Below are 223,631 nucleotides of genomic sequence, written 5' to 3' on the forward strand. Positions count from 1 at the left end.
TGACCGCGCGGGTGGCGCTGATGCCGACCGAGGACGGGCTGGTGACGGCTTCCACGCGCACTCCGACCAGGCCCAGGCCGGCGACATCGACCCGGCCTTCGAGACCGAGCTGCACCGGTTGATGGGCGATGAACACGTTGCGGGTGCCGACGCCGAACACGGTCGACCGGTTCAGCGTCAGCGCGCCGCCGACCGGCACTTCGATCGGAATCCCGAGCACGGTCAGGCGCAGGGTGCCACCGACCGGCAGGCTGAAGTTGCGCGGGATCGGCGCAGGCAGGTCGATCAGGTCGCCGCCGGCGATGCGCACGCGCGCCACCCGGGTGCCGGCGTCGCATTGCACGACGCTGTTGCCCGACAGCGAGTCGCAGGACAGCTCGCCGCGCACGCCTTCGATGGTGACCAGGTCCTGCACCAGACTCAGTCCGGCCGCCTGCGAGGCGCCGTCGAGCGCGGTCGCGCCGGGCAGATGGGTGTAGATGGCTTCCTGCTGGGTGGCGCCGACTTTCAGCAGGCCGACGATGCCGAGCAGGCTGAGGTCGATGCTGGCGGCCGAGGTGTCGTCGCGGCCGGGGGCCGTGCGCAGCGCCTCGCCGGCGCAGGGCAGCGGCAAGGTGGTGGTCAGGCCGAGCACGGTGAGGCTGACGCTGCCGCTGGCGGCGCAGGCGCGCACGTTGGCGGAAGCCACTTCGCTGCTCTGGGCGAAGGCGGCGGGGGCGATGCCGGCGGCGCCGAGCGCGCAGGCGAGCGCGGCGAAACGCAGGCGCAGGGAGGTCGGGATTTGGCGCGTGGTCATGTCGATGTCCTGGTCGTGGAGTCGTGCGCGATGGGGGCGTGGCGAAACGGCCACGCCGCGGCCGGCGTCGGCTGCGGCGATCGGTCCCGCGGATGCGAAACGCAACAGGGGGTGCGCCAAGTGCAGACAAGGCCGGACCGGGCGGGGCCGGTAACCGGCAGGAGCGAACACGCCGCTTCCCTGGCGTGATGTGGAGGGCCACAGCGTATGAATGCGCGCGTTCGCGAAACCTTGATGTCTCGCGCACTAGCCGCAACCGCGCCGACGGCTTGTGCGATCTGCGATGCAGTCGACCCTGATCGGATCGGCGCAACCGCGCACGATCGCCGCGGTTGCGCGCGTTCGCCGCGGATGTTTCGGCGGTTGCGCGAGCTTGTCGGCGACGGCAAACCCGAACTGCGGTCGCGGCAAGATTTTCCCTAACGCGAAATCGCGTCGGCGGCGAAGGCCGCGTGCTCGGCTTCGCTGAGCGGAAGCGACAGGCTGTGTCCGTGCGCGGCGGCGGTTTCGGCGGTTTCCAGCACCGCCATCACCGCCAGCGCCTGCGCCGGAGTGACCGGGTTCGCGCCATGTCCGAGCACGGCGTCGCGGATGCCGGCGTAGTAGCGGCGCTGGTCGCCGGCCGGAGTCGGCAGCGCGTGGCGGCCGGCGTCGTCGTAAACGATCGTCGGGTCCTCGTCGCGGCCCCAGTCGGGTGCGCCCGGCCGGATCCCGGCCAGCAGCTGCGCTTCCTGCCGGTCGGCCAGCGCCTTGACCGCGCTGCCGCGCTCGCCATGCACGGTGAAGCGCGCGCTGCCGCCGGCGACCAGCATGCTGGCGTGCAGGATCGCCCGGCGCCGGCCGTAGTCGAGCATCACGTGCGCCCAATCGGCGACCTGGGCGCCGTCGCGCTGGATCGCCAGGCTGGCCGACACGCGCTGCGGCAGGCCGAACAACTGCAAGGCCTGGTCGACCAGGTGCGGCCCCAAGTCCCACCACAGGCCGCTGCCGGCGCCGGCCTGCTCGCGCCAGCGTTCGCGCACCTGTGGCCGGTAGCGGTCGATATGCGATTCGAAATGCACCACCTCGCCGAGCCGGCCGCTTTCGATCAGGCCGCGCACGGCGAGGAAGTCGCTGTCCCAGCGCCGGTTCTGGAACACCGACAGCAGCCGGCCGCGCTGTTCGGCCAGCGCGCTCAGTTCGCGCGCCTGAGCCAGGTCCAGGGCGAAGGGCTTGTCGACCACCACGTGCTTGCCGGCGTCCAGCGCGGCGCGCGCCAGCGGCGCATGGCTGTCGTTCGGCGTGGCGATGACCACCAGGTCGGCGCGGGCGTCGGTCGCCGCGGCGAACGGGTCGGCGACCGTCGTCGCCTCGGCCAGTCCGCTTGCGGCCAGGCCGGCGGCGACCTTGGCCGCATCGCGCGAACCGATCAGTTGCAGATGCAGGCCTGGCGTGGCGCCGATCAGCGGCGCGTGGAAGGTCTGGCCGGCGAAGCCGTAGCCGATCAAGGCCACGCGGATGGGGGCGGGAGTGCTCATGGCGGTGGGTCGGCGGGGGCGAATGCGGGACGACCGCCCCACCATGCCGGATCGCGGCGCGCGCGGCCAGCGCCGGGCTTTGCCGGATGGGGCCTGGATCGGGTATCAATTCCCTGTCCCCCGACCGGAACCCGTATGAGCGCCGTCGCGATCGCACCCGCCGCCCCGTCCGCCTCCCGCGTGCTGTTCGCGAGCCTGATCGGCACCACCATCGAGTTCTTCGATTTCTACATCTACGCCACCGCGGCGGTGCTGGTCTTCCCGCAGTTGTTCTTTCCCGCCGCCGATCCGAGCACGGCCACCCTGCAGTCGCTGGCGACCTTCGCCCTGGCGTTCCTGGCCCGGCCGATCGGCTCGGCGGTGTTCGGCCATTTCGGCGACCGGATCGGCCGCAAGGCGACCCTGGTCGCGGCGCTGCTGACCATGGGCCTGTCGACGGTGGCGATCGGCCTGCTGCCGACCTATCACAGCATCGGCATCCTGGCGCCGGCGCTGCTGGCGTTGTGCCGTTTCGGCCAGGGCCTGGGCCTGGGCGGCGAATGGGGCGGGGCGGTGTTGTTGGCGACCGAGAACGCGCCGCCGGGCAAACGCGCCTGGTACGGCATGTTTCCGCAGCTCGGCGCGCCGATCGGTTTCTTCTTGTCGACCGGAATTTTCCTGCTGTTGACCGGAACCATGGGCGACGCCGCCTTTTTCGTCTGGGGCTGGCGGATTCCGTTCCTGGCCAGCGCGGTGCTGGTCCTGGTCGGGCTGTGGGTGCGCCTGCGGATCAGCGAGACCCCGGCCTTCCAGCGCGCCATCGACCAGCACGAACGGGTGCGCCTGCCGATGCTGCAGGTGCTGACCCGCCATCCCGGCGCGTTGATCGCCGGCACCTTCGCCGCGCTGGCGACCTTCGTCCTGTTCTATCTGATGACCGTGTTCGCGCTGAGCTGGGGCACTTCGCAGTTGGGCTATACGCGCGAGCAGTTCCTGCAGCTGCAGCTGGGCGGGGTGGTCTGCTTCGCCCTGACCATCCCGCTGTCGGCGGTGTTCGCCGACCGCCGCGGCCGACGCCTGGCGATGATCCTGTCGACCGGCGCGATCGTGATGTTCGGCCTGTATTTCGCCCAGCTGTTCTCTGCCGGCAGCGGCCTGGGCACCTTGGTCTTCCTCGGCCTGGGCCTGGGCATCATGGGCCTGACCTACGGCCCGCTGGGCACGATCCTGGCCGAGATGTTCCCGACCGCGGTGCGCTACACCGGCGCCTCGCTGGCGTTCAACCTGGCCGGCATTTTCGGCGCCTCGCTGGCGCCGTACGCGGCGACCTGGCTGGCCCAGCGCTACGGCCTGGAGTTCGTCGGCTATTACCTCGCCGCGGCCGGGGCGCTGACCCTGATCGCGCTGCTGATGGTGCGCGAGGACGAGAGCGACGCCGCGCCCTGAGCGCCGCGCCTCAGCCCCGCTCGGCGGGCGCGCGCCGGCGCGGCGCGCCCAGATAGCCGAACAGCGCGCGCAACACCCGCGCCTGCAGCGCCACCGCGTCGGTCTCGCCGCGCTCGCCGGCGGCGTCGACGAGGCCGCGCACGATCGCGATCGCATCCAGCGCCAGCAACTGCGCCGCGGCGGTGCCGCCGCCGGGCCGCGCCGGCGCGTCCGGCCGCGCGAGCAGGGCCAGCACGCACTGCTGCGCGGCGCGGTCGACCTGCAGGTCGCGTTCGCGCAGCGGCAGGCGCCGTTCCTCGAAATCCAGCAGCCGCGCCAGCGCCGGGCGCTGCAGCTGATGGGCCACCGCCGCCCGCACCAGGGCGGCGATGCCGTCGCGGTAGCCGGCCTGGGCCGGAACCGCGGCCAGATCGGCCAGCAGGGTCTGGGTCTCGCGCTCGATCAAGGCCGCGGTCAGCGCGTCCTTGTTGGGAAAGTACTGGTACAGCGAGCCGATGCTGACCCCGGCGCGCTCGGCGACGGCGTTGGTGTTGTATCCGCGCAGGCCGTGGCGCTCGAGAATGCGAGCCGCCGCTTCCAGGATCGCCGCGACGGTCTCGGCGGCGCGCTCCTGGCGCGGGATTTTGCGTGGTTTCAGGCTGCTTCGGCGACGCGGCGCGGGCATGGCGGCATGCGAGTAGTGAATATGAGCAATCACTCATATTGTGTCCGCACCTTCCCGAAAACGCCAACGAGGCGACCATGAGCGAGACCCGAGACAGCTATCCCCTGACCGTTTTCATGCTGGTCAAGACCCAGCCCGAATGGCTGGCCTTCGACATCGACACCCGTTTCCGCCTGCTCGCCGAGCACGTCGAGCCGATCGTGAATAAACACCGCGACCAGGTGCGGCTGCGCTTCTACGACATCGAGTTCTACAACGCCCGGGTCACCGACCTGTGGCAGTGGGACGCGCGCAGCCATCACGCTTACGAACTGGTGGTCGAGGCGCTGCGCGAGACCCCGTTCTGGGACCGCTACTTCGCCATCGTCGAGATCCTGCCCGGGGTCGAGAACGCCTACGCCAGCAACTACGGCCGTCAGCCCTTGGCGGCCTGATCGGCCGCGCCTGCGGCCGGTTTCTGCGCAGCCAACTCCAACTGGGTCAGATACAGCCGCAGATCGAACTCGCGCTGGTGATAGTCCGGACTCATGTGAGTACAAAGCTGGTAGAAGGCCTTGTCGTGGTCGCGGTGCTTGAGGTGGGCCAGCTCGTGCACCGCGATCATTTCCAGGAATTCGCCCGGCGCGTCGCGGAACAGGGTGGCGATGCGGATCTCGCGCGCGGCCTTGAGCCGCCCGCCGTGCACGCGCGACACCGCGGTGTGGGTGCCCAGCGCATGCTGGACCACGTGCAGCTTGTTGTCGTAGACGACCTTGTTGAGCGGGTCGCTCTTGCGCATGTAGCGGTCCTTGATCGCGACCACGTATTCGAACAGCGCCTTGTCGTCGCGGACCTGGTGGCCGGCGCTGTAGCGGTTGCGCAGCACCTCGCCCAGGCGTCCGGCGTCGATCAGCGCGCGGACCTGGCTCAGCACGCGCTCGCCGTAGCCGCGCAGGTATCGGAGTTCGTCCATGCGCACACGATACGGCATCGGCGTCCCCGCTCGCGAGACGGCGATACGACCGCGGTCATGGATCGGGGGCGCGGTGCGCGGCCGTTCAGGGCCGGTATTCGACCCGCAGTCGGGCGCCTGCGCCGCGCTCGATCCACAGGTAGTTCGTCGCCCCCGGCGGCTGCTCGAAGCGCAGCCGCAGTTGGGTGCGGCCGCTGCGGTCGATCGCGTTCAGTCCGGCGCCGCCGAAGACGGTGCTGGTCTGGCGGCCGCCGCCGAAACGCGCCATTTCGGCCACCGCCAGGGCATCGGCGGCCGCGGCGTAGTCGCCGGCTTCGATCGCGCAGCCGCCGTAGCAGCCCTTGCGCGCGTCGATCAGCAGACGGTTGCCGGCCGGCTGGCCCCAGGGGTCGCCGTAGGCGCTGCGGAAACCGACGCTGAGCGTGGCCGACAGCACGGTCGCGCCGTCGGGCAGGGCCGAGGTATCGAACGACAGCAGGCTGCGGTTGTGCTTGCCGTCGCTGCCGCGGCCGAGCGCCAGGCCGTAGCTGGCTTCCAGCGCGCCGATCGCCGGCGCGGTGCCGTCGGCGTTGGCCTTGACGTAGCCGTCGTTGGCGTCTTCGTTGTCGAATTCCATGACCAGCGCCGGGCCGTCGCTGCCGCCGCTGACCGTGACCGAGACCGCGGCCGAGCTGGCCAGGTTGCCGGCGACGTCTTCGGCGCGGGCCTGCAACACGTGCGCGCCGTTGCTGGCGGCGGCGCTGTTCCATTGCACGCTGTACGGGGCCTGGGCGTCGCTGGCGAGCACGGCGCCGTCGATCAGGAAGTCGACGCGTTCGACGCCGACATCGTCGCTGGCGTCCGCGCTCACCGTCACCGCGCCGCTGACCTGGGCGCCGTCGGCCGGGGCGGTCAGCGCGACCTGCGGCGGATTCGGGTCGAGATCGTCCAGGCCCCAGTAGCGGGCGATGTAGTAGCTGGAGCAGATATCGGCGTCCAGGACGTAGGCGCCGGCGGTGCCGCACTGGGTCTCGCCGCTGCCCGGATCGACCGGCGTGCCATGGCCCATGCCGGCGATGGCGTAGGTCTCGACCCGCGCGCGGCCGGCGGCGTCGCGGTAGACGCGGTGCGCATGGCCGGCGACCGTGTCCTGCACGTCGGCGCTCTGGTCGATGCCGTGCACGTCGGTCCATTGCTGCATCAGCTCGGCCTGGTTCATCGGCCGCACCACGTAATCGGCGTCGCCGTGCCAGATCGATACGATCGGCCAGGGACCGGCGTGCGCGGTCGCCGCACGCACTTTGTCGCCCCATTGCGCCGGGCTCAGGTCGCTGCCCGGTGACATGCACGAGAACGCCGCCGCCGAACCCGTCGCGCAACGATAGGGCAGGCCGGCGACGACCGCGCCGCCGGCGAACAGGTCCGGATAGACCGCGAGCAGGGCCGCGGTCATCGCCCCGCCGGCCGACAGGCCGGTGACGTAGACCCGGTCGGCGGCGCTGCCGTGATCGGCGCGCATGCGCTCGATCATCTGCCGGATCGACAGGGCTTCGCCCTGGTCGCGCGCGGTGTCGCCGGGCTCGAACCAGTTGAAGCAGGCGTTGGCGTTGTTGGCGCTTTGCTGTTGCGGCAACAGCAGGGCGAAGCGCCAGCGCTGCGCCAGCATTTCCCACCCGGTTTCGGCGTCGTAGGACGCCGCGCTCTGCGCGCAGCCGTGCAAGGCCACGACCAGCGGCGCGCCGGCCGGCAAGCCGGCGGGCACGTATTTGTACATGCGCAGATTGCCCGGATTGCTGCCGAAGCCGGTGACCTCGGTCGACGCCGACGCCGAGGACGCCGCGCTCAGTCCGAGCACGGCCAGTACCGCGGCCAGAGCGCGGCTGCGGCGCGGGCGTGCGGCGAACGGGCGTGCTGCGAACGGGCGTGCGGCGAGTGGGTGATGCGGCGAAGGCGATGAACGCAACGATCGGAACATGCGGCCGGCTCCTGCGCCGGCACGGGCGCCGGCATGGCCGCAGTGGGCCACCGCCGGGGCGCCGGCGCCATCGTCCGATGGGGCACATTGCGCCGCAGCATGCGCCGCGGCGGCGGAGCGTCGCGCTAGTAGCTCGACAGCCCGGTGGCCTCGCCGAAGCGGTACCACAGCCGGCGCAGCGCCGAGTCGTCGGCGTAAGCGGCGTAGTCGGTGCTGATCCGACGGCCGTCGCCGTTGCGCCAGCTCTGCTCGAAGTAGGCCAGGGCGCGTTGCGCCACCGGCGCGTCGGCTTCGGCCAGCACGCGCGCGCTGCTTTCCAGGTTGTAGTCGTCGAGATTGCGCCGGGTGTAGTTGGCCGAGCCGGCGATCAGTTCGACTTGGCCGTCGCCGCCGCGCTTGAACAGCAGTTTGGCGTGACACTGTTCGCCGTGAGTGTCGCACCAGCGCAGCGGCACCCCCGCCGCGTGCAGCTCGGCGGCGACCTGGCGGTTGGGCACGCCGTTCTTCTTGCGTCCGAACGCGTCCTCGTTCGGATCCAGCAGCACGCGCAGGCGCACGCCGCGCTGCTGCGCGGCGATCAGGGCCTGGATCAGGCCGCGGTGGGAGAGGTAGAACACCGCCACGTCGATGGACTCGTCGCGGCGCGCGCCCTGGACTGCGGCGATCAGCGCGTCGCGGATGCGCGCCTCGGTCAGCAATTGCACCCGCGGCGCCAGCCGGGCGTCGACGATGGTCGGCGCGGGCGCGGCCTGCGGCAGCTCCTGCGGCCAGCGCGCGCCCGACATCAGCGCCACCGCGCGCTCGCTGGCCAGCACGTCCAGCGCGGCGGCGCCGTGGAAGCGCAGGGCGACGTTGCCGTGGCGGCTGCTGGCGTCGTGCGGGTTGGCCGAGGCGACCAGCGCGGTCCAGCCGTCGCCCTGGTCGACGACCAGGGTCTTGCGGTGGTTGGCGTTGAGGTTGAACAGCGCCAGCCAACTGCGCAGGGTCGTCTGGCCGGGGCCGAACGGGCTCGCCAGCCAGCCGCCGTCGGGGTCGTTGCCGGCCCAGCGGCAGCACAGCTGCCACAGCCCGGACCAGGCCGGATTGGGCGCGCGCAGGCGGCCCAGATCGGTGGTCACCACCTCGATGCCGGCCGCGCGCAAGGCCTCCAGGCGCGGCGAACGCTGGCCGCCGTAGACGGTGTTGATCGGGTCGGTGATCAGCACCGCGCGCAGCTGCGGCACGGCGCGCTTGCGCGCGATCAGCGCCGCGGCCAGTTCGTCGCTGAGCCGGCGATGGGCCTCGCCGCCGGCCGCGGCGGCGAAATCGTTGAACAGGAACTGGTCGGCGACCACCGCGCGTTGCGCCTGGCCGATCAGACGCAGGCTTTCGTCGAAGATCTGCTGTTCGCTGCGGCGCTCGCCGTTCGCGTCGACCCAGGTGGTATCGGTGAGCAGGGCGACGTCGCGCGCGGCGCGCAGCGGATGCTCCGCGCCGATGCCCGGCGGCAGCGGCTTGAATGCGTGGAAGCTGGCCGAAGCGGCCCAGATCAGTACCGCGGCGCACAGTGCGCGCCGCAACCCGCAGCGCTTGCGTATCGGGGCGGCGTTCGTGGCGGCGTCGGCGGGAGATTGCAAGCGGTCAGGCATCGGGACGGTCGAAGGCAAGCGTGATAGTTATCGCGGAATGCGCGCGACGCAAACGGGACGGAATGCGATGAACGGGCGCTACAGCGGTGCGAACGGATTTTCGCCGACTTCGGCGGCGACCGCGACGTTTTCTTGTGCGGCGCAATAAACAGAACCGACAGTTGACACGGAGGCGGGCGAGCGCGCAGCGTGTCGGCGCGGAGTTGCCAGGGGACGGTGTCCGAAGCCGATGAGGCTCGCTCCGCCGTCCGCAACGACTCCGTGCACGTACGTCGTCAACGATCGGAATCGGCCCGTCTCCCGGGATCCCGGCGCGGGCCGCCACCGATTCCAATCATGTATTGAACAAGGAGAGGTTTATGCAGATCGAAGACATCGTTTCGGGCTGGCTCAACGGTTCGGAAGACATGAACCCGGCGGGTCCGCTGTACATCGAAGGCGTTGCCTCGACCGAGGCCGCGCTGACCGACACCAGCCTGCCGCTGCTGACCCGCTGCAGCAGCTGCAGCGCTTCCAGCGGCAGCCAGTGCTGCTGACCGCGCTAGCAAATCCGCGCTAAGAAGTCTGTTACCGACAAGGAGAAGTTCATGCAGATCGAAGACATCGTTTCGGGTTGGTTGAACGGTTCGGAATCGGAAAACCCGGCCGGCCCGCTGTACGTCGAAGGCATCGCCGCGACCGAAGCCGCGCTGACCGACACCGCTTTGCCGCTGCTGACCCGTTGCAGCAGCTGCAGCGCTTCCGGCGGCGGTTACTGCTGCTAAGCAGACGCTAGCCAGCGCTTGCCCGCTCCCGGCTCGCGCCGGGAGCGGGTTCGATCCACCGGGCCGGCGACGCCGCCCAACCCCGTTCCGCCGCAGGCCGCGCCGATGCCGCTCCCGCGAATGCGACCGGCGCGCGCCGAGCCTGCGGTTCCGTCGATTCCGCAGGATGCACCGACACGATGAGCGAACCCAGCAGCGGCGAGTCGTTCCTCCCGATCATCGAAACCTTCACCGCCGCGCATCGCGCCCGACTGGACGCGACCCTGGCCGCGCTGGCGCCGCAACTGGACCGCGACGAGATCGCGCTGCTGCAGCGGGTCGGCGCGCAGACCCTCAACGACAACGCGCGGCTCAAGCTCAGCCGCACCCTGTTGCTGGAGCTGCATGCCGCGCGCCTCGGCGGACAGTTGCCGGCGCAGGACGAGGTCGAGCAGTTCCAGCAGTTCATCGCCCTGGCGCTGCAGCCGCCGTTCGACCCGCATCTGCGCCAGCGCTATCCCGCGCTGCACGAGCGCTTGCAGCGCAGCCTGGAACTGCAGCGCCTGGCGCTGGAAGCGCTGGCCGCGCGCATCGCCCGAGATCGCGAGCGCCTGGGCGAACTGCTCGGCCACGCGCCCGGCCGCCTGCTGGCGGTGCAGCCGGGCGAGGGCGACCGCCACGCCGGCGGCCAGACCGTGGTGCGGCTGGGCTTCGAAGGCGGGCGGATCATGTACAAGCCGCGTTCGCTGCGCATCGATCTGGCCCTGGACGCGTTCCTCGCCCAGGTATTCGGCGACGACCCCGACCGGATCCGGGTGCCGTACGCGCTGGATTGCGGCGACTACGGCTGGACCGGCTTCGTCGACCACCGCTATTGCGACGGCGACGCCGAACTGGGCACGTTCTATCGCAACCTCGGCCACTGGCTGGCGGCGATGCAGTTGCTCGGCGGCACCGACCTGCACCAAGAAAACCTGATCGCCGCCGGCCCAGTGCCGGTCGCGATCGACGTCGAAAGCCTGTTCGCGATCGAAGTCGACGCCCCGCCGTCGCCGCGCGGCCGCGCCTTCGATCTGGCCTCCGAGCTGATCCGCACCTCGGTGCTGCGCACCGGCATCGTGCCGTTCCGCGCCCCGGTGCTGGGCTTCGGCGGCGTCGATATTTCCGCCGCCGGCGCGCTGCCGGGCGAGCAGCCGCAGATCCGCATGCCGAGCATCGCCGACGAAGGCACCGCGCGCGCGCGGCTGCAGATCGTCAGCGCCGACTTCGGCCAGTCGCAGAACCATCCCAGCCCCAACCCCGAAGTGAGCCGGTTCTGGGACCGGATCAGCGAGGGCTTCGTTGCGGCCACCGCGCGCCTGCGCGCGCTCGACGCCGAGGGCGCGCTGGAACCGCTGCTGCGCGGGTTCCTCGGCTGCCCGGCGCGCGACATCCGCCGGCCGACCCAGGCCTATGTCGAAATCATGCGCATGCTCTGGCACCCGGCCTCGTTGCACGACGAGCCCAAGGCGATCGAGCGCGCCCGCGACATCCTGCGCCGCAACGCCGTCGCGCTGCCGATCGCGCCGTCGTCGGCGCACGAAATCGACGGCGAGATCGAAGACATGCGGGTCGGCGACGTGCCGATCTTCGTCGCCCCGCTGGACCCGGCGCGGATCGAGGAAACCTTGCAGCGTTGGCGGCGGATGCGGGTCGAGCTGGAAGAGCTGACCATCCGCAGCGCCCTGGTCACGGTCGATCTGAACCAGCGCCTGGGCAAGAACGAACGCGCACGCGCCGACATCGTCGCCCGCCACCCGCATGCGCAGCGGCTGGACGCGCGCCGCCGCGCGGCGGCGGCGCAGGCGGTGGCGCAACTGCTGCGTCTGGCGGTGTACGGCGACGACGGCAGCGTGACCTGGATCAGCCCGGTGCTCGGCGATACCGGCTGGGTGACCCGGCCGCTGCAGGCCGATCTGTACACCGGCCTGGGCGGCGTGGCGCTGAGCCTGGCCGGTTATCTGCACGAATGCCGCGCCGGTCGCGCCGACCCGGTCGACGGCCTGGAGCCGGCGCTGGAGGGCACGTTGCACGCATTGCGCACGATCGAGCAGGCCGACGCGCCAAGCACGGTCGGCGGCATGATCGGCTACGGCGGGCAGATCTGGACCTGGGTGAGCTTGCACGACCTGTTGCGACGGCCGCAGATGCTGGAGTGGGCGATCGAGCGCGCCCAGGCGCTGGAGGCGGCCGGCTTCGACGCCGACCGCTACCTGGACCTGCTCGAAGGCGCCAGCGGCGCGATCGTGCCGTTGCTGCAGCTGGCCGACGCCAGCGGCGATCCGCGCTGGCGCGAACTGGCCGCGCGCGCGGCGCGGTTCATGGAGTCGCAGGCGATCGTCGACGAGCGCGGCGCGTGCTGGCCGTCGACGATCTTCGACGCGCCGATCGGCGGCTACGCGCACGGCGCCAGCGGCATCGGCTGGGCGCTGAGCCGGATCGGCCACAGCGCCGCCGGCAGCGCCGAGGACCGGGCGCGCTGGCTGAGCCTGGCCGAGCGCGCGTTCGCCTTCGAAGAGGGCCTGTACGACGACGGCGCCGGCTGCTGGCGCGACGCGCGCATCGCCGACGAGGAGCAGTTCCTGCACAACTGGTGCCACGGCAGCGTCGGCATCGGCCTGGCCGCCTGCGACCTGTACCAGCTCACCGGCGATGCCCGCCATCTGCGCGACCTGCGCCGCGCCGCGCAGGCCGCGCGCGGCTTCGGCTGGGGCGTCAGCCACACCTTGTGCCACGGCGACCTGGCCTTGTGGGAGTTGCTGGCGCGCGCCGCGCAACTGGACCCGGAGGGCGGCTGGGGCGACCCGGCCGAACACACGATGCAGATCGTGTCGGCGATCGAGGAGCACCACGGCGCGGTCGGCAGCCGCGCCCGCGATGCCTTCACCCCGGGCCTGATGACCGGCGTGGCCGGCGCGGTGCACGCGCTCAACCGCATGCACCCGGACTGCCCCCTGGTCACGCCGCTGGTGTTCGAGCGGCGGGCAGGGCGCTGACGCGCGGGCGGCGGGCCGCGCGGCCCGCCGCCACGATTCGGTCATGGGCGAGGGCTAGGCTGGCCGGATGAACATCCTGATGCTGTCGGACGTCTACTTCCCGCGGGTCAACGGGGTGTCGACCTCGATCCGCACCTTCGCCCAGTCATTGGCGAGGATGGGGCATTCGGTGACGGTAGTAGCGCCGGACTACGGCCCCGACAGCGGCCAGGAGCAGCACGACAGCGACGAGTTCGAGATCGTCCGGCTGGCCTCGCGGGTGATCTTCTTCGATCCCGAGGACCGGCTGATCCGCGCGCCGGAGCTGCGCCGGATCCTGCCCGCGCTGGCGGCGCGGCATTGGGACGTGATCCACGTCCATACCCCGTTCCGCGCCCACCGCCTGGGCGTGCGCCTGGCCGAGCTGAGCGCCCGGCCGACGGTGGAGACCTACCACACCTATTTCGAGGAATACATCGGCCACTACCTGCCGTGGGCGCCGGCGCCGCTGCTGCGCTTCGTCGCGCGGCGGCTGTCGCGCATGCTCTGCCACGGCGTCGACCACCTGATCGTGCCCTCGGCGCAGATGGCCGAAGTGTTGCGGCGCTACGGCGTGAGCACGCCGGCGACGGTGTTGCCGACCGGCATCGACCTGAGCGAGTTCGCGCGCGGCGACGGCGCGCGTTTCCGCATCGCCCACGACATCGCCCAGGACCGCCCGACCCTGGTCACGGTGAGCCGGCTGGCGGTGGAGAAGAACATCGCTTTCCTGTTGCAGGTGGCGCGGCGGCTGGTCGCGGAGTTTCCGCGGCTGATGTTCATCATCGCCGGCGAGGGGCCGGACGCGCCGCGGCTCAAGCGCCTGGCGCACGAGTACGGCCTGGAGGCCAACGTGCGTTTCTTCGGCAACCTGGACCGGCGCACGACCCTGCTCGACGCCTACAAGGCCGGCGACGCCTTCGTGTTCGCCTCGCCGACCGAGACCCAGGGCCTGGTGCTGATCGAAGCCATGGCGCTGGGCGTGCCGATCGTCTCGACCGCGGTGATGGGCACGGCCACGGTATTGCGCGATGCGCGCAGCGCCCTGATCAGCGAAGAGGACGTCGACGACTTCGCCGCCCATGTGACCCGGTTGCTGCGCTCGCCGGAGCTGCGCGCGCGGCTGGCCCAGGCCGGGCCGCAGGACGCGCGCGCCTGGAGCACCGAAGGCCTGATGGAGCAGGTGGTGGCCTTGTACCAGCGCCTGGCTCAGGCGCGCCCGGCGGTGCGGCGCAACGCCCAGGCCGCCGCGCAACAGGGGTAGGAGCGGCGTCGGCCGTTCTAGCGGGGAGCGGTGGCGACCCGCACCCGCGACGCCAGGCACAAGCCGAGCAAGGCCAGCGCCGCGGCGATCCCGAAGCCGCACAAGTAGGCCAGCAGATGCGAGCGGGTCAGCAACGCAGCGAACAGCGAGCCGCCGATCGCCAACGCAGTGGCGGTGAAGATCGCATCGCCCAGGTGCAGGGCGGAGGAACTCTCGCCCTGGCGTTCCGGCGGCGACAGTTCCAGCATCAGCACCGACAAGGTCGGATACATCAGGCCCATGCCGAAGCCGGCCGCGATCCAGCCGGCGATGCCCAGCGCCAGTGGCGTCGCGGTCCAGGTCAGCGCGGCGATCGCGAGCACGCCCAGGCCGAGCAGGGCCATGCCGGCCTGCAGGAAACGCGTCGCCGCGGCGCTGGCCGGGGCGCGGCCGCGGATCCAGGAACCGCTCGACCAGCCGATCGCGCCCAGGGTCAGCACCAGCCCGGCCCAGGTCGGCGACAAGCCGCGCTCCTGCGCCAGCAGCAGCGGGATATAGGCTTCGCTGAGGAAGAAGGCGCCGGCGGCGAGGCCGCGCAGCGCGACCACGGTCGGCAGCCCGCGTGCGGCGCGCAAGGCGCCGGCCGGCAACAGCCGCGAGGCGGCCGCGACCAGGGCCGCGACCGCGATCGAGATCCACAGCCAGGCGCCGGCATCGCGCAACTGGCCGCCGTAATGCAGGCCGAGCAGGCTGGCGGTGGCCAGCAACGCCCACAGCAGGCGCGTGCGTTGCGGCCGCGCGACGGCGTTCGCGCTCGGGCCAAGGCCGCGCAGGGCCGGCAAGACCAGCCACGCCGCCAGCGCCGCGGCCAGCGGCACCGACAAGAACACCCAGCGCCAGCCGATATGTTCGACGATCGCGCCGCTGATCGCCGGGCCGACGATCGCCGGCACCACCCAGGCCGCGGCGAAGGCGGCGAAGATGCGCGCATGCAGGCGCGGCGGGTACACCCGGCCGACCACCACGTACAGGGCCACCGAGATCAACCCGCCGCCGAAGCCCTGGACCACGCGCCCGGCGATCAACCACGCCATCGACGGCGCCGCGCCGGCCAGCAGCAGGCCGAGCGCGAACCAGACGATGCCCTGGCGCAGCGGCGCGGCCGGGCCGCGCGCGTCGGCCCAGGGGCCGGCGGCGACCATGCCGACCACGCTCGCGGCGAGGGTGCCGGCGAAGGCCAGCGCGTACAGCGAGAGGCCGTCGAGCGCGCGGGCCACGGTCGGCATCGCGGTGGTCACCGCCAGCGCTTCGAAACCGACCAAGGCGACCAGGGCCACCGCGCCCGCGGTCAGCGCGCGATAGGCCGGCTGGAACACACCTGATACAGAGGGACCCGATACGGACTGACCCGATACGGACGGACTCGGCGCATCGAGGCCGTGCTCGGGAGGAGCCGCGGCGACGGACGACCCGGCCCGCTGGGCCAGTTCCGCTTCGCCGGGGACCGTTGCCGCGGCCCCTCCCGACCATGGCCGCGCGGACTGCGGCGGCGGTTCGTATCCGGCCGGCGCGTTCGAGGCGTCGCCGAGCGCGGCGCCGGCGATGGATTCGTCCTGACTCATGCGAACGACTCCGACGGCGCGGTCTGGTAGACCATCAGCACCACCTTGCCGCGCGCCGGCTCGCGTTCGACCGCGCGATGCGCTTCGGCGGCGCGGGCCAGCGGAAACATCTCGCGCACCCGCACCAGCAGGCCGTGGCGCAGATGGGCGCTGACCAGTTCGATCAGGCCGGCCCGGCTGCGCTCGCTGGCGCACGGCGTGCGCGCACGCTGGCGAGGCCGGCGCGGCGCGTCGTGCAGGCCGACCACGCGCGGCGGCGCTGCGCCGGAATCCGACCAGGCCGGCGTGGCTGCGGCGCCTAGCGCGTCGAACACCGCATCGACGCCGTCGGGCGCCAGGGCGCGCAAGCGCGCCGGTGCAGTCTCGTCCTCGTCGATCGCCGTCGCGCCCAGCGAGCGCAGATAATCGTGATCGGCCGGCGCGGCGCTGCCGATCACCCGCACGCCCCAGGCGCGGGCCAACTGCACGGCGACGCTGCCGATGCCGCCGGCGGCGCCGCGGACCAGCAGGGTTTCGCCCGCCTGCAGTTCCAGCGCGCGCAATGCGGCCAACGCGGTCTGGCCGGTCGAGGCCAGCGCGCCGGCGACCGCCCAGGACATGCTCGGCGGCTTGTGCACCACCTGTTCGGCCGGCACGGTCAGCACCTCGGCATAGCTCATCGCCACCGCCCAGCCCAGCACTTCATCGCCGGGCTTCAGGCCTTCGACGCCGTCGCCGACCTGGTCGACCACGCCGGCGAATTCGTTGCCGAGCCGGCGCGGGAACGCCCCGGGCGCTGCGGCGCGGCCGGCGCGCAGGGCGATGTCGCGCGGGCGCACGCCGGCCGCGCGGACCCGGATCCGCACCTCGCCGGCGCCGGCCTGCGGCATCGGCAGGTCGATCGCGCGCAACACTTCGGCGCCGCCATGGCGTTCGTAGACCACCGCCTTGACCTGCGGCGGTGCGGCGGAGGAGGCGATATCGCGGCGTTCGGCGGCGCTCATGGCTTGACCCGGTTCGGAACTGCGGCGCAGCATAGAACCTCAATCAAAGTTGAGGTCAAGCGCATGAGCATGGCGATGGAACTCTCGGTGGGGCAGGTCGCCGAGCGCTCCGGCGTGGCGGTGTCGGCCTTGCATTTCTACGAGGCCAAGGGACTGATCCACAGCCTGCGCACCGCCGGCAACCAGCGGCGCTACAGCCGCGACACCTTGCGCCGCATAGCGCTGATCCGGGTCGCGCAGCGAGTCGGCATGCCCCTGGCGACGATACGTGAGGCCCTGGACACGCTGCCGGATGCGCGCGTGCCGACCCGCGCCGACTGGGCGCGGTTGTCGGCGGCGTGGAAAGACGAACTGGAGCAGCGCATCGCCCACCTGAGCCTGATGCGCGACACTCTGGACCAATGCATCGGCTGCGGCTGCCTGTCGCTGGACCGGTGCAGGCTGGCCAATCCGGGCGACAGTTGGGGCGACCAGGGCTCCGGCGCGCAGCGCTGGGCGGCGGCGCTGGCCCAGCCGCGGCGGCGCGCCACGGCGGCCGCCGCCAAGAAGCGCACGACCGGCAAGAGCGCGACCTCCAGGATGGACTGTTCCAAGCCCGTCCGCATCGGATCGGAATGACGGGCGCCGTTGCGTCGGCCGGCGGCATTGCGCAGCGTCGGCCGCCGTTCGGCCAGGCGATCGGCTTCGGGATGGCGTCGGCCGGTTCCGGGCGAACATCGCGGCCGACCGTCACCGCGTACCGCCGCGGCGGCGTACCATGCGCGCTTTCCCACCACGGTCTTCGCCATGACGATTTCGATGTATTCCGCTTCGGTGCCGGTGCTCCGGCAGATGCTCGGCAGCCTGTCGACAATCCTGCAGCGCGCGCAGGAGCATGCCGGCGAACGCGGCATCGATCCGGACGCCTATCTGCAGGCGCGGCTGTTTCCGGACATGTTCCCGCTGCTGCGCCAGGTCCAGATCGCCTGCGATTTCGCCAAGGGCGTGAGCGCGCGCCTGGCCGATGTCGAAGTGCCGTCCTACCCGGACGACGAGCGCGATTTCGCCGAACTGCAGGCGCGCATCGCCAAGACCCTGGCCTTCATCGACGGCCTGGAACCGGCGCTGTTCGAAGGCGCCGAAGACCGCGACGTGGTGCTGCGTCCCGGCACGCCGAAGGAACGCCGCTTCGGCGGCCAGGATTACCTGGTCCGTTACGGCCTGCCGCAGTTCTTCTTCCACGTCACCACCGCTTACGCGATCCTGCGCCACAACGGCCTGGCGATCGGCAAGCGCGACTACATGGGCGAGCACTGAGCGGTTTTTGACCCGGCCGGCGTCTCGACGCCGGCCGCACGGATCTTGGTTCGACCCCGGCATTCGACCGGATGAGCGCAGGTTGCTGCGCGGGCGGTGCGCGAATCGCGGTGAGCGCTTCGGCGAATAGCCCGTCTATCGCGCGCCCTCGCCCCAAACCTGCGCCCTCAACCCAACCCCTCTCCCGCAAGCGGGAGAGGGGCTTATCGAAACACCGATAGCCGCTGCTTCGCTGCCTCTCCCATTGGCGCGAGAGGGGGCATCAAGACGCTCAGGAACCGCCGCCTTGCTCCCTCTCCCGCCTGCGGGAGAGGGCCGGGGTGAGGGCGGTCGCCGGATCGCCGTTCTGCCCGGTCCGGCGATCGCCGCCGCTGCGTCTCAAACGCTGATCCCACCCTCGCGCACGCTGCCGATCCGGTCGGCGCATCCGCTCGTGCGGCAAGCATCGAAGCGCGAATTTTTCGACTCCGGTCGTGCCCCGTCTCGGCCTCTGCGACGCCCTCCTGCGATCATGCTTTCCCGTTGGCGACAGGACGTCGCAACGGGTCCGGAAGCGGCAGGGAAAGCGATCGAGGAACGGTCGCGCAGTCGATCGGCGCAGGGATGCGCTGTCCGGAACGTGCCGTTCAAATCGGCCTGCCGTTCAAGCCGGCAATCCCGTTCTCAACCAGAAGGAGTTGGCATGTTGTCCAAGAGTATCAAGGGGCCCGTCGTGTTGTGCCTGAGCCTGTTCGCGGTCGGCATCGCCGGTGGCGCCCCGAACCCCATGCTGTCGTCGTTGGCGATGTCGGCCGCGTCCTTCGCCGGCGCCGCCGCAGCGGTCGAACGCGGCGTGAGCGACCTGGATCGCTACCGGCCGCTCGCCGCCGCCGACCTGGTCACCAACAGCGTCGACGGCGCCGCCGCTACGGTCGCCCTGCGCGGTTCGATCGGCGATGGCTCGCAGTTGCAATACAGCATCGTCGAAGCGCCCAGTCACGGCGTGGTGCGGCTGCAGGACGGCCGCGCGACCTATACGCCCGATCCGGGTTTCGAAGGCGTCGACACCTACGTCTACCGCGTGCACAGCGGGCAGGCTAGCGTCGATGCGGTGGTCGCGGTGACCGCGATCGGCGGCAGCGCCATGCCGCGCGCCGTGGCGGCCTTGTAGCTCCGCGCATCCGCTCCGGCGCGCTCGCGCCGGGGCCACCGGTACCCCTCGGAAAGGGGTAGGGGAACGGTCGCAGGCGCAAGGCGCGGCGACCGACCGCGCGAACCGGCCCGGGTGCGCACGATGCGCGCCGCGGGTCCGCCGCTCGCCGTGTCGTGGCGGCGAGGGCAGGGACCGCAGCGCCGAGGGCGCGCCGCCGGTTCGCGCCATCCCCGGGGTCGGCCGGTCCGCGGCGCCCGTCGGCCTTGCCGGACGGACGCCGCGGCCGGTGCGGCACCGCGTCGCGCCGCCCCCGCCCAGGGCGCGGCGAGGACATGAGTTGGAAACTTTCATCTCCGTCAGTGATGAAAGCAGGGACGGGCAGGGACGCCCGGCCATCGGCGGCTCCGGCCGTCGCCGTTGCGGACTGGGACCGCGGCGACGACGGTCGGGGCCGGCGATCGCTTGTGGCGCACGCTCCCGGCTCAATGTGCCGGGTGGGACGTGTGCGCTGCGCCCGCGAAGGATCCTGCCGTCGGTCGCGAATCCGCATCCGGGGCTTGCATCGCGCGCCGCCTGCGGTGACGATGCGGCCTCGGCTTGGGGAGGCCTGCGATGGAACTGTTGACGCTGGAACATTTCGCTACGCACGTGAACGAGACCTACTCGGCGCAACTCAACGACGGCGAAGTCCCGTTCGTACTGGTCGAAGCGCGCGCGCTCAGCACCCGGCCGCAACAGGCGATGCGCATGCCGTTCTCGCTGCTGTTCCGCAACGGCTCTTCGTTCCTGTTTCCGCAGCAGACCTATCTGATGCGCCACGATTCGATCGGCGAAATCGGCATCTTCCTGGTGCCGGTCGCGCGCGAGCGCGAAGGCTTCCTGTACCAGGCGATCTTCAACTGAGGCCGTCGCCTCAGGCCGGCGCCTCAGTCCGTGGCGACCGGCTCGCGCGCGCGCCAGCGCATCGCGGCGTGGGTCGGCAGGTTTTCCTCGTGTTCGAAGCCCAGCCGTTGATACAGGCGCCGCGCCGCGTCGTTGCCGTGCTCGACATGCAGGCGCAGGCCGCGTCCCGATGCGGCGGCGTCGTCCTGTGCGGCCGCGATCAGCGCCGCGCCCAGGCCCTGGCCGCGCTGGTTCGCGTCCAGGCCGATATCGACCAGCAGGTGCTCCGGCGCGCGGCGCAGCAGGTATAGCCGCCCGATCGGCGCCGCATCGCGTTCGACGATCAGGAACTGCGCGTCGGCGTAGTAGCGGGTGTAATGCTGGTGCTGCAGGGCGAATTGCTGGTCCAGGAACGCGTCCAGCGCCGCCGCCGGCCAGCCCAGCGGCGCGAACTCCGCGGCGCGCCGCTGGTGGTAATGCCGGCGCAGCCAGGCCATGTCGTCGTCGCGGGCCGCGCGCAAGCTCACGCCCTGTTCCGACACGCTGGCGGCGAGACGCAGGCACGGGCCGCCGCGATGCGGCGGCGGAAACGACAGCGTCGGCGACGGCCCGTGCACCGCGATCAACCGAACGAGGGGAACACGCCCTGCAGGGCGATGCAGAAGTTCATCGCCAGGTAGGGCTGGCGGTTCTCGTGCGGCTGGCCGCCGCCGGCGGGCTGGACCACGGTGGGCGGGAACGGCGCATTGGCCGCGCCGTTGAAGAAGGCCGAAGCCACCGGGCTGCCCAGGGCGTTGCCGACGGCCGGCGACGCCTGCCGCTTGCTCACGTCGTTCTGGTTGTAGATCTGCATCGTGTGGGTGTGTTGCGGCATTTGCTGCGTGGTCAAGGTCACGCTGTTGCTGCCGAAGGTCTCGCCGATGGTGCGGTCGGTCAGGGCCGGCCCCTGGCCTTGCTCGCAGGCGGCGCGATTGGCGAAGTTGGGCAGTTGGAACGTGGTCTGGCCGTTGCCGCCGTACTGAGTGCCGAGCAGCGAGAACAGCGCGGTGTTCTGCTGGATCGCCAGGGTGGCGCCGTTGCAGAACGCCCAGCCGCGCGGCGGGAAGTTGAAGCCGAACAGTTGGATCTGGCCGATGAAAGGTTCGGACATGGTCTTGCTCCTGGTGCTGGCGCGGCCCGCGTGGCGGGCCGGCGCATCAATTCTGCGACGGGAAAATGCCGGCCCAGGCGATGCAGAACTGCACCGTGAGGGTGGGCATGAGGTTGTCGTGCGGCTGGCTGCCCCCGGCCGGCGTGACCGCCGCGGCCGCCTGCGGAATCGGCGGCAGGCTGGCGATGTCGGTCAGGTACATGGTGTCGCCGCTGAGCGCGCCGAGCTCGACCGTCGAGCCGGGCTGATTCGCCGTCGACAGCAGGGTGGTCGCGACCATCGTATGGGTGTGTTGCGGCATCTGGTTCGAGATCAGGGTGACGTTTTCGTTGCCGCCCCTCTGGCCGATCACGTAGGGGCTCAGGCCCTGGCCGTTGCCGAAGTGCACCGGCGCGCGTCCGCGCAGATCGGGCACGGCGAAAGTGGTCTGGCCGTCGCCGCCGTAGGTGGTGCCGAGCAGGACGAACAGGACTTCGTACTCGGAAATCGGGTAGAGGCTGCCGTCGCAGGCAAACCAGCCGGTGGGAACACGGCCGAATCCGAACATGCGGATCTCGCCGACGTAAGGTTCGCTCATGGTGTGGACTCCGTAACGCGAATGCTGAAAGAAAGCCGGACGAACCGGCGCATGGACCGGTGCGTCAGTTGCGCGACGGGTAGATGCCGACCAGGGCGATGCAGAAATTGATGGCGAGATAGGGCTGCAGGTTCGGATGGGGCTGGGTGCCGCCTTGCTGGCTGAGCACGGCTGCCGACAGCGGCACCTGCGCACCGTTGGTGTTGGCGTACATCGACAGGGTGGATTTGGCGTAAAGCGCGTCGCGCGCGGCGCGTACGTTGGCGGTGCCGTCGGTGCCGACCAGGCCGTGGGTGTGGGTCGGCATTTGCGTGCTGAGCAGGGTGACGTTCTCGGTCCCGCCGATCTCGCCTATGTTGTAGGGCGAGGGATTCCAGCCCGGGTCGACCGAGTTGCCGAACCCGACCGGGGTGCGTCCCTGCAGGTTGGGCAAGGCGAAGTTGGTCTGGCCGTTGCCGCCGTACTGCGTCCCCAACAGCGAGAACAGGGCCTGGTTCTGGGCGATCGCCAGAAGCTGGCCGTTGCAGAAGGCGAAGCCTTTCGGAGGGAAGTTGAACCCCCCCATGATGATTTGTCCCAAGAATACTTCTGTCATCTCTTCCCCCGGAGGATGTCGTCCGCCCCCTCTCGGGTCCGGACTGCGGGCCGGATCGGACCGGCCCGCCGCCGCAGGGAGCGGGCGGAGAGCAGGCTGAGCCGGCATGGCGCATGCGCGCCATGACCTGGCTTAACGCAAAGCCGCGGAAAAGGCGGCCGCTTTTCTTGCCGAATTGCGTGTTAGCTCGTGATAGGGGTGCGCCAGGGCTGTCGGGCGCGCGATGCGGCATACAACGCAAGGCGGAACTCCAGCCGGGATCGCCAGGGGACGGCGTCGCGGCGGGGTCGGGGGAACGGCATCATGGATCGGCATTTCGTGCTTGGCGCAGACCGGGCTCCAGCCCGTCATTCGAATCCCGGCGGGCTGTGGAGCGCGCTGCTATGCCTGTGCGGCCTGCTGTCGTTGTGGTCGGGAACGGCTTCGGCCCAATCGGTGCATTGCGCGCCGATGACGATCTCGGTCGCGAACGGCGCCACCCACGTCATCGACGCCAGCGCCTGCGACGGCCCGGACGATGGCGGCATCGGCGGCATCGCCACCCCGCCCACTCACGGTACCGCGACCACCAATGTGTTCGCCCAGACCGTGACCTACACCCATAACGGCAATACCGCGACCAGCGACAGCTTCGCCTTCGAGGACGGCGTCGGCGGCACCGTGGCGGTGACCGTCAACATCGGCGCGCCGACCAGCCCGATCACGGTCACTCCGGCGACCCTGTCGCCGGTGCTCGGCCAAGCCTTCAGCGCGACCATGGGCGCCAGCGGCGGCACCGATCCTTACACCTTCGTCCATACCGCCGGCACCCTGCCGACCGGAATGACCTTCTCGGCCGGGACCTTCGGCGGCACGCCGACCCAGCGCGGCACCTTCCCGATCTCGATCACGGTGACCGATTCGAGCACGCCTACGCCGCTGAGCACGGTCAAGAGCTACAGCATCGTCATCCCGACAGTGGCGCCGACGATCTCGCCGACCACCTTGCCGGCGCCGGCCGTCGGCATCGCTTACAACGCCACCCTCAGCAGCAGCGGCGGCGTGGCGCCCTACACCTATTCGGTGCAGGCCGAGCCCAATCTGCTGCCGCCGGGCCTGAGCCTGGCCAGCACCACCGGCGTCATCAGCGGCACGCCGACCACGACCGGCACCTACACCTTCCGTATCCTCTCCGACGACGACAGCACCGCGCAGGACGGTTCGCCCAACATCGGCAGCCGCCTCTACACGGTTACCGTCGCCGCTGCGCCGACCATCGTCGTCAACCCGACGACCCTGCCCAACGCCACCGCCGCGGTCGCTTACAGCCAGACCATTACCGCCAGCGGCGGCACCGCGCCGTACAGCTTCGCGATCACCGCCGGCACCCTGCCGGCAGGCCTCACCCTGTCTTCGACCGGCAGCCTCAGCGGCACGCCGAGCGCGGTCGGCACCTTCAATTTCACCGTCACCGCCACCGACGCCAACAGCTTCGTCGGCAGCCGCGCCTACAGCGTGGTGGTGGCGCCGCCGAACATCAGCGTCGATCCGCCGACCCTGCCGGCGGCCACCGTCGGCGTGGCCTACAGCCAGGCCCTGAGCGCCAGCGGCGGCAACGGCAGCTACACCTTCTCGGCCCCGCCGGGCACGTTGCCGCCGGGCCTGAGCATCAGCGCCGGCGGCGTCCTGTCGGGCACGCCGACTGCGGGCGGATCGTTCAACTTCATGATCATCGCCGCCGACCAGAGCACCGGCGCCGGCGCGCCGTACACCGGCTCGCGCGCTTACATCTTCACCGTCAATCCGGCGACGGTGACCCTGCCGGCGACCGCCCTGGCCAACGGCACGGTGGCTTCGGCCTACAGCGCTACGCTCAATCCCGCCAGCGGCGGCACTTCGCCCTATAGCTATGCCCTGACCGCCGGCGCGCTGCCGCCCGGCATGACCCTGGCGGCCAGCACCGGCACCCTCAGCGGCACGCCGACCGCGCCGGGCACCTTCAATTTCGCCGTCGTCGCCACCGACTCCAGCACCGGCTCGGGACCGTACAACTCGGCGCCGCGCGGCTACGCGCTGCAGATCGTCGACATCGCGCCGGTCGCCAACCCGGTCTCGGCCACCGTCGCCTACAACGCCGGCGCCACCCCGATCACCTTGTCGATCACCGGCGGCACGCCGGCCTCGGTGGCGATCGGCAGCGCACCGGCGCACGGCACCGCGATCGCCAGCGGCACCTCGATCACCTACCAGCCGACCGCCGGCTACTACGGCGCGGACAGCTTCACCTACACCGCGACCAACGGCGCCGGCACCTCGGCGCCGGCGACGGTCACCATCACCGTCGCCCCGCCGGCGGTCACGGTCACCCCGTCGGGCCCGCTCAGCACCCAGGTCGGCGCCAGCTACAGCGTCAGCTTCACCTGGAGCGGCGGCACCGCGCCCTACGGCAGCTACAGCGCCAGCGGACTGCCCGCAGGCCTGGGCCTGACCGCCACCGGCAGCGACAGTCTCACCATCAGCGGCACGCCGACCCAGGCCGGCAGCTTCACCGTCAATGTCCAGGCCACCGACAGCAGCACCGGCGATGGGCCGTCGACGAAGTCGGAATCGTTCACCCTCACGGTCGGCGCGCCGACCCTGAGCATGACTCCGGCCGCCGGCGCGATACCGATGCCGTACGGCGTCGCCACTACGGTGAACTTCAGCGCCAGCGGCGGCACCCCGACCTACTCGTTCTCGCTGACCGCCGGCGCGCTGCCGGTCGGGGTCAGCCTGTCCTCGGCCGGCGTGCTCAGCGGTACGCCGACGGTACCGGGCCTGTACACGCTGAGCATTCGCGCCACCGACTCCAGCACCGGCACCGGCGCGCCGTTCCAGATCACCCAGAACTACGTGATCCAGGTCGGCGCCCCGACCATCACCATCGACCCGCCGAGCCTGCCCGACGGCACCGCCGGCACCGCCTACAGCGCCAACTTCAGCGCCAGCGGCGGCATCGCGCCGTACAGCTACTCGCTGCTGGCCGGTTCGCTGCCGATCGGCATGAGCTTCAGCTCGGCCGGGGCACTGTCCGGCGTCCCGCGCAGCGACGGCAATTTCAGCATCACCGTGCGCGCCACCGACGCCAACGGCCAGAACGCGGCGGTCGTGCGGACCTTCCGCATCGATCCGGCGACGGTGGTGATCTCGCCGGCGACCCTGCCGAACGGGGTGGTCGGCACCGCCTACGGCCAGAGCCTGAGCAGCAGCGGCGGCATCGCGCCGTACACCTACTCGATCGTGTCCGGCGCGCTGCCGGTCGGAATCGCGTTCTCGTCCGCCGGTACGTTCAGCGGCACGCCGGTGCTGGCCGGCAGCTACAGCTTCACCGTCCGCTCCACCGACGATGCCGGCTACAACAGCACCGTCGCTTACACCATCGTCATCGCCGACGCGGTGCCGGTCGCGGTCGACGACAGCGCCAGCACCCTGGCCAACAGCCCGGTGACGATCAATGTGGTCGCCAACGACACCGGCATCATCAGCTCGATCGCGATCGCCACTCCTGCCAGCCACGGCAGCGCCGCGGTCAGCGGCACCAGCGTGATCTACACGCCGGCCGCCAACTACTTCGGCAGCGACAGCTTCACCTACACCGCGACCGGACCGGGCGGCACCTCGGCCCCGGCGACCGTGACCGTTACGGTCGCGGCGTTGCCGGTGCCGGTCGGCCAGCCGCAGACCGCGACCACCCTGTCGACCACGGCGGTGACCATCGATGCGGCGACCGGAGCCACCGGCAGTCCGTTCACCGGCGTGACCCTGCTGGCGCCGCCGAGCTCGGGCACGGCGACGGTCGACGGAACCCGCATCACCTACACCCCGGCCGCGGACACGGCCGGCGCGATCGTCCTGAACTACACGCTCAACAACGCCTTCGGCCCGTCGGCGCCGATCGCCTCGACCATCACCGTCAACGCGGTGCCGGTGGCGGTGTCGCAGCGGGTGCGCACGGTCGCGGGCGCGGCGGTCGTGGTCGAGCTGACCACCGGCGCACGCGGCGGCCCGTTCACCGCGGCCACCCTGGTCTCGCTGACTCCGGCCAGTTCGGGCACGGCGACGATCGTCGGCTCCGGCGGCGGCTTCCAGTTGCGCTATACGCCGGTGATCGGCTACGCCGGCGTGGCCGTGGCCAGCTTCACGATCAGCAATGCGCACGCGACCTCGACGGTGGCGACGATCGAAATAGAGGTCGCCCCGCGCAGCGATCCGTCCAAGGACGCCGAAGTGCTCGGCCTGCTCGGCGCGCAAACCTCGGCGGCGCGGCGTTTCGCCAATTCGCAGATCGGCAACTTCCAGCAGCGCATGCAGGGGCTGCACGAAGGCGGCGAGAACGGGGCGCGTTTCGACAACGGGCTGAGCTTCTCGATCGATTCGCGCTGCCGCGACGAAGCGCGCCGCACCCCGGGCAGCGATTGCCGTCAGGCCTTGCTCGGCGACGACGCCGCGACGATGCAGGAACCCGCGCCGGTGGCCGGCAGCGGCAGCCGTTACGGCGTGTGGACCGGCGGCACCATCAACAGCGGCAACCGCGACGGCCGCAGCGGCTCGGCCGGCTTCGATTTCGAGACCAGCGGCATCAGCGCCGGCGCCGACGTGCGCCTCAGCGATGCCTTCGCCCTCGGCGGCGGCATCGGCTACGGCCGCGACGACACCGACGTCGGCCAGCGCGGCAGCCGCAGCGAGGCCGAGAGCTACAGCCTGGTCGGCTATGCCAGCTACCACCCGGGCAAGACCTTCTACCTCGACGGCCTGCTCGGCTATCAGTGGCTGTCGTTCGACACCCGCCGCTACGTCACCGACACCGGCGGCATGGTGCGCGGCTCGCGCGACGGCAAGCAGTGGTTCGGTTCGGTCTCGGCCGGCTTCGAGCACCAGCGCGACCGCCTGCGGGTGACCCCGTACGCGCGCCTGGACATCGCCCGCGCGCGCCTGGACGGCTACACCGAGCACGGCGACCCGCTGTATGCGCTGCACTATCGCGACCAGGACGTCGACACCACCACCACCAGCCTGGGCCTGCGCATCGACTACCGCTACGACATGAGCTGGGGCCGGTTGTCGCCGCGGGTGCTGCTGGAGTACCAGCACGACTTCGAGGACGACAGCATCGCGACGATGAGCTACGCCGACATGGTCGGCGGGCCGTTCTACCGCGCGCGCATCCTCGGCCTGGACCGCAACCGCTACGTGTTCGGTCTCGGCGCGGTGCTGCAGGGCGAACGCGACTGGGCGCTGCGCTTCGAGTACCGCGGCCTGTTCGGCAGCGGCAACGACGACGATCACAGCTTCCTGATCAACTTCGAGAAGAAATACTGAGGCGCCGGCGGGCGCGGCCACGGCCGCGCCCGTCGCCAGGGCAGGGCGGGGCGGCCCACGGCGGCCGCCGAAGTGCCAAGATGGGGGCCCGCGCCACTGCGTCCCCGCCGCGATGTCCGACTCTTCTCCCCCCTCCGCCGAACGCGAGCCCGCACGCCTGTCCGACGCGGCCCTGGCGCAGTTGCCGCTGCAACTGCCCGAGGAACTGCGCGGCGCGCTGGAAGCCGCTTATGCGGCGCCGCCGCGCGCTTACCACAACCTCGGCCATGTCGCCGAAGTGCTGGGCCATTACGCCGACGTCGCCGCCGGCCCCGGCTGGCGACAGCCGGTCGAGGTCGCGCTGGCGGTGCTGTACCACGACGCGATCTACCACGCCGGCCGGCGCGACAACGAGGCGCGTTCGGCGCAGTTGGCGCGCGAGCATATCGCGCGCTGGTTGCCGCAGGCCGGCATCGATGCCGACCGCGTCGCCGGACTGATCGAGCTGACCGCGCGCCACGGCGCGATCGCGCGCGAGGACGTGGACGAGGAAGCCCGGCTGTTCCTGGACGGCGACATGGCCATCCTCGGCGCCGCGACCGCGCAGTTCGACGCTTACGATCGCGGCATCGCTTCGGAGTACCGCGGCCACGTGCCGGGGCCGTTGTTCCGGCTCAACCGCAGGCGCTTTCTCAAGGGCCTGCTCAAGCGCGAGCGGATCTTCCTCAGCGACTACTACCACGCCCGCTACGATGCGGCGGCGCGCAACAACCTGCGCCGCGCCGTCACCACCAAGCGTTGAGGCCGCCGCAGCGGAGCGCGCGCCGGTCGGCGCACAAGAAAGGCGCGCCCGCAGGACGGGCGCGCCCGGAGGGGCGACCGGTTCGCGGTCGCCGGGGCCGCAGCGCCCGGCAAGGACCGGCCGGGGCGCGCGGAACGTGACGGGCAGGGAGGCGGCGCTTACGCCCTCAGGCGGCCCAGCGAGCCGTCCAGCACGCGCTGCAGCTTGCGCGCCGCGCCGCTGATCGCCGCGCGCATGGTGTCGGCATCCTCGGTCGCGGCCACCGGCGGCCGGCCTTCGAGGCGGGCTTCGATGGTGCAGTGCTTGTCGCCGCCGCCGGACTTGGCGCCGTTGACGTCGCGCAGATGCACTTCGACCCGGGTGACCTGGTCGCGGTAGCGACCCAGGCTGTGATCGACCACGCCTTCGACGTGTTGGGCGAGCGATTCGTCGCCGCGCAGGTGATGGTCGGTGTTGAGCTGAACCTTCATGCAGACGCCTCCTTTGGCGCAGTGAGAGGGCGAAGCCGCCGCCCCTGCGGCGGCTTCTCGCACGGTCCGCGCATTCGCGTTGCGGCCATGCCCTAAGTCCGACCGGGGATGCCGCGGAAGGTTCTCGCGGCGTTCAGCTTCGGCCCAGGCGGAACATGCGAGCCTCGCGGATCGGCTGCGCGGGCCGGAGCCCGATTCGGCAAAGACGGCCGCAAGGGCCGGACGCCAGGGGCGGGCGTCCGGGCTGGGCGTCCGGGTTGAAACGGCGCCCAAGGTAGAATGGACCGATGATCGTCAATATCGCCGCCTACCATTTCGTCGCCATCGCCGATCCGCCGGCGTTGGCCGCGCGCCTGCGCGAGCGGGCGCAGGCGCTGCAGCTGCGCGGCACCGCCCTGGTCGCGGAAGAGGGCATCAACCTGTTCCTGGCCGGCACGGCCGAGGCGATCGAAGACTTGCTGGCCGAGCTGCGCGCCGATCCGCGCTTCGCCGATCTGATCGTCAAGTACAGCCGCAGCCGCAGCGCGCCGTTCGCCCGGCTGAAGGTCAAGCTCAAGCGCGAGATCATCGCTTTCCGCCGCGACGGCGCCTCGCCGCTGCAAGAGCGCGCTCCGGCGGTGTCGCCTCAGACCCTGGCGCGCTGGCTCGACGCCGGTCGCGACGACGCCGGCCGGCCGGTGGTGTTGCTGGACACGCGCAATCGCGAAGAGATCGGCTACGGCAGCTTCGCCGATGCCTTGACCCTGCCGATCGACAACTTCACCGACCTGCCCGAAGCGCTGGCGCCGCACCGCGCCGCGCTCGCCGACGCCACCGTGGTCAGCTTCTGCACCGGCGGCATCCGCTGCGAAAAGGCGGCGTTGTGGCTGCGCGCCGACGGCATGGACAATCTGCTCCAGCTCGACGGCGGCATCCTCGGCTATTTCGAGCAGGTCGGCGGCCGCCACTACGACGGCGGCTGCTTCGTGTTCGACGAGCGGGTCGCCCTGGATCCGCAGCTGCAACCGCTGCACGACGCCGCGGCCTGACCGTTTCGACGGATTTCGCGACTTTTACCGTTTCTTACAAACTATTAACCCGGCCACGCCGGGCGAACGGTTAGTCTGCGCGTTCGTGTCGCGCCTGCGCCTTCGCGCCGGCCTCCCCCGACGACGCGCCGCGAGCGGGCGGCCTGCGCAACGGCAGGCGCCCGCGCTTGCATCAGAACGAGGATTTTCGATGAACCGACGCTCGCTTTCCGCCCTGTCCGCGCTCGCGCTCGCGCTCGCCGTCGCGGCGCTCGCCGCGTGCAGCCAGGGCGCGCCGGTCAATACTGCCGCCCCGCAGGAAACCACCGCACCGCCGCCGCCGGCACCGCAGTCGGTGCCCGATCCGGCCGCCGACCCGGGCACCCGCGCCTCGCCGCCGGTGCTGACTCCGGTCGCGCTGGGCACGTTCGAACCCGGCAACCCGCTGGCCGCGGCGATGACCGGAAAACTGACCATCGACGATCTCGAGCTCAAGGGCGAGAACGGCGCGCTGTACAAGACCGAGCGCGTCGCCCTGGTGCGCGGCGGCGACCAATACGCCGCCGGCGAAACCTATGGCGCGGTCATGCAGGTCGAGGCCAGCCAGGCGATCGAGTTGCGTCGGGTGATCGAGCAGACGCCGCCGGAAAAGGCCCCGGCCAATGCCTATTGCGGCACCACCCCGACCGGTTTCATCGCCCTGGCCAAGGTCAGCGAGGCCGGCGGCGACGTGATCAAGCTGATCGCGCTGCAGGGCAGCGACCTGCCGGCGGCGACGTCGCAGGGTGTGGGCCTGTGCGCGTCGATGTTCTATATGGGCAAGGCGCAGGAGAAGGCCGCGGGTTGAGCGGCCTTGGCGTTGCGCGATCCAAGCTTCGAGCGCTCGGGGCTTCGGCTGCGGCGCTCCCGTACACCGCTGCGGATGTCGCGGCTCACGCCGCTCCTACAGGAGACCGCGTCGCCAGCAGGCGGCGGGCGGCGGCGTCGCCGGCGATCAGGCCGCTGGCGAAACAGGCGGTCAGCAGGTAGCCGCCGGTCGGCGCTTCCCAATCGAGCATTTCGCCGGCGCAATACACCGCGTCGGCTAGCCCTTGCAGCCGCAGTTGCGCGTCCATCGCCTCCAGGCGCACTCCGCCGGCGCTGCTGATCGCCTCGGCGATCGGGCGCGCGCTGCGCAGGCGCAGCGGCAGGCGCTTGATCGTGCGCGCGACCGTGGCCGCGTCGTCCAGGCCGTGCTTGCCGAGGATCTCGAACACCAGCGCGGCCTTGACTCCGTCCAGCCCGGTCTGCCGGCGCAGGTGCTCGCCGACGCTGCGGCCGCGCCGCGGTTGGGCGAAATCGCGTTGCAGTCGCTCCAACTCGCGCCCCGGAGCGAGGTCCAGCTCCAGCACGCTGTCGCCGTGCGCGGCGATGGCGTCGCGCAGCCGCGCCGACAGCGCATAGATCAGGCTGCCCTCGATGCCGCCGGCGGTGACCACGCATTCGCCCTGCAGCGCCTGTTCGCCGTCGGCGTCGCGCCAGTGCGCGACCACCGGCTTGAGCGGCGCGCCGGCATGGCGCGAGGCGAAATGCTCGCTCCAGCCGATGTCGAAGCCGCAGTTGGACGGCAGCAGCGCGGCGACGTCGATGCCGCGCTCGCGCAGCGGCGCCACCCAGGCGCCGTCCGAGCCCAGTTCCGGCCAACTGCCGCCGCCGAGCGCGAGCACGCTGGCGGCCGCGCGCGCATGCACCTCGCCCTCGGGCGTGTCGAAGCGCAACGCGCCGTCTTCGGCCCAGCCGGTCCAGCGGTGCTGGACATGGAAGCGCACGCCGTCCTCGCGCAGCCGGCGCACCCAGCCGCGCAACAAAGGCGCGGCCTTGCGGTCGAGCGGGAACACCCGCCCCGAGCTGCCGACGTAGGTATCGACGCCGAAGCCGCGCGCCCACTCGCGCAACGCGTCGGCGTCGAAGCGGTCGAGCCAGCGGCCGACGGCTTCGGCGCGCGCGCCGTAGCGGCGGTCGAACGCCGGCCGCGGCTCGCAGTGGGTGAGGTTGAGCCCGCCCTTGCCGGCGATCAGGAACTTGCGCCCGACCGAGCCCTTGGCCTCGAACAGGTCGACCTCGACCCCGAGCGCGCGCGCGGTTTGCGCCGCCATCAGGCCGGCGGGGCCGCCGCCGACGATGGCCAGGCCGGGCAGGGTACGGGAGGAAACGGCGGACATGCGGCGGCAGCGGTGCGGGGGCCGGATAGTATGCCGCGCCGGCGATCCGCCCGTTCCGACCCTGGCGCGGCGGCGCGGCATCGCCCACAGTGCGGATTGCATCCGCGGAACCCGACCATGCCCCGATCCGACTGGAAGACCCAAGGCGCCGGCCTGCTGCTGTGCCTGAGCGCGAGCGCCGCCGCCGTGCCCGCGACGGCTCGGCCCGCTGCCGACCAGCCCGCTGCCGAGCCGGCGCCGCTGCCGGAGCAGTTGCGCGACTTCGACGCCTATGTCGAAGGCGTGCGCCGCCAGTTCGAGGTGCCCGGCATCGCCGTCGCCATCGTCAAGGACGGCCGGGTGGTGCTGGAACGCGGCTACGGGGTCCGCGAGCTTGGCAAACCCGACACCGTGGACGCCCACACCCTGTTCGCCATCGCGTCCAACACCAAGGCCTTCACCGCCGCCGCGCTGTCGATGCTGGCCGACGACGGCAAGCTGAGCCTGGACGACCGGGTCATCGACCATCTGCCCTGGTTCCGCATGGCCGACCCTTACGTGACCCGGGAAATGCGCCTGCGCGACCTGCTCGCCCATCGCAGCGGCCTGGGCCTGGGCGCCGGCGATCTGCTGTACTGGCCGGGCACCGATTACAGCAACGAGGAAGTGGCGCGGCGCCTGGCCGAAGTGCCGCTGAGCGGCGGCTTCCGCGCCCAGTACGCCTACGACAACATCCTCTACGGCGTGGCCCAACTGGTGATCGAAAAGGCCAGCGGGCAGAGCTATCGCGAGTTCCTGGCGCAGCGCATCTTCCGACCGCTGGGCATGGACGAGACGCGCTACAACAGCGATGCCTTGCGTTCTGGCGACAAGGTGTCCAGCGGTCACGCCAAGGCCGATTTCAAGGATCTGCAACCGGCGCCGCGGATGACCTGGGCCAATGTCGCCGGCGCCGGCGGCCTGTATTCCAGCGTCCACGACATGAGCAAGTGGATGCGGGTCCAACTCGACGGCGGCGTGTACGCGCGCAGCGGCGACAAGGAGCAGCGCTTGTTCAGCGCCAGGCGCCAGCAGGCGATGTGGTCGGTGGTGACGCCGATGCCGATCGCCGAGCCCTCGGTGCCCGAGCTGGCCGCGGTGAAACCGAACTTCGCCGGCTACGGCGAGGGTTGGCAACTGACCGATTACCGCGGCCGCAAGCTGGTCTGGCATACCGGCGGCTGGCCGGGCATGGTCTCGCGGGTGACCCTGGTGCCCGAGCACAAGCTCGGCGTGGTGGTGCTGACCAATGCCGAACTGGCCGGAGCGTTCCAGGCGGTGACGATGCGCGCGCTGGACGCCTACCTGGACGCGCCGCGCACCGACTGGAACGCGGCGTATGCGGCGGCCCTGGCCAAGAGCCGCAGCAAGGCCGACGACGACTGGGCCAAACACCTGGCCGCGCGCGCGCCGGACTCGCGTCCGTCGCTGCCGGCGGCGGGCTATGCCGGCACCTACCGCGACCCGTGGTACGGCGACGTGCGCATCGAGGCCGCCGCCGACGGCAAGCTGCGCCTGCGTTTCAGCCGCACCGCGGAACTGGTCGGCACGCTCGAGCACTGGCAGCACGACAGCTTCATCGTGCGCTGGGATCGTCGCTGGCTCAACGCCGACGCCTTCGTCAATTTCGCCCTGACCGAGGACGGCAAGGTGCGCGAGTTGCGCATGGAGGCGGTGTCGCCGCTGACCGATTTCAGTTTCGACTTCCAGGACCTGCGCTTGAGTCCGGTCGCGGCGTCCGGTTCCTGAGCGCTATCTAGCCCCGTCGCTGCGTCTTTGTCCTGTACCCCTGTAGGAGCGGCGCGAGCCGCGACCGCCATCTCGCCCGTTCGCCGCGTCTTTGTCCTACGCCCCTGTAGGAGCGGCGTAAGCCGCGACCGCGATGCTTCGGTCTCGCGCCGTTTGTCGTTCGGAGGCTTCGAAGGCTTCAAAGCCTCAAAGCCTCAAAGCAAAGCTTCCGTCCGCAAGCGGCCGGGTCACTTTCTTTGTCCAAGGCGACAAAGAAAGTAACCAAAGAAAACGCCATAACTGTTTCGAATCAAAAGCCACTATGGGACGCAGCTTGCGCGGGGCTGCTCCGCACAGGCCATCCATGGCCTGGCTGCGCACGGCCCGCATCCTTGCGGGCCGCCCTCCGGGGCTTCAGGGCGTTCTCGCGAGGCCGGTTCTGCGCCAAGCTCTTCACGGCAACGGCAACGGCAACGGCAACGGCAACGGCAACGGTCGGCGTTCGGCGTTCGGGGCTTGGGGGTAGGAGCGGCGCCAGCCGCGACCGCGTTGCTGCGGTCTCGCGCCGGTTCCGGCGGGGCCGCAGACGCCGGTCCCGACCATCCGTCCGGCCGGGGTAGGGGGGCGCGTCGCCGCTGCGTTCAGTAACCAGGACGGATCGCCGTCGACCCGCCGCTTCTTCTCCAGGGGAGCGGCGGATGCTTGTGGTGCGTCGCGGGACCGTGCCCGCCGCGCCACTTATGGCCCCGCATCGCGGCGCTACGCGGTGCGGGGCCTTTCCTTGTCGCCGCCGCTCATTCCCAGGCCGCGGCGCCGTCCCGCGGCTGCAGCCGTTCGGCGAGGAAATCCAGGAAGCAGGCGATGCGCGAGGCCAGTTGGGTGTTGCGGTAGTACACCGCGTTGATCGGCTGGCGCACGTCCAGGGTCTGCTCGGCCAGCAACTGCACCAGCTCGCCGCAGCGGCGATCCTCGCGGGTCATGAAATCCGACAGGCAGACGATGCCTTCGCCGGCCAGGGCCAACTGGCGCAGGGTCTCGCCGCTGGAGGCGTGCAACTGCGCGGCGATCTCGAGTTCGGCGCCGTGCGCGTCGCGCAGCGGCCAGCGGTTCAAGGTCGCGGTCGGGGCGAAACCGAGCAGGCGGTGCGCGGCCAGTTCGGCGACGCTGCGCGGTTCGCCGCGGGCTTGCAGATAGGCTGGGCTGGCCAGCACGCGCAGGCGGCTGCTCGGCAGCGGCCGGGCGTGCAGGCTGGAGTCGGCCAGGCGGCCGATCCGGATCGCGACGTCGGTGCGCTGTTCGATCAGGTCGATGATCCGGTCGTTGCTGTCGAGCTCCAGCTCGATCTGCGGATAACGCTCGCCGAACGCGCCGATCAGCGGCACCACCACGTGCAGCATGAACGGCGAGGCCGCATTGATGCGCAGGCGCCCGGCCGGTTGCTGGCGGCGCAGCGCCATGTGTTCTTCGGCGTCTTCGACCGAGGCCAGGATCGCGCGCGCGGGCCAGAAAGGCCTCGCCTTCCTCGGTCAGTTCCAGGCGCCGGGTCGTGCGCCGCAACAGGGTGGTGCCGAGCTTGTCCTCGAGCCGGCTCAGCGCGCGGCTGACCCCGGACACGGTCTGCGCCAGCGATTGCGCCGCGGCGGTGATCGATCCGGTGTCGACCACGGTGGCGAAGGCCTGCAGTTCTTCGAGGGCGATCTTCATCGTCCGCATTCTAGGCACAGGACGCGCGGGCGGGCGGAGCGCAGTGACCGGGTTCTCAGCCCGCTAACGGCGCCGCGGGCATGCTGGCGGCACGCTGCGAACCAGGAGAATCCGCATGATCCGAGCGCTGCGACGGCTGGCGCCGCTGTGCGCCGCCCTGGCCCTGTGCGCCTGCGGCGAATCGGCGAGCCTGCAGGTGTCCGACGGTACCGGCCCGCGGCCCAGGCTGCCGGCGCCGAACCGGACCACGATCCCGACCGTCAACATCGCCCCGGCGGTGGGCTGGCCGGACGGCGTCGCGCCGACCGCGGCCGCAGGCCTGGCGGTGAACGCCTACGCTACCGGCCTGGACCACCCGCGTTGGCTGCACGTGCTGCCCAACGGCGATGTGCTGGTCGCCGAAAGCAACGCGCCGGCGCGCAAGCGGTCCGGCCTGAAGGCGTGGATCGCCGGCAAGGCGATGAAGCGCGCCGGCGCCGCGGTGCCCAGCGCGGACCGGATCAGCCTGTTGCGCGACGCCGACGGCGACGGCGTGGCCGAACTGCGCACGGTGTTCCTCAAGGGCCTGCATTCGCCGTTCGGCATGGCCCTGGTCGGCGAAGATTTCTACGTCGCCAATGCCGACGCGGTGTGGCGGTTCCGCTATCGCGAAGGCGCGACCCAGATCGCCGAGGCGGGGACCAAGATCACCGACCTGCCGGCCGGGATCAACCATCACTGGACCAAGAACCTGATCGCCAGCGGCGACGGGCGCAAGCTCTACGTCACCGTCGGCTCCAACAGCAACGTCGGCGAGAACGGCATGGAGATGGAGGCCGGCCGCGCCGCGATCTGGGAACTCGACCGCGCCAGCGGCCAGAAGCGTCTGTTCGCGACCGGGCTGCGCAACCCCAACGGCCTGGCCTGGGAGCCGCAGACCGGCGCGCTGTGGACCGCGGTCAACGAGCGCGACGAGATCGGCAGCGACCTGGTGCCCGACTACGTCACCTCGGTGCGCGACGGCGGTTTTTACGGCTGGCCCTACAGTTACTACGGCCAGCATGTCGACGTGCGGGTCAAGCCGCCGCGGCCGGACCTGGTGGCCAAGGCCCTGGCGCCCGATTACGCGCTCGGCCCGCACACCGCTTCGCTGGGCATCGCGTTCTCGCACGGCACGCGTTTGCCGGAGCGCTATGCCAACGGCCTGTTCGTCGGCCAGCACGGCTCCTGGAACCGCAAACCCAAGAGCGGCTACAAGGTGATCTACCTGCCGTTCCGCGACGGCCGCCCGGACGGCGCGCCGCTGACGGTGCTGGACGGTTTCCTCGACGCCAAGGAGCAGGCGCGCGGCCGCCCGGTCGACGTGCGCCTGGACCGGCGCGGCGATCTGCTGGTCAGCGACGACGTCGGCAATGCGGTGTGGCGGGTGACGGCGGCGCGTTGAACGCTTCGCCGCTCGTCCGGCTCAGTCGCAGCCGTCGCGGCGGCCGTCGAACAGGGTCTGGGCGATCGGCGGCCGGCGCGGCCGCAGCGGGCCCAGGCCGTCGATGCTCAGGTGCAGGCGCTCGTCTTCGACTTCGATCCGCAACCGTTGCGCGCCGGCGCTGGCGCGGTACTCCAGAGTGGTCGCGCCCGACGCCGCATCCGCCACGGCCCGGCCGGCGCCGAGCACGCGGACGAAATCGATCCGGGTGCGGGTTTGCTGGACCAGGCCTTGCGGCGCGGAGCCGCCGGCATCGGCGGCCGGCGCGGCGCGGGTCAGGCTGGCGCGTTCGCCGTCGCGCGAGAATTCCAGTTGCAGGCGGCGGTCGGGATCGTCGCCGTCGGCGCGCTGGATCTGTCCGCCCAGCCAACCCGGGCGATCGTGGTCGGGCAGCAGCCGCAACAGGCGCGTGGCCTTGCCGTCGGGTTCGACGCGCTGGATCCAGCAGCCGCGCACCCGGTCCAGATCGGCGGCGGGCGAGGCGGCGGGCGGCGCCGCTGGGCAGGCCGACGACAGCGCAAACAGCGCCGCGACGGCGGCGACGGAACGGGGTGGGGACATCGCGGCGCTCGTTGGGAACCGGACCAGTGCGTCACCTTAAGCCGGCGCCGCGCGCTTGTCGCGCTGCGGCCTGGGTTCGCTCAGGCGCCGCTCAGCGCCGCGGGACGGCGGCACTTGGTCGCGACCGCCGCGGCGCTTAAGCTCGGACGCGAAATCGGCAACAGCGGAGGCGATGCATGAGCGTGGTGGCGATCCTGGTCTTGGCGGCCGGTCTGTATCTGGCCTTCAAGCTGGTCGGGTTCCTGCTCAAGGCGGCGATGTGGGGCGTGGTCGCCGCGGCCCTGTACTGCCTGGCGGCGCCGTCGCTGGGCTGGCCGCTGCCGTGGTGAGCATCCGCGCGGTGCCGTAGTTCTTTTCCCGAACCAGGACGGTAGGCCATGAACGACAGTATCGATTCGACGCACAGCTACGACGCGCAGGACACCCAGGATCCGATTCCCTTCGAATGGCAGCAGGACGTGCAGGACATCGGCCGCCTGGTGCGCGCGGTCTACGCCTGCATTTCCGGCCCGGCCGGCGCGGCGCGCGATTGGGCGCGTTTCCGCTATCTGCAGCATCCGCGCGCGCTGTCGTTGCGCACCGTGGTCGAGGCCGACGGGTCGACCCGCGCGGCGGTCTTCGATGTTGAAACCTATATCGCCGACGTCGCGCCGCTATTCGCCGGGCATGCCTTCTACGAGGTCGAGACCGACCAGCGTATCGAACGCTTCGGCCAGGTCGCCCACGTCTGGAGCAAGTACGAGGCGCGGCCGGCGCCGGATTCGCCGGTGCTGCTCAAGCGCGGCGCCAACAGCATCCAGCTGTGCCACGAACACGGCCGTTGGTGGGTGTTCTGCACGGTCTGGGACAACGAGCGCGACGGGTTGCGCTTCGACTTGTTCTGAGGCGCCGCCCGCGGCTTTGCCGAATGTGGCGCCGAGCGATCGATCGGCGCCGCATCGGCAACACTGCGTATCCGGATACGATCCGCCGCGGCGCTGGAATCGCGTGCCGCGGACCCCAAGTCGTGGGGATCTCCTCCGGATCGCCGCGCATGCTGCCGTTTTCCGTACTCGATCTCGCCCCCGTCACCGAAGGCAGCGACACCCGCCAGGCCTTCGCCAACAGCCTGGCGCTGGCCAAGCACGCCGAGGCCCTGGGCTATACGCGCTACTGGCTGGCCGAACACCACAACATGCCTGGCATCGCCAGCGCCGCGACCGCGGTGCTGATCGGCCATATCGCCGGCGGCACGTCGACGATCCGGGTCGGCGCCGGCGGCATCATGCTGCCCAACCACGCGCCGCTGCAGGTCGCCGAGCAGTTCGGCACCCTGGCCTCGCTGTACCCGGACCGGATCGACCTCGGCCTGGGCCGCGCGCCGGGCACCGACCACGCCACCGCGCGCGCGCTGCGCCGCTATTACGACGGCGCCGACAGTTTTCCGCAGGACGTGGCCGAGTTGCTGCATTACTTCGAACCGGCCCAGCCCGGGCAGGCGGTGCGCGCGGTGCCGGGCGCCGGCCTGGCGGTGCCGGTATGGCTGTTGGGTTCGAGCCTGTTCAGTGCGCGCCTGGCCGCGGCGATGGGCCTGCCGTTCGCGTTCGCCTCGCATTTCGCCCCGGACGCGATGGACGAGGCGCTGACCCTGTACCGGCGCGATTTCGTCCCCTCGGCGCGGTTGCCGCGGCCGCATGCGATGCTGGCCTTGAACGTGGTCGCGGCCGAGCGCAGCGATGAGGCGCGACGCTTGTTCACCACCCAACAGCAGGCCTTCGTCAATCTGCGTCGTGGCCGGCCCGGGCTGATCCCGCCGCCGATCGACGACATCGAGCGGTTCTGGACGCCGCTGGAGAAAGCCGGCGTGGCCCAGGCGCTGGCCTGCGCGGTGGTCGGCGACGCGGCGCAAGTCGGCGAGGGCATCGCCGCCTTCGTCGCCCGCCACCGCCCGGACGAGTTGATGCTCACCGCGAACATCTACGACCACGCCGCGCGCCTGCATTCCTTCGCTCTGGCGGCGCAAGCCTGCAAGACCTTGCGCGCGGCCTGAGCCGCGCGCCGGCCGCGTCGCGCGCCGATCGGCGCGCACGACGGGTTCAGCGTTGTTCGACGCCGAGCAGTTCGACCTCGAACACCAGCGAGGTGTCCGGCGGGATCACCCCGCCGCCGGCGCCGGCGGCGCCGTAGCCCATGTCCGGCGGCACCATCAGCACGCGCTTGCCGCCGACTTTCATGCCGGCCACGCCGTCGTCCCAGCCGCGGATCACCCGCCCGGCGCCGAGCAGGAACTCGAACGGACGGCCGCGGGGCAGCGAACTGTCGAACTGGGTGCCGTGCTTGTCGGCGGCCTTTTCGTCGTACAGCCAGCCGGTGTAGTGCACGATCACGGTCTGTCCCGGCTGCGCCACCGCACCGGTGCCGACCTGCTGGTCGATGGTCTGGAACTGAGCGATGCGGCCGCTGTAGACCTTGGCCGCCGCGCCTTCGCCCGCGGCCTCGGTGCCGGGGCGCTGGCAGGCGCTGACCGCCAGCGCGGCGCAGAGCAGGGCGGCGCCCAGGCGCGCGGCGCGCAGGCCGCGCGGCAGGGACGCAAACACGGAAACGGAATCGGACACGCGCGACCTCGAAGTTCGCCGACAAGGGCGCACAGCTTAGCCCCTGCCGGCGACGGCGGCGCGCTCACCCGGCCGGGATGCGGCGTTCGTACTCGGCTTCCAGGCGGGTGTGGTTGCGCCAGAACCCGCCCGGCTCCTGATCGGACAGCTGCGCCAGCAACACGTCCAGATGGGCGTGCCAGCCGCTGGCGACGCTGACCATGGCGTTGCGGTCGGCGAGGCGGCGGTGGGTGACGATCAACTGCACTTGCTCGCCGCGTTCGCTGAGTTGGAACTCGACCTCGGACGACTCGTCGCCGGCCTCGTTCCAGGTATAGGCCAGGCGATGCGGCGGGTCGATCGCGGTGATGCGGCCGTATTCGCGTATTTCCTGCGTGCAGTGCGAGTACTTGGCCGGCGGCGGATCGTCGCCGCGGCTCAGGCGGCCGTGGTCGAAGCGCAGCTCGACCGCGCCGCCGGGGCGCAGGTCCATGTCGCCGCCGGCCAGCCAGCGCGCGCGCAGATCGGCGTCGGTGAGATAGGCCCAGACCCGGTCGATCGGGCCGGGCAGCATGCGTTCGATGCGCACCGTGTCGGAAGCGACGACGGTGCCGTAGTCCAGGGGCATCAGCGAGTTCATGGCGAAGTCCTCCGGCCGCGCAGCGGCCTGTCGGGGGTGGGCGGACGACGCGGGCCGGCACGCGCGGGGTCCTGGAGCGAGGTCGTTCTGTGGCGATGGGGTCGAAGCGAATCGCGTCGGGCGGGTGGTGCTGAGCGGGCTGTGTCGAGCGGGGCGAATCGTACGGATGGCTATGAGTGAGCTGTCGCGAAGCGAGCCGTTATGGGGCGAGCGGCTATGAGAAGAGCTGTTGTGGGGCGAGCTGTTGTGGGGAGAGTTGTCGTTAGGCGAATCGTCTTGGAGCGGGTCGTTGCGGACTTGTCCTGAAGCGAGAGGGCGCGAACGCAAGCGAAGCGGCGAATGCGCGCCGGCCGAGCTCAGCCGCGCGCTGGCGGCTTGCGCCTAGGCGCCGGGGCTGGGGCCGCTGCGGACCCCAGGGCGGTGCCAGCGCCGCGCTGGCGGTCGTCTTCGCGCAGCAGCGCTTCGAGCAGGTCCAGGCGCTGGTTCCAGAAGCGTTCGTAGTGACGCAACCATTCGTAGCCGCCGTGCAAGGGTGCGGCCTGCAGGCGGCAGACGTGGCTGCGGCCCTGCACCGAGCGCTCGATCAGGCCGGCGCGCTCCAGCGACTTGATGTGCTTGGAGGCCGCGGCCAGGGTCATGCGGAACGGTTCGGCGAGTTCGCCGACGCTGCGTTCGCCCTCGGCCAGGCGGCGCAGCATCGCCCGCCGGGTCGGATCGGCGAGGGCATGGAATACGGCGTCGAGCCGTTCGGAATGATCGTCAACCATGAGGTTGAATATCCGCCCGGGTCGGGCGATTGTCAACCGATTGGTTGAGTGTTTCGTGCCCCGCCGACCAACGGTAAAGAACGGTAAAGGGACGGAGGGGGTTAAGCGCGCTTAACCCCCTCCGTCCCTGGGCTCAATGATTGAGCGGTACCGGCTCCAGGCTCGCGCCGAACGCGCGCATCGCCTGCGCGGTGGCGGCGTCGGCGGGGAAGAAGGATTCGATCGCCAGTTCGGCCAGGGTCACGTCGAGCGGGGTGCCGAACACCGTGGTGGTGCTGATGAAGGCCAGTTCGCCGAATTCGCTGCGCACCCGGAACGGCACCGCGACGTGCGCCGTCGCCGGCACCATGGATTCGTCGTAGTCGTCGTCGCAGGGATAGGCGGCGAGCTCGGTGTAGAGTTCGGCCAGCACCGCATCGCCGGTGGCGTCGGCCTGGTGGCGCAGGCGATGCAGCAGGTGCGCGCGCCATTCGCCCAGGTTGACGATGCGCGGCGCCAGGCCCTCGGGGTGCAGGCTGACCCGCAACACGTTGGACGGCCGCGCCAGCAGATGCTCGGCGACGCCGGCCAGCAAGGGCGCGACCGCGCGGTTGTGCGATATCAGGTTCCAATGCCGGTCCACGGCCAGGGCCGGATGCGGCTCGTGGCCGTACAGCACCAGGTCGATCGCGGCCTGGGCCTCGCGCAACGCCGGGTCTTCCAGCCGGCGTTCGGCGTACATCGGCGCCAGCCCGGCCGCGGTCATCAGCACGTTGCGCTCGCGCAGCGGCACTTCGAGGCGATCGGCCAGGCGCAGCAGCATGGCCCGGCTCGGCAGCGATCGGCCGGTCTCGATGAAGCTGACGTGGCGGGTGGAGATCTGCGCCATCTCGGCCAGATCGAATTGGGTCAGGCGGCGACGCTGGCGCCAATCGCGCAACAGCTCGCCCACGGGGCGCAGATCGTTCATGGACGCCACCTTAGCCCAGCGCCGCAGGCTCCTGGGATTACGTCGCAGGTAATCGACCGGCCGCGGGCGCAGGTGTGTGATGGCACTCGAACTTCGAACGAAACCATCCGCGAACCCGAGAGGAATCGACCATGGCCATTGCCGCCCCCGTCCGTCCCGCTTCCCTGTTGCGCCGTGCGCTCGCCGCCGACGCCGTCGTCTCCGGCGCCGCCGGCGCGCTGCAACTCGCCGCCGCCGGCCCGTTGTCCGCGCTGCTGGCGCTGGACGCCGGCCTGCTGCGCGGCAGCGGCCTCTTCCTGTTGCTGTGGACCGCGTTCCTGGTCTGGGTGCTGGGCCGCAAGAGCGTCGGCGCCGGCCTGGCCTGGACGGTGATCGGGCTGAACCTGGCCTGGGCCGCCGGCTCGGTGGCGTTGTGGCTGCAGGGGGCGGTCGCGCCGAACGCACTCGGCCTGAGCTATCTGCTGGCCCAGGCCGCGGCGGTGGCGGTGTTCGCCGAACTGCAGTTCTTCGGCCTGCGCCGGCAGCAGCGCGGCGCGGCCTGAGGCCACGGCCGGTGACGCATCGTCCAGCCCGGGGCGACGAACGTCGCTCCGGGTTAATGCTGTCGCGCCGTTCCCACCCTCAAGACGTGTACTGGGCGACATCGCGAGGCGGCGCGGCCCCCTGTAGGAGCGGCGTCCCACGGGATTTCCTCCGGTCATGAGCCGCGACAATCGAAGCGAGGCACGCAAGCGCAGTAACCGAAGCCCGGATCGTCGACAAGAACGCTTCGCCGCAGCCCGGGCTCCGGCTGGCGACGTGATATCGAACCGCTTCGGATGTCGCGGCTGACGCCGCTCCTACAGAGGGGCGCGGTAGCCGACTTCGACGATGACGAAGCGGGTCGGGCCGGCCGGCAGCATCGCTTCGAATTCGTCGTCGACCCGGCGCTTGAGCATCGCGCGCGCCAGCGGCGAGTCGATGCTGATGTGGCCGAGCCGGGCGTCGGTTTCGTCCGGGCCGACCACGCGATAGCGCGCGGTCTGCCCGTCGGCGAGGTTCTCGACCTCGACCCAGGCGCCGAAGAACACCGCCTGCGGGTCGCTGGGCACGGTGTCGATCACCCGCAGCAGCGGCAGGCGCTTGCTCAGGTAGCGCACCCGCCGGTCGATCTCGCCCAGCTGCTTCTTGCGATAGGTGTACTCGGCGTTCTCCGAGCGATCGCCCTCGGCCGCCGCGGCGGCCAGGGCTTTGACGACTTCGGGGCGGCGCAGCCGCCACAACTCGTCCAGTTCGTGCTTCAGCCGCGCGTGGCCCTCCCGCGTGATCAGGGCCGTGCCGTGTTCGGCGGGAGGGCGCCAGCGACTCATGCCCGGGTTACTGCGCCGCGGTGGCGCGTTTGAGGCTGTAGTTGAGCTCCGACTCGATCTTCTTGCCTTCCTGGTCGAGCAGGCGGATCTCGTCGTTGGACACGACCTCGTACAGGCGGTCCTGGTCGCTCTTGCTGTTCGGATCCAGGCGCAGGCGCTTGCCGTCCTCTTCCGCGGCCCAGTGGCCGTCGCCCTTGGCGTTGCCGTCCTTCTTGCCCTGGTAGGTCTCTTCGACGGTGTAGCTGCCGTCGGCCTTGAAATCGACCTTGGTGTCGATGCCGCTGCAGTCGGCGCAGGGCAGGGTGCCGGCGAAGGCGCCGGCGAAGGCGGCGGCGTCGAAACCGGCCTTGGGCGCTTCGGCGACCGGCATCGGCTCGGCCGGAGCGGCCGGGGCCGGAGCGGTTTCGGCGGCCTTGGGCGCATCGGCCGCGGGGGCGGCGTCGTCGGGCTTCTTGCAGGCGCTCAGCGAGAGCGCGGCGAGGCAGGCGAGGGCGAGCAGGTGCTTGGTCACGGGCGGATCCTGATGGAGTGGATGGGACGGCGGCCGCACGGCCGCCGCAGTGCGGGCGGCGTCAGCGCTTGCCGCCGAAAATGCCGCCGAGCAGGCCGCGCAGGATCTGCCGGCCGATCTGGCTGCCGACGGTGCGCGCGGTCTGCTTGGCCATGGTCTCGACCATGCCCTGGCGGCGCTTGGTGCCGAATACCGCGTCCTTGACCGCCTGGCCGAAACCGCCTTCTTCCTGGTCGTCCTGTTCGCGGGTCTTGGCCGCCGGCGCGTCGGCCTGGGCGGTCGCGGTCTCGGCGCGCTTGGCCAGCATTTCGGCGGCCGATTCGCGGTCGATCTCCTGGTCGTACTTGGTGCCGATCGGGCTGCCGGCGCGGACCTGCTGGCGCTCGGCCTCGGTGATCGCGCCCATCCGGCAGCGCGGCGGCGCGACCAGGGTGCGTTCGACCGGCATCGGCACGCCCTTGTCCTGCAGGGTCGAGACCAGCGCCTCGCCGGTGCCGAGCTTGGAGATCGCCTCGGCCACGTTCAGCGCCGGATTGGGCACGAAGGTCTCCGCGGCGGTGCGCACCGCCTTCTGGTCGCGCGGGGTGAAGGCGCGCAGCGCGTGCTGCACTCGGTTGCCGAGCTGGCCGAGGATGGCGTCGGGCACGTCGTCGGGGAACTGCGAGCAGAAGTACACGCCCACGCCCTTGGAGCGGATGATCCGCACCACCTGCTCGACCCGCTGCTGCAGCGCCGCCGGGGCGTCGTCGAACAGCAGGTGCGCTTCGTCGAACACGAACACCAGCTTGGGCCGGTCGAGGTCGCCGACTTCGGGCAACTGTTCGAACAGCTCCGACAGCAGCCACAGCAGGAAGCTGGAATACAGGCGCGGCTTGAGGATCAGCGAGTCGGCGGCGAGCACGTTGATCAGGCCGCGGCCGTCCTGGGTGGTGCGCATCAGGTCGGTCAGCTCCAGCGCCGGCTCGCCGAAGAAATGCGCGCCGCCTTCCTGCTCCAGGCGCAGCAGGGCGCGCTGGATCGCGCCGATCGACTGCGCGCTGACCAGGCCGTAGCTGGTCGAGATGTCCTTGCGTTCCTCGGCGACCAGGCCGAGCAGGGCGCGCAGGTCGGCCAGGTCGAGCAGCAGCAGGCCGCGGTCGTCGGCCAGCTTGAAGACGATGTCGAGCACGCCGGACTGGGTGTCGTTGAGTTCCAGGATGCGCGAGATCAGGGTCGGGCCCATCTCGCTGACCGTGGTCCGCACCGGATGGCCGAGCTTGCCGAACAGGTCCCAGAACACCACCGGATTGGCCGCCGGCGCGTAGTCGGTCAGGCCGATCTCGCTCAGCCGCGCCTGCAGCTTGTCGTTGAGCGTGCCCGCCGCGGCCAGGCCGGCGACATCGCCTTTGACGTCGGCCAGGAACACCGGCACGCCCTGGCGCGAGAAGCCTTCGGCCAGGGTCATCAGGGTCACGGTCTTGCCGGTGCCGGTGGCGCCGGCGACCAGTCCGTGGCGGTTGCCGAGCTTGGTGTGCAGGAACACCTGGCCGCTGTCCGGCGTGGTCACCGCCTTGCCGATCAGGATGTCGTTCGGGTTTGCGCCGGGGGTCGGGGCCATGTCGCGTCCGTGGTTCAGGAATGAAGTGCGGGGACCGATTCTAGCGGCAGGCGCCGACAGCGGGCGTGCCGGGGATGAACCGCGGCCGCGCGCGCGGCGGCCGCATTCATGGCGCAGCGCGCGACTCGACCGACCGGGCAATCCGGTAATGTGTCGCAGTCCTTGCCCGGCCCGGACCGGCGCCGTTACCCTGGCCCCCCGCAAAAAGGACGCGCTGCACGCCTCATGCCCGCTTTCTCCCGCATTCCCGGCGCGCTGGCGCCGCTCGCCGCGGCGCTCGCGCTGTACAGCCTGTCGCCGCAAGCCGCCGCCCTGTCCAAGCGCGACCAGGCCGCGGTCGATGCCCTGAACCAGCGCATGCAGTCGGCCGAGGCGCGCTACCAGTCGGCCCTGGTCAAGATCCGCAACGCCGATCCGGCCGGTCGCCAGGACGGCGACGCCGCGCTGGAGGACATGGAGGACGTGATCGCGGCCTGCATGAAGCAGAAGGGCTGCCAGACCAACACCTTGCTGGCGGCCTACAAGCGCCTGCTCAAGGCCAATGCCGACGCGTCCGCCAGCGTCGACGACGACGGCGAGGACGCCGGCACGCTGGACAGCGAGGGCCTGGCCGCCGATGTCCCGGAGGCGGCGCGCGCGGCCGCGCTGCTCAGCGCCGACGGCCAGCGCTTCGTCAAGATGGTGCAGTACAACCCGGCGGTGCAGGCCGGCATCCGCCGCTGGCTGACCGACATGCGCGGCTCGCTGATGCAGAGCTACGACAACTACCAGTACATGCGCCAGATGATGTGGCCGCAGTTCGACCGTGCCGGCCTGCCCGAGGCGCTGCTGTTCGGGATCATGGCCAAGGAGTCCAACGGCAAGGTCCATGTGACCTCGCGCGCCGGCGCCGCCGGCCCGCTGCAGTTCATGTTCGCCACCGGCAAGCGCTTCGGCCTCGGCGACGACGGCTCGGGCTTCGACACCCGCTACGACCCGCGCGAGTCCTCGCAGGCCGCGGCCGAGTACCTCAACGAGCGCCTGGGCCAGCTCAACAACAGCATCGAGATGTCGCTGGCCGCCTACAACGGCGGCGAGGGCCGCGCGCTGCGGATCAACAACGCCAGCGGCGGGCGCAATTTCTGGGACGAGTCGGTGTACAACCAGTTCCCGGCCGAGACCCGCGATTACGTGCCGATGGTGGTCGCCGCGGCCTGGCTGTTCCTGCACCCGCGCGAGTACGGGCTGAACTTCCACAAGGTCGATGCGAAGCCGGCGCAACTGCGCCTGAGCCGGCCGAGTTCGATCTACGAGCTGACCATCTGCCTGGGCAGCAGCGGCACCCGCGAGGGCTACATGCGCGCGCTGCGCAACCTCAACCCGCGCTACCAGGCCGACACCTACCTGTCGGCCGGCACCACCCTCAACGCCACCGTGCGCATGGTCGGCCTGTACAACCGCTGGTGCCTGCAGGGCAAGCGCGCCGACCTGGCCCGCACCCTGGTCAACAGCGATGTCGCCAGCGCCATCGTCCGCACCGGTCCGCTGACCGTGGTGCCGAGCACCGGCAGCGGCGAGGACGGCACCCTGGCGACCACCGTCGCCACCGGCGTGCCGGCTCCGGCCGCGAGCGCCAGGCCGGCGCCGGCGAAGAAGCCGGCCAAGCCAGGCAGCTACAAGGTTCGCCGCGGCGAGACCCTGACCGACGTGGCGCAGAAGTTCCAGTGCGACACCAAGCAACTGGCCAAGGCCAACGGGATCAAGGCGCCGCGCTACATGGTCAAGCCGGGGCAGACGCTGAAGCTGGCCGGCTGCGGCTGAGTCGCCGCACGATCCGGCATTCGCCGCGACCTGTCCGGCCCTCACCCCAACCCCTCTCCCGCAAGCGGGAGAGGGGCTAGTAGCGGCGGGGAGCATTCGGAATGCGGGAGAGCAGCGGCGATTCGGCTGCTGTTGCAGTATGAAAATCTTCAACGCTGGCAGCGCGAAGCTTGCGTCGTTTCGCGGCTCGGCGCTGCGGCGTCCGGCTAAGCTGAGCGGCTTGCGCGGCCGTCGCCGCGCGTCGAGGAGTTCCGCGCCGATGCACAGCTCAACGATGCGATCGCCGACCCCGTCCGCGGCCGTGTGGCGGACCGTGGTCGCGGTCGTGGCGGCGCTCGCCATCGTCGGCGCCTATGCGGCGCCGTGGCTGCATTACCTGTGCAAGCCGGCGGCGACGCTGTCGATCGCGGCGATGGTGCTGCGCCTGGGCGCCGGCGCCGAGCCCGGCTATCGGCGCGCGATCGTCGCCGGCCTGCTGCTGTCGACCGCGGGCGATGTGTTCCTGATGCTGCCCGGCGACTGGTTCGTGTTCGGACTGGCCTCGTTCCTGTGCGCGCACATCGCCTATCTGGTCGGCCTGTGCCGGCGCGCGCGGCCGTTCGCGGCGCTATGGCCGTTCCCGGCCTACGCGGCGCTCGCCGGCACGGTGTTGTGGGTGTTGTGGCCGCATCTGCCGGGCGAGCTGCGCGTTCCGGTGGTCGTCTACGTCGCGGTGCTGGCGGCGATGGCGGCGCAGGCGGCGGCGGTGTGGCGCCGGCGCGCCGGTTCGGCCGCCGCGGCGGCGGCCGCGCTCGGCGGCGCTTGCTTCGTGCTGTCCGATGCGACCCTGGCGATCGACCGTTTCGCCGCACCGTTCGCCGCCGCGCAGGCGCTGGTACTGGCCAGCTACTGGGCGGCGCAGTGGTGGATCGGCCGTTCGGCGACGCTGGCGCGGGATTGAACGAGCCGGCAGCGGCGGCGACCCGGCGGTCGACGCCGTGCGCCCGTCCGCCGGCGTGCGGGAGCGGGCGCCGGCATCGATGCAGAGGCTCAACCGGCCGGCGCGGCCGGAGCGGTTTTGTCCGCCGGAGCGTCGGGCGACGGCGTCAGCGCCTCGCGCGCCTTGTTCCACAAACTGCCGGCGGCTTCGCCGGCCTGGCCGACGCCTTTCTGCAAGGACTCGCCCATCGGCCGCAGCTTCTGCTCGTCGGCCAGGTTTGCGGCGGCACGCACGGCGGTGGGGCCGTGCTGCTTGGCCGCGTCCCAGGCCAGGGTGGCGATCAGGCGCGGCATGAAGGCGAAGGAGTCGACGTCGCCGCCCTTGGCTTCGGCCTGGGCGATCAGCGCGGTCAGCTCCTTGCGCACGCCGGCCGGGACGCTGGGGTCCTGGCTCAGCCGCTTGAGTTCGACCAGCGCCTCGCCGACGCGGCCTTCCTGCACCGCCACGCCGACCGCGGCGATCTTGCCCAGCCAAGGCGCCTGCAGCATCTGTCCGAGCGCGTCGGCGTGGATCTGGGCGCGGTCCCAGCGTTTTTCGCTGACCGCCAGATAGCCCAGGCCCAGGTGCAGGGTCAGCATCTGTCCGGCCGGCGTCTGCTCCGCGCCGGGCGCGCGCGGCACGGCCCAGACCCGTTCGCTCTCGGCCTGGGCAAGTTGCGGCCATTCCTGCCGATGGAACGCGACCGAGCGCAGCGACGCGGCGGCGAGGTCGTCGAACGGCGCGCAGTCCTGCGCTTCGACGATGTCGGTTTCGGCGATCGCCAAGGTGGTCTTGTCGGCGCCGAGCGCGGCGTAGGCGAGCAGCACGTGGGCGATGCACAGGTCGGCGGGGCCGATCGGCGGCAGCTCCGGCGCGGCGAGGCCGGCCTTGCCGCTCCACTGCGCGCCGAGCCGGTAGGCTTCCAGCGCGCCCGGCAGGCCGCTTTCGGACACGCGCCGGTACTGGGTGTAGGCCAGGCCGTCGCGCAGCTCGGCCAATTGTTCGGTTTCGCTCTTGCCGCCGCAGGCGGCCAGGACGAACGCGAGGCCGGCGACGGCGATAAGGCGCGGGCGCAGATGGTCGAACATGAATTCCCCTCCGTGGGAGCGTGGTCGGCAGGTCGGAACCGCGGCGGCGGCTTGCGCCGCGGCCGCAAGGGCGGTGCGATGGTTCAGCGGTTGCGGCGCGCCAGCGCCTGGCCCAGCCGCACGGCGGTCTCGGCGCCCAGGCCGGGATCCAGTTCGGCCACGCCCGGCGGCAGCAGCACGATCACGGTCGAGCCGTAATTGAAGCGCGCCATTTCCGCGAAGCGTTTCAGGGTGATGCCGCGGCCGCGGTAGTCCTTGCGCGTGACCCGGTCGGCGTAGTGCGGAATTTCGACCCCGCCCCAGACCGTTTCCACGCCCGAGACCAGCAACGCGCCGACCATCACCTGGACCATCGGCCCGAAGTCGGTATCGAAGTGGCAGACCAGGCGTTCGTTGCGCGCGAACAATCGCGGCACGTTGCGCACCGCATCGGGGCCGACGCTGAACAAACGTCCGGGCACGTGCACGGTTTCGCGCAGGGTGCCGGTCCAGGGCATGTGCACGCGGTGGTAATCCTTCGGCGACAGGTACACGGTCGCGAACGCGCCGTCGCGGAACGGCGCCGCGGCGGCCTCGTCGCCGCCGAGCAGTTCGGCCGCGGTGAAGGACTGGCCCTTGGCCTGGAAGATCACCCCGTCGCGGATCGGGCCGCATTGGCTGATGCGGCCGTCGGCCGGCATCAGCAGGCTGCGTGGGTTCGGGTCGGCGACCCGCGCGCCGGGCTTGAGCGCACGGGTGAAGAAGGCATTGAAAGTCGGGTAGGCGCGCGGGTCGGGCTGCGCCGCCTCGTCCAGGTCGACGCCGAATTTCTCGGTGACCGTATCGATCAGCCAGCGGCTGACCAGCGGGTTTTGCGAATAGGCCAGCACGCGCGCCAAGGTAGAGAGAAAGCGGTGCGGCAGGGCGTAGGTAAGGGTGGTGACCAGGCTCACGGCGCGGCCTCCGACAGGGCGGCCATGTCGGCGGCGATCGCGTTCGGGTCGAACGGCGGCCGGACCAGGCCGGCCATGCGGCCCTGCGCATCGAGCACGGCCAGGGTGGCGCTGTGGTCCATCGTGTATTGGTCGGCCGGGGCGCCGGCGGGCGCCGGCACCTTGGCGAACACCATCGCCAGCGATTTGGTGAAGGCCTCCAGCGCCGGCACGTCGGCGGTCGCGGCCAGGGTGTCCTTGTGGAAGCCGTGGGCGTACTCGCCGATCCGGTCCGGCGTGTCGCGCTCTGGGTCGACCGAGACGAACAGCACCCGCGGGCGGCTGGCTTCGGGCAGAGACTCCCAGCGCTTCTGCGCCACCGACATCTCCGCCAGGGTGGTCGGGCAGACGTCGGGGCAATGGGTGAAGCCGAGGAACACCAGGGTCCAATGGCCCTTGAGTTCGCCCGGAATCAGCCGGGTGCCGTCGGACTGGCGCAGCGAGAACGGGGGCAGGGTGCGCGGCGGATCGAACAGGCGCACGGCGGTGGTCTGCGGCAGCTTGGGGCCGGCGGCGGAGCCGAAATAGCGGCTCGACGCCCACAGGCCGGCGGCGCCGGCGAGCACGGCGACCAGCAGGACGATGGCGGTGGTGCGATTGAACATGGCGGGTCCGATGACAGAGCCGGGCCATGATACCGATGGCGGACGCAGTCCGGTCGGGCGGGGTGGCGTGGGCTGCGGTGCGGTTGGGGGAGCCAAAGCTAAAGCCGAGGTCAAGGCCAAAGCCAAAGCCAAAGCCAAAGCCAAAGCAAATCCCCCCTGGCCCCCCTTTTTCAAAGGGGGGAATCCTTCGGCAGGGGGCGTGAGGCTGTTTTTGCCTCCTACCTCCTACCTCCCGCCTCCTGCTTTTGCCGTTCCCCCCTTTGAAAAAGGGGGGCAGGGGGGATTTGCCTTTGCTGTTCCGCTTTGCGCAAGCGAAGCCAAATCCCAAAGCAAATCCCCTCTGCCTCTTTGTCAAAGCGGAAATCAGCCGCTGGTTTCAAAAGGGGGCGCCGCTGTCGGGTTCGCTGGAGGCGGCTGACGGGCCTCTGCTCGGACGCAGCCGGCGGGGCGGTCCCTGCGCATCCCCGGGCCGGCGGCTATACTGGGCGTCTTGCTTCGCCCTGGACCTGCCGTGCCCGCTTCCGTTTCCTTCGAACAGCTGACCCTCGTCGACCTGATCCGCTACGGGGCCAGCCGCTTCAACGCGGCCGGGCTGACCTTCGGCCACAGCTACGACAACGCCCTGGACGAGGCGACCCAGCTGGTCCTGCACGCCCTGCACCTGCCGCACGACCTGGGCCCGGTCTACGGCCAGGGCCGCGTCACCACGGACGAGAAGGACGCCGTGCTGGCGCTGTTCGAACGCCGCGTCGCCGAGCGCATCCCCGCCGCCTACCTGACCGGCGAGGCTTGGTTCGCCGGGCTCAGCTTCAAGAGCGACCGCCGCGCCCTGGTGCCGCGTTCGCCGATCGCCGAGCTGATCGAGGCCGGCTTCGAGCCCTGGCTGGGCGGCCGCGAAGTCAACCGCGCGCTCGACCTGTGCACCGGCTCGGGCTGCATCGCCATCGCCACCGCGCATTACCACCCCGACTGGGCGGTGATCGGCGCCGACATCAACGACGAGGCGCTGTCGCTGGCGGCCGAGAACCAGCAGCGCCTGCACGCCGGCAACGTCGAACTGCGCAAGTCCGACCTGTTCGCGGGCCTGCAGGGCGAGGTCTTCGATCTGATCGTGACCAATCCGCCCTACGTCACCAACGACGAAACCGACGCCCTGCCGCAGGAATATTCGTACGAGCCCGAACTGGGCCTGCGCGCCGGCGACGACGGCCTCGACCTCGCGCTCAAGATCCTGCGCGACGCCCCCGACCACCTCAGCGAGCACGGCCTGCTGATCTGCGAAGTCGGCGAAGCCGAGCGCGCCCTGGTCGAGTTGCTGCCGGAACTGCCGCTGGCCTGGGTCGAATTCAAGGTCGGCCAGATGGGCATCTTCGTGGCCGAGCGCCACGATCTGGTCGAACACCACGCGCGGATCAAACGCCTCGCCGACGCGCGCGGCTGAGTCGTGCGCGTCGGCGGTCGGTAGCGGGGCGGCCCCAGCCGCCGCCGCGACGCCGCGCGAGCGCTGACCCCTTCAGTGCGACGCCCGGCGCAGACCGGCTGAAATTCACAAATGCGCCCGTAAGCGCCCCGCGGCGCGTGCGCTCTCATCCTTGCCGCCCGCGGATCCGCGGCCCGCTCCCCGCCGGAGCCGGCCGCATCGGAGCCGACGGCCGCCTGCGCGACCCTCGGCCCGCGAACGGCGGGCTTGGTTACAGCGGAAACCGCGACGCTCGGCTAAGGTGAGCCGGTCGGCGCTGCCGCGGGCCGGTCCCGCGCCGCGTCCTCTTCGCGATCCGCAATGCGCCCACCCGCCTGCCGTCCGGCAGCGCGGCCGGCGCGAGCCGGCGGCGAAGGGCGCCGGCCGATCCGATGGGTGATGACGAGCGCGCAAACGGTCATTTCCGTGCGCAAACCCGGCGTCATACCATCGGGACAGCGTTCGCGCGGCCCGGCTTCATCTTCGGCACACGCGCGGCCCCCATCATCGTTTCCGTCCCTGCCGGCGCCTGCCGGCTCGCACCAGGATCCCGGTTGTGTCCAGCAACAGCTTCGGCAAGCTCTTCACCGTGACCACCTTCGGCGAAAGCCACGGCCCGGCCATCGGCTGCGTGGTCGACGGCTGCCCGCCCGGGCTGGCGATCGCGCCGGAAGAGTTCCGCCACGACCTCGACCGCCGCGCCACCGGCCGCTCGCGCCACACCTCGCAGCGGCGCGAGGCCGACGAGATCGAAATCCTCAGCGGCGTCTACCAGGGCCTGACCACCGGCACCCCGATCGCGCTGCTGATCCGCAACACCGACGCGCGCAGCAAGGACTACGGCTCGATCGCCGAGCAGTTCCGTCCCGGCCACGCCGATTACAGCTACTGGCAGAAGTACGGCCTGCGCGATCCGCGCGGCGGCGGCCGCTCCTCGGCGCGCGAGACCACCATGCGCGTCGCCGCCGGGGTGATCGCCAAGAAGTGGCTGGCGCAGCGCTACGGCGTGCGCGTGCAGGGTTTCATGACCCAGATCGGCGAGATCGTGCCGCGCGGCTACGACCTGTCGGCGGTCGAGGACAATCCCTTCTTCTGGCCCGACGCCGGCCAGGTGGCCGAGCTGGAAAGCTACATGGACGCGCTGCGCAAGTCCGGCGACTCGGTCGGCGGCCGCGTCGACGTGATCGCCGACGGCGTGCCGCCGGGCTGGGGCGAGCCGATCTACGGCAAGCTCGACGGCGAACTGGCCGCGGCGCTGATGAGCATCAACGCGGTCAAGGGCGTGGAGATCGGCGACGGCTTCGCCGCGGTCGCGCAGAAGGGCACCGAGCACCGCGACGAGATTTCGCGCGCCGGCTTCGCCAGCAACCACGCCGGTGGCATCCTCGGCGGCATCAGCACCGGCCAGCAGCTGCGCTGCTCGACCGCGTTCAAGCCGACCTCGAGCCTGCGCCTGCCCGGGCGCAGCGTCGACGTGCACGGCAACCCGGTCGAGGTGGTCACCACCGGCCGCCACGACCCCTGCGTGGCGATGCGCGCCGCGCCGATCTGCGAGGCGATGGTCGCGCTGGTGCTGATCGATCAGGCGCTGCGCCACCGCGCCCAGTGCGGCGACGTCGGCGAGGTCACCCCGCGCATTCCGGCCGAGCCCGGCTTCGGCGACGCGCACGGCGATGACTGAGCGTCCGCGCGTCTGGGTCTCGCAACCGCTGTTCGACGACATCGTCGCGCGGCTGGGCGAGTATTTCGAGGTGACCGCCACGCCCGTCGTGACTCGGCACGCGCCGGACGCGCTGGCGGCCGCGCTGGCCCAGGCCGACGGCGCCCTGGTCACCCTCAACGATCCGATCGGAGCGGCCGAGATCGCCGCGGCGCCGCGCCTGCGCGCGATCGCCAACGTCGGCGTCGGCTACAACAACCTCGATCTGGCGGCGCTGAGCGCGGCCGGGATCCTGGTCACCAACACGCCAGACGTGCTGACCGAGACCACCGCCGATTTCGGCTTCGCCCTGATGATGGCGACCGCGCGCCGGATCGGCGAGGCCGAGCGCTGGCTGCGCGAAGGCCAGTGGCGGCAGTGGAGCTTCGACGTGCTGCTCGGCGGCGACGTGCACGGCGCCACCCTCGGCATCCTCGGCATGGGCCGGATCGGCCGCGCCATCGCCCGCCGCGCCGGCGGTTTCAGCATGCGCGTGCTGTACCACAACCGCAGCCGGCTCGATCCGCAGGTCGAACGCGAGCATGCGGCCGAATACGTCAGCTTCGACGAGCTGCTGGCGCGCGCCGATCACCTGATCCTGGTGCTGCCGTATTCGCCGCAGACGCACCATTTGATCGACGCCGCGGCGCTGGCCAAGCTGCGCCCGCACGCGACCCTGACCAACATCGCCCGCGGCGGCATCGTCGACGAGGACGCGCTGTGCGACGCGCTGGAGCAGGGCCGCCTGGCCTGCGCCGGCCTGGACGTGTTCAAGGGCGAACCCGCGCTCAACCCGCGCCTGCTGCGCCAGCGCCGGGTCGTGCTGACTCCGCACGTCGCCAGCGGCAGCCTGGCCACGCGCCGGGCGATGGTCGCGCTGGCGGTCGACAACCTGATCGCCGCGCTGGGCTACGGACCGAACGCCGGCCGCCCGCCGTCGGTGGTCAAGGCCGGGATTAGGGATTAGGGATTGAGGATTAGGAGCGGCGATCGGTTGCTTTTTGCGAATCCCGAATCCCGAATCCCCAATCCCCGCATCAAAAGCAACACCCGTCGGAAATGGGTCCGGCGGTCCCCACTAGTCAGGTAACTGAGAACAGATGAACGCCAAGACGTCCTGCAATGTCGCCGTCGTCGGTGCTACCGGCGCGGTCGGTGAAACCATGCTCAAGGTGTTGGCCGAACGCAAATTCCCGATCGGTCAGCTGCATGTGTTGGCGAGCGAACGCTCGGCGGGAGAGAAAATCGAATTCGGCGGCAAAACCATCGTGGTTCAGGACCTGGCCAAGTTCGATCCCGCCGGGGTCGACATCGCGCTGTTCTCGGCCGGCGGCTCGGTGTCCAAGGAATACGCGCCCAAGTTCGCCGCCGCCGGCGCGGTGGTGATCGACAACTCCTCGGCCTTCCGCTACCAGGACGACGTGCCGCTGGTGGTCAGCGAGGTCAACCCGGAGGCGGCCAAGAACCGCCCGCTGGGGATCATCGCCAACCCGAACTGCTCGACCATGCAGATGCTGGTCGCGCTGGCGCCGATCCACCGCAAGGCCAAGATCGAGCGGATCAACGTCGCCACCTACCAGTCGGTGTCGGGCACGGGCAAGCGCGCGATGGAGGAACTGGGCCGGCAGACCGCTGCGCTGCTGAACTTCCAGGAAGCCAAGCCGGAGATCTACCCGGTGCAGATCGCCTTCAACGTGATCCCGCACGGCGGCGACTTCACCGACAACGGCTACACCACCGAGGAAATGAAGCTGGTCTGGGAGACCCGCAAGATCCTCGGCGACGACAGCATCGGGGTCAACGCGACCGTGGTCCGGGTGCCGGTGTTCTACGGCCATTCCGAAGCCGTGCACATCGAGACCCGCGACAAGCTCAGCGCCGCCGACGCGCGCGCTTTGCTGGAACAGTCGCCGGGTCTGGAGGTGGTGGACGAGGCCAAGGGCGGCGGTTATCCGACCCCGGTCACCCACGCCTCCGGCAACGACCCGGTCTACGTCGGCCGCATCCGCGACGACATCTCGCATCCGCGCGGGCTGTCGCTGTGGGTGGTCGCCGACAACATCCGCAAGGGCGCGGCGACCAACGCCGTGCAACTGGCGGAGCTGGTCTGGAACGAGCGCTGAGGCGGCTCTGACCGGCGCCGCCCGTCCGGCGCCGGCGAGCGGAGAATCGGGCCCTGCGGGGCCCGTTTTTTTTGCACGGCCGTTACGCGTCGCCGCCGCCGCCGTTGACGTCGCCGTCGTTGTCGTTGTCGGGGTAGTCGTCGCCGCAAAGCGGTTCGCCCTAGCTGTTCCCCCCTTTGAAAAAGGGGGGCAGGGGGGATTTGCTCTGGCCTTTGCGGTGAAAGGAGCAAAAGCAAATCCCCCTAACCCCCCTTTTTCAAAGGGGGGACCGGTAAGAGAGGGCGTAAGGGCGAGCTGGAGGCGAGGGTGAACCACGGTTACGCAACGCTGCGCAAACCGCGACGGCGCCGCTTGCATCGCCCGATTTTTTGCACGGCCGTTCGCCCCGCCGCCGCTGTCGCCGCCGTCGCCGTCGTTGTTGTGGTAGTCGTTGTCGTGGTAGTCGTCGCCGCAAAACGGTTCGCCTTGCTGTTCCCCCCTTTGAAAAAGGGGGGCAGGGGGGATTTGCTCTTGCTTTTGTGGTGAACGGAGCAAAAGCAAATCCCCCTAACCCCCCTTTTTCAAAGGGGGGATCGGTAGGAGGGGGCGTCAGGGCAGACCGGATGCGAGCGCGATCCGTCCGTAAGCAACGCTGCGCAAACCGCGACGGCGCCGCTTGCATCCTTGCCGCGATAGCGCAAACTTAACAACGCGTTGCGCATTCAGCCCATCGACCGCTAGAGTCGCCGCCTGACATCGAGATTGGGACCGTCCGTGACCTCAGGTTTTGCACGCACCGCACTGGCTTTGTCCCTGGCCCTGGCCAGCGGCGCCGCCTGCGCGCTGGGGCTGGGGCAGATCGAGGTCAAATCGCGCGCGGGCCAGCCGCTGCTGGCGGAAATCCCGGTGATCTCCAGCGACCGCGACGAGCTGGCCCAGCTGCGCGCCGGCCTGGCCTCGCCGGAAACCTTCCAGCGCATCGGCCTGCAGCCGCCGCAGGGCATCGTCACCGACCTGCGTTTCACCCTGGCCCTGGACGCCGCCGGCAAGCCGGTGATCCGCGTCACCAGCAGCCAGCCGGTGACCCAGCCGCTGCTGACCTTCCTGATCGAAGTCGACTGGGGCCAGGGCCGCCTGACCCGCGAATACTCGGCGCTGATCGACACCCCGCGCACCGCGGCGGCGCCGATGCAGCCGCCGATCAAGGCCCCGACCGGGGCCGCGTCCAACACCATCGAACGCCCGCTGGAGGCGCCGCTGCCGTTCGGCGCGCAGCCGCAACAGAGCGACCCGCTGGCGGTCGAGAACCAGCTCGGCAGCCAGGACCCGAACCTGATCGGCGCCGCGCCGCCGAGCCCGCTGCCGGCCGAGCCGGAACCGATCGCGATGCAGCCCGAGCCGGCGCCCATGCCGGCGCCGCCGCGCGCCAACGCCGGCACGATCGAGCGCCCGGCGCCGCGTCCGGCCGCGCCCGCGGTCGACCCCGAAGGCGGGATCGTGGTCGCGCGCGGCCAAACCCTGTCGAGCATCGCCGCCGGCCTGGCCGGCGCGCACAGCCTCGACCAGACCATGATCGCGCTGCTGCGCGCCAACCCCGAAGCCTTCATCGGCGGCAACGTCAACCGCTTGCGCCAGGGCGCGGTGCTGCGCCTGCCGGCCGACGGCGTCGCCGCGGTCGACCCGCGCGAGGCCAGCGAACTGGTCCGGGCCCAGGTCCAGCAGTGGCGCCAGGCCCGTCAGCCGGTGCCGCAGCCGATCGGCCTGGAAGCCGACCGGACCGCCAAGACCCCGGTCGCGCCGGCGGCGCAGAACGCGGCGCGCGGCAGCGACGCGCGTTTGGAAATCGTGCCGCCGGGCGCCAGCCGCGCGACCCAGGCCGGAACACAGTCCGGCCTCAGCGCCGGAGGCGAGGGCAACATGATGCGTCAGGAGATCCAGCAGGCCAACGAAACCCTCGCCGCGCGCGAGGCCGAGCTGGCCGAACTCAAGAGCCGGGTCGCCGAGCTGGAAAAACTGCAGAACGATCAGCAGAAGCTGATCGCGTTGAAGGACAGCGAACTGACCGCGACCCAGCAGCGCCTGGCCGAGCAACAGGCGCGCGGCGACAGCGGCTCGCCGCTGCCGTGGCTGTTCGGCGGCCTCGGCGTGCTGGCCCTGCTGGTCGGCGGTTGGGTGCTGAGCCGGCGCGAGCCGAAGCGGCCGAATTTCCGCGCGCCGCAGGCCGATGCGCCGGCCTCGTCGCGCCCGTCGCCGGCGCCCGCATCGGTCGCCGATGCCGCGGCCGGCGATGCGCTGCGCCGCCGCCCCGAACCGGCGGCCGAAGTGATCGACCCGGTCGCGCAGTTGCTCGGCGAGGCACCGACCGAGCGTCGCGGCGAACCGCAACGCGCCGAGCCGGCGCAGGCGCCCGCGGCGGAGGCGCCCGTCGCCGCCGAGCCGGCCCCGGCCGCGCAACCGTTCTGGACCTCGCCGCGGCAGGAGCCGCAGTCCGCCCCGCAGCAGCGGGTGCCGACCTGGCATGCGGCCGAAGCCGGCAGCGCGCGCAACGCCGCGCCGCTGCGCAGCGAACCCAAGCTCGAGCGGGCCGCGCCGAGCGCCGATCCGGTCGTTCCGGCCGTCGCCGCCAGCCCGGCCGCGCCCGCCGCCGACGCCGCGTCCGGCCAGGCCGCTCCCGGCCAAGAGCGGATCGAACTGGCCCGGGCCTACCTCGACCTCGGCGACGAAGGCAGCGCCCGGCAACTGCTCGGCGAAGTGTTGATCAACGGCGACCATGCCGCGCGCCAGCAGGCGGCGCGGATGCTGCGCGAACTCGAGGCGTCCTCGGGCTGAGCCTGATCGGCCGGACCTGATCGGCCGGCCCTGAGCGGTCGACCCTGATCGGTCGACCCCGGACGGCCCTCCGAGACGAACAACCCGTGCCGGACCACGCGTCCGGACCACCCCTGGGCCCGCACGGGCAGGGCGGAGAGCCATGGCGGTAGAACAACAAGCAAGCCCGGATTCCGCAGCCGCACCGCTGCGGCGTTACGCCCTGGGCGTGGAATACGACGGCGGCGAATTCTCCGGCTGGCAGCGCCTGGTGCGCCCCGGCGAGCCGGACCGGCGCGGCGAGGCCACCGTGCAGGGCACCCTGGAGACGGCGCTGTCGTTCGTCGCCGGCGGCCAGATCGACGTGGTCTGCGCCGGCCGTACCGATGCCGGGGTGCACGCGGCCTGCCAGGTGGTGCATTTCGACAGCCCGGTCGAGCGCGACCTGCGTGGCTGGGTGTTGGGCACCACCTCGCGCCTGCCGCCCTCGGTCTGCGTGCGCTGGTGCCTGCCGGTGGCGGCGGACTTCCACGCCCGTTTCTCGGCCCGGGCGCGCCGCTACCGCTACCGGATCCTCAACCGGCCGGTGCGGCCGGCGCTGCAGCGCCAGTACCTGACCTGGGAGCGGCGCCCGCTCGACGCCGACGCCATGCACCGGGCGGCCCAGGCCCTGCTGGGCGAAAACGACTTCTCGGCGTTCCGTACCGTGCACTGCCAGGCCCCGCACGCGCGGCGCGACCTGCAGTACATCGCGGTGCGGCGCGACGGCGATGTGGTGGAGGTCGAAGTCCAGGCGAACGCCTTTCTTCACCATATGGTGCGCAACATTGTCGGAAGCTTGTTGCCGGTCGGCCGCGGGGAGCAGCCGGAAGCCTGGATCGGCGAGTTGCTCGCCGGCCGCGACCGGACCGTCGCCGGGCCGACCGCGCCGTCGTCCGGCCTGCTGTTCGTCGGACCGCGCTATCCCGCCGATTGCCAGTTGCCCGCCGAGGTCACCCTTTGAGCCAGCCCCGCACCCTGTTCCGTACCCGCGTCAAATTCTGCGGTTTCACCCGCCCCGGCGACGTGCGCCTGGCCTGCGAGCTGGGTGCCGATGCGATCGGCTTCGTGTTCGCCGCCGGCAGCTCGCGCCGGGTCGCGGCCGAGGAGGCGCGGGCGATGCGCCAGGCGCTGGCGCCGCTGGTCGATGCGGTGGCCCTGTTCATGGACAACCCGGTCGAGGAGGTGCGCGAGGTCGTGCGCCAGGTCCGGCCCAGCCTGCTGCAGTTCCACGGCAACGAGGACGACGCCTTCTGCCGCGGCTTCGGCGTGCCCTACATGAAGGCGATCGCGATGGGCGGCGAACTGGCCGACCAGCACCCGGCGGCGCTGCACTCGCGCTTCCCGGGCGCGGCCGGTTTCCTGTTCGACAGCCATGCCGTCGGCGGCAGCGGCGGCAGCGGCAAGACCTTCGACTGGAAGCGCATCCCGGTCGGGGTGCAGAAGCCGTTCGTGCTGGCCGGCGGGATCACCCCGGACAACGTCTTCGAGGCGATCCTGGCGACCCTGCCCTGGGGCGTGGACGTGTCCAGCGGCATCGAGAGCGCGCCGGGGCTGAAGGACGGCGACAAGATGCGCCGCTTCGTCGAGGAAGTGCGGCGCGCCGACTGCCACGTCGACTGAAGCCCTTGCCGGATCCGCGCCGCGGCCTCAGTCCAGGTAGGCGCGGATCAGCGTGTTCAGGTGCAGCCGCTCGGCATCGCGCAGGAACGGCGCCAACAGCATCATGACCTGGACGATGCCGTCGCGGATCGCGGCGTGCTCGTCCTTGTCGCCGCGCGCGGCGGCGTAATTGAGCCAGAAGGTCGCGATCACCAGCACGTTGGTCGCGGTCGCGGCCAGCTCGTCGCCGGAGGCGCGCATCACCCCGGCCTGGGACAGGCCGCGCATGACCAGGTGCGCCTGTTCGTCGGCGCGCTTGAGGATGCGGGCGAAGCGCAGGCGCAGGCGGCGGTTGCGGCTGAGGATCTCGACCAGGTCGCGGTACAGGAAGCGGTAGTCCCAGATGCACTCGAACACCAGGTGCAGCTGCAGCCAGATGTCCTCCAGCCCGGGCAGGCGCCCCTGCGGCGCGGCGAGCGCGGCGTCCATGCGCTCCTCGAAGCGCGCGAACAGCTGCTCGATGATGTCGTCCTTGTTGCGGAAGTGGTAGTACAGGTTGCCGGGGCTGATCTCCAGCTCGTCGGCGATGTGGTTGGTGGTGACGTTCGGCTCGCCCTGCGCGTTGAACATGGTCAACGCGCTGTCGAGGATGCGCTGGCGGGTCTGTTTCGCCATCGGGCGGCCAGGGAGCGTGGGGGCGGGCGGCGCGGCGTCAGCCGCGCAGCTTCTTGACCAGGTCGACGTACTTCTTCATCGCGTCGGCCTGGGCGGTGCCCTTGAGCTTCTCCCAGGCTTCGTATTTGGCCGTGCCGACGAAGTCGAAGAAACCGGGCTTGGGGCCGCTGACGTCGCCGTCGGCGCCCTGCTTGTACAGCGCGTACAAGCGCAGCAGGGTGTCGTTGTCGGGGCGTTCGGGCAGCGACTGCACGTCTTTGGCGGCTTGTTCGAATGCGGCTTGGATATCGGACACGGCGGGCCTCTCCTGGGCACCAGGGCGAAGGGTCATCACAGCATGCGCTCCCGAGGCGGTCAATACGGAAAAGAATTGTTACCGCGCCCGGGCTCTGGCACCGTAGCGGGAAGCCGCCGGACGTGGCGGCCGATCGGCCATCCAGGAGAGGGGTATGAGCTATTTCGTCACCGGCGCGACGGGTTTCATCGGTCGCTTCCTCGTCAGCAACCTGCTGAAACGCAAGGGCACGATCCACGTGCTGGTGCGCAAGGATTCGCAGAAGAAGTTCGACGCCATCGCCAAGAAGATGGGCTGGGACCTCAAGCGTGTGATCCCGGTCGCAGGCGACATGAGCCAGGCCAAGTGCGGGCTCAGCGCGGCGCAGATCCGCGCGCTCAACGGCAAGATCAAGCATTTCTTCCACCTCGCCGCGATCTACGACCTGACCGCCAGCGTCGCCGCGCAGCGCTCGGCCAACATCGACGGCACCCAGCACGCGCTGGACCTGGGCGCCGCGCTCAACGTCGGCTGCTTCCACCACACCAGTTCGATCGCCGCCGCCGGCCTGTACCCGGGCGTGTTCCGCGAGGACATGTTCGACGAGGCCGAAGGCCTGGACGACCCGTACCTGCGCACCAAGCACGATTCCGAAGGCCTGGTCCGCGCCGAGAAGCGGATCAAGTGGCGGATCTACCGCCCCGGCATGGTGGTCGGCCACTCGCAGACCGGCGAGATGGACAAGATCGACGGCCCGTACTACTTCTTCACCTTCCTCAAGAAGCTGCGCGAGATGCTGCCGCCGTGGATGCCGATGCTCGGCGTCGAAGGCGGGCGGATCAACATCATTCCGGTCGACTACGTGGTCGACGCGATGGACCACATCGCGCACAAGCCTAAGCTCGACGGCCACTGCTTCCACCTGACCGATCCGGAGCCGCAGCGCGTCGGCGAAGTGCTCAACACCTTCGCCCGCGCCGGCCACACCCCGGAGATGACCATGCGCATCGACGCGCGCATGTTCGCCTTCGTGCCCAGCGGCATCCGCGGCGCGGTCGGCAACCTGCCGCCGGTCAAGCGCTTCATCGGCATGCTGCTGCGCGACTTCAAGATTCCCAAGGAAACCTTGAAGTTCATCACCTATCCGACCCGCTTCGACAACCGCGAGACCGAGCGCGCGCTGCGCGGCAGCGGGATCAAGGTGCCGCGCCTGGACGACTACGCCTGGCGCCTGTGGGATTACTGGGAACGCCACCTCGATCCCGACCTGTTCGTCGACCGCAGCCTCAAGGGCAAGGTGCGCAACAAGGTCGTGGTCATCACCGGCGGTTCCTCGGGCATCGGCCTGGCGACCGCGGAGAAGGTCGCCGCGGCCGGCGCGGTCACCGTCATCGTCGCCCGCGGCGAAGAGGAGCTGTTCAAGGCCCGCGACGCGATGAAGGCCGCCGGCGGCAAGGTGTTCGCCTACACCGCCGACCTGGCCGACATGGCCGACTGCGATCGCCTGATCAAGACCATCCTCGACGAGCACGGCCACGTCGACATCCTGGTCAACAACGCCGGCCGTTCGATCCGCCGCTCGATCGAACTGAGCTACGACCGCTTCCACGATTTCGAGCGCACCATGCAGCTGAACTACTTCGGCAGCCTGCGCCTGATCATGGGCTTCATGCCGAAGATGACCGAGCGCCGCAAGGGCCACATCATCAACATCAGCTCGATCGGCGTGCTGGCCAACTCGCCGCGGTTCTCGGCCTACGTGGCCTCGAAGGCGGCGCTGGACGCGTTCAGCCGCTGCGCCCAGGGCGAACTGTCGGGCAAGGGCATCAGCTTCACCACCATCAACATGCCGCTGGTGAAGACGCCGATGATCGCGCCGACCAAGATGTACGACAGCGTGCCGACCCTGACCCCGGACGAGGCCGCCGACCTGGTGGTCAAGGGCATCATCGAGAAGCCCAGCCGCATCGCCACCCGCCTGGGCATCTTCGCCAGCGTGGTCAACGCGCTGGCGCCGAAGGCCTACGAAGTGGTGATGAGCACCGCGTTCGAACTGTTCCCCGATTCGGCCGCCGCCAAGGGCGACCGCAAGGGACTCAAGGACGAACACGCCAGCAACGAGCAGATCGCCTTCGCCGCGTTGATGCGCGGCGTGCATTGGTAACGGCGTTTCGGGCGGATTGCAGGCATCGGGGCGGCCACGGCCGCCCCGATGCGTTTGCGCGAAGGATTTGCCGCACCCCGGCAACGCCGCGTAGCTGCCCCTACAAAAACGCACGGCCGCCGCGCGCCAACCCCTTGTAGGAGCGGCGTGAGCCGCGACCGCCGCAGCGGTGTACGCAAGCGTGGCATCCGCAGCCTGGACAGTCGGCTGCGAGCGGCAGAAAACCGCCCGTCGGTCCGGGCTTCGGAGAGTTCGCGTCGACCGACGCTTCGGTTGTCGCGGCTCACGCCGCTCCTACAAAAGCGCACGGCCGCCGCGTGCCAACCCCTGTAGGAGCGGCGTGAGCCGCGACCGCCGCAGCGGTGTACGCAAGCGTGGCATTCGCAGCCTGGACAGTCGGCTGCGAATGCCACGCTTGCGTACACCGCTGCGGCGGTCGCGGCTCACGCCGCTCCTACAGGGGTTGGCACGCGGCGGCCGTGCGCTTTTGTAGGAGCGGCGTGAGCCGCGACAACCGAAGCTTCGGTCGACGCGAAGTTCCCGAAGCCCGGGCCGACGTGCGGTTGCCCGACAACCGGGCGACGGCCGCCCGTTCTGCGGACGCCACGCTCACGTACACCGCTGCGGCGGTCGCGGCTCACGCCGCTCCTACAGGGGTTGGCACGCGGCGGCCGTGCGTTTTTGTAGGGGCAGCTACGCGGCGTTGCCGGGGTGCGGCAAATCCTTCGCGCAAACGCATCGGGGCGGCCGTGGCCGCCCCGATGCCTGCAATCCGCCCGAAACGCCGTTACCAATGCACGCCGCGCATCAACGCGGCGAAGGCGATCTGCTCGTTGCTGGCGTGTTCGTCCTTGAGTCCCTTGCGGTCGCCCTTGGCGGCGGCCGAATCGGGGAACAGTTCGAACGCGGTGCTCATCACCACTTCGTAGGCCTTCGGCGCCAGCGCGTTGACCACGCTGGCGCCGAAGGCCTACGAAGTGGTGATGAGCACCGCGTTCGAACTGTTCCCCGATTCGGCCGCCGCCAAGGGCGACCGCAAGGGACTCAAGGACGAACACGCCAGCAACGAGCAGATCGCCTTCGCCGCGTTGATGCGCGGCGTGCATTGGTAACGGCGTTTCGGGCGGATTGCAGGCATCGGGGCGGCCACGGCCGCCCCGATGCGTTTGCGCGAAGGATTTGCCGCACCCCGGCAACGCCGCGTAGCTGCCCCTACAAAAACGCACGGCCGCCGCGCGCCAACCCCTTGTAGGAGCGGCGTGAGCCGCGACAGCCGAAGCTTCGGTCGACGCGAACTCTCCGAAGCCCACGCCGACAGGCGGTTTTCTGCCGCTCGCAGCCGACTGTCCAGGCTGCGGACGCCACGCTCGCGTACACCGCTGCGGCGGTCGCGGCTCACGCCGCTCCTACAGGGGTTGGTACGCGGCGGCCGTGCGCTTTTGTAGGAGCGGCGCAAGCCGCGACCGCCGCAGCGGTGTACGCGAGCGTGGCGTCCGCAGCCTGGACAGTCGGCTGCGAGTGGCAGAAAACCGCCCGTCGGCGCGGGCTTCGAAGAGTTCGCGTCGACCGAAGCTTCGGCTGTCGCGGCTCGCGCCGCTCCTGCAAAAGCGCACGGCCGCCTGCTTACCAACCCCTGTAGGAGCGGCGTAAGCCGCGACAACCGAAGCGCCGATCGACGCGGAGTTCCCGAAGCCCGGGCCAACGGGCGGTTTTCTGCCAATCGCAGCCGACTGTCGGCTGCGATTGGCAGAAAACCGCCCGTTGGCCCGGGCTTCGGGAACTCCGCGTCGATCGGCGCTTCGGTTGTCGCGGCTTACGCCGCTCCTACATAAGCAGGCGGCCGGCGTGGCGCCGGCCGCCTGGTCTCAGCTCAATACGCCCGGCACTGGAAGAACCGCACCCGCGAGGCGCTGCCCGGCGGCGGTTGCAGTTGCACGCGCGAGGCGCGCAGTTCGGGATAGGCCACCAGCACGGTGCAGATCCGGTCGATGTCCTGCTGGGTGGCGTCGGTGAGGCGATAGATCAGCAGGTTCGACGGCGTCGACCACAGCGCGCGCTCGACCCCGTCGAGGGTGCCGATGCTGCGGATCACCTGGGCCCGGTCGGCCGAGGGGTTGCCGCTGGACTTGCTCGGTGTCTCCGCCTGCGCGGCGGGTCGCGGTGCCGCGGCGGCCGGTGCCGGCGCGGCGGCGTTCGCGGCCGGTGCGTTCGCGGCCGGTGCGGGCGCGGAAGGCTGGGCCGAGGCGGGCGTCGGCGCCGGTTGCGGTGCCGGTTCCGCCGAGGCCGGCTCGGCCGACGGTTCGGCGGCCGGCGTCGCCGCGCTCTCGGCCGGCGCGCTCTCGACCGCTGCGCTCGGCGCCGGTTCTTCGGCCGGAATCAGGTGCGGAGCGAGGAAACCGGCGATCAGGGCCAGCGCGATCGCGCCGCCCCAGGCGATGGCGATGGTGCGGATGCTGCGCTTCTGCGCCGCGGCGATGACGTCGTGCCGGGTGGAGGCCGGCAGCACCGGCTCGACCAGCTCCCACAGGGTCGCGCCGCTATACAGGTCCAGTCCGCCGGCGACGCGCTCGGAATTGGCGTCGAAACGGCCGGTGGTGACCAGCATGCCGCCGGCTGCGCCGTTGAAGCGCACCGCGTCGGCCAGCTCGGCCACGGTCGCCGCCGAGACCCGATAGTCGGCATCGCCGAGCTTGCACGCCAGCAGCCAGGGCTTGCCCGCACGCAGCAGGCGCAGTTCGGCCTGGGTGCCGCGGGCCAGGGATTCTTCGACCGATTCGGCTTCGAAACCGCGCTCGCGCAGCGCATCGACGATCAGGCGCGCGAATTCGCGCCAGCGCATCTTGGCCAGCACGGCGACGCCGGTCGCGACTTCAGTGCGTTGCCGGCGGTGGGTCCAAAGATAGGCGGTGGACGCCAGGCCGATCGTCAAGGCGACGGCGGCGGCGGCCCACAGGGAAAAACTCGACATGCAGCGATGGGCCCATAAAAGTCGCTGAGGATAACGGGTTTGCCATGCGGCACAGTTCGCAAAATTGCGACGCAGTTCGCGAAATCGTTGCGTCTGCCGTACCCCGTCATCCGCACAACGCGCGCAGGCGCTGTCAGTGAAGCCGCAGCGGGCCGGTGCCGGGCATAAGAAAGCCCGCCAGTCCGAAGCCGTAAGGGGAGGGGAGCATACGGAAGCGCGGACTGGCGGGCTTAAGCGACGCCTCGCGCGCGGCGCGAGGCGGTGAAACAGGAAGGATTACGGCGCGACCGGCGGCTTGGGCTTGGCGATCGACTTGCGCGGCTTCTTGGCCGCGGCGGTCTTGCCCGGCTTGGCCTCGGCGGCGGCCTTCTTGGCCGGCGCCTTGCGCGCGGCCGGGGCGCCGCCCTGACGGCGCAGCTCGCGGGTCAGGTTCTCGACCCGTTCGCTGAGCTCGTTGAGGTCGTCGCGGCCCGGCACGCCGAGCTTGACCAGGGCGCGCTGGACGCGTTCCTCGAACACCTTTTCCAGGCGGTCCCAGGTGTCGGACGCGCGTTCGCGCGCCTGGCCGACCTTGGACTCGACCGCGTCGCGCAACGCGCCGGCCTGGCCGCCGGTGAACTTGCGCGCGGTCTGCTCCAGGTTCAGGCCTTCCTTGACCAGGCCTTCGAACAGCTTGGTGCCTTCGGCCTGGGCGCGACCGAACGCGCCGACGCCGGCCAGCCAGATCTGCTGCGCCGACTCGCTGAGGGTCTTGGACAGGCGCTCGGCCTGCTCCTGTGCGCCCGGCTTATCCGCGCCGCGCTTGGCGCCGCCCTTGCCGGTGGTTTTCTTCGCGGTCTTCTTGAACTTGGCGGCCATGGACGTCCTGTAATGAGGGTGAGCGCTGTAGGTCACGATGGAGCGGCTGTCTAGAGTATTCACACCAGCCAGAAACGAGCGCGCAGGAACGAGAAACGGGTATCGGTCCGCAGCCGCGGAGCCCGTCGTTCGGTGGCGCCCGAAGCGCGGCATCGCTGCCGCTCGCTCGCCGTTTGCGCGCTCGTTGCCGTCGTTCAGACGGCTTGCTTGCGCGGCGTCCGGCGTCGCGGCCGGCGCGGTTGCCCCGCCACCATCCGCTCGGCGTCGTCCAGCGCGCGGCGCAGGCGCGCGGTGGTTTCGCTGTCGCGCTTGGGCGGGGCGATGCCGTCGAGGATCGAGCGTTCGCGGTCGGCCAGCACGTCCTCGCGCAGGCGCAGGCCGTGCGCGGCCAGCAGCGGGGCGAGGGTGTCGGCGCGCAGGCGCAGGTCGGCCAGGGTGTTGCGGTAGGCGATCTCGCAGATCCGCTGCCGGGCCGAGAAGCTGAAGGCGTTGGTGAAGAACAGTTCGCGGTCTTCGGCGTTGGGCTCGAAGATCAACTGGTCGATGTCGGGGTATTGCTGGGCGTAGCGGGCCAGGCCGACCTGCATGCGCGACTGCAGCAGGGTGCGGAAGGTCTGCGACAGCACCGCCGGCAGGCCGCCCGCGGCCAGGCTGCGGTCTTCGCTGACCACCGGCGCGCCCTGGGCGTGGTTGAACGGCACCAGCGGGTTGATCCCGATCAGCAGGTCGATGCCCTGTTCCAGCACCAGCGAGGCGTGCATGGTCCGGCGCAGGGCGCCGTCGACGAAGTGGCGGCCGCCGATCTCCACCGGCGGGTACAGGCCGGGCAGGGCGGCGCTGGCCTGCACCGCCTGCGAGATCGGCACCTGGTCCCAGCCTTCGCCGCCGAAGCGCACCGCGTCGCCGCTGTCGATGTCGACCGCGACCACGTACAGCTTGGCGTCCAGTTCGCGGAAATCGTTGCTGCGGCCGCGGCGGGTGAACACCTCGCGCAGGAAGCGCTCGACCTGGGCGTTGTCGAACAGGCCGTTGGGGATCAGCCCGCCGAAGCGGGTGATCAGGTCCGACCAGCGCGCTTCCAGCGGCGAGAACAGCAGCTCGCGCCACCATTCCGCGGCCAGGCGCGGGAAGCTGGCGGCGCGCTTGACGTATTCCAGGAACGCCGGGCGCATGAAGGTCTCGGGGCGGAACTCGACGTCGGCGCTGTCGCCGGTGACGAAGATCCGGCACATCTCGGCCGTGTCCATGCGGTTGGCCAGGCCGGCGGCGAGGAAGGCGCCGCTGCTGACCCCGACGTAGCAATCCAGCCGGGTCAGGTCGAGGCCTTCGATCGCCTCGTCCAGGGCGCGCAGCGCGCCCAGTTCGTACATGCCGCCGATGGGCCCGCCGCCGGCGATCGCCAGGCCGATTTTCGCGGTTTTCGGCGGGTGCTCGGCGGCGCCGTTCGTCTTGGCTTTGCGGCTCGCCCGGTGGCGGGCGGAGTGGAGTGAAAGCATGTGATCGGCAGCACGGCTTTGGCGGAATTCGGTCGAGTGTAGCCCAGGACGGCGGGCGCGCCAGGGGCCCCGGACGATGGTCGTAGGCGGGCGCGGCCGGCTTGCGGGACGGGCCCGCGGCCGCGATGATCCGGCGCAGATGGCCAGGACGACCGACACGAGCCGACGCATCGGCGGGCTGCTGGCCCGCCATCAGGCCCTGCACGATCCCGAGCGCGAGCCGCGCAACCGGCTGCGCTGGCTGGTCGAATTGCGGCGCTGGCAGGCGCGGCGGCTGGAAGCCAGCTTCGATCGTTTCCTGCGCGACCCGCGCCGGCGCCCGGCGGCGCAGTTCTTCCTCAGCGACGTCTACAACGACCACGATTTCAGCCGCCGCGACGCCGACATCGCCCGGGTCTTGCCGATGATGCAGAAGCTGTTGCCCGGCCCGTTGCTGGGCACGGTGGCCGATGCGATCGAACTGGGCGTGCTGACCCAGGCTTTCGACCTGCGCATGGCCCAAGGCCTGCATCGGCTGGCGCCGCGCCGCCAGCGCCTGGACCGGGCCTTGTACGCGCAGGCCTACCGGGACTGCGGCCTGCCGCGCCTGCGCGCGCACCAGATCGACCTGATCGGCGCGGTCGGCCTGGGCCTGGGGCGGGCAGTGCGCATGCCGGGCATCCGCACCCTGTTGAAACTCTCGCGCGGCCCGGCGCGCGCGGCCGGGCTGTCGGAACTGCAGGGCTTTCTCGAGCGCGGCTTCGCCGCCTTCGGCGAACTCGGCGACGTGCGCGAGTTCATCGCCGAGATCGAACAGGACGAGCGCAGCGTATCCGAGCGCCTGTTCGCCGGTCACCCGGCGCCGTGTCCTGAACCGGATTGAGCCGTCGCCGGGCAGGGCTACGCCGCTTCGGGCCGGGACCGGACCGCTTTAGCGAATCCCCAATCCCGAATCCCCGCCGTACTTACTTGAACCGTTCCTCGAGCACGCGCCGGATCTCCGACTCGATCGGGCCCTTGAGCGCGCCGAGCAGGAAGCCGAGCTGGGCGGTCACCCGCAGTTGGTTCGGCTGCAGGTCGATCTTGCCGTCGACGCCGCTGCGGGCGAAGTTGAGCGTGTCGCCGACCCAGTCGTACTCGACGTCGAAACGTTCGGCGAGCTTCTTCGCGACTTCCTCGACGGCCTTGCGGGCCTTGGCCGGAGCCAGCGAATGCGGATGGCGGATATCGATACTGGACATGATCTGGGTTCTCCCTGGAACCGCCTATTGTGCGGGCAGGGACGGGCGCATCCAAGCGCGGCCGCGCGGCGGGGTGTGCGCGGTCCGACAACCTGTTAGATTCCTGCGGTGAGCGCTCTCAAACTCCGATACCCGAATCGAGAACAGGCCGACCTGCCGCTGCGCGCCGGCGTGCACGCGATCGGCCGCGACGCCGGCGGCCGCGCGGTGCTGGTCGAGGATGCGGGCGCGGCGATCGCCCAGCTCAGCGTCGACCGCCGCGGCATCTGGCTGCAGGTGCGCGAAGGCCTGCGCGGCCTGCACGTCAACGGCCGGCCGGTGAAGCGCATGGCCATGCTGCGCGCCGGCGATGCGATCTTCCTCGACGGGGTCGAGCTGCTGCTGGTCGACGACAAGCCGGACCCGGCGCCGCCGTTCGGGGTCGAGATCCCGGCCGATTCGCGCATGGTCGTGCGCGGCGTCGGCGGCATCCATCACGGGCGTTGCTACACCCTTGACCAGCCGCGGGTGATCGGTCGCGCCGGCGACTGCGATATCCGCATCAACGAACCCGCCTTCGCCGACCGCCACGCGCGCCTGGAGGCGCACGCCGACGGCGTGGTCCTGCGCGACGTCGGCTCGGTCGACGGCAGCGTGGTCAACGGCAACCCGGTGCGCCACGCCCTACTCAAGCCCGGCGACCAGCTGCTGCTCGACGGCCAGCACCGCTTCGTGATCGAAGCGCCGACCCGCCAGCTCAGCGCCGCCGAAGCCCTGCAGGCGCAACTGGCGCAGGAGGCGGCGAGCAACGACGAGCGTCCCGCGCCGCCCTCGGCCCTGCCGTCCTCGGTGCGGCGCATGCCCTGGCTGCTGCTCGCCGCGGTGGCGATGGCCGGCCTGCTCGGCCTGCTGCTGCTGTACGGCGCGCGCTGAGTTAAGCGAAGAAGCGTACGCGAGCGTTCGGCCCGAATACCGGGCGGCACGAGGTTCTCGACCTCCGCCACACCGCGACGGCGCGAGCGACGAAACCGCCCCCCTGTAGGAGCGGCGTAAGCCGCGACAACCGAAGCGGTGTACGCGAGCGTCCGTCCCGAAGACCGGACGACTCAGAGTGTCGACCTCATAAAGTCTTCCCGAAGCATCAGGCTTCGGATGCAGCGCGTCGATCGTCGCCTCGGCTGTCGCGGCTCACGCCGCTCCTACAGGGGGCGGTTTCGCCGCCGCACATCGGCGATGCGCCGGATAAAGTCTTCCCGAAGCGTCGAGCTTCGGATGCCGCGCGTCGATCGTCGCCTCGGCTGTCACGGCTCACGCCGCTCCTGCAGGGGGGCGGTTTCGTCGCCGCGCGTCGGCGATGCGCCGGTACAGCCGCCAGCCCAGCAGCACGGCCAGGATCGTCGCGTACAGCAACGGTTCGCGGATGTCGGATTTCACCAGCCACCAGAAATGCAGCACCGCCAGCACCGCGATGGCATACACCAGCCTGTGCAACTGGCCCCAGCGCCGGCCGAGCCGGCGCATCATGCCCTGGGTCGAGGTCAGCGCCAGCGGCACCAGCAGCAGCCAGGCGGCGAAGCCGACGGTGATGTAGGGGCGCTTGGCGATTTCTTCGAAGATCTGCGCCCAGTACTGCTTCAGATCCAGAATCAGATACGCCGCCAGGTGCAGGCTGGCGTAGAAGAACGCGTACAGCCCGAGCAGGCGGCGGAAGCGCAGCAGCACCGGTTGGCCGCTGAGCTGGCGCAACGGCGTCACCGCCAGCGCGATCAGCAACAGGCGCAGCGCCCACAGGCCCAGGCGGTGCTCGATTTCGGCCACCGGGTCGGCGCCCAGGCCGCCGCGGCCGGCCAGTTCCTCGCGGATCTGCCAGGCCAGGATCGCGGCCGGGGTCAGCGCCAGCGCGTGCACCAGGGCCTTGGCCGCGATCACGCCAGGCGCCGTCCGGCGTTGGGCCGGCCGTCCGGGCCGGCGTTCCGGAGCGGGGGGCGCTGCTGCCGCCGCCGGCGCGGCCGGCAAGGATTCGTCCGCCATCTCAGAACCAGGTCCGCAGATTCATGCCCGCATACAAGCCGGCGACCTGCTCGCCGTAGCCGTTGAACAACCGGGTCGGGATGCGCTCGGCGAACAGCTTGCTGCCGGTGCCGGCGATGCGGCGCTCGGTCTTCTGGCTCCAGCGCGGGTGGTCCACGCTCGGATTGACGTTGGAGAAAAAGCCGTACTCGCTCGGCTGCAGATCGTTCCAGCTGGTCAGCGGGCGATGCTCGACGAAGGTGATGGCGACGATCGACTTGATGCTCTTGAAGCCGTATTTCCACGGCACCACCAGGCGCAAGGGCGCGCCGTTCTGCTGCGGCAGCGGCTTGCCGTACAGGCCGGTGGCGAGCAGGGTCAGCGGGTGCATGGCCTCGTCGATGCGCAGGCCCTCGCGGTAGGGCCAGTCGATCGAGGGGTAGGCCAGGCCCGGCATCTGCTTGCGGTCGGCGAGGGTGGTGAAGGCCACGTACTTGGCCTTGGAGGTCGGTTCGAAGCGCTTGAGCAGCTCGGCCAGCGGCACCCCCAACCATGGAATCACCATCGACCAGCCTTCCACGCAGCGCAGCCGGTAGACCCGCTCCTGCGGGGCCAGGCCCTTGATCAGCTCGTCCAGGCCGAACCGGCCCGGCTTGGCGCAGGCGCCGCCGACCGCGACCGTCCACGGCCGGGTGCGCAGGGTCTTGGCCGCGCTGGAGGGGTCGGACTTGTCGGTGCCGAACTCGTAGAAGTTGTTGTAGGTGGTGACGTCCTCGTAGCGGGTCAGGGTCTCGTCGGTGCGGAACCCGGCGCGGGCCTGCTCGGGACTCAGCGGCTGGGCCGCCGGCGGCGGCGGAGGCTCGGCCTCGGCGCAGCCGGACAGGCCGACCAGGGCCGGGCTCAGCGCCAGGGCGCCGAGCAGGCGGCGGCGCTCGCGGTAGACGGCCTCGTCGGTGATCTGCGAGGCGGGAATGTTCAGGGCGGCACGCAACGACATGGGGGACTCCAGGGCGGTCGGCGGGGCCGGAACGGCGAGCGGACCCGTTACCAGCATAGAGGCGCCCGAGGGGGCAAAAGTTGCGCGCGAAACGGAGGCGCACAGGGTGTTGCACTGCGGCATACTTGGGGGCCAACCCCCAGCCCACGGAGCCTCCGATGTCCCGCGCGTTCAACTTTAGTGCCGGTCCCGCGACCCTGCCCGAATCGGTCTTGCTGCAGGCGCAGTCGGAGATGCTGGAGTGGAACAACGCCGGGGCTTCGATCGTCGAGCTCAGCCACCGCGGCCCCGAATTCATCCAGGTCGCCGCCGAGGCCGAGCGCGACCTGCGCACGCTGATGTCGATCCCGGACGATTACGCGGTGCTGTTCCTGCAGGGCGGCGCGACCGCGCAGCAGGCGCTGATCGCGCTCAACTTCGCCAACCCCGGCCAGGCGGTGGACTACGTGGTCACCGGCCACTGGGGCAAGACCGCGCTCAAGCAGGTCAAGCCCTACGTCAGCGCCAACGTCGCCGCCAACGGCGAGGCCGGCGGCTTCCGCGACATCCCGGCGCGCGACAGCTGGAACCTGTCGGCCGACGCCGCCTACGTGCATTACACCGCCAACGAGACCATCCACGGCGTCGAGTTCCGCGACGTGCCGGACGTCGGCGACGTGCCGCTGATCGCCGACTTCAGCTCGTCGATCGCCGCCGAGCCGGTCGACGTGTCCAAGTTCGGGGTGATCTACGCCGGCGCGCAGAAGAATCTCGGCCCGGTCGGCGTCGCCGTGGTGATCGTCAAGCGCGAGCTGCTGGAACGCGCCGGCCAGCCGCGCGCCGACATCTTCGATTACCGCTCGCACCTGAAGGGCGAGTCGATGCTCAACACCCCGCCGACCTGGAACTGGTACCTGGCCGGCCTGGTGTTCAAGTGGATGCTGGCCGAAGGCGGCGTGGCCGAGTTCGCCAAGCGCAACGCGCGCAAGGCCGAGCTGCTGTACCGGACCATCGACAACTCCGGCGGCTTCTATCGCAACGAAGTCTCCGCCGCCGTGCGCTCGCGCATGAACGTGCCGTTCTTCCTCAAGGACGAGGCGCTCGACAAGCCGTTCCTGAAGGAAGCCGAAGCGGCCGGCCTGATCTCGCTCAAGGGCCACCGCGCCCTCGGCGGCATGCGCGCCTCGATCTATAACGCGATGCCGGAAGCGGGCGTGCAGGCGCTGGCCTCGTTTATGCAGGACTTCCAGCAGCGGCACGGCTGAGAGCCGCCGCGGCCGATGCCTTGTCGGCATCGGCCGCGGCGGCATGCGCCCGGCCAGGAAGGCCGGGCTGGCGATCCGAAGGCAAACCATCCGCCAGGCACGGCGGCGACCGCCTTCGGAAGCGATGAGACGACAATGAACGACAAGTCCCGCAAGACCAAGCAACCCGGCGCGACCCCGCCGGCCAAGGCCGGCAAGCAAGCCGCCGCCGGCGCGGCGAAGAAGAAAACCGCCGCCAAGGCCAAACCGGCCAAGACCGAGGACGCGGCGCCGCTCGCCGCCGTTCCCGACCTGGCCACCCTGCGCCAGCGCATCGACGGCATCGACCGCCATATCCAGGAACTGATCGGCGAGCGCGCCCAGTTCGCCAACCAGGTCGGCAAGGCCAAGGGCAAGCTGGCCGCGGCGGTGGATTACTACCGTCCCGAGCGCGAGGCACAGGTGTTGCGCCGGGTGGTCGACCGCAACGACGGCCCGCTCAACGACGAAGTGCTGGTGCGGCTGTTCCGCGAAATCATGTCGGCCTGCCTGGCCCAGCAGGAGCCGCTCAAGATCGGCTTCCTCGGCCCGGAAGGCACCCATTCGCAGCAGGCGGTGTACAAGCACTTCGGCCATTCGATCCACGGCCTGCCGCTGTCGAGCATCGAAGAGGTGTTCCAGGAAGTCGAAGCCGGCAACGCCGACTTCGGCGTGGTGCCGGTGGAGAACTCGACCCAGGGCACGATCCAGTCGACCCTGGACATGTTCCTGACCTCCAAGCTCAAGATCAGCGGCGAAGTCGAGCTGCGCGTGCACCAGCACCTGCTCTCGCGTAGCGGCCGGATCGAGGACATCGAACGGGTGTATTCGCATCCGCAGTCCTTCGCCCAGTGCAAGGCCTGGCTGCGCCAGTACCTGCCCAAGGCGGAGAAGATCCCGGTCGCCAGCAACGCCGAGGCCGCGCGCCGTGCGCGCAACGCCGACGACGCGGCGGCGATCGCCGGCGTCGCCGCCGCCACCGTGTACGGGCTGCGCAGCGTGGCCGGTCCGATCGAGGATCGGCCGGACAATACGACGCGCTTCCTGGTCATCGGCCGCGAGCTGTTCTCGCCGTCGGGCAACGACCGCACCTCGCTGCTGATCTTCATCAAGGACCAGCCCGGCGCGCTGTACAACGTGTTGTCGCCGTTCGCCAAGCGCGGCCTGAGCATGAACCGGATCGAGTCGCGCCCGGGCCACACCGGCCGCTGGCAGTACGCGTTCTTCGTCGACATCGGCGGCCACGTGCAGGAAGACGCGATGCGCGAGGCGCTGGAGGAACTGCAGGACCTGGCCCACGAGGTCAAGGTGCTCGGCTCCTACCCGGTGGCGATCGCATGAGCCAGCCGGCCGCGCAATCGGCGCCCGCTGCGGCGCCGGCCTCCGACCAAGCCCGCTTCGATGAGGCCCGCTTCGACGAGGCTTGGTTCGCCGCGCGCGCCCAGCCGGGCGTGCAGCGGCTCAAGGCCTACGACCCCGGCCACGACCTGGTCGCGCTGCGCCGCCGCTACGGCGAGGCCAACCTGGTCGAACTGGGCTCGAACGAGAACCCCTACGGCCCGTCGCCGGCCGCGCGCGAGGCGATCCTGGAGTCGCTGCACGCGCTGCACCGTTACCCCGATCCGCTCGGCGGCGACCTCAAGCGCGCGCTGGCGCGCAAGCACGGCGTCGACGTCGCCCAGATCCTGCTCGGCAACGGCTCGCACGAACTGCTGATGCAGCTCGGCCAGGTGTTCGCCGGCGCAGGCGACGAGGTGGTGTTCTCGCGCTACGGCTTCGCCGTGTTCGCGCTGTCGACCCAGGCGGCCGGCGCGCGCATGAAGATCGTCGAAGCCTTGCCGCGCGAGGCGGCGATGCCCTGCGGTCACGACCTCGACGCCATCGCCGCGGCGGTCGGCGCGGACACCAAGCTGGTGTACGTGGCCAATCCGAACAATCCCACCGGCACCTGGTTCGGCCGCGACGCGCTGGTCGCGTTCCTGGACAAGATCCCGCCGCAGGTCATCGTGGTGATGGACGAGGCTTACGCCGAGATGGCCGAGGCGCCGGACTACGCCAGCGCGCTGAGCGTGCTGGAGCGCTATCCCAATGTCGCCGTCACCCGCACCTTCAGCAAGGCCTATGGCCTGGCCGGCCTGCGGGTGGGCTATCTGATCGCCCGGCCCGGGCTGATCGCGGTCATGGACCGCCTGCGCGAAAGCTTCAACGTCAACGGCCCGGCGCTGGCCGCCTGCGAGGCCGCGCTCGGCGACGAAGAGCACCTGCGCTGGGCCTGCGCGCGCAACGCCGAGCAGCGCGAAGCGCTGAGCGCGGCCTTGAACGCGCGCGGCCTGCGCGCGTTCCCGTCGCAGACCAATTTCGTCCTCGCCGAATTCGGCGCGCGCACGCCGCAGGTCGAGGCGGCCCTGGTCGAACGCGGGGTGATCCTGCGGCCGATGGGCGGCTATGGCCTGGCCGACTGCATCCGCATCAGCGTCGGTTCGGCCGACGAGAACCGGCGCCTGCTGGCCGCGCTCGACGAGGTGCTGGCATGAGCGCCGCCGCCGAACTGCAGCAGGCCTGGACCGCCGTCGCCGGCGCGCCGCTGCGCGGCCGCCTGCGCGTGCCCGGCGACAAGTCGGTCTCGCACCGGGCGATCATGCTCGGCGCCCTGGCCGACGGCGTCACCCGGATCACCGGCTTCCTCGAAGGCGAGGACACCCGCGCTACCGCGCGCGTGTTCGAGCGCCTGGGCGTGCGCATCGAAACCCCCAGCGCCAGCGAGCGCATCGTCCACGGCGCCGGCCTGCGCGGCCTGCGCGGCAGCGACGCGGCGCTGGACTGCGGCAACGCCGGCACCGGCATGCGCCTGCTCGCCGGCGTGCTGGCCGGGCAGGGCTTCGACAGCGTGCTGATCGGCGACGCGTCGCTGTCCAAGCGGCCGATGCGGCGGGTGACCGAGCCGCTTGCGGCGATGGGCGCGCGCATCGACACCCAGGACGGCGGCCTGCCGCCGCTGCGCATCCACGGCGGCCGCGCGCTGCAGGGCATCGAATACACCTTGCCGGTGGCCAGCGCGCAGGTGAAATCGGCGCTGCTGCTGGCCGGCCTGTACGGGCAGGGCGAGACCGTGGTCCACGAACCGCACCCGACCCGCGACTACACCGAGCGCATGCTCGCCGCGTTCGGCTGGCCGATCGAGTTCGCGCCCGGCTACGCGCGGCTGAGCGGCGGCCACGCGCTGCGCGCCACCGACGTCGCGGTGCCGGCCGATTTCTCCTCGGCCGCGTTCTTCCTGGTCGCCGCCAGCGTGGTCCCGGGCTCGGACCTGGTGCTGGAAGCGGTCGGCATGAACCCGCGCCGCACCGGCCTGCTGGCCGCGCTGCGTCTGATGGGCGCCGATATCGCCGAACAGAACCCGCGCAGCGAAGGCGGCGAACCGGTCGCCGACCTGCGCGTGCGCCATGCGCCGTTGCGCGGGGTCGCGGTGCCGGAAGCGCTGGTGCCGGACATGATCGACGAGTTCCCGGCGCTGTTCGTCGCTGCCGCGCTGGCCCAAGGCCGCACTGTGGTCAGCGGCGCCGCCGAACTGCGGGTCAAGGAATCCGACCGCATCGCCAGCATGGCCGCCGGCCTGCGCGCGCTGGGCGCGCGCATCGAAGAAACCCCGGACGGCGCGATCATCGACGGCGGCGCGCTGCACGGCGGCGAGATCGACAGCCACGGCGACCACCGCATCGCGATGAGCTTCGCGGTCGCCGCGCAATGCGCCAGCGCTCCGGTGCGGATCGGCGACGTCGCCAACGTCGCCACCTCGTTCCCGGACTTCGAAGCGCTGGCGGCGCAAGCCGGCATGCGGGTGGACGCGGCGTAACCAAACAGGGACGGAGGGGGTTAAGCGCGCTTAACCCCCTCCGTCCCCTTCGCAGCGGCGCCCTGCGCAGACTACCGAAGCCGGCGTCGCCAACCGAGCGCGCCGGGAAATTCGCCCCCTTTGCAAAAGGGGGCAGGCGCCTGCGCCGGAAACGATCGAGCGCGCGGCCAGCTTGCGCCGGGGGATTACGCTCAGGTCGCGACCATCTCCCCAAAAACAAAACGGCGGCCCCAGGCCGCCGTTTTCGCATCCGCAACTCCCGAACGCCTCACTGCCGCGGCCGAAACTCCACCGGCTGCTCGACCACCGAGGCCACTTCCAGGCCGTCGCGGGTCGCCGGACGGAAACGCCAGTCGCGCACCGCCATCAGCGCGGCGCGGTCGAGTTCGCGCGAGCCGCTGCGCCGCGCCAGGCCGATCTCGCCCGGCACGCCGTCGGCGCCGACTTCGACCCGCACCACCACCGTGCCGCCTTCGCCGCGGCGCAGGGCGGTCGGCGGGTAGCCCGGCTCGGGGCTGCGGTCGAACAGCGGCCGGGCGGCGGTGACCACCGCCAGGGCCGGCAGGGCGGCGCTGGCCGCGGCGCTGTGCGCCGGCGACATCGGCCCGACCCGGCGCACGGCCAGGCGCGCCGGCGCGCCGGCTTCGTCCGCCGGCGCGGTCTCGCCCGGGCGGTCGATCGGCGGCAGCACCACCAAGGGCATTGCCGGCGCCGGCGGGCGCGCCACCGGCCGCTTGCCGTAGTAGTACCAGCCCATGAAAGCGCTGCCGAGCAGGATCAGCAGCAGCCACAGGCCGGTGCTGGAAGAGGCGTAGGCCGCCGGGGCATCGGCGCCGTCGCGGTCGGAGCCGAGGGCGGAGGCCGTCGGCTCGAAAGAATGGGTTGCGGTCATGAACGGGTCCCTTGCGCGCGTTCCCCGGGGGCGGGACCGCCGGCCGAGCTTCCCGGCGCGCAGGTTAGCCAGGGGTGAACGGCGCGTAAGCGCGGCGCGAACCTGCGACGCAGTTGGCGCTTACTGGTTGGCGTTGAAGGTGATCGGCACGATCACCGTATCGGCGACCGGGCGGCCGCCGCGGGTGGCCGGGCGGAACCGCCATTGCCGCACCGCGGCCAGCGCGGCGCGGTCGAGCAGCCGCGAGCCGCTGCCTTCGGCCACTTCCACATTGCCGACCTCGCCCGACTCGGTCACCTCGACCCGGATCCGCACCGTGCCGGTTTCGCCGCGGCGCAGCGCCTGGGCCGGGTACTGCGGGGCGCGGTTGCCGGGTAGGGCGGACGCGGCGGTACGGGCGCCGGCCGGGGCGGCCGGTGCGCTCGGCGGCGCGGCCGGCGCGCTCTGCGGCGGCGCTGGCGGGTTGGGGTTCTCGACCAGTTGCGGCCGTTCCTGCTCCTCGCCGGGCACCGCCGCCGGCAAGGGCTGCGGGGTCGCCGGGGCGGCGCCGTCGCCGCCGGCCGGGGCCGGCACCGGCAGCGGCGCGTAGAACGGCGCATCGCTGGTCGGCGCGGCCTGGTTGGCGCGGTAGAAGTCGTCGCTGCGGTTGCGGTCGCCCGACCAGATCCAGGCGAACAGGCCCAGGCCGGCCGCGAATGCCGCCAGGATCAGCCACCAGGACTTGCCGGTGGGGCGCCAGGCGGCGAAATCGAAAGCGCGAGGCGACGGAGCGGGGGACTGGGTCGACATGGGCGGTCCGGTGATTCGATTGGCACATTCTGCTACGAAATGCCGGTTCGCGCCGGCCGCCGCGGCCCGTCGGCCCGGCCCGGCCTGCCGCGAATTCGCGAAAAACCGCCGACGACGCGATAATCTGCGGTTCTCTTCGCCACCTGAATCCGGCTCCGTCATGCTCGATCCGACCCTGCTGCGCCAACAGCCCGCCGACCTCGCCGAACGCCTGCGCGCCGCGCGCGGCTACGACCTCGACCCGGCCGCGCTGGAATCGCTGGAAAGCGAGCGCAAGCAGATCCAGGTCCGCACCCAGGAACTGCAGAACCTGCGCAACACCAAGTCCAAGCTGATCGGCCAGCTCAAGGCCAAGGGCGAGGACGTGGGCCCGGTGATGGCCGAAGTCGCCGGCTTCGGCGACGAGCTCAAGGCCAGCGAAACCCGCCTGGAAGCGATCAAGGCCGAGATCGAAGCCATCGCCTTAGGGCTCCCCAACCTGCCGCACGCCTCGGTGCCGGCCGGCAAGGACGAGAACGACAACGTCGAACAGCACCGCTGGGGCACCCCGCGCGCGTTCGACTTCGAGGTCAAGGACCACGTCGAGCTCGGCGCCCGCAACGGCTGGCTCGACGGCGACACCGCCGCCAAGCTGTCCGGCGCGCGCTTCACCGTGCTGCGCGGCGGCCTGGCCCGGCTGCATCGCGCCCTGGCCCAGTTCATGCTCGACCTGCACGTCGGCGAGCACGGCTACGAAGAAACCAGCGTGCCCTTGCTGGTCAACGCCGATTCGATGCGCGGCACCGGCCAGTTGCCGAAGTTCGAGGACGACCTGTTCGCGACCGTGGTCGGCGAGGGCGAGGCGGCCAGCAAACGCTATCTGATCCCGACCTCGGAAGTGCCGCTGACCAACATCGTCCGCGACGAGATTCTCGAAGACGCCGCGCTGCCGCTGCGGATGAGCGCGCATTCGATGTGTTTCCGCGCCGAGGCCGGCAGCCACGGCCGCGACACCCGCGGCATGATCCGCCAGCATCAGTTCGAGAAGGTCGAGCTGGTCAGCATCGTCCGCCCGGAAGAAAGCTACGACGAGCACGAGCGCATGACCCGCTGCGCCGAAGTGGTGCTGGAAAAGCTCGGCCTGCCGTACCGGCGCATGCTGCTGTGCACCGGCGACATGGGCTTCGCCGCGACCAAGACCTACGACCTGGAAGTCTGGCTGCCGAGCCAGAACACCTACCGCGAGATCTCCTCCTGCTCCAACTGCGAGGCCTTCCAGGCCCGACGCATGCAGGCGCGCTGGCGCAACCCGGCCACCGGCAAGCCGGAACTGGCGCACACCCTCAACGGCTCCGGCGTCGCGGTCGGCCGGGCGATGATCGCGGTGATGGAGAACTACCAGAACGCCGACGGCAGCATCACCGTGCCCGAAGCGCTGCGCCCGTACATGGGCGGAGTCGAGACGCTGGCCTGAGCCGAGGCCGAGGCTGCGGCCGGCCGGTTCGAAGCGGAGTTTCGGACCCTGGGGGCCGATTCGCTTCGGCCCGACGGCAGGCGCCTCGGGCTTTCGCCTTCGGGCTAGTCGCGCCGGCGCCGCGTGGCGCCGGCCATGGACCTCATCGCCGGAGCGATCCGGCGCTACGAAAGGAATCGTAATGAACGCCGCTTTCGACATGTTCGCGCAGTTGCTTACCGTCGTGATGATGGCCGCTCCGGCCCCGGTCGGCTTTTTCGCCCTGCAGTTCGCCGTATTGCTGGTCAGCAATCGCAAGCGCAAGGCGCCGCTGGCGATCGCCGGCCTGATGTGGCGCGCCGCCGCCGGCGTGCTGTTCGGCAGCTTGGTCGGCTTCGCCGCCTTGTGGGCGACCATGGTCGTGCCGTCCTGGGTGACCGGCGACTACGAAGGCCTGCCCTGGCTGATGATGTTCTTCGCCTTTCCGGTCGGCGGCGTGGTCGCGCTGCTGGCCAGCTATTTCTTCGCCCGTTGGCTGTTGCGGCGCACGCCCGACGGCGCGGCGGCGCAGCCGGTCGCTGCGCGCGCTTGAGTCTCGCCCGCGGCGTCGCCCGGGGGTAGGAGCGGCGCAAGCCGCGACCGCGTCAATTCCCCTAAGGCGCAACCCCATCGGCCTGCGCACCCTCGGATCGCGGCTTATGACCGAAGGAAATCCCTGTGGGACGCCGCTCCTACAGGAGGCGCAGCGTCGCCCCATTGTAGGAGCGGCGTAAGCCGCGACCGCGCCAATTCCGCTACGGCGCAACGCTGTCTGCCTGCGCAATTCCGGGTCGCGGCTCGCGCCGCTCCTACCGCTGTTCCGCGCTACTGACGGCTGTAGCGGCGTCGATTCCGGTAGCTGACGCGCGCTCACGCCAGCGCACCCGATCGCTCTGCTGCAAACAAAAAGACCGGGCCCTTTCGAGGCCCGGTCGAATGCCGGCGTGGGGGAGGGAACGCCGGACTTGGGGAACGGTGCTGCAGGAACCGCGCTACTGCGTCGAGGCTCGCTCACGCAAGCTCATGCAACTTCACCTTTACGCTGCGCGACGCAGCGGCGTAACGATCGAAGCATGTGCGGCAGCGAGCGCATCGGCGCGATGCTGAGGCGAGTAAGCCACACCTTCCGCGCGCACGAACTCGACATCGGTCACGCCGATGAAGCCGAGCACGTGACGCAGGTAGGCCTCCTGGAAATCGCTGGGCTGATCGGTGTGGAAACCGCCACGGCCGCTGACCACGATCGCCTTCTTGCCCTTGGCCAAGCCTTCCGGCCCGTTCTCGGTGTAGCGGAAGGTCTTGCCGGCGACCGCGACCCGGTCGATCCAGGCCTTCAGGGTCGAAGGAATGCCGAAGTTGTACATCGGCGCGCCAAGCACGATCACGTCGGCGGCCAGGAACTGTTGCAGGATGCGTTCCGACGTTTCAGTTTCGAGCGGATCGGCCTTGGCCAGGGAACGACCGGTAAGATGCGGGATCGGATCGGCATCCAGGTCGCGGTACTCGATGCTCAGGCCCGGCACCGCGTCCTGCCAGCGCGCCGCTACCGCCGCGCTAAGCTCGCGGGTGACGGACTGGGTGCCCAGGGCGCTGGAATCGATGTGCAGCAGCTTCATGACGGACCTCGCTTCGGTTGGCTGGCGGCATGCCCGCCGCGTTGGAGCAAAGTCTGGATCGTTGCGATGGTGGAATAAAGCTGCTTCAATATCACTGGCTGTTCTAATTTTGGAACTATCCTCATGCACGACCTGAATGACCTCTACTACTTCGCGATGGTCGTCGACCATGCCGGCTTCGCCGCCGCCGAGCGCGCGCTGGGCATCCCCAAGTCGCGCCTGAGCCGGCGCATCAGCCAGCTCGAGACCGACCTGGGCGTGCGCCTGCTGCAGCGCTCGACCCGCCGCTTCGCCGTCACCGAAGTCGGCAACAGCGTCTACCGCCACGCCCAGTCCATGCTCGCCGAGGCCCAGGCCGCGCGCGAAGTGGTCGACCGACTCAGCGCCGAGCCGCGCGGGGTGATCCGGGTCAGCGTGCCGGTCGGCCTGGCCCAGCAGCAGATCCCCAAACTGCTGCCGGAATTCCTCGCCAAGTACCCGCAGGTGCGGGTGCAGTTGCACGTCAGCAACCGTCGCGTCGACATCATCAACGAAGGCATCGACGTCGCCCTGCGCGTGCGCTCCAAGCTCGACGACGACGGCAGCCTGGTGATGCGCAGCTTCGGCCAGATCCAGGAACTGCTGGTCGCCAGCCCGAAGTACCTGACCCGCATGGGCCGGCCGAGCAATCCCGACGAACTGTCCGACCACGTCACCCTGAGCATTAGCGAAGACGACGCCCGCCAGCGTTGGGAACTGCACGGCCCCGACGGCGAAGTGCGCCGGGTCGAGCTCAAGCCGCGGGTGATGGGCTTCGACTTCCCGATGCTGATGGCGCTGGCCGAGCAGGGCGTCGGCATCACCCTGCTGCCGGAAACCGTCTGCGCCGAAGCCGTGCGCCGCGGCGAACTGGAAGTGGTGCTGCCCAACTGGCGCCTGCCGCAGGGCATCTTCCACGCCGTGTTCGCCTCCCGCCGCGGCCTGCTGCCGGCGGTGCGGGTGTTCATCGACTTCCTGGCCGAGAAGGCCCCGTCCCTGGTCGAATCCGCCCGCCTGCAGTGCAGCGACATCAAGGGCATCCCGTGCCCCGACGGCATCGCCGGCCGCGACAAGGCCGCCAAGCCGGTGAAACTGTCCGCCCCGGCCGCCTCCGCCCCGTCGGCATAAGCGCCGGCGGCATGAGAGAATGCCCCGCGTCCGGCGCAAGGCCGGGCGCGCAGGGCGGCCTGCAAGCGGCCGCCCCCGATCGTCGCCCCTGCGGGCTCCGCAGCACCTGCGACCGATCCACAGCAGTTCTACGGAGAGATGGCCGAGTGGTTTAAGGCAGCGGTCTTGAAAACCGCCGAAGGGTCAAACCTTCCGTGGGTTCGAATCCCACTCTCTCCGCCATATCTTCGAAAAAGTCCGAGAAAACGCGGTTTTTTCTGTCGCCGCCTGAATCTGCACTCTACTTTTTCTCATCCACGGGTTTACGGTGCAGTTCGATTCCCGATGGCGTTCTAGGCGTCGGGGATTTCGCCCATCAGTCGGTCCGCGTGCCGGGCCGCCCAGAGTTCGACCCCACGCCGGCCGCTGTCGTAAGACCTGCAGGAACGGTCGCGAGGGCACTCCCATGGCCCGTGTCGGTGCTGTGAAACAGGGAACAAACCAACGGGCCGCGCAGGTAGCAGGCGATGAGGAACGGGTGCCAATCGAGCATGGAGGTACCAGTAAGCACGCGCATGTGCCAAATGCCGCCGTAAGCGTCAGCGCTGTTCTCGCGGACAGTCAGCCCTATACACGTTGGCGGTTGATGACGCGGGTGGCGATATCCTCAATGATGCTCGGCCCAAGCTGGAAGCCATCGAACGCGTTAAAAAGCGGTTCGATAGCTGGTGCGAGAAGTCCACCAATTGCCGAAGGTGGAGTGTCCGCAGCAACTACAAGCGAAATGGTCACCTCGTCCTGATACGCCCTCCGGCTATGACCAATGTATCGACGGGGGTGGGCCCACGAACTCAACTCGCGGCCCCGTAAGCCGCTCCACCGAAACGCGAACTGGAGGTTGCAGGTCGATACCTCCGCGATGGGCACGCTGCATCCCAACGCGCGAGCAAAGGCAAGTCCGACCGCGATTGCTTCGGCGCAGTCTTGAATGGGAAACGCGAAGTCGAACAAGGAATTCGGATTCCTTTCAGCGGGCGACACATCGTCGATAAGCATGCTTCTTTGGACGAAGCGCCCCTTCGGGTCATACCTCATGTATTGCAGCCCGTGGCGGCGATCCGAGATAAAGGCTTCCCAAACGCCATCAACCGTGTGCGGACGCATGGACCTGTCCGCGAAATTGCTGCTGACCAGCCATACCGGCCAACCTGTAAGGCTGGGATTGTTGCTATCGAGAAGGCGTAGAAACTCGATGTTTGCCGAATGGTCTGACTGCACACCGTCAATAACAAGTGACGCATCCCACCACCCGGCCGATGGAAGCTCGATGCCACGTTCCTTGGATAGCGCCTCTTGGCGTGCCTTTCCAAGATCGAGCAATTGCTGTGCCTGGTGATCGAGACTCTCGGAGGGTGACGTTATAGCAAACCCCGCAAGGAGTTGTTGCAATTCAAGCGATCCGCCGCCAGCTAAGTGACGACGGAAGAATCTTCCGATATCGGCCTCGCGGTTGTCGAAGCAGGTTTCAACGAGATTAGGCCAATCTTTCCATCCAACTTTGCTGGTGGCCGGCACGTTCGAACGAAGTGTTCGAACATAAACATCGTCGACATTGATAGTCGGCAGCCCGCCAGCTTTCACTGCGACGGGCGTTCGAACGCCAGACGGAATGACGATTACTGGAAACTCTCCCTCATATCGAACACCAAAACCAACCCCGACCTCAAAGGGCTCAGACGAGTGCCGCGCGACAAGGTTTTGAATCTTCTCCGGATGGAACACGGCACGAACATCAGAGGGTTGATTGTGGTTCTCGGGCAGTAGCGACTTGTCGTTAAACCCAATCACGAGGAATCCGCCGCCGTGATTCCGCAATGCCAGAGATGATCGGACGATCTTGGCCTTGCCCTCGGGGTCGTCAGGGCTAATCCAGTTCTTTACTTCGACGGCAAGGCTCTCGCTTGGGCGCTCCACGAGGTCTTGAACTCGGGCTTGGTCGATATCCATGTCGCTCCCCTAACTCGTCGCCAGCGCATATAGAACCACAATTCGGGCCATCCGGAAGACTAGGGCTTGCTACCAAGAATTCGCGCCTTGATGTTTGGATATCGGCGTTCTTCGCCCGCGACTTGGATTGCACTCGTGGCCCGGAACGCTGGCGCACTCACATTGTCGATGCGAAGAATCAGCGAAGGGCACAAACGCATCAACTCACCGACTCGTTCATTGTCAAGCGTACTGTAAACCCGACCTATATCCACGTCGCACTGGTCGTACGCTTCCATTAGCTCAAGGAACGACTTTTGAATTCGCTGTTCGAGATGGTGCATACGGTCTAGGTGGTTTTCAATCTGCCTAACCTCGCCAAGCGAAAGCTGGTTCATGAGGCCTGCAACTGTCGATGGCGTTGCACTTTGGATATCAAAAGCGCGAAGAGTGACAGACGCCACGGTCTAGCAGCTTGCGACAGACGTCGGCCTTGCGCCGGGCCTCGGCCAGCGTGACGACGCTCGGCGATCCCAGCCCCTTGTCGCGGTGCTTGCCGGTGGTCCGGGAGCGGTACCGGAAAACCCACGAGCGGGCGCCGGTCGGGCCGATGTTCAAGAGCAGTCCGTTGCTGTCGAGGTAGCGGACGGTCAGGGTCGCCATCTCGCGTGCGGTCAGGCGGTGGAAAAGGCGTGGCACGCGAGGAGCGTCCGGTCGGTTGGGAGGGGCGGCGGAGGTTCGAATTCGGGCACGGTCGGAAACAGGCCGATTTCGGCCCTGTTCCGCCCATACTTTTCCCCATCCGGTCGAGTGATTTTTACGCGCTCCGGTTCACTCTCGAAGTTGTCAAAAATGCCTTAAAAATAAGTATTTTTGGGTGGTCATGGCCCCTAGGTGGCTGCCACTCTCTCCGCCATTATCTGCGGCCTAATAGTGTGTGTCCTCTAGTTTTCTTGTTACGTTTTCGTCCGAATGCTCGTTCGATCCGTTTGGCGAATTCTCCGCCTAGCCGCCATGCTTTCGGTCGCCGGCATATTGCTGGTGATCGCGCGCCCTGACACTCACTTGATTACGAACGAGATCGATCGCCGTGCGGCCCCGCCGAAGCCGGTCGTAGCTACGGCCGACGAGTATTTGGGGATCGTGCGTGCGGTCGTGGCTGCCTCAGAGTTCCGGGGACTGCCGCCGCCACCGCCCGAGCCCGGGAGCGAGTTGCGCGAGGAGCCCAAGCGCGAAGTGCTGTTGTTGGATCGGTCCGTAGCGCTCTGCCAGAAGATCGAGTCTAAAACGCACTGTTCACTCCCGTTGCGGCTGTCGTCCGCATCTTTCGAAGTGCGGGACTATGTGCCTTTGAAATGGCTGCAAGAATTGGAGCTGGCGAACGCCGCGGTCGCGATCGTGCCCAATCCGCGCTCAGCGGGAATCCGTTATGTTCCCAGTGGGGAAGTTGCTGCGTTGGCGTCCGACTGGGAAGGCTTCTATGCCGACTACCCACGCACGACCGGGATTTTGCGAATGAGCGTTCCGGTGTTTTTGGACACGACACGATCTCGGGCGTTGATCTATGTGGAGCACCGTTGCGGTGGATTTTGCGGGGCAGGGACATTGCATCTGCTGCACCTCGAGCCGGAAGGCTGGAAGCAGGTCGGTCGCTTGTGGATGAGTATGAGCTGATCCTGTCGAGTAATGCGCTCGCTGGGGCGCCGGCCGCTCGGCGAGCCGCCGCGTGGCACCACGGTGTCTGGTCGTGTTTGCGCCGTAGTCGCGTTTGATCGCGGAAGAGCTGGTGGCCGTCAGGCTATTCTTCGGTCTAGCTATCTTTCAAGTTGTGGCCCTACCGTAAGTCGGCGCCAGACCGGCGCCGAACCGAAGCAGGAGACGGCAATGAAACGCACCTGGACCATCATCGGCGTCGCCGATGTCGCTCGCAGCTTCCGTTGGTATCAGTCGTTGTTCGGGCAGCCGCACGCGGCGCCGGCGCACGATTATTTCGGTCAGCTCGTCGATGCGGATGGGACGGTGCTGCTGTGTCTGCACCGCTGGGGCGCGCACGAGCATCCGACATTGGCCAGTCCAGACCGCGCCGAGCCCGGCAACGGGCTGTTGCTGTTCTTCCGCGTGGACGATTTTTCCGAAGCGCTGCTTCGCGCCCGCTCCCTCGTGGCACGTCTTGAGGAAGAGCCGAGCCGGAACCCGGCCACGGGTACGCTGGAGTTCGCGCTGCGCGATCCGGACGGCTATTACGTCATGGTCAGCGCGCTGAACTCCGACTAGCGAGCGGAGCGGTGTCGAACGTCTTTGCGGCAGGGCGCTAATGACCTGACCCGGGCTGTGGTGCCGTGCGCGTCGTATAGTGCTCCGCCTGCGAAATCGCCTGGGGTAGGAGCCGAGCATGTTGTCGCCGATCGAGGTCGAATTGCTGCCCCACGATCCCGAGTGGGCGATCCGCGCCGAAGCGGAAGCGCGCTTGCTGGCCGCCGCCATCGGCCCCGCGCTGCTGATCGTGCATCACATCGGTTCGACCGCGATTGCCGGGATCTGCGCCAAGCCGGTGCTCGATCTGATGCCGGTGGTGACCGAACTGGCGGCGCTCGAAGCGCGTCGCGGCGAGATCGAGGCGCTGGGCTACGAGTGGTGGGGCGAACGGGGTTTGCCGGGGCGTCGCTACTGCACCAAGTCCGATCTCGCGAGCGGGCGCCGGCTGGTGCAAGCGCATTGCTACCGGGACGGGTCGAGCGAGATCGATCGCCATCTGGCCTTTCGCGACTATCTGCGCGCACGCCCGGATCTGGCTGCGGAGTACGGCCGCGAGAAAGAGCGCTGCCGCCAACTGCATGCCGACGACTCGCATGCCTATAGCGACTGCAAGAGCGCCTGGATACAGCGAGTCGAGGCCGAGGCGCTAATGCATCATGCAGTCGGGCCGGCGGCCCGACCCGGCGTGCGCTAATCCCGGATGCCATGAAGGCCGGGCGGTGCCGTCGAGCCCGGCTCGATGGCCGCCGATTGGCCCTGCGAACTCCGGCCGCGTCGTCGCCTGCCGTGGAAACGGGCCGGGCCATCGCCCAGAAAAGCGGCGTTCCGCGATCCGGGAACGCCGCAGCGAACCTTACTGCGTGAACACCTTCCACGGCCGCGTCGCACTGCCGGGATCGGTCTTGCCCGGGTCGCAGTAGTGGGTGATGTAGGCCTTCGGAATCGTGGTCAGGAACGCGACTTCGACGCCAGGATCGACCGGGCCGCCGCTGATGCCGAACAGGCTGGAGGTCGCCAGGGTGGCGGCGTCGAAGAACACGTTGGCCTTGACCGCCGAGGCGAGTTGGCTGGCGTCGTTGACCGCCGTGGTCGGTCCCGTGCCGAGGGCCTGGACGTTCAAACTGAAACTCATCTTGTAGACGTAGCCGGACGAGTAGCCGCCGGTGTCCTGGCTGGTGTCGGTCGATACGTGCACGGTGCGCCGGGTCTTCTCGTTCTTGATGTTGCGCAGCACGTCCCACAGGGTCGGCGCGGCGGTGTCGAGCAGTATCTGCAGGCTGGTGTCGTTGGCCGGCGGCGGCAGTTTGGGCGCGGGGCCGCGGGGTACGATGCAGCGAAGGATGATCGCCCGGCCGGTTTCGGGCGTGGTGATCACCCACGGCGCGAAGCCTTTGGCGGTGCGGATCTGGTCCGGCGTGCGGGTATCGCCGCGGTAGAGCGTGATGGGCATGGTAGGGCTCCTGTAGACGTTTGCGGTAGGCCGCGCGACGCGGCATGGAGCGCGGATAGTCGGCCGCTGCGCTCGAACGAACGGCATAACGCCGTATGCGCGGCCAGACGGCGTTGCGCTTACCGGTTCAAACGGCGACGCCCTGGAGACCGTGAAGGTAGGAGCGGTCCATCTAATGGGGTGGACTCGAGCGGTGCGGCGGACGGCGATCCCTTGGCGTTACTGCGGGATCCTGGGGCCGGTTGGGGACGAAGGCTGCGCCTGATCGAGTTGCTGGCTTTGCGACTGCGTACGCTGCGCTTCCAGGGCGATGCTCTGATTCGCCACGCGGAGTTTTTCGTCCGACTGTTCGACCGGTGTGGCGGCCGCCTGCTGGACCGGCACGCTGGCGCGCTTGTGCGCAGGGTCGTCGAGCCGGCCTTCGACCACGAAGACATTGCCGTTGTGACCCAGGACGACATGATCGGCGCGGTTGATCGCGTTGGCCGCCAGCGAGATGCCGTGCGCCTGCGGATGCGCTTCGCGATTGTCCTTGCACGCAGCCAGCAGGCTGCGGCTCAGTCGCTCGCTGGCTTCGTCGAAAGGTTTGCCGATCTTTTCATCGATGGCCCGTACGCCACTGCGGATCTGTTCCAGCAAGCCGTGATCGGGATGGCCGGGGTGGTCCGGCCGTAGAGCTGCGACGGCGCGATCGGCGATCTCGGCCTTCGGCGCGTCCTGATTGGCGGTGGTCAAGGTGTGGCGGATGGTCGCCAGTTGCATTTGCCCGTGACTGAGGTCGACGAAGCCGAAGGCCCGTCCGCTAAGGTCCAGCCCGTTGCGTTCGATCTGGTGCGGGTCGAGCTTCAATGCCGCCATGTCCAGATGCACCACCGGCGCCTGCTGATGAACAAGCCGGCCATCGCGCTCGGCGTCGTACCACTTGGTGGCGATGGTCTGCATTGCGCTGACGCCGAAGTAGTCGTTATAGCCGGAGTCGCGATGGCGGCCCAGGCGCTGACTCTGATCGTAGTAACAGCGGGCGACAGCCTCGACTGAGGCAGGGTCCTTGGCGTTCTGGTAGCCGTGTTCGTTGAGCTTGACCCCAGGGGCGAATCTGAGCGAGTTCTTTGCTGCGTCTCCCAGTACGCACGATGTAGTGGGCTGGGCCCGTTGCATGAACTCATTCGGATCAAGATGGCCGTCGTTCTCGACCCGAACTCGGCTGGCCAGCGCATTCAGGCCAGCGAGCTCCGCTAGCGCTTCGCCATGGCGGAACTCCGTCAAGTAGCTCTTTGTAGGTGCGGTCAAGTCGAGCGAGGACTCATTGCCAAGTCCTTGCTGCAGGCGGAACTCAATCTCGGACGAAAACCTCTGCACAGAATCGATTGACGTTTTCCGCCTCAGTGCATGAGCCGTTTCATGACCCAATGCGACGGTGAGCAGGTCGCCTTGTTCCTGTGGGGATAGTTGCGGGTCGTTGAGAGTTCTTTCGGTGAGATGGATGAGTCGATCCCGGAGGCCGTAGTGTGCCGCTTCATTCGGATTGTCGGACAGCGCTATCCCGATCAGGCTTCCGTTGCGCGCCGCGCGGGTCATCAGGTCGGCCAGCAGGGGGGAGTTGACGATGGCCGCGCGCAACTTATCCATGTCCTGTCGATGCAGGCCATTCGGTATGGTTTCGGATCGCTTGAGAACCCCCTCAAGTTCCGCGGGAACATCGCTCATTTGGCTTCTCGCGAGGCGTCGATGGCTATTGCCCCGACACAAGGGTCGCCTTTGTTGCTTCCATTATGAACTCTGTACAGTTCAGCCTTTACATAGAAGGTCAGTCCATCGATGCTTGATCGACGCACGAATCCCCACTGTTCACGATGCGGTAGTGTGGTTTCCCGGCCGTCGTATCCTTGCTCAGATAGATCATTGGCGAATTCCGAGATGCCGAACGTGCATATCGAAGAACGATCGTTTTCCGTGTCCTTGGGCAGGAAGCTGATTCTTATGTGTTTGCCGGGAGCCTTGCGATAGACCGTGCTGACACTGACGCGATAAGAACCGATTCCCTTCAGCTCGCCTAAGGATTCACCCTCGCGAATGGTCAGAAGCTCCGGTGTGAAAGGGCTACCCATCATTCGGGCGACATTCTCGGATTCGGTATCGGCCTCAGTACGGAGAGTGGCGGTCAGGCGAAGGATCCGTTGCCGCAGTTCGGCGACACCGATAGCAGGAGCGAGGGCATCCGCTCTGTCGGCTGTCGGTCGCGCGGTCTGCGCTTTGTGAATATGGTCGTATTTCGTCTCTGCACTTCGAGCCGCCGCATTTATTTCAACGGCTATCGGATATTCGTCCTGAATCACGATGGTCTCCTTGGCGCTTTCGCCGGGGGCGCGGGTGCAGCCGTTCATTGCGAGTACGCTGGCTAGCAGGACGGCATTCCGGACGAGTTCTTTGGCCATTTGCATTCTTCCGCGATAGTCCGTTGGCAGTGCTTCGTTGTGGCGGAATTCGTTCAGATATTTCTTCGTTGAGGCGGTCAGGTCCACATAAGACTCGTTCCCGGTTGCGTCCTGCAGCCGTGCGCCGACCGCGGATGCGAATTCGGACACGGCGTCGCGGGCGACCTTGGAGCGAAGTGCGTGCGCTGTTTCATGGCCAAGCGCGACTGTCAATAAATCGCTCTGCTGTTGCGGTTTCAGTCGAGGGTCGCTCAGTGTGCCGATCGATAAATGGATGGATTTGCCGATGGAATCGTAGTGGGCGGCCTCGTTGGGGGTGCTGGACATAGCGAACTTGGTGAGGCTGCCTTCTTGGACAGCGCGGTTCATCAGAGCTGCCAGATACCGTGAGTTGACGATCGCCGCTTCCAGCTTTTCCACATCGCGGCGGGGAAGCCCCCGTTCCAGTTCCGACAAGCGCAGCACCGCCTGCAGGCCGGGCGATAGGTCGCTCACTGCCTGCCCTTGACCGCGTCCGCCGTGACATCCGCCAAGCACAGCTTGCCGCTCCGCGTTCCGTCGTTCGCCCGGTACAGCTCTGCGCTCACATAGAAAGTAAGGTCGCTGGCGGAGACGTAGCGAACGAACCCCCACTGCTCGCGGTGAGGCAGGTGTACTTCGCCCGCATCGTAGCCTTGGCTTCGCAGTGCGTCGGCGAACTCCGCGAGTTCGAAGGTGCAGATCGATGGCCGGCCGGTGCTGAATCCTGCTGGGCCGAAGCTGATTCTCACGTGTTTGCCGGGAGCCGTTCGGTCGATCCGCGATACGCTGACCCGGTAGGAACCCACCTGTTCAAGATCGCCGATGGATTCTCCCTCGCGAATGGACATCAGTTCGGGGGTGAACGAGACCCCCAGAAACCGGGAGACCCGCTCGGCTTCGGTGTCGGCGGCCGACTGCAGTCCGGCCGTCAAGCGGAGGATGCGCTGGCGCAACTCGGCCGGACTGAGTTTTGGTGCTGTCGTGTCGACCCGTGGGGCGTCTGACTGTTGCGGCTTCGACGGCGTCTTGCGAGCGCTTCTATCAGCCGCGGCGGCGGCATTGGTCGCCTCGTCCATCGCGGCGACAAACGGGTCTTCGTTTTGAATCACGCTGCGCTCCTGTGGGTTTTCCGCGGGGGAACGGGCGCAGGCGGACAGGGTCAACGCACCTAACAACAAGGCGGCGTACTGGGCGGGTCTGAAGGCCATGTGCATCCCTTCCGCAAGAGTCCATCGACGAAGAACTTACGCCAACTCCGACTCAGGGGCCAGATGGATACTGAAAGTTGCGATCGCTGTTGACTGATGTGCTTAACGGGTGGGCGATTCGGTCTTCCTTGGGTATCGGGCCTATCCGGATGTGTTTTTCGAAGCGTTCCGTGTGTCTTGATCGAAGGGTTATGGCACGGGCGCGAATGCGCGCGGCGACGGAGTGGTTCGAGCGTGCGGAAGTTGGGCCAGGGCTCAGACCGAGTCCAGCCCGATGGCGAGATCGTAACTGGGGAGCGCCATGGCGACGCGGAACTCGGGCATGGCTTCCACCGCCGAGTAATAGGCTTCGACATCGGCGAAGTCGAACGACCATAGATTGGCTTGGATGCCGGCCGTGGCCGGCGTGGGGGCGCAGCTCAGTTCGCAGTGCAGTTGTTCGTAGCCGAGGAATTCGTCGTCCTGGTCGCTCAGTTCGAATTGGCACAGCGGATCGAAATAGAACCGCGGCTGGCCGCTGAAGTCGTAGGTGCCGAACTGCACCAGCAGACCGATCCGGTCCCTGCCGTCGTGGGATGTTTCCAAGCCGCGTCCGAACGCCTTGAACGCCTCCCAGGCGGCCGCCGGAGCGGTCGGGGAGCCCACGCCGCGAGCGGCGAACTCGGTTCGCAGCCGTTCGAGTTCGGCGTTGAATGCGTATGGCACGGATCCCCCGATGATCGATGCGGAGCGAATCCGCGGATTCTGTTGCCGAGCGGCAGGGGCGTCAATCGGTGAGGCGCGGCGCTGGCGTCGACGGTGTAGGTGGAGGTGGTAGAGGTAGCCAGCGGCCGCCGCGGCGGCACGGGGAGCCAGGCTTTGGCGAACCCGGCGCCGGTTGCGTGGCTGGCTCGACGCCGCATGCGTGCTGATGCAAACATGCGCACAGATCTGCAAGGAGGCTACGTCATGGGACAAGGGCTATGGTCGCGCGGCTAGGTTGCCCACCGGCGGCATGCCGTCCAGTGGCGGCTGCGAACGCTGTCGGGCGGATCGCGCTCGCGCCGTGGATGTCGCCATGAAGACCGCGCACAAGTTCCTGATCTCGCTGGCGGCGCTGCCGCTGTCGGTGCTGCTGGTGCGCTTCACCGGCCATGGCGCTTGGCTGCTGGGCGGAGTGGTCGCGCTGATCGCGACGATTCTGTACGGATCGGACCTGCACGCGCAGGCGTTGCGGGCGACCGATGCCAAACGCTGGTCGGTGCGCCGCTTCGTCCTGGAACTGCCGCGGTTCGTCCTGGCCGCGGTCTGCATGGCGATCGGGCTGACCTGCTTGGGCTGGCTGGGCTGGACGGTCTGGCAGCCGCAGTCCGTCGCGTTGAAGCAAGCCTTGGTCATGGCCGGGCTGGCGCTGCTGATGCTCGGCGGCGGCGCGGCCTTGTTTCTCGAAGGCTTGCGCGGGCCGCCGCCGCAGGTGCGCGACTGGTTTTCGGTCCGGTTCGACGAACACGAAGTGCATATCGTCGCGCGCCCGCCGGGCGAGGCGCCCTTCGAGGGGAGCTTCGCCTGGGACGCGATCGAGCGGGTGATCTTCGAAGATGGAGGGATCTACCGCAGCGATGTGTTCCACGTATTCGTCCGCGGCGGCGAGCGCGCGTTCGCGATCCTGACCGAAGGCGAGGGCGGGTCGGAGTTCTGCGGCGCCTTGTGCGAACGCGGCCACTTTCCGCCGGAGATTTTCTTCCAGGCGATGGGCTCGACCGACGGCGGGGTGTATGTGTGGCCGCCGCTGGAGCCGGACGGGAAGTCCTGACGGTCGCGTCGAGCCGCGACAGGCCGGCAGTCCGTCGGGCGGTCCCGACTAGATCGCCGGCTCGGGCTCGGCGACGGCGTTGCGGTCGGCGTGCGCCTGCGCGTCGGTGGGCGCGAACACATAGCCCAGATCGGTGCGGCCGTGCACCAGCCGGATCGAGGCGTTGGGCGGGTTCTTTTCCTGCTCGAACCACTCGTAGGGATGGTGCAGCCATTGCATCAGGAAGGCGCGGATGGTGACTCCGTGGCTGACCACCACGATCTGGTCGATGCCGTTGCGGTCGTAATCGCGCTGGAAGGTGCCGAAGGCCTGGTGCACGCGGATGGCGACGTCGAAGCGGCTTTCGCCCAGCGGCATGCGCGCCCAGAAGCGGCCTTCGAACTCGACCTGTTTGTCGAAATGCGCCGATTCGCGCGGAAACTGCAGCGGCAGTTGATCCTCGGGGATGCCGTCGAACAGGCCGAATTGCTGTTCGACCAGGTTGACGTGTTCGCGCCGGTCGAAGGCGAATTTGCCGCGGTGCTCTTCGCCTGCCGCCGCGGCGACGGTTTCGACGCCGCGGATCACCTCGTCGGCGGTCTGACGGGTGCGGGTATACGGCGAGACCCAGAACCGGGTGCGGGTCTGCGCCGTGTTGCGTTCGAGGAAATGGCGGCCAAGCCATTCGCCGGCGGCGTAGGCCTGGGCGCGTCCGGCGTCGGTCAAGGGAATGGCGTGATCGGCCAGTTCCAGGTGTTTGCGTTTGTCGACGTTGCCGGCCGACTCGCCGTGGCGGATGAAGATCAACGAAAGCGGGGTCATGCGGCGTCGGCTCCCTGGACATTGGCGCGCGCGTTCCTGCGCGGCTCGACGGCGACGATAGCGGTCGGCGAACGAGCGGACAACGCGGAAGCGGAAGTGCATCGAAGCACTCCGCTCCCCTGGCACGGCGGCGAGTACCGCGATCACCCGGCGGAGGTAGCAGGGGCGGGAGCTAGACGACCGATTACAGATCGCTACATTTGTACTCTAGACGACCGGTCTAATCGGGTCTAAAGTGCGTCCCATGAACACCGCTCAGGTCCAACACGACGTCCGCCAGCACATCCTGGATGTCGCCCACCCCTTGCTGCTGCGCAAGGGCTTCACCGCGGTCGGGCTGGCCGAGGTGCTGGCCGCGGCGCAGGTGCCGAAGGGCTCGTTCTACCACTACTTCGGCTCCAAGGAGGCCTTCGGCGAGGCGGTGCTGGAGGCCTATTTCAACGAGTACCTGGGCCGGATGGACGACCTGCTAACCCAGCCGGGCACGGCGGCGCAAAGGCTGTTGGCCTATTTCTACGACTGGCTGGATTCGCAGACCGGCGACGAGGCGCAGAGCCGCTGCCTGGTGGTCAAGCTGGGCGCGGAAGTCTGCGACTTGTCGGAGACCATGCGCGCGGCGCTGGCGCGCGGCACCGGCGGCATCGTCGAGCGCTTGGCGCGCTGCGTCGAAGCCGGGCGGGCCGACGGTTCGCTGGCCGAAGCCGTCGGCGACGCACGCACTATCGGCGCCACCCTTTATCAGAACTGGCTCGGCGCGAGCCTGCTGGCCAAGATCACCCACGACCGCGCACCGCTGGATACCGCCCTGATCGGTACCCGGCAGCTGCTCGGTCTGCGTCTTTACACCTGATCCACCGAGCCGGGCGGGGCGATCGTGTCCCGCCTTTTTGTAACTGCGTTCTAGACGACCGGTCTAATCGGTCGTGAATCGACCTCTCCAAAACCGGCGCCGGCCCCTGCCTCAGGGTGCCGGCGCTCCTCTCACCCAAGCGTTCAAGGCCCACACCCATGCCGCAAACCGACACCGTCAACCGCCGCATCGTCCTGGCTTCGCGCCCCAGCGGCCTGCCCGGCGCGCAGAACTTCCGTCTCGAACAGGCCGAGGTGCCGACGCCCGGCCCCGGCCAGGTGCTGCTGCGCACCGAGTACCTGTCGTTGGACCCGTACATGCGCAATCTGATGGAAGAAATCGGCCCGACCTACGCGCCGTCGGTGCCGCTGGGCCAGCCCATGGTCGGCGGCACCATCGCCCGGGTCGTCGCGTCCGAGCATCCGCAGTTCCGCGTCGGCGAACGGGTACTGGCCAACGGCGGCTGGCAGGACTACGCCCTGTCCGACGGCCAGGACCTGCTCGCGCTCGGCGACGACGCCCGGCCCTCGCTGTCGCTGGGCGGCCTGGGCATGCCCGGCTTCACCGCCTATGTCGGCCTGCTCGACATCGGCCAGCCCAAGCCCGGCGAAACCGTGGTGGTGGCCGCGGCGACCGGCGCGGTCGGCTCCGCGGTCGGCCAGATCGCCAAGCTCAAGGGCGCGCGCGTGGTGGGCATCGCCGGCGGCGCCGACAAGTGCCGCTACGCGGTCGAGGAGCTCGGCTTCGACGTCTGCATCGACCGCCGCGACCCGCAGTTCGCCCAGCGCCTGGCCGAAGCCTGCGCCGACGGCATCGACGTGTACTTCGAAAACGTCGGCGGCGCGGTGCTCGACGCGGTGGTGCCGCTGTTGAACATCGGCGCGCGGGTGCCGGTGTGCGGGCACATCGCCGACTACAACAATCGGACCCTGCCGGACGGCCCCAACCGTCTGCCGGCGCTGATCGCGGCGGTGCTGCAAAAGCGCATCCGCATGCAGGGTTTCATCATCTTCGACCACTACGCCGAACGCTTCGAGACGTTCCGCCGCGAGATGGGCGAGTGGGTCGCCAGCGGCCGGATCAAGCTGCGCGAAGACCGCGTCGACGGCCTGGAGAATGCGCCCGAGGCCTTCATCGGCCTGCTGCAGGGCGGCAACTTCGGCAAGCTGGTGGTCAGCGTCGGCGAAAGGTGAGGTTTGGGGTGTTCGAACCGCTTCCTTAGGGCGGCGATTTCGGATTGATGCTTTTGCGGTTTGTGCGGGCAAAGGCAAAGGCAAATCCCCCCTGGCCCCCCTTTTTCAAAGGGGGGAACGACAGGATGGCCACGAATGTTCGCTTGGGCGTGCGCTGATTGCGATCAGCGCACGATGGTCAGCGGGGTCTGCGCATGCGCCAGCACTTTGCCGGCGATCGAGCCCAGGAACAGGGTCTTGAGCGCACCGCGGCCGTGCGAGCCCATCACGATCAGGTCGCAGCGTTCGTTCTTGGCGAACTTGAGGATGGTCGAGGCCGGCTCGCCGATCGGCAGGTGCTCCTCGAACTCCAGTTGCGCGCGTTTGAGCGTCGCCCGCGCGCGCTGGGTCGCGGCGCGGCCGTTCTCGGCGTGGTAGCGCACCGCGCCGTCCGCGCCCAGGTGGATGGCGACGCTGCGCAGCAGGGGCTCGTCGACGTACAGCAGGTGCAGTTCCGGCGGCTGCGCCAGTTCGCCGGCGAGGCGAATGGCGTAGCGCACGGCGCGCAAGGCGATCTCGCTGCCGTCGACGGCGATCAGGATGCGCATGCGGGCTCCGGCGGCGTAGGAATTCGCTCCAGCATCCGCCTGCGCCGGCGGCGGATGTTGATCGCGGTCAAGCAATCGGCCGATCGCTTGCGACGTCGGTTCAAAAGCGCGCAGCCCACAGCGCGGCCATGCCGAGCATGGCCGGCCACAGCCAGGCCGGGTGCAGGGCGGCGCGGCCCAGCGCGTGCCGCGGGCGCAAGCCGACGCCGTGGACGAAGCTCGCGCAGATCAGCAGCATCAACGGGCTCAGCAGGCCGTGCCCGGCGGCGGTCATCTCGCCGCCGCGCATCGCCGGCAGGAACAGCAGCGCCAGCGACAGCGCCGACGCCAGCAGCAGCGACACCGCCCGCGCCATCAGGGGCCGTCCTCCAGCGCCTCGCGCCGGCCGCGTTCGTCTTCTTCGTGCAGTTCGAACCACATCGCGTTGAGCACGCCGAAACAGCAGGCCAGGGCCAGGCCGAGGATCCAGGCGAAGTACCACATCAGTAGGCTCCTTGGGATTCGTCTTGCGATTCGACGTGGGCGCGGGTCACGGTGCCGCGCATGACCCGGAACGCCCAGGTCGTATAGGCCAGGATCAGCGGCAGGAAGATCGCCGCGGCGACCAGCATGATGCCGAGCGTGCGCTGGCTGGAGGACGCATCCCACACGGTCAGGCCGTGGCCGGGATGGGTGGAGGAGGGCAGCAGGAACGGGAACAGCGACAGTCCCGCAGTGAGGATGACCCCGGCCACCGCGGCGCCGCTGGCGACGAAGGCCAGCCCGCGCCGGCGGCACAGCAACACCGTCGCCAGCATCAGCAACACAAGCACGGGTACCGCGATCATCCACGGATGCAGGCTGTAGTTGGCCAGCCAGCCGCCGACGACCGATATCGCGTGCTTGGCCAAGGGGTCCGAGGCGCCGTGGGTGCGCACCGCGCCGACCAGGGCCGAAGCCGGAATCCAGCGCAGCCACAGGCCGGCGCCGGCGAAACCGAGCGCGGCCACGGCCGCGGCGATGCGGGCGATACGGCGCGCGCGCTGGCCGACCGGGTCTTCGATCTTCATCGCCGCGAAGCTGGCGCCGTGCATGACCAGCATCGCCAGGCTGACCACGCCGCAGAGCATGGCGAAGGGATGGAACAGGCCGAGGAAGCTGCCCTCGAACACCGGCAACAACTCCGGGGTGAAGCGCAACGGGATGCCGAGGAACAGATTGCCGAACGCGACCCCGAACACCAGCGACGGCACCGCGCCGGCGATGGTCAGGGCCCAGTCCCAGGCGCCGCGCCAGCGCGCCTGCGGCAGGCGGTTGCGGAAGGCGAAGCCGACCGGACGCAGGATCAGCGCCACCAGCAACAGCAGCATGGCGAAGTAGAACGCCGAGAACGAAGCGGCGTAGAGCAGCGGCCAGGCCGCGAACACGGCGCCGCCGCCGAGGATGAACCAGACCTGGTTGCCTTCCCAGTTCGGTTCGATCGCTTCCAACGCCATGCGCCGCTCGACGTCGTCGCGGCCGATCAGGCGCAGGATCGCGCCCAGGCCCAGGTCGTAGCCGTCGGTGACGGCGAAGCCGATCAGCAGCACGCCGAGCAGCGCCCACCAGATCACGCGCAGCAGTTCGTAGTCGATCACGGGACGCTCCTTTCGGCGGCAAGGCGGGGCTCGGCGGGCGCCGGCGTGGCCGGCCAGAACTTCATCCGGTCGGGCCCGGAACGGATCGCGCGCAGCATCAGCATCACGTCGACCACGGCCAGGCCGGTGTAGAGCACGACGAAGCCGATCAGGCTGGCGATGACCTGGGTGGAGTTGGTCGCCGACACGCCGAGGAAGGTCGGCAGCACGCCGTCGATGGCCCAGGGCTGGCGGCCGACCTCGGCGACGATCCAGCCCAATTCGGCGGCGACCCACGGCAGCGGCAGGCTGTACAGCGCCACGCGCAGGAACAGCCGGTTGTCGAGCTTGCGCCGCGCCGCCAGCCAGAACGCCCAGCCGAACAGCAGGATGAAGAAGAAGCCCAGGCCGACCATGATCCGGAACGACCAGAACAGCACCGGCACGTTCGGCACCGTGCTCCAGGCCGCGCGATCGATGATCGCCTCGTCGGCGCTGGCCGGATCGCGGGTGTAGCGCAGGGTCAGCAGGCCGAAGCCGAGGTCGTCGCGCAAGGCCATGAACGCGGCGGCTTTCTGCGGATCGTCGCGGTCGGCGCGCAGTTCGCGCAGCGCGGCGTAGGCGGCGATGCCGCGGCGGATGCGCTCGCGGTTGTGCTCGACCAGGTCGTGGATGCCGGCCACCTCCTGGTCCAGCGAGCGGGTCGCGATCAGGCCCAAGGCCCAGGGAATGCGCACCGCGTGCTCGGTCTCGCGCTTGTCCATGTCCGGCAGGCCGAACACGGTGAACGCGGCCGGCGCCGGGTGGGTGCGCCACTCGGCCTCGATCGCGGCGACCTTCATCTTCTGGTTCTCGGACGCGGTGTAGCCGCTCTCGTCGCCGAGCACCGCCACCGACAGCGCCGAGGCCAGGCCGAAGCTGGCCGCGACCACGATCGAGCGGCGCGCGATCTCGACGTTGCGCCCGCGCAGCAGGTACCAGGCGCTGATCGAAAGCACGAACATCGCCCCGGTGACGTAGCCGGCGCTGACGGTGTGGACGAACTTGGCCTGGGCGACCGGGTTGAACACCACCGCGGCGAAGTCGGTGACCTCCATGCGCATGGTCTGGAAGTTGAATTCGGCGCCGACCGGGTTCTGCATCCAGCCGTTGGCGATCAGGATCCACAGCGCCGACAGGTTGGCGCCGAGCGCGGTCAGCCAGGTCACGATCAGATGCTGCAGCTTGCTGAGCCGGTCCCAGCCGAAGAAGAACAGGCCGACGAAGGTGCTCTCCAGGAAGAACGCCATCAGCCCCTCGATCGCCAGCGGCGCGCCGAAGATGTCGCCGACGTAGTGCGAGTAATAGGCCCAGTTGGTGCCGAACTGGAACTCCATGGTGATGCCGGTGGCCACGCCCATGGCGAAGTTGATCCCGAACAGCACGCCCCAGTAGCGGGTCATCTGCTTCCAGATGGCGCGCCCGGTCATCACGTACACGCTTTCCATGATCGCCATGATCAGGGCCAGACCGATGGTCAGCGGAACGAACAGGAAGTGATAGAGCGCGGTCAGCGCGAATTGCAGTCGCGACAGGTCGACGACGTGTAGGTCCGGCATGGCGGGTCACCTTGTGGGAAGCAGGCGCCGGTCGATCGCCGCATCGTCGATCTGCGGGCGGTTCGAAGGCGAGAAGAACAACAGGTACAGCGCGGTCAGCAGGGCCAGCTTGAGCGCGATGGTCAGGGCGATGCGGCGCAACAAGCCGCGCCGCCAGTGCGCCGGCGTGGCTGGCGACGCGGTGCGGTGCCGGCTCATCGGTCGCGCCGCCGGCTCGCGCACGCAGTGCGAAGACCAAGGCAAGCGGGCGGGAAGAGAGGGCGCATTACCGGCTCCGGCGGAATCCGGGCGCCAGTAGGCATTCGCGGCGTGTCGGCGGTCTTGATCCAGATCAAGCGCGGCGGGCGAGCCTGCGTTGCGCCGCCGCGGAGGACACCAGGTCGCGGCCGATCGCGGCGCGGCTTGATCCAGGTCAATACGCGCCGGCGCGAACGGCGTGCAATGGCGGGCAAAGGTCCGCAAGGGCGGAGGACGCGATGCTCAAGGATCTGGTGGTGCCGATGACCCGCAGCGCCGGCGATGCCGACGCGCTGAATCTGGCCTTGAGCTTGGCCTCGGCGCACGGCGCCCGGGTCGAGGTGCTGGAGTTGGTCGACCTGCCGTTGCCGCTGGCGCATCCGTTCGGGCTGATGCCGGACATGACCACCGACGCGGCCAACGAGAAGCTGCGCGCCGACGGCGAGCGCCGGGCCCAGGCCCTGCGCCAGCGCCTGGCCGGCGAGCCGGTCGATACCGAGGTGCGGCTGGTCGATGCCCTGTACGTCGAGGCGCCGCGGATGGCGGCGCTGCACGCGTACTACGCCGACCTGGCGGTGCTGGCCGGCGCGCTCGGCGACACCCGCGAGGCCGCGCTGTCGCACGCGTTCTTCGTCGCCCTGTTGCTCGAATCCGGGCGCCCGGTGCTGGTGGTTCCGCCGCGCTGCAAGGCGCAGACGCCGCCGCGGCGCGCGGTGGTGGCCTGGCAGCCGACCCGCGAAGCCACGCGTGCGCTGCACGATGCGATGCCGCTGCTGCTCGGCACCGAAGCGGTCGACGTGGTGGTGGTCGATACCGGCAACGGCCGCGTGGCCAAGGAGTCCGGCGCGCAGATCGCGGCCCATCTCGGCCGTCACGGCATACACGCCGAACTGGTGCTGCGCGAGGCGCGCGGGGCGACGGTGGCCTCGGTCCTGCTCGATCACGTCGGCCAGGTCCATGCGCAATTGCTGGTGGCGGGCGGCTACGGCCATTCGCGCCTGCGCGAATGGGCCCTGGGCGGGGTCACCCGCGAACTGTCGATGAGCGCGGCGGTGCCGGTCTTCTATGGCCATTGACGAGCGCGGCCCGCATTCGCTGCGGGCCTTGCTGCGGCCGGCGGCCGACCCGCCGATGCGCGATCCGCAACGCACCCGCGAGCAGGCCGCGCAGGCCTTGCGCCGTGCGGGCGAGGCGATCGACGAATTGCGCGCGCAGGCGGCGTCCGATCCGGCGCCGGAGACGCGCCTGCGCAATCAACAGCTGCGCGTGTTGACCCGGCAGCTGAGCCATCGCTATCACTGGCTGGCCGAACTGCACCGTAGCCTGGCCGCCGGCGACGACGCCGAACTGGCGCGCGCCTGGAGCCGCTTCTTCGCCTGCTACGACGACTTCCTCGAGGCCTTGCGCCAGGCGCGCACCGAATTGGACGAGCGCGCGCAGCCGGCGCCCGCGCCGCCCTCGGACCGCCGCGCGCCGGACGACGGTGAGGGTTGAACCGGCGGCGTCGGCTTCAGCCGCAGCCGCTGCACAGCCGGTCCTCGCAATCGCCGCGGGCGATTTCCACCGGCGCGTCGATCCAGGGTTGCATCGCCGCGGCCAGCGCGCGTTGCGCGCTCAGCGCGGCCTCGGGCGACAACGCCGGGCGGCCGCCGCGCGCGCGATGCGCGGCCAGGCCGATGCTGGCGTTGTTGGCCAGCAAGGCCAGGCAGGGCTGGACCGAGATCCGGGTCAGGCGGCGGTGACGGCGATGGCGCCGCAGAGGCTCGGCCAACTGCGGCGGCAAGGCGCGATCGCGCCAATGCGCCGCCAGCGCGCCGTCGGCGTCGTCCCCGCCGGGGCCGCGTTCCTGCGCCAGTTGCAGCGCGCCCTCGAGCACGGCGTAGGCGAGGGTGCGGGCGATCGCGGCGGCGGCGAGTTGCGCCTCGCGGCCGCGGTAGTCCAGGCCCAGCGCGGCCAGGGCGTCGGCCAGGCCCATGACGCCTATCGCCAGTTCCGCGGCGCCGACGCTGGCATGTTCGCCTTCGCACAGGCTTAGCGCGTCGTCGAGCAGCCGCACGCTCAGGCTCGCCGCGGCGGCGAAGCCGGCATGGTCGAAGCGCGCGGTGGCGCTGCGCGGCGCCAGGACGAAAGCGCCCAGATTGAGGCAGGCCTGCGGTTCGGGCAGGGCGGCGGGCAGGCGACCGGTGCCGGCGTGGCGCAACAGGCGCTCGTCGGGCAGCAATTGCCAGCGACTGAATACCTCGATGTAGCGCCGGCGCCAGAGCTCGCCCCGCGCGCCGTCGTTCGCCGCCAGCGCGCCGGCGACCCGCTGCCAGGTCGCGTCGATGGTGCGGTCGCGCAACAGGTCGCCGCTGCGCCAGCGGAAACTGGCGTCCCAGACGTCGACCGCGTGCGGGTCGGTGAAGCGCGTGGGCGTGCTCAAGCGATGGACCGGGGCAGGCTGGCGGAGACGATCCACTATGCGACGGGCGCACCGCCCGGCATTGACGCCGGTCAATCCGGGGCGCTGCGTGGGCGCTAGGGAAGCGGCCGGCGCGGGTACCGTTACAAACCGTTACCGGCGGTTACCGCGGCCACATCGTGCGTCGGCCGCGCGCGCCTACCCTGGCGCCATCCCCATCGCAGGAACGCCGCCATGCTGCTCGAAGCCGTCTCTCCGTCCGCTGTCGGGTTCCAGGCGCCGTCGTTCGCGGCGGCGGCCGTCGCCGGCGGCGATTCGCCGGTGCGCAGCCTGGAACAGTTGCTGCAGGACTGGCCGCTGCAGCGCCGCCGGGTGCACGCCAAGCAATACGTGTTCCGCGCCGGCCAGCCGCGCCAGGCGCTGTATCTGGTGCATGCCGGTTTCTTCAAGACCGCCCTGGTCAGCGACGACGGCCGCGAGAAGATCACCGGTTTCCGCATGCGCGGCGACCTGCTCGGCCTGGATGCGCTGGATCAGCCGGTCTACACCTGCGACGCGGTCGCGTTGGACACCGGCGAGTTGTGGGAGCTGCCGTACGCGCAGTTGCGCGAGCGCCTGCCGCAGTTCCAGGAACGCATCACCGCGATGCTGGCCGGCGAGATCCGCCGCGACTGGAGCTGGATGCTGGCCCTGGGCACGCTGGGCGCGGACCAGCGCGTGGCGGCATTTCTGCTCGACCTGGCCGCGCGCCTGGAAGGCCTGGGTTTCAGCGCCAGCCGGCTGCTGCTGCGGATGACCCGCGCCGAACTCGGCAACTTCCTCTCGTTGACCCTGGAAACGGTGACCCGGGCCTTGTCGCGCCTGCAGGCGCGCGGGCTGATCGCGGTCGACGGGCGCGAGATCCGGATTCTCGAACGCGCCGGCTTGCAGGCGGCGCAGCGCGACCCGGCGCTGTGCCACTGAGCCGCGCGCTTCAGTCGCGCGCGTCTCTGCCGCCGTCGCTGGGGTTCAGCGCGCGGCCGATCGCCGCGGCCAGTTGCTCGCGCCGATACGGCTTGCGCAGCAGCTCGAACGCGCCGGCTTCGGCCGCCGCGGCCGCCGCTTCGGTTTCGTAGCCGGAGGTCAGCACCACCGGCAATTGCGGCCGCAGCGCGCGCGCGGCCAGCGCCAGCTCCTTGCCGTTCATGCCGGCGCCGAGCATGACGTCGCTGAACATCAGCGCGATGCCGTCGCCGATCGCCAACTGCTGCAGCGCCTGCGCCGCGTCGGCCACCGCGATCACCCGATAGCCCGAGGCCTGCAGGAACGACACCGCGATGCCGCGCACCGCCTCGTCGTCCTCGACCACCAGCACGGTTTCGCCCTTGCCGTCGACACGCGCTTCGCCCGGCGCCGGAGGCTCCGCCGCCAGCGCTTCGGCCGCCGGCAGGTACAGCTCGACCTGGGTGCCGTAGCCGAGCGCGCTGTCGATGCGCAGGTGGCCGCCGCTCTGTTTGGCGAAGCCGTACACCATGCTCAGGCCCAGACCGCTGCCGCGGCCGCTTTCCTTGGTGGTGAAGAACGGCTCCATCGCCCGCGCCAGGGTGTCCGGGGTCATGCCGCGGCCGGTGTCGGCGACGCTGATGCGCACGTAACGGCCCGGCGCCAGGTCCACGCCGGCGCGCCCGGCCTCGCCGCGGTCGGTTTCGACCCTGTGCTCGCGCGCCTCGATCGTGATCTCGCCGCCGCGCGGCATCGCATCGCGTGCGTTCAGGGCGAGATTGACCAGGGCCGCGTCGAGCTGAGCCGGGTCGGCATAGGCCGGCGGCAGGTCGTCGTCGCAGTGCAGATACAGGCGCACGCTCTCGCCCAGGGTGCGCTTGAGCATCGACTCGATGTCGCGCAGCAGCGCCGGCGCATCGACCGCGCGCGGACTCAGGCGCTGGCGGCGGGCGAAGGCGAGCAGTTTGCCGGTCAGCTCGGCGCCGCGCCCGACCGAGCGCAGCGCGCTGGCGATCAGTTCGCCGGCCTCGGGCGTGTGCTCGCATTCCAGTTCCAGCAACTGCAGGCTGCCGGACATCACCGTCAGCAGATTGTTGAAGTCGTGGGCGATGCCGCCGGTGAGCTGGCCGATCGCGTCCAGGCGCTGCGAATGCGCCAGTTGCTCCTCGGTGCGGCGGCGCTGGACGAAGGCGGCGATCAGGTTGGCCACCGATTGCAGCAGATGCACCGCATCGTGATCGAACAGGCCCGGTTCGACCGCGATCGCCAGCACCGCGCCGAGCGGACGGCCGCGGTCGAACAGCGGCACCAGCGCGGCGCTGCCGTCGGCCTGGGCGGCGAACGGGAACGCACCGCCCTGGGCGCGATGCTGGCGCAGGTCCTCGACCAGCCAGGGTTCGCCGCGCGCCAGCGCCTGCAGCACCGCCGCGGTGTCGCCGTCGCCGGACGCCTCGCGGTTGAGGCCGATCGCGGCGCGGGTGTCCAGGCTTTGCCGATCGCTGGCGACGAACAGCACCGCCACGGTGGCGGCGCGCAAGGCGCCGGCGAGCAGGGCGGGGACGTGGTCGATGACCCCGGATTCGTCCTGCGCTTCCAGCGCCAGTTGGCCGATGCGCGCGACCAGGGCGTCGTAGCGCGCGCGCACCAGGGCCTGGCGCGCGCGCTGGGTTTCGGAAATGTCGCGGATCGAGGCCAGGTAGCGCAGGTCCTGGCCGTCGCCGATCGGGCTCAGGGCGATCTCGACCGGAAAGCGGGTGCCGTCCAGGCGCATCCCGATCAGGCTCTGGCCGGTGACGCCCATCGGCCGCACGTGCGGGCGCGCCATGTAGTCGTCGCGATGCGCGCGATGGCGCTCGCGCGCGTCGTCGGGCATCAGTTTCTCGATCTCGATCCCGCTCAGGCCGCCGCGCGGATAGCCAAACAGGCGTTCGGCCTGGAGATTGGCCTGGACGATGCGGCCGCGGCCGTCGGCGACGATCAGCGCGTCGGGCACCGCCTCGAACAAACCGGGGAATGAGGCGCTCATCCGCGCCGCACCTCGACCGCGAGCAGGTAGCCGGCGCCGCGCACCGACTTGATCAACTGCGGCGCGGCCGGGTCGGCCTCGATCTTGCGCCGCAGGCGGCCGATGCCGACGTCGATGGCGCGATCGAAGGGACCGGCGTCGCGGCCGTGCACGCGGTTCATCAACTGGTCGCGGCTGAGCACTTCGCGCGGACGCTCGGCCAGGGCGCGCAGCAGTTCGAACTCGCCGGTGGTCAACGCGACTTCCCGGCCGCTGGCGTCGCTGAGCCGGCGTGCCGGCAGGTCCAGCCGGTAACCGCCGAACTCCAGGCACTGCGCGGCGGCGGCCGCCGGCGCGGCCGTGGCCGCGGCGCGGCGCAGCACCGAGCGGATCCGCGCCAGCAGTTCGCGGAAGTCGAACGGCTTGGCGACATAGTCGTCGGCGCCGAGCTCCAGCCCGACCACGCGTTCGACCGCTTCGCCGCGGCCGCTGACCACGATCACCGGGCCGCGCCATTGGCCTTGCAGGTGGCGCAGCAGCGACAGTCCGTCCTCGTCGGGCAGGCCCAGGTCGAGCAGGACCAGATCAACCGAATCGTCGATCGCGGCGCGCGCCTGCGCCGCACTGGCGGCGCTGACGGTGCGGAAGCCGTTGGCCTGCAGGTAGCGGCCCAGCAGCGAGGCGATGTCGGGGTCGTCGTCGACCAGCAGCAGTTTCGGTGCGGGAGCGGATGCGGCGGCAGGATCCATCGGCGGGCTCGCATGGCGGGAAAGCGGCCCGCGAACGGGCGGCGTACGATGCTCAGGATGGTCTCATCGCGCAGCGCCCGCAAGCCGCGCGCGGCTTGCCGACCGACCGCGCAAGACCCGTCGCGACGCCGGTCGGAGAACGCGATCGCCGATCGCGCGGGACTGATCCAGATCAAGCCGCGCCGTGCCCGGATCGCCCAAGCTGGCGTCGTCTCCCACGCGGATAGGCCATGTTCAAGGACATCCTGGTGCCGTTGCTGCTCGGCGACATCCAGCCGCCGGTGCTGCGCACGGCCTGCGCGCTGGCCGAGGCCGGCGGCGGGCAGGTGACGGCCCTGGTCGGGGTCAGCCTGGCCGCACCGGTCGCCGACGCCTGGGACTACTACCCGGCCGGGCTGTACGAAACCATGCGCGAAAGCGCGCTGGCGACCACCGATGCGATCGCCGAGGCGGCCGAGCTGCGCCTGGCCGGCGAAACCGCGCGCTGGTCGGTGCGCAAGAGCGAGTCGTTCTGGCTGACCCCGGGCGAAGTCTGCGTGCAGCACGCGCGCTATGCCGACCTGACCGTGCTCGGCACCGGCCAGCGCGAAGCGCCGGCGCGGCGACGCCTGTTCGCCGCCTTGCTCGGCGGCTCCGGCCGCCCGGTGCTGCTGGTGCCCGAAGACTGGGCCGGCGACGGCCGGGTCGAACATGTGGTGCTGGCGTGGAAGTCCTCGCGCGAGGCGGCGCGCGCGCTGCACGATGCGATGCCGTTGCTGGCGCGGGCGCGCTCGGTCGATCTGCTGATGGTCGATCACGACTTCGAACGCGATTCGCGCGCCGACCCGATGGGGTTCCTGCTCGGCAGCCATCTGCAGCAGCACGGCATTCCGGCCGAACTGGTGCGGCGCAGCGCCGAGCATAGTTCGGTCGGCGAAGTCGTCGCCGCGCATGCGCGCGAATCGGGCGCCGACCTGATCGTGGCCGGCGGCTACAGCCATCCGCGGCTGCTGGAGGACGTGCTCGGCGGCGTCACCCGGCATCTGCTCGAGCATGCGCCGGTGCCGGTGTTGTTTTCGCATTGAGCCGGGCGCGCCGGCGATGAGGCCGGGAACCTTGTCGCACGGTTGGCGTGTTGCCGGTCCCGCGAAGGCCGAATCGAGGACTTCGCCGCGGCATGGCGCTGAGGTCTCTGGATCCCCGCGTTCGCGGGGATGACGGTGGTGGGTTTTGCCGCGGCGACTCATGCCGTCATGCTCGCGAAGCCGCTCATGCCGTCATCCCCGCGAACGCGGGGATCCAGGGCCTCATCGCGACGTTTCCTTCAGTACATCCTCGCGACCGATCCTCAAGGCCCGCTACGCCGCAGCGCCGAACCCGCGAGCAGGGCTCCGAAGCCGACCAGCAAACCGCCGAATACGCGATCCAGCCAGTGCCGCACGCGCAGCAGGCGGGCGCGCACCGCGTCGCCGGACAGGGCCAGCGCGACCAGCGAGAACCACGCGACGTGGGTGGCGGAAACGAAGGCGCCGTAACCGATGCGCTGCGCCAGCGGCGTGTCCGGCTGCACCACCTGCAGGAACAGGCTGACCACGAACACCGTGCACTTGGGGTTGAGCGCGTTGGTCAGGAAGCCGGTGCGCAGCGCGGCGAAGTCCGACAGCGGCGCCGCCGCGGCCGGGCCGGAAACCTCGCCGGCCGGCGCGCGCAGCATCTTCAGGCCCAGCCACAGCAGGTACAGCGCGCCGATCAGCTTCAACGCCGCGTACAGGCGCAGCGACTGCTGGATCACCAGGCCGACGCCGAGCAGGGTATAGGCCACGTGCACCCACACGCCCAGGCCGATGCCGAGCGCGGTCAGCACACCGGCGCGGCGCGACAGCAGCAGACTGTTGCGCGAGACCATGGCGAAGTCCGGCCCGGGGCTGATCACCGCGATCAGGGTAATGGTGAGTACGGCTATCGATTCGTGCATGCCAATGGCCGCGCGGAAGTGAGGATCAGGCGCTAAATTAGGCGGACCGATGCCGGGCCACAAACGATGATTGCTCACACCAATGGTGAGGAAAACTCACGAAATTCGCGTATCGACTTGCCGCCGCTGGGAGCCCTGCGTTGCTTCGAGGCGGCGGCGCGCTGGCAGAGCTTCACCCGCGCCGCGCAGGAACTGCACCTGACCCACGGTGCGATCAGCCGCGCGGTGCGCTCGATCGAGGACGCGCTGGGCGTGGCCTTGTTCGAACGCCGCCATCAGCGGGTGCGGCTGACTCCGGCCGGCGCGCGCCTGTGCGAGGCCGCGGCGAACGCGTTCGACGGCTTGAGCGCGGCGGTGCGCGAACTGCGCGCCGCGGCCGGGCCGCAGCCGTTGCGCCTGTCTTGCGAGCCGACCCTGCTGATGCGCTGGCTGATTCCGCGCCTGGCCGACTTCCAGGCGCAGCATCCCGGCATCGCCCTGCAACTGGTCGCCGGCGGCGGGCCGGTGCCGTTCGGCGAGGTCGACCTGGCGATCCGGCGCAACGATTTCGACCGCGCCGGCGCGCATGCCGAATTCCTGTTCGAAGAACGCATCGGCCCGGTGTGCAGTCCGCGCACGCGCGCGCAATGGCTGACCGCCGGCGCGCGGCCGCGCTTGCGCGCGCAGGCCAGCCTGCTGCATACCGCGACCCGGCCCGGCGCCTGGGACGATTGGGCGCGGGCCAGCGGTGCGCAACTGTCAGGCCGACGCGGCCAGCGCTACGAGCATTTCTACTTCAGTCTGCAGGCGGCCGCGGCCGGCCTGGGTGTGGCGATCGGGCCTTGGCAGGCGGTGCGCGACGACATCGGCGCCGGCCTGCTCGAAGCGCCGTTCGGGTTCGTCGCCGACGGCAGCCGCTACGAATTGCTGTCGCCGCAGCCGCTGCCGCCGCAATCGCCGGCGGCGACGCTGTTGGCCTGGCTGCGCGCGCAGGCCTAGCCGCCGCACAGCGCTTCCGGAGCCTGGCGCAGCCGGGCCACGTCGCGCAGCGGCGGCGCGCCGAACAGGCGGTTGTATTCGCGGCTGAACTGCGACGGGCTGTCGTAGCCGACCGCATAACCGGCGCTGGCGGCGTCGAGCGCGCGGCTCAGCATCAGCTTGCGCGCCTCCTGCAAGCGCAGTTGTTTCTGGTACTGCAAGGGGCTCATCCGGGTCACCGATTTGAAATGCGCGTGCAGGGCCGAGGGGCTCATCCGCGCCTGGGCGGCGATTTCGCCCAGATCGAAGGGCTCGCGGAAGTTGCGCTTGATCCAGCCGATCGCGCGCTGGACCTGGCCCAGGCGGCTGTCGGCCTGGGCGATCTCGCGCAGGCGAGGGCCTTGTTCGCCCTTCATCAGTCGGTACAGGATCTCGTGCTCGATCAGCGGCGCAAGCAGGGCGATGTCGTCGGGCGTGCACAACAGGCGCAGCAGGCGCAGGGCGGCGTCGACCAGTTCCGGTTCCAGTTCGCCGAGCATCAGGCTGGGGCCGGGCGCGGCGGCGGCCGGCGCCGCACCCATCTCCATGCACAGCGCCGCGAGCATGGTCGGGTCGAGGTCCAGGCGCAGGCACAGATAAGGCCGCTCGGGCGTGGCTTCGATCACCTGGCCGACGATGGGCACGTCGACCGATACGGTCAGGTAACGGTTGCGGTCGTACTCGTAGACCCGATCGCCGAGCAGAACGCGCTTGCGCCCCTGCACGACGATGCACACCGCCGGCTCGTGCAGGGCGTGCAGGGCTTCGGTCCGGGCGGCGCTGCGGACCAGCGCCAGGCGCGGGATCGCGGTCGCGTGCACGCCGTCGCCGGCGGCGTTTCGATCAACCAGTTCGGTCAGTTCGGCAAGGGCTGACATCGGCGCTCCGCGGCGGAGACAGGGAAAAACCCGACGAATCCGCGCGGATTCGCCGGCCGGGGGACGCGGCGATGATCCGCCGCGCCGGCCGTGGCTACAAGCCTGGCCGCCACGCTTTGGAGAATCGTGCAAGAACCGCCGGCGATCGTTCTACCGCCGCCGGGGCCAGGGCGGGGACAGTGGCGCCAGGCCGGACGGACCGCGTCCGCCACTTCCCAGGAGTTCCGCCATGTCTTCGATCCAAACCGTTCCGGCGACCCAGGCCAAGACCGTACTGATCACCGGTGCCAGCAGCGGCATCGGCGAGGCCACCGCGCGCCTGCTCGCCGCGCGCGGTGCGCGGGTGGTGATCGGCGCCCGCCGCGGCGAGCGCCTGCAGGCCCTGGCCGCGCAGATCGACGCGGCCGGCGGCCAGGTGCGCCAGCGCGTGCTGGACGTCACCGACGCCGCCGACGTGGCCGCGTTCGCGGCCTATGCGCAGGAGCAGTTCGGCGCCATCGATGTGCTGGTCAACAATGCCGGGGTGATGCCGTTGTCGACCCTGGACGCGCTCAAGCTCGACGAGTGGAACCGGATGATCGACGTCAACATCCGCGGCGTGTTGCACGGCATCGCCGCGGTGCTGCCGGCGATGCGCGAGCAGGGCCACGGCCAGGTCGTCAACGTCGCCTCGCTGGGCGCGCATTACGTGGTGCCGACCGGTGCGGTGTACTGCGCGACCAAGTTCGCGGTGTGGGCGATCTCCGACGGCTTGCGCCAGGAGAACGAGCGGATCCGGGTGACCACGATCTCTCCCGGCGTGGTCGAGTCGGAACTGGCCGACAGCATCAGCGACCCGGCCGCGCGCGAAGGCATGAAGGCGTTCCGCCGCATCGCGATCGGGCCTGACGCGATCGCCCGCGCGATCGCCTTCGCGATCGAGCAGCCGGACGACGTCGACGTCAGCGAAGTGATCGTGCGGCCGACGGCGGGGACGTTCTGAGTTGCCGGAATTGAAGATTCGGGATCGGGGATTGGCCGAGCAGAAGCGCAGGCCGGATCGTCGGTGCCGAACCCTGGTTGTCGAATCGATGCCTGCGGCGGCGGCAGGTGGACCTGCCGCCGCTGCGGTCCGGTGTGCGGCTCAGCGTTGGTCGAACAAGGCGTTGAGCCGGCCGTATTCCATCGCCTCGGCCTGCAGCGGCCGCGAGTCGCCGTCGCGCAGGAAGCCGCCGGCCAGCCCGGCCAGACGCGCGTAGGCCGATTGGGCCAGGTCCGATCCGGCGCTGAGCCGGCGCACGCCCCAGCTTTGCAGCTCGGCGGCCGGCGGCAACGCCGGACGCGCGAGCAGGTTCAACGGCAGGCCGCAGTCGGCGGCGATCGCGCGCACTTCGGCTTCGGCGGTCAGGCCGGGCACGAACAGGCCGTCGGCGCCGGCCTCGCGGTAAAGCGCGGCGCGGGCGAGGGTGGCCTCGACCCGCTCGCCCTGCGCGGCCAGGCCGCGCAGGTACACGTCGGTGCGGGTATTGAGGTACAGCGGCACGCCGAGCCGGGCGGCGGCATTTTTGACGCTTTCGATCTTCGCGCACAGCAGCTCGGGGCTGGCGCCGCCGTCTTCCAGGTTGATCCCGACCGCGCCGATGTCGATCAGCGCGGCGACGGTGTCGGCGACCTGCGCCGGATCGTCGGAGTAGCCGCCTTCGACGTCGACCGACAGCGGGATCCGGATCGCGCGCGCGATGCCGGCGGCGGCATCGATCAGACGCTGCGCCGGCAAGCGATCGCCGTCGGCATAGCCCTGCGCCCAGGCGACGCCGGCGCTGGTGGTGGCCAGGGCCTTGGCGCCGAGGCTTTCGATCAGCCGCGCGCTGCCGGCGTCCCAGCAATTGGCGAGCAGCAGCACGCCGTCGTGATGGAAGCGGTGGAACTGCGCGGCGCGATCGGCGGTAGCGGACATCGGGGGTTTCCTCGGAAAGGGGGCGCAGTATCGGCTGCGCCCAGTGTCGCTTACTTGCCGTTTTCGGACTTCGACGTCGGTGCCAGACGGGTGTCGGCGTCCCAGCGCCGGATCGCGTCCTCGACCGCGTCGACGCCGAGCGCGGCGGCGGCCGGATCGATCTCGCCGAGGGTGTCGTGGGCGCTGTGGATGACCCGCATCACCTTGGCCGTGTCGGCGGTCTTCTCGCGCCGATAGGCGGCCAGGATCAGCGGCACTTCCTCGGCGCCGATCAGCGAGTACGACACCGCCGGCCAGCCGGCCTTGAGGAAGGAACGATGATCGCTGGGCGGATACTGTTCGCCCGGCGCCAGGCTCAGGCCGCCGGCCTGGGCGGCGTCGCGGCTGGCCGCGACCAGCGCGGTGTCGGCTTCTGGGGTCATCATCCACAGCGTCTTGCCCCAGCCGAACACGTCGAAATTGACGTACAGCGCCGGCTTGGCGCGATTCTGGGCGACGTAGGCGGCGGAACCGAGCAGGCCCGCCTCCTCAAGATCCCAGAACGCGACCGCGACGCGATGGCGGGTCAGCGGACGCTGCTTGAAGCGTTCGGCCAGGGCCAGCACGGTCGCGCTGCCGGAGGCGTTGTCGGTGGCGCCGCGGCCTTCGCCGACCCGGTCGAAGTGCGCGCCGAACAGCAGCAGCGGCGCATCGGCCGGACCGGATACGTCGGCCAGCAGATTGGTGCCGCGGCCGTGTTTGCCGGCTTCGAACGTTTGCGCATTCCAGCGCAGGCCGATCGCGTCGAGGCGGCGTTCGATCGCGACGCGGCGACCCTCGCCGGCGTCTGCCTGCGCGATCGCGCCGACGTCGCCGATCCAGCGTTCGGCCGCGGCCGGCGCCGCTTCGCGGGCGAGGGCGGGAACCGCGGCGGTCAGCCACAGCGCGGCGGCGATGGCGGTCACGAGCGAAACGGAGCGGCGTCGTTGCATGAGATCCTCGGAATGGGATGGGCGAAGCGGAGCGGTCATTGTGAACCCAGTAACATTATCAGTGCCTTGCACCGCACAAAGCGGCCGCGTAGCCTCCTCGTCGTGGCAGCACTGCGGCAGGGGAAGGACATGACCATCCGTGTTTTCATCGTCGACGACCATGCGCTGGTGCGTACCGGCATGCGCATGATCCTGTCTGCGGAAACGGATATCGAGGTACTGGGCGACGTCGAAAGCGGCGAAGAGGCGATGCCGCTGATCCGCAAGCTCAAGCCCGACGTGGTCTTGTGCGACCTGCACCTGCCCGGCGTCAGCGGCCTGGAAGTGACCGAGCGGATCATCAAGGGCGACCACGGCACCCGGGTGATCATCGTCTCGGTGCTGGAAGACGGGCCGATGCCCAAGCGCCTGCTCGAAGTCGGCGCCTCGGGCTATGTCGGCAAGGGCGGCGACGCCAGCGAGCTGCTGCGCGCGATCCGCGACGTCGCCCGCGGCAAGCGCTACCTGGCCAGCAACATCGCCCAAAACCTGGCCCTGTCGAACCTGGACGGCGGCGCGTCGCCGTTCGACGAGCTTTCGCCGCGCGAGCTGGAGATCGCCTTGCTGCTGGTGCAAGGGTTCCGTCAGGAAGAAATCGCCAAGCGCCTGAGCCTGAGCGCCAAGACCGTCAACACCCACAAGACCCGGCTGTTCGAGAAGCTGGCGATCACCGACACCATCGCCCTGGCGCGGCTGGCGGCGCAGTACGGGCTGGCGGATCCGGCGCATTCGCTGTGATCGCGCGGCGCTAGCCGCGCGGGGGCTGCTTCGGCGGCGACAGCAACAGCAACAGCAAATCCCCCCTGGCCCCCCTTTTTCAAGGGTCTTAGGAAGCAAAGCTGCCTCATAACGCAGCTATCTTCCTGAAATGAATAAGAAAAATAGGTACTACAGCCGTTCGAAAATCAGCGAGGCCCGATTTCGGGCCCTCGTGCGCTGCTGGGCCCTGGACCTGACCGCGACCAGCACCGCGCAACTGACCGGGTTGAGCGTGCGATCGGTCAACTCGATCTTCCTTGCCTTGCGTCGTGCCATCGCCACCGAATGCGAGCAGCATTCGCCGTTCACCGGCCAGGTGGAAGTCGACGAATCCTTCTTCGGACCGTGGCGCGTGCGCGGCAAACGCGGCCGCGGCGCCGGCAAGAAAACCATCGTCTTCGGCATGCTCAAACGCGGCCAGCACGTCTACACCCAGATCGTCCCCAACTGCAAAACCGCCACGCTTCAGGCCTTAATTCGTGGGCATATTCGCCTGGAGAGCGAAATCCTCTCCGACTGTCTGTCCAGCTACGACGGCCTGGTCGACCTGGGCTATGCCAAGCACTGGCGCATTCGCCACAGCGGCAATCATTTCGCCGAGGGCGACAACCACATCAACGGCATCGAGAGCTTCTGGAGCTTCGCCAAGCGGCGCCTGGCCAAATTCAACGGGGTGCCCAAGGCCACCTTCTACCTGCACCTGAAGGAGTGCGAGTTCCGCTTCAACCACCGCCACGAAGACCTCTACCGGGCGACCCTCAAGTTGCTACGATCCAACCCACTCTGAGGGGCTGTTTGCTTCCTAAGACCCTTTTCAAAGGGGGGAGGCGATCTGCTGGGTTTGCGGCGAGCTTGTGGGCTTCTTGCTGTTGCTCTACGAGAGCGTTGGCCGTTTCCCTGCGAGATGCCGTTCTGCCGTTTCTTTGCGAGGGCGACCGCTTGCCCGCGCTTAGCGCGTGCCTTGCTGTTCCCCCCTTTGAAAAAGGGTGAGAGCGTGCGCTTGCGAACCGCAGGTTCGCGCACGATCGAACGCCAGCAGGCTATGCCTGCTGGCCGGACGGGCAGGGGGGATTTGCTGTTGCCTCTCGGCGCGAGCGGAGGGGGCGACGCGAAGGCGGGTGTTCGCTTCGAACCACGACTACAAAAAAACCACCGGCCGCTCGCGCGGCCGGTGGTTTCGTCGACGCTGGGAACGAGCGCGGCGGCTTAGGCGCGGCGTTCGTCGCTGTCGTCGCCCTTGCCTTCGGCGGCATCGGCCTCGCCCTCGACCGCCGCATTGGCGGCGTCGGAGGGGTTCGGGGCCTGCGGCGAGGGCAGGGGGTCGAACAGGCTGCCGGTGCGCGGGGTGGCCGGTTCGATCGCGGCCGGCGCGGCTACAGGCGCCGGTTCGACGACGGCTTCGACCGGCGCCGCCGGAACGGCCGCGGTGTCGGCGGCCGGCGCCGGATCGAGCGCGGCTTCGGCTGCGACGGTTTCGATCGGAGCCGGGGCTTCCACGACGGTCGGCGCAACGGCCGCCGGCGTTTGGACCGCAGCGGGTTCGGCGGCCGGGGTCGCCGCCGGAGCGGTATCGACCTCGCGCTCGGCCGCGGCCGGACGCTCGGTTTCTACCGCACGCACGGCCGCCGCACGCACGGCCGGCGCTTCGGCCTGGGCCTGGCGCGGGGCCGGGGCCTGGACCGGCTCGATCACCAGCGGTTCGACCGCGGTCGGTGCGACCACTTCGGCTTCGACCACGGTGTCTTGCACCGGCTGCGGTTCGACTACGACCGCTTCGGCCACGTCGGGCTTGGCCGGCGCGCTCGGCGCCGCTTCGACCGCCGGCTGGACGCGTTCGATCGCGATCGCGGCGTCCTGGGCCGGAGCGGCCGCCGGGGCGGCTTCGGGCTGGCGGGTGATCACCGGCATGGCCGGTTCGAGCACGGGCTCGCGCACCGGTTCGGCATCCGCCGACAGCGCGGTCGGGGTAGCGGATTCGGCTACCAGACCGGTCACCGCATCGGCTGCGGCTGCAGCGGCGGTCGGCGCGACGATCGAGGACGCGACGGCGGCGGCCGGGACGACCGCAGTCGCCGCCGTGGCGACCGCTGCCGCCGGCTTGGTGGCCGGTGCGCCGAGGTCGTCGTCGAAGTCGAATTCCGGCTGCGAGCGGTGCGCCGCGGCCGGAGCCGGCAGCGGCTCGCCGCCGATCTCGTCTTCGTCGTCGAACGCGTTCTCGTCCTGCAGCGCGCCTTCGCCGGCGGCGCCGGCTTCGCCGTTGCCGCGACGACGGCGACGGCCGCCGCGACGGCCGCGACGGCGGCGACCGCCGCCTTCGCCGGCCGCGTCGGCCGCATCGCCTTCGCGCTTGTCGGCATCGGCTTCGATCGCGCCGGCCTCGGTCTTGGCGACAGCGTCATCGACGGCAGGCAACGGCGCGACCACCGGGGCGCCGGCGCTGGCCTGGGCGGCGACGACCGCGGCCGGCACCACCGCAGCGGCGACGGCCTCGGCCGGCGCGTCCTGGCGCGGCGGCTTGGGCGGACGCGGCGCGGCGTTGCGCTCTTCGCCGGACTTGTCGGCTTGGGCCCGTTGCTCGCCCTGGCGGGCTTCGTTCTGGCGCGCTTCGTTCTGCGCCCGGGCTTCGTTCTGCTTGGCCTCGTTCTGCGCCCGCGCCTCGTTCTGCGGCTTGGGCTGCGGCTGGCCTTGGCCGGCCTGCTGCGGCTTGGCCTGGGCCTGCTGCTGCTTGGGCTGCGGCTGGCCCTGGGCCGGCTGCTTCTGCTTCTGGCCCTGCTGCGGCTGCGGGTTCTGCGCCTGGGCCTTGTTGTCGCGGCGCTGTTCGTCGCGGCGCTGCTCCTGGCGCGGCTCGTCGCGGCGGCTGCCGTCGCGGCCGCTCTTGCCGTTGCGCTGCTCGCCGCGGCGCTGGCCGTTGCGGTCGTTGCGCTCGTTGCGGCCGCGGTTGTCCTGGCTGCGCGCGCTCGGTTCGGCGGCGGCCGGAGCGGCCGGCTGCGGGGTGCCGCGGAAGATGCGCAGGATGCGCTCGACCAAGCCCACCGAGTGGGTCGGCGCGGCGACCGGCGCGGGCGCCGGAGCCGGCTCGGGCGCGGCGGCGACCGGGGCTTCGCGCGGTTCGCGCAGCGGCGCCGGCTGGGCCGGGCGGACGTTGGTGACCGCCGGGGCGTCCGGAATGTTCAGGTGCGCCTTGGTCAGGGCGTGCAGGGGCAGCTTGCGCTGGGTGCCGCGCTGGTAGCTGGGCTTGTTGGATTCTTCGCCGAGCTCGTTCTCGCGCACCCGGGTGACTTCGTAATGCGGGGTTTCCAGCTGCTCGTCGGCGACGATCACGATCGGCGCGTCGTGGCGCTGCTCGATTTCGAACAGGGCGCGGCGCTTCTCGTTGAGCAGGAAGTTGGCGATCTCGGTCGGCGCCTGCACCAGCACCTGGCCGGTGTTCTCCTTCATCGCGTGCTCTTCGGCGACGCGCAGGATCGACAGCGACAGCGACTCGACGCTGCGCATGCGGCCGTGGCCGTCGCAACGCGGGCAAACCAGCTGGCTGGACTCGCCGAGCGAGGGGCGCAGGCGCTGACGGCTCAGCTCGAGCAGGCCGAAGCGCGAGATGCGGCCGATCTGAACGCGGGCGCGGTCCTGCTTGAGGGCGTTCTGCAGGCGGTTTTCGACGTCGCGCTGGTGGCGGTTGGACGACATGTCGATGAAGTCGATCACCACCAGGCCGCCGAGGTCGCGCAGGCGCATCTGGCGGGCGACTTCCTCGGCCGCTTCCAGGTTGGTGTTGAACGCGGTCTCTTCGATGTCGCCGCCCTTGGTGGCGCGGGCCGAGTTGACGTCGATCGCGGTCAGCGCTTCGGTCTGGTCGATGACCAGGGCGCCGCCGGAGGGCAGGCGCACGGTGCGCTCGTAGGCGTTCTCGATCTGCGATTCGATCTGGAAGCGGTTGAACAGCGGGGTGTCGTCGGCGTACTTCTTCAGCTTGCGCAGGTTGTGCGGCATCACCTGCTCGACGAACTCGCGCGCTTCGGCGTACATCTCGTCGGTATCGACCAGGATCTCGCCGATGTCCGGGCGCATGTAGTCGCGCAGGGCGCGGATGATCAGGCGCGACTCCTGGTAGATCAGGAACGGCGCCTGCTTGCTCAGCGCGGCGTCGGTGATCGCCTTCCAGACGCTGACCAGGTAGTCCAGGTCCCACTGCAGCTCTTCGGCGTCGCGGCCGACGCCGGCGGTGCGGATGATCACCCCCATGTCGTCGGGGATGTTGAGCTTGTCCATCGCCTCCTTGAGCGCGGCGCGGTCGTCGCCCTCGATCCGGCGCGAGACGCCGCCGGCGGTGGGCGAGTTCGGCATCAGCACCATGTAGCGGCCGGCCAGGGAGATGAAGCTGGTCAGGGCGGCGCCCTTGTTGCCGCGCTCTTCCTTGTCGACCTGGACCACGATCTCCTGGCCTTCGCGCAGCAGCTCGCGCAGGCCGGCCTTGTTGTGGTCGACCCCGGGCTGGAAGTAGTCGCGGGAGATTTCCTTGAGCGGCAGGAAGCCGTGGCGGTCGGCGCCGTAATCGACGAAGGCGGCTTCCAGCGAGGGCTCGAGCCGGGTGATGCGGCCCTTGTAGATGTTGGACTTCTTCTGTTCCTTGGACGGCTGTTCGATGTCGATGTCGTACAGGTTCTGGCCGTCGACGATGGCGACGCGCAGTTCTTCCGCCTGCGTCGCGTTGATCAGCATGCGCTTCATTGTTGCGTTCCTCGCGCGCTCTACCGCGCGGAACGCCATGGCGTTTCGCTATCTGGGAACTGAGTCCGCTCCGTCGCGCGCGCCGGCCGCAGGTCTGCGGGCCGCCCGCCGCGCCGGCGAGGCCTCCACTACCAGCGCTACATCACCACGGCACGCCGCGGGAGCGCTTGTTACCTTTCCAGTTCTTTCGGGCCGGCGACGCGAACGTCGCTCGGGGCGGGGCGGCGGCAGCTTCGAGCCGGCTCTTCTGGAGCGCAGGCTCTGGCGCCGCACGGGTGTTCATCTCGATGCTTTGACCCATCGGGCGATGGCCGGTTCCGCCGCTCCGTCGCTGCTAACATGGCTGCCCCGTGGGCAGTGGTTAGACGCGGATCGGAATCGCGGGAGGGGCTTTCGGCCCCGTACCGGGACGCACGCTTGTCAGGCGCAGCGACCGGTACAACTCCCAGCGAAATCAAAACCTTATCTCGCGTCGCGAGTGTAACAGATAACGCTTCGGGATGACCCAATCAGCAAACCCCGGCTCCAGCGGCGCGCGCACCGTGCGCGTGCCCGACGACCGCGATGGCCAGCGGCTCGACAATTTCCTCCTCGGCCAGCTCAAAGGCGCGCCCAGGTCCTTGATCTATAAGCTGGTCCGCTCCGGCCAGGTGCGGGTGAACGGCGGCCGCGCCAAGGCCGAGCGCAAGCTCGAGGCCGGCGACGAGGTGCGCATCCCGCCGGTCCGTCTCAGCGAGGCCGGCGACAAGCCGACCCCGCCCAAGGGCTTCATGGATGCCCTGGACGCGGCGATCGTGTTCGAGGACGCCCGCCTGCTGGCCCTGAACAAGCCCTCCGGGGTCGCCAGCCACGGCGGCAGCGGGATCAGCTTCGGCGCGATCGAGACTCTGCGCGCGCTGCGCCCGGGCCAGACCCTGGAGCTAGTCCACCGCCTGGACCGCGACACCTCCGGCCTGCTGATCGTGGCCAAGAAGCGCTCGGCCCTGACCGAACTGCAGGCGCTGATGCGCGAGGAGGGCGGTATCGCCAAACGCTACCTGGCCTTGCTGACCGGGCGCATGCCCGACGGGGTCATGAGCGTCGACGCGCCGCTGCATATCGGCCTGCGCCAGGGCGGCGAGCGCCATGTCCAGGTGCATCGGGACGGCAAGCCCTCGCTGAGTCACTTCAAGGTGCTGGAGCGGCGCGGCGGGCAGTCCTATTGCGAGGTCCGGATCGAAACCGGCCGCACCCACCAGATCCGGGTCCATTCCCAGCACATCGGCCACCCGGTGGCCGGCGACGACAAGTACGGCGAGGCCGAGGCCAACAAGCGGCTGCGCGACCAGGCCGGGCTGCGCCGGCTGTTCCTGCACGCCTCGACCCTGGAGTTCGCCCTCGACGGCGGACGCGAGCCGTATCTGCTCAACGCGCCGTTGGCGCCGGAGCTGATCGAGGTGCTGGACCGGTTGGGCTGAGCGGCGCCGCGCGCGCCGCCGCGATCGAATAAGGGCCGAGCCGTTCCGGCGCGGCCGCGATGAGGCGGCCGCCGTCGGCCCGGCGACCGCGCGCCGGGCGATGTAGCGGATTCAGCCGGCCGCCGGCGCCGCGCCGCAGTGCGGCGGGCGTTCGCTCGGGGCGTGGAACGTCACCGGTACCTGGATGTCGGTGGAGACCGGCTTGCCGTTGCGGGTCGCGGCCTCGAAGCGCCAGCGCTGCACGCCCTTGATCGCCGCCTCGTCGAGCGCGGCGACCTTGCTGCCTTCGAGCACGTTGACCTTGGTCGGCTTGCCTTCCGGGCCGACGGTCAGCTGCAGCACCACCTTGCCGCCGATCTGGTCGCAGCCGATGGTCTGCGGATACTCCGGCGGCGGCGTGTCGACCGCGCGCAGCGGGGTCGAGGGAATGATCGGCGCCTCGGGCGCGCGCTGGCAGCCGGCGGCCAGCGCCGCGGCCAGGACGGCGGCGAAGGCCGGGGCGAGGGACAGCGGACGGTGCAGGGTCATGGCAGTCAACCAGTCAGGGCTTCGGCCTTGGCGGCGCAGATGAAGTCGTTCTCGCTCAGTCCGCCGACGTCGTGGGTCGAGTAGCGCACCACGCAGCGATCGTAATGCACGCCGAGGTCGGGGTGATGGTCCTCGCGGTGGGCCATGAACGCCAGGGCGTTCACGAAGGCCATGGTGCGATAGTAGTCGTCGAAGCGGAAAGTCTTGGTGAGGGCATGGCCGTCTTCGGCCAGCTCCCAGCCCGGCACTTGCGGCAGCAGTTCACGCACCCGCGCCTCGTTGAGCCGGTGCTCGCTGCCGTGGCGGAGGATGCAATGGGCCTGGGACAGGGGGATGAGGTCGTTCATGGCGGACTCCTGGCGGCCCGGCGCGGCGGCCGGGGCGATGCGTCTGCGCCGCGACCGGTTCCGCTGAACGGAATCGTATCGCCGGCGGTCGTAGGATGGGCGCGCGACTTCCGGTCGCGTCGACCCCGCTAGAATAGCCCGATGATCAATATTTCCGAATCCGCCCAGGCGCACTTCCGCAAGCTGATCGAACGCGAGGCCCTGCCGGGCCTGGGCGTGCGCCTGTCGGCGATGCACCCGGGCACGCCGCGCGCCGACGTGCGGCTGGAGTTCGCCGAGCCGGCCGACCTGCACGGCGACGAGTGGGCGATCGACTGCGAAGGCTTCACCCTGTGGCTGCAGGCCGACAGCGTGCGCTACCTGGACGGCGCCGAGATCGACTACGAAACCCGCGCCACCGGCGGCCAACTGCAGATCCGCGCGCCCAAGATCAAGGGCGAGGCGCCGGCCGACTCGGCTTCGCTGGTCGAGCGCGTGCACTGGGTGGTCGAGCACGAGATCAATCCGCAGCTGGCCCAGCACCGCGGCAACGTCGCGGTGCAGGAAGTGACCGCCGAAGGCGTGGTGGTGCTGCGCTTCGGCGGCGGCTGCCACGGCTGCGGCATGGCCGACGTGACCCTCAAGCAGGGCATCGAGACCACGCTGATGAGCAAGGTGCCGGGCGTGACCGCGGTGCGCGACGCCACCGACCACGACAGCGGCGACGCGCCTTACATCCGCCGAGACAGCGCGGCCTGAGCGCGGCGCGGCGCAGCCCATGCCCACCGCCGCCTCGCTCATCGAAGCCCTGCAACGCCGGTTGCGGCTGTCGGCGCGCCGCGACGCGCAGACGCCCGGCGAGCTGCCGGCCGGCTGGCAGCAGTGGCTGGATGCGATGCCCGCGCGCGCCGATGCGGTGACCGGCGCCACCCCCGATGCGGTGCTGGCGGTGCTGGCGCAGCGTCCGTTGGCGCAGCCGCCGGGGCGCGCCGCCGCGCTCAACCGCTGGCAGGCGTTCGCGACCCTGTGGCGGCAGGAATGGCATCCGCCGGCGCGCGAGGAACGCGGCCTGCGCTGGTTCGCCGGTTCGACTTCGCTGCTGTGGCATCTGATCTTCGGCGGCCTGCTGATCTGGCTGATGTACCTGCAGTACTTCGCCGCCCGGCCGCCGGTGCAGGGCGAGGACGTGACCCTGATCGAGCTGGTCGGTGACGGCACGCCGGAACGGCCCGGAGGCGGCCAGCAGCAACCCAGCGAACGACCCGTCGAGCCCGCCCCGGCGACGGCGCAGACCCAGGCCCCCAGCGAAGCCGCCGCGGCCGAACCGGCGCCGCCGCAGCCGGACTTGCCGACGCCGCCGGCGCCGGAGCTGCAGGCGGCGGTCCCCGAGGTGCCGCAACGCGACGTGCCCGAGCCGCAGTTGCCGCCGCCCGCCGCGGAGCAGCCGGTGATGGTCAGCAAGGCCTTGCCCGACGCGCCGCAGGAATTCGTCCTGCCGCCGACCCGGCGCCGGGTCGACGACAGCGTGCGCGTGCCGCAACTGGAAGCCGCCAACCGGCCGGTGCCGTCGCAGGACGTGCCCGCGCCGGTGCAACCGATCGCGCGCGAGCTGCCGCAGCGCGATATCGCCGCGCCCAGCCTGAGCGCGCGGCCGCGCGAGGTCGCGGTGCGCGAGGTGCCGGCGCCGACGCCCGCGCCGGCCTTGCCGAACGTGAACCTGCCGACCCGTCCGATCAGTGCGCCGCAACTGCGCAGCACCGCGCCGTCGGTGCGGGTGGCGGACATCCCGACGCCCAGCCCGCCGGCCTCGGCCGCGGCGCCGGCCGCGCGCGCGCCGGCGGCCACCGCCTCCGCGCCGACCGCGGCGCCGGCGTTTCCGGCCTCCGCCGCGGACGCGGCGGCGGCGGTGGACGCCGCGGCGAGCGCGCCGAACGCCGCCGCGCGAGCGCCGGCCGCGACCGCGGGCGCCGGCCCCAAGCCGACGCCGGCTCCGGGCACCTGGTCCTCGCCCAAGCGCGGCGACGACTGGGGCGAGGCGGCGCGCAACCGCCCCGGCGGCCAGCCGGGCCAGCCCGGACAGACGCCCGGCCTGTACGGCAGCGACGGCCGGGTGCGCCTGGCCGATACCCCGGGCTCGGCTTCGCCGGGCCAGCCGCCGGGGACGATCACTCAGGAGATCAAGGACCTCGACCGCGCCGGCACCTGGCTGCGGCGCAAGCCCAACGATTACGAGCCGACCACGTTCGACAAGTACTGGCGCCCCAACGAGACCCTGCTCGCCGAGTGGGTGCGGCGCAGCGTGCAGACCGTGATGATCCCGATCCCGGGCACCGGCAAGCGCATCCAGTGCTCGGTGGTGCTGTTGATGGCCGGCGGCGGCTGCGGCATCAACGATCCCAACCTCAACGATCAGCCGGCCGAGGCGCGACCGCCGCCGGACGTGCCGTTCAAGCCGCACCTGCAGGAAGACAACGGCAGCGTGCGGCCGCCGCCGGGCGGTTGAGCGCCGCCCCGGCCGCTGGCGCGGCGTCGGCCGCGCGGCAGCCAAGCCCGGCGCAAGGCGCGGCCCGAAACAAAGCCGCGCAAAACAAAACGGCCCGCGCGAGCGGGCCGTTTGTTGTGTGCCGCTCGAAGCTGGCGCCGGCTCAGTGGATGCCGTGCAGGTCGCGCAGCTGGCCCTTGTCGCGCGAACCGAAGTAGGCGGCGAGGTCGGCGATCTGCTGATCGTTGAGGGTCTTGGCCTGGTTCGACATCAGCGCGTGCTCGCGGTCGCCGTCGCGGTACATCTGCAGCGAGTGGGCGATGTAGTCGTGGTACTGGCCGGCCAGCTTGGGGTAGGTCGGATCGATCGGCGCATTGCCTTCGGCGCCGTGGCAGTCGACGCAGGACTGGCCGGTGGCGGCGCCCTTGACGCTGGCCAGCTTCTCGCCCTCGGCGATGCGGCCGGCCGGCAGGCCCGACGAGGACGAGGTGTGGCCGGCGTTGCGGTCGGCCGAGGAGTGGCCGGCCGGCGCATCGGCGTTGGAGCAGGCGGCGAGGGCCAGCGACAGGGCAGCCAGAGCGAAGCCGCGCTTGATCGAACGGATCTGGGTCATGGGGCGGCTCACTTGGCGCTGGAGAGGAAGGCGGCGATGTCGGCGATGTCCTGGTCCGAGAAGCTCTGGGCCTGGGCCTGCATGGTCGGGTGCTTGCGCGTGCCTTTCTTGTACTCGGTCAGCGCGTTGACCAGGTACTCCTGCGACTGCCCGACGATCTTGGGCACGTGATAGTTGGGATAAGCGTTCTTGTAGCCGGTGACCCCGTGGCAACCCTGGCAGGTATAGGTCAGCTGGCGACCGGTTTCGGCGTTGCCTTTCGCCGGCGACTTGGCCGGGGCGGCAGCGGCGGGGGCGGCCGTGGCGGGCGCGGCGGCAGCGGCCGGCGCCTTGGCGGGTTCCTGCGCGTACGCCGTAGCGGCGGCCAGGGTCAGAGCGAAACAGGCGATCGTCAGCGGTCGCATCATGTCGTAGTCCGCAATCTCGAATGGCTAGCGAAAGGTGGTGGCTGGCTCTACGCGGCCTGAGACCGCGCATAAGTGGGCGAGTATAGCCGGCGACGCGACTGCAACGAAGTCGTCGTTCGACGCATCCATGCTTCGGGGCCGGAATGACGGCGGCCGCGGCCGCTCGCGCTTACCGTGCCTCAGAATAAATGCATGGCTCCAGTCACCATGACCTTCGGCGGATGGTGGCTTTCCGGGCCGGTGATATACCTATATACAACACCGGCATACGGCCGGTCCGCCGAGTCCATTGGCAGCTGTGATTACTAGAATCCTGGGGTCGTTTCGCATGCGTCATCTCTCCAATAACCGCCACGGCGGTGCTTCGGCGCGCAGCACGGTGGCCTTCGCCGCCCTGGCCTTGGCCTGCACCCTCGGGCTGGCGGCCTGCAAGGGCGGCCCCGGCGCCGCCGAGGCTCAGGGCAAGGAAGCCAAGGACAAGGCATCCGAAGCGGTCCCGGTCGAAGTCGCTCAGGCGACCCGGCGGGCGATCGCGGCCAGCTATACCGGCACCGCGCCGCTGGAAGCGCGCGCCGAGTCGCAGGTGGTCGCCAAGACCTCCGGCGTGGCGCTGTCGGTGATGGTCGAAGAAGGCCAGCACGTCCAGGCCGGCCAGGTGCTGGTCCGGCTGGACTCGGCCCGCGCCGAGCTGGCGGCGGCCCAGACCAACGCCACCCTGCGCAAGCTCGAGGCCAACTACGCCCGCTCCAAGCAACTGGCCGAACAGCGCCTGCTCAGCGCCAACGACATCGACCAGCTGCGCTACGACATGGAAAACGCGCGCGCCGCCAACCGGATGGCCAACCTGGAACTGTCCTACGCCAACGTCCAGGCGCCGATCTCCGGGATCGTCGCGTCGCGTTCGATCAAGACCGGCAACTTCGTCCAGATCAACTCGCCGATCATCCGCATCGTCGACACCTCGCGCCTGGAGGCCACGCTCAACGTGCCCGAGCGCGAGCTGGCCACGCTCAAGGCCGGCCTGCCGGTGCAGATGGCGGTCGACGCCATGCCCGGCAAGGCCTTCGCCGGCACCGTCGACCGGGTCGCGCCGGTGGTCGACTCCGGCAGCGGCACGTTCCGGGTGATCTGCAGCTTCGAGGGCGGCGGCGCGCTGCAGCCGGGCATGTTCGGCCGCCTGCGCATCGACTACGACAACCGCGCCGACGCGCTGGTGGTGCCGCGCGCGGCGCTGCTCGACGACGAAGGCGATCCGGCGGTGTTCGTGGTCCGCGGCAAGAAGGTCGCGCGGGTGCCGATCAAGCTGGGCTACCTCGATGGCGCCTGGGCCGAGGTCCGCGACGGGGTCAAGCTGGGCGACCAGGTCGTGGTCGCCGGCAAGACCGCGTTGCGCGACGGCACCGAGGTGCAGCTGATCGGGCAGAATCCGCCGCGTGAAGTCGCCGCGGCGAAGCCGGCCACGCAGAAGCAATAAGCGCGCTCCACGCGCGCCATCGCCGACGCCGCGGCCGCCGCGGCGTCGGCCGCAGACAACACTAAGAGAACGTGGGGACTGACTGTGGCTCAGCCTTCGGACACGACGTCCTTCAACCTCGTGGAATTCTCCACGCGCCGCCGGGTCACGGTGGCGATGGTGACCATCACCTTCCTGCTGTTCGGCGTGATCGCCCTCAACAGCCTCAAGGTCAACCTGCTGCCCGACCTCAGCTACCCGACGCTGACGGTGCGCACCGAGTACACCGGCGCGGCGCCGACCGAAATCGAAACCCTGGTCACCGAGCCGCTGGAAGAAGCGTTGGGCGTGGTCAAGGGCCTGCGCAAGCTGAAGTCGGTCTCGCGCACCGGCCAGAGCGACGTGGTGCTCGAGTTCGCCTGGGGCACCGACATGGACCAGGCCAGCCTGGAAGTGCGCGACAAGATGGAGGTCGTGCAGCTGCCGCTGGAAGTGAAGAAGCCGGTGCTGCTGCGCTTCAACCCTTCGACCGAGCCGATCCTGCGCATCGCCCTGTCCAACAAGGGCGCGGCCGCCGACGACACCGACGCGATCCGGCGCCTGACCGAGCTGCGCCGCTACGCCGACGACGATCTGAAGAAGAAGCTCGAACCGGTCGATGGCGTCGCCGCGGTCAAGGTCGGCGGCGGCCTGGAGGACGAGATCCAGGTCGACATCGACCAGCAGAAGATCGCCCAGCTCAACCTGCCGATCGACAACATCATCCAGCGCCTGCAGCAGGAGAACATCAACATCTCCGGCGGCAGCCTGCAGGAGGGCAGCCAGCGCTACCTGGTGCGCACGGTCAACCAGTTCGCGACCGTGCCGGAAATCCGCGAGATGCTGGTCACCACCCAGCAGGCCGGCGGCAACGCCGCCGCCGACGCGGCCGCCGAGATGGCCCGGGTCGCCGCCGCATCCGGCTCGGCCGACGCGATGGCCGCCGCGGCCTCGGTGCAGAGCGCCAACGACGGCTCGCAGAGCACCCCGGCCGGCGGCAAGCCGGTGCGGCTCAAGGACATCGCCGAGGTCCGCCAGGGCTACAAGGAACGCGAGGCGATCATCCGCCTGGCCGGCAAGGAAGCGGTCGAGCTGGCGATCTACAAGGAAGGCGACGCCAACACCGTCGCCACCGCCGACGCCATCCAGGCGCGGCTGGAGGCGATCAAGTCGCAGATTCCAGCCGACGTCGAGCTGACCACCATCGACGACCAGTCGCAGTTCATCCGCCACGCCATCGCCGACGTCAAGAAGGACGCGGTGATCGGCGGCCTGCTGGCGATCCTGATCATCTTCCTGTTCCTGCGCGACGGCTGGAGCACGTTCGTGATCAGCCTGTCGCTGCCGGTCTCGATCGTCACCACCTTCTTCTTCATGGGCCAGCTCGACCTGAGCCTCAACGTGATGTCGCTGGGCGGCCTGGCCTTGGCCACCGGCCTGGTGGTGGACGACTCGATCGTGGTGCTGGAGTCGATCGCCAAGGCGCGCGAACGCGGACTGGGCATCCTCGAGGCGGCGATCCAGGGCACCCGCGAAGTCAGCATGGCGGTGATGGCCTCGACCCTGACCACGGTAGCGGTGTTCCTGCCGCTGGTGTTCGTCGAAGGCATCGCCGGCCAGCTGTTCCGCGACCAGGCCCTGACCGTGGCGCTGGCGATCGCGATCTCGCTGGTCGTGTCGATGACCCTGATCCCGATGCTCAGCGCGCTCAAGGGCCGGCCGCCGATGGCGTTCCCGGACGAGGAAGGCCACCCGCGCTGGCAGCCGACTTCGCGCCTGCAGAAGCCGCTGGCCGCGGTCGGCCACGGCGCCGGTACCGGCGTGCGCGGCGCGGTGTTCGGCCTGAGCTGGCTGGTGGTGAAGTTCTGGCGCGGCCTGGCCGCGGTGGTCGGTCCGGTGATGCGCAAGGCCAGCGACCTGGCGATGGCGCCCTACGGCCGCGCCGAGAGCGCCTACCTGAAGCTGCTGCCGGCGGCGATGCGCCGGCCGGCCCTGGTGCTGGTCCTGGCCGGCGCGGCCTTCGTCGCGACCATGGCCACGGTGCCGCTGCTCGGCGCCGACCTGATCCCGCAGCTGGCCCAGGACCGCTTCGAGATGACGGTCAAGCTGCCGCCGGGCACGCCGCTGCGCGAGACCGACAAGCTGGTGCGCGAGCTGCAGCTCAAGCACGACAAGGACCCCGGCATCCGCGCGCTGTTCGGCGTCAGCGGCAGCGGCACGCGCCTGGACGCCAATCCCACCGAGAGCGGCGAGAACATCGGCAAGCTCACCGTGGTGATGGCCGACGGCGGCAGCAAGGAGGTCGAGGCGGCCGAAACCGAGCGCCTGCGCGAGACCATGGCCGTCCATCCGGCGGCCCAGGTCGGCTTCGCCCGACCGCAGTTGTTCAGCTTCTCCACGCCGCTGGAAATCGAGTTGCGCGGCCAGGACCTGGAGACCATCCAGCGCGCCGGCCAGCGCATGGCCGCGATGCTGCGCGCCAACCCGCACTACGCCGACGTCAAGTCGACGGTGGAGCAGGGCTTCCCCGAGATCCAGATCCGCTTCGACCAGGACCGCGCCGGCGCGCTCGGCCTGACCACGCGCCAGATCGCCGACGCGGTGGTCAAGAAGGTGCGCGGCGAAGTCGCCACCCGCTACAGCTTCCGGGACCGCAAGATCGACGTGCTGGTGCGGGCGCGCGAGTCCGATCGCGCCTCGCTGGAAAGCATCCGCCGCCTGATCGTCAATCCGGGCAGCAGCCGGCCGGTGACCCTGAACTCGGTCGCCGAGGTGGTCTCGACCACCGGCCCGAGCGAAATCCACCGCGCCGACCAGGTGCGGGTGGCGATCGTCTCGGCCAACCTGCGCGACATCGACCTGGGCGGCGCGATCGACGAGGTCCGGCAGATGGTCGCCGAGCAGCCGCTCGGCCCCGAGATCGGCATGCACATCGGCGGCCAGGGCGAGGAACTGCAGCAGTCGATCAACTCGCTGCTGTTCGCCTTCGGCCTGGCGATCTTCCTGGTCTATCTGGTGATGGCCTCGCAGTTCGAATCGCTGCTGCACCCGTTCGTGATCCTGTTCACCATTCCGCTGGCCCTGGTCGGCGCGGTGCTGGCCCTGGTCCTGACCCGCTCGCCGGTGTCGGTGGTGGTGTTCATCGGCCTGATCCTGCTGGTCGGCCTGGTGGTGAAGAACGCGATCATCCTGATCGACAAGGTCAACCAGCTGCGCGAGGAAGGCGTGGCCAAGCGCGAGGCGCTGATCGAGGGCGCGCGTTCGCGCCTGCGCCCGATCGTGATGACCACCACCTGCACCCTGTTCGGCTTCCTGCCGCTGGCGATCGCCACCGGCGAGGGCGCCGAGGTGCGCGCGCCGATGGCGATCACGGTGATCGGCGGCCTGCTGGTGTCGACCCTGCTGACCCTGGTGGTGATCCCGGTGGTGTACGACCTGCTCGACCGCCGCTCCGACGAGCACTACCGCGAACGCGCGCGTCGCGCGCGCCGCGACGCCAACGCGGTGGCCGAGCACATCCACGAAGAGCAGGAACCGCTGACCGACGCGGACCTGCACCACCCGCCGCACGGCCACCAGCCGGGCCAGGCCTGAGGAGCGTCCAGGATGAGCGTTGCTGAGTTCAGCATCCGGCGCCCGGTCACGATCATCATGGCCTTCGTGTCGATGTTCGTGATCGGCCTGATCGCAGCGGTGCGCTTGCCGCTGGAGGCCTTCCCGTCGATCTCGTTCCCGTTCCTGGTGGTGCAGATGCCGTACGCCGGCTCGACCCCGGAAGAGGTCGAGCGCACCCTGCTGCGGCCGACCGAAGACGCGCTGTCGACCATGACCGGGATCAAGCGCATGCAGGGCGAGGCGCGCGCGGACAACGCCAGCGTGGTGATCGAATTCGCCGACTGGGACCGCGACGTCGCCATCGCGGCCTCGGAGGCGCGAGAGCGCATCGACGCGATCCGCAGCGACCTGCCGGACGACCTGCAGCGCTACTTCGTGCTCAAGTTCTCCACCACCGACCAGCCGTTCCTGCGCGTCCGGCTGGCCAGCGACCACGACCTGTCCGGTTCCTACGAGCTGATCGACCGCGAATTCAAGCGCCGCATCGAGCGCCTGCCGGGCGTGGCCAAGGTCGAGATTTCCGGGGTGTCGCCGAACGAGGTCGAGATCGCGATCGCGCCCGACCGCTTGACCGCGCACAACATCAGTCTCAACGAGCTGACCACGCGCCTGCAGACGGTCAATTTCTCGGTGTCGGCCGGCGAAATCGAGGACGGCGGCCGGCGCCTGCGGGTGCAGCCGATCGGCGAGATCACCGACCTGCAGCAGCTGCGCGACCTGGTCATCGGCACCAACGGCACCCGCCTGGGCGACATCGCCGAGGTCCGCTACAAGCCCAAGCGCATGGCCTACGGCCGACGCCTGGACGGCCGTCCGGCGGTGGGCCTGGACATCTTCAAGGACCGCAACGCCAACCTGGTCGAGGTCTCGCGCCTGGCCCTGGCCGAGGTCGAGAAGGTCAAGTCCGAGTCGGCGCTGCGCGGGGTCCAGTTCAAGATCATCTCCAACGAGGGCGAGGAGGTGACCAGCTCGCTGCTGGAACTGGCCGAGGCCGGCGCGGTCGGCCTGGTGCTGTCGATGGCAGTGCTGTTCTTCTTCCTGCGCCATTGGCCGTCGACGCTGATGGTGACCCTGGCGATCCCGATCTGCTTCGTGATCACCCTGGGCTTCATGTACTTCGTCGGCGTGACCCTCAACATCCTGACCATGATGGGCCTGCTGCTGGCGGTCGGCATGCTGGTCGACAACGCCGTGGTGGTGGTCGAGAGCATCTACCAGGAACGCGAGAAGATGCCGGACCAGCCGCGGCTGGCCTCGGTGATCGGCACCCGCCACGTCGCCATCGCCCTGTCGGCGGGCACCCTGTGCCACTGCATCGTGTTCGTGCCGAACCTGTTCGGCGAGACCAACCAGATCAAGATCTTCATGTCGCAGCTGGCGATCACGATCTCGGTCTCGCTGCTGGCCTCGTGGCTGGTCGCGGTCAGCCTGATCCCGATGATCTCGGCGCGGCTGAAGACCCCGCCGACGATCAACCGCAGCACCGGCCTGATCCCCTACCTGCAGCGCAACTACGCCGCGCTGCTGCGCTGGACCCTGGAGCACCGCGGCTGGAGCGTACTCGGCATCCTGCTGATCATCGCCATCAGCATCCTGCCGATGACCCAGACCAAGTTCGACATGTTCGGCGGCGAAGGCGGCGACAGCGCCAACATCTACTACCAGTGGAAGGGCAGCTACACCAAGGAACAGATGTCGGACGAGGTCAAGCGGGTCGAGGACTACCTCGACGCCAACCGCAAGAAGTTCCACATCACCCAGGTGTACTCGTATTACAGCGAGGACGGCGACGCCAGCACGGTCATCACCTTCGACAAGGAGCTGGTCAAGAAGACCAAGCCGATCACCGACCAGATCAGCAAGGGCCTGCCGAAGTCGGCGCGCGCCGGCATCGGCGTCGGCTTCGACGAAGACCAGGGCCAGCAGAACCAGGTCCAGGTGCAGTTGGTCGGCGATTCCAGCGCCATGCTCGAGCAGCTCGGCCAGGACATCGTGCCGATCCTGGCCCGCAGCCCGCGCTTCCGCGACGTGCGCATCGACGCCGGCGACCGCAACAACGAACTGCGCATCCGGGTCGACCGAGAGCGTGCCGCCGCGTTCGGCTTCAGCGCCGACGAGGTGTCCAAGTTCGTCGGCCTGGCCTTGCGCGGCGCGACCCTGCGCGAGTTCCGCCGCGGCGACACCGAGGTCCAGGTGTGGGCGCGCTTCGCCGGCGCCGACCAGTTCAACACCGCCGAGATCGCCTCGTTCACCGTGCGCGCGCCGGACGGCCGAACCGTGCCGCTGCTGAGCATGGTCCAGGTCGAGGTGCGCCCGTCGGCGACCCAGATCAACCGGGTCAACCGCCAGACCACCCTGACCATCAAGTCCAACCTCGGCGACAAGGTCACCGTGCCGGAGGCGCGCAAGGAGATGGAGGCGATCCTCAAGCGGATCGCGTTCCCGCCGGGCTACAGCTATTCCTTCGACGGCAGCGCGTTCCAGCGCGACGACGAGGCCAACCAGCAGATGCTGTTCAACCTGCTGATCGCCCTGATCATGATCTACGTGGTGATGGCGGCGGTGTTCGAGTCGCTGCTGTTCCCCTCGGCGATCATGAGCGGCGTGCTGTTCTCGGTGTTCGGCGTGTTCTGGCTGTTCTGGATCACCGGCACCACCTTCGGGATCATGTCCTTCATCGGCGTGCTGGTGCTGATGGGCGTGGTGGTCAACAACGGCATCGTCATGATCGAGCACATCAACAACCTGCGCCGGCGCGGCCTGTCGCGTACCGAAGCGCTGGTCGAAGGCAGCCGCGAGCGGCTGCGCCCGATCCTGATGACCATGGGTACGGCGATCCTGGCGATGGTGCCGATCGCGCTGTCGACCAAGACCAGCGGCGACATGCCGCCGTACTACCCGATGGCGCGCGCGATCGCCGGCGGCCTGGCGTTCTCGACCGTGGTCAGCCTGCTGTTCCTGCCGACCATCTACGCCATCCTCGACGACCTGCGCGGCGGCACCGCCAAGCTGGTGCGGCGCGCGCGCGGCCTGCCGGCGCACGACGCGGGCGCGGCGGAACCGGCGGCGCAGCACGCCTGAGCGCGCGCTGACGCCGCCGCGGCTGGCCGGTCCGTGCCCTGGCGCACGTTCCGGTTCCGGCGCGGATCACGCGTCCCGGCGCGGGCGCCGCGCCGGCGCCCGCGGCGACCGCCCCGGGCACGCGTCCGCGCGCGATTCGTGGCAGGCTAGGCGCATTCCGCCGCCGCCGGCACGCGCATGTACCTGGATCATTACGGGCTCAAGGAACCGCCGTTCTCGATCACGCCCGACCCGCGCTTCGTGTTCCTCAGCGAACGCCACCGGGACGCGCTGGCGCACCTGCTGTTCGGCGTCGGCCAGGGCGGCGGCGGCGGCTTCGTCCTGCTGACCGGCGAGGTCGGCACCGGCAAGACCACCCTGTGCCGCCTGCTGCTGGAGCAATTGCCCGACAACGCCCGCGCCGCGCTGGTGCTGAACCCGCGCCTGAGTCCGGTCGAACTGCTGGAGACCATCGGCGAAGAACTGCGCCTGGACCTGGCCGGCCGCCGCGGCAGCGTCAAGGCGCTGGTCGACGCGCTCAACGCCTATCTGCTCGACGCCTACGCGCGCGGGCTGCGCGTGGTGCTGATCGTCGACGAAGCGCAGAACCTGTCGCGCGACGCGCTGGAGCAGGTGCGCCTGCTGACCAACCTGGAAACCGATACCCAGAAGCTGCTGCAGATCGTGCTGATCGGCCAGCCCGAGTTGCGCGACATGCTGGCGCGGCCGGACATGCGCCAGCTGTCGCAGCGCATCACCGCGCGCTTCCACCTGACCCCGCTCGACGTGCTGGAGACGGCGGCGCTGTTGCGCCATCGCTATCGCGTCGCCGGCGGCCAGCGGCTGCCGTTCACCGCCGCGGCGGTCAAACGCATCCACGCCCATTCCGGCGGCGTGCCGCGCCTGATCAACGTGATCTCCGAACGCGCCTTGCTCGGCGGCTACGCCCGCGACGACGCGACGATCGGCGAGTCGCTGGTCGACCAGGCCGCGCAGGAAGCCCTGGCGCCGGTCGCGCGCCGCCGCCGTTACGCGCGCATCGCCGCGGTCGCGGCGGTGCTCGCCGGCGTGGTCGCGGCCGCGGCCTGGTGGTGGCGGCCGATCGAGACCGCCGCCACCGCGACCGCGGCGACGCCGCAGGCGCGCGCCGGCCACGGCCGCGGTGCGGCCAAGCCGGTTGCGCCGGCTCGCGCCGCAGCCCCGGTTGCCGCGGCGGCGAAACCCCAGGCCAAGGCCGAAACCCGCGTCGAAGCGGCCGCGATACCGCGCCTGGACGCGGCGGCCGCGACGCGCCGGGTGGGCGAGGCCGCCGCCGAGCCGGTGGCGGCCTGGCAGCGCCTGCTCGGCCTGTGGCAGCTGCCGGCCGATGCGGCTGCGGCCGAAACCGCGTCGGCCTGCGCGCGCAGCGTCGCGCCGGGGCTGTACTGCCTGCGCGGCTACGCTCGCCTGGACGCGCTGGCCGCGCTGGGCCGGCCGGTGCTGCTGCGCTTGAACGCCGACGGCCGCAGCGCCTGGGCGCTGTTGCGCGGCGTCGATGCGGTCGACGCGCGGCTGTGGCTGCACGGCGGCGAGGCCGATCTCGACCGGATCGCCCTGCAGCGCCTGTGGAACGGCGAATACGCCGCCTTGTGGCGCGGTCCGGACGGTTTGAGCACGCCCTTGCCCAAGCCCCTGCAGGGCGCGCCGCAGCAGTGGTTGGACGCGCGCCTCGGGGTCGAAGCGGCGGACGCGGAAGATGTGCGCCGGTTCCAGGCCGCGCGCGGCCTGCGCAGCGACGGCGTGATCGGCCCGGAAACCCTGTTCGCGCTGTCGGCGGCGGATAGCGCCGGGCCGCGCCTGCAACGGGTACTGGAGTAGACGATGTCGTTGATCCTCGAAGCCCTGCGCAAATCCGAAGCCGAGCGCCGCCGTGGCCAGTCGCCGGATCTGTACGCACCGCTGCCGCCGGTGGCGCCGCCGCCGGCGCGCTCCGGCGCGCCCTGGCTGTGGGGCGCCGGCGCGCTGGCCGTCGCCGCGGCGATCGGGCTGTGGCTGCTGCGTTCCGGTCCCGAAGCGGGAACGGCCGAATCGACCGCGAAGGCGGGCGATAGCGCGATCGCGCGCGATGCGGCATCGGACCCGGCGCAGCGCCGCGCGCCGCCCGAGCCGGCCGCCGCGTCGGCACCGACCGAGCCGGCAGCGACCGAGCCGGGACGGCCGCTCGCCGCTACGCCGGCCGCCGCGACCGCGGTCGTAGCCGACGGTGGCGACGCTGTCGCTCCGGCGGCGGTGCGTTCGGACGATGCGGCGACGAAAGCGACGGAACCGGCGGCGGTCGCCGCGGCTGAGAACTCCGCCGCAGCGCCCGTTGCCCCGCGTCCGTCGTCCGCCGCATCGGCTACGGCGCCTGCCGCCGTCGCCGCGCCAGCCGCCGCCGTGCCCGCTCAGACGCTCGCTTCGGTTCCGGCACCCAAGCCGGCCCCGGGCGCCGCGCCGGAGCCCTTGCCGATCGCACCGCCGGCGACCCCTACGGCCAGGCCGGCGGGCGAGGGCGGGGCGATGCGCCTGGCCGATCTGGCGCCGGAGGCGCGCAAGCAACTGCCGCCGCTCAAGCTCAGCATGCACATGTGGAACGAGGAGCCGGCGCGGCGTTTCGTGATCGTCGACGGCCAGCGTCTGAGCGAAGGCGACCGGATCGGCGAAGCGGTGTTGGTGGCGATCCGCCCGGACGGCGCGGTGCTCGACTGGAACGGGCGCCGCCTGCAGTTGTCGTTGCGTTGAGCGACGTCGCTACCGCAGCGAAGCGCGCTCGCTGTTTGTAGGAGCGGCGTCCCACAGGGATTTCCTCCGGTCATGAGCCGCGACAGCCGGAGCGGTGAAATACCGCGCCAGGATCCGAAGCCCTGTCGCGACCGGGTCGAAGCCCGATGATCCGGGTTTCGGCGTCTCCGCTTGCGTACATCGCTCCGCTTGTCGCGGCTCACGCCGCTCCTACAGAGGGGGCGCGATTTTCAGCGGGGCGCGATTTTCAGCCGACCAGCTTGGCGGCGATGCGGAAACCCGCCAGCCAGACGCCGGCCATCGAGCCCAGGTTGGTGAGCAGGAAATTCAGCACCACGCGCGCGACCCGGTTGCGGTACCAGCCGCCGATCGTCTGCGCGTCGTCGCGCAGGGCGAGGAAGTCGCCGTAGGCCGGCTTGCGCCGGTGCACTTCGACCAGCGCGCTCAGCGCGCCGGTCGGCACGCCGGGGCGGAACGGCTTGAGCGGGGCGACGATCGCCGCGGTGATCACGCTCAGCGGATGGCCGCCGGCGATCGCGCAACCCAATGCGGCCAGGCCGCCGGTGAACAGCACCCACTGCAGCAGCAGCTCGGTGCCCATCTGCGCGCCGCCTTTCCAATAGCCCCAGGCGATGCCGGCCAGGATCAGGGTGGTGATGGCGATCATCACCCACGGCACCTTGCTCTTGGTCTTGACCTGCTCCAGCTCGGTGCGTTGCGCGACCGGGTCGCCCTGGTCCTCGCGCAGGTGCCTGGCCAGGCCCTGCAGGTGGCCGGCGCCGACCACCGCCAGTACCTCGCGCGACTCGCCGGCGGTCTCGCGCAGGCGCGCGGCCATGTAGCGGTCGCGTTCGGCGATCACGGTGTCGTACAGCTCCGGGCTTTCCTTGGCGAACTCGCCGAAGCTCGACTCCAGCATGTCGCCTTGCTTGAGCTTTTCGATCTCGTCCTCGCCGACCTCGTCGGCGGCGAACAGGCTGGTGACCAGGCCGACGCCGAGCTTGCCGCGGCCGAAGAAGCCCAGCCGCTGCGAAGCGCGCTTGAAGGTCAGGCCGACCTCGCGGTCGATCAGGTGCACCGGCAGCTCGCGTTGGCGCGCTTCCAGCACCGCGCGCTTGAGTTCGGCGCCGGGCTCGATGCCGAGCTGTTCGGCGAGCCGGCGCTGGTACGCGGCCAGGGCCAGGTTGGCGGCGAACAAGGCGGTCTTGCCGGAGCGGATGACCTGGATCAGGTCCAGCCGCGACAGCGCATCCGGATCGGTCAGGGCCTGCAGGCGCTGCGGGTCGAGCTCGACCGCGACCGCATCGTAGCGCCCGGTGCCGACCGCATCGCGCACCGCGTCGACGCTGGCCTGGGACACGTGGGCGGTGCCGAGCAGGGTATAGCGCACCCCGTCGCGTTCGACGATGGCGTGCGGTTGGCCCTGCAGGCCGTCGGATACGAGGTGCGGTTCGTTCATGCGGATCGGAAGGCTCGCGGCAGCTGTGCCGGAGCACAGAAAGTCCCGCAGCATAGAGGTTGCGGCCGGCTGCGGGCAAACCGCGGCGGCGGGCGGTTGCGCCCGCCGCGGGAATGGGGAATGGGGAATCGGGAATCGTTAAAGCGGTTTCCTCGTCATCCCGCCCGGCGCGCTGCAGGGCTTGAACGATTCCCTATTCCCGATTCCCCATTCCCAGCCGTTCAGGCCATCCCATACGGCAAGTTGCCGCTGGACACCACGGTGTCGCCGACGGTTTCGCCGCGCAGGAAGCGCAGGCTGGCGGCGATCACTCCGCCGTCGTCGGCGATGCGGTTGTGGCCCAGGCCCTGGGTGCTGAGCAGGCGCGCGCCGGGCCAGTAGCGCGCATAGCGCTCGCCTTCCGACCACGGCACTTCGCGGTCGTCCAGATCGTGCACGATCAACGCCGGACGGGCGATGTTGGGCGCGTTGCGGTGCGCCTGCTGCGAATCGAAGCTCAGTCCGACCCGGGCTTCGAAGTAGCCGATCAGGCGCCGGCACAGGTCTTCGCCGACCCACAGGAAGCGGGCGAAGCGGCTGACCGCGGCGACCGGGTCGGCGGCCGGCGCGATCAGCACCGCGCGTTCGGCCTGCAGCCCGCGCGCCATGGCCAGCAGGGTCGCCGCGCCGCCCAGCGAATGGCCGATCACCGCCGCGGCGGGGCCGTAGTGATCGCCGACCGCGTACAGATGGCGGGTGAAGTCGGGCAGGGTCGCCAGCCGGCCTGGGCTGCGCCCGTGCGCGGGCTGGTCGAACGCGACCAGGGCGTAACCGGCCTCGCGCAGGGCCGGCAGCCACTTGGCGACGCGGGTGCCGTGGCTGGACCAGCCGTGGGCGAACAGCACATAGGGCTGTTGGCGCGGTTCGCCCCAGACGTAAGCGACGATGGCGTGGCCGTCGACGTGCAGGGTTTCCTCGCGCGCGCCGAAGGTCGGCGCGACCAACGCGCGCGAGCGCGAGGACGCGAACGGGGTGCAGAACAGATCGGCCGCGCGGCGTACGGCCGCATTCGGCGCGAACCAGGCGCCGAACACGAAGCCGAGGCGCAGCCCGTACAAACGTACGATGTTACGAACGGTCGTACTAATTTTGGCGATAAGCGGATGCATGACGGACCTCGCGAGACGGAATCAGGCGTTGGGGGAGGCGGAAGCGGCGTTTGCGTAGGAGCGGACCAGGCGATCGAACGCCCGCCGCCCGCGTTCGCGCGCGGAGTCGAAACCGAACAGGCCGGCGTCGTGATGCACGATCAGCGCCAGGCCGTAGATTTCGAACGCCAGTTGCTCGGTATCGGTGTCGGCGCCGAGTTCGCCGTTGTCGACCGCCAGTTGCACCGCCTGGGCCAGGGCGGCGCGCCAGCGCTTTTGCTGCTCGACCACCCAGTCGCGCAGCGCGCCGGGGCGATCGTCGTATTCGCTGACCGCGCCGAGCAGCACGCAACCGCCGTCGGTGTGCCGCGACCAGTCGAACCAGGCGTCGACGATCGCGCGCAAGCGCACCAGCCCGCGCGGCTGCTGCAGCTGCGACAGCAGCACATAACCGGTGAACAGCTGCGCGGCCTTGTCCAGCACCGCCAACTGCAGGTCTTCGCGCGAACCGAAGTGGGCGAACACGCCGCTCTTGGACATGCCGACCGCGGCGGCCAGGGGGCCGATCGACAGGCCTTCCAGGCCGGCCGAGCAGGCGATGCCGTAGGCCTGTTCGAGGATCGCGTCGCGGGTGGCGGCGCCTTTGTTGGTCGCGGTCAGGGTCGACATGGCCATAAAATAGCACGTCCGTTCGTTTTATTTTGACCGCTCGTCGGCGGTTTCGTTCAGCTTAGCCGAACCATTCCCGCGCGCCTGGGCCAAAGGGCGGAGACGCTGCGGTTCGGGAAAGGCACATTGCGCCGGTCGGCCCGGCGTGTCCGTGGCGGCCGGCGCATATCCGAGCGCGCCGCCGCGGCGCGTGCCGGAAGCGGGCCTGCGTCTCAGCGCGTCGGGTCTCGGCGCATCGCGTCTAGCGCAAGCCGGGCACGTCCGGATCGGGCTCGCCGTCGCGGCCGGCGCCGAGCGGGCGCACCATCTGCACGGTGTCGAGCCAGCGGCCGTGCTTGCGGCCGATCCCGGGGAACACGCCGGCCAGGCGGAAGCCCAGGCGTTCGTGCAGGGCGACCGAGGCGGCGTTGCTGCCGTCGCCGATCACCGCGACCATCTGCCGGAACCCCAGCGCGGTGCAGTCTTCGATCAGGCGCAGCATCAGCGCGCGGCCGACCCCGCGACCCTGCATCGAGGGCTCGATATAGACCGAATTCTCGACCGTCCAGCGATAGCCGATCCGGCTGCGGTAGGCGCTGGCGTAGGCGTAGCCGGCGAACGCGCCGTCGACCTCGCCGACCAGATAGGGGTAGCCGGCGTCGGCGATCGCGCGCCAACGCCGGCGCATCTCGGCGCGATCGGGGACGTCGTACTCGTAAGTGGCCACGCCCTCGCGCACTTCGCGCGCGTATAGCGCGGCGATCGCGTCGAGGTCGGATTCGACCGCGACGCGCAGCAGCATCGGGCTGGGCGCGTTCAATCGCGGTAGCGCTTGAGCAGGTCGGCGTAGGCGTCGATGCGGCGGTCGCGCAGGAACGGCCAGATCCGCCGCACGTGTTCGCTGCGGCCCAGGTCGACCTCGGCCATCAGGATTTCCGGTTCCTGGGTCTTGGCTTCGGCCAGGTACTCGCCCTGCGGGCCGAGCACGTGGCTGGAGCCCCAGAACTGGATCCCGGACGCGCCCAGCGGCGAGGGTTCGAAGCCGACCCGGTTGACGCTGAGCACCGGCAGGCCGTTGGCGACCGCGTGGCCGCGGTGGCTGAGGATCCAGGCGTTGCGCTGGCGGTCCTTCTCGTCCTGGACGTCGTCCGGGTCCCAGCCGATCGCGGTCGGGTACAGCAGCAGCTCGGCGCCGGCCAGGGCCATCAGGCGCGCGCCTTCCGGGTACCACTGGTCCCAGCACACCAGCACGCCGAGGCGGCCGACTGAGGTCTGGATCGGCTCGAAGCCGATGTCGCCCGGGGTGAAGTAGAACTTCTCGTAGAAGCCGGGGTCGTCGGGGATGTGCATCTTGCGGTACTTGCCGGCGATCGAGCCGTCGGCCTCGAAGACCACCGCGGTGTTGTGGTACAGCCCCGCCGCGCGGCGCTCGAACAGCGAGCTGACCAGGACGATGCCGTGCTGCTTGGCCAGCGCGCCCAGGCGCTGGGTGCTGGGGCCGGGAATGGTCTCGGCCAGGTCGAACTCCTGCACCGATTCGTGCTGGCAGAAGTACGGCCCGTTATGCAGCTCCTGCAGCAGCACCAGCTTGGCGCCCTGGCGGGCGGCCTCGCCGACGCGCTGCTGGATATTGGCCAGGTTGGCCTCGCGCGAGCCGTGGTCGCGGTCCTGGATCAGGGCGACGGGGAGGGTGGTCTTCTTCATCGGGAGCACGGTCCGGCGGTGGGGCGAACGCCTATTGTAGGAGAGCGCCATGACGGGGAGGTCGGTCGCGGCGATGCGCGCAACATCGGGGCGGGGCGGATTCGCCCTGGCGGGCGCGGCGCCTTTGCGCTCCGCGCCCGGTGGCGCAACGCGTGGCCGGCGGCCGCGCGTTGCGCTGCGCTGAGGGGTCAGGCCACCACGCCCTGCGGCAACTGCATGGTCACGCAATGCAGGCTGCCGTTCTGCCAGATCAGCGCGCGGCACGGCACCGGCACGATTTCGTGGTTCGGGAAGGCCTGGGCCAGCACGGCCTGGGCCGCGCCGTCGGCGGCGTCGCCGTAGGCCGGCATCAGCACCGCGCCGTTGACGATCAGGAAGTTGGCGTAGCTGGCGGCCAGGCGCCGGCCTTCGTCCAGGATCGGCTGCGCCCAGGGCAGGGCGAACAGCCGGTACGGGCGGCCGTCGCGGGTGCGCAGCGCGGCCAGTTCGGCGGCCATCGCCTGCAGTTCCCGGTAGTGCGAGTCGGACGGGTCGTCGCAGCCCTGGTAGACGATGGCGTCCTCGGCGGCGAAGCGGGCCAGGGTGTCGATGTGGGCGTCGGTGTCGTCGCCCTCCAGATAACCGTGGTCCAGCCACAGCACCCGGTCCTGGCGCAGCCAGCCGGCGAGCTTGGCGCCGAGTTCCTCACGGCCGAGCTGCGGGTGGCGTTCGTGCAGGCAGCGCCAGGTGGTCAGCAGGGTGCCGGCGCCGTCGGTCTCGATGCCGCCGCCTTCCAGGGCGAAGTCGATGCTTTCGCGCTCGCTGCCGGGCGCGAACACGCCCTGCTGATGCAGGCGTTCGACCAGCAGGTCGTCCTGGCTGGCGTCGAACTTGCCGCCCCAGCCGGTGAAGCGGAAATCGAGCAGGCGGAAGCCGTCGCCCTGGCGCAGGGTGATCGGGCCGGAGTCGCGCAGCCAGGTGTCGTCGTAGGGCGCGTCGATGAAATGCACCCGGCTCATGTCGATCCGCGCCGAGGACAGGCGCGCACGGGCATAGGCCTGGACGTCGTCGTCGGCAACGCAGACCAGGGCGGGTTGGAAACGGGTGATGGCCGCGACCAGGGCGATGTAGGTCTCTTCGACCTCGCCCAGGCGGTCGGCCCAGTCGGTGTCGGCGTTCGGCCACGCGATGAGGACCGCGGACTGGGGTTCCCACTCCGCGGGGAAGCGCAATGCGTTGTTGGTCATAACCTCAAAGGATAGGCGGTTTCGGTCCGATTTCCTCGGCGTCCGCCTTGTTCGCGACCACGTCGATCACCCGGCTCTTCTCGAAGTACACGGTGAAGGCCGGATAGACCCAGCGATTGATCTGCGGCCAGGCCCGCTTCTGGCCGCCGCGGGCGTCCAGGCGCTGGGTCGGCTCGCCGTAGCGGGCCTTGACCTGATCCATGCTCTGGCCGCGCGCCGGCAGCAGGGCCTTGCCCTCCTGCTGCACGCGCTCGATCAACAAGGTCTCGGCCGAGGCCGCGCCCGACAGGGCCAGCAGGGCGAGCAGCGGTGCAACGGCAATGCGCAGTTTCATTACATTTCACCTCGTCAAAGGACGCGGGATTCTAGGCACAAGGTGACGCGCAGCGGCAGCGTGCGGCCGTCACGCTTTGATGAACCGGCGCGGGACGGGGCGAAGCGGCGCGGGGCGAACGGACGCGAGGGACATAACGCAGAAAGCCGCCTCGCGGCGGCTTTCGACTTGAACCCGGGCGACGGACTTGAAATCCGTCGATTCCGATTAGCGCTGACGCGCCTTGAAACGCGGGTTCGACTTGCAAATCACGAAGACCTTGCCGCGGCGGCGGACGACCTTGCAGTCGCGGTGACGGGCCTTCGCCGACTTCAGAGAGGACAGGACCTTCATGACAGACCTCGGCAAAAAGTGGGTGAAATGGAACGGGTGGAAAATTAAGCCCGCGATTCTAGCGGATAAAAACTCGCCCGATCAAGTGCTTGCATGAAGAAATCTGCGCCGGGCGCCGGATCGGGTGCGCCGACGGCCGCGACATGGGCACGGTCATCTTCCCGGACGCCCCGTTCAAGGTGTTTCTGACCGCCAGCGCCGAGGAAAGGGCGGAGAGGCGCTATAAGCAGTTGAAAGACAAAGGGGTTTCGGTTACGTTAGACGGTCTGCTACGGGAGATTCTCGCCCGCGACGCGCGCGCCGCCCAGCGCGCGCGTCGCGGGCGAGAATCTCCCGTAGCAGACCGTCTAACGTAACCGAAACCCCTTTGTCTTTCAACTGCTTATAGCGCCTCTCCGCCCTTTCCTCGGCGCTGGCGGTCAGAAACACCTTGAACGGGGCGTCCGGGAAGATGACCGTGCCCATGTCGCGGCCGTCGGCGACCAGGCCCGGCGCCCGGCGGAAGGCCCGCTGGCGGTCCTTGAGCGCGGCCCGGACCTCGGGGATGGCGGCGATGGCCGAGGCGGCCGCGCCGGCGGTCTCGGTGCGCAGTTCGTCGGTGGCGTCGACCCCGTTGACCAGGACCCGCAGCTCGCCGGCCTGCTCGCGGAAGCCGATCTGGGTGTCGAAGGCGCAGCGGACCAGGGCGGCGGGGTCGGCCAGGTCCAGGTCGGCCCAGCCGGCGGCCACTCCGACCGCCCGGTACAGGGCGCCGGAATCCAGGTAATGCCAGCCCAGGCGCTGGGCCACCAGGCGGCTGATCGTGCCCTTGCCGGAGCCGGAGGGGCCGTCGATGGTGAGGACGGGGATGAAGGAGGAGTCGGAAGATGCGCTGTTCATGACCGTATTATGCGGCCGGCGCCGCGGTTTCTCCGCCGATCGGGGCCAGATCGGCGGAGAAACCGCGGCGCCGGCCGCATAATACGGTCATGAACAGCGCATCTTCCGACTCCTCCTTCATCCCCGTCCTCACCATCGACGGCCCCTCCGGCTCCGGCAAGGGCACGATCAGCCGCCTGGTGGCCCAGCGCCTGGGCTGGCATTACCTGGATTCCGGCGCCCTGTACCGGGCGGTCGGAGTGGCCGCCGGCTGGGCCGACCTGGACCTGGCCGACCCCGCCGCCCTGGTCCGCTGCGCCTTCGACACCCAGATCGGCTTCCGCGAGCAGGCCGGCGAGCTGCGGGTCCTGGTCAACGGGGTCGACGCCACCGACGAACTGCGCACCGAGACCGCCGGCGCGGCCGCCTCGGCCATCGCCGCCATCCCCGAGGTCCGGGCCGCGCTCAAGGACCGCCAGCGGGCCTTCCGCCGGGCGCCGGGCCTGGTCGCCGACGGCCGCGACATGGGCACGGTCATCTTCCCGGACGCCCCGTTCAAGGTGTTTCTGACCGCCAGCGCCGAGGAAAGGGCGGAGAGGCGCTATAAGCAGTTGAAAGACAAAGGGGTTTCGGTTACGTTAGACGGTCTGCTACGGGAGATTCTCGCCCGCGACGCGCGCGACGCCCAGCGCGCGGTGGCGCCGCTGCGACCGGCCGAGGAGGCCGTCCGCATCGACACCACCGGCTTGGGCATCGACGCGGTGGTCGACCAGGTGCTGGCCTTGTTGCCGGCGCGCTGAGCGATATCGCGCGAACGTCTTTCTCCCGCAGCGGATGCAGCAACAGCCCCGTCGCAATTCCGTGGCGGATCAACCACAACACATGGTGCGGCTCCATCGCATCACATAACGGGTGGGTCGACCACGCGCTGCTTGCGTCGCCATGACGGCGACGATGCCAGCCGGTGCGGCCCGTGTGTTCAACCGAGTATTCAATCCAATGACCGAATCATTTGCCGAACTGTTCGAACAGAGCCAGCAGTACCTGGCCAAGCTGAAGCCGGGCGCCATCGTCACCGGCGTCGTCGTGGAAGTCCGCGGCGACGTGGTGGTGATCAACGCCGGCCTGAAGTCCGAAGGCATCGTGCCGATCGAACAGTTCCGTAACGACGCCGGCGAGATCGACGTCGCCGAAGGCGACGAAGTCAAGGTCGCCCTCGACTCGATCGAAAATGGCTTTGGCGAAACCGTCCTTTCGCGCGAGAAGGCCAAGCGCGCGATGGTGTGGGACGAGCTGGAAGCCGCGCTGGAAAAGAACGAAACCATCACCGGCCGCATCAGCGGCAAGGTCAAGGGCGGTTTCACCGTCGACATCAAGGATGTCCGCGGCTTCCTGCCGGGTTCGCTGGTGGACGTGCGCCCGGTGCGCGACTCCGCCTACCTCGAAGGCAAGGAACTCGAGTTCAAGCTGATCAAGCTGGACCGCAAGCGCAATAACATCGTCGTCTCCCGCCGCGCGGTGGTCGAGAGCGAGTACAGCGTCGAGCGCGAACAGCTGATGGAGAAGCTGCAGGAAGGCGCGATCCTCAAGGGCGTGGTCAAGAACCTCACCGACTACGGCGCGTTCGTCGACCTCGGCGGCATCGACGGCCTGCTGCACATCACCGACATGGCGTGGAAGCGCGTGCGTCACCCGTCCGAAGTGGTCGAAGTCGGCCAGGAACTCGACGTCCGCGTGCTCAAGTACGACCGCGAGCGCAACCGCGTTTCGCTCGGCCTCAAGCAGCTGGGCGAGGATCCGTGGGACAACATCGCCCGCCGCTACCCGGCCAACACCCGCGTGTTCGGTAAGGTCAGCAACGTCACCGATTACGGCGCGTTCGTCGAGATCGAGCCGGGCGTCGAAGGCCTGGTGCACGTGTCCGAGATGGACTGGACCAACAAGAACGTCAACCCGTCCAAGATCGTGCAGGTCGGCGACGAGGTTCAGGTCATGGTCCTGGACGTCGACGAAGAGCGTCGCCGCATCTCGCTGGGCATGAAGCAGGTCACCAGCAATCCGTGGGAGACCTTCGCGGCCATCCACAAGAAGGGCGACAAGGTCGAAGGCCAGATCAAGTCGATCACCGACTTCGGCATCTTCATCGGCCTGGACGGCGGCATCGACGGCCTGGTCCACCTGTCCGACATCAGCTGGAACACCACCGGCGAAGACGTGGTCCGCAACTTCAAGAAGGGCGACACCCTGGAAGCCGTGGTCCTGGCGGTCGATCCGGAGCGCGAGCGCATCAGCCTGGGCGTCAAGCAGCTTGAGCAGGACCCGATGGGTCAGTACGTCGCTTCCAACGCCAAGGGCTCGATCGTCAAGGGCGTGGTGAAGGAAGTCGACGCCAAGGGTGCCACCATCGAGCTGGCCGACGGCATCGAAGGCTACGTCGCCGCGCGCGACATCGCCAAGGAGCGCGTCGAAGACGCTTCGCAGTACCTGAAGGTCGGCCAGGAAGTCGAGGCCAAGATCATCGGTACCGATCGCAAGGGCCGCAGCATGCAGCTGTCGATCAAGGCGAAGGACGAAGCCGAGCAGCAGGAGGCCCTGGCCGACTACAACCGTCAGGCCGGCGACGCCGCCAGCGGCACCACCAGCCTCGGCGCGCTGCTGCGCGAGCGTCTGGGCGGCAAGTCCGAGTAATCGCTGTTCCGTTTCAGGCACTACGGCCCGGTTCGTCCGGGCCGGCAACACCGATGCTCCACCGAGGCGGCCCGGCAGGGCCGGGCCGCCTTCGGTCTGCGGCAGGGGATCGCGAGCGATCGCGACGCCGCAGCACTTCCGAATCTTTCGCGGCCAGGCCACGTTTCGCCTATGACCAAGTCCGAGCTCATCGAGATCCTTTCGCAGCGTCAGGCCCACCTCAAGGGCGACGATGTGGATCTGGCGGTGAAGGCTTTGCTGGAAATGATGGGCGGCGCGCTCTCCGCCGGCGACCGCATCGAGATCCGCGGTTTCGGCAGCTTCTCCCTGCATTACCGTCCGCCGCGCCTGGGCCGCAATCCCAAGACCGGCGAATCGGTCGCGCTGCCCGGCAAGCACGTGCCGCACTTCAAGCCCGGCAAGGAACTGCGCGAGCGCGTCAGCGGGGCGACCCCGCTCGACGAAGACGCCTGATCCGGCCGCGCCGCGTCCGCTGCGCCGCGCCGGCCTTTGCGCGGCCTCCCGATTCGTCCGTCCGGCGCCTCGCCGGCCCGTCCGCGCCTCTACGCGGCCTGCATTCGCGTCCGTTAAGCTAGGCGCGACACGCACCCGCCGGTGCACGACTTCCGGAACTCTCCCATGCGCGTGATCCGCCTTCTCGTCGCCCTGGTCTGCCTCGCGGCAGGGGCGATCCTCGGCGCACTCAACCGCCAGATCGTCAGCATCGACCTCGGCATCGGCTTCGTGCCGCCGACCTCGCTGGGCATCGCCCTGATCGTGGCCCTGCTGATCGGCGCCCTGATCGGCGGCCTGGCGATCAGCGCCAGCGTGGTGCTGCCGCTGCGCCGTCGCCTGGCCCGCGCCGAGCGCGCCGCTTCCGCCGCGCCGGCCGCCGAGCCGAGCCTCACCGGTCCCGAGGTCTGAGCATGGAGTTCATCAGCCAGTGGTTCTGGTTCTTCCTGTTGCTGCCGATCGCCGCCGTCGGCGGCTGGGTGGTCGGCCGACGCGGCGGCGAGCGCCATAGCGACACCCAGGTCAGCCGCCTGTCGACCACGTATTTCCGCGGCCTCAACTACCTGCTCAACGAGCAGCCGGACAAGGCGATCGAGCTGTTCCTGCATATCGCCGAACTGGACAAGGACACCTTCGAGACCCAGGTCGCGCTGGGCCACCTGTTCCGCCGCCGCGGCGAAGTCGACCGCGCGATCCGCCTGCACCAGGCCCTGGTTCAGCGCCCCGGCCTGAGCGACCAGCAGAAGGTCCAGGCCCTGCTCGCGCTGGGCGAGGACTACATGCGCTCGGGCCTGCTCGACCGCGCCGAGACGGTGTTCAGCGACCTGGTCGCGCTGGACATGCGCGCGCCGCTGGCGCTGCGCCACCTGATCGGCATCTACCAGGCCGAGCGCGACTGGGGCAAGGCGATCGAGAACGCGCAGCGCTTCGAGGCCGCGACCGGCGAGCCGATGGGCAAGCTGATCGCCCAGTTCGAATGCGAACTGGCCGACCGCCACCGCGCCGCCGGCGAGATCGACGCCGCGCGCGAAGCGGTCAAGCGCGCTTACGAGGCCGACGCCAACTCGGTCCGCGCCGGCATGCTAGAAGGCCGGATCGAAGTCGAGGCCGGCAACGACGGTGCGGCGATCCGCGCCTTCGAGCGCGTCGCCCGCGCCGACCCGGACTACCTGCCGGAAGTGCTGCCAGCGCTGTTGAGCTGCTACGAGCGCGACGGCGATGCGACCGGCGCGCGCGCCTTCCTGGCCGAGATGTGCGAGCACTACCGCGGCATCGCCCCGGTGCTGGCGCTGACCCGCATGGTCGAGGCCGAAGACGGCGTGCCGGCCGCGCGCGCCTACCTGGCGCGCCAGCTCAAGGACCGGCCGTCGGTGCGCGGCGAGGCCGCGCTGATCGACCTGACCCTGGCCGAGAACGCCGATCCGCTGGCGACCCTGCACGACCTCAAGCACATCACCGACCAGTTGCTGGTGCGCAATCCGAGCTACCGCTGCAACCGCTGCGGCTTCGGCGCGCGCAGCCACCACTGGCAATGCCCGAGCTGCAAGGAGTGGGGCACGGTCAAGCCGCTGCTCAACTACGCGGTGGTCTGACGATGTGGGCCTGGATCGCGATCTATGCGGCGCTCGGCGCCGCAGGCACCTGGCTGGCGCGCGCCTACGCGCTGCACCGGCGCATGATCGACGAACCCGGCGAGCGCCGCAGCCATAGCGTGGCGACGCCGCGCGGCGGCGGCATCGCCATCGTCGCCGCCTTGCTGATCGCGACGGTCGCGGTCGGGGTGCGCTTTCCGGCGCATGCGCCGTTGGCGGCGGCGTTCGGGCTCGGCCTGATCCTGATCGCGGGCATCGGCTGGGTCGACGACCACCGGCCGCTGTCGCCTTGGCTGCGCCTGGGCGTGCATGCCCTGGCCTCGGCCCTGCTGGGCGCGGCGGTGGGGGTGTTGCAGGGCGATCCCTGGCTGGGCCTGGCCGCGTTCGCCCTGGCGATCGGCCTGACCAACGTGTGGAACTTCATGGACGGGATCAACGGCATGGCCGCCTCGCAGGCGGCCCTGGTCGCCGTGGCCCTGGCCTGGCTGGGTGGTCCGGTGTGGAGTTGGCTGGCGCTGGCCCTGGCGGCGGCCTGCCTGGGTTTCCTGCCGTTCAATTTCCCGCGCGCGCGGATCTTCATGGGCGACGTCGGCAGCGGCGCGATCGGCTACGCCCTGGCCGGTCTGGCCGCGCTGGCGGCGAGCGGGCTCGGCTCGCGTTCAGCCCTGCTGCTGTGGCCGCTTGCCGCATTCATGGTCGATGCCGGCCTGACCCTGCTGAGCCGGGTCCGCCGCGGCGAACGTTGGTGGACGCCGCACACTCAGCACGCTTACCAAGTCTGGGCGCGTCGGGTCGGGCACACTCGGGTCACCCTCGCTTATGCGGCTTTCACGTTGCTGGCCGTAGTGTCGCTGCGCTATGTGACCGAAGTCCGGACCGGTTTCATCTTGGGTATGGGAGCGGCGTGGTATATGTCCGGCGCTTTTTTTTGGTGGCTTATCCGCAGGACCGAAACACCGGACCGCGCCCAGGCGGCCTGACGCCCCGACCGACTATCGGCGGGGCGTCGTCGTTGCGATCCGCGGCACCCCGGATGTTCGATTCGACCGACTTAGCAGAGGCAAGGAATGAACTCATTGCGTGATCGTTTGAAAGGCGCGTTGCCCCGGCTGGCGGTGGTCGCGCACGATCTCGCGATGGTGTGGCTGGTCTGGCAGGCCCTGCACAAGCTACGCTTCGGCGTGGTCCCCACGCCGCCGGCGTTGCCGCTGTGGTCGACCGAGATCGCCCTGGTGCTGGCCGCGCAGGGCCTGGTGTTCTGGCAGGTCGGCCTGTATCGCGGGCTGTGGCGTTTCGCCGGCGTGCCCGATCTTTGGAACATCTTCAAGGCCTGCATGCTCGGCCTGTTCGCGATCGTGCTGGGCCTGTTCCTGTACAACCGCCTCGACCTGGTGCCGCGCACCGTGCTGGTGCTGTACCCGCTGGTGCTGATGGGCATGCTCGGCGCCCCGCGCCTGCTGTACCGGGCCTGGAAGGACAGCCGCATCGACAGCGCCAACGCGGTCTCGGTGCGGATCCTGATCCTCGGCGCCGGCCGCGCTGGCGAGGCGCTGGTGCGCGACCTGCGCCGCTTCGGCACCTACCATCCGGTCGGCTTCCTCGACGACGCCGCGCGCCTGCGCGGCAGCAAGGTCCAGGGCGTGCCGGTGCTGGGCCAGGTCGACGACATCGCCGAGATCGCGCGCGAAACCGCGGCCAAGCTGCTGGTGATCGCGATGCCCTCGGCCGACGCCACGGCGATGCAGCGGGTGGTGATGGCCTGCGAACGCACCGGCGTGCCGTTCCGGATGGTGCCGCGCCTGCAGGACGTGCTGGAAGGCCGCTCGCTGCCGGGCGAACTGAAGGAAGTGGCGATCGAGGACCTGCTCGGGCGCAAGCCGGTGATGCCGGACTGGAAGGCGATCCGCAGCTGGCTCGGCGCGCGTTCGGTGCTGGTCACCGGCGCCGGCGGTTCGATCGGCTCGGAACTGTGCCGGCAGAGCGCCCGCCACGGCGCCAGCCGGATCGCCCTGATCGAGATCGACGAACTGGCCCTGGTCACCACCGAGACCGCGCTGCGCCGCGACTTCCCCGATGTCGAGTTCATCCCGATCCTCGGCGACTGCGGCGACAAGGCGGTGATCGAGTACGCGCTGAAGCTGGCCGAACCCGAAGCCGCGTTCCACGCCGCCGCCTACAAGCAGGTGCCGCTGCTGGAAGCGCAATTGCGCGAAGCGGTGCGCAACAACGTGCTGGCCACCGAAACTGTGGCCCGCGCCTGCCGCGCCGCCGGGGTCGGCACCTTCGTGCTGATCTCCACCGACAAGGCGGTCGATCCGGTCAACGTGCTCGGCGCGACCAAGCGCCTGGCCGAGATGACCTGCCAGGCCCTGGCCGACCAGCGCGCGACCCGGTTCGTCACCGTGCGCTTCGGCAACGTGCTCGATTCGGCCGGCAGCGTGGTGCCGCTGTTCCGCGAACAGATCCGCAGCGGCGGCCCGGTCACGGTGACCGATCCGGAAGTGACCCGCTTCTTCATGACCATTCCCGAAGCCTGCCAGCTGATTCTGCAGGCCTCGGCGATCGGCACCCACGAGGCGATCTACACCCTCGACATGGGCGAGCCGGTGCCGATCCGCCTGCTGGCCGAGCAGATGATCCGCCTGGCCGGCAAGACCCCGGGGCGCGACGTCGCCATCGTCTACACCGGCCTGCGCCCGGGCGAGAAGCTGCACGAGACCTTGTTCCACGCCGACGAGCGCTACCGCCCGACGGTGCATCCCAAGATCCTGCAGGCCGAGCCGCGCGACGTGTCGATGACGGCGCTGGAGGGCTCGCTGCAGCAGTTGCGCGAGGCTTCGGTGCGATACGACCGCGACGCGCTCAATTCCTTGCTGCGCATCGCAGTCCCGGAGTTCCAGCCGGTCGGCGAACATCCGGATTACAAAGAGTCGGCTACGGTGGTCGCATTTCCCGCCCGTAACGCCAGGAAGATTTGATGGCTACAGCTCCCGTGAAGGCCCGTATCCGCAAGGCCGTGTTTCCGGTGGCCGGTCTCGGCACCCGGTTCCTTCCCGCCACCAAGACCGTGCCCAAGGAAATGCTGCCGATCGTCGATCGGCCGTTGATCCAGTACGCGGTCGACGAGGCGATCGAAGCCGGCTGCGACACCCTGGTCTTCGTCACCAACCGCTACAAGCACGCGGTCGCCGATTACTTCGACAAGGCCTACGAGCTCGAACACAAGCTGGAGCGCTCGGGCAAGACCGAGCAGTTGGAGCTGATCCGCCATGTGCTGCCGGAAGGCGTGCGCGCGGTGTTCGTGACCCAGGCCGAAGCGCTGGGCCTGGGCCATGCGGTGCTGTGCGCCAAGGAAGTGATCGGCAACGAACCGTTCGCGGTGGTGTTGCCGGACGACCTGATCTGGAACCGCGGCCCCGGCGCGCTCAAGCAGATGGCCGATGCGGCCCAGGCCAGCGGCGCCAGCGTGATCGCGGTGCAGGACGTGCCGCGCGAGCAGACCGGCAGCTACGGCATCGTCGCCACCGAAGGCTTCCAGGCCCGCGAAGGCCGGATCCGCGCCATCGTCGAGAAGCCCAAGCCCGAGGCCGCGCCGAGCAATCTGGCCGTGGTCGGCCGCTACGTGCTCAACCCGCGCATCTTCGAACTGCTGGAAAGCACCACGCCGGGCGCCGGCGGCGAGATCCAGCTCACCGACGCGATCGCGACCCTGCTCGAGCAGGAAACGGTCAACGCCTATCGCTTCCAGGGCACCCGCTTCGACTGCGGCACCCATCTGGGCCTGATCGAGGCGACCATCCGCTACGCGCTCGACCACGAAACCCTCAGCGATTCGGCGCGCCAGCTGATGCAGAACGCGCTCAGCGAACTCGGCGTCGAGGATCTGGCTTAAAGCCAGGGATTAGCGGATAGGAGTGAGGAGTTAGCGAAAGCCGAAGCGCAAGCTTTGCCGCTATCTCCTATCTCCTATCTCCTATCTCCTAGCCGTTGCCTGCCCAGACCAGGGCCAGCAACGAGGCCGCGGCGCAGCCGCCGGCCGCCGCCTGCGCGGCGCGACCCATCGACAGACTGCGCCGCGCCCAGGCCGCGGCGATCTCGCCGCGCAGCACGCGCACGTCGCGGTAGGTCTTCCATTCGCGCGGCGGGAACCGGCCTTGCGCGGTCGCGGCACGGCCCAGCCGGCACAGGCTTCGGCCCCACAGGGCCAGCGGCGGCACCGGCGCGGCCAGCATCGCCGCGATCGCCAGGCCGAGCCCATGCCGCGCCTGCGCGGCCGGACCGGCCAGGGCCTGCGCCTGCACGGCCAGCAGCCAGTCGCGCCATTGCCACAGGCCCAGGCCGCACATCACCGCGAGCGCGCCCAGCAAGGCCAGGCTGCGTCTGCGGTAGGCTAGGTCGGCACGGTGGATGTCCATGTTGTGAAGGTGCATGCCCTGGAGGTGGACGCCTTGGAGATGGACGCCTTGGAGATGGACGCCTTGGACATGGATGGTCCGTTGCGCGCTTCGCCGTCGTTCGTCGTTCTCAACGCCGCCATCAGAACAGCCGCTCTCGCCCCATGTCCATGCCCGCCGACAGTTTTTATCGCGCCAGTCTGCCGCAGGCGCCGTCGTGGCCGCCGCTGCAGCAGCGCCGTAGCGCCCGGGTCTGCGTGATCGGCGGCGGTTTCGCCGGGCTCAACACCGCGCTGGGGCTGGCCGAACGCGGCTGGCCGGAGGTCGTGTTGCTGGAAGCGCAGACGATCGGCCACGGCGCCTCGGGGCGCAACGGCGGCTTCGTGTTCGGCGGCTTTTCGCGCGGCGAGGACGCGCTGCTGCGCGAGCTCGGCGCGCAGCGCGCCCGCGCCCTGTATGCGGGCACGACTGGGGCGGTGGAACTGATCCGCCGGCGCATCCACGAGCACCGCATCGACTGCGATGCGGTCGAGGCCGGCATCCTGTGGGCCAACTGGTTCCGCGATCCGCAGGTGCTGCGCGCGCGCCAGCGCCTGCTGGCCGAACACTACGGGGTCGAGTGGGAGTGGTGGCCGCGCGAGCGCTTGCGCGAGCAGGTGCGCAGCGAGCGTTACCACGACGCCCTGTACGAACCGCGGGCCTTGCATTTCCATCCGCTGAAATACGCCCAGGGCCTGGCCGCGCTGGCGAGCCGGCTCGGCGTGGCGGTGCACGAAGCCAGCCCGGCGATCGAGCTACAGCGCAGCGGCGCCGGCTGGCGGGTGCGCACCGCCCAGGGCGAGGTCGAGGCCGAGCAGGTGGTGTTGGCCTGCGGCGGCTACCTGGCCGGTCTGCGCCGCGACGTCGACGCGGCGGTGATGCCGATCGCGACCTACGTCATGGTCACCGCGCCGCTCGGCGCGCACCTGGAACGGGCGCTGCGCACGCGCGCGGCGGTCTACGACACCCGTTTCGCCTTCGACTACTATCGGCCGCTGCCGGACACGCGCTTGCTGTGGGGCGGCCGGATCTCGGTGCTGGACCGCTCGCCGGAGCAGGTCCAGCGGCTGCTGTACCGCGACCTGCTCAAGGTGTTTCCGCAATTGGCCGGGGTCGGCATCGACTACGCCTGGTCGGGGCTGATGAGCTACGCCCGCCACCAGATGCCGCAGATCGGCCGGATCGACGAAGGGCTGTGGCTGGCCCAGGCCTTCGGCGGCCACGGCGTGGCGCCGACCACCTTCGCCGGCGAGCGCCTGGCCGCGGCGATCGCCGAAGGCGACGACCGCTGGCGCGAGTTGAGCGACTACGGCCTGGTCTCGGCGTGGAAGCCGGCCGGGTTGGCGGCGGCGCAAATCAGTTACACCTGGGCCCAGTTCAAGGACTGGTGGAAAGACCGCAGCGAAGGACACAGCGCATGAACCAGATCGGCGACGACAGCCTCCACCACGCCGCGCACGGCCTGATCGGGTGGAGCGATTTCGAGAAAGTGATGATCTGCGCCGGCACGGTGACCCAGGTCGAGGAGTTTCCGCAGGCGCGCAAGCCGGCGTGGAAACTGTGGGTCGACTTCGGCCCGCACGGGATCCGCAAGACCAGCGCGCAGATCCGCGATCTGTATGCGGCCGAGGACCTGGTCGGCCGGCAGATCGTCGGGGTGATCAATTTTCCGCCCAAGCAGATCGGCCCGTTCGTATCCGAATTCCTGCTGACCGGATTTCCGACCGAGGACGGCGTGGTCGTCACCGCGATCGAGCGGCCGGTGCCGAACGGTACCCGGTTGGCGTGACGTCGCAGGTCGCGATCGGCGAGGTTCGCGGGTGTGCGGCGGGGCAGGGAAGAGTGACGGCAACAGCGGCGGGGCCAGCAACAGCAACGGCAACGGCAACGGCAACAGCAACAGCAACAGCAAATCCCCCCTAGCCCCCCTTTTTCAAAGGGGGGAATGGGAGCGGAAGGCGCTGTGCAGTTGCCCCCTTTTCGAAATAGGGAATGGGAGCGTGGAGGCGCTGCGCAGTTGCCTTCTTTGCGAAATGGGGAAGGGGAGTGGCGCGCTGTGCAGTTGCCCCCTTTGCAAAAGGGGGCGGCGGCCGCGTAGCGGACGCAGGGGATTTGCTTTTGCTCTTGCTTTTGCCCTGGCACTCGGCGTGCCGTTACCGTAGCTCCCTGCAACCCGCAACCCGCAACCCGCAACCAAGCGCCACAGCGCCGACGTCGGTCCGGCGCGCCGCATGCTCCGCTTCCGACGCGGACCCCGAAACGCAGAAAGGCGGCCGGATCCCGGCCGCCTTTCCCTCGCTTCCTCGCCGGCGCCCCGGACCGGGGCGCCGGGGGGCGCGTTTACAGCGCTTCGATAATCCCCGCCGCGCCCATGCCGGTGCCGATGCACATCGTCACCATGCCGTACTTGAGCTGGCGACGGCGCAGGCCGTGCACGATGGTCGCGGTGCGCACCGCGCCGGTCGCGCCGAGCGGGTGGCCGAGCGCGATCGCGCCGCCGAGCGGGTTGACCTTGGACGGATCCAGCTCGCTGTCGCGGATCACCGCCAGGGCCTGCGCGGCGAAGGCTTCGTTGAGCTCGATCCAGTCCAACTGGTCCTTGCTCAGGCCGGCCTGCTTGAGCGCCTTCGGGATCGCCGCGATCGGGCCGATGCCCATCACTTCCGGACGCACGCCGGCGACCGAGAAGCTGACGAAGCGGGCCAGCGGGGTCAGGCCGTAGTCCTTGACCGCCTGCTCGGACGCCAGCAGCACCGCGGCGGCGCCGTCGCTCATCTGCGAGCTGTTGCCGGCGGTCACGGTGCCGCCGAACTGGCCGTTGCGGAACACCGGCTTGAGCTTGCCCAGGCCGTCCAGGGTGGTGTCCAGGCGCGGGCCTTCGTCGGTGTCGATCAGGGCCTGCTTGAGGCGGATGGTATTGCCGGCCAGGTCGGGCAGGTGCGAGGCGATCTGGTAGGGGCTGATCTCGCTCTTGAACTCGCCGGCCTGGATCGCGGCCAGGGCCTTCTGGTGCGAGGCCAGGGCGAACGCGTCCTGTTCCTCGCGCGAGACCTTCCATTCCTCGGCGACCTTCTCGGCGGTGATGCCCATGCCGTAGGCGATGGCGACGTGGTCGTCCTTGAACACCGACGGGCTCAGGGCGACCTTGTTGCCCATCATCGGTACCATCGACATCGACTCGGTGCCGCCGGCCAGGACCAGGTCGGCGTTGCCGAGACGGATCTCGTTGGCGGCCAGGGCCACGGCCTGCAGGCCGGACGAGCAGAAGCGGTTGATGGTCTGCGCGGCGACGGTGTTGGGCAGGCCGGCCAGCAGCACACCGATGCGTGCCACGTTCATGCCTTGCTCGCCTTCCGGCATCGCGCAGCCGATGATCGCGTCGTCGATCCGGCTCAGGTCGATGCCCGGCGCCTGCGCGACCACCGACTTGAGCACGTGGGCGAGCATGTCGTCCGGACGGGTGTTGCGGAACACGCCGCGCGGCGCCTTGCCGACCGGGGTGCGGGTAGCGGCGACGATGTAGGCTTCTTGCACTTGCTTGCTCATTGGATTCTCCGGAGTCGGGAATCGGGAGTCGGGAATCGGGAATCGAAGAGCCGAAGCCCGATTCCCGTCCCGATCGCCGTATCCCGCTTTAACGATTCTCGATTCTCAATTCCCGGCGCAACGTCGGTTGCGCAGAGGCTCGTTCCCGGCGCAACGTCAGTTGCGCAGGGGCTTGCCGGTCTTGAGCATGTGCGCGATGCGTTCCTGGGTCTTGGGCATCTGCGCCAGGGCGACGAAGTGCTCGCGCTCGAGCTTGAGCAGCCATTCCTCGTCGACCAGCGAATTGCGGTCGACTTCGCCGCCGCAGATCACGGTGGCGATGCGGCTGGCGATCTCGTAGTCGTGCGGCGAGATGAAGCGGCCTTCCAGCATGTTGACCAGCAGCATCTTGAAGGTGGCGATACCGACGTCGCCGGCGACCTGGATGCGGCGCGCCGGCAGCGGCGGGCGATAGCCGCTTTCGGCCAGTGCGCGCGCCTGGGCCTTGGCCACGTGCAGCAGCTCGAAGGCGTTGAACACGACCGCGTCGCCGTCGCGGGCCAGCTTGAGCTCGCGCGCTTCGAAGGCCGAGGTCGAGACCTTGCCCATCGCCACGCTCTCGAACGCGGTCTTGAGCTGGGCGAACACGTCGCCGCCCGGGCCGGCCGCCTCGGAGGCGCGCACCGCGAATTCCTTCAGGCCGCCGCCGGCCGGCAGCAGGCCGACCCCGGCCTCGACCAGGCCGATGTAGCTTTCCAGCGCGAACACGCTGCGCGCGGCGTGCATCTGGAACTCGCAGCCGCCGCCCAGGGCCAGGCCGCGCACCGCCGCGACCACCGGCACCAGCGCGTACTTGATCCGCTGGCTGGTGGCCTGGAAGTTGGCGACCATCGCCTCGAAGCCCTTGATGTCGCCGGCCTGCAGCAGGCCGAGCGCGCCGGACAGGTCGGCGCCGGCCGAGAACGGCTCCTTCGGCTGCCAGATCACCACGCCCTTGAACTGCTTCTCGGCGATGGCGATGGCTTCCTGGATGCCGTTGAGCACGTGGTCGTTGACCGTGTGCATCTTGGTCTTGAAGCTGATCACGGCGATATCGTCGCCTTCGTCGGCCCACAGGCGGATGCCGTCGTTCTCATAGACGGTGCGGCCCTGCGAGAACTTCTCGCCGAGCAGGGCGTCGGGGAAGCGCTGGCGCGCGTAGACCGGGTTGGACGAGCGCGGCACCTGGGCGTTGCGGCCCGGGCTGTAGCTGCCCTTGCCGTCGTGCACGCCGTCGCGGCCGTCGAACACCCAGTTCGGCAGCGGCGCGCTGGCCATGGCCTTGCCGGCGACGATGTCCTCGGCGATCCAGTCGGCGACCTGCTTCCAGCCGGCGGCCTGCCAGGTCTCGAACGGGCCCAGCGACCAGCCGTAGCCCCAGCGCATGGCGAAGTCGACGTCGCGCGCGGTGTCGGCGATGGATTCCAGGTGGAAGGCGCTGTAGTGGAAGCTGTCGCGGAACACCGCCCACAGGAACTGCGCCTGCGGGTGCTGGCTGGCGCGCAGCGCGGCGAACTTCTTGGTCGGATCCTTTTCCTTCAGCAGGCCGGCCACTTCGGCGTCGAGCTCGCCGGCCGAGGCGCGGTAGTCCTGCGCCGCCAGGTCCAGGACCAGGATGTCCTTGCCCTTCTTGGTGTACACGCCGGCGCCGGTCTTCTGGCCCAGCGCGCCCTTGCCGATCAGCGCCGACAGCCACTTCGGCGCCTGGAAGTAGGCGTGCCACGGGTCGTCGGGCAGGGTGTCGGCCATCGTCTTGATGACGTGGGCCATGGTGTCCAGGCCGACCACGTCGGCGGTGCGGAAGGTCGCCGACTTCGGCCGGCCGATCGCCGGACCGGTCAGCGCGTCGACGGTGTCGAAGCCCAGGCCGAACTGCTCGGTGTGGTGCATCGCCGCCAGCATCGAGAACACGCCGATGCGGTTGCCGATGAAGTTCGGGGTGTCCTTGGCGATCACCACGCCTTTGCCCAGGGTGGTGGTGAGGAAGCTCTCCAGGCCTTCCAGCACCGACGCGTCGGTGGTCTTGGCCGGGATCAGCTCGGCCAGGTGCATGTAGCGCGGTGGGTTGAAGAAGTGCACGCCGAGGAAACGGTGACGCAGCTCTTCCGGCAGTACCTCGGCGAGCTTGTTGATGCCCAGGCCGGAGGTGTTGGAGGCCAGCACCGCGTGCGCCGGCACGAACGGGGCGATCTTCTTGTACAGGTCCTGCTTCCAGTCCATGCGCTCGGCGATCGCCTCGATCACCAGGTCGCAGTCGCGCAGCTGTTCCAGGCCGGTGTCGTAGTTGGCCGCGGTCAGGCGCTCGGCCAGGGCCTTGCTCGCCAGCGGCGCCGGGCTCAGCTTGGCCAGGTTGGCGATGGCTTTGGCGACCACGCCGTTGGGGTCGCCTTCCTTCGCGGCCAGGTCGAACAGGACCGTGTCGACGCCGGCGTTGGTCAGGTGCGCGGCGATCTGGGCGCCCATGACGCCGGCGCCGAGGACGGCGGCGCGACGGACTAGCAATTGGTTGGACATCGTCTACAACTCCTTGAAGGAATTCGAAAACTTCGTGGGCGAGGGGAGTTCTGCGGGCGGTATCGGTACGACCGGGGCGCTGGGCTCTCCGGCGGCGCCGGTCCCCGCCGGGACCGGGCCTGGCGCCGCTCAGCTCTTGAAGCCGGCGGCGGCGAAACGGATCAGTTCGCGCGCGGCGCGTTCACGGTGCGCCTGTTCGGTGACACCGGCGGGGCGCTTGATCAGGCCGAAATCGGCCATGGCGTAGGTCAGCGCCCCGGCCAGGAAGTCCAGCCGCCAGTACAGCTCTTCCTTGCTCAGTCCCGGCACCGCGCCGGCGATGGCCTTGGCGAACTCGCGCAGGACGTGGCCGTAGTGGTCGGACAGAAACTTGCGCAGGCTGTCGTTCTTCTCGGCGTAGGCGCGGGCGATCACCCGGACGAAGGCGCCGCCGCCGTTGCGGTCCTGGGCCAGGGCCAGGGCCGGCTCGACGAAGGCGGCCAGGATCGGTTCCAGCTCGCCCGGGTGTTCGGCGACCGCGGCCTTGAGCGCGTTCATGCGCTGGCCGGTCATTTCGTCCATGCGCCGGCGGAACACCTCGTTGACCAGGTTTTCCTTGCTGCCGAAGTGGTAGTTGACCGCGGCGATGTTGACGTCGGCGCGGCTGGTGACTTGGCGCAGCGAGGTGCCGGTGAAGCCGAACTGGGCGAACAGCTCTTCGGCGGCGCCGAGGATGCGGTCCTTGGTCGAGAAATGGGCGGTGCTGGACATGAAGGGGTGCGGCCGGTCGGGAAGGGCGGGCGACCGCGGACCGCGGCCTGAATCAAACGCTTGTTTGATGCTAGTCGCGGCGCCCCCGCCTCGTCAACGGTAAACGTACTCATCCGTACGGGGCGGCGGAAGCCCCGTCCGCTGACACCGCCAGAGGATGCAAAAGCGGTGAGCGATCCGTTAGAATTACCGCAGCCATATCGGCTAAACCCGCGTCCCGTCGCGGGTTTTCTGTTATTCTCGGGCCGACCGCAAGCGGCCCGCCTACCCGGAGAGTATCCATGGCGCTGGAGCGCACCCTGTCCATCATCAAGCCCGACGCCGTTGCCAAGAACGTGGTCGGCGAGATCTACACCCGTTTCGAGAAGGCCGGCCTGAAGGTCGTCGCCGCCAAGATGAAGCACCTCTCGAAGCAGGAAGCCGAAGGCTTCTACGCCGTGCACCGCGAGCGTCCGTTCTTCGCCGCCCTGGTCGAGTTCATGATCAGCGGCCCGGTGATGATCCAGACCCTGCAGGGCGAGGGCGCGGTGCTCAAGAACCGCGAGCTGATGGGCGCCACCAATCCGAAGGACGCCGCGCCGGGCACGATCCGCGCCGACTTCGCCGACAGCATCGACGCCAACGCCGTGCACGGTTCGGACAGCCTGGAGAACGCCGCGATCGAAATCGCGTACTTCTTCCCGGCCACCGACGTCTACGCGCGCTGATCCGCTCGACGCAGCACGCATCGCGAGCCAAGCAGTGAACGACATCCGCGACAACGCAAACGACCTTCCTCCCGCCGGCGATGCGCAGGCGGCGGAAACCGCTGCGCGCGCGGACGCGCCCGCTCCGGCGGGCGTGGCGGCGAAGCCGGCCGCGGCCGGCTCCGTCGTGCCGGACAACGGCAAGACCAACCTGTTCGATCTCGACCGCACCCAGCTCGAGGATTTCTTCGAGCAGACCCTGGGCGAGAAGCGCTACCGCGCGCACCAGGTGATGAAGTGGATCCACCACCGCTACGTCACCGACTTCAACGACATGACCGACCTGGGCAAGGCGCTGCGCGCCAAGCTCGAGGCGCATGCGCAGGTGCGCGCGCCGATGGTCGTGTTCGACAAGCCCTCCGCCGACGGCACCCACAAGTGGCTGCTCGGCATGGACACCAAGAACGCCATCGAGGCGGTCTACATCCCCGACAAGGGCCGCGGCACGCTGTGCGTGTCCTCGCAGGTCGGCTGCGCGCTGAACTGCCAGTTCTGTTCGACCGCGACCCAGGGCTTCAACCGCAACCTGTCGACCGCCGAGATCATCGGCCAGGTCTGGGTCGCGGCGCGCCACCTCGGCAACGTCCCGCACCAGCAGCGCAAGCTCACCAACGTGGTGATGATGGGCATGGGCGAGCCGCTGGCGAATTTCGACAACGTGGTGCGGGCGATGAGCATCATGCGCGACGACCTGGGCTACGGCCTGGCCAACAAGCGCGTGACCCTGTCGACCGCCGGCATGGTGCCGATGATCGACAAGCTCGGCGAGGTCAGCGACGTGTCGCTGGCGGTGTCGCTGCACGCGCCCAACGACGAGCTGCGCAGCGAACTGGTGCCGCTCAACAAGAAATACCCGATCGCCGAGCTGATGGAGTCCTGCGTGCGCTACGCGCTGCGCAAGCGCGGCACCTCGGTGACCTTCGAGTACACCCTGATGAAGGGCGTCAACGACCAGCCGACCCACGCGCGGCAACTGGTCCGCCTGCTGCGCCAGTTCGACAACGCGGTGCAGATGAAGGACGCGGCCAAGGTCAACCTGATCCCGTTCAATCCTTTCCCCGGCACCCGCTTCGAGCGCCCGGACGATGCGGCGATCCGCGGCTTCCAGAAGCTGCTCAACGAGGCCGGCATGATCGCGCCGGTGCGCCGCACCCGCGGCGACGACATCGACGCGGCCTGCGGCCAGCTCAAAGGCCAGGTCATGGACCGCACCCGGCGCCAGGCCGAGTTCCGCAAACAACTGCAGGCCCAGGGCCTGGATAAGGACGTCGGCGATGCCGCAGCCTGAGTTCCCCCGCCGCGCGTCCGCGACTGCCGCCGCGCCGGCGGGGCGGGCGTTGCGCATCGCGTTGCTGTCGGCCCTGATCGTATTCGCCGCCACCGCCTGCAACCGGCTGAGCTTCATCAAGCCGAACATGGAGCGCAAGGGCTTCACCCAGACCTCGATCGATTACGAGGTCGGCGACAAGCGCGAATACGCCGGCGCGCGCGCCGCCGCCGGCCGGATCCAGGCCGCGCAGCGCTACCTCTCGCTCGGCGAGCGCGACAACGCGGCGGCCGAACTCAAGCAGGCGCTCAAGCTCGACCCCAAGTCGGCCGAGGCTTACAGTCTGATGGCGGTGATGGCCGAGCAGGGTGGCGACAACGCCAAGGCCGGCGGTTACTACCGCAAGGCCGCCGAACTGGCGCCCGACCGCGGCGCCGCGCTCAACAACTACGGCGTGTGGCTGTGCGCCAACGGCCGCGCCAGCGAAGCGATGAGCTGGTTCGACCGCACCCTGGCCGACCCGCGCTATCCCACCCCGGCGGTGGTGCTGGCCAACAGCGGCGCCTGCGCCGACCAGATCGGCCAGGGCGAGCGCGCCGACCGCGACCTGCGCATGGCGCTGGCGCTGGATCCGAACAGCGCGATGGCCTTGGGCGCGATGGCCAAGCGCCAGCTGCGCCTGGGCAAGGCTTTCGAGGCGCGGGCTTTTTCTGAACGCCGGCTGGCGCTCCAACCGGTTTCAGCTGAAGCGCTGATGACTGCGTCACAGATCGAAGAAAAACTCGGCGACACGGCTGCCGCCGCGAGATACGTTCAGCGTCTGAGGGCGGAGTTCCCTGACGCGCAGGGCTCCGGATTGGGGGATGGCGGTAGGTGATGATGCAGTCGAACGAATTCGCGCCTGAAGTCGGCGGAAGCTGCGGCGCGCGTCTGAAACAGGCCCGCATCGCGGCGGGGCTGTCCATCGAAGACGTCGCGACGCGCTTGAAGATGCCGGCCCGCGTCGTGCAATCGCTGGAAACCGACGACGTCGCCTTGCTCGGCGCGCCGGTATTCGTGCGCGGCCAGCTGCGCAGCTATGCGCGCCTGCTCGGCATCGACCTGGAAGGCCAGCTCGCCGCGACCCCGCTGGCCTCGACCGCGCCGTCCGAACTGGTCAGCCACACCCACACCCCGCGCTACCGCCGGGTGTTCGAACAAACCACCCGCCGCGCCATCTACATCGTCCTGACCGCGGCGATCGCGGTGCCGGTGGTGATCGCGACCCGTCCGCACCTGGGCAACCAGGTCGCGGTGCAGTCGCTGGAAATGCCGGCCATGCCGGCCGCCGGCGACGCCGGTCCGGCCCAGCATCCGGCCGCGGCGCAGGCGCCGCAGCGCACCCCGCTGATCGCCTCGATCGCGCCCTTGCCCACGCCGGCATCGGCGCCGGCGCAGAAGACGCTGAGCCTGAACTTCACCGGCGAAAGCTGGATCCAGGTGCGCGGCAGCGACGGCCGGGTGCTCGACGAAGGCACCGTGCAGGCCGGCCAGACCCGCAGCTACGCGCTGGCCGAGGTCGCTTACGTGAAGCTCGGCAACGTGCCGGGAGTGGAAGTGCGCAAGGCGGGCGAAGCGGTCGATCTGGCTCCGTTCAGCCGCGGAAGCGTGGCCCGCTTTACGCTATCCTCTGACGGTTCCCTCGCGCCGGCCTCGAACTGAGCCGAGCGGCGGGGTCGCGACCCTCGCCGGCCCGCACGCGGGCCGGTTCCCATTGACTCTGGCCGCGCCCGTTCGGGCGAGGGCCTTGCACGGCGGCGTACGGCCTAATGGCAATTGACGATCTGCTCGACGAACACGAACAAAGCGAACGCGTACTGGCCTGGTTGCGCGCCAACGGCGCGGCCCTGATCGGCGGCGTCGCCCTCGGCCTGGCCGCGATCGGCGGCTGGAAGTGGTGGGGCAACCACCAGCTCGAGCAGCACACCCGCGGCGCCAATCAGTTCCAGACCGCGGTCGACGCGCTCGAAGCCAAGGACAAGGCTGCGGCCGCCAAGGTCAAGGCGCTGCCGCCGGGCATGTACCAGACCCTGGCCATGCTCGACCTGGCCAAGAGCCAGATCGAAGCCGGCCAGCGCGACGCGGCCATCGCCACCTTGAAGTCGATCAAGACCGAGGACGCGGCGATCGCCGAGATCGTCAACCAGCGCCTGGCGCGTCTGCTGATCGACGCCAAGCAACCGGCCGAAGCGATCAAGCTGCTGGCCAAGTCGAGCACCGCGATGGCGATCGAAGTCCGCGGCGACGCCCAGTTCGCCCTCGGCAAGGCCGAGCAGGCGCGCACCGAGTACAGCGCCGCCCTGGCCAAGCTCGACGCCGAGTCGCCGCGCCGCCGCCTGCTCGAACTCAAGCTCACCGAAGCCGGCGGCACGCCGGTCAAGCCCGAGGCCAAGTCTTGATGAAGTACGTTAATGCGGGTGGTTCGCCGTCGTTTTCCCCGACCCGTAACGTCGCCCGCTTCGCTGCCGTCGCCTTGTGCGCGGTGGCGCTGAGCGGCTGCTCGACGGTCAAGGGCTGGTTCGGCGGCGGCAAGAAGGACGACGGCAAGCCCAACGAGCCGACGGAGCTCACCGATATCACGCCCAGCGTCAAGGTCGACAAGATCTGGTCGGTCAATGCCGGCAAGGGCGAAGACCGGATCGGCGTGCGCCAGGGCCCGACGGTGGCCGACGGCCGCGTCTACGCCGCGGCGATCAAGGGCGGCGTGCACGCCTACGACCTGCAGACCGGCAAGGAAGTCTGGCATTACGTGCCCAAGCGCGAAGACAAGGACAAGAAGGACAAGGACATCCGCCTGTCCGGCGGTCCCGGTGCGGGCGACGGCCTGGTCGTGATCGGCGGCCTGGACGGCGAGGTGATCGCGCTCGACGCGGCCACCGGTGCCGAGAAGTGGAAGGCCAAGGTCTCCAACGAAGTCATCGCCGCGCCGACGATCGGCCTGGGCATGGTGTTCGTGCGTTCCAACGACGGCCGCGTCACCGCCTTCGACGCCGCCAGCGGCGAGCGCCGCTGGTTCTGGAGCCATGAAGTGCCGATGCTGTCGGTGCGCGGCAACGGTTCGCCGACCCTGGGCCCGGGCTACGTCTTCGTCGGCAACGACGACGGTACGATCAACGCCCTGGCCGCCAACGACGGCCGTCCGACCTGGGACGCCCCGGTCGCGCTGCCGGAAGGCCGCAGCGAACTGGACCGCATGGCCGACGTCGACGGCGCTCCGGTGCTGGAAGGCACGGTGCTGTACGCGACCAGCTTCAAGAAGCGCACCGTCGCCATCGACGCGCCCAGCGGCCGTCCGATCTGGGTCAGCGATCACGGCGGCGTCGGCCGCCTCGGCATCGGCAGCGACCGCCTGATCGTGGCCGACCCGACCGGCCTGGTGTTCGGCCTCGACAAGGCCAGCGGCAGCGCCCTGTGGCAGCAGCCCTCGCTGGCGCGCCGCAACCTGTCCGGCGCGGCGGTGCAGGGCGACTACGCCGTGGTCGGCGACTACGACGGCTACATCCACTGGCTCAAGCTCGACACCGGCGAGTTCGCCGCCCGCGCCCGGGTCGGCGGCAAGGCCCTGCGCGCCAACCCGGTCGTCGTCGACGGCGTGCTGGTGGTGCAGAACGTCGAAGGCGAGCTGACGGCGTTCAAGTTGCAGTGAAGCCGGGAGTAGGGAATCGGGAATAGGCAATGGGTGGTTCGGCGCGACCTGCGGGGCGCGCGGGCCGACCCGGCACCGGTTCCCATTCCCCGGTTTCCCGCTCGTCGTGTGACCTGCGGCCCGGACGGCGACTGTCGTTCCGGGCCGATTGTTTGAGCGCCGCCGCTCGCTTTCCGATTCGGCGACGTGCCGGGCCACTGGCTCCCCGGATCGGAAGTCAGAGCGGCCAGGCAGCGGGTCTGGCACTATGTCGGCCTGTTTAGTAGGGAATCGGCCCTCCGTCGCCGCTGGCTGATAGCGGCGTTCTCCGATTCCCGATTCCCCATTCCCCATTCCCGGCTCCAAACACATGCTCCCGCTCGTCGCCCTCGTTGGCCGGCCCAACGTCGGAAAATCCACCTTGTTCAACGCGCTCACGCGCAGCCGCGACGCGCTCGTCCACGACGAGCCCGGGGTGACCCGCGACCGCCACTACGGCGTGTGCCGGCCGGAAGGCCAGCGCGCGTTCGCGGTGGTCGACACCGGCGGCATCGCCGGCGAGGACGAGGGCCTGGCCGGCGCGACCGCGCGCCAGGCGCGCGCCGCCGCCGAGGAGGCCGACCTGGTGCTGTTCGTGGTCGACGGCCGCGAAGGCGCCTCGGCGCTGGACGACGAGATTCTGGCCTGGCTGCGCAAGACCGCGCGGCCGACCCTGCTGGTGGTCAACAAGACCGACGGCATCGACGCGCGCGAGGCGATCAACGACTTCGCCCGCTACGGCATCCGCGACGCGATCGCGGTGTCCTCGGCTCACCGCCAGGGCCTGGACGAGCTGTTGAGCGAGGTGCTGGGCCGTCTGCCGGCCGAAGGCAGCGCGACCGAGCTGGACAACGATCCCAACCGGATCCGGGTCGCCTTCATCGGCCGCCCCAACGTCGGCAAGTCGACCCTGGTCAACCGCCTGCTCGGCGAGGAGCGGATGATCGCTTCCGACGTACCGGGCACCACCCGCGACTCGGTCGCCATCGACATGGAGCGCGACGGCCGCCTGTACCGGCTGGTCGACACCGCCGGCGTGCGGCGCAAGTCCAAGGTCGAGGAAGCGGTGGAGAAGTTCTCGATCATCAAGACCCTGCAGGCGATCGAGCAGTGCCAGGTCGCGGTGGTCATGCTCGACGCCGGCGAAGGTGTCACCGACCAGGACGCCAGCGTGCTCGGCTACGCCCTCGACGCCGGCCGCGCGCTGGTGGTCGCGGTCAACAAGTGGGACGGGCAGACCGAATACCAGCGCCAGCAGACCGAGAACCTGCTGATCCGCAAGCTGGCCTTCGTCGACTGGGCCGAACCGGTGCGGATCAGCGCCAAGCACGGCTCCGGCCTGCGCGAGCTGTTCGCCGCGATCCATCGCGCGCACGCCTCGGCGACCACCGAGATCGGCACCAGCGAAGTCACCAAGGCCCTGGAAATCGCCTACGAAAACAACCCGCCGCCGGTGGTGCGCGGGCACGTGGCCAAGCTGCGCTTCGCCCATCCGGCCGGGACCAATCCGCCGACCTTCGTCGTCCACGGCACCCGCCTGCGCACCCTGGCCGACAGCTACAAGCGCTACCTGGAGAACTTCTTCCGCAAGCGCTTCAAGCTGGTCGGCACCCCGGTGCGGTTCGTGTTCAAGGACAGCAGCAACCCGTACGAAGGCAAGAAGAACGTGCTGACAGAGCGCCAGGTGGCGAAGAAGCGCCGCATGATCCGCCACGTCAAGCGCGGCAAGTAAGCGGCGCCCGCGCCGAACCGGAAAACCCCGCCGTCGCGCGGGGTTTTTTCTTTGCGCCGCGCGGCACCGGTCCGGTATCGGCGCCGCAGGCCGCAGGCACAATGGAGGCGTCGCCGCCGCAGGCCCGCCCGCATGCCGATCCCGCGTTCCGAACTGACCCTGGGCATCCTCGCCGGCGGCCGCGCCAGCCGGCTGGGCGGGCTGGACAAGGCCTGGCTGCAGCGCGACGGCGAAGCCCAGGTGCTGCGCCTGGTGCGGCGTTTCCGCGAACGGGTCGGCGCGGTGAGGATCAGCGCCAACCGCGATCTGGCGCGCTACCAAGCGCACGGCCTGAGCGCGGTGCGCGACAGCTTGAACGAGGTCGGCCCGTTCGGCGGCCTGGACGCCCTGGCGGCGGCCTGCGCGACGCCGTGGTTGTTCACCTTGCCGGTCGATGCGGTCGATGCCGCGCCGGAACTGCTGCCGGCGCTGATCGCCGCGCAGGACGGGCAGGGCGCCTACGCGGTCGACGACGACGGCGTGCAGCCGCTGTTCGCGCTGTGGCCGGCCGCGCCGCTGCGGCAGGCGCTGGCCCAGGCGGCCGAATACGACCGCTGGGCGGTGCGCGAACTGCAGGCCGCACTCGGCATGGCCGCATTGCGCCTGGATGGCCTACGCTTCGGCAACCTCAATACGCCCGACGACCTGGCCGCGGCCGGTTTCGTGCCCGATCCGGACCGCTGAGCCGCCGCATCGGCCGGCGCCGGCGGCCCTGTCGTTTGCCGAATCTTCGCCCCGAATGCCCGAACTACCGGAGACCCCCGCACCATGACCGATTTCCCGACCGGGTTGCCGTTCGACGAGGCGATGGCGATCGTAGCCGAGGTCGCCGCCGCTCACCGGCTCGACAGCGAAACCCTGTCGTTGGGACGCAGCCACGGCCGCGTCCTGGCCCGCGACGTCGAGGCCGTCCTGTCGCTGCCGCCGTTCGACAACAGCGCGATGGACGGCTACGCGTTCCGCCATGCCGACCTCGACGGCGAGTCGACCCCGATGCGGGTGATCGGCGAACAGTTCGCCGGGCTCGCCGGCGACTGGCGGCTGGGGCCGGGCGAGTGCGTGCGCATCACCACCGGCGCGCCGCTGCCGACCGGCGCCGATACGGTCGCGATCAAGGAGAACGTGCGCCTGGACGGCGATGCGGCGCTGATTCCGGCCGGCCCGCTGGGCCATCACGTGCGCTATGCCGGCGAAGACGTGCGCGAAGGCGAGCGGCTGCTGCAGGCCGGGCAGGTGCTGACCCCAGCGCGGGTGTCGCTGGCCGCCTCGCTGGGGCTGTCCGCGTTGGAGGTGCGGCGGCGCCCGACCGCAGCGGTGTTCACCAGCGGCGACGAACTGGTCGAGCCCGGCATGCCGCTGCGGCCAGGGCAGATCTACGACAGCAACCGCGAGCTGCTGATGGGCCTGTTGCGCGCCGACGGCCTGGAGCCGACCGCCTGGCCGCGCCTGCCCGACGATCCCAAGCAGGTCGAGATCGCGCTGCGCGATGCGGCCTGCGCGTTCGATCTGGTGTTCACCTGCGGCGCGGTCTCGGCCGGGGAGAAGGACCATATCCCCCCGGTGCTCGGCGAGTTCGGCCGGATCCATCTGTGGAAGGTGCGCATGCGCCCGGGCATGCCGCTGCTGTTCGCCAGCATGGACCAGGCGCGGCTGCTGGGCTTGCCCGGCAATCCGGTGTCGGTGCTGGCGACTTACCTGACCTTCGGCCGCGCCCTGGTCGACGGCCTGCAGGGCCGCAGCGAGCCGCGGCCGCGCTTGCGCGCGCGCCTGGTCGGCGGCATCGACAAGACCCATCCGCGGCGCGAGTTCGTGCGTGCGCGCTTGCGCAGCGACGAGGACGGCGTGCTGTGGGTCGACCCGAATCCCGCCACCGGCTCGCACCGGCTGCGCGCCGCGGCCGAGTCGGAGGCGCTGATGATGGTGCCGGAAGGGCCGCAGCGACTGGGCGAGGGCGCGGTGATGGAGGTTTGGCCTTACGCGTTGGGGTGAGTTCGGTTTCGTTCCGTTGCCCTCACCCCAACCCCTCTCCCGCAAGCGGGAGAGGGGCAAGGTTTCGCGGTCGGAACAAGTGCCGGGCACCGTCCCGCAATCGCGTTGAAAGCCCCTCTCCCGCCTGCGGGAGAGGGGTTGGGGTGAGGGCAGCGAGCCGGGTCGGTCCCAACCGCCGCCCCGCGCAACGCTGCATCCCCGCATTCGCCTGCCGCCCTGCCGGCGAAAGCGGATAATCCCGGCATGAGCAGCGAACGTACCGCCCCCGAGAGGATGGCCCCCGACAGGATGGCCCCCGAGCAGATTTCCCCCGCGCAGGCGCGCGCCCGCCAGCAGGCCGGCGCGATCCTGGTCGACGTGCGCGAGGCGCACGAGCGCGCGGCCGGCCAGGCCGAGCATGCGCTCGGCGTGGCCAAGGACGCGCTGGAGGCTGATCCGCAGGCCTTCCTGCCCGATCGCGGCGCCGAGATCGTGCTGATCTGCCAGTCCGGCGCGCGCTCGCTGCGCGCCGCGCAGGCCTTGCTCGACGCCGGCTACGCGCGCGTGGCCTCGGTCGACGGCGGCACCGGCGCCTGGATCGCCGACGGCCTGCCGCTGGCCGACCTGAAGCAGTCCGAGGCCGAGCGCGATTTCTACGATCGTTACTCGCGCCATCTGCGCCTGCCCGAGGTCGGCGAAGCCGGCCAGCGCAAGCTGCAGGCGGCGCGGGTGGCGATGGTCGGCGCCGGCGGCCTGGGCTCGCCGGCGGCGTTCTACCTGGCCGCGGCCGGGGTCGGCACCCTGGTCCTGGCCGACGACGACGTGGTCGACCGCAGCAACCTGCAACGGCAGATCCTGCACACCGAGCAGCGCATCGGCACGGCCAAGGTCGAGTCGGCGAAGATCGCCCTGCAAGCGCTCAACCCGCGGGTGCGGGTGGAGACCTTCGCCGAACGCATCAGCGCCGACAACGTCGAGCGCCTGATCGGCGCGGCCGACGTGGTGTTCGACGGCGCCGACAATTTCCCGGTGCGATATCTGCTCAACGACGCCTGCGTCAAGCTCGCCAAGCCGCTGGTGTACGGCGCGATCCATCGCTTCGAAGGCCAGGTCAGCCTGTTCGACGCCGGCCGCCATCGCGGCGAGCGGCCCTGCTACCGCTGCCTGTTCCCCGAGCCGCCGCCGCCGGAAGCGGCGCCGAACTGCGCCGAGGCCGGCGTGCTGGGCGTGCTGCCGGGGGTGATCGGGCTGATCCAGGCCACCGAAGTGGTCAAGCTGATCCTCGGCCTGGGCGAGCCGCTGGCCGGGCGCCTGCTGCATTTCGACGCGTTGGGCCTGCGCTTCCGCGAGACCCGCCTGCGTCCGGACCCGGATTGCCCGGTGTGCGCGCCGGGCCGGCCATTCCCCGGCTATATCGATTACCAAGCCTTCTGCAGTGCGCATTGAGCGGTTGCTGCTGGCCTGCCTGCTGGCGGCAGGCTTTCCGGCCTCGGCGCGACCGCCTGGGTCGACGGCACTGGAGCGCCTGGCCGAACTGAGCGCGCAACGGCTGCAACTGGCCGATCGGGTCGCGGCGAGCAAGCGTCGCAGCGGCAAGCCGGTCGAAGACGCGGCGCGCGAAAGCGATCAGCTGCAGCGGCTCGGCGAGGCCGCCGTCGCGCGCGGGCTGCCGCGCGAGGCCGCGACCGGTTTCTTCCGCGCCCAGTTCGAAGCCAACAAGCTGATCCAGTACCGCCTGCTCGGCGAACCGCCGCGGCGCGACGAGGCCGCGGCCGACCTGGACGCGATCCGCGCGCAGTTGAATCGGCTCAACGAGCAACTGCTCGACGCCCTCGGGCCGGGACTGGGCGAAGCCACAGGCGCGGACTGTACGGCGCGGTCGCGGCAGGCGCGCGAGCGGGCGGCGCGGCGGCAGCGCCTGGACGAGTTGCACCGCATCGCCCTGAGCCGCGCGTTCGGCGATCTGTGCCGCCGGCCCTAGTCGGCGGCGATCGCCTCGATCTCGACCATCCAGCCTTCCTCGTACAGGTCGGCGATGATCACCGTCAGCGCCGGCGCGTGTTCGCCCAGCACTTCGTGGCGGATCTCGTAATTGCGCTTGCGCAGCCGGCGTTCGCTCAGATACGTGGTGACCTTGACCAGGTTGGCGTAGGTCATGCCGGCGGCCTCGAGCTGGCGCTCGACGTTGGCCCAGGCGCGCCGGCACTGGCCGTCGAAGTCCTTGGGCAGGATGCATTCCTCGCACTGCGGCAGCTGGCCGCTGACGAATACCAATCGCTTGAAGCCGGTGATCTCGAGCGCTTGCGAATACGACACATCGGTAGGACGGATTTCGCGGCGTTGCATGGACGGGCCCCGGCGTTGGGAAGCGAAGGACGGATCAGTCGATGAAACCTTGCAAGGCCTCAGCGTACTCGGGGTACTGGCCGATGTTGTGATGGTCGGCGCCGTTCAACTGCACGACTTCCAGTCCCTGGGTGCGGGTCTGCAGCGAGTAGATCAGGCGTTGCGTGTTCGGCGGCGGGATCACGTCGTCGTGGCTGGCGCGCACGATCAGGATCGGGCCGAAGTAGTTGCGCAGGTGCTTGACCGATTCGTAGCGGTCGCGCACCAGCCAGCGCGTCGGCAGCCAGCGGTAGTGCGCCTGCGCGGTCTCGCTGAGGCTGTCGAACGGGGTCACCAGGGCCAGGCGCTCGACCGGGCGGCGGCTGGCGACATAGCTGGCGACGCCACTGCCGAGGCTGCGGCCGATCACCGCGATCGGCTGCTTGGGATGCTCGCGCGAGACCTGATCGAAGGTGGCCAGGGCGTCGGCGAACAGCGCGGCTTCCTCGGGACGGCCGTCGCTGGCGCCGAAGCCTCGGTAGGACAGCAGGTAGATGGTGCGATCGGGAAACCACAGCGCCAGGGTGTCGCGCATGTTCTCGATCCGCTCGGCGTTGCCGCCGAAGTAGATCAACGCCTTGTCGCGGCCCGGGTTGAGGCGCCAGCCGCGCAGCACGATGTCGCCGCGGTCGATGGTGTAGTCGGTGGTATTGGCGCGCAGGCGGGTGTTCTGCGGGAAGTACATCAGTTCGCGCTGCTTCACGTACAGCCAGCCGCAGATGCTGAGGTAACCGGCGGCGGCGACGCCGGCCAGGGCGGCGAGGGACGGGAGCAAACGGGGCGTGCGTGCCATCGGGCGGAGCATTCCTGGTCGGGGGCCGCGACGCGGCGGCCCGGGCGGATCGGTTCGATGCGTCGATTCGACGCGTCGGTTCGATAACGTCCCGGCGACGATAACCCGCGCGCTGCCCGCTCGCCAGGGTGCGGCGGCGATCACGCGCTTTGCACGTTCGGGCGATAGGCTGGCCGCAGGCTCGCGGCGGGCGTCGCGTTGCGGCAGTTAAGCCGCGTGCGGGTAAGGTCGCCGGCTGCGGATGCGCCGCCTTGCCGGCGCTCGCGCCGAGGCCGTCGACGGGCGGCATCCCCCATCAGGAGAAAGGATTCGATGTTGCGTTCGTTCGTGCTCGCTTGTGTCCTGTTTTCGGCCAGCGCCTCGGCGTGGGCCGCCGATGCCTGCCCGCGCCTGCGCGGCCAGGCCGGCGCCGCGGAGGCGGCGACCCGCATCGCCGCCGCGGCCTGCACCGAGAACCTGCAGTGGTACCGGCCCTTCATCGACACCCAGGGCCGGCTGGCCAGCGCCACCCTGAGCGAGGCCGAGCGCGCGCGCCTGGAAGACGGCGCGACCGAAACCTGGCGCCGCACCGCCGGCTACTGGCGCGACACCGGGCTGTTGCAGCGCATGGCCGGCTTCGCCGGCGCCGAGCAGTGCTTCGACCCGTACGGCAGCGCCTACTCGACCGCGGCCTGCCGCTCGTTCCTGATCGACAACCCGTGGTCGGCGGCGTTCGTGTCCTACGTGATGATGAAGGCCGCGGTACCGGGCTTCCGGCCTTCGGCCAGCCATTACGACTACGTGCGCGACGCCTACCGCAGCCCCGAACAGAGCCCGTTCCAGTACCTGGACCCGGCCAGCGCCAACCCGGCGGTCGGCGACCTGCTGTGCGCGGTGCGCTCCAGCACCCGGGTCTACGGCCATGCCGGGCTGACCGCTGCGCTCAACGGCGAAGGCGGCCTGAACATGCATTGCGACATCGTCGTCGCGGTCGATCCGGACCACGACGGCAAGGCCTATCTGATCGGCGGCAACGTCCAGCAGGGCGCGACGATGCGGATGATGGCGGTCAACCGCAACGGCCAGTTCTGGCCGCTGCCGCTGCGCAGCGACACCCAGGTGGAGTGCTCGCCCGACACCGTCTCGGCCTGCGACATGAACAAGATGGACTGGGCGGCGCTGCTCAAGCTCAAGCCGCAGGCCGCGCTGGCGACGCTGGCGCCGCCGCAGCCGTTGTTCGCCCCGCAACAGGCCCCGGCCAGCCAGCCGCAGGGCTGCTGCGTGCAATGCGTGGTCGGTTCCGGCGTGCCGCGTTGTCCGAATCCCAATACCCCGTCGCTGCGGCCGCAGCAGGAGTGAGGGGCGGGAGTCGGGAATCGGGAGTTGGGAATTGGGAATCGGGAATCGCACCGCGGCGGGGTAGGAGCGGTGTCTCACCGGGATTTCCTGCGGTCACAAGCCGCGACCGCCATGCCCCGACCCCGCGGCGTACATCCCCTGTAGGAGCGGCGTCCCACGGGATTTCCTCCGGTCATAAGCCGCGACCGCCGAAGCGGCGTACGCGAGCGCCAGCGGCCGAAGCCGCGGCTGCCTCAACCGTGCCGCTGCTGCGCCGCCTCGAACGCGGCCAACTGCTCCGGCGTCGCTTCCTTCTGGTGCTGCGCCTTCCACTGCGCGAACGGCATGCCGTACACGGCCTCGCGCGCCTCGTCCTTGCTCATGGCGATGCCGCGCGCCTCGGCGGCCTCGCGGTACCAGTCGGCCAGGCAGTTGCGGCAGAAGCCGGCCAGGATCATCAGGTCGATGTTCTGCACCTCCGGGCGCTCCTGCATCAGATGGGCGAGCAGGCGGCGGAAGGCGGCGGCCTCGATGGCCAGGGTTTCGTGATCGAGCGGGGCGTGGTCGGCGGGCGGGGCAGGCTGGGTCATGGCGGGGCTCGCAAGGCGGAACGGGGCGGCAGCGGCGGAACCGGCGTGGGGAACCGGCGTGAGAAGCAGGCGCGGGGAACCGGCGCTGGGAATAGGCGATAATGCGCGGCCCCGACTCTACCTCAGCGCCGATCCGCATGACGTCTACTCCGCACCCGGCCCGCATTCTCGACGGCAAACGCATCGCCGACGAACTGCTCGACAATCTCAAGGCCCAGGTCGACGCGCGCATCGCCGCCGGCAAGGCCCGGCCGGGGCTGGCGGTGGTGCTGGTCGGCAACGACCCGGCCTCCAGCGTGTACGTGCGCAACAAGCGCCGCGCCGCGCAGAAGGTCGGGATCCGGGCGATCGACTACGACCTGCCGGCCGACACCGACGACGCCGCGCTGCTGGCGCTGATCGACCGGCTCAACGCCGACCCCGAGGTGCACGGCATCCTGGTCCAGCTGCCGCTGCCGGACCGCCGCGACGCCACCGCGCTGATCCACCGCATCGACCCGCGCAAGGACGTCGACGGCTTCCATCCCGAGAACGTCGGCCACCTGGTGCTGCGCCAGTTCGGCCTGCGGCCCTGCACCCCGCGCGGCATCACCACCCTGCTGGGCTATACCGACCGGCCGGTGCGCGGGCAGAGCGCGACGATCGTGGGGGTCAGCAACCACGTCGGCCGGCCGATGGCGCTGGAACTGCTGATCGCCGGCTGCACCGTCACCAGCTGCCACAAGTTCACCCCGGCCGCGGTGCTGGAGCAGTCGGTGCGCAACGCCGACATCCTGGTGGTCGCGGTCGGCCGTCCCGACCTGATCCCCGGCGAATGGGTCAAGCCCGGCGCCGTGGTCATCGACGTCGGCATCAACCGTCTCGACGACGGCCGCCTGGTCGGCGACGTCGGCTTCGCCGCCGCGGCCGAGCGCGCCAGCTGGATCACCCCGGTCCCGGGCGGGGTCGGGCCGATGACCGTGGCCACCCTGATGCAGAACACCCTGGAAGCGGCCGAGGCTGCCGACCAGGCGGGCTGACGGGCTGCGGCAGGGGATCGGCCGCAGGCGGATTTCCGAGCCGCGGTCCGGGGCGAGACGGCCGCCTGCGGTTCGATGGCGCCTCTTCGCTTCCAGTCTCCCCGGGGTCATTCCCGCGAACGCGGGAATCCAGGGCGTTTCGAGCGGGAACCCTGGAAGCCGCGCCTGGGCTGGCTTCGGTAAGAGCAGGCTTCCGCGAGAGCCGGCTGAAGTGTCTGGATCCCCGTGTTCGCGGGGATGACGGCTGGATAGAGACGCCGCGAAACCCACCTATCGGCATTCCCGCGAACGCGGGAATCCAGGCTTTCACCGAGACAAGGCTTCGAAGTCTCCGGATTCCAGTTTCCGCGGGGATGGCGGCGGGTTGGGGCGCAGCCGGCCACAGCCCTCACCGCAATTCACCCGCTTGGGCCGGCGAAGCCCGATTCGAGCCCGGCGCCGCGGACTTCCCGCCCAGGCCCGCCGCAGCCCGCAGACCCCGCCCGCCAAGCCTTAACGGCCCTCGCGCGAGTCACCCACGGAACGCCCCTTTCCGCCCGCGCGGCGAGCGGAGCGGGGCGCTTTCGGGTTAGAATGGCGAGCTTCATCCTCCCGGGCCCGCCTATGCTGCGCATCCAGGCTGAAGCGCTGACTTACGACGATGTGTCTCTCGTCCCCGCGCATTCGATCGTCCTGCCTAAGGACGTAAACCTCTCCACTCGCCTGACCCGCGACCTGTCGATTCGCCTGCCGATCCTGTCGGCGGCCATGGACACGGTCAGCGAAGCCCGCCTCGCGATCGCCCTGGCCCAGCTCGGCGGCATCAGCATCGTCCACAAGAACATGAGCCTGGAGGCCCAGGCGGCCCAGGTCGCCCAGGTCAAGAAGTTCGAGGCCGGGGTCATCAAAGAGCCGTTCACCGTCGGTCCGGAAACGACCATCGGCGAAGTGCTGAAACTGACCCGCGCGCGCAACATCTCCGGCGTGCCGGTGGTCGACGGCGGCCAGCTGGTCGGCATTGTCACCAGCCGCGACATGCGCTTCGAGAAGAAGCTCGACGATCCGGTCCGCCACATCATGACCAAGCGCGAGCGCCTGGTCACCGTGCACGAAGGCGCCAGCGACGAGGAAGTGCTGCAGCTGCTGCACAAGCACCGGATCGAGAAGGTGCTGGTGGTCAACGACGGCTTCGAGCTGCGCGGCCTGATCACGGTCAAGGACATCCAGAAGAAGACCGACAACCCCAACGCCGCCAAAGACAGCGCCGAGCGCTTGCTGGTCGGCGCCGCGGTGGGCGTCGGCGGCGACACCGAAGCGCGCGTGGAAGCGCTCGCCGCGGCCGGCGTGGACGTGATCGTGGTCGACACCGCGCACGGCCATTCGCAGGGCGTGCTGGACCGGGTCCAGTGGGTCAAGAAGCGTTTCCCGCAGCTGCAGGTGATCGGCGGCAACATCGTCACCGGCGACGCGGCCCTGGCCCTGATGGACCATGGCGCGGACGCGGTCAAGGTCGGCGTCGGCCCCGGTTCGATCTGCACCACGCGCGTCGTCGCCGGCGTCGGCGTGCCGCAGATCACCGCCGTGGCGATGGTCGCCGAGGCGCTGCAGGACCGCATTCCGTTGATCGCCGACGGCGGCATCCGCTACTCCGGCGACATCGGCAAGGCGCTGGTCGCCGGCGCCTCGACGGTGATGGTCGGCGGCCTGTTCGCCGGCACCGAGGAGGCCCCGGGCGAGGTCGAGCTGTTCCAGGGCCGCAGCTACAAGAGCTACCGCGGCATGGGCAGCATCGGCGCGATGGAGCAGGGCTCCAAGGACCGCTATTTCCAGGACGCTTCCGACGCCGACAAGCTGGTGCCGGAGGGCATCGAAGGCCGCGTGCCGTATCGCGGCCCGCTGCGCGGCGTGGTCCACCAGCTCGCCGGCGGCCTGCGCGCCACCATGGGCTACGTCGGCTGCGCGACCATCGAGGAGATGCGCAAGAAGCCCAGCTTCGTGCGCATCACCAACGCCGGTTCGCGCGAAAGCCACGTCCACGACGTGCAGATCACCAAGGAACCGCCGAACTACCGCGCCGGCTGACGCCGGCGCTCGAGAATCGGGAGTCGAGAGTCGGGAATCGACGACCGCGCAGCCGCCTCACTCCCGATTCCCCATTCCCGATTCCCCACTCCCGGCCTTATGCACGACATCCATAGCGACAAAATCCTGATCCTCGATTTCGGCGCGCAGTACACCCAGCTGATCGCCCGCCGCATTCGCGAACTGGGCGTGTACTGCGAAATCTGGGCCTGGGACCACGATCCGGCCGAAATCGCCGCCTACGGCGCCAAGGGCATCATCCTCTCGGGCGGCCCGGAGTCGACCACCGAGCAGGACTCGCCGCGCGCGCCGCAACAGGTGTTCGACGCCGGCCTGCCGATCCTGGGCATCTGCTACGGCATGCAGACCATGGCGGTGCAGCTCGGCGGCGCCACCGAGGCCGCCGACCAGCGCGAGTTCGGCCATGCCGAAGTGCAGTTGGTGGCCCAGGACCGTCTGTTCGACGGGCTCAAGGATCACCCGGGTTCGCCGCCGCGCCTGGACGTGTGGATGAGCCACGGCGACCACGTCGCCAAGGCGCCGGAAGGTTTCGTCGTCACCGCCAAGACCGACCGCATCCCGGTCGCCGCCTTCGCCGACGACGCGCGCCGCTGGTACGGCGTGCAGTTCCATCCGGAAGTCACCCACACCAAGCAGGGCCTGACCCTGCTGCGCCGCTTCGTGGTCGACATCTGCGGCTGCCAGACCCTGTGGACCGCCGCCCACATCATCGACGACCAGATCGCCCGCGTGCGCGAGCTGGTCGGCAGCGACGAGGTCATCCTCGGCCTGTCCGGCGGGGTCGATTCCTCGGTGGTCGCGGCGCTGCTGCACAAGGCGATCGGCGACCAGCTGACCTGCGTGTTCGTCGACACCGGCCTGCTGCGCTACAACGAAGGCGACCAGGTGATGGCGATGTTCGCCGAGCACATGGGCGTCAAGGTGGTGCGGGTCAACGCCGCCGAGCGCTACTTCGCCAAGCTGGCCGGGGTCAGCGACCCGGAGGCCAAGCGCAAGATCATCGGCAACCTGTTCGTCGAGATCTTCGACGAAGAATCGGCCAAGCTGAACAACGCCAAGTGGCTGGCCCAGGGCACCATCTACCCCGACGTGATCGAGTCGGCCGGCAGCAAGACCGGCAAGGCCCACGTCATCAAGAGCCACCACAACGTCGGCGGCCTGCCCGAGGACATGAAGCTCGGCCTGGTCGAGCCGCTGCGCGAGCTGTTCAAGGACGAAGTGCGGCGCCTGGGCGTCGAACTCGGCCTGCCGCGCGAGATGGTCTACCGCCACCCGTTCCCGGGCCCGGGTCTGGGCGTGCGCATCCTGGGCGAGGTCAAGCCCGAATACGCCGACCTGCTGGCCCGCGCCGACCACATCTACATCGACGAACTGCGCAAGGCCGGCCTGTACGACAAGACCAGCCAGGCCTTCGCGGTGTTCCTGCCGGTCAAGTCGGTCGGCGTGGTCGGCGACGCCCGCGCCTACGAATGGGTGATCGCGCTGCGCGCGGTCGAGACCATCGACTTCATGACCGCGCACTGGGCGCACCTGCCGTACGACTTCCTCGGCACGGTGTCGAACCGGATCATCAACGAACTGCGCGGCGTCTCGCGCGTGGTCTACGACATCAGCGGCAAGCCGCCGGCGACGATCGAGTGGGAGTGAAAGCAGATCCTTCCGGAGGCTATCGCCACCTGTCGAGAATCATGCATAACGTGTCGATTTAATCAGTTTCTGGGTGGTATTTTTGCCGCGCGTCGCGCGTCATGGCGAGGCATCCGACGCCGCCGTTGGGGGGCACTTGGTCGGAGTCGTCGTCGGCATGAGAGGTACATAGAGGTCTTTGAGCTACGACGTCTTCGCCGGCGCGTCGATCTTGCAGCCTGCGGGCCACCGCACGGAACGGGTGATCCTGGGATTCAACCTGGGCGCGAGCTCTGAGTGCAAAAGGGCGCCGAGCCGCCGTGCGCAGCGGCTCGCAGATCGGGCGCTATCCCGATCCCAGATGCTTCTAGCGCCGTGCGAAGTTACTTTCGTGAGCGAGCAAGAACGCTCCCTGTATCACGATCCGGGCATTGTGAGGCCTGCGCAGAGTGCGTCCGAGGTTTTGTCCCCCAGGCCATCGCTCAAGGCAATGATGCATGCCTGCAATTTTTGTTTCTGCAGCTCATTCATCACCTTCTGTGTGTCGGCTTGGGATTCCTTCAAGCCCGTGGACTTGAACGCGTCGAAGAACGAGCCGAGAGCGGACACATAGGCGCGCAACAGGTCTGCAGGAATCTTCAGGGCGGCGATGGCTTCGCTGTCGGTCTTCTGCTTGTGCTTGGTCAGGACCCCGTCCGTGAAGGTCGTGGTGTTGTCGGTCGAGGCAAACAGGGCACGGGGAAGCTTGACGTAATACGTTGGTGATTCGTCCGGCAACATGACGATCGCTTCCTTTACCACTGTCCCGAGCTGGGCCCGCACCACGTAGGGCATGTTCACGCGATAGAAATACCCGTTGGTTTCGGTGGGAACGGGGCGTTTCGTGGCGGTGGTCGGACAGGGTGCAGGATTCCACCCGGCCCGCCGCACCTTGACGGTGACCGGGCACGTCGGGGTGACCTGCAGCGTGACCTCGCCATTCCCCGTCGCATCGAGCCGCACGCTATCGGTCATCCCCCCGATGTCGATGTATGTGGTCAAGTTCGCCAGGCCGGTGACAGGACAAGGCGGCGGCTTCGTGTCCTTCGAAGATCCCGTGGGTCCGCTAGATGTGGCCAGAGATGCCGCGTCTTTCGCGAGCGCCTTGATGAATTCGTCGATCTCGCTGGTGTACTTTGCAGACGTCGTCGACAGCAGGCCCTCCTCGGTGACGTTGATCTCCGCATCGGTTTCTCCGACGCCGTTGCGTCCGATTTTGGCCACATAGGTAGCGGCTTGGGCATCGGCGAAGGCCTTGCCTTGATGCACCGTCAACACCGGTTGCTTGCCTTCCTCGAAAGCGACGCCGATGTTGATGCCCCGTTTCGGCAATCGGTAGACCAAGCCGTCGTCCCTGGCGGTGGGGGGCTTGCCGGCCTGGTGGGAGCGGACGCTGGCGCATCCGGACAGCGCGATCGCAATGGCCAGCAAGCTCGTCAAACAAACGCTTCCGCTGCGCTTCATCTCGAGTCCTCTCAACGCAGTTTCGATGCGAACACGACGTTCGTGACGTCGCGCATGGGGATGGGAATTTCAGCAGCGTCCTGCAAGCGGTCGTAGCCCGTCGGCGTCAGCTCGTGGGTGGGCCGCAGCACGACCTTGGCGCCGGCGTTGACGATCGCCCGGCACGGCGGCTTCAGGGTGTCGTTCTCCTTGCCCGCGAAGAGAAGGAGGCCCGCCTCGGTGCGCTTGATCGACCATAGGTCGTCGGCGCGCTGAGGATCGTGGTCGCCGGACCTCGGTGGGCATTCGAGCCCTTCGACGCGGACCACTTCCCCGAGCATGGCTTTCCCGCTGGTGCTCTGCACGTAGTCGTCGAACACGTACATCGCGATCGCCGGATTGACGCGGACGCCGAATGCCGTCGCCTCCAGATCCTGCGGTGCAAGAGTGTCGCCGCTCGCGATTAGTCGTGCCTTGAGGTCCAACGGCGTTGCGTTCTGCATCAGATGGCCGAGCAGCGAGGACACGAACGTCACCTGCGGTGCCGACTGCGAGGTTCCGCTGAGGCTGGTAAGTTCTTTCATGTCCGTCCAGGATTCGATCATGCAACCCGGTGCGGCGATGTCGACCTTGTCTCCGCGGTTGCTGAAGCGCGCGATGCGGCCGTTGCCATCCAGCGCGGCAACGGTTACGACATTGGCGGCCGACCTGCCTCCGAGGATCGCCGGATACACCCGCCGAATCTCGACGTCGCCGCCATCATTGCCCGCCGCAACGACGAAGAGGGCTTGCGGGCGGGTTTGAACCAAGGTCAGAAATGCCGCCCGCACATCGTTTGCGCTGGTGTTGGAGCCGGCGCCGTCGTAGGCCAGGCTCATATTGACGATCCAGGGCCTGTTCGCGTCGATTTGCTGGCCGAGGACCAGTTGTGCGCCGTTGAAGGGAGTGTGGTTGGCGTCAGCGACATTGAGTACGGTCAGTCGGACCGATTGCGCCAGGACGTCCGACTTGTCCTTTTTGGTCGCACCGGATTTAGGGAAGTCGGGGCCGCCCAGGATGAGGCCGGCGACGTGCGTGCCGTGGCCATAGACGCCGGGGCGCGACTCGGCACCTTTCTCGGTGATCGCCGGGTGCTTGCTCTCCAGTGTGTAGGACTTGGCGATCTCGCCTTCCGTGCCTACCGCGAAGAAGTCCGGGTCGAATGCACTGTTGACGAACATTCCATGGTTGGGATCGGCGCCGAGGAAGCCGTTGTCAACGACCATCACGTCGACTTCCCTCCTTTGGGCCCTTGGGTGATTCCGGCTATATGTCAGGGCGCGCTCGACGTCTTCGCCGTTCATGGCGGCGCTCGCTAGAGCGCACCGGAAGTCCAGGTGGCTGGCGAAGCGGGCCTCGCTGGCCTCGATCGGAACGACGAATTTCCCCGGGGATGCGATGGCCGTCTTGACGCTCGTCGCGGCCTTGATGTCACCGGAAAGCTGACTCGCGAGGTTTGCCGCGTCGGCTCCGGAGACCGTGAGCAGCACTGGCTGGGTGATGTAGCTCGGACGGAGGACGTCGCCGCGATGAAGCTTCGCGAGCTCTTCCAGCGGCCTGCCGAAAAAGTCCGTCAGTTGCTTGTCGTCGGGCTTCTTCCCCGTCATCCGTTCGTACAGCGTCGCCGCGTTGTCGTTTTCCTGCACGACGATATCGATCGGAGTCTTGCTGCTGGCCGCGTCGTAGACATACAGGCACGCAGGGAGCTTGTCGGGCGCGCCGGGGGCGTCCAGCCGCATCTCGAGATCTATGTCGGAGATGCCATTGGCTTTCTCGAGCTCGCTGACATAACCGTCCTGTACGGACCCGCAGGCCCGTTCGATGGCCTGCTTGACCGTCGCGCCGGTGGCCCTTTCATCGCGCGAGATCGTTGTGGCGTCGGCACGCTCAGCGACCGTCTTAACCATTTCGAGGCTGACGTCTTGCTTCACCGCCCGGGCCAGGATCTTGTGGAGATCCACCGGATCTGCGCCTGCGTTGGGTACGATGAAGAGGGTGAGGACAAAGGCCCAGGCACGACATGTCGTCATGGTTAGCTCCTGCACGGAAAGGTGCCTGCGTCGCGAGTCACGCCGCAAACGATCGGTGCTTGGCGCGCGTTGCGTCCTTGCCACTCCCGGATCCACTCTCGGAACGTGGCTGTGCCCGTTGCGGCGATCTTCGACACGATGTGATCGGTGCGTCCGGAGGCGCCGGGTGCGATAGCGGAGTTGACGCCCGCGATGCGCCGGGAGCCGGTCGGCTTGAGCGCCGACACGCCGAGGAACATGGGGCCGCCCGAATCACCGGGGCAAAGTGCCGGCGTTGGCTTCCCCGTGGATTCGATCAGCGCGTACGCGCCGTCGCTCAGCCGGCGTTTCGGTCCGCGCGCAATGCTGGCGTCGCCGATCCGAAGAATCTTGGCCGACGCGGTGGAGACGATCTTGCGGTTGACGATCCTTACGTCTATGCACCCATAGCCGGTCAGCAAGACAGGGCTTCGGCGAGCAAGCGTGCTTGATGTGTCAAGAACCTCGAAGCGCATGTCGGCGATTGCCTTCGGGACGTCTCCGCGATAATCGATGATGCACAAGGCGTAGTCTTCGGCCCCGCGTGGCGACGACGCATCGCGGACAAGCTCGCGTCTGACATAGGTCGGGTGCCGTTCGCAGAGCATCGGAAAGCGCTTTCCTAGCCTTTCCAGCATCGCGTCTCGCGGCTTGCCCTGTTTGTCCTCGACGCAATGTGCGGCGGTCAGCAGGATGTTGGGTCCGATCAGCGCGCCCGAACACGAATCTTCGCCAAATGTGGCGAAAACGAGCGCGGGCCAGTCGCCGCGATTGACCTGGGTGCCGTTGGAAAGCGTGAACCTGCCGGAAGGCAGTTGCTCGTCTGCGAGCGCGAACGAGATCGTCTCCGCGGCTAGCATTTCCGTGGCGTTCGGCATGGCCGGAGTCGCGGGAGTTGCATGCGCGGTCTGTCCAGCCGCTGGGCTGCAGACAATAAGAGCCAGACAGGCGGCGAAGCGCTTCCAACCAAAGGCTCGCATCGCAAGACGAAGTGGTTGCACGGTCCCCGAGTCCGTTCGACCTGATACCCGGTAATACGTCCGCTCTCGGGCACAACGGCCAGACTCACCAGGGTGGGGCGGCGAGCCCTCATTTGAAGAACGGATTTACCTTGGCTCACTTGGGCCCGGCCAGCCGAGGGCCGAGAGGTGAGGGCGCTGCTGGCTGCAGTCCGCCGTTCTCGACGCCCGCATAACGTCTTCCAGTTCATTGGCCGGCCAGGTTCTTTGCATCAAATCTTCGTTTTTGGCGGTGACGCGGCGGTAAGGCTCTTGTCGATCAAAGCCGATCCCTTGATCACGCGGGTTTGGGCGGCCTTTTGACGATCGAGTAGGAGTAAGCGCAGTTGGCGTAGGAGCGGCGTCAGCCGCGACAACCGAAGTGGTTGACGCAAGCGCAACGATTGAAGCCCCGACCTGCGGGCTTCGGCCGTTTTGGGCGGTGCTTCTTTGCAGGCGGCGGTCGGCGGCCTCGACGATGGGAGGCTGCCTTGCTGCTTCTGCGCGTCCCGCGGTCGCGACTTGCGTCGCTCCTACCCTGAATCGGCCAGGCTGGGTTCCCGTCCGCCGTCCTCGCGCCCCTGCGTCAATCTGCCGCCCCGATCCGCACGATCGAGGACAGAACCTGGCCGCGACCCGGCGTAGCCTGGGCGCTCGACCTACCGCCGCTGCGGCCCCGGCTTTCCCGCCGGTCGACGCCGTGTCGATTCGCGCCGGCGCGGTTCGTCGTTCCAGCAGAGGCCGCGCTCGTCCCCCGCGCGGCCATGCGCGATCGCCGTACAGGAGTTCCGACGATGCCCCGATACCTGCCGCTGGCGGCGGCGCTGCTGGCCCTGCCGCACCTGCTGATGGCCGCGTCCACGCACCGCGCCTCGCTGCCGCAGATGGTGGAGGCGTTCGAGTGCGCGCAACGCACGCCGCCGGCCGCCGCGGCGGCGCGCGACAAGCCGGCGCCGGTCGCGCCCGCGCGCCCCGCGCGGCGCCTGGCGCCGCACGGCTGAGCCCGGCGCATGCGGTGCGGGCATCGCGCCGCTCGGGGATAATGTCCGTCGGAAGGCCGCGCTGCTGCGGCGAGAGCGGGTGCGGAGCAGTGAGCGAGCAGGACGACATCGACCAAGGCTGGATGCGCCGCGCCCTGGCGCTGGCCGAGCGCGCCGAGCGCGAAGACGACGAGATCCCGGTCGGCGCGGTGCTGGTCTCGGCCGAGGGCGAGGTGCTCGGCGAAGGCTGGAACCGCAACATCGGCAGCCACAACCCCAGCGCCCATGCCGAAATCGTCGGCCTGCGCGAAGGCGGGCGCGCGATCGGCAACCATCGTCTGCTCGGCGCGACCTCGTACGTGACCCTGGAGCCCTGCGCGATGTGCGCGATACCGTGTACTCGTGAGGTAGGGTTCTGCCCTGGTCGCCTGCAGGGCGATGCTCGAGGAGCATGGATGTCCGCAGCCGCTGCGATCCCTTACGCTCGTCCGTGTTCCGTTTTTCACCGGCGCGCCGGCGTCGAGCGCGCCGGATGGCGGCTCCCATTGGCTTTTCCGCCGCGCGCCGCCGGATGCGCGCGCCTGGCCATCGCCACCGAAGACAGGAGTGCGTCATGCGAATGATCACCCGCGCCAAGCTGCTCCTGACCCGCTGTTCGTTCGCGTTTGACCTGACCATCAGCTTGTCCGCGTTCGCGCGGCCGTGCTGCAGCAGCTGCGATGAGGGCCAACCCGATTCGCGTTGCTGGGCGATCTGCGCGCCGGGTTGCTGGTCGCGGTAACCGGGCAGGGGCGTGTGCGACCTCTGCCCGGAATAGCGTGCGTCCAGCTCGCTCGTTCGGGCTAGGCGAGCCGCTGCGCGAACTCTTTCAACCAGGTGCCGGCCATGGCCGAGTACGGCGCCTGCGGCTCGGCCATTGCGCGCATCCGGTCGATATGGCTTTGCTGCAACTGGCGCAGGCGCTGGGCGACGCTGGGCACGGGCGTCCCGGCGAATGCGGCGGCGTGCACCGGATCTTCGAGTTCTTCGATCATCGCGCTCAGCTCGATCACCGTGTCGCCGAGGAACTCCAATTGGCGCAGCGTGCGAGTGCGGTCCTGGACCAGCCCCAGCCGGTTGAGTCCGTAGGTCTGGATCGACACCGCGCCGCGCTCGGCGCTGCCACCGTGCGTCCTGGGCAAGGCCAGACCGATCGAGGGCGCGGGATCGACGTAAAAACCCAAGTGGAGGCTGGGCTCGTCGCGAGTAGGATCGAGCAACAACGGCCTCTCCAGGGCTAGATCGTCGTTCTTGGCGTTGGCGCGCACGCCGTGCGCCGGCAGCGGGAAACTGTCCTGCTTGCCGGAGTGGACTCGCCCACGGTTGGCGTTCTGCTGTTGCTGCAGCGCCTCCAGGCTGTCGTTGGCGACGGCTTGGACCTGCTTGCGTTTGCGGTTGCAGTCGATGCAGCTCGGCAGCAGGTTGTCCCAGCGCATCGCCAGCCACCAGTAGCCGCGGTGCGCGAGATCCTCCTTGACCGCGGCCTTGGGGCGGTAATGCTCCACGTCCATGGGCGCGTTGGCGGAGTAGAAGGTCTCGCAGTACGCGCACTTGCCGTGGAACAGCTGGTGCAGCAGCGCCTTGACCCTGTCGTTGCGATAAGCATCGAAAGGAAAGCTGTCGTCCTTCTTGGCCCGGTCGGCGTAATGCTCTTCCGCGCGTTCCAACTCGGTTTTTCCATCCTTATCCTTGCGCTCCAGTTCGGCTGGCGGTTTGACGACGCCGCGATCGACCGCGCGCATCTCAGGCCGCTCCCAGGATATCGATAATTCGTCGTTTGGTTTCCTCGCGCAGAGCGCGCAAGCGCAGCGCCGACGCAGCGCGGCGCTGGGTCAGGTATTCGGCGACCGCTTCCTGCACCAGCCTGTGCGCTTCCGAGCTGCCAACCGGCAAGGCGCTGGCGATGTCCCGGCGGAATGCACCCACCGCCTCAGCTTCCTGCGGCAACAACACGCCGCCGTCTTTATGGCGCGCCAGCAGGTCGGCAACCTTAGCCATTTGCAGGTCCAGGTCGGACGAGTCGGTGGAGTGCAGTTGGAACAGGTCGGAGGTCAGTAACTGCTCGACGCGCAGTTCCGACAGCTTGGGCAGATCGTCAGCGCCAAGCGCCTCGACCCGGACTTGCGGCTCGCCTAGCCGGGCGCCTTCGACGGTGACGCGTTGCAGCACGATCACCTCGCCGTCCTCCATGCCGCGCAGGCACAATGGGTCGTGGGTGGTGGCGATGAAGGTCATTTGCGGCAACGCCGCGCGCAGGCTGCGCATGATCCGCATCTTCCAGCGCGGATGCAGGTGGGCTTCGATCTCGTCGATCAGTATCACGCCGCGGGCGCTGGCCAGCGATTCAAAGTTCGGATATACGCGCTTGTCCATTAATCCTTTCATGATGTCGCAGACCATCGCCAGCACCGAGCGATAGCCCGAGGACACGGCGGATAGTGGCGTGCGGGTGAGCGGGGCGCCGTTTCCGCCGGTAACCACTTGGCAGCCGGTGGCGCCGCTGCGTTCGATAACTTCGAATTCGTCCTCCACCGACAGGATGGGGCGCAGCGCGCGGATAGCCATGGCGAACTTGGACTCGTCCAGGTTTTTCAGCCAGGATTCGGGATTGTCCAGCACGTTGCCGTGGAACAGGTTGCGGACATAGCGCTCGGGCCGATACGCGGAGACGCTCTGCTGAAACTGGCGGAAAGCGCCGTAGGCGAAGACCGGAGTGAGGTCGGCGCCCGGTTCGGGGCCTTGCGCGGTGCCGTCCGCGTGCAGCGTCAGCGTACGGGTATCGCCTTCGCTCAGCCGGATGCGTACTTGCGCGTAGTTCGGGGTATGCCAATGATCTCCGCCGAGTTGCTCGGGGCGCAGTACGAACGCGTCCGGCAGCAGCTTCAGTCCTTTGCGTGCGTCGCTGTCGGCCAGGGTCAGGGCGATCGCCTCCAGTAAGGAGCTTTTGCCGGCGGAGTTTTCGCCGAGAATCAACAGCGCCGGCGCGCGTTCGTCTTCCGGGCCCTCGCTTGGCGTCGGCGCCGGCGGCATGGCCACGTCGAGGGAACGGATCGACTTGAAGTGCTGCAGTTCGATGCCCGCGATGCGTTGGGCGCTGGTTCGCCTGGCGACTTGCTTGAGCTCGACGGGGTGGATCGGAACCAACGCGTCGAGCCGATCGATGGCCGATTCGAACTGTTCCGGCATGTCCGACCGTCCATAGGCGTCCATGTAGAAACGATGGATCGCGGCGGGCGACAAGGCCGTGGCCGGCTTGCGATTGGCCGCTTTGAGGACCGCGCGGGCGATCCGGCGCAGCAACAAGTACCAGACGCCGCCGAACTCCATGTTCTGGAAGTCGAAGAGTTCGATGAAACGCGGATTCTTTTGCGCGTTCACGGAGTGTGCCGGTCCCCGCGCCTGGATCTGATCGAGCAGCCGATCCACCAACAACATCAAGTGGCGCTGGCGCGTCTCGATCAGATCGAAGCGGTCCAGGCGGAAATGCGCGACCGTCTGACGGCCGCTGGGCGAGATGCCCAGCAGCTGCCCGTCCAAAGACACGCCCAGGCTATTGTGGAAATTGTAGGTGCTGCATGGATCCAGCAGCAACGGACTCTCGTCGGGCGGCGCGCGCCAGATGCCGATGGAGTCCAGGACATAAGCGTCGAACTCCGGCTGGCGCGGCAGCGGCGCGCGCCGGCTGCGCTTGACCGGGAAATAGTGGGGTTCTGTCGGACGGCAGTCCGCGCAGATGGGATAGAAGTTGTTCCAGGCGTGGGCGAGCCACAGGTAGTAAAGATGCGCGTCGGGCGAATCGTAGTGCGGGAGCGCTTCGCCCGGCGGCCGAAAGCGATGCACGGAGGTGGGGGTCGCCGATTCGCAGAACGCGCATTTGCCCCGGAATAGGCGGCGCAAGGCGTCTGTCATCGAGGTGTGTTCGAGGTCGAGCGCCAATCGCGGTGGCGAAGTCTGTCGCCGTTTTTCTTCGTTGAAATAAAGGTACTCGCCGACGATCAGGCGCTCTTGATCGGCCTGCGACTGACGCAGGATCCACGGCGGCGGTTCCGTCCCCCGGTCGAAGCGTTGCATGGTTCCCCCTGTGCGACGGCGTTTCCCTGCGGCCCGGAGCCGGCAAGCCGTGGCTCGGAAACAGCTCCGGGCTAGATCGAATCGTATCCTGAACGGGCCGGGACAGGGCGGTCCGCAGGGGGCGCCTCCGATCAGCGCGGCGCGGCTGCCGGGCTCGCGCCATTTTCATCAATTAGGGCAATTATGGACCGCAATACCTCTTAGCCCAGTGGCACTGCAGACAGCCGCGCGGTGTTGTCGATTTCGCGGATTCCGGTTCGTCGTCTGGTTATGAGCCGACCCATGCACCGCGGCCGGCGGTTTCCCGACCTGGAGAGACTCATGGACAGATACCTGCCGATCACCGCGGCGCTGTTGGCGCTGCCACATCTGTTGTCGATCGCAGCGTCCAGCAACGCGCCCACCGCCGCGGCTTCGGCGCACCCCCCGCGCGCGGTGTCGGCGCCTGCCGTCGTCACGGCGGCGCATTGCGCGATGGTTTCGCCGCGTGTGCAAGCTGTTGCGCGCGCGCCCTCGCGCACGGGCGTCGTCGGTTTCGCACAGCAGTCATACTTGCGACGCTGAGCGCGGTTCAGTCGGCCGGCCAGGCGCGCAGCGCGGTGCGCAGCACGTCGCGCAGTTGCGCCGCATCAGCGCCGTCGCGGGCCTGGATCGACAGCCCCTGCACCACGGTCGAGAGGAACTTGGCTAGCGCCGCGGCGTCCGCTTCGGCGGCGACATCGCCCTCGCGCTGGCCGCGCTCGATGCGTTCACGGAAGCCCGCTTCGATGCCGGCGCGATGTGCGGCCAGTTCCTCGCGCAACTGCGCCGCCGTGTCGCCGAAGCCACCGGTCTCGGCCGCCACCAGCATGCAGCCCGAGCGGGTAGGGTGGTCGGCGAATCCGTCTGCGATTGCGTCGAACAGGCGCTCGAAGGCTGCGTATGCGCTCAGGCCGGGCGTGGTCAAGGCTTGCCCGCGCTCGCGACGGAACTGCTGCAGGTACCGTTGCAGCGCGGTGCGGAACAGTGCCTCCTTGCTGCCGAACACCGCGTAGAGGCTGGGCGCGCTGACGCCGACGGCGGCGGTGAGATCGCTGATCGATGTCGCTTCGAAGCCGCGCTGCCAAAACAACTGCATCGCCGTTTCCAGCGCTTGCTCGCGATCGAAGCCGCGGGGGCGACCACGCTGGCGGCGCGCCGCTGGCGCGGTCGTTTCGTCCTCGGTCGAAGCGGCATGGCGGGGGGGCGAAACGAGGTCGGTGCCGGGCACGGCCCCTCTGCCGGATCGCTCCGGATCTGCATCGCTTAATTTCATAGCGATCGATATTAAATTAGTTGACCGGTGCCGTGCAAGCGCTCAGACTCAGACGGCCCGCGCCGTCTCGCGGGTCTTCCGCGACTTCTGTTTCCCCGCCACGCAAACTGGAAACCTCCATGAGCCTTTCGCTCTACGACATCTCCGTGCCCGCGTTCCAGCGCGGCCTTGACGTGCTCTTGCACCTGCTCGATAAGAGCGTCGCCCATGTCCGCGAGCAGGGCGGCACCCCCGCGCAGTTGCTGACCGGCCAGCTGGCGCCGGACATGTACACCCTGATCGGCCAGGTCCAATCGGCAAGCGATGCGGCCAAGTTCGGCGCCGCGCGCCTGGCTGGCATCGTGCCGCCGAGCTTTCCCGACACCGAGACCACGCTGGAGGAATTGCGCGAGCGCATCGCCCAGACCCAGGAATTCCTGCGCACTGTGAGCCCGCAGAGCATGGATGGGCAGGAAGAGCGCGAGATCGTGATCCGTCCCGGCGGTCGCGAACTGAGCTTCGTCGCCCGCGACTACATTCGCGGTTTCGTGCTGCCGAACTTCTATTTCCACCTCACCACCGCCTACGGCATCCTGCGCCACCTCGGCGTGCCGCTGGGTAAGATGGACTATCTGCGCGGCGCAGCCTGAGTGCGTCGGCCGCGCCGCCGCGGGCGCATGGCGCGCGCATTCGCCGCGATCGCTTAGCAGAGTGGCATCGCACGTTCGCATCCGCCCGCGAGTGCGAGGCGGGTGCGGGCGCGGCGCGGCTGCACCATAATCGCGTCCGGGCGTCGCGCGGTGGCGGCGCCGGAGCGCAGAGAACGTGAGCGAGCCCCAGCAAGACGAGATCGACCGCTACTGGATGCGCCACGCCCTGGCGCTGGCCGAACGCGCCGAGCGCGAGGACGACGAGATCCCGGTCGGCGCGGTGCTGGTCTCGGCCGAGGGCGAGGTGCTCGGCGAAGGCTGGAACCGCAACATCGGCAGCCACGACCCCAGCGCCCATGCCGAAATCGTCGCCCTGCGCGAAGGCGGGCGCGCGATCGGCAACCATCGCCTGCTCGGCGCGACCTTGTACGTGACCCTGGAGCCCTGCGCGATGTGCGCGATGGCGATGGTCCACGCGCGGGTGGCGCGGGTGGTGTACGGCGCCAGCGACCCCAAGACCGGCGCCGCCGGCAGCGTGTTCGATCTGCTCGCCGACCCGCGCCACAACCACCGGGTGGAGGTCCGCGGCGGGGTACTCGGCGAGGAGGCCGGCGCGCGCCTGACCGCTTATTTCCGCCGCAAGCGCGGCAAGCCGCCGGCCGGCGCGTGACGCGTCACGGCCGGCGCGGGTTGTCGCGGTCGAACTCGCGCTTCACCTCGGCGTCGAGCATGGTCACGCTCATCCGCGCCTCGCGGCCGAGGTTGACCGAGGCCGCCAGCACCAGCAGCACGCCGCACATCGCCAGCCCGGTCGGCACGCCGCGCAGGTAGCGGAATTCGGTGAACTGGTCGATGCCGATCGCCAGGCTGGTGGCGACGAAGGCGGTCATCGCGCCGTACAGCAACTGCAGGCAGATCAGCACCAGCCGCACCCGCCGCCGGTGCAGGATGATGCGCGCTTCCAGATAGACCCGGGTCGCTTCGTCGCTGGTCGCTTCCAGGGTCGCCAACTGTTGGCGCAGGCGGTCGACGATGCGCGCCAGGCGGTTGTTCGACGACACCAGCAGCGAGGCGGTGGCGGTCAGGAAGAACGCCGGGGTGATCATCGCCGAGACCACGCTGTAGTGCTGGCTCAGTTGCAGCGGGTCGGCCATGGTGGGTTCCGGAGGCGGCGGGAGGGGCGAGGGCGATGACGGGGCAACGGCGGCGGACGCAGATCAGGCGCGCGGCTTGGCCCAGCGCTTCATCGCGCTGGCGTGACCGTGGTCCATCTCTTCGTTGACCGCTTCGACCGCGAGCGCGGATTCGCGCGCCAGCAGCAGGCTGGCGGCGAACATCGCCAGCACGCCCAGCGCGGCCAGCACGGTCGGGATCGCGCCCAGCCGGTAGCCGAGGAAGGCGTCGCCGGCGACGCTGAGGCTGGTGCCGACGAAGAAGCTGATCGCGGTGTACAGCAGCTGGCTGCCGCGCAGGATGATCCGGCTGCGGCGTTTCTGGCGCAGGATGTGGCGCTCGATCAGCTCGCGCTCCTCGGCGTCCTCGGTTTCGGCCAGCTCCTTCAGCAGCACCCGGGCGCGGTCGATGACCCGGGCCAGGCGGTTGTTGGCCGACAGCAGCAGCGAGGCGGTCGCGGTCAGGAAGAACGCGGGGGCCAGCATCGCGGTCAGGATCGCGTAGTGGGCGTAGGCGGCGGTCTGGCTCATTGCGGTGCGCAAGGCGGGGCGGAGGGGCTGTCGGCTATCATGCCGCGACACGGACACGACGGCGAGGCTATGACCGACAAGACTGGGCACGAGCACCGGCTGATCTGGATCGATCTGGAGATGACCGGGCTGGACACCGACCAGGATTCGATCCTGGAGATCGCCACCGTGGTCACCGACGCCCAGCTCAACGTGCTGGCCGAGGGCCCGGAGCTGGCCATCGCCCATCCGCTGGAGCGCCTCCAGGCGATGGACGAGTGGAACCGCAACCAGCACGGCCGCTCCGGCCTGTGGGCGCGGGTGCTGGAGCAGGGGGTGCCGATGGAGGAGGCCGAACGCCGCACCCTGGAGTTCCTGGGCCAGTGGGTGGCGCCGAACGCCTCGCCGATCTGCGGCAATTCGATCTGCCAGGACCGCCGCTTCCTGCACCGCTGCATGCCGCAGCTGGAGAAGTACTTCCATTACCGCAACCTCGACGTCAGCACGATCAAGGAACTGGCCCGACGCTGGGCGCCGGAGGTGCTGGCCGGGGTCAGCAAGGACAGCAAGCACACCGCGCTGAGCGACGTGATGGACTCGATCGCCGAACTGCGCCATTACCGCAGCGCGATGGGCAAGCTCGGCGGGTTGGGCTAGGCGGCCCCTGCTGCCCCCTGTAGGAGCGGCGTGAGCCGCGACAACCGCAGCGGTGCCATACCACGCCGCTCTCCGAAGCCGGCCGCCCCCGTCCAAAACAGCTGAAGCCCGGAGGTCCGGGCTTCGGCTATTGCGCTCGCGTACGTCGCTGCGGTTGTCGCGGCTCACGCCGCTCCTACAGGCGGCGGGCCATGGCTTCGATGGTTGGCGACGGCCTTGTTGGTTCTGCGCGGCCCTTGGTCGCGACTGGCGTCGCTCCTACCCTTGGTTATGCAGGAGACGCCGCGCGTTGCTCAGGGCTTGGGCTTGCCGGCCGGCACCGGCGCGGGCACGTCGCCGTCGTCGGCGATCGACTTGGTCAGCAGCTCGGCGATCGGGCGGCCGTCGGCGTCGTGGTGGTAGACGTGCAGGTCGCGCTGCGGGTAGGGGATGTTGAGGCCCTTGCCGATCAGCTCGTTGCGGATGCCTTCGACCAGGTCGCTGCGGGTGCGCATCAGGTTGGCGGTCTTGACCCAGGCGCGCAGCTCGAGATTGACGCTGCTTTCGGCCAGGGCGGTGACCAGCACTTCCGGCGCCGGGTCCTGCAGCACGTTGGCGTGCGCCTTGGCCAGGTTCAGCAACGTGTCCTTGGCGGTCTTGAGGTCGTCGTCGTAGCCGACGCCGACGGTCAGGTCGATGCGCCGCTTCGGGTTGGCGGTGAAATTGACGATTGCTGCGGTGGTGATCAGGCTGTTCGGCAGCACGATCACCCGGTTGTCGATGGTGCGCAGGCGGGTCTGGAACACGCGGATCTGCTCGACCGTGCCCTCGACGCCGGCGGCCTGCACATGGTCGCCGGCGCGGAACGGGCGCAGCACGATCAGCATCACGCCCGAGGCGATGTTGGACAGCGAGTCCTTCAGCGCCAGGCCGATCGCCAGGCCGGCGGCGCCGAGCACCGCCAGCACCGAGGTCATCGGCACGCCGATCTGCTGCAGGGTGGCGACGCCGACCACCACCACCATTGCCGCGTAGGCGATGTTGCGCAGGAAGCCGCGCAGGGTGACTTCCATGCTGGCGCGGGTCATGACCCGCTCCAGCGCCCGCGACAGGCGCTTGGCCAGCCACAGGCCGATCAGCAGGATCGCCAGGGCGCTGAGCAGGGTCAGGCCCTTGCTCTGCGCCCAGGCGAGCAGCTTGTCGAGGTCGAAGCCGCTGGTTTCCAGCCCCAGCAGGGACTTGGGCACCAGCGCCTGCACCGCGTCCTTTTCGGTCATCGCCGGCTCAGGCCTTGGCCTTCGCCTTGGCCAGGCGCAGCCAGGTGTCGACCACGGTGTCCGGGTTCAGCGACACCGACTCGATGCCCTGGTCCATCAGCCACTCGGCCAGGTCGGGGTGGTCGCTGGGGCCCTGGCCGCAGATGCCGACGTACTTGCCCTTGGCGCGCGCGGCCGAAATGGCCATCGCCAGCAGCTTCTTCACCGCCGGGTCGCGTTCGTCGAACAGCTTGGCGACGATCGCCGAGTCGCGGTCCAGGCCGAGGCTGAGCTGGGTCAGGTCGTTGGAGCCGATCGAGAAGCCGTCGAAGATCTCCAGGAACTCGTCGGCCAGCAACGCGTTCGAGGGGACTTCGCACATCATGATGATCTTGAGCCCGTTCTCGCCCTGCCTGAGTCCGTTCTTCTCCAGCACTTCGACCACGCGGCGGCCCTCGTCGAGCGTACGCACGAACGGGATCATGACCCAGCAATTGGTCAGGCCCATCTGCTCGCGCACCTTCAGCACCGCCTGGCATTCCAGGGCGAAGGCGTCGGAGAAGGACGGATCGACGTAGCGGCTGGCGCCGCGGAAGCCGATCATCGGGTTCTCTTCGTGCGGCTCGTAGCGCGAGCCGCCGATCAGGTTGGCGTACTCGTTGGACTTGAAGTCCGACAGGCGCACGATCACCGGGTGCGGCGCGAACGAGGCGGTGATGGTGGCGATGCCTTCGGCCAGACGGTCGACGTAGAACTGCACCGGGTCGCCGCCGTAGCCTGCGATCTTCTCGTCGATCTTCTTCTTGGTCGCCGCGTCCTGCGCCGAGTACTCGAGCAGGGCCTTGGGATGGATGCCGATGTGGCTGGCGATGATCATCTCCAGCCGCGCCAGGCCGACGCCGGCGTTGGGCAGCATGGCGAAGTCGAACGCGCGCTCCGGGTTGGCGACGTTCATCATCACCTTGAGCGGCGCCGGCGGCATCTTGTCCAGATCGGCGACGTGGCGCGCGAACGGCAGGGCGCCGTCGTAGATGAAGCCGGTGTCGCCCTCGGCGCAGCTGACGGTGATGGTCTCGCCGTCCTTGATCGTGTCCAGTGCATTGCCGGTGCCGACCACGGCCGGCACGCCGAGTTCGCGGGCGATGATCGCGGCGTGGCAAGTGCGGCCGCCGCGGTTGGTCACGATCGCGGCCGAGCGCTTCATCACCGGCTCCCAGTCGGGGTCGGTCATGTCGGCGACCAGCACGTCGCCGGGCTGGACCCGGCTCATGTCGTCCAGGCTGCGCACCACGCGCGCTACGCCGGTGCCGATCTTCTGGCCGATCGCGCGGCCTTCGGCGATCACTTCGCCGCGCTGTTCGAGCTGGTAGCGCTCGATCTGGGTCGCCTTGGCGCGCGACTTCACCGTTTCCGGGCGCGCCTGGACGATGAACAGCTTGCCGCTGACGCCGTCCTTCGCCCATTCCACGTCCATCGGGCGGCCGTAATGCTTTTCGATCACCAGCGCCTGCTTGGCCAGCTCGTGCACGTCGGCGTCGTCGATCGAGAACTTGACCCGCAGCTCGGCCGGGGTGTCCTCGGTGCGCACGCGCTCGCCGGGCTGCTCGGAATAGACCATGCGCAGCTGCTTGGCGCCCACGGCGCGGCGCAGGATCGCCGGCTTGCCCTGGGTCAGGGTGGGCTTGTAGACGTAGAACTCGTCGGGGTTCACCGCGCCCTGCACGACCATCTCGCCCAGGCCGTAGCTGGAGGTGATGAACACCACGTCGCGGAAGCCGGACTCGGTGTCCAGGGTGAACAGCACGCCGGAGGCGCCGACGTCGGAGCGCACCATCAGCTGCACGCCGGCGGACAGGAACACGTCCTCGTGCTTGAAGCCGTGATGCACGCGGTAGGCGATGGCGCGGTCGTTGTACAGGCTGGCGAACACTTCCTTGACCTTGTGCACGACGTCGTCTTCGCCGGTCACGTTGAGGAAGGTTTCCTGCTGGCCGGCGAAGGAGGCGTCGGGCAGGTCTTCGGCGGTGGCCGAGGAGCGCACCGCGACCGCGACGTCGCCGCCGCCGTTCTCCGCCGACAGCTGGCGGTAGGCGGCGCGGATGTCCTGGTCCAGGTCCGGCTGCAGCGGCGCGTCGATCACCCAGCCGCGGATCTCGCCGCCGGCCGCGGTCAGCGCCGGCACGTCCTCGACGTCGAGCGTGGCCAGCTTGTCGTAGATGCGCTGGTGCAGGTTGTTATGGGCGATGAAGGCCTTGAAGGCCTCGGCGGTGGTGGCGTAGCCGCCCGGCACCGAGACGCCGAGGTTGGCCAGGTTGCCGATCATCTCGCCGAGCGAGGAATTCTTGCCGCCGACCCGGGCCAGGTCGTCGAGGCGTAGCGCATGCAGCCAGAGGATGTTCTCGTTCAAGACACACAATCTCCGAGGGGGGCGGGGACGCGTTCGCGGCCAAGACCGCTATGATCGCCCGGGCGTCGGGTGCATACAAGCTTGATCCGGCGGGCTTTTTCGTATTGGCGCGGTATACAGACGAGGTGATCGATGGCCGGGACCCGACCCGTTTTCTACGTTTCCGACGGCACCGGCATCACCGCCGAGACCATCGGCCACAGCCTGCTGACCCAGTTCACCGAGACCCGGTTCGTGACCGACCGGATCCCGTTCGTGGACAGCGTGGAGCGGGCCCAGGAGGTGGCGGCCAAGATCCGCGAGGCCGCGGTGGAGCACGGGGTCCGGCCGGTGGTGATCAATTCCTGCATGGACGGCGAGGTCGGCGCGGCCCTGGCCGAGAGCGGGGCGCTGATGCTGGACGTATTCGCGCCGTTCATCGAGCCGCTGGAGCGTGAGCTGCACGAGACCCGCCAGCGCCGGATCGGCCAAGCCCACGGCCTGGTCGACTTCGACACCTACCACCGCCGCATCAACGCGATGAACTTCGCCCTGACCCACGACGACGGCGCCAGCATCGACTACGCCGAGGCCGACCTGATCCTGGTCGCGGTGTCGCGGGCCGGCAAGACCCCGACCTGCGTCTATCTGGCCCTGCATTACGGCGTGCGCGCGGCCAACTACCCGCTGACCGAGGAAGACCTGGAGCACGACCGCCTGCCGCCGCGGCTGCGCCCCTACCGCAACAAGCTGTTCGGCCTGACCATCGACCCGCTGCGGCTGCAGCAGATCCGCCAGGAGCGGCGGCCGAATTCGCGCTATGCGCAGCTGGAGACCTGCAAGCGCGAGGTCGCCGCGGCCGAGATGATGTTCCGCGCCGAACGCATTCCGACCCTCAGCACCACCCATACCTCGATCGAGGAGATCTCGAGCAAGGTCATGACCACGCTGGGCATCCACCGCGAGATGTTCTGAGCGACGAGCGCGCGCCGCGCCCGCGCGTTTCGCCGCGGCGGGCGCCGCTGCGCGCATGCGCGGTCGCTCGCGGGGCGAGCCGGGGAGGCGAAGGGGAGGCGAAGGGGAGGGCGATGCTGAACGGGGCGGACGCCGGCAGTCGCTCGACGGTCCGCGAAAGCATCGCGAAAGAGCCTATAAATTAAGGGTTTTTCGCGATTCCGTCAATCCTGCCGCGATCCGCTTCGGGCGTGTAGGATCGCGAGCATGACCTCGTCCGCTTCCCGTCTCGCGCGCATCCCTCGGCTCAGCCGTTTCGGCTGGCTGATGGGTTTGTACGCGGAGAACCATGCCCGCCTGCAGCGTTTGTTCGCACCGGCCGAACTGGCCCGCGGCGTCTATCTGTCCAGCGTCGGCGACGGCCTGGACCTGCGCCTGGACGTGCTCGAGCAACATCGCTACACCACCGAGCTGCGCCTGACCTACGCATTGCAGGATCCGCTGACCGGCGAGCCGGATCCGTCCGCGTTCTTGCGCCTGTATCACGACGCGCACCAGGTCGAGGCCACGCACTGCTACGTCGGCCGGCGCTGGCAGGACGTGATCGGCATGTATCCGCCGCCGGCGGAAGTGATCGGCCACCGCATGCGCATGAATACTTTCCTCGGCAAGTGGCTCGAGTATCTAGCCGAACGCGGTCATGGCATGACAAGATTGCGCCCCGTCGAACTCGACCCGGCGTCGCCCGATCCGCTCGGAGCAGGCCACACCGGAGAGGGCAAAAATTCAGCGATGACCGCTTGACGACTTCGCTGAACGCCCGCTAAGATGTTCGTCTTTCCAGCACAGTGGGGCCATAGCTCAGCTGGGAGAGCGCTACAATGGCATTGTAGAGGTCGCCGGTTCGATCCCGGCTGGCTCCACCACCTTCGAATCGAAAGGGTTTCGAAGGGCGGCTGATAATCCAGTTTTGTCCCCATCGTCTAGAGGCCTAGGACATTACCCTTTCACGGTAGCGACCGGGGTTCGAATCCCCGTGGGGACGCCAAAAGCAAACGAATCGGGGCTCGGGAAACCGGGCCCCGATTTGTTTTTGCGTTCGGGTTTCGCGGCGCCTCGATAATCTTTGCGGGACTCGGGACTCGGGACTCGGGAATCGGGAATCGGGAATCGGGAATCGGAGCGTCGGGCGGGTTAGAGCGGCTCGGATCGGGGCGCTTTAGGCGGCCCCGATCCACTCCGTTACCGGCTGCGCGACGCCGCTGGGTCGTCGAGACGCGTATCGGCCTGCACCACAGCGTCCGTTGCAGACTGCGCCGGCAGCAACGCGCGCGCCAATGCCAGCCCGACGCCCAGACCGACGCATTGCGCGGCGACGAAGCCGGCCACGTCCTGCGGGCGGATGCCGGCAAAGGTTTGGGTCAATGCGCGCGCCATGGTCACCGCGGGGTTGGCGAAGCAGGTGCTGGCGGTGAACCAGTAGCCGGCGAAGACGTAGGCCGCGACCAGCGCCGGCACCGCCGCGGGGCGGTGGCGCAGGCCGAGCAGGATGGTCAGCACCAGGCCGGCGCTGGCGACCGCTTCGCTGAGCCATTGCGCGGCGCCGCTGCGCGGTTGCGTGCCGGGTTGCCACAGCGGCAGTTCGAACATCGCGTGCGCCAGCAGCACGCCGGCGATCGCGGCGACGAACTGCACCGCGACGTAGGCCAGCGCTTCGCGCGTGCCGATGCGGCCTTGCAGGCGCATCGCCGCGGTCGCCAGCGGATTGAAGTGCGCGCCGGAGATCGGCCCGAGCACCGCGATCAGCGCGTACAGCGCCGTCGCGGTCGCCGCCGCGTTGGCGAGCAGGGCGACGGCGTCGTTGCCGGCGGACAGGCGCACGCCCATGATCCCCGAGCCGACCACGGTCGCGAGCAGGGCGGCGGTGCCGAGGAACTCGGCCAGCAGTTTGCGCGCGAGCGGGTTCACAGGCTGGCCAGCAGGGCTTGCACGCGCGCGGAAATCTCGTCGCGCACGGCGCGGTAGCCGTCGTCGTCCAGGTGCTTGGGATCGGGCAGGCCCCAGTCCTCGCGTCGCTGGGCCGGAATCCACGGGCAATCGTCGCCGCAGCCCATGGTGATCACCGCGTCGAACTCGCCGTCGACCTGGTCCAGCGATTTGGACGCGTGCGTGTTGAGGTCGTAGCCGAGCTCGGCCATGAACTGCACCGCCTTGGGGTTGATCCGGCCGGACGGCGCCGAGCCGGCGCTAACGGCCTCGACCGCGTCGCCGCCGTGGATGCGGGCGAAGGCCTCGGCCATCTGGCTGCGGTTGGAATTTTCGATGCAGACGAACAGCACGCGTTTCACGGGCGGTCTCCGAGATCTTTTTGCATGCACGCGGCGCTGGCCGGGCACAGCGAGCGGAATTCGGCGCTGTCGCGCAGCGCCGGCGGGGCAAGGCGGCGTTCGACCAGCGCGTAACCGCGGCGGGCGAAGAACGGCTGCGCGGTTTCGGTCAACAGCAGCAACTGATGCAGGCCGCGTTCGCGCGCCTGGGTTTCCAACGCTTGCACCAGGGCGTCGCCGACGCCGCTGCCACGGTGCTCCTCGCGTACTGCCAGCGAGCGCAGCAAGCCGGCCTGCGCATAGGCTTCCAGGCCGATCGCGCCGATCACGCGCTCGGCTTCGACCGCGACGATGAAGTCGATGGCCGCGGTGTCGAGGCCGGCGATCGGCAGCTTCGATTCGATCAACAGCGCGCGCACTTGCGCGCGCTCGTCCGGGGTGCAGGGACGCAGTCGCATCGGCGCGCGCTCAGCAGCAGCCCGAGCGCGGCGCGCAGCAGCTCGCGCCTGCGGCCTGCTGGGCCGGCGCCGGCTTCATCGCCGCCGGGTCCGGCGTGCAACTGGCGCCGTCGCTGGCGCAGGCCGCGCCGGCGCCGTGGTAGCTGGTGGCGTCGCCGAAGGTGTGGAAGCTCTCCCAGCGGGTGCCCTGCGGGTCTTCGGTCCACAGCTTGTCCGAGCGCGCGTAGCAACACACCGCGGCGCCTTCCGGCACCACGCTGCCGCCGGCGGCGTCCAGGCGCGGGCCTAGCGCGGCCAGCTCTTCGGCGCTGTCGACCTGCAAGCCGAGGTGGTCGACGCCGGGCGCGCGGCCGGTGGCGGAAATGGCGAAGTTGATCCGCGGGTCTTCGAGCATCCACTTGGCGTAGTCGGGCTTGAGCACGCTCGGCTCGGTGGCGAACAACTCGGTGTAGAAGCGCAGGCTGGCGGGTAGGTCGGCGACGTTCAGATGCACGTGGAAGCGGTTCATGACGAGGCTCCGGTGGGACGCGGCGAGCAGGACTGGGCCGGGCCGCAGGCGGCGGATCCGGCGCAGCAGTTTTCGGTGAGGTAGGCGAGCAGGGCGTTCATCTGCGCGTAGTGGGCGCGGACCCGGATTACCCTGCCTTCGCGCTGGTCCTCGACCAGGGCGGCGGCGCGCAGCACGTTGAGGTGGGCGCTGAGGGTGGCCGGCGGCAGGCCCAGCCGTTCGCGCAGCTCGCCCACGGACAGCCCTTCCGGGCCGGCCTGGACCAGTTGCCGGAAGGCGGCGAGGCGGGATTCGTGGCTGAGCGCGCCTAGGGCGCTCAAGGCAGCTTGGGTGTCCATAATTCCAATATTCCGGAATTATGGAATTGTGTCAAGCGGGCCGTGTGGGCCAGCCGGTCAGGCGCTGTCCCGATGGTCTGGCCGGGGCGGCAAACCGATCCGAGCGCGAGCCGGATTCGGTTCGACCGCGGGCGCTCCGGGCGCTGCCGGTGGCACGCTCGGGCCGAATCCGCCGGGCGAGAGCTTCGCGCTCAAACGCAGCAGGGCGTCGTCGTCGTGCACGATCGCTGCGATTTCGCCGCTCAGAACCAGAAAGCTGTCGGCGAAGTCGAGCGTGGCCAGGGATTCGTTCGGGTCGTAGCCGGTCTTCTGTCGCACCAGCAGTTCGTTGCCGGCGTGGGCCAGGCTGTTGAAGATGCCGGCGCGGCCCTCGCAGTCGGTGGCGAACTGCGCCAGCTGCGGATAGACCTGTTTTCGGCTGCGAAGCGAGCGGGTGAAATCGCTGAGGTCCGGCTTGAGCCGGCCCTGGGCCAGCTTGGCCAACTGATCGGGAGCGGCGGCGTAGACCAGCCACAAGGCGCGGAACACGGTTTCGATCAAGGCGCGCAGCAGGGTCAGCGCGGCGGCGTTGCGGCCGTCGCCGACCGCGGCGGCGATCGCGGCCTGGTATTCCAGGGCGAGTTCGAGACAGCTGTGGGCGACCGAATAGCGTCCGCGCGGCGGCGCCTGCAAGCGGGCGAATTCGGCGGCGTAGCGCCGCTGCAATGCCTCGGTCCGGCGTACGCGTGCGGCCAGCTCCGGCTCGGCGGTGTGGGTCATCAGGCGGTACGCGAAAGCGCTGCGGCGTGCGCGGCCCGCAATGCAGGCCACGCGCGCCGTCGTCGCATCACTCGGCGTTCTTCGGCGCCTGCGCCGACGGATTGAGCATGCCGTCGGTGACCACATCGATGGCCTCGGCGAAACTGCCGGTCATCCACGGCTTGCCGTCGCCGCCGTACAGGTCGATGCGGCCTTCGACCGTGCGCTGCGCGGCCGGCTCGTCCAGCGCCTTGCGGTAGGCGGCGAAGCCGTCGAGCAGGGCCTGGGTGCTCATGCTCGCCGGGTCGCCCTTGTCGGCCATCATCTGTTCCAGGCCGCCGTTCAGCGCCGGCACCTGGCAGCGGTAGGTCACCGTGGCGATGGTCTGGCCCGGCTGAGCCTCGTTCGGCCGCTGCTGGTTCGACACGCCCTTGCACTGGGCGCGCGCGACCGCATTGGACTGGCTCTTCATCGCCGCGACGATCGCCGGCTTGGCCTGGGCCGGATCGACCTTGGGCAGCGAGCCGAGGATCGAGTCGGCGAAGGTGGCGTACGAGTCGTCCAGGGTCTTCGGCGCCGCCGCCAGCGCGGCCAGGTCGAGCGCGTCCTCGCCGCCGAAGGCCGGCTTGAGGTAATCGTTGAGGCGCTTGCCGGCCTCGCCGTCGTGGGCCAGGGCGACGCGCAGGTACAGTTCGGCGACCTGCTCGGGCGCGAGCGCGGCCGGAGCGGCCAGCGCGGGCGCGGCGCAGGCGGCGAGGGTGGCGGCGAAGAGGGCGGTGCGGGTCCTGCGGAGCATGGGGGCGTCCTTGTCGGAGGGAAAAGGCGGCGGCGCGGTCGCGCCGACGCAGCGGCGAGAGTACCTCAGCTCAGGCGCCGGCCGGCGTCGCCGGCACGCGTTCGAGCACGCCGTCGGCGTAATCGCGCAGAAACGGCAAGTCCGGGCGGTGCGCGTAGCCGATGTAGCAGTCGCAACGCGCGTTCGGGCAGGCGCGCGGCCGCAACTGGGCGGCGTAGCTGCCGTCGTAGAGGTTGCCCAGCGATTCGGCGACGAAGTGACAGCGGCGTACATTGCCGTCGCCGTCGACCGAGATCACGCTGTCGCCGGTCAGGCAGGGCGCGCCGAGACTGGGCGCGGGGTCGAGGTTGTAGCGGAAGTGCGGGTCGATCCGCTGCAGGCGCTCGACCTGGGCGGCGTCGTAGTAATCCGGCGGGCGCGGGTCGAAGGCGTTGAGCCACATCGGCGTGCGCGCCGGCAATTGCGCGCGCAGCGCTTCGATCTCGTCCAGGTCTTCGCGCAGCGCGACCATGCCGACGCTGTGGCGCACGCCGCGCCGGTCCAGCTCGCGGCAGCGGGCGAGAAACGCGCCGCGTGCGACCTGGCTGGGATGATAGGTGCACCACAGCGCCAACCGGCGGGTGTCGACCGCGTCTAGCCAGCGCATGCCGACGCACAGGTTGGTCTGGATCGCGACCCGGCGCAGCTGCGGCAGATGGCTCAGCGCGGTCAGCGCGTCGCGGTAGTGGCGGCGCACCAGGCCCTCGCCCCAGGGCGTGAACAGGATCGACAGCGGCCGCTGTTGCCGCCCGGCCCAGTCGACGAAACGTTGCAGGTCCTCGGCGTCGCGGCGCAGCGCGCTGCGGCTGTCGTAGGCCTTGGCGAAGGGGCAGTAGCTGCAGTCGTAATTGCAACTGCTCAACCGGCCGCGGTACAGCACCGACAGATGGCCCGGCGCGGCCGCGTCGGCCGGCGCCGGAAAGCGGCCGCTGGCGACGAGGCGGGCGTGGTCGTGGGCGTGCATGGCGGCGCTCAGTCCAGCCGGTAGTCGCGCATGCGCTCGGCGACTGCGGACGACACCAGCCAGGGGCCGATGGTGTCGGCGCGGGCCATGCCGGCCTCGGTCAGGGCGATCAGTCCGTCCTGCGCTTCGGCCAGGCCGAGTTCGAACAGTTCGGCCAACTGCGGCAACTGCTGCAGGCAGTCGGCGCCGAAGCGCGCGCGGTAGTCGGCGCGGTCCAGGCCCGGCCGCACCAGCAGCGACTGGATCGCATGGCGGCGCCGGCGTTCGTCCTGGTCCAGGGCGATGCCGTAGTCGGCGTACGCGAACGAAGCCTCGTCGCGGGCCAGATAGTGTTCGAGGATCTCGGCCACGCTGCGCCGGGCCACCCCGTACTCGCTGGAGTAATGCACGCCGCCGGTGTAGGAGCGCGCGCCGCAGCCGATCCCGACCATGCCGTCGCTTTGGCAGCAATACACCGGCGCGGCGGCGTCGGGCGCGTGCGGGGCGCGGAACATGCGCATCGACACCTGGGTGTAGCCGGCGGCGAGCAGGCGCGCGCGGCCGGCTTCGTACAGGGCCAGGCGCGGGTCCAGCGGCTCGGCCTGCACGGCGAAACCCGGCTTGCCGCGCTTGCCTTCGATCCGGCCCAGCCCGGTCAGCGGGCGCACGTACAGCGGATACAGGTAGATCTCTTCCGGCTTATGCGCCAGCGCGCTGTCGATCGAGGCGACGAAGCTGGCCGCGCTCTGGCCGGCGATGCCGTAGATCAGGTCCAGGTTGAGCGTCGGCACGCCTTGTTCGCGGATGCAGGCGATCGCGGCTTCGACCACCTCGCGTTGCTGCGGCCGCACCAGCGCGCGCACTTCGGCCTCGCTGAAGCTCTGGATGCCCATGCTGACCCGGTCGATGCCGGCGTCGCGGCACAGGCGCAGTTTTTCCGCATCGACGGTTTCCGGCGAGACCTCGATTCCGGCCGGGATCGAGCGCAGATCGATGTTGGCGTGACGCGTCACCATCTCGAACACCCGACCGAGCTGGGCGGCGTCCAGATAGCTCGGAGTGCCGCCGCCGAGGGCGAAGCGGACGAAGCGGTGCTCGCCCAGCGCCGCGGCGGTGGCGCGCAACTGGCGTTCCATCTGCTGCAGATAGGCCTCGACCTGGGCCGGCGCCGGCCGCGCCAGCGCGAACAGATTGCAGAAGCCGCAGCGGTAGGAGCAGAACGGCACGTGCAGGTACAGGAACAGCGCCTCGCGGCGCTCCGCGGCCCACAGCTCGCTCAGCGGCCGCGCCGGTTGCAGCGGACGGTAGGCGGTCTTGTGCGGATACGAGTACGAATACGCCTGATAGGGCGGCAGCTGCAGCAGGTCGGCGAGAGTCGGGGCGGTCATGGATCGAGCAGGAAATGCGCGTAGGGCACGGTCATCACCGTGTCGTGGGCGAGGCGGTGGCCGTGGTAGCCGTCCTCGCCGTAGGCGGTGCCGTGGTCGGAGCAGACGATGGCGAAGGCGCCGCCGCGTTCGCGCAGGACGGCGAACAGCGGCGCCAGCGCGGCGTCGACGTAGCGCAGCGCGGCGCAGTGGCTGTCGTAGCCGTCGCGGGCCGCGTCGGGCAGGTAGTGGCGGTTGGGCTGGTGCAGGGCGGAGACGTTGATGAAAGCGAAACAACGCCGCTCGCTCAGCTCGGGGCTGCGCAGGCGCTCGCAGGCCAGCGCGACCTGGCGCTCGGTCGAGTCCGGCGCGGTCACGCCGAAGCCCGGGTTCCAGTGGCTTTCGTCGAACAGGCCGGGGAACTGCGAGCCGAGCGGGTTGCGCTTGTTGAAGAAGCCGACCCCGCCCAGGCACAGGCTGTAGTAACCGAGGTCGCGCAAACCCGAAACGATGTCGGCGCGACCGCGCAGCACGCAGGTGCGCGCGTCGGTGGTTTCGCTGCCCTCGAACTCCAGCGCGAACAAACGCGGATGCGGTCCCGGCCGCGCCGGAGTCGGCAGGAAACCGGCGAAGAACGCCGCGTGCGCGGCATAGGTGAAGCTGCCGGGCGTGTGCCGGCGCTCCCAGCCGTCGGCCGGCAGCAGCGGCCCCAGCACCGGCAGTTCGCCGCGCTCGTAGCATTGCTGGGCGGCGTCGTAGCGCAGCGTGTCGAGAGTGATCAGCAACAGGTCGCGGCGGCCGACGATGGCGCGCATGTCGGGCGCGGCGGGGTCGAAGGCGACGGCGTCGGAACGGTCGGTGTGCAAGGTCATGGTCGGATCAGGCGGCGGCCAGCGGCGCGCTCGCGGGCGCAGTCAGCATGGCCTGGTCCTGGTAGGCGTCGCGGCCCTGCCAGAGCAGTTGCGGCAGCAGGTCGCCGAAGGCGTTGGCTTCCAGCACCCAACTGCGGCGTTCGCGCAGGATCAGGTCGAAGCCGATCATGCGGCTGCGCGGGAATGCTTGTGCGGCGCGTTCGACCGCGGTCTCCAGGGCTTGGGTCTGCGCCGGGTCGAGCCAGTCCTCGATCGCGCCGCGGCGGTTGCCCAGGTGCAGGTTGGTCAGCGGGCTGCGGCTGACCCGGGCCACGCGCTGGCGCGCGCGGCCGTCCAGCGCGAGCGCGCGCAGGTCGTAGTGCGCGCCGGCGTCGTCGGGCGCGCGCGGCTTGGCGATCCAGCGTTCGGCGTAGGCGCCTTGCGCGGCCAGGGCGTCGATCAGGCGGGCGATCCGCAGGCCGTCGGTGTAGCGGCGCGGGCGCAGCGAGTTGTACAGGCGCAGGCCGCCGTCGCGTTCGACCGCTTCGACCGAGCCGTAGGCGACCTCGCGGCCGTCGCGATGGCGGCGGTAAGCCAGCACGCCGGCGCCGGAGGAGCCGTAGCGGGCCTTGACGAAGACCCGGTCGCATTCGGCCTGGTCCAGGCGCCGGCGCAGCGAGTCGTAGCCTTCGATCGCGCCGAGCAAGGGCGGCACGCCGACGCCGGCGGCGATCAGGCGCTGCTGGCAGACGAGCTTGTCGCTCATCGCGGCGATGTCGGCGGGCGGGTTGAGATAGCGCGGCGCGTCCGGCAGGCCGGCGAGCAGATCGGCGAAGCCGGCGTACCAGTGCTGCTGATGCGCCAGTTCGCCGTGTTCCAGCACGGTCGGCGCGGCGCCGGGGCCGCCGTGGCGGTGCCAGCCGCGTTCGATCAAGGCCGCGTGCAGGGCCGGCGCTTCGCCCGGCGATTCGAGCTTGACCAGCGCCTGCGGATGCGCGGCCAGCGCTTCGGCGGCCAGCTCGGGCCGTTGCAGCAGGTTGGCGTAGTCGACCACCGCCGCATCCAGGCCCTGCGCCTGCAGGGCCTGTCGCAGTCCCCGGATCCGCCGGCTGTCGCGCGGACCGAACAGCAGCCAGGGACGCGCCGGCACGGGCTTACTCGGCGACCGCGACGTAACGCTCGCCGTCGTCTTCTTCTTCGTGCTCTTCCAGCACCACGGTGCACGGCAGCGCGGCCAGCTTGGCCTGCCATTCCGGCGAGATGTAGTGGTGGCTCAGGTCGATGCGTTCGATCGAGCCCAGGTGCGGGCTTTCGCACAGCGCCTGCGCGCCGACGTCGCCGATCGTGCCCAGCGACAGGTCCAGGGTCTGCAGCGTGGCCAGCCACGGCTGTTGCGCCAGCCACACCGCCAGTTCGTCGGCGATGCTGGCGTTGCGCAGGCCCAGGTAGCGCAGCTGGCCCGGCTGCAGCGAGGCCAGCAGCCGTTGATAGGTGTCCAGATTGCCGTCGAAGCCGTAGTCGTCGCTGCCCAGCCACAGTTCCAGGTGGCGCAGCGCCGGCAGCTTGGAGCCGGCCAGGGCGTCGACGATCTTCGACGGCAGGCCGCCGCATTCGATCGCCAGTTCCTGCAGCTGGGCGTGGTCGAAAGCCTGCAGTTCCAGGTTGCTGGAGCCGCGGATGCGCAGCGATTCCAGTTGCGGGTAGGCGGCCAGCAGCGGGTTGTAGGCGGCCTGGATGATCCAGGAGATCTCGCAGTCCTCGTAGGTCATGTCGCCGACGAACAGGCCCTTGAGCGCGCCGAACTCGGCGCGGCGCTCGATCAGCGCGTCCAGATAGCCGGTCGGGCCTTCGTCGTGGGCCTCGCTCCAGGGGCCGATCACCAGCGCCTGGATCGAATCCGCCGGCACCTGCGTCAGCAGCTCGGCGAACAGCTCGCCCTGGCTCTCTTCGCTGTCGTAATCCTGGTGCAGGCGGTAGACGACGTCGCCGCCCTCGGCCTGGCCGCCCTTGCTGAAGTTGACGATGCGCTTGCCGCGATAGAACTGCGAATACTCGCCGATGGCCACGGTAGGCCTCCTTGCCGAAATTGGATCAAGCATACCCGTGCGCGGCGACCGCCGTCACGGTGCGGCGCGCCGCCGCGGCTCAATGGAAGTCGCGCGAATGGGTGCTGAGGTTGCCGAGCAGGGCGGTCAGGTCTTCCATGCGCGAGACGATCAGGTGCTGGACGCCGTCGACGCGCTCCAGGCGGGCGTCGATCGCCATCAGCCGCGCCTCGACCAGGACCCGGCGCTGGCGCTGGGCCAGGTCGCGCCAGACCACCGCATTGACCGTGCCGTCCTCGTCTTCGAGGCTGAGGAAGGTGACCCCGGCCGAGGTCTCGGGGTGCTGGCGCACCGTCACCAGTCCGGCGAAGCGCACCCGGCTGCCGTTCGCGGCCTGGGCCAGCTGCGAGGAGCGTCGGCAGCGCCGCGCGTGCAGGGCGCTGCGCAACAGCGACAGCGGGTGGCGGCCGAGGGTGGTGCCGAGCAATGCGTAGTCGGCGCGCACGTCCTCGCCGGCGCTGGGCAGCGGCAGCGCCACCGGCGCCTCGTCGCGGGCCACGCCGGCGAACAGCGGCAACTGGGTATCGACCCCGGCCACCGCCCAGCGCGCGCGGTGGCGGTGCCCGGCCAGCGCGCGCAGGGCGCCCGAATCGGCCAGCAAGGCGCGCACCCGCGCGTCCAGCGCCGCGCGCGCGCACAGGTCGTCGACGTCGCGCCACGGCGCCTGCGCGCGCGCGTCGCTGATCCGCTCGGCCGAGGCCTCGTCGAAGCCGGAGATCAGGCGCAGGCCCATCCGGATCGCATGCGGGTGCTTGCCGCCGCTGCGGCCGGGCAGGGCCTCCAGGGTGCAGTCCCAATCGCTGTAGCGCACGTCCACCGGCAACACCGTGACGCCGTGGCGGCGCGCGTCGTGCAGGATCTGGCCGTGGGTGTAGAAACCCATCGGCGCCGAATTGATCACCCCGCAGGCGAACGCGGCCGGGTGGTAATGCTTGAGCCAGCAGCTGACGTAGGCGATCAGGGCGAAGCTGGCGGCGTGCGATTCGGGGAAGCCGTAGCTGCCGAAGCCCTTGATCTGCTCGAAGATGCGGTGGGCGAAGTCTTCGCTGTAGCCGCGCTTCAACATCCCCGCGCGCAGTTTCTCGCGATGCGGCTCCAGCCCGCCGTGGCGCTTCCAGGCCGCCATCGAGCGGCGCAGCTGGTCGGCCTCGCCGGGCAGATAGCCCGCGGCGACGATCGCGATCTGCATTACCTGCTCCTGGAACAGCGGCACGCCGAGGGTGCGCTTGAGCACCTCGCGCAGCGCATCGGAGGGATATTCGACCAGTTCCGGATGCTTGCGCCGCTGCAGGTAGGGATTGACCATGTCGCCCTGGATCGGGCCCGGCCGCACGATCGCGATCTCGATCACCAGGTCGTAGAAGCAGCGCGGCCGCAGCCGCGGCAGCATCGACATCTGCGCGCGCGATTCGATCTGGAACACGCCGATGGTGTCGGCCTCGCAGATCATCCCGTACACCGCCGGGTCGTCGCCGCCGGCGTTGATCGAGCTCATGCTCAGTTCGCCCACGCCCTGGGCCTTGAGCGTGGCCAGGGTCTTGCGGATCGCGGTCAGCATGCCCAGGGCCAGGCAGTCGACCTTGAGCAGGCCCATGGCGTCGAGGTCGTCCTTGTCCCACTGCACCACGGTGCGCCCGTCCATGGCCGCGTTCTCGACCGGCACCAGGGTGTGCAGCGGGCGCTCGGAGATCACGAAGCCGCCCGGATGCTGCGACAGGTGGCGCGGGAAGCCGCCGTCGACCAGCAGCGCGCTCAGGCCCACCACCTTGCGCAGCAGCGGCGAGTCGGGGTCGAAGCCGCGCTCGCGCAGATGCTCGGGCAGGGGCACGTCCTCGCTCCAGCGGTCCAGGGTGCGCGCCAGCTCGCCGATCTGGTCCTGCGGCATGCCCAGCGCGGCGGCGATGTTGCGCACCGCGCTGCGGCCGCGGTAGCTGATCGCCACCGCGGTCAGCGCGGCGCGCTCGCGGCCGTAGCGTTCGAACACATACTGCAGCACTTCCTCGCGGCGCTGGTGTTCGAAGTCGACGTCGATGTCGGGCGGCTCGTTGCGTTCCACCGACATGAAGCGCTCGAACAGCATGCCCATCCGGGTCGGGTCGATCTCGGTGATGCCCAGGGCGTAGCAGACGATGGAATTGGCCGCCGAGCCGCGGCCCTGGCAGAGGATCTTCTCGCGCCGGGCGAATTCGACGATGTCGTGCACGGTGAGAAAGTAGGACTCGTATTCGAGTTTTTCGATGATGCCCAACTCGTGCGCGATCTGGCGCTGCGAGTCCTCGGGAACGCCTTGCGGCCAGCGCCGCAGCGCGCTGCGCGCGACCAGCTTGGGCAGCCAGCTCTTCGGCGTCTCGCCGGCCGGCACCAACTCGTGCGGGTACTGGTAGTCCAGGCCCTGTTTCAGGTCGAACCGGCAGCGCTCGGCGATGCGCAGGGTTTCGTCGAGCAGTTCGCGCGGATAGATCGCCGCCAGGGCCTTGCGGATGCGCAGATGGCGTTCGCCGTTCGGGAACAGGCGCCGGCCGGCTTCGGCGACGGTGCAGCGGTGGCGGATCGCGGTCATCACGTCCTGCAGGGCGCGGCGGCCGCGTTCGTGCATGTGCACGTCGCCCGCGGCGACGCAGGGCAGACCGTGCCGCGCGGCCAGGTCCCGCAACGCGGCCAGGCGCGCGTCGTCGTCGGCCCCGCGGTGCAGGCCGACCGCGACCCACAGCCGGCCGCCGAAGCGTTGCCGCAGCCAGGCCGCATGGGCCGCGTCGCGCTCGTCGCCGTCGGGCAACCACAGCGCCAGCAGGCCGTCGCAGCGGCCGTCGAAGTCTTCGCCCAGGCTGCGGTACTCGCCCTTGCCGGCGCGACGGCGGGCGAGGGTGATCAGGCCGCACAGGCTGGCGTAGCCGGCGTCGCGCTCGACCAGCAGCACCAGCTTAGGCCCGCCGTGGACGCGGATCTCGCTGCCGACGATCAGCGCCACGCCGGTGTCGCGCGCGGCCTGCCAGGCGCGCACGATCCCGGCCAGGGTGCATTCGTCGGTGATCGCCAGGGCGCGGTAGCCCAGGTCGCGGGCGCGTTCGAACAACTCCTGCGCGACCGAGGCGCCGCGCTGGAAACTGAAGGCCGACAGGCAATGCAGCTCGGCGTAATCGGGCAGGGGATCGGCCGCGCCTGCGCGGTCGTTTGCGGCGAACGGCGCGTTCATGCGAACCAGCCGTGCAGCAGGAACTCGCCGTCGCCGCCGGCATCGCGGTAGGCCCAGCCGCGCTGGCCGCGCGCGGTCTCGACCAGGTAATAGTCGCGGCGCACGTCGTCCTCGTCCCACCAGCCCGATTCGATCCGCTCCGGTCCGGCCAGCACGCGCAGGCCCGGATCGCGCAGCGGCACGGGTTCGTCCAGCAGCCAGCCCGGGCGCGGCGGCAAGGGTTCGACCGCCGCTTCCGCGCGCGGCGCCGGCGCATCGCCCGGCAGCGCGCGCCAGGCGCGTTCGGGACGGTGCTCGGCTTGCACCGCCAGGCCGGACACGGCCTCGTCGCCGAGTCGGGCGCGCAGGCGTTCGCGCAACTGGTCCCAGGGCACGGCCTGCTGCGTTCGCGGATCGAACAGGTCGCGCCGCGCCGGCACGAACGGCGGCAATTCTTCGGCGAGCAGGCGCAGGCCGATCGCCGGCGCCGGCAGTTGCGCCTGCTGCAGGCGGCCGCGGGCGAGTTCGAACAGCATCGCCGGGTCGCGCTCCGGCGCGAGCAGGCCGACCGCGACCTCGGTCTGGCGATGGCTGCGGCCGTGCAGGCCGGGCTCGTGTTCCAGCACCAGCACGAAGCGCGCCACGCCGCCGTCGCGGCCGGCCAGGTAGGCGGCCAGGTCGGCGGTCAGCCGGCGCAAGGGGAACAGCAGGGCCTGGCTGGATTCGACTTCGTGGCCGAGTTCGATCCGCGCTTCGAAACGGTCGGCCGGCTGGAAATAACGCAGCGGCGGCGCATCCAGGCCGCGCAACGCATCCAGATGGGTCAGCACCGCCGCGCCGAAGCGTCGCCCCAGCGGCGCGCGCGGCAACGCGAACAGCGCGCCGAGCCGGTGCAGCCCCATGCGTTGCAGCGCCTGCACGGTGTCGGCGTCGAAGCCGCTGCGTTCGATCGGCAGCTGCGCCAGCGCCGCTTCCAGGTGCGCGTCGTCGACCGCGGCGTGCTCGATCGCGGCGTGCTCGATCACGACATGTTCGCTGAGGTTGCTCAGCACCCGCGCCGCGTGCGGGTTCGGCGCGGCGACGATGCGATGGCGGAAGCCCAGTTCGTGCAGTTCGCTGCCCAGGCGCTGGCGCAACTGCGGCCAGGGTCCGAACAGGGCGCGGCTGCGGCCGACCTCCAGCACCACGGCGTGGGCGAATTCGGTGCTGACCTGGGAGCTGTAGCGATAGGCCCAGGCGGCGAGCAACTGGCGTGCGCGCTCGGTGCCGTCGGGGTCGTGGTCGACGGTGTCGAAGCCGTCGGCGATGGCCTGGGCCGCGATCAGCGACATGCCGGGCTTGAGCCCGAGCGCGCGCGCGGCGGCGTTGACCGCGTACAGGCGACGGCGCGCGCGCGGGCCGTCGACCAGGGCCAGCGCGCGCTGCGGCTGGGCGCGCTGGCGCAGTACCACGTCCAGCGCGAGTTGCGGCAACAGCAGGCAGGCCCAGCGCACGGCGGCGTCCTCAGCGGCGCGGCAGGGCGACGACGCTGGCGCCGGCGTTGCCGATGTTCGCGGGGGCGATGGGGCGGTCGTCCAGGCGGTCGTCCAGACGAATCGGCCCGGCCGCCGGCGCGAGGTCGGCATGGGAGGCATGCGGAAACGCGATCGGCCGGGTCGGCGCGTTGCCGCCGCGGCACTTGAGCACGCGCAACTGGCGCGGCGCGGCGTCGATGGCGATGCGCAGCGCGGCCGGCGAGGCGTTGCGCGCCGCGCCCGCATCGCGCATCACGAAGCCCAGGCATTGCCCGGTTTCGGCCGCGACCTGCAGCCGGCGCAGAGCGCGGTCGTCGGCGCGTTGCGGCCAGCACAGCACCGCCGCGCAGGCGCCCGAACGCAGGCATTGTTCGGCGGCCCACAGCGCCTCGCGCGCCGACGCGCGCACCCATTGCAGGCGCGACAAGCTCACCCCGGCGTTGCGCCAGGCCGGCGCGTACGGCAGCAGCGGCGGATCGACCAGGGCGATCATGCGTGCGGCCTGCGAAGACTGTGCCTGCGACGACTGGGCCTGCGAAAGCCGCGCCAACGCCGGCCACAGCAGTTCCAGTTCGCCGACCCCGGGCATCGGCAGCAGCAATTCGCTGAGCGCGGCCTCGGGCCAACCGCCGCTGGGCAGGGCGGCATCGAGCTCGGCCAGGCCGGTGGGCTGGGACGAAGGCGCGCGCTGCGCCGGCTGGCCGCGCCACAGCCGGCGCGCGTCGATCAGACCGTCGAGGGCGACCAGCTTGCCCATCGGCCTCAGCCCCCGCGCACCAGGCCGCAGTACAGGCCTTCGATGGCGAAATCGGCGTCGGCCGGGACCCGGATCGGCGCGTAGTCGGGATTGCGCGGCAGCAGTTCGATGCCGTCGGCGCCGATGCTCAAGCGCTTGATGGTGATCTCCTCGCCGATCCGCGCGACCACGACCTGACCGTGGCGCGCTTCGGAAGTGCGGTGCACCGCGACCAGGTCGCCGTCGAAGATGCCGTCCTCGCGCATCGAGTCGCCGCGTACCCGCAGCAGATAGTCCGGGCGCGGCGAGAACAGGCTGCGGTCGACCAGGACGTGGCGCTCGATGTCGGCGTCGGCGCCGATCGGCGCGCCCGCGGCGACCCGGCCGAGCAGAGGCAGGGCGTCGCGCGTCGGCGCGTCGGCGAGATAGGCGTCGCTGTCGTCGAAGCCGGCTGGGACCAGACCGGCCTCGACCAGCCCGGCCTCGACCAGCCCGGCCGGCAACAGGCGGATGCCGCGCGCGCGGCCCGGGCGCAGTTCGATCAGCCCCTGCGCCTGCAAGGCCTGCAGGTGGTAGCCGGCGGAGCGGTTCTGGCGGAAGCCGAAGCGCGCGCAGATTTCCTGCTGCGAAGGCGGCAGGCCGTCGGCGGCGATGCGCTGGTGCAGGTAGACGAGCAGGGCGCGGCGGAGGTCGGTGAGGCTCATGTACTAATTTTAGTAATAAGTCGGCGCGCCGGTAAGACGGGGCCGGAGCGCGGCCGACGGACGGAGGGGCGGATCGGTACAGCCTGGGCCGGTCTTGTCTCCCAACTTGCGACGCGGCGGCCCCTGTAGGAGCGGCGTGAGCCGCGACCCCAGATCGCGAAGATCTTGTATCCCTATGATCTGCCGGCCTTCGGCGTTACAGGCGTCGCGATCTCGGTCGCGGCTCACGCCGCTCCTACAGGGACCGAGCGCCCGCACCGACGAACGGGCATTGACGAACTTCACTGCCTTCATTAATTTCTGTCTAAACAGAAATAAGAGAAGGCCGCCATGTCCCTCAGCCCGCTGCAAGAACGCTTCATCCTCCACTGGGGCGAGATGGGCAGCCGCTGGGGCGTCAATCGCACCGTGGCCCAGATCCACGCCCTGCTGTTCCTGTCCGAGCGCGCGATCACCGCCGACGAGATCTGCGAGACCCTCAACCTGGCGCGCTCCAACGTCAGCACCAGCCTGCGCGAGCTGCAGTCCTGGAACCTGGCGCGGGTGGTGCACGTGCTCGGCGACCGCCGCGACCACTTCGAAACCTACAAGGACGTCTGGGACATCTTCCGCGCCGTGGTGCAGGAGCGGCGCCGGCGCGAGATCGAGCCGACCCTGACCATGCTGCGCACCGCCGTGCTCGACGGCGACAACGCCGCGGTGCCGCCCGACCAGAGCGACCCGCGCGATCGGGCCACCCTGGCGCGGATGCGCGAAGTGCTGGAGTTCATGGAGACCGGCACCAGTTGGATCGACGAGATGAACCGGCTCGATCCCAAGACCCTGATCAAGCTGCTGAAGATGGGCGCGCGCATCCAGCAGTTCGTGCGCGGCGCGGCCAAGCCGCTGCCCGAACCGCAGGCGCAGGGCGGCGGCGTGCTGTTCGCCGACGAAGACGAGGCCGCCGCGGCGCAGGCCCAGGCCGTGCCGCCGCGCGAGCGTCCGTCCTGAGCCTCGCCCCCTTTTTTGTCCATCAATTTCTGTAATTACCGAAATAACTGTAGGAGATGATCATGAGCAAGGATCCGATCCGCGACGCCGTCGAACCCGTGGTCGCCCTGTACGACCGCGCCTGCCCGCTGTGCCGCACCGAAATGCACCGGCTCAAGGCGCGCGACCGCCGCGACCGGCTGCGCCTGGTCGATATCGCCGCGGCCGACTTCGACCCCGCCGCCTGGGGCTTCGAACTGGAAGCGCTGCGCAACGCCCTGCACGTGCGCGGCGCCGACGGCCAGTGGCGGATCGGCGTGCCCGGCATCGCCGAGGCCTATCGCGCGGTCGGCCTGGGCTGGCTGACCTGGCCGTTGCGCGTGCCCGGCGCCGGCCGCGCCGCCGCGCGCGCCTATCGCTGGATCGCGCCGAACCGGCATCGCGTCTCGCGCTGGCTCGGCTATCGCGAAGCCGGCACCGAGCCGGCCCCGCGCTGCGACGACGGCCATTGCCCGGTGCATTACTGAGGACGCGGTCATGGACCTGCACACTCTGTTTCTGAGTCTGTTGCTGCTGCAGATCGCGATGGGCGCGCTGGACACCGTCGCCCATCACGAGCTGATGGAAAAACTCGCCAACCGGCGCAGCGCCGCGCTGGAACTGCGACTGCATGCGGCGCGCGGCCTGGTCTACGGCCTGCTGTTCCTGGTGTTCGCCTGGCTGCGGCCGCAAGGGCTGTGGCTGGCGGCGGTGTGGGCGCTGGTGCTGGTCGAGGTCGGCATCACCCTGTGGGACTTCGTGGTCGAGGACGCGACCCGCTTGCTGCCCAACAGCGAACGCGTGCTGCACACCATCCTGGCCGTCAACGGCGGGGCGATGTTCGCGGTCTACGCGCTGGCCACGCGCGGCGACTGGGGCTTGCCGAGCGCGCTGACGCCGGTCGCGCACGGCTGGATGTCCTGGGCCTTGAGCGCGGCGGCGCTCGGCATCGGCCTGAGCGCGCTGCGCGACGGCCTGGCCGCGCGCGCCAACGCGGCCGAACCGCCGCCGCGGCCGTTGCTGGGCGAGCATCCGCAGCAGCATTTCCTGGTCAGCGGCGGCACCGGCTTCATCGGCACCGCGCTGATCGAAGGCCTGCTCGCCGGCGGCCACCGCATCACCGTGCTCAGCCGCGATCCGCGCCGCGCCGCCTTGCGTTTCGGCGGCCGCGCGCGCTGCATCGCCGACACCGCCGAACTGCGCGACGACGAGGCCGTCGACGTGGTGGTCAACCTGGCCGGCGCGCCGGTGGTCGGCCGGCGCTGGAGCGCTGCGCGCAAGCGCGCCTTGCTCGCCAGTCGGGTCGGCACGACGCGTGCGTTGCGCGCCTGGTGCGAGCGCGCGCAGCGCCGGCCGGCCTTGTGGCTGCAGGCCAGCGCGATCGGCATTTACGGCGCACAGGCGCGCAGCGGCCCGGAGCGGCGTGCGCCCGAAGCCGTCGCAGACGATTTCGCCAGCGAACTGTGCGTGGCCTGGGAGCGCGCCGCTGCGCCGATCGCCGAGCAGGGCATGCGCATGGCGACGCTGCGCCTGGGCCTGGTCCTGCACCGCAGCGGCGGGATCCTGCCGATGCTGTCGCTGAGCGCGGCGCTGGGTTGCGCGGCCACGCTCGGCAGCGGCCGGCAGTGGTTCGCCTGGATCCATCTCGACGACGTGCTGGCCTTCGTCGAGGACGCGGTGCGCCACCCCGGCGTGCGCGGCGCCTACAACCTGGTCGCGCCGAGCGGCTGCACCCAGGCCGAGTTCGCCCGCGCCCTGGCGCGCGCGCATCGCCGCCCGGCCTGGCTGCGCGTGCCGGCCTGGCCGCTGCGCGCCGCGCTCGGCGAGATGGCGACCATGCTGCTCGACGGCCCGCAGGTCGAACCGCAGCGCCTGCTCGATCAGCGCCATCGCTTCGTACACGCCGGCCTGGACAGCGCGCTCGCCGTCCACGCGCCCGCACCGCATCTCGATCATGAGGGTGGAGAACACCCGGGGGAGTTCCATGGAACGGTCGAACATGGCCCGGCTGGCGCCGGCCGCCTGCGTTGAACCGGCGCTCGCCGGCAGCGATCGCGAACGCACGCCGGCGCCCGCCGCGCCGCCCGCCGCGCACGATCTGGCCGCGCTGCTGCGCGCCGCGCTGGGCCCGCGCTGGGCGCTGCTGCATCCGCATATCCGCGCGCGTTTCGCCCTGGCGCCGGAGGAGGGCCAGGCCGAGTATTTCGGCACCATGCACCAGGTGCGCTGCACCCGCTTAGGCGGCCTGTTCGCGCGCTTGATCCGCTACGCGCGGGTGCTGCCGCACCACAACGCCGAACAGGTGCCGTTCCGCTTCGACGTGCAGCCTCTGCGCGAGGGCCTGGGCTGGCTGAAGACCCGCACCTACCACTTCGCCGACGAAGTGTTCAGCTTCCGCTCGCGCATGAGCCTGGGCCGCGACGGCGAGTTGCTGGAGCGGTTCGGCGGCGGCCTGGGCATGCGGGTGCGGCTGGAAGTGCTGCCGAACCGGCTGGTGTTCGTCGACGACGGCTATTTCCTGCACTGGCGAGGCTGGCGCCTGCCGCTGCCGCGTCCGCTTTGGCCGGGCCGCTTCGTTCTCGTGCATAGGGATCTGGATGCGACGCGCTTCGAAGTCAGCATCGACGTCGCGCATCCGTGGTTCGGGCCCTTGTTCCACCAGGACGGAACGTTCGAGCGCATGGAGAGCGCGCGGGGCTGAAACGGCGGCAGGGAATCCGCCGGACAGGGGGGGGCAGGGAAGCGGCGACAGGGAACGTAACTCCGGGCCAGGGACGGCCGAGGCGAATCGCGACGAAACCCGCCTGTCGCGGAAAAACCTACTGCCGTTGCTGACTGGGCAGTCTGCGATGAAACCCCGTTGTCGCCATCCCCGCGAAGGCGGGGATCCAGGGCTTCATCGATGCATGACGCTGAAGTCTCTGGATGCCCGCCTGCGCGGGCATGACGGCTTGGGGGCGAAAACCCACTGTCGTGGCTACGACTGAGAACCGAAGGGACGGAGGGGGTTAAGCTGGCTTAACCCCCTCCGTCCCTTTCCGCGTCCGCCTGCACAGGCATGACGAGACGAGCGAACGAAACCCACCTACCGTCATCCCCGCGAACGCGGGGATCCAGGGCTTCATCGCGACCAGACCCTGAAGTCTCGGAATGCCCGCCTGCGCAGGCATGACGAGGCGAGCGATCGCCGCGATCCCGCTGGCGGCGGTTCCGCGCCCAGATCCGCGCCTACGGCGCGCGGAACAACACGTTGTAATGGAACCGCCGCCCCGCGGTCGCGCGCAGCTTCTTCGCGTCGCGGTGCTCGGGATTGATCAGCGCGTTGTATTCCTCCGGCACGATCACCGACGGCACCAGCAAAATCGCCGAGGCCTGGCTGCTCAGCCATTGCGCGCCGACGCGCACGCTGGCCTGGCCGGCGGGCACCGCGTCCCAGCCGCCGGGCAAGTCGTGCGGCGTGAACTGCACGCGCGCCTTCCACACCGCGGCCGGCACCTCGATCGAGACCACGTGCCGGTTCAGGGGCAGACCGTGTGCGTCGACATAAGCGGCGGTTTCCAGCGCGGCCAGGGCCAGCGAGGTCGCGGTGTAGAGCACGCGCTGGCCGTCGTCGTTCCAGCGGCCCGGGTACTTGGCCGCGCCCGCGCCGCTCAGATCGTCGGCGCGGTAAGCGCGGGTTTCGGTAGCGATGCGCCAGAGTCTCATCGGCCGGGCCTCGTCCTTGCGGCGGCGCGGCGCGTCACTGGTAGGCGCCGCTTTCGAGCGAGCCGAGCAGGCGCGCGACCACGTCGAAACCGCTGGGCGTGTCCAGCAGATCGGCCGGACGACGGCCGCCCAGGGCCGGCTGCGGTTGCTCGATCCAGCGCCCCAGCCAGCGCGCCAGGTCGAACTCGCCGGCCTGCGCCGACACGCTGGCGTCGACGATCGACTGGGCGATCACCATCAACCGCAACAGCCCCAGCGCGGCCTGGCCGCCGGCGCCGGCGATGCGCGCCTGCTGCGCGGCCTTGTTCTCCGCGGTGGCCTTGGCGATGCCGAGGATGTTGAACATCCGCACCGCCGGCAATTCCATGCTCGCGGCCATGTCCTTGATCACCTGCGCCGGCACGCCTTCGCGCTCGACCGCGACCCGCTGCAGCGGCGTGGCCGTGCGCAGATAGCTGACGTAGCCCTTCAGCGTCGCCGGGCCGATGTCGGGCACCGGGTCCTTCAGCGAAGGCGCGCGCTTGCGCGCCGGGTAGGGCGCGTCGCGCAGATTGAGCGGGCTCTCGCGTAGCGTGGTCTTGCCCCGTTCCAGGGACTTGAGCGGCGGCTTGGCCGGCGAGGGCTTCTTGGCGGCTTTGGTCATGGGATGAGCGACGGAGTTGTCTGGATTGGGACTGACATTAGCATAAAATTAGACGCATTGCCCAATTTGGCGCGACCACCCCCGGCCCGGGCCGAGGGCCGGCGAGGCGACATGGCCTGGACGGGAGCGGTGCTAGATTCGGCCGCAGAACCTCGAATGCCGACCCGGAGCCGAACGATGGGCCCAGCGAAGCCGCTCTCCCGCCCAGCAGCCACGCCCGCAACGAACCAGTCCGCTTCGAAGCCGTCCGCCTCGAAGCCGCCCGCATCATCGTCGCCGGCGGCGCCTGCGGCGGATCATGCCCGCCTCGCCGCCGAACAGGCCGCGCTCAAGCGCGAACTCAGCCGCGTCTACGCCGAAGCCTGCGGCTGCAAACGTCGCGGCGAGCGCTGAGCCGCGGTCAACGGGACCTATGGCCGATACCGCGGCGCGGCGGTGTCGGCAGACTGCGTTGGCGGTCCCGGCGCCGACGGCGCGAACGGGGCGGCCTCGGCCGGAGAGCCACCGGCGTACGCCCGCCCCGGCCGACGATGACCGAAACGCCCGTTCTGCGGATCAGCACCGATCCGGCCGAGATCGACCTCGGCCGCGTCCACGATTTCCTGTCCAACCGAAGCGGCTGGGCGCAAGGCATCCCGCGCGCGACGCTGGAACGCGCGATCGCCCATTCGCTTTGTTTCTCCGGCCTGATCGGCACCGAGCAAGTCGCGTTCGCGCGGGTGGTGTCCGACCGCGCCACCTTCGCCAACCTGGTCGACGTGTTCGTATTGCCGCAACACCGCGGCCACGGTTACGGCAAGGTCCTGGTGCAGGCGGTGCTGGCGCACCCGCAACTGCAGGGCCTGCGCCGTTTCACCTTGGCCACCGCCGATGCGCACGGCCTGTACGCCCAGTTCGGCTTCGCCGCGCCGAGCCGTCCGCACACGCTGATGGAGCGCTATGCGCCGGACATCTACCGGGCCGGCTGAGCCGGGCGCAGGCTCTGAGACACCGCCCGACTACACTGGCCGGGAGCCGACGAGCGGGGCCGCGATGCGGTCTGGCAGGCCCGATTCCGGTCGCAGCGCCATATCGCGCAAAGTCGCAGCGTCGCGGCCGCCGTCTCCACGCCGCCAACATCCCGGTCGTGCTGAACTCGCCACTTGCGGTTGCTATGCTTCGCGCCGGTCGCCGGCCCGAGGGGGCGCCGTCGCCTTCAATGCAGTAGGTAAGGAGTCGCCATGAATTGCCGCTCACGCATCCTGATCGCCGGTCTGGGCCTGACCTTGATCGCTGCGCTGCCGGCCCAGGCCCAGCGCCAGCGCGGCGGCGGCAAGGCCAACGCCGACCGGGCGGTGTACGACGCGGCCATCGAGCGCGCCTCGCGCGTCTGCCCCGACCACAGCGCCGAGCGCACCGGCCCGGGCATCCGCTCGATCCCCGCCAGCGCCCTGCGCATGATCGAACAGCGCGACTTCGTCCTCTGCCCGGACCTGCGCCTGGACGCCCAGACCCCGGTGGTCTGGTACGGCCGCCAGGGCGTGTTCGCCTGGAACCCGCAGGCGCGCGGCGCGGTCAAGCTGCTCGCGACCAAGGCCGGCGCCTACGCCCGCGACAACTCCTTCCCCAAGCAAACCGTGGTCTGGAAGCCCAGCGGTAAAGAGGCCGAAGGCGCGTTGGTGCCGACGTTCCGCGGGCGGATGGTGCGCTGAGTTCGAGCGAGTCAGGGCCGCGCTAGGCCGCGCTTACTGCCAATGCTGCAACGTCGGCGGCTTCGTGCCGCCGGCCGGGTCCAAGGACGCGGCGTTTCGCGCCTGCGATGCCGGCGACACCGGGAACTGAGTGCGCGCGACCGCCGATATGCGCTCGTAGGTATCGCCGAACGCGTCGAAGTAGGAACAGTCCCGCAGCCCGCCGTCGAGCCGGTTGAGGTGATGCGCGCACTGGGAAACGCCGGCGTTCCACAGGCCTTCGTTGCGCGCGTCGAGTGCCGGTAGCTGCCCTTGCTGGATTTGCGCCTGGACGCCTTTCAGCGTTTCCGGGATTTGCCGCTTGGCTTCGCAGGCGATGTGGTACAGCGCGAGCACGGCCTTCAGATCCTGCGCCTGGAACGACAGCGTCGCATCCTGCACCGCATGGAACAGATCGATGGCGATGCAGGTCTTGGCCTGCGCGACCTCGAGCAAGCGCGGCGCGGTGTGGATCTGGAAACGATCGATCCCAGCCTCGTTCCAGTCCGGGTCGATCTCGCGCACGATGCGCTTGGCGCCGGTGCGGTCCAACGCCAGGCGCGCGGTATTGATGTCTTCCATCATGTCCTGGAACACCAACACCAGGGTCTGCTTGATCCGCTCGCTGCGGTGCAACTGCTGGCGATGCCACAGCCAGAACGCGCCCAGCACGGCG

Annotated in this window: 205 protein-coding genes, 3 tRNA genes and 6 pseudogenes (2 of these 214 only partly in view); 105 read left to right on the forward strand and 109 right to left on the reverse strand. The window is 69.8% G+C overall.

Annotated features, from left to right (window positions below):
* Positions 1-796: the 5' portion of a choice-of-anchor P family protein gene (locus tag K4L06_RS15875; RefSeq protein ID WP_221672323.1), read on the reverse strand. 26 nt of this gene lie to the left of the window's left edge; 796 of the gene's 822 nt are visible here — the first part of the coding sequence; the start codon lies at positions 794-796; the stop codon falls past the left edge of the window.
* Positions 797-1,215: 419 nt separating this feature from the next.
* Positions 1,216-2,313: an oxidoreductase gene (locus tag K4L06_RS15880; RefSeq protein ID WP_221672324.1), complete on the reverse strand. Its 1,098-nt coding sequence runs from the start codon at positions 2,311-2,313 to the stop codon at positions 1,216-1,218.
* Between the two features lie 135 nt (positions 2,314-2,448).
* Between K4L06_RS15880 and K4L06_RS15885 the strand changes: the two genes are divergently transcribed.
* The gene (locus tag K4L06_RS15885) at positions 2,449-3,738 is read left to right on the forward strand and encodes an MFS transporter (RefSeq protein WP_221672325.1); all 1,290 of its coding nucleotides are present in this window, start codon (positions 2,449-2,451) and stop codon (positions 3,736-3,738) included.
* A gap of 10 nt (positions 3,739-3,748) precedes the next feature.
* Here the strand turns inward: K4L06_RS15885 and K4L06_RS15890 are convergent, their stop codons facing one another.
* On the reverse strand, positions 3,749-4,402 hold the full coding sequence (locus tag K4L06_RS15890) for a TetR/AcrR family transcriptional regulator (protein ID WP_221672326.1): 654 nt from the start codon (positions 4,400-4,402) through the stop codon (positions 3,749-3,751).
* A 77-nt stretch (positions 4,403-4,479) separates the two neighbouring features.
* On the opposite strand from K4L06_RS15890, the gene K4L06_RS15895 reads away from it, so the two are divergent.
* A complete protein-coding gene (locus tag K4L06_RS15895) occupies positions 4,480-4,836 on the forward strand; it encodes a darcynin family protein (protein ID WP_221672327.1) in 357 nt (118 codons plus the stop codon).
* Here the strand turns inward: K4L06_RS15895 and K4L06_RS15900 are convergent.
* The 3 genes from K4L06_RS15900 to K4L06_RS15910 all read right to left on the reverse strand — a co-directional run bounded on the left by K4L06_RS15900 (position 4,818) and on the right by K4L06_RS15910 (position 8,924).
* A complete protein-coding gene (locus tag K4L06_RS15900) occupies positions 4,818-5,372 on the reverse strand; it encodes a M48 family metallopeptidase (RefSeq protein ID WP_255595166.1) in 555 nt (184 codons plus the stop codon). The two genes, K4L06_RS15895 and K4L06_RS15900, sit on opposite strands and share 19 nt — an antisense overlap.
* 67 nt (positions 5,373-5,439) lie before the next feature.
* On the reverse strand, positions 5,440-7,188 hold the full coding sequence (locus K4L06_RS15905) for a PHB depolymerase family esterase (protein WP_221672329.1): 1,749 nt from the start codon (positions 7,186-7,188) through the stop codon (positions 5,440-5,442).
* Between the two features lie 245 nt (positions 7,189-7,433).
* Positions 7,434-8,924 carry a phospholipase D-like domain-containing protein gene (locus K4L06_RS15910; protein WP_221672330.1) on the reverse strand — a complete coding sequence of 497 codons (1,491 nt, stop codon included), beginning with the start codon at positions 8,922-8,924 and terminating at the stop codon, positions 7,434-7,436.
* 371 nt (positions 8,925-9,295) lie between these two features.
* Here K4L06_RS15910 and K4L06_RS15915 point away from each other — a divergent pair, with 371 nt between their 5' ends.
* The 4 genes from K4L06_RS15915 (at position 9,296) to K4L06_RS15930 (ending at position 13,996) form a co-directional block, all read left to right on the forward strand.
* Positions 9,296-9,472 (forward strand): DUF6229 family protein, encoded by a 177-nt coding sequence (locus K4L06_RS15915; RefSeq protein ID WP_221672331.1) that lies wholly within the window; start codon positions 9,296-9,298, stop codon positions 9,470-9,472.
* Positions 9,473-9,523: 51 nt separating this feature from the next.
* The gene (locus tag K4L06_RS15920) at positions 9,524-9,700 is read left to right on the forward strand and encodes a DUF6229 family protein (RefSeq protein WP_221672332.1); all 177 of its coding nucleotides are present in this window, start codon (positions 9,524-9,526) and stop codon (positions 9,698-9,700) included.
* Between the two features lie 179 nt (positions 9,701-9,879).
* A complete protein-coding gene (locus K4L06_RS15925; protein ID WP_221672333.1) occupies positions 9,880-12,714 on the forward strand; it encodes a type 2 lanthipeptide synthetase LanM family protein in 2,835 nt (944 codons plus the stop codon).
* 67 nt (positions 12,715-12,781) lie between these two features.
* Positions 12,782-13,996, forward strand: a complete 1,215-nt coding sequence (locus tag K4L06_RS15930) for a glycosyltransferase (RefSeq protein ID WP_221672334.1) — start codon at positions 12,782-12,784, stop codon at positions 13,994-13,996.
* 17 nt (positions 13,997-14,013) lie between these two features.
* Here the strand turns inward: K4L06_RS15930 and K4L06_RS15935 are convergent, their stop codons facing one another.
* Both K4L06_RS15935 and K4L06_RS15940 read right to left on the reverse strand, forming a co-directional pair.
* Complete coding sequence (locus tag K4L06_RS15935) at positions 14,014-15,351, reverse strand: MFS transporter (protein WP_343225771.1); 1,338 nt, start codon at positions 15,349-15,351, stop codon at positions 14,014-14,016.
* 242 nt (positions 15,352-15,593) lie between these two features.
* Positions 15,594-16,580, reverse strand: a complete 987-nt coding sequence (locus tag K4L06_RS15940; protein ID WP_221672336.1) for an NADP-dependent oxidoreductase — start codon at positions 16,578-16,580, stop codon at positions 15,594-15,596.
* Positions 16,581-16,649: 69 nt separating this feature from the next.
* On the opposite strand from K4L06_RS15940, the pseudogene soxR reads away from it, so the two are divergent.
* The 4 genes and pseudogenes from soxR to K4L06_RS15960 form a co-directional block, all read left to right on the forward strand.
* A pseudogene (soxR, locus tag K4L06_RS15945) lies at positions 16,650-17,075 on the forward strand (redox-sensitive transcriptional activator SoxR); the annotation flags it as partial.
* Between the two features lie 291 nt (positions 17,076-17,366).
* A complete protein-coding gene (locus tag K4L06_RS15950) occupies positions 17,367-17,876 on the forward strand; it encodes a DUF1993 domain-containing protein (protein WP_221672337.1) in 510 nt (169 codons plus the stop codon).
* Between the two features lie 682 nt (positions 17,877-18,558).
* Complete coding sequence (locus tag K4L06_RS15955; protein WP_221672338.1) at positions 18,559-19,026, forward strand: Ig-like domain-containing protein; 468 nt, start codon at positions 18,559-18,561, stop codon at positions 19,024-19,026.
* Positions 19,027-19,620: 594 nt separating this feature from the next.
* A complete protein-coding gene (locus K4L06_RS15960) occupies positions 19,621-19,911 on the forward strand; it encodes a hypothetical protein (RefSeq protein WP_221672339.1) in 291 nt (96 codons plus the stop codon).
* A 23-nt stretch (positions 19,912-19,934) separates the two neighbouring features.
* Here K4L06_RS15960 and K4L06_RS15965 read toward each other — a convergent pair whose 3' ends face one another.
* From K4L06_RS15965 to K4L06_RS15980, 4 genes are all read right to left on the reverse strand, one after another.
* A complete protein-coding gene (locus tag K4L06_RS15965; protein WP_343225772.1) occupies positions 19,935-20,417 on the reverse strand; it encodes a GNAT family N-acetyltransferase in 483 nt (160 codons plus the stop codon).
* 95 nt (positions 20,418-20,512) lie between these two features.
* Entirely contained in the window at positions 20,513-21,040 is a 528-nt protein-coding gene (locus tag K4L06_RS15970) for a tail fiber protein (protein WP_221672340.1), read from the reverse strand.
* Positions 21,041-21,086: 46 nt separating this feature from the next.
* Positions 21,087-21,617, reverse strand: a complete 531-nt coding sequence (locus K4L06_RS15975) for a tail fiber protein (protein WP_221672341.1) — start codon at positions 21,615-21,617, stop codon at positions 21,087-21,089.
* 64 nt (positions 21,618-21,681) lie between these two features.
* Positions 21,682-22,212, reverse strand: coding sequence for a tail fiber protein (locus tag K4L06_RS15980; protein WP_221672342.1), 531 nt, complete (start codon positions 22,210-22,212; stop codon positions 21,682-21,684).
* A 450-nt stretch (positions 22,213-22,662) separates the two neighbouring features.
* Here K4L06_RS15980 and K4L06_RS15985 point away from each other — a divergent pair, with 450 nt between their 5' ends.
* Both K4L06_RS15985 and K4L06_RS15990 read left to right on the forward strand, forming a co-directional pair.
* Positions 22,663-27,549 carry a putative Ig domain-containing protein gene (locus K4L06_RS15985; protein WP_221672343.1) on the forward strand — a complete coding sequence of 1,629 codons (4,887 nt, stop codon included), beginning with the start codon at positions 22,663-22,665 and terminating at the stop codon, positions 27,547-27,549.
* Between the two features lie 112 nt (positions 27,550-27,661).
* Positions 27,662-28,330: a hypothetical protein gene (locus tag K4L06_RS15990; protein WP_255595168.1), complete on the forward strand. Its 669-nt coding sequence runs from the start codon at positions 27,662-27,664 to the stop codon at positions 28,328-28,330.
* A 158-nt stretch (positions 28,331-28,488) separates the two neighbouring features.
* Here the strand turns inward: K4L06_RS15990 and K4L06_RS15995 are convergent, their stop codons facing one another.
* Positions 28,489-28,800, reverse strand: a complete 312-nt coding sequence (locus tag K4L06_RS15995; protein WP_221672344.1) for an HPF/RaiA family ribosome-associated protein — start codon at positions 28,798-28,800, stop codon at positions 28,489-28,491.
* Between the two features lie 287 nt (positions 28,801-29,087).
* Here K4L06_RS15995 and K4L06_RS16000 point away from each other — a divergent pair, with 287 nt between their 5' ends.
* Together K4L06_RS16000 and K4L06_RS16005 are read left to right on the forward strand one after the other, a co-directional pair.
* The gene (locus K4L06_RS16000) at positions 29,088-29,828 is read left to right on the forward strand and encodes a sulfurtransferase (protein ID WP_221672345.1); all 741 of its coding nucleotides are present in this window, start codon (positions 29,088-29,090) and stop codon (positions 29,826-29,828) included.
* A 190-nt stretch (positions 29,829-30,018) separates the two neighbouring features.
* The gene (locus tag K4L06_RS16005; protein WP_221672346.1) at positions 30,019-30,654 is read left to right on the forward strand and encodes a hypothetical protein; all 636 of its coding nucleotides are present in this window, start codon (positions 30,019-30,021) and stop codon (positions 30,652-30,654) included.
* Between the two features lie 85 nt (positions 30,655-30,739).
* Here the strand turns inward: K4L06_RS16005 and K4L06_RS16010 are convergent, their stop codons facing one another.
* Entirely contained in the window at positions 30,740-32,008 is a 1,269-nt protein-coding gene (locus K4L06_RS16010) for a TIGR03862 family flavoprotein (protein WP_255595169.1), read from the reverse strand.
* Positions 32,009-32,125: 117 nt separating this feature from the next.
* On the opposite strand from K4L06_RS16010, the gene K4L06_RS16015 reads away from it, so the two are divergent.
* Positions 32,126-33,775: a serine hydrolase gene (locus tag K4L06_RS16015; protein ID WP_221672348.1), complete on the forward strand. Its 1,650-nt coding sequence runs from the start codon at positions 32,126-32,128 to the stop codon at positions 33,773-33,775.
* Between the two features lie 773 nt (positions 33,776-34,548).
* On the opposite strand, the pseudogene K4L06_RS16020 reads toward K4L06_RS16015, so the two are convergent.
* Positions 34,549-35,458 (reverse strand): annotated as a pseudogene (locus tag K4L06_RS16020) (LysR substrate-binding domain-containing protein).
* Between the two features lie 115 nt (positions 35,459-35,573).
* Here K4L06_RS16020 and K4L06_RS16025 point away from each other — a divergent pair.
* Positions 35,574-36,881, forward strand: a complete 1,308-nt coding sequence (locus tag K4L06_RS16025) for a sorbosone dehydrogenase family protein (protein WP_221672349.1) — start codon at positions 35,574-35,576, stop codon at positions 36,879-36,881.
* A gap of 21 nt (positions 36,882-36,902) precedes the next feature.
* Here the strand turns inward: K4L06_RS16025 and K4L06_RS16030 are convergent, their stop codons facing one another.
* Positions 36,903-37,481, reverse strand: a complete 579-nt coding sequence (locus tag K4L06_RS16030; protein WP_221672350.1) for a hypothetical protein — start codon at positions 37,479-37,481, stop codon at positions 36,903-36,905.
* A 176-nt stretch (positions 37,482-37,657) separates the two neighbouring features.
* Between K4L06_RS16030 and K4L06_RS16035 the strand changes: the two genes are divergently transcribed.
* The 3 genes from K4L06_RS16035 to K4L06_RS16045 all read left to right on the forward strand — a co-directional run bounded on the left by K4L06_RS16035 (position 37,658) and on the right by K4L06_RS16045 (position 39,510).
* Complete coding sequence (locus tag K4L06_RS16035) at positions 37,658-37,810, forward strand: hypothetical protein (protein WP_221672351.1); 153 nt, start codon at positions 37,658-37,660, stop codon at positions 37,808-37,810.
* 48 nt (positions 37,811-37,858) lie between these two features.
* On the forward strand, positions 37,859-38,365 hold the full coding sequence (locus K4L06_RS16040) for a hypothetical protein (protein WP_221672352.1): 507 nt from the start codon (positions 37,859-37,861) through the stop codon (positions 38,363-38,365).
* Between the two features lie 149 nt (positions 38,366-38,514).
* Entirely contained in the window at positions 38,515-39,510 is a 996-nt protein-coding gene (locus K4L06_RS16045) for an LLM class flavin-dependent oxidoreductase (protein WP_221672353.1), read from the forward strand.
* Positions 39,511-39,556: 46 nt separating this feature from the next.
* On the opposite strand, the pseudogene K4L06_RS16050 reads toward K4L06_RS16045, so the two are convergent.
* The 4 genes and pseudogenes from K4L06_RS16050 to K4L06_RS16065 all read right to left on the reverse strand — a co-directional run.
* A pseudogene (locus tag K4L06_RS16050) lies at positions 39,557-39,919 on the reverse strand (FKBP-type peptidyl-prolyl cis-trans isomerase); the annotation flags it as partial.
* Positions 39,920-40,139: 220 nt separating this feature from the next.
* Positions 40,140-40,694, reverse strand: a complete 555-nt coding sequence (locus K4L06_RS16055; RefSeq protein WP_221672354.1) for an SRPBCC family protein — start codon at positions 40,692-40,694, stop codon at positions 40,140-40,142.
* A gap of 356 nt (positions 40,695-41,050) precedes the next feature.
* Positions 41,051-41,461 (reverse strand): metalloregulator ArsR/SmtB family transcription factor, encoded by a 411-nt coding sequence (locus K4L06_RS16060; RefSeq protein ID WP_221672355.1) that lies wholly within the window; start codon positions 41,459-41,461, stop codon positions 41,051-41,053.
* A 133-nt stretch (positions 41,462-41,594) separates the two neighbouring features.
* Entirely contained in the window at positions 41,595-42,410 is an 816-nt protein-coding gene (locus K4L06_RS16065; RefSeq protein ID WP_221672356.1) for a helix-turn-helix transcriptional regulator, read from the reverse strand.
* A gap of 131 nt (positions 42,411-42,541) precedes the next feature.
* On the opposite strand from K4L06_RS16065, the gene K4L06_RS16070 reads away from it, so the two are divergent.
* A complete protein-coding gene (locus K4L06_RS16070; RefSeq protein WP_221672357.1) occupies positions 42,542-42,952 on the forward strand; it encodes a hypothetical protein in 411 nt (136 codons plus the stop codon).
* Positions 42,953-43,249: 297 nt separating this feature from the next.
* Here K4L06_RS16070 and greB read toward each other — a convergent pair whose 3' ends face one another.
* The 3 genes from greB to K4L06_RS16085 form a co-directional block, all read right to left on the reverse strand.
* Complete coding sequence (greB, locus tag K4L06_RS16075) at positions 43,250-43,759, reverse strand: transcription elongation factor GreB (protein WP_221672358.1); 510 nt, start codon at positions 43,757-43,759, stop codon at positions 43,250-43,252.
* A 7-nt stretch (positions 43,760-43,766) separates the two neighbouring features.
* On the reverse strand, positions 43,767-44,270 hold the full coding sequence (locus K4L06_RS16080; RefSeq protein WP_221672359.1) for a copper resistance protein NlpE: 504 nt from the start codon (positions 44,268-44,270) through the stop codon (positions 43,767-43,769).
* Between the two features lie 61 nt (positions 44,271-44,331).
* Positions 44,332-45,867 carry a helicase HerA-like domain-containing protein gene (locus tag K4L06_RS16085; protein WP_221672360.1) on the reverse strand — a complete coding sequence of 512 codons (1,536 nt, stop codon included), beginning with the start codon at positions 45,865-45,867 and terminating at the stop codon, positions 44,332-44,334.
* A 225-nt stretch (positions 45,868-46,092) separates the two neighbouring features.
* Between K4L06_RS16085 and K4L06_RS16090 the strand changes: the two genes are divergently transcribed.
* Positions 46,093-47,667: a transglycosylase SLT domain-containing protein gene (locus K4L06_RS16090; RefSeq protein ID WP_221672361.1), complete on the forward strand. Its 1,575-nt coding sequence runs from the start codon at positions 46,093-46,095 to the stop codon at positions 47,665-47,667.
* Between the two features lie 274 nt (positions 47,668-47,941).
* A complete protein-coding gene (locus K4L06_RS16095) occupies positions 47,942-48,607 on the forward strand; it encodes a lysoplasmalogenase (RefSeq protein WP_221672362.1) in 666 nt (221 codons plus the stop codon).
* Positions 48,608-48,696: 89 nt separating this feature from the next.
* On the opposite strand, the gene K4L06_RS16100 is transcribed toward K4L06_RS16095, so the two are convergent.
* The 3 genes from K4L06_RS16100 to K4L06_RS16110 form a co-directional block, all read right to left on the reverse strand.
* Positions 48,697-49,713 carry a hypothetical protein gene (locus K4L06_RS16100; protein WP_221672363.1) on the reverse strand — a complete coding sequence of 339 codons (1,017 nt, stop codon included), beginning with the start codon at positions 49,711-49,713 and terminating at the stop codon, positions 48,697-48,699.
* Positions 49,714-49,796: 83 nt separating this feature from the next.
* Positions 49,797-50,645, reverse strand: a complete 849-nt coding sequence (gene asd / locus K4L06_RS16105) for an archaetidylserine decarboxylase (RefSeq protein WP_221672364.1) — start codon at positions 50,643-50,645, stop codon at positions 49,797-49,799.
* Positions 50,642-51,289 (reverse strand): SCO family protein, encoded by a 648-nt coding sequence (locus K4L06_RS16110; RefSeq protein ID WP_221672365.1) that lies wholly within the window; start codon positions 51,287-51,289, stop codon positions 50,642-50,644. Before K4L06_RS16110 ends, asd begins: the two co-directional genes overlap by 4 nt.
* A 511-nt stretch (positions 51,290-51,800) precedes the next feature.
* Here K4L06_RS16110 and prmB point away from each other — a divergent pair.
* From prmB to K4L06_RS16145, 7 genes are all read left to right on the forward strand, one after another.
* On the forward strand, positions 51,801-52,730 hold the full coding sequence (gene prmB / locus K4L06_RS16115; RefSeq protein WP_221672366.1) for a 50S ribosomal protein L3 N(5)-glutamine methyltransferase: 930 nt from the start codon (positions 51,801-51,803) through the stop codon (positions 52,728-52,730).
* Positions 52,731-53,304: 574 nt separating this feature from the next.
* Positions 53,305-54,429, forward strand: coding sequence for a chorismate synthase (aroC, locus tag K4L06_RS16120; RefSeq protein ID WP_221672367.1), 1,125 nt, complete (start codon positions 53,305-53,307; stop codon positions 54,427-54,429).
* Positions 54,422-55,414: a D-glycerate dehydrogenase gene (locus K4L06_RS16125; protein ID WP_221672368.1), complete on the forward strand. Its 993-nt coding sequence runs from the start codon at positions 54,422-54,424 to the stop codon at positions 55,412-55,414. Before aroC ends, K4L06_RS16125 begins: the two co-directional genes overlap by 8 nt.
* Positions 55,415-55,547: 133 nt before the next feature.
* A complete protein-coding gene (locus tag K4L06_RS16130; protein WP_221672369.1) occupies positions 55,548-56,570 on the forward strand; it encodes an aspartate-semialdehyde dehydrogenase in 1,023 nt (340 codons plus the stop codon).
* A gap of 753 nt (positions 56,571-57,323) precedes the next feature.
* Positions 57,324-59,378, forward strand: a complete 2,055-nt coding sequence (locus K4L06_RS16135; RefSeq protein WP_343225773.1) for a FimV/HubP family polar landmark protein — start codon at positions 57,324-57,326, stop codon at positions 59,376-59,378.
* Positions 59,379-59,520: 142 nt separating this feature from the next.
* Positions 59,521-60,360, forward strand: a complete 840-nt coding sequence (gene truA, locus K4L06_RS16140; RefSeq protein WP_221672370.1) for a tRNA pseudouridine(38-40) synthase TruA — start codon at positions 59,521-59,523, stop codon at positions 60,358-60,360.
* Entirely contained in the window at positions 60,357-61,019 is a 663-nt protein-coding gene (locus K4L06_RS16145; protein WP_221672371.1) for a phosphoribosylanthranilate isomerase, read from the forward strand. The genes truA and K4L06_RS16145 overlap by 4 nt, the downstream gene beginning before the upstream one ends.
* Positions 61,020-61,046: 27 nt before the next feature.
* Here the strand turns inward: K4L06_RS16145 and K4L06_RS16150 are convergent, their stop codons facing one another.
* Both K4L06_RS16150 and K4L06_RS16155 read right to left on the reverse strand, forming a co-directional pair.
* Positions 61,047-61,673, reverse strand: a complete 627-nt coding sequence (locus K4L06_RS16150) for a TetR/AcrR family transcriptional regulator (RefSeq protein WP_221672372.1) — start codon at positions 61,671-61,673, stop codon at positions 61,047-61,049.
* A gap of 37 nt (positions 61,674-61,710) precedes the next feature.
* Positions 61,711-61,968: an acyl-CoA-binding protein gene (locus K4L06_RS16155; protein ID WP_064748188.1), complete on the reverse strand. Its 258-nt coding sequence runs from the start codon at positions 61,966-61,968 to the stop codon at positions 61,711-61,713.
* Between the two features lie 154 nt (positions 61,969-62,122).
* Between K4L06_RS16155 and K4L06_RS16160 the strand changes: the two genes are divergently transcribed.
* Positions 62,123-64,111, forward strand: coding sequence for an SDR family oxidoreductase (locus tag K4L06_RS16160; protein WP_221672373.1), 1,989 nt, complete (start codon positions 62,123-62,125; stop codon positions 64,109-64,111).
* A 787-nt stretch (positions 64,112-64,898) separates the two neighbouring features.
* Here K4L06_RS16160 and K4L06_RS16165 read toward each other — a convergent pair.
* Positions 64,899-65,066: a hypothetical protein gene (locus K4L06_RS16165; protein WP_221672374.1), complete on the reverse strand. Its 168-nt coding sequence runs from the start codon at positions 65,064-65,066 to the stop codon at positions 64,899-64,901.
* On the opposite strand from K4L06_RS16165, the gene K4L06_RS16170 reads away from it, so the two are divergent.
* Positions 65,059-65,223 (forward strand): hypothetical protein, encoded by a 165-nt coding sequence (locus tag K4L06_RS16170; RefSeq protein ID WP_221672375.1) that lies wholly within the window; start codon positions 65,059-65,061, stop codon positions 65,221-65,223. The genes K4L06_RS16165 and K4L06_RS16170 overlap by 8 nt on opposite strands.
* 758 nt (positions 65,224-65,981) lie before the next feature.
* Here the strand turns inward: K4L06_RS16170 and K4L06_RS16175 are convergent.
* The 3 genes from K4L06_RS16175 to K4L06_RS16185 all read right to left on the reverse strand — a co-directional run bounded on the left by K4L06_RS16175 (position 65,982) and on the right by K4L06_RS16185 (position 69,433).
* Entirely contained in the window at positions 65,982-67,079 is a 1,098-nt protein-coding gene (locus tag K4L06_RS16175) for a restriction endonuclease (protein WP_221672376.1), read from the reverse strand.
* 276 nt (positions 67,080-67,355) lie between these two features.
* Positions 67,356-67,937: a phasin family protein gene (locus tag K4L06_RS16180; RefSeq protein ID WP_221672377.1), complete on the reverse strand. Its 582-nt coding sequence runs from the start codon at positions 67,935-67,937 to the stop codon at positions 67,356-67,358.
* Between the two features lie 194 nt (positions 67,938-68,131).
* Positions 68,132-69,433 carry a patatin-like phospholipase family protein gene (locus K4L06_RS16185; RefSeq protein WP_221672378.1) on the reverse strand — a complete coding sequence of 434 codons (1,302 nt, stop codon included), beginning with the start codon at positions 69,431-69,433 and terminating at the stop codon, positions 68,132-68,134.
* 139 nt (positions 69,434-69,572) lie between these two features.
* On the opposite strand from K4L06_RS16185, the gene K4L06_RS16190 reads away from it, so the two are divergent.
* Positions 69,573-70,295: a hypothetical protein gene (locus K4L06_RS16190; protein ID WP_221672379.1), complete on the forward strand. Its 723-nt coding sequence runs from the start codon at positions 69,573-69,575 to the stop codon at positions 70,293-70,295.
* A gap of 82 nt (positions 70,296-70,377) precedes the next feature.
* Here K4L06_RS16190 and K4L06_RS16195 read toward each other — a convergent pair whose 3' ends face one another.
* Positions 70,378-70,653: a polyhydroxyalkanoic acid system family protein gene (locus tag K4L06_RS16195; protein WP_221672380.1), complete on the reverse strand. Its 276-nt coding sequence runs from the start codon at positions 70,651-70,653 to the stop codon at positions 70,378-70,380.
* Positions 70,654-70,761: 108 nt separating this feature from the next.
* On the opposite strand from K4L06_RS16195, the gene K4L06_RS16200 reads away from it, so the two are divergent.
* Positions 70,762-71,565: an FHA domain-containing protein gene (locus tag K4L06_RS16200; protein WP_221672381.1), complete on the forward strand. Its 804-nt coding sequence runs from the start codon at positions 70,762-70,764 to the stop codon at positions 71,563-71,565.
* 375 nt (positions 71,566-71,940) lie between these two features.
* On the opposite strand, the gene msrQ is transcribed toward K4L06_RS16200, so the two are convergent.
* The gene (gene msrQ, locus K4L06_RS16205) at positions 71,941-72,561 is read right to left on the reverse strand and encodes a protein-methionine-sulfoxide reductase heme-binding subunit MsrQ (protein ID WP_343225774.1); all 621 of its coding nucleotides are present in this window, start codon (positions 72,559-72,561) and stop codon (positions 71,941-71,943) included.
* A gap of 103 nt (positions 72,562-72,664) precedes the next feature.
* Positions 72,665-73,639 carry a protein-methionine-sulfoxide reductase catalytic subunit MsrP gene (gene msrP / locus K4L06_RS16210; protein ID WP_221672383.1) on the reverse strand — a complete coding sequence of 325 codons (975 nt, stop codon included), beginning with the start codon at positions 73,637-73,639 and terminating at the stop codon, positions 72,665-72,667.
* A gap of 158 nt (positions 73,640-73,797) precedes the next feature.
* Here msrP and serC point away from each other — a divergent pair, with 158 nt between their 5' ends.
* The 4 genes from serC to aroA all read left to right on the forward strand — a co-directional run bounded on the left by serC (position 73,798) and on the right by aroA (position 78,754).
* A complete protein-coding gene (gene serC / locus K4L06_RS16215; protein WP_221672384.1) occupies positions 73,798-74,883 on the forward strand; it encodes a 3-phosphoserine/phosphohydroxythreonine transaminase in 1,086 nt (361 codons plus the stop codon).
* Between the two features lie 135 nt (positions 74,884-75,018).
* Positions 75,019-76,242 (forward strand): prephenate dehydratase, encoded by a 1,224-nt coding sequence (gene pheA, locus K4L06_RS16220; RefSeq protein WP_221672385.1) that lies wholly within the window; start codon positions 75,019-75,021, stop codon positions 76,240-76,242.
* Positions 76,239-77,435: a histidinol-phosphate transaminase gene (hisC, locus tag K4L06_RS16225; RefSeq protein ID WP_221672386.1), complete on the forward strand. Its 1,197-nt coding sequence runs from the start codon at positions 76,239-76,241 to the stop codon at positions 77,433-77,435. Before pheA ends, hisC begins: the two co-directional genes overlap by 4 nt.
* Positions 77,432-78,754: a 3-phosphoshikimate 1-carboxyvinyltransferase gene (gene aroA / locus K4L06_RS16230; protein WP_221672387.1), complete on the forward strand. Its 1,323-nt coding sequence runs from the start codon at positions 77,432-77,434 to the stop codon at positions 78,752-78,754. Before hisC ends, aroA begins: the two co-directional genes overlap by 4 nt.
* A gap of 268 nt (positions 78,755-79,022) precedes the next feature.
* Here aroA and K4L06_RS16235 read toward each other — a convergent pair whose 3' ends face one another.
* Both K4L06_RS16235 and K4L06_RS16240 read right to left on the reverse strand, forming a co-directional pair.
* On the reverse strand, positions 79,023-79,646 hold the full coding sequence (locus K4L06_RS16235) for an energy transducer TonB (protein ID WP_221672388.1): 624 nt from the start codon (positions 79,644-79,646) through the stop codon (positions 79,023-79,025).
* Between the two features lie 120 nt (positions 79,647-79,766).
* Positions 79,767-80,435, reverse strand: coding sequence for an energy transducer TonB (locus K4L06_RS16240; protein ID WP_221672389.1), 669 nt, complete (start codon positions 80,433-80,435; stop codon positions 79,767-79,769).
* A 160-nt stretch (positions 80,436-80,595) separates the two neighbouring features.
* Here K4L06_RS16240 and serS point away from each other — a divergent pair, with 160 nt between their 5' ends.
* The gene (serS, locus tag K4L06_RS16245; RefSeq protein WP_221672390.1) at positions 80,596-81,888 is read left to right on the forward strand and encodes a serine--tRNA ligase; all 1,293 of its coding nucleotides are present in this window, start codon (positions 80,596-80,598) and stop codon (positions 81,886-81,888) included.
* A gap of 181 nt (positions 81,889-82,069) precedes the next feature.
* Complete coding sequence (locus K4L06_RS16250) at positions 82,070-82,459, forward strand: hypothetical protein (RefSeq protein WP_221672391.1); 390 nt, start codon at positions 82,070-82,072, stop codon at positions 82,457-82,459.
* Positions 82,460-82,943: 484 nt separating this feature from the next.
* Here K4L06_RS16250 and K4L06_RS16255 read toward each other — a convergent pair whose 3' ends face one another.
* Complete coding sequence (locus K4L06_RS16255) at positions 82,944-83,522, reverse strand: NAD(P)H-dependent oxidoreductase (RefSeq protein WP_064746897.1); 579 nt, start codon at positions 83,520-83,522, stop codon at positions 82,944-82,946.
* A gap of 123 nt (positions 83,523-83,645) precedes the next feature.
* Between K4L06_RS16255 and K4L06_RS16260 the strand changes: the two genes are divergently transcribed.
* Together K4L06_RS16260 and K4L06_RS16265 are read left to right on the forward strand one after the other, a co-directional pair.
* Positions 83,646-84,668: a LysR family transcriptional regulator gene (locus K4L06_RS16260; RefSeq protein ID WP_221672392.1), complete on the forward strand. Its 1,023-nt coding sequence runs from the start codon at positions 83,646-83,648 to the stop codon at positions 84,666-84,668.
* Between the two features lie 132 nt (positions 84,669-84,800).
* A tRNA-Ser gene (locus tag K4L06_RS16265) sits at positions 84,801-84,890 on the forward strand.
* 384 nt (positions 84,891-85,274) lie between these two features.
* Here the strand turns inward: K4L06_RS16265 and K4L06_RS16270 are convergent.
* Positions 85,275-86,654, reverse strand: coding sequence for an ATP-binding protein (locus K4L06_RS16270; protein WP_221672393.1), 1,380 nt, complete (start codon positions 86,652-86,654; stop codon positions 85,275-85,277).
* A 414-nt stretch (positions 86,655-87,068) separates the two neighbouring features.
* Positions 87,069-87,296, reverse strand: a complete 228-nt coding sequence (locus tag K4L06_RS16275; RefSeq protein ID WP_221672394.1) for an Arm DNA-binding domain-containing protein — start codon at positions 87,294-87,296, stop codon at positions 87,069-87,071.
* Positions 87,297-87,647: 351 nt separating this feature from the next.
* Here K4L06_RS16275 and K4L06_RS16280 point away from each other — a divergent pair, with 351 nt between their 5' ends.
* The 3 genes from K4L06_RS16280 to K4L06_RS16290 all read left to right on the forward strand — a co-directional run bounded on the left by K4L06_RS16280 (position 87,648) and on the right by K4L06_RS16290 (position 89,583).
* Entirely contained in the window at positions 87,648-88,307 is a 660-nt protein-coding gene (locus tag K4L06_RS16280) for a hypothetical protein (protein ID WP_221672395.1), read from the forward strand.
* A gap of 210 nt (positions 88,308-88,517) precedes the next feature.
* The gene (locus K4L06_RS16285; RefSeq protein WP_221672396.1) at positions 88,518-88,907 is read left to right on the forward strand and encodes a VOC family protein; all 390 of its coding nucleotides are present in this window, start codon (positions 88,518-88,520) and stop codon (positions 88,905-88,907) included.
* Between the two features lie 118 nt (positions 88,908-89,025).
* Positions 89,026-89,583, forward strand: a complete 558-nt coding sequence (locus K4L06_RS16290; RefSeq protein WP_221672397.1) for a GrpB family protein — start codon at positions 89,026-89,028, stop codon at positions 89,581-89,583.
* Between the two features lie 159 nt (positions 89,584-89,742).
* Here K4L06_RS16290 and K4L06_RS16295 read toward each other — a convergent pair whose 3' ends face one another.
* From K4L06_RS16295 to K4L06_RS16315, 5 genes are all read right to left on the reverse strand, one after another.
* On the reverse strand, positions 89,743-90,339 hold the full coding sequence (locus K4L06_RS16295) for a hypothetical protein (protein WP_221672398.1): 597 nt from the start codon (positions 90,337-90,339) through the stop codon (positions 89,743-89,745).
* A 219-nt stretch (positions 90,340-90,558) separates the two neighbouring features.
* Complete coding sequence (locus tag K4L06_RS16300; RefSeq protein WP_221672399.1) at positions 90,559-92,046, reverse strand: XVIPCD domain-containing protein; 1,488 nt, start codon at positions 92,044-92,046, stop codon at positions 90,559-90,561.
* Positions 92,043-93,269, reverse strand: a complete 1,227-nt coding sequence (locus K4L06_RS16305) for a hypothetical protein (RefSeq protein WP_221672400.1) — start codon at positions 93,267-93,269, stop codon at positions 92,043-92,045. The genes K4L06_RS16300 and K4L06_RS16305 overlap by 4 nt, the downstream gene beginning before the upstream one ends.
* The gene (locus tag K4L06_RS16310) at positions 93,266-94,003 is read right to left on the reverse strand and encodes a hypothetical protein (RefSeq protein ID WP_221672401.1); all 738 of its coding nucleotides are present in this window, start codon (positions 94,001-94,003) and stop codon (positions 93,266-93,268) included. The genes K4L06_RS16305 and K4L06_RS16310 overlap by 4 nt, the downstream gene beginning before the upstream one ends.
* Before the next feature lie 255 nt (positions 94,004-94,258).
* The gene (locus K4L06_RS16315; RefSeq protein WP_221672402.1) at positions 94,259-94,588 is read right to left on the reverse strand and encodes a hypothetical protein; all 330 of its coding nucleotides are present in this window, start codon (positions 94,586-94,588) and stop codon (positions 94,259-94,261) included.
* Between the two features lie 472 nt (positions 94,589-95,060).
* On the opposite strand from K4L06_RS16315, the gene K4L06_RS16320 reads away from it, so the two are divergent.
* Complete coding sequence (locus tag K4L06_RS16320) at positions 95,061-95,795, forward strand: hypothetical protein (protein ID WP_221672403.1); 735 nt, start codon at positions 95,061-95,063, stop codon at positions 95,793-95,795.
* A gap of 48 nt (positions 95,796-95,843) precedes the next feature.
* Here K4L06_RS16320 and K4L06_RS16325 read toward each other — a convergent pair whose 3' ends face one another.
* Positions 95,844-96,596: a histidine phosphatase family protein gene (locus tag K4L06_RS16325; protein ID WP_221672404.1), complete on the reverse strand. Its 753-nt coding sequence runs from the start codon at positions 96,594-96,596 to the stop codon at positions 95,844-95,846.
* A gap of 244 nt (positions 96,597-96,840) precedes the next feature.
* On the opposite strand from K4L06_RS16325, the gene K4L06_RS16330 reads away from it, so the two are divergent.
* Together K4L06_RS16330 and K4L06_RS16335 are read left to right on the forward strand one after the other, a co-directional pair.
* Positions 96,841-97,446: a TetR/AcrR family transcriptional regulator gene (locus K4L06_RS16330; RefSeq protein ID WP_221672405.1), complete on the forward strand. Its 606-nt coding sequence runs from the start codon at positions 96,841-96,843 to the stop codon at positions 97,444-97,446.
* Between the two features lie 158 nt (positions 97,447-97,604).
* Positions 97,605-98,639: an NADP-dependent oxidoreductase gene (locus tag K4L06_RS16335; protein ID WP_221672406.1), complete on the forward strand. Its 1,035-nt coding sequence runs from the start codon at positions 97,605-97,607 to the stop codon at positions 98,637-98,639.
* A 164-nt stretch (positions 98,640-98,803) separates the two neighbouring features.
* On the opposite strand, the gene K4L06_RS16340 is transcribed toward K4L06_RS16335, so the two are convergent.
* From K4L06_RS16340 to cydP, 6 genes are all read right to left on the reverse strand, one after another.
* On the reverse strand, positions 98,804-99,226 hold the full coding sequence (locus K4L06_RS16340) for a universal stress protein (RefSeq protein ID WP_221672407.1): 423 nt from the start codon (positions 99,224-99,226) through the stop codon (positions 98,804-98,806).
* 100 nt (positions 99,227-99,326) lie between these two features.
* Positions 99,327-99,581, reverse strand: coding sequence for a cyd operon YbgE family protein (locus K4L06_RS16345; RefSeq protein ID WP_221672408.1), 255 nt, complete (start codon positions 99,579-99,581; stop codon positions 99,327-99,329).
* Positions 99,581-99,709: a cytochrome bd-I oxidase subunit CydX gene (gene cydX, locus K4L06_RS16350; RefSeq protein WP_221672409.1), complete on the reverse strand. Its 129-nt coding sequence runs from the start codon at positions 99,707-99,709 to the stop codon at positions 99,581-99,583. Before cydX ends, K4L06_RS16345 begins: the two co-directional genes overlap by 1 nt.
* On the reverse strand, positions 99,709-100,842 hold the full coding sequence (cydB, locus tag K4L06_RS16355) for a cytochrome d ubiquinol oxidase subunit II (protein WP_221672410.1): 1,134 nt from the start codon (positions 100,840-100,842) through the stop codon (positions 99,709-99,711). The genes cydX and cydB overlap by 1 nt, the downstream gene beginning before the upstream one ends.
* Positions 100,839-102,419, reverse strand: a complete 1,581-nt coding sequence (locus K4L06_RS16360; RefSeq protein ID WP_221672411.1) for a cytochrome ubiquinol oxidase subunit I — start codon at positions 102,417-102,419, stop codon at positions 100,839-100,841. The genes cydB and K4L06_RS16360 overlap by 4 nt, the downstream gene beginning before the upstream one ends.
* Before the next feature lie 6 nt (positions 102,420-102,425).
* A complete protein-coding gene (cydP, locus tag K4L06_RS16365) occupies positions 102,426-102,617 on the reverse strand; it encodes a cytochrome oxidase putative small subunit CydP (protein WP_221672412.1) in 192 nt (63 codons plus the stop codon).
* A gap of 278 nt (positions 102,618-102,895) precedes the next feature.
* On the opposite strand from cydP, the gene K4L06_RS16370 reads away from it, so the two are divergent.
* Together K4L06_RS16370 and K4L06_RS16375 are read left to right on the forward strand one after the other, a co-directional pair.
* Positions 102,896-103,732, forward strand: coding sequence for a universal stress protein (locus tag K4L06_RS16370; protein WP_221672413.1), 837 nt, complete (start codon positions 102,896-102,898; stop codon positions 103,730-103,732).
* A complete protein-coding gene (locus tag K4L06_RS16375; protein ID WP_221672414.1) occupies positions 103,722-104,150 on the forward strand; it encodes a hypothetical protein in 429 nt (142 codons plus the stop codon). Before K4L06_RS16370 ends, K4L06_RS16375 begins: the two co-directional genes overlap by 11 nt.
* A 16-nt stretch (positions 104,151-104,166) precedes the next feature.
* Here the strand turns inward: K4L06_RS16375 and K4L06_RS16380 are convergent, their stop codons facing one another.
* On the reverse strand, positions 104,167-105,078 hold the full coding sequence (locus tag K4L06_RS16380; protein WP_221672415.1) for a hypothetical protein: 912 nt from the start codon (positions 105,076-105,078) through the stop codon (positions 104,167-104,169).
* Between the two features lie 213 nt (positions 105,079-105,291).
* On the opposite strand from K4L06_RS16380, the gene K4L06_RS16385 reads away from it, so the two are divergent.
* Positions 105,292-106,020: a helix-turn-helix domain-containing protein gene (locus tag K4L06_RS16385; protein WP_221672416.1), complete on the forward strand. Its 729-nt coding sequence runs from the start codon at positions 105,292-105,294 to the stop codon at positions 106,018-106,020.
* 10 nt (positions 106,021-106,030) lie between these two features.
* On the opposite strand, the gene K4L06_RS16390 is transcribed toward K4L06_RS16385, so the two are convergent.
* Both K4L06_RS16390 and K4L06_RS16395 read right to left on the reverse strand, forming a co-directional pair.
* Positions 106,031-108,064, reverse strand: coding sequence for a PAS domain S-box protein (locus K4L06_RS16390; protein WP_221672417.1), 2,034 nt, complete (start codon positions 108,062-108,064; stop codon positions 106,031-106,033).
* Positions 108,061-108,792 (reverse strand): response regulator transcription factor, encoded by a 732-nt coding sequence (locus K4L06_RS16395; RefSeq protein WP_221672418.1) that lies wholly within the window; start codon positions 108,790-108,792, stop codon positions 108,061-108,063. Before K4L06_RS16395 ends, K4L06_RS16390 begins: the two co-directional genes overlap by 4 nt.
* A 230-nt stretch (positions 108,793-109,022) precedes the next feature.
* On the opposite strand from K4L06_RS16395, the gene K4L06_RS16400 reads away from it, so the two are divergent.
* Positions 109,023-109,856 carry a universal stress protein gene (locus tag K4L06_RS16400; protein WP_221672419.1) on the forward strand — a complete coding sequence of 278 codons (834 nt, stop codon included), beginning with the start codon at positions 109,023-109,025 and terminating at the stop codon, positions 109,854-109,856.
* A 263-nt stretch (positions 109,857-110,119) separates the two neighbouring features.
* Here the strand turns inward: K4L06_RS16400 and K4L06_RS16405 are convergent, their stop codons facing one another.
* Positions 110,120-110,746 (reverse strand): LysE family transporter, encoded by a 627-nt coding sequence (locus tag K4L06_RS16405; protein WP_221672420.1) that lies wholly within the window; start codon positions 110,744-110,746, stop codon positions 110,120-110,122.
* Positions 110,747-110,812: 66 nt separating this feature from the next.
* Here K4L06_RS16405 and K4L06_RS16410 point away from each other — a divergent pair, with 66 nt between their 5' ends.
* Positions 110,813-111,724: a LysR substrate-binding domain-containing protein gene (locus K4L06_RS16410; RefSeq protein WP_221672421.1), complete on the forward strand. Its 912-nt coding sequence runs from the start codon at positions 110,813-110,815 to the stop codon at positions 111,722-111,724.
* Here K4L06_RS16410 and K4L06_RS16415 read toward each other — a convergent pair.
* Positions 111,721-112,620, reverse strand: coding sequence for an AraC family transcriptional regulator (locus K4L06_RS16415; RefSeq protein ID WP_221672422.1), 900 nt, complete (start codon positions 112,618-112,620; stop codon positions 111,721-111,723). The two genes, K4L06_RS16410 and K4L06_RS16415, sit on opposite strands and share 4 nt — an antisense overlap.
* Before the next feature lie 229 nt (positions 112,621-112,849).
* On the opposite strand from K4L06_RS16415, the gene K4L06_RS16420 reads away from it, so the two are divergent.
* On the forward strand, positions 112,850-113,602 hold the full coding sequence (locus K4L06_RS16420; RefSeq protein WP_221672423.1) for an SDR family oxidoreductase: 753 nt from the start codon (positions 112,850-112,852) through the stop codon (positions 113,600-113,602).
* 141 nt (positions 113,603-113,743) lie between these two features.
* On the opposite strand, the gene K4L06_RS16425 is transcribed toward K4L06_RS16420, so the two are convergent.
* Positions 113,744-114,556: an isocitrate lyase/phosphoenolpyruvate mutase family protein gene (locus K4L06_RS16425; RefSeq protein ID WP_221672424.1), complete on the reverse strand. Its 813-nt coding sequence runs from the start codon at positions 114,554-114,556 to the stop codon at positions 113,744-113,746.
* Between the two features lie 50 nt (positions 114,557-114,606).
* Positions 114,607-115,500 (reverse strand): M28 family metallopeptidase, encoded by an 894-nt coding sequence (locus K4L06_RS16430; protein WP_221672425.1) that lies wholly within the window; start codon positions 115,498-115,500, stop codon positions 114,607-114,609.
* 156 nt (positions 115,501-115,656) lie between these two features.
* Between K4L06_RS16430 and K4L06_RS16435 the strand changes: the two genes are divergently transcribed.
* Both K4L06_RS16435 and K4L06_RS16440 read left to right on the forward strand, forming a co-directional pair.
* Positions 115,657-116,304, forward strand: a complete 648-nt coding sequence (locus K4L06_RS16435; RefSeq protein WP_221672426.1) for a response regulator — start codon at positions 115,657-115,659, stop codon at positions 116,302-116,304.
* A 130-nt stretch (positions 116,305-116,434) separates the two neighbouring features.
* Positions 116,435-117,112, forward strand: a complete 678-nt coding sequence (locus tag K4L06_RS16440) for an IS1595 family transposase (protein ID WP_221669623.1) — start codon at positions 116,435-116,437, stop codon at positions 117,110-117,112.
* 419 nt (positions 117,113-117,531) lie between these two features.
* Here K4L06_RS16440 and rne read toward each other — a convergent pair whose 3' ends face one another.
* The gene (gene rne / locus K4L06_RS16445) at positions 117,532-121,050 is read right to left on the reverse strand and encodes a ribonuclease E (protein ID WP_221672427.1); all 3,519 of its coding nucleotides are present in this window, start codon (positions 121,048-121,050) and stop codon (positions 117,532-117,534) included.
* Between the two features lie 500 nt (positions 121,051-121,550).
* Here rne and K4L06_RS16450 point away from each other — a divergent pair, with 500 nt between their 5' ends.
* Positions 121,551-122,507 (forward strand): RluA family pseudouridine synthase, encoded by a 957-nt coding sequence (locus tag K4L06_RS16450; protein ID WP_221672428.1) that lies wholly within the window; start codon positions 121,551-121,553, stop codon positions 122,505-122,507.
* Between the two features lie 111 nt (positions 122,508-122,618).
* Here the strand turns inward: K4L06_RS16450 and K4L06_RS16455 are convergent, their stop codons facing one another.
* On the reverse strand, positions 122,619-123,035 hold the full coding sequence (locus K4L06_RS16455) for an energy transducer TonB (RefSeq protein ID WP_221672429.1): 417 nt from the start codon (positions 123,033-123,035) through the stop codon (positions 122,619-122,621).
* A 5-nt stretch (positions 123,036-123,040) separates the two neighbouring features.
* Positions 123,041-123,382: a 4a-hydroxytetrahydrobiopterin dehydratase gene (locus K4L06_RS16460; protein WP_221672430.1), complete on the reverse strand. Its 342-nt coding sequence runs from the start codon at positions 123,380-123,382 to the stop codon at positions 123,041-123,043.
* A 141-nt stretch (positions 123,383-123,523) separates the two neighbouring features.
* Here K4L06_RS16460 and K4L06_RS16465 point away from each other — a divergent pair, with 141 nt between their 5' ends.
* Both K4L06_RS16465 and K4L06_RS16470 read left to right on the forward strand, forming a co-directional pair.
* Positions 123,524-124,120, forward strand: coding sequence for an NfuA family Fe-S biogenesis protein (locus K4L06_RS16465; protein ID WP_221672431.1), 597 nt, complete (start codon positions 123,524-123,526; stop codon positions 124,118-124,120).
* Between the two features lie 19 nt (positions 124,121-124,139).
* A complete protein-coding gene (locus K4L06_RS16470; RefSeq protein ID WP_221672432.1) occupies positions 124,140-125,864 on the forward strand; it encodes a hypothetical protein in 1,725 nt (574 codons plus the stop codon).
* 142 nt (positions 125,865-126,006) lie between these two features.
* On the opposite strand, the gene K4L06_RS16475 is transcribed toward K4L06_RS16470, so the two are convergent.
* On the reverse strand, positions 126,007-126,456 hold the full coding sequence (locus K4L06_RS16475) for a c-type cytochrome (protein WP_221672433.1): 450 nt from the start codon (positions 126,454-126,456) through the stop codon (positions 126,007-126,009).
* Positions 126,457-126,464: 8 nt separating this feature from the next.
* Positions 126,465-126,860, reverse strand: a complete 396-nt coding sequence (locus K4L06_RS16480) for a cytochrome c (protein ID WP_221673661.1) — start codon at positions 126,858-126,860, stop codon at positions 126,465-126,467.
* Between the two features lie 331 nt (positions 126,861-127,191).
* Here K4L06_RS16480 and K4L06_RS16485 point away from each other — a divergent pair, with 331 nt between their 5' ends.
* From K4L06_RS16485 to K4L06_RS16505, 5 genes are all read left to right on the forward strand, one after another.
* Entirely contained in the window at positions 127,192-128,337 is a 1,146-nt protein-coding gene (locus K4L06_RS16485; RefSeq protein ID WP_221672434.1) for an efflux RND transporter periplasmic adaptor subunit, read from the forward strand.
* A gap of 78 nt (positions 128,338-128,415) precedes the next feature.
* Positions 128,416-131,949 (forward strand): efflux RND transporter permease subunit, encoded by a 3,534-nt coding sequence (locus K4L06_RS16490; RefSeq protein WP_255595685.1) that lies wholly within the window; start codon positions 128,416-128,418, stop codon positions 131,947-131,949.
* 12 nt (positions 131,950-131,961) lie between these two features.
* Entirely contained in the window at positions 131,962-135,051 is a 3,090-nt protein-coding gene (locus K4L06_RS16495; protein WP_221672435.1) for an efflux RND transporter permease subunit, read from the forward strand.
* Between the two features lie 177 nt (positions 135,052-135,228).
* On the forward strand, positions 135,229-136,887 hold the full coding sequence (locus K4L06_RS16500) for an AAA family ATPase (RefSeq protein WP_221672436.1): 1,659 nt from the start codon (positions 135,229-135,231) through the stop codon (positions 136,885-136,887).
* Between the two features lie 3 nt (positions 136,888-136,890).
* Entirely contained in the window at positions 136,891-137,790 is a 900-nt protein-coding gene (locus tag K4L06_RS16505) for a general secretion pathway protein GspB (RefSeq protein ID WP_221672437.1), read from the forward strand.
* 247 nt (positions 137,791-138,037) lie between these two features.
* Here the strand turns inward: K4L06_RS16505 and K4L06_RS16510 are convergent, their stop codons facing one another.
* From K4L06_RS16510 to ykgO, 8 genes are all read right to left on the reverse strand, one after another.
* The gene (locus K4L06_RS16510; protein WP_221672438.1) at positions 138,038-139,249 is read right to left on the reverse strand and encodes a TraB/GumN family protein; all 1,212 of its coding nucleotides are present in this window, start codon (positions 139,247-139,249) and stop codon (positions 138,038-138,040) included.
* A gap of 221 nt (positions 139,250-139,470) precedes the next feature.
* On the reverse strand, positions 139,471-140,346 hold the full coding sequence (locus K4L06_RS16515) for an alpha/beta fold hydrolase (RefSeq protein ID WP_255595177.1): 876 nt from the start codon (positions 140,344-140,346) through the stop codon (positions 139,471-139,473).
* Positions 140,347-140,418: 72 nt separating this feature from the next.
* The gene (locus K4L06_RS16520; protein WP_343225775.1) at positions 140,419-141,051 is read right to left on the reverse strand and encodes a TetR/AcrR family transcriptional regulator; all 633 of its coding nucleotides are present in this window, start codon (positions 141,049-141,051) and stop codon (positions 140,419-140,421) included.
* Between the two features lie 235 nt (positions 141,052-141,286).
* The gene (locus K4L06_RS16525; RefSeq protein ID WP_221673664.1) at positions 141,287-141,826 is read right to left on the reverse strand and encodes a GNAT family N-acetyltransferase; all 540 of its coding nucleotides are present in this window, start codon (positions 141,824-141,826) and stop codon (positions 141,287-141,289) included.
* 14 nt (positions 141,827-141,840) lie between these two features.
* Entirely contained in the window at positions 141,841-142,728 is an 888-nt protein-coding gene (locus K4L06_RS16530) for a carbon-nitrogen hydrolase (protein ID WP_221672440.1), read from the reverse strand.
* Positions 142,729-142,916: 188 nt separating this feature from the next.
* Positions 142,917-143,954 carry an agmatine deiminase family protein gene (locus K4L06_RS16535; protein ID WP_221672441.1) on the reverse strand — a complete coding sequence of 346 codons (1,038 nt, stop codon included), beginning with the start codon at positions 143,952-143,954 and terminating at the stop codon, positions 142,917-142,919.
* A gap of 4 nt (positions 143,955-143,958) precedes the next feature.
* Complete coding sequence (locus K4L06_RS16540; RefSeq protein WP_221672442.1) at positions 143,959-144,288, reverse strand: hypothetical protein; 330 nt, start codon at positions 144,286-144,288, stop codon at positions 143,959-143,961.
* 207 nt (positions 144,289-144,495) lie between these two features.
* Positions 144,496-144,621, reverse strand: coding sequence for a type B 50S ribosomal protein L36 (gene ykgO / locus K4L06_RS16545; protein ID WP_010342887.1), 126 nt, complete (start codon positions 144,619-144,621; stop codon positions 144,496-144,498).
* A gap of 128 nt (positions 144,622-144,749) precedes the next feature.
* Here ykgO and K4L06_RS16550 point away from each other — a divergent pair.
* Positions 144,750-144,932 (forward strand): annotated as a pseudogene (locus K4L06_RS16550) ((d)CMP kinase); the annotation flags it as partial.
* On the opposite strand, the pseudogene cmk (K4L06_RS16555) reads toward K4L06_RS16550, so the two are convergent.
* Positions 144,931-145,500, reverse strand: a pseudogene (gene cmk / locus K4L06_RS16555) ((d)CMP kinase); the annotation flags it as partial. The pseudogenes K4L06_RS16550 and cmk (K4L06_RS16555) overlap by 2 nt on opposite strands.
* Before the next feature lie 89 nt (positions 145,501-145,589).
* Between cmk (K4L06_RS16555) and cmk (K4L06_RS16560) the strand changes: the two are divergent.
* The 8 genes from cmk (K4L06_RS16560) (at position 145,590) to galU (ending at position 154,164) form a co-directional block, all read left to right on the forward strand.
* Positions 145,590-146,279 (forward strand): (d)CMP kinase, encoded by a 690-nt coding sequence (gene cmk / locus K4L06_RS16560; protein WP_221672444.1) that lies wholly within the window; start codon positions 145,590-145,592, stop codon positions 146,277-146,279.
* Between the two features lie 199 nt (positions 146,280-146,478).
* The gene (rpsA, locus tag K4L06_RS16565; protein WP_221672445.1) at positions 146,479-148,167 is read left to right on the forward strand and encodes a 30S ribosomal protein S1; all 1,689 of its coding nucleotides are present in this window, start codon (positions 146,479-146,481) and stop codon (positions 148,165-148,167) included.
* 171 nt (positions 148,168-148,338) lie between these two features.
* Positions 148,339-148,641, forward strand: a complete 303-nt coding sequence (locus K4L06_RS16570) for an integration host factor subunit beta (RefSeq protein WP_064749921.1) — start codon at positions 148,339-148,341, stop codon at positions 148,639-148,641.
* A 165-nt stretch (positions 148,642-148,806) separates the two neighbouring features.
* Positions 148,807-149,091 (forward strand): lipopolysaccharide assembly protein LapA domain-containing protein, encoded by a 285-nt coding sequence (locus tag K4L06_RS16575; RefSeq protein ID WP_221672446.1) that lies wholly within the window; start codon positions 148,807-148,809, stop codon positions 149,089-149,091.
* Between the two features lie 2 nt (positions 149,092-149,093).
* Positions 149,094-150,272, forward strand: a complete 1,179-nt coding sequence (lapB, locus tag K4L06_RS16580) for a lipopolysaccharide assembly protein LapB (protein WP_221672447.1) — start codon at positions 149,094-149,096, stop codon at positions 150,270-150,272.
* A 2-nt stretch (positions 150,273-150,274) separates the two neighbouring features.
* Positions 150,275-151,252 carry a lipopolysaccharide biosynthesis protein gene (locus K4L06_RS16585; protein WP_221672448.1) on the forward strand — a complete coding sequence of 326 codons (978 nt, stop codon included), beginning with the start codon at positions 150,275-150,277 and terminating at the stop codon, positions 151,250-151,252.
* 87 nt (positions 151,253-151,339) lie between these two features.
* Complete coding sequence (locus tag K4L06_RS16590; protein ID WP_221672449.1) at positions 151,340-153,250, forward strand: nucleoside-diphosphate sugar epimerase/dehydratase; 1,911 nt, start codon at positions 151,340-151,342, stop codon at positions 153,248-153,250.
* 14 nt (positions 153,251-153,264) lie between these two features.
* Entirely contained in the window at positions 153,265-154,164 is a 900-nt protein-coding gene (galU, locus tag K4L06_RS16595; RefSeq protein ID WP_221673665.1) for a UTP--glucose-1-phosphate uridylyltransferase GalU, read from the forward strand.
* Between the two features lie 88 nt (positions 154,165-154,252).
* Here the strand turns inward: galU and K4L06_RS16600 are convergent, their stop codons facing one another.
* Complete coding sequence (locus tag K4L06_RS16600; RefSeq protein WP_221672450.1) at positions 154,253-154,687, reverse strand: hypothetical protein; 435 nt, start codon at positions 154,685-154,687, stop codon at positions 154,253-154,255.
* Between the two features lie 143 nt (positions 154,688-154,830).
* Here K4L06_RS16600 and K4L06_RS16605 point away from each other — a divergent pair, with 143 nt between their 5' ends.
* The gene (locus K4L06_RS16605) at positions 154,831-156,126 is read left to right on the forward strand and encodes an FAD-binding oxidoreductase (RefSeq protein WP_221672451.1); all 1,296 of its coding nucleotides are present in this window, start codon (positions 154,831-154,833) and stop codon (positions 156,124-156,126) included.
* Positions 156,123-156,494 (forward strand): tRNA-binding protein, encoded by a 372-nt coding sequence (locus tag K4L06_RS16610; protein WP_221672452.1) that lies wholly within the window; start codon positions 156,123-156,125, stop codon positions 156,492-156,494. Before K4L06_RS16605 ends, K4L06_RS16610 begins: the two co-directional genes overlap by 4 nt.
* 551 nt (positions 156,495-157,045) lie before the next feature.
* Here K4L06_RS16610 and K4L06_RS16615 read toward each other — a convergent pair.
* The 3 genes from K4L06_RS16615 to K4L06_RS16625 form a co-directional block, all read right to left on the reverse strand.
* Entirely contained in the window at positions 157,046-158,251 is a 1,206-nt protein-coding gene (locus K4L06_RS16615) for an acetyl-CoA C-acyltransferase (RefSeq protein WP_221672453.1), read from the reverse strand.
* Positions 158,252-158,407: 156 nt separating this feature from the next.
* Positions 158,408-160,783 carry a 3-hydroxyacyl-CoA dehydrogenase/enoyl-CoA hydratase family protein gene (locus K4L06_RS16620; protein WP_221672454.1) on the reverse strand — a complete coding sequence of 792 codons (2,376 nt, stop codon included), beginning with the start codon at positions 160,781-160,783 and terminating at the stop codon, positions 158,408-158,410.
* A 129-nt stretch (positions 160,784-160,912) separates the two neighbouring features.
* Entirely contained in the window at positions 160,913-161,533 is a 621-nt protein-coding gene (locus K4L06_RS16625; RefSeq protein ID WP_064749901.1) for a TetR family transcriptional regulator, read from the reverse strand.
* A 281-nt stretch (positions 161,534-161,814) separates the two neighbouring features.
* Between K4L06_RS16625 and ndk the strand changes: the two genes are divergently transcribed.
* The 11 genes from ndk (at position 161,815) to aroQ (ending at position 172,969) form a co-directional block, all read left to right on the forward strand.
* On the forward strand, positions 161,815-162,240 hold the full coding sequence (gene ndk, locus K4L06_RS16630; RefSeq protein WP_221672455.1) for a nucleoside-diphosphate kinase: 426 nt from the start codon (positions 161,815-161,817) through the stop codon (positions 162,238-162,240).
* 133 nt (positions 162,241-162,373) lie between these two features.
* Positions 162,374-163,567 (forward strand): 23S rRNA (adenine(2503)-C(2))-methyltransferase RlmN, encoded by a 1,194-nt coding sequence (gene rlmN / locus K4L06_RS16635; protein WP_221673666.1) that lies wholly within the window; start codon positions 162,374-162,376, stop codon positions 163,565-163,567.
* A 49-nt stretch (positions 163,568-163,616) separates the two neighbouring features.
* Positions 163,617-164,423: a type IV pilus biogenesis/stability protein PilW gene (pilW, locus tag K4L06_RS16640; RefSeq protein ID WP_221672456.1), complete on the forward strand. Its 807-nt coding sequence runs from the start codon at positions 163,617-163,619 to the stop codon at positions 164,421-164,423.
* The gene (locus tag K4L06_RS16645; RefSeq protein ID WP_221672457.1) at positions 164,423-165,247 is read left to right on the forward strand and encodes a RodZ domain-containing protein; all 825 of its coding nucleotides are present in this window, start codon (positions 164,423-164,425) and stop codon (positions 165,245-165,247) included. Before pilW ends, K4L06_RS16645 begins: the two co-directional genes overlap by 1 nt.
* A 107-nt stretch (positions 165,248-165,354) precedes the next feature.
* Positions 165,355-165,984: a tetratricopeptide repeat protein gene (locus K4L06_RS16650; protein WP_221672458.1), complete on the forward strand. Its 630-nt coding sequence runs from the start codon at positions 165,355-165,357 to the stop codon at positions 165,982-165,984.
* Entirely contained in the window at positions 165,984-167,231 is a 1,248-nt protein-coding gene (bamB, locus tag K4L06_RS16655) for an outer membrane protein assembly factor BamB (RefSeq protein ID WP_221672459.1), read from the forward strand. Before K4L06_RS16650 ends, bamB begins: the two co-directional genes overlap by 1 nt.
* 349 nt (positions 167,232-167,580) lie before the next feature.
* A complete protein-coding gene (gene der / locus K4L06_RS16660; RefSeq protein WP_221672460.1) occupies positions 167,581-168,981 on the forward strand; it encodes a ribosome biogenesis GTPase Der in 1,401 nt (466 codons plus the stop codon).
* A 132-nt stretch (positions 168,982-169,113) separates the two neighbouring features.
* A complete protein-coding gene (locus K4L06_RS16665; RefSeq protein ID WP_221672461.1) occupies positions 169,114-169,704 on the forward strand; it encodes an NTP transferase domain-containing protein in 591 nt (196 codons plus the stop codon).
* A gap of 84 nt (positions 169,705-169,788) precedes the next feature.
* A complete protein-coding gene (gene glp, locus K4L06_RS16670; protein ID WP_221672462.1) occupies positions 169,789-171,009 on the forward strand; it encodes a gephyrin-like molybdotransferase Glp in 1,221 nt (406 codons plus the stop codon).
* 288 nt (positions 171,010-171,297) lie between these two features.
* Entirely contained in the window at positions 171,298-172,434 is a 1,137-nt protein-coding gene (gene moeB / locus K4L06_RS16675) for a molybdopterin-synthase adenylyltransferase MoeB (RefSeq protein WP_221673667.1), read from the forward strand.
* On the forward strand, positions 172,424-172,969 hold the full coding sequence (gene aroQ, locus K4L06_RS16680) for a gamma subclass chorismate mutase AroQ (RefSeq protein ID WP_221672463.1): 546 nt from the start codon (positions 172,424-172,426) through the stop codon (positions 172,967-172,969). Before moeB ends, aroQ begins: the two co-directional genes overlap by 11 nt.
* Here aroQ and K4L06_RS16685 read toward each other — a convergent pair.
* Both K4L06_RS16685 and K4L06_RS16690 read right to left on the reverse strand, forming a co-directional pair.
* Entirely contained in the window at positions 172,966-173,334 is a 369-nt protein-coding gene (locus K4L06_RS16685; RefSeq protein ID WP_221672464.1) for a RidA family protein, read from the reverse strand. The genes aroQ and K4L06_RS16685 overlap by 4 nt on opposite strands.
* Before the next feature lie 34 nt (positions 173,335-173,368).
* Entirely contained in the window at positions 173,369-174,166 is a 798-nt protein-coding gene (locus tag K4L06_RS16690; RefSeq protein WP_221672465.1) for an alpha/beta fold hydrolase, read from the reverse strand.
* 312 nt (positions 174,167-174,478) lie between these two features.
* On the opposite strand from K4L06_RS16690, the gene K4L06_RS16695 reads away from it, so the two are divergent.
* On the forward strand, positions 174,479-175,504 hold the full coding sequence (locus K4L06_RS16695) for a DUF2272 domain-containing protein (protein ID WP_221672466.1): 1,026 nt from the start codon (positions 174,479-174,481) through the stop codon (positions 175,502-175,504).
* Between the two features lie 233 nt (positions 175,505-175,737).
* Here the strand turns inward: K4L06_RS16695 and K4L06_RS16700 are convergent, their stop codons facing one another.
* Complete coding sequence (locus tag K4L06_RS16700) at positions 175,738-176,073, reverse strand: DUF1244 domain-containing protein (protein ID WP_221672467.1); 336 nt, start codon at positions 176,071-176,073, stop codon at positions 175,738-175,740.
* A gap of 137 nt (positions 176,074-176,210) precedes the next feature.
* Here K4L06_RS16700 and folD point away from each other — a divergent pair, with 137 nt between their 5' ends.
* From folD to guaA, 3 genes are all read left to right on the forward strand, one after another.
* The gene (gene folD / locus K4L06_RS16705) at positions 176,211-177,092 is read left to right on the forward strand and encodes a bifunctional methylenetetrahydrofolate dehydrogenase/methenyltetrahydrofolate cyclohydrolase FolD (RefSeq protein WP_221672468.1); all 882 of its coding nucleotides are present in this window, start codon (positions 176,211-176,213) and stop codon (positions 177,090-177,092) included.
* Between the two features lie 603 nt (positions 177,093-177,695).
* A complete protein-coding gene (gene guaB, locus K4L06_RS16710) occupies positions 177,696-179,153 on the forward strand; it encodes an IMP dehydrogenase (protein ID WP_221672469.1) in 1,458 nt (485 codons plus the stop codon).
* Positions 179,154-179,252: 99 nt separating this feature from the next.
* Entirely contained in the window at positions 179,253-180,821 is a 1,569-nt protein-coding gene (gene guaA, locus K4L06_RS16715) for a glutamine-hydrolyzing GMP synthase (protein ID WP_221672470.1), read from the forward strand.
* 396 nt (positions 180,822-181,217) lie between these two features.
* Here the strand turns inward: guaA and K4L06_RS16720 are convergent, their stop codons facing one another.
* Genes K4L06_RS16720 through K4L06_RS16730 form a run of 3 tightly spaced genes read right to left on the reverse strand, consistent with a single transcriptional unit; the run spans position 181,218 to position 185,247 of the window.
* Positions 181,218-182,303, reverse strand: a complete 1,086-nt coding sequence (locus tag K4L06_RS16720) for a hypothetical protein (protein WP_221672471.1) — start codon at positions 182,301-182,303, stop codon at positions 181,218-181,220.
* A gap of 11 nt (positions 182,304-182,314) precedes the next feature.
* Positions 182,315-184,351 (reverse strand): S8 family serine peptidase, encoded by a 2,037-nt coding sequence (locus tag K4L06_RS16725; protein ID WP_221672472.1) that lies wholly within the window; start codon positions 184,349-184,351, stop codon positions 182,315-182,317.
* Between the two features lie 2 nt (positions 184,352-184,353).
* Entirely contained in the window at positions 184,354-185,247 is an 894-nt protein-coding gene (locus K4L06_RS16730) for a trypsin-like serine protease (RefSeq protein ID WP_221672473.1), read from the reverse strand.
* 914 nt (positions 185,248-186,161) lie between these two features.
* Here K4L06_RS16730 and K4L06_RS16735 point away from each other — a divergent pair.
* Positions 186,162-186,368 carry a hypothetical protein gene (locus K4L06_RS16735; protein WP_221672474.1) on the forward strand — a complete coding sequence of 69 codons (207 nt, stop codon included), beginning with the start codon at positions 186,162-186,164 and terminating at the stop codon, positions 186,366-186,368.
* Positions 186,369-186,490: 122 nt separating this feature from the next.
* A complete protein-coding gene (locus tag K4L06_RS16740) occupies positions 186,491-186,970 on the forward strand; it encodes a deaminase (RefSeq protein ID WP_255595693.1) in 480 nt (159 codons plus the stop codon).
* 219 nt (positions 186,971-187,189) lie between these two features.
* Here K4L06_RS16740 and K4L06_RS16745 read toward each other — a convergent pair whose 3' ends face one another.
* Both K4L06_RS16745 and K4L06_RS16750 read right to left on the reverse strand, forming a co-directional pair.
* On the reverse strand, positions 187,190-188,128 hold the full coding sequence (locus K4L06_RS16745; protein ID WP_221672475.1) for a hypothetical protein: 939 nt from the start codon (positions 188,126-188,128) through the stop codon (positions 187,190-187,192).
* Position 188,129: 1 nt separating this feature from the next.
* The gene (locus tag K4L06_RS16750; RefSeq protein WP_221672476.1) at positions 188,130-190,457 is read right to left on the reverse strand and encodes an AAA family ATPase; all 2,328 of its coding nucleotides are present in this window, start codon (positions 190,455-190,457) and stop codon (positions 188,130-188,132) included.
* A 321-nt stretch (positions 190,458-190,778) separates the two neighbouring features.
* Here K4L06_RS16750 and K4L06_RS16755 point away from each other — a divergent pair, with 321 nt between their 5' ends.
* The gene (locus tag K4L06_RS16755; RefSeq protein WP_221672477.1) at positions 190,779-191,021 is read left to right on the forward strand and encodes a hypothetical protein; all 243 of its coding nucleotides are present in this window, start codon (positions 190,779-190,781) and stop codon (positions 191,019-191,021) included.
* A 7-nt stretch (positions 191,022-191,028) separates the two neighbouring features.
* Here K4L06_RS16755 and K4L06_RS16760 read toward each other — a convergent pair whose 3' ends face one another.
* A complete protein-coding gene (locus K4L06_RS16760) occupies positions 191,029-191,706 on the reverse strand; it encodes a TetR/AcrR family transcriptional regulator (protein ID WP_221672478.1) in 678 nt (225 codons plus the stop codon).
* Between the two features lie 164 nt (positions 191,707-191,870).
* Between K4L06_RS16760 and K4L06_RS16765 the strand changes: the two genes are divergently transcribed.
* Together K4L06_RS16765 and tadA are read left to right on the forward strand one after the other, a co-directional pair.
* On the forward strand, positions 191,871-192,380 hold the full coding sequence (locus K4L06_RS16765) for a DUF1993 domain-containing protein (protein ID WP_221672479.1): 510 nt from the start codon (positions 191,871-191,873) through the stop codon (positions 192,378-192,380).
* A gap of 175 nt (positions 192,381-192,555) precedes the next feature.
* Positions 192,556-193,050, forward strand: coding sequence for a tRNA adenosine(34) deaminase TadA (gene tadA / locus K4L06_RS16770; protein ID WP_343225776.1), 495 nt, complete (start codon positions 192,556-192,558; stop codon positions 193,048-193,050).
* 4 nt (positions 193,051-193,054) lie between these two features.
* Here the strand turns inward: tadA and K4L06_RS16775 are convergent, their stop codons facing one another.
* Positions 193,055-193,534: a DUF2721 domain-containing protein gene (locus tag K4L06_RS16775; RefSeq protein WP_221672480.1), complete on the reverse strand. Its 480-nt coding sequence runs from the start codon at positions 193,532-193,534 to the stop codon at positions 193,055-193,057.
* A gap of 63 nt (positions 193,535-193,597) precedes the next feature.
* Positions 193,598-194,083 carry a DUF2721 domain-containing protein gene (locus K4L06_RS16780; protein ID WP_221672481.1) on the reverse strand — a complete coding sequence of 162 codons (486 nt, stop codon included), beginning with the start codon at positions 194,081-194,083 and terminating at the stop codon, positions 193,598-193,600.
* A 69-nt stretch (positions 194,084-194,152) separates the two neighbouring features.
* On the opposite strand from K4L06_RS16780, the gene orn reads away from it, so the two are divergent.
* On the forward strand, positions 194,153-194,719 hold the full coding sequence (orn, locus tag K4L06_RS16785) for an oligoribonuclease (protein ID WP_221672482.1): 567 nt from the start codon (positions 194,153-194,155) through the stop codon (positions 194,717-194,719).
* Positions 194,720-195,012: 293 nt separating this feature from the next.
* On the opposite strand, the gene K4L06_RS16790 is transcribed toward orn, so the two are convergent.
* Both K4L06_RS16790 and ppsA read right to left on the reverse strand, forming a co-directional pair.
* The gene (locus K4L06_RS16790) at positions 195,013-195,975 is read right to left on the reverse strand and encodes a mechanosensitive ion channel domain-containing protein (RefSeq protein WP_221672483.1); all 963 of its coding nucleotides are present in this window, start codon (positions 195,973-195,975) and stop codon (positions 195,013-195,015) included.
* 7 nt (positions 195,976-195,982) lie between these two features.
* The gene (gene ppsA / locus K4L06_RS16795; RefSeq protein ID WP_221672484.1) at positions 195,983-198,361 is read right to left on the reverse strand and encodes a phosphoenolpyruvate synthase; all 2,379 of its coding nucleotides are present in this window, start codon (positions 198,359-198,361) and stop codon (positions 195,983-195,985) included.
* A gap of 132 nt (positions 198,362-198,493) precedes the next feature.
* Between ppsA and K4L06_RS16800 the strand changes: the two genes are divergently transcribed.
* From K4L06_RS16800 to K4L06_RS16815, 4 genes are all read left to right on the forward strand, one after another.
* Positions 198,494-199,315 carry a pyruvate, water dikinase regulatory protein gene (locus K4L06_RS16800; RefSeq protein ID WP_221672485.1) on the forward strand — a complete coding sequence of 274 codons (822 nt, stop codon included), beginning with the start codon at positions 198,494-198,496 and terminating at the stop codon, positions 199,313-199,315.
* Between the two features lie 246 nt (positions 199,316-199,561).
* The gene (locus K4L06_RS16805; RefSeq protein ID WP_221672486.1) at positions 199,562-200,098 is read left to right on the forward strand and encodes a DUF1249 domain-containing protein; all 537 of its coding nucleotides are present in this window, start codon (positions 199,562-199,564) and stop codon (positions 200,096-200,098) included.
* Between the two features lie 46 nt (positions 200,099-200,144).
* Positions 200,145-200,220: transfer RNA gene (locus K4L06_RS16810), tRNA-Ala, on the forward strand.
* Between the two features lie 46 nt (positions 200,221-200,266).
* Positions 200,267-200,342: transfer RNA gene (locus tag K4L06_RS16815), tRNA-Glu, on the forward strand.
* 194 nt (positions 200,343-200,536) lie between these two features.
* Here K4L06_RS16815 and K4L06_RS16820 read toward each other — a convergent pair.
* The 16 genes and pseudogenes from K4L06_RS16820 to lexA form a co-directional block, all read right to left on the reverse strand.
* Positions 200,537-201,262, reverse strand: coding sequence for an aquaporin (locus K4L06_RS16820; protein WP_221672487.1), 726 nt, complete (start codon positions 201,260-201,262; stop codon positions 200,537-200,539).
* A complete protein-coding gene (locus tag K4L06_RS16825) occupies positions 201,259-201,642 on the reverse strand; it encodes an arsenate reductase ArsC (protein WP_221672488.1) in 384 nt (127 codons plus the stop codon). Before K4L06_RS16825 ends, K4L06_RS16820 begins: the two co-directional genes overlap by 4 nt.
* A complete protein-coding gene (gene arsN2, locus K4L06_RS16830; RefSeq protein WP_221672489.1) occupies positions 201,639-202,079 on the reverse strand; it encodes an arsenic resistance N-acetyltransferase ArsN2 in 441 nt (146 codons plus the stop codon). The genes K4L06_RS16825 and arsN2 overlap by 4 nt, the downstream gene beginning before the upstream one ends.
* Positions 202,080-202,089: 10 nt before the next feature.
* Entirely contained in the window at positions 202,090-202,587 is a 498-nt protein-coding gene (locus K4L06_RS16835) for an ArsI/CadI family heavy metal resistance metalloenzyme (RefSeq protein WP_221672490.1), read from the reverse strand.
* The gene (locus tag K4L06_RS16840; protein ID WP_221672491.1) at positions 202,584-202,925 is read right to left on the reverse strand and encodes a metalloregulator ArsR/SmtB family transcription factor; all 342 of its coding nucleotides are present in this window, start codon (positions 202,923-202,925) and stop codon (positions 202,584-202,586) included. The genes K4L06_RS16835 and K4L06_RS16840 overlap by 4 nt, the downstream gene beginning before the upstream one ends.
* Before the next feature lie 57 nt (positions 202,926-202,982).
* Positions 202,983-203,684 (reverse strand): hypothetical protein, encoded by a 702-nt coding sequence (locus tag K4L06_RS16845; protein ID WP_221672492.1) that lies wholly within the window; start codon positions 203,682-203,684, stop codon positions 202,983-202,985.
* Positions 203,685-203,751: 67 nt separating this feature from the next.
* Positions 203,752-204,459, reverse strand: coding sequence for a hypothetical protein (locus K4L06_RS16850; protein ID WP_221672493.1), 708 nt, complete (start codon positions 204,457-204,459; stop codon positions 203,752-203,754).
* A 70-nt stretch (positions 204,460-204,529) separates the two neighbouring features.
* A complete protein-coding gene (locus tag K4L06_RS16855; RefSeq protein WP_221672494.1) occupies positions 204,530-205,462 on the reverse strand; it encodes an STM4011 family radical SAM protein in 933 nt (310 codons plus the stop codon).
* A gap of 8 nt (positions 205,463-205,470) precedes the next feature.
* On the reverse strand, positions 205,471-206,829 hold the full coding sequence (locus K4L06_RS16860; RefSeq protein WP_221672495.1) for an STM4012 family radical SAM protein: 1,359 nt from the start codon (positions 206,827-206,829) through the stop codon (positions 205,471-205,473).
* A complete protein-coding gene (locus K4L06_RS16865; protein WP_221672496.1) occupies positions 206,826-207,680 on the reverse strand; it encodes an STM4013/SEN3800 family hydrolase in 855 nt (284 codons plus the stop codon). Before K4L06_RS16865 ends, K4L06_RS16860 begins: the two co-directional genes overlap by 4 nt.
* A gap of 7 nt (positions 207,681-207,687) precedes the next feature.
* The gene (locus tag K4L06_RS16870) at positions 207,688-208,788 is read right to left on the reverse strand and encodes an STM4014 family protein (RefSeq protein ID WP_221673670.1); all 1,101 of its coding nucleotides are present in this window, start codon (positions 208,786-208,788) and stop codon (positions 207,688-207,690) included.
* 25 nt (positions 208,789-208,813) lie between these two features.
* Positions 208,814-209,725 (reverse strand): STM4015 family protein, encoded by a 912-nt coding sequence (locus tag K4L06_RS16875; protein ID WP_221672497.1) that lies wholly within the window; start codon positions 209,723-209,725, stop codon positions 208,814-208,816.
* A gap of 79 nt (positions 209,726-209,804) precedes the next feature.
* Complete coding sequence (locus K4L06_RS16880; RefSeq protein ID WP_221672498.1) at positions 209,805-212,957, reverse strand: error-prone DNA polymerase; 3,153 nt, start codon at positions 212,955-212,957, stop codon at positions 209,805-209,807.
* Positions 212,954-214,429, reverse strand: a complete 1,476-nt coding sequence (locus tag K4L06_RS16885; protein ID WP_221672499.1) for a DNA polymerase Y family protein — start codon at positions 214,427-214,429, stop codon at positions 212,954-212,956. Before K4L06_RS16885 ends, K4L06_RS16880 begins: the two co-directional genes overlap by 4 nt.
* A 139-nt stretch (positions 214,430-214,568) precedes the next feature.
* Positions 214,569-215,207, reverse strand: a pseudogene (imuA, locus tag K4L06_RS16890) (translesion DNA synthesis-associated protein ImuA); the annotation flags it as partial.
* 5 nt (positions 215,208-215,212) lie between these two features.
* Entirely contained in the window at positions 215,213-215,890 is a 678-nt protein-coding gene (gene lexA, locus K4L06_RS16895) for a transcriptional repressor LexA (protein WP_221672501.1), read from the reverse strand.
* Positions 215,891-216,220: 330 nt separating this feature from the next.
* On the opposite strand from lexA, the gene K4L06_RS16900 reads away from it, so the two are divergent.
* The 4 genes from K4L06_RS16900 (at position 216,221) to K4L06_RS16915 (ending at position 219,599) form a co-directional block, all read left to right on the forward strand.
* Entirely contained in the window at positions 216,221-216,880 is a 660-nt protein-coding gene (locus K4L06_RS16900; protein WP_221672502.1) for a MarR family transcriptional regulator, read from the forward strand.
* A 62-nt stretch (positions 216,881-216,942) separates the two neighbouring features.
* Entirely contained in the window at positions 216,943-217,386 is a 444-nt protein-coding gene (locus K4L06_RS16905) for a DUF393 domain-containing protein (protein ID WP_221672503.1), read from the forward strand.
* Positions 217,387-217,396: 10 nt separating this feature from the next.
* Entirely contained in the window at positions 217,397-218,929 is a 1,533-nt protein-coding gene (locus K4L06_RS16910; RefSeq protein ID WP_221672504.1) for a TIGR01777 family oxidoreductase, read from the forward strand.
* Complete coding sequence (locus K4L06_RS16915; protein WP_221672505.1) at positions 218,898-219,599, forward strand: DUF4166 domain-containing protein; 702 nt, start codon at positions 218,898-218,900, stop codon at positions 219,597-219,599. The genes K4L06_RS16910 and K4L06_RS16915 overlap by 32 nt, the downstream gene beginning before the upstream one ends.
* Before the next feature lie 527 nt (positions 219,600-220,126).
* Here the strand turns inward: K4L06_RS16915 and K4L06_RS16920 are convergent.
* Both K4L06_RS16920 and K4L06_RS16925 read right to left on the reverse strand, forming a co-directional pair.
* A complete protein-coding gene (locus K4L06_RS16920; RefSeq protein ID WP_221672506.1) occupies positions 220,127-220,603 on the reverse strand; it encodes an RES family NAD+ phosphorylase in 477 nt (158 codons plus the stop codon).
* Positions 220,604-220,637: 34 nt separating this feature from the next.
* Positions 220,638-221,246: an antitoxin Xre/MbcA/ParS toxin-binding domain-containing protein gene (locus tag K4L06_RS16925; protein WP_221672507.1), complete on the reverse strand. Its 609-nt coding sequence runs from the start codon at positions 221,244-221,246 to the stop codon at positions 220,638-220,640.
* Positions 221,247-221,776: 530 nt separating this feature from the next.
* On the opposite strand from K4L06_RS16925, the gene K4L06_RS16930 reads away from it, so the two are divergent.
* Together K4L06_RS16930 and K4L06_RS16935 are read left to right on the forward strand one after the other, a co-directional pair.
* Entirely contained in the window at positions 221,777-222,214 is a 438-nt protein-coding gene (locus K4L06_RS16930; protein ID WP_221672508.1) for a GNAT family N-acetyltransferase, read from the forward strand.
* Between the two features lie 252 nt (positions 222,215-222,466).
* Positions 222,467-222,937: a hypothetical protein gene (locus K4L06_RS16935; protein WP_221672509.1), complete on the forward strand. Its 471-nt coding sequence runs from the start codon at positions 222,467-222,469 to the stop codon at positions 222,935-222,937.
* Between the two features lie 33 nt (positions 222,938-222,970).
* On the opposite strand, the gene K4L06_RS16940 is transcribed toward K4L06_RS16935, so the two are convergent.
* Positions 222,971-223,631, reverse strand: partial view of a hypothetical protein gene (locus tag K4L06_RS16940; RefSeq protein WP_221672510.1) — the 3' portion only. Its footprint extends 149 nt past the window's final position; 661 of the gene's 810 nt are visible here — the last part of the coding sequence; the start codon falls outside the window, past its right edge; it ends in the stop codon at positions 222,971-222,973.

This window comes from Lysobacter sp. BMK333-48F3 (genome assembly GCF_019733395.1).
In the GTDB taxonomy this organism is placed as follows: domain Bacteria; phylum Pseudomonadota; class Gammaproteobacteria; order Xanthomonadales; family Xanthomonadaceae; genus Lysobacter.

Excerpts from the sequence above, each read along its gene's own strand:
- K4L06_RS15880 (WP_221672324.1), bottom strand. The coding sequence starts at position 2,313 with ATGAGCACTCCCGCCCCCATCCGCGTGGCCTTGATCGGCTACGGCTTC.
- K4L06_RS15885 (WP_221672325.1), top strand. The coding sequence starts at position 2,449 with ATGAGCGCCGTCGCGATCGCACCCGCCGCCCCGTCCGCCTCCCGCGTG.
- K4L06_RS15890 (WP_221672326.1), bottom strand. The coding sequence starts at position 4,402 with ATGCCCGCGCCGCGTCGCCGAAGCAGCCTGAAACCACGCAAAATCCCG.
- K4L06_RS15895 (WP_221672327.1), top strand. The coding sequence starts at position 4,480 with ATGAGCGAGACCCGAGACAGCTATCCCCTGACCGTTTTCATGCTGGTC.
- K4L06_RS15900 (WP_255595166.1), bottom strand. The coding sequence starts at position 5,372 with ATGCCGTATCGTGTGCGCATGGACGAACTCCGATACCTGCGCGGCTAC.
- K4L06_RS15915 (WP_221672331.1), top strand. The coding sequence starts at position 9,296 with ATGCAGATCGAAGACATCGTTTCGGGCTGGCTCAACGGTTCGGAAGAC.
- K4L06_RS15920 (WP_221672332.1), top strand. The coding sequence starts at position 9,524 with ATGCAGATCGAAGACATCGTTTCGGGTTGGTTGAACGGTTCGGAATCG.
- K4L06_RS15925 (WP_221672333.1), top strand. The coding sequence starts at position 9,880 with ATGAGCGAACCCAGCAGCGGCGAGTCGTTCCTCCCGATCATCGAAACC.
- K4L06_RS15930 (WP_221672334.1), top strand. The coding sequence starts at position 12,782 with ATGAACATCCTGATGCTGTCGGACGTCTACTTCCCGCGGGTCAACGGG.
- K4L06_RS15940 (WP_221672336.1), bottom strand. The coding sequence starts at position 16,580 with ATGAGCGCCGCCGAACGCCGCGATATCGCCTCCTCCGCCGCACCGCCG.
- K4L06_RS15950 (WP_221672337.1), top strand. The coding sequence starts at position 17,367 with ATGACGATTTCGATGTATTCCGCTTCGGTGCCGGTGCTCCGGCAGATG.
- K4L06_RS15955 (WP_221672338.1), top strand. The coding sequence starts at position 18,559 with ATGTTGTCCAAGAGTATCAAGGGGCCCGTCGTGTTGTGCCTGAGCCTG.
- K4L06_RS15960 (WP_221672339.1), top strand. The coding sequence starts at position 19,621 with ATGGAACTGTTGACGCTGGAACATTTCGCTACGCACGTGAACGAGACC.
- K4L06_RS15970 (WP_221672340.1), bottom strand. The coding sequence starts at position 21,040 with ATGTCCGAACCTTTCATCGGCCAGATCCAACTGTTCGGCTTCAACTTC.
- K4L06_RS15975 (WP_221672341.1), bottom strand. The coding sequence starts at position 21,617 with ATGAGCGAACCTTACGTCGGCGAGATCCGCATGTTCGGATTCGGCCGT.
- K4L06_RS15980 (WP_221672342.1), bottom strand. The coding sequence starts at position 22,212 with ATGACAGAAGTATTCTTGGGACAAATCATCATGGGGGGGTTCAACTTC.
- K4L06_RS15985 (WP_221672343.1), top strand. The coding sequence starts at position 22,663 with ATGACGATCTCGGTCGCGAACGGCGCCACCCACGTCATCGACGCCAGC.
- K4L06_RS15990 (WP_255595168.1), top strand. The coding sequence starts at position 27,662 with ATGTCCGACTCTTCTCCCCCCTCCGCCGAACGCGAGCCCGCACGCCTG.
- K4L06_RS15995 (WP_221672344.1), bottom strand. The coding sequence starts at position 28,800 with ATGAAGGTTCAGCTCAACACCGACCATCACCTGCGCGGCGACGAATCG.
- K4L06_RS16000 (WP_221672345.1), top strand. The coding sequence starts at position 29,088 with ATGATCGTCAATATCGCCGCCTACCATTTCGTCGCCATCGCCGATCCG.
- K4L06_RS16005 (WP_221672346.1), top strand. The coding sequence starts at position 30,019 with ATGAACCGACGCTCGCTTTCCGCCCTGTCCGCGCTCGCGCTCGCGCTC.
- K4L06_RS16010 (WP_255595169.1), bottom strand. The coding sequence starts at position 32,008 with ATGTCCGCCGTTTCCTCCCGTACCCTGCCCGGCCTGGCCATCGTCGGC.
- K4L06_RS16015 (WP_221672348.1), top strand. The coding sequence starts at position 32,126 with ATGCCCCGATCCGACTGGAAGACCCAAGGCGCCGGCCTGCTGCTGTGC.
- K4L06_RS16025 (WP_221672349.1), top strand. The coding sequence starts at position 35,574 with ATGATCCGAGCGCTGCGACGGCTGGCGCCGCTGTGCGCCGCCCTGGCC.
- K4L06_RS16030 (WP_221672350.1), bottom strand. The coding sequence starts at position 37,481 with ATGTCCCCACCCCGTTCCGTCGCCGCCGTCGCGGCGCTGTTTGCGCTG.
- K4L06_RS16035 (WP_221672351.1), top strand. The coding sequence starts at position 37,658 with ATGAGCGTGGTGGCGATCCTGGTCTTGGCGGCCGGTCTGTATCTGGCC.
- K4L06_RS16040 (WP_221672352.1), top strand. The coding sequence starts at position 37,859 with ATGAACGACAGTATCGATTCGACGCACAGCTACGACGCGCAGGACACC.
- K4L06_RS16045 (WP_221672353.1), top strand. The coding sequence starts at position 38,515 with ATGCTGCCGTTTTCCGTACTCGATCTCGCCCCCGTCACCGAAGGCAGC.
- K4L06_RS16055 (WP_221672354.1), bottom strand. The coding sequence starts at position 40,694 with ATGAACTCGCTGATGCCCCTGGACTACGGCACCGTCGTCGCTTCCGAC.
- K4L06_RS16060 (WP_221672355.1), bottom strand. The coding sequence starts at position 41,461 with ATGGTTGACGATCATTCCGAACGGCTCGACGCCGTATTCCATGCCCTC.
- K4L06_RS16065 (WP_221672356.1), bottom strand. The coding sequence starts at position 42,410 with ATGAACGATCTGCGCCCCGTGGGCGAGCTGTTGCGCGATTGGCGCCAG.
- K4L06_RS16070 (WP_221672357.1), top strand. The coding sequence starts at position 42,542 with ATGGCCATTGCCGCCCCCGTCCGTCCCGCTTCCCTGTTGCGCCGTGCG.
- greB (WP_221672358.1), bottom strand. The coding sequence starts at position 43,759 with ATGAGTCGCTGGCGCCCTCCCGCCGAACACGGCACGGCCCTGATCACG.
- K4L06_RS16085 (WP_221672360.1), bottom strand. The coding sequence starts at position 45,867 with ATGGCCCCGACCCCCGGCGCAAACCCGAACGACATCCTGATCGGCAAG.
- K4L06_RS16090 (WP_221672361.1), top strand. The coding sequence starts at position 46,093 with ATGCCCGCTTTCTCCCGCATTCCCGGCGCGCTGGCGCCGCTCGCCGCG.
- K4L06_RS16095 (WP_221672362.1), top strand. The coding sequence starts at position 47,942 with ATGCGATCGCCGACCCCGTCCGCGGCCGTGTGGCGGACCGTGGTCGCG.
- K4L06_RS16100 (WP_221672363.1), bottom strand. The coding sequence starts at position 49,713 with ATGTTCGACCATCTGCGCCCGCGCCTTATCGCCGTCGCCGGCCTCGCG.
- K4L06_RS16110 (WP_221672365.1), bottom strand. The coding sequence starts at position 51,289 with ATGTTCAATCGCACCACCGCCATCGTCCTGCTGGTCGCCGTGCTCGCC.
- K4L06_RS16125 (WP_221672368.1), top strand. The coding sequence starts at position 54,422 with ATGACTGAGCGTCCGCGCGTCTGGGTCTCGCAACCGCTGTTCGACGAC.
- K4L06_RS16130 (WP_221672369.1), top strand. The coding sequence starts at position 55,548 with ATGAACGCCAAGACGTCCTGCAATGTCGCCGTCGTCGGTGCTACCGGC.
- truA (WP_221672370.1), top strand. The coding sequence starts at position 59,521 with ATGGCGGTAGAACAACAAGCAAGCCCGGATTCCGCAGCCGCACCGCTG.
- K4L06_RS16150 (WP_221672372.1), bottom strand. The coding sequence starts at position 61,673 with ATGGCGAAACAGACCCGCCAGCGCATCCTCGACAGCGCGTTGACCATG.
- K4L06_RS16160 (WP_221672373.1), top strand. The coding sequence starts at position 62,123 with ATGAGCTATTTCGTCACCGGCGCGACGGGTTTCATCGGTCGCTTCCTC.
- K4L06_RS16175 (WP_221672376.1), bottom strand. The coding sequence starts at position 67,079 with ATGTCGAGTTTTTCCCTGTGGGCCGCCGCCGCCGTCGCCTTGACGATC.
- K4L06_RS16180 (WP_221672377.1), bottom strand. The coding sequence starts at position 67,937 with ATGGCCGCCAAGTTCAAGAAGACCGCGAAGAAAACCACCGGCAAGGGC.
- K4L06_RS16185 (WP_221672378.1), bottom strand. The coding sequence starts at position 69,433 with ATGCTTTCACTCCACTCCGCCCGCCACCGGGCGAGCCGCAAAGCCAAG.
- K4L06_RS16190 (WP_221672379.1), top strand. The coding sequence starts at position 69,573 with ATGGCCAGGACGACCGACACGAGCCGACGCATCGGCGGGCTGCTGGCC.
- K4L06_RS16195 (WP_221672380.1), bottom strand. The coding sequence starts at position 70,653 with ATGTCCAGTATCGATATCCGCCATCCGCATTCGCTGGCTCCGGCCAAG.
- msrP (WP_221672383.1), bottom strand. The coding sequence starts at position 73,639 with ATGTCGTTGCGTGCCGCCCTGAACATTCCCGCCTCGCAGATCACCGAC.
- serC (WP_221672384.1), top strand. The coding sequence starts at position 73,798 with ATGTCCCGCGCGTTCAACTTTAGTGCCGGTCCCGCGACCCTGCCCGAA.
- pheA (WP_221672385.1), top strand. The coding sequence starts at position 75,019 with ATGAACGACAAGTCCCGCAAGACCAAGCAACCCGGCGCGACCCCGCCG.
- hisC (WP_221672386.1), top strand. The coding sequence starts at position 76,239 with ATGAGCCAGCCGGCCGCGCAATCGGCGCCCGCTGCGGCGCCGGCCTCC.
- aroA (WP_221672387.1), top strand. The coding sequence starts at position 77,432 with ATGAGCGCCGCCGCCGAACTGCAGCAGGCCTGGACCGCCGTCGCCGGC.
- K4L06_RS16235 (WP_221672388.1), bottom strand. The coding sequence starts at position 79,646 with ATGACCGCAACCCATTCTTTCGAGCCGACGGCCTCCGCCCTCGGCTCC.
- K4L06_RS16240 (WP_221672389.1), bottom strand. The coding sequence starts at position 80,435 with ATGTCGACCCAGTCCCCCGCTCCGTCGCCTCGCGCTTTCGATTTCGCC.
- serS (WP_221672390.1), top strand. The coding sequence starts at position 80,596 with ATGCTCGATCCGACCCTGCTGCGCCAACAGCCCGCCGACCTCGCCGAA.
- K4L06_RS16250 (WP_221672391.1), top strand. The coding sequence starts at position 82,070 with ATGAACGCCGCTTTCGACATGTTCGCGCAGTTGCTTACCGTCGTGATG.
- K4L06_RS16255 (WP_064746897.1), bottom strand. The coding sequence starts at position 83,522 with ATGAAGCTGCTGCACATCGATTCCAGCGCCCTGGGCACCCAGTCCGTC.
- K4L06_RS16260 (WP_221672392.1), top strand. The coding sequence starts at position 83,646 with ATGCACGACCTGAATGACCTCTACTACTTCGCGATGGTCGTCGACCAT.
- K4L06_RS16270 (WP_221672393.1), bottom strand. The coding sequence starts at position 86,654 with ATGGATATCGACCAAGCCCGAGTTCAAGACCTCGTGGAGCGCCCAAGC.
- K4L06_RS16275 (WP_221672394.1), bottom strand. The coding sequence starts at position 87,296 with ATGGCGACCCTGACCGTCCGCTACCTCGACAGCAACGGACTGCTCTTG.
- K4L06_RS16280 (WP_221672395.1), top strand. The coding sequence starts at position 87,648 with ATGCTTTCGGTCGCCGGCATATTGCTGGTGATCGCGCGCCCTGACACT.
- K4L06_RS16285 (WP_221672396.1), top strand. The coding sequence starts at position 88,518 with ATGAAACGCACCTGGACCATCATCGGCGTCGCCGATGTCGCTCGCAGC.
- K4L06_RS16290 (WP_221672397.1), top strand. The coding sequence starts at position 89,026 with ATGTTGTCGCCGATCGAGGTCGAATTGCTGCCCCACGATCCCGAGTGG.
- K4L06_RS16295 (WP_221672398.1), bottom strand. The coding sequence starts at position 90,339 with ATGCCCATCACGCTCTACCGCGGCGATACCCGCACGCCGGACCAGATC.
- K4L06_RS16300 (WP_221672399.1), bottom strand. The coding sequence starts at position 92,046 with ATGAGCGATGTTCCCGCGGAACTTGAGGGGGTTCTCAAGCGATCCGAA.
- K4L06_RS16310 (WP_221672401.1), bottom strand. The coding sequence starts at position 94,003 with ATGGCCTTCAGACCCGCCCAGTACGCCGCCTTGTTGTTAGGTGCGTTG.
- K4L06_RS16320 (WP_221672403.1), top strand. The coding sequence starts at position 95,061 with ATGAAGACCGCGCACAAGTTCCTGATCTCGCTGGCGGCGCTGCCGCTG.
- K4L06_RS16325 (WP_221672404.1), bottom strand. The coding sequence starts at position 96,596 with ATGACCCCGCTTTCGTTGATCTTCATCCGCCACGGCGAGTCGGCCGGC.
- K4L06_RS16330 (WP_221672405.1), top strand. The coding sequence starts at position 96,841 with ATGAACACCGCTCAGGTCCAACACGACGTCCGCCAGCACATCCTGGAT.
- K4L06_RS16335 (WP_221672406.1), top strand. The coding sequence starts at position 97,605 with ATGCCGCAAACCGACACCGTCAACCGCCGCATCGTCCTGGCTTCGCGC.
- K4L06_RS16340 (WP_221672407.1), bottom strand. The coding sequence starts at position 99,226 with ATGCGCATCCTGATCGCCGTCGACGGCAGCGAGATCGCCTTGCGCGCC.
- K4L06_RS16345 (WP_221672408.1), bottom strand. The coding sequence starts at position 99,581 with ATGGCGCGGGCGGTGTCGCTGCTGCTGGCGTCGGCGCTGTCGCTGGCG.
- cydX (WP_221672409.1), bottom strand. The coding sequence starts at position 99,709 with ATGTGGTACTTCGCCTGGATCCTCGGCCTGGCCCTGGCCTGCTGTTTC.
- K4L06_RS16360 (WP_221672411.1), bottom strand. The coding sequence starts at position 102,419 with ATGCCGGACCTACACGTCGTCGACCTGTCGCGACTGCAATTCGCGCTG.
- cydP (WP_221672412.1), bottom strand. The coding sequence starts at position 102,617 with ATGAGCCGGCACCGCACCGCGTCGCCAGCCACGCCGGCGCACTGGCGG.
- K4L06_RS16370 (WP_221672413.1), top strand. The coding sequence starts at position 102,896 with ATGCTCAAGGATCTGGTGGTGCCGATGACCCGCAGCGCCGGCGATGCC.
- K4L06_RS16375 (WP_221672414.1), top strand. The coding sequence starts at position 103,722 with ATGGCCATTGACGAGCGCGGCCCGCATTCGCTGCGGGCCTTGCTGCGG.
- K4L06_RS16385 (WP_221672416.1), top strand. The coding sequence starts at position 105,292 with ATGCTGCTCGAAGCCGTCTCTCCGTCCGCTGTCGGGTTCCAGGCGCCG.
- K4L06_RS16390 (WP_221672417.1), bottom strand. The coding sequence starts at position 108,064 with ATGAGCGCCTCATTCCCCGGTTTGTTCGAGGCGGTGCCCGACGCGCTG.
- K4L06_RS16395 (WP_221672418.1), bottom strand. The coding sequence starts at position 108,792 with ATGGATCCTGCCGCCGCATCCGCTCCCGCACCGAAACTGCTGCTGGTC.
- K4L06_RS16400 (WP_221672419.1), top strand. The coding sequence starts at position 109,023 with ATGTTCAAGGACATCCTGGTGCCGTTGCTGCTCGGCGACATCCAGCCG.
- K4L06_RS16405 (WP_221672420.1), bottom strand. The coding sequence starts at position 110,746 with ATGCACGAATCGATAGCCGTACTCACCATTACCCTGATCGCGGTGATC.
- K4L06_RS16410 (WP_221672421.1), top strand. The coding sequence starts at position 110,813 with ATGATTGCTCACACCAATGGTGAGGAAAACTCACGAAATTCGCGTATC.
- K4L06_RS16415 (WP_221672422.1), bottom strand. The coding sequence starts at position 112,620 with ATGTCAGCCCTTGCCGAACTGACCGAACTGGTTGATCGAAACGCCGCC.
- K4L06_RS16420 (WP_221672423.1), top strand. The coding sequence starts at position 112,850 with ATGTCTTCGATCCAAACCGTTCCGGCGACCCAGGCCAAGACCGTACTG.
- K4L06_RS16425 (WP_221672424.1), bottom strand. The coding sequence starts at position 114,556 with ATGTCCGCTACCGCCGATCGCGCCGCGCAGTTCCACCGCTTCCATCAC.
- K4L06_RS16435 (WP_221672426.1), top strand. The coding sequence starts at position 115,657 with ATGACCATCCGTGTTTTCATCGTCGACGACCATGCGCTGGTGCGTACC.
- K4L06_RS16440 (WP_221669623.1), top strand. The coding sequence starts at position 116,435 with ATGAATAAGAAAAATAGGTACTACAGCCGTTCGAAAATCAGCGAGGCC.
- rne (WP_221672427.1), bottom strand. The coding sequence starts at position 121,050 with ATGAAGCGCATGCTGATCAACGCGACGCAGGCGGAAGAACTGCGCGTC.
- K4L06_RS16450 (WP_221672428.1), top strand. The coding sequence starts at position 121,551 with ATGACCCAATCAGCAAACCCCGGCTCCAGCGGCGCGCGCACCGTGCGC.
- K4L06_RS16455 (WP_221672429.1), bottom strand. The coding sequence starts at position 123,035 with ATGACCCTGCACCGTCCGCTGTCCCTCGCCCCGGCCTTCGCCGCCGTC.
- K4L06_RS16460 (WP_221672430.1), bottom strand. The coding sequence starts at position 123,382 with ATGAACGACCTCATCCCCCTGTCCCAGGCCCATTGCATCCTCCGCCAC.
- K4L06_RS16465 (WP_221672431.1), top strand. The coding sequence starts at position 123,524 with ATGATCAATATTTCCGAATCCGCCCAGGCGCACTTCCGCAAGCTGATC.
- K4L06_RS16470 (WP_221672432.1), top strand. The coding sequence starts at position 124,140 with ATGCCCACCGCCGCCTCGCTCATCGAAGCCCTGCAACGCCGGTTGCGG.
- K4L06_RS16475 (WP_221672433.1), bottom strand. The coding sequence starts at position 126,456 with ATGACCCAGATCCGTTCGATCAAGCGCGGCTTCGCTCTGGCTGCCCTG.
- K4L06_RS16480 (WP_221673661.1), bottom strand. The coding sequence starts at position 126,860 with ATGCGACCGCTGACGATCGCCTGTTTCGCTCTGACCCTGGCCGCCGCT.
- K4L06_RS16485 (WP_221672434.1), top strand. The coding sequence starts at position 127,192 with ATGCGTCATCTCTCCAATAACCGCCACGGCGGTGCTTCGGCGCGCAGC.
- K4L06_RS16495 (WP_221672435.1), top strand. The coding sequence starts at position 131,962 with ATGAGCGTTGCTGAGTTCAGCATCCGGCGCCCGGTCACGATCATCATG.
- K4L06_RS16500 (WP_221672436.1), top strand. The coding sequence starts at position 135,229 with ATGTACCTGGATCATTACGGGCTCAAGGAACCGCCGTTCTCGATCACG.
- K4L06_RS16505 (WP_221672437.1), top strand. The coding sequence starts at position 136,891 with ATGTCGTTGATCCTCGAAGCCCTGCGCAAATCCGAAGCCGAGCGCCGC.
- K4L06_RS16510 (WP_221672438.1), bottom strand. The coding sequence starts at position 139,249 with ATGAACGAACCGCACCTCGTATCCGACGGCCTGCAGGGCCAACCGCAC.
- K4L06_RS16520 (WP_343225775.1), bottom strand. The coding sequence starts at position 141,051 with ATGGCCATGTCGACCCTGACCGCGACCAACAAAGGCGCCGCCACCCGC.
- K4L06_RS16525 (WP_221673664.1), bottom strand. The coding sequence starts at position 141,826 with ATGCTGCTGCGCGTCGCGGTCGAATCCGACCTCGACGCGATCGCCGCG.
- K4L06_RS16530 (WP_221672440.1), bottom strand. The coding sequence starts at position 142,728 with ATGAAGAAGACCACCCTCCCCGTCGCCCTGATCCAGGACCGCGACCAC.
- K4L06_RS16535 (WP_221672441.1), bottom strand. The coding sequence starts at position 143,954 with ATGACCAACAACGCATTGCGCTTCCCCGCGGAGTGGGAACCCCAGTCC.
- K4L06_RS16540 (WP_221672442.1), bottom strand. The coding sequence starts at position 144,288 with ATGAAACTGCGCATTGCCGTTGCACCGCTGCTCGCCCTGCTGGCCCTG.
- ykgO (WP_010342887.1), bottom strand. The coding sequence starts at position 144,621 with ATGAAGGTCCTGTCCTCTCTGAAGTCGGCGAAGGCCCGTCACCGCGAC.
- cmk (WP_221672444.1), top strand. The coding sequence starts at position 145,590 with ATGAACAGCGCATCTTCCGACTCCTCCTTCATCCCCGTCCTCACCATC.
- rpsA (WP_221672445.1), top strand. The coding sequence starts at position 146,479 with ATGACCGAATCATTTGCCGAACTGTTCGAACAGAGCCAGCAGTACCTG.
- K4L06_RS16570 (WP_064749921.1), top strand. The coding sequence starts at position 148,339 with ATGACCAAGTCCGAGCTCATCGAGATCCTTTCGCAGCGTCAGGCCCAC.
- K4L06_RS16575 (WP_221672446.1), top strand. The coding sequence starts at position 148,807 with ATGCGCGTGATCCGCCTTCTCGTCGCCCTGGTCTGCCTCGCGGCAGGG.
- lapB (WP_221672447.1), top strand. The coding sequence starts at position 149,094 with ATGGAGTTCATCAGCCAGTGGTTCTGGTTCTTCCTGTTGCTGCCGATC.
- K4L06_RS16585 (WP_221672448.1), top strand. The coding sequence starts at position 150,275 with ATGTGGGCCTGGATCGCGATCTATGCGGCGCTCGGCGCCGCAGGCACC.
- K4L06_RS16590 (WP_221672449.1), top strand. The coding sequence starts at position 151,340 with ATGAACTCATTGCGTGATCGTTTGAAAGGCGCGTTGCCCCGGCTGGCG.
- K4L06_RS16600 (WP_221672450.1), bottom strand. The coding sequence starts at position 154,687 with ATGGACATCCACCGTGCCGACCTAGCCTACCGCAGACGCAGCCTGGCC.
- K4L06_RS16605 (WP_221672451.1), top strand. The coding sequence starts at position 154,831 with ATGTCCATGCCCGCCGACAGTTTTTATCGCGCCAGTCTGCCGCAGGCG.
- K4L06_RS16610 (WP_221672452.1), top strand. The coding sequence starts at position 156,123 with ATGAACCAGATCGGCGACGACAGCCTCCACCACGCCGCGCACGGCCTG.
- K4L06_RS16615 (WP_221672453.1), bottom strand. The coding sequence starts at position 158,251 with ATGAGCAAGCAAGTGCAAGAAGCCTACATCGTCGCCGCTACCCGCACC.
- K4L06_RS16620 (WP_221672454.1), bottom strand. The coding sequence starts at position 160,783 with ATGTCCAACCAATTGCTAGTCCGTCGCGCCGCCGTCCTCGGCGCCGGC.
- K4L06_RS16625 (WP_064749901.1), bottom strand. The coding sequence starts at position 161,533 with ATGTCCAGCACCGCCCATTTCTCGACCAAGGACCGCATCCTCGGCGCC.
- ndk (WP_221672455.1), top strand. The coding sequence starts at position 161,815 with ATGGCGCTGGAGCGCACCCTGTCCATCATCAAGCCCGACGCCGTTGCC.
- K4L06_RS16645 (WP_221672457.1), top strand. The coding sequence starts at position 164,423 with ATGATGCAGTCGAACGAATTCGCGCCTGAAGTCGGCGGAAGCTGCGGC.
- K4L06_RS16650 (WP_221672458.1), top strand. The coding sequence starts at position 165,355 with ATGGCAATTGACGATCTGCTCGACGAACACGAACAAAGCGAACGCGTA.
- bamB (WP_221672459.1), top strand. The coding sequence starts at position 165,984 with ATGAAGTACGTTAATGCGGGTGGTTCGCCGTCGTTTTCCCCGACCCGT.
- der (WP_221672460.1), top strand. The coding sequence starts at position 167,581 with ATGCTCCCGCTCGTCGCCCTCGTTGGCCGGCCCAACGTCGGAAAATCC.
- K4L06_RS16665 (WP_221672461.1), top strand. The coding sequence starts at position 169,114 with ATGCCGATCCCGCGTTCCGAACTGACCCTGGGCATCCTCGCCGGCGGC.
- glp (WP_221672462.1), top strand. The coding sequence starts at position 169,789 with ATGACCGATTTCCCGACCGGGTTGCCGTTCGACGAGGCGATGGCGATC.
- moeB (WP_221673667.1), top strand. The coding sequence starts at position 171,298 with ATGGCCCCCGAGCAGATTTCCCCCGCGCAGGCGCGCGCCCGCCAGCAG.
- K4L06_RS16685 (WP_221672464.1), bottom strand. The coding sequence starts at position 173,334 with ATGCAACGCCGCGAAATCCGTCCTACCGATGTGTCGTATTCGCAAGCG.
- K4L06_RS16690 (WP_221672465.1), bottom strand. The coding sequence starts at position 174,166 with ATGGCACGCACGCCCCGTTTGCTCCCGTCCCTCGCCGCCCTGGCCGGC.
- K4L06_RS16695 (WP_221672466.1), top strand. The coding sequence starts at position 174,479 with ATGTTGCGTTCGTTCGTGCTCGCTTGTGTCCTGTTTTCGGCCAGCGCC.
- K4L06_RS16700 (WP_221672467.1), bottom strand. The coding sequence starts at position 176,073 with ATGACCCAGCCTGCCCCGCCCGCCGACCACGCCCCGCTCGATCACGAA.
- folD (WP_221672468.1), top strand. The coding sequence starts at position 176,211 with ATGACGTCTACTCCGCACCCGGCCCGCATTCTCGACGGCAAACGCATC.
- guaB (WP_221672469.1), top strand. The coding sequence starts at position 177,696 with ATGCTGCGCATCCAGGCTGAAGCGCTGACTTACGACGATGTGTCTCTC.
- guaA (WP_221672470.1), top strand. The coding sequence starts at position 179,253 with ATGCACGACATCCATAGCGACAAAATCCTGATCCTCGATTTCGGCGCG.
- K4L06_RS16720 (WP_221672471.1), bottom strand. The coding sequence starts at position 182,303 with ATGAAGCGCAGCGGAAGCGTTTGTTTGACGAGCTTGCTGGCCATTGCG.
- K4L06_RS16725 (WP_221672472.1), bottom strand. The coding sequence starts at position 184,351 with ATGACGACATGTCGTGCCTGGGCCTTTGTCCTCACCCTCTTCATCGTA.
- K4L06_RS16730 (WP_221672473.1), bottom strand. The coding sequence starts at position 185,247 with ATGCCGAACGCCACGGAAATGCTAGCCGCGGAGACGATCTCGTTCGCG.
- K4L06_RS16735 (WP_221672474.1), top strand. The coding sequence starts at position 186,162 with ATGCCCCGATACCTGCCGCTGGCGGCGGCGCTGCTGGCCCTGCCGCAC.
- K4L06_RS16740 (WP_255595693.1), top strand. The coding sequence starts at position 186,491 with ATGCGCCGCGCCCTGGCGCTGGCCGAGCGCGCCGAGCGCGAAGACGAC.
- K4L06_RS16745 (WP_221672475.1), bottom strand. The coding sequence starts at position 188,128 with ATGCGCGCGGTCGATCGCGGCGTCGTCAAACCGCCAGCCGAACTGGAG.
- K4L06_RS16750 (WP_221672476.1), bottom strand. The coding sequence starts at position 190,457 with ATGCAACGCTTCGACCGGGGGACGGAACCGCCGCCGTGGATCCTGCGT.
- K4L06_RS16755 (WP_221672477.1), top strand. The coding sequence starts at position 190,779 with ATGGACAGATACCTGCCGATCACCGCGGCGCTGTTGGCGCTGCCACAT.
- K4L06_RS16765 (WP_221672479.1), top strand. The coding sequence starts at position 191,871 with ATGAGCCTTTCGCTCTACGACATCTCCGTGCCCGCGTTCCAGCGCGGC.
- K4L06_RS16775 (WP_221672480.1), bottom strand. The coding sequence starts at position 193,534 with ATGGCCGACCCGCTGCAACTGAGCCAGCACTACAGCGTGGTCTCGGCG.
- K4L06_RS16780 (WP_221672481.1), bottom strand. The coding sequence starts at position 194,083 with ATGAGCCAGACCGCCGCCTACGCCCACTACGCGATCCTGACCGCGATG.
- orn (WP_221672482.1), top strand. The coding sequence starts at position 194,153 with ATGACCGACAAGACTGGGCACGAGCACCGGCTGATCTGGATCGATCTG.
- K4L06_RS16790 (WP_221672483.1), bottom strand. The coding sequence starts at position 195,975 with ATGACCGAAAAGGACGCGGTGCAGGCGCTGGTGCCCAAGTCCCTGCTG.
- K4L06_RS16800 (WP_221672485.1), top strand. The coding sequence starts at position 198,494 with ATGGCCGGGACCCGACCCGTTTTCTACGTTTCCGACGGCACCGGCATC.
- K4L06_RS16805 (WP_221672486.1), top strand. The coding sequence starts at position 199,562 with ATGACCTCGTCCGCTTCCCGTCTCGCGCGCATCCCTCGGCTCAGCCGT.
- arsN2 (WP_221672489.1), bottom strand. The coding sequence starts at position 202,079 with ATGCGACTGCGTCCCTGCACCCCGGACGAGCGCGCGCAAGTGCGCGCG.
- K4L06_RS16835 (WP_221672490.1), bottom strand. The coding sequence starts at position 202,587 with ATGAACCGCTTCCACGTGCATCTGAACGTCGCCGACCTACCCGCCAGC.
- K4L06_RS16840 (WP_221672491.1), bottom strand. The coding sequence starts at position 202,925 with ATGGACACCCAAGCTGCCTTGAGCGCCCTAGGCGCGCTCAGCCACGAA.
- K4L06_RS16845 (WP_221672492.1), bottom strand. The coding sequence starts at position 203,684 with ATGACCCACACCGCCGAGCCGGAGCTGGCCGCACGCGTACGCCGGACC.
- K4L06_RS16850 (WP_221672493.1), bottom strand. The coding sequence starts at position 204,459 with ATGCTCCGCAGGACCCGCACCGCCCTCTTCGCCGCCACCCTCGCCGCC.
- K4L06_RS16855 (WP_221672494.1), bottom strand. The coding sequence starts at position 205,462 with ATGCACGCCCACGACCACGCCCGCCTCGTCGCCAGCGGCCGCTTTCCG.
- K4L06_RS16860 (WP_221672495.1), bottom strand. The coding sequence starts at position 206,829 with ATGACCGCCCCGACTCTCGCCGACCTGCTGCAGCTGCCGCCCTATCAG.
- K4L06_RS16865 (WP_221672496.1), bottom strand. The coding sequence starts at position 207,680 with ATGACCTTGCACACCGACCGTTCCGACGCCGTCGCCTTCGACCCCGCC.
- K4L06_RS16880 (WP_221672498.1), bottom strand. The coding sequence starts at position 212,957 with ATGAACGCGCCGTTCGCCGCAAACGACCGCGCAGGCGCGGCCGATCCC.
- lexA (WP_221672501.1), bottom strand. The coding sequence starts at position 215,890 with ATGAGCCTCACCGACCTCCGCCGCGCCCTGCTCGTCTACCTGCACCAG.
- K4L06_RS16900 (WP_221672502.1), top strand. The coding sequence starts at position 216,221 with ATGTCCCTCAGCCCGCTGCAAGAACGCTTCATCCTCCACTGGGGCGAG.
- K4L06_RS16905 (WP_221672503.1), top strand. The coding sequence starts at position 216,943 with ATGAGCAAGGATCCGATCCGCGACGCCGTCGAACCCGTGGTCGCCCTG.
- K4L06_RS16910 (WP_221672504.1), top strand. The coding sequence starts at position 217,397 with ATGGACCTGCACACTCTGTTTCTGAGTCTGTTGCTGCTGCAGATCGCG.
- K4L06_RS16915 (WP_221672505.1), top strand. The coding sequence starts at position 218,898 with ATGGCCCGGCTGGCGCCGGCCGCCTGCGTTGAACCGGCGCTCGCCGGC.
- K4L06_RS16920 (WP_221672506.1), bottom strand. The coding sequence starts at position 220,603 with ATGAGACTCTGGCGCATCGCTACCGAAACCCGCGCTTACCGCGCCGAC.
- K4L06_RS16925 (WP_221672507.1), bottom strand. The coding sequence starts at position 221,246 with ATGACCAAAGCCGCCAAGAAGCCCTCGCCGGCCAAGCCGCCGCTCAAG.
- K4L06_RS16930 (WP_221672508.1), top strand. The coding sequence starts at position 221,777 with ATGACCGAAACGCCCGTTCTGCGGATCAGCACCGATCCGGCCGAGATC.
- K4L06_RS16935 (WP_221672509.1), top strand. The coding sequence starts at position 222,467 with ATGAATTGCCGCTCACGCATCCTGATCGCCGGTCTGGGCCTGACCTTG.